This window comes from Bradyrhizobium sp. CCBAU 11357 (assembly GCF_028128865.1).
In the GTDB taxonomy this organism is placed as follows: domain Bacteria; phylum Pseudomonadota; class Alphaproteobacteria; order Rhizobiales; family Xanthobacteraceae; genus Bradyrhizobium.
In genome coordinates, this window is sequence record NZ_LBJW01000112.1 from 227,653 (window position 1) to 414,674 (window position 187,022).

The window sequence follows — 187,022 nt, forward strand, 5'->3', positions numbered from 1 at the left end:
CTATTACAAAAACCCCGAGGCCACGGCGGAGGCCTCCGCGCATGGCTGGCACCACACCGGCGACATCGGCTACATCGACGACGATGGCTACCTCTATATCGTCGATCGCGCCAAGGACATGATCATCACCGGCGGGTTCAACGTCTACTCGATCGAGGTCGAGAACGCGCTGCGGGCGCACGAGGCAGTCCAGGATTGCGCCGTGATTGGCCTTCCGGACGAGAAATGGGGTGAGCGGATCGTCGCCGTGGTGCAGCCCCGTGCCGGCCAGAGCGTCGATGCGACGGCGCTGGCGGCCTTCGTCAAGCAGCGGATCGGCAGCGTCAAGACACCGAAGCAGATCGAAGTCTGGCACGATCTGCCGCGCTCCAAGGTCGGCAAGGTGCTGAAGCCGGATATCCGAGCGCGGCTGGCAGGTCGCTCAGGCGGCTAGAGCGTGATGAATTGAGGCTTGATCGCGCAACGACGAAGGTGCGCTCCCTCTCCCGCTTGCGGGAGAGGGTTGGGGAGAGGGTGCTTCCGCAATGGGACAATCCCCAAGAGGAGAAAGCCCTCACCCGCGCCTACCGCGCGACCTCTACCGCATCCGCCTTCGCCAAGGCTTCGGCGGACAAGAGCGGGAGAGGTGAACGAGCCGCGGCAATCGATTCGACCTAAAGCCATTCCGCTTTAGTCCGAGAGCCGCTCCAGCACGTCGCGCACCAGCCCTTGCAGAAGATCGAGCTTGTAGGCCGTCATCGGCAATGGTTTGGCACCCGAGCTCGCCGCTTTCGCCGCTTCTGCGATCGATGCCGCATTGGCAGTCTTGCCACTGAGCTGGACTTCCACCGCGGTGAGGCGAAGCGGCACGGGCGCGACGCCGCCGGCAGCGAGACGCACGAGCTGGAACTTGCCGCCGGAGATCACGACGCGGGCGCAGAGCTCCACCAGCGGCCATTCCGCATAGGTCCGGCTGATCGCGCGCTTGTAGGAAGCGCGCTCGCCCTCGAGCGGAGCAGGAAGCGCAATGCTCTTGATCATCTCGCCTGCTGCGAGTGTATGATCGGCGTGCGAGACCGAGCCGTCGCCGAGCAGGCCGGCAATCGTCAATCCGCTGCGCCGGTCCGTGGTGATGGTCGCATCATAGGCGAGCAGAGCCGCCGCCATGGTCGAGGGATGCGGCGCGACGCAGTCGCCGAGGTCGAAGGCAACGCCATAGAGATGATTGCCGGACCGGGCAGGGCAGGTGCTGCCGCCTTTCTTCAGGCAATCGATGTCGGCCCGGCGGAAATACCAGCAGCGCGAACGCTGCGCGAGATTGCCGCCGAGCGTTGCAACCTGGCGCACCTGTGGCGTGGCGAGCCCATGCGCGCTCGCCGCAAGTCCGGGATAGGCAGCGGCGATGCGCGCGTCGATCGCGATCGTGGCGATGGTGGTCAGCGCGCCGATCCGGGCTGCTCCGTCGGCGTCCCAGGTGATCGTCTTGTCGCCGCTGGCCGAGATATCGATCAGCGTTCCCTGCGACACGCCGCTGCGACGGCGTTCGCTGAAGTCGGTGCCTCCGGCGCGGAATTCAGGCGTGGGCGTGGCAGTGGGCTTGGCGGTCATGACAGCGACACTCATGCTGCATCCCTCCCTTTCAGCGCGGCCACCAGACGATCGGGCCGGAACGGAATTTCGGTCAGCCTCACGCCGATCGCATCGCGGATGGCGTTGGCGATCGCGGGCGAGGTCGGCACGGTGGCGACTTCGCCGATGCCGACGCTGCCGCCCGGCACATGCTCGAAACCGGCCTCGTCGAAATGCACGTCCAGTTTCGGCATGTCGGCAATCCCCGGAATGCGGTAATCCTCCATGCTGCCGCTCAGGATGTGGCCGCTCGAAGGATCGGTCTCCCGCGACTCATAGAGGGCGTAGCCGATGCCCTGGATCACCGCGCCTGCGGCCTGGCTTCGCGCCAGCGTCGGCGCGGCGAGCTTGCCGATCGAAAGGCCCGTATAGGCGTTGAGCACGCGCACATGGCCGAGCCAGGTATCGACCTCGACTTCCATCACCTGCACCGAGCTCGGCACGCCGGCGCCGACCACCATGTGGTTCATCAGACGCAGCACCCAACCGAACACCCGGCCCATGATGCCCGCCTCGTGCAGCGCGGGCCTGACGCCGGGCGGCGGCTTGCCGTCCTCCTGGCGTCTCGCCGACACGGCGATATCAGGGGAAGCCGCGATCATATCGCGCCACGGCGCGTTCGAGCCCGGAGCAGGTGTGCGAGACGCGGTGCGCTTGATTTCCGCTTTCAGCTTGTCGATGGCGAGCAAGGTCGGCGGCACCACCGAGGCGGTGACGCGGCTGCCGCCGGAGCCAGGTCCGGGCGGCAGGTTGGAGCGGCCGATGCGAACGTCCACATCCTGCGGCTCGAGATCGAACGCCTTCGCGACGGTGTTCGCGATCACGCTGCGCGTTCCCGTGCCGATATCCTGTACCGCGCAGCTTGCGACGATGCGGCCGCCCTTGATCGCGAGTTCGACCGAGGAGCCGGTCTGCCAGAGATAGAGCCAGTAGCCGGTGGCGACGCCGACGCCGCGCCGGTAGCGGCCGGTTTGCGAGGCGGCCGGCTTGCGGTTCTTCCAGACGTCGAGGCCGGCAGCCCAGTCGTACAATCGCTGGCGGTTGGGATCGGGGTCCCAGAGCTTGCGCAGCTGAATCGGATCGATCTTCATGCGCAGCGCCGCCTCGTCGACCGCCTGTTCCAGCGCGAACGACATCGGCGGACCGCCGGGGCCGCGGAACGGCGCGCCGGGCGGCAAATTGCTGAGCACGTCGAAGTCGACGAGCTCCTTTGCTTCGGCCGGATAGATCAGCCGCGCCAGGCCCGCGATCAGCGAGTTCACGGCGGCGCCGGTATCGGCATGGGCTGTGAGCGACAGCGCCTTGAGGCGGCCTTCCGCCGAAGGCAGCAAGGACAGCTTCAGCTCGGCGGCCGGACGATAGCCGGCGACGGAAAGCTCCTCTTCACGATCGAAGGCGACACGCACCGGCGCCTTCGCGGCGCGCGCAAGCTCGATCGCGGCGATGGTCTCCAGCCCGACGCTGCCCTTGGAGCCGAACCCACCGCCGACATGATCGGCGATCACACGCAGCTTGTCGTGCGGAAGGCCATAACGCTTGGCGATCTTCTCCATGCTCTCGTGAATGGCCTGGGTCGAGATGTGCACGGTGAGCTGATCGCCATCGAACCTGGCCACGGCGGCATGTGGTTCGAGGCTTGCGTGCTGTTGCGTCGAGACGCGAAAGGTCTCCTCGACCAGCAGCGGATTGCGTTGCTGCCGCGCCTCGTCGAGCCAGCTCTTGGCCTGCTTGGCTTTTTGCGAGAACGGCGCCGAAGGCCCGCGCACATTGCCCTTCCACGACACCGGAGCGCCGCCGGCGCCCTCGGACACGTTGCCGGCACGCTTGCGGTCCTTCTTTTCGAACACGACCGGCGCATCGTCGCGTCGCGCTGCATCGAGCCCGATCACCGCGGGCAAAGGCTCGGGCTTGAAGCTGATCGCGGCAATTGCCTTCAGTGCGGTGCGGCGGTCCCTGGCCGCGACGGCTGCAATCGGCGCGCCGACGAAACGAACCATGTTGTCGTCCTCGAGCAGCGGAACGACCGCGGCAACACCGGCGATGGCGCGCGCCGGCGCCAGATCAAGCCCGGTGATCCTCGCATGTGCGACGTGCGCGCGCAGGATGACGCCTTCGAGCTGGCCGTCATGGTGGATGTCGACAGTGTAGCGGGCCAGTCCCGTCACCTTGTCGCGGGCTTCCAGCCGCGGCGCGATGGGATCGTTGCCGTCGAAGCGGCCCGAGCATGCTTCGGCGAGGGCGCGATAGATGCCTTCATAGGCGCCGCAGCGGCAGAGATGTCCTGAGAGCGCGGCGGCGATCTCCTCGCGCGAGGGTGTCGCCGCGCCCTTGGTCGCGCGCCAGCTGTCATGGAAGGCGGTGGCTTCGACGACAAAGCCGGGCGTGCAGAAGCCGCATTGCAGGGCGTCGTGCGCCATGAACGCCTTCTGCACCGGATGCAATCCGGCTGCTCCGACGCCCTCGATGGTCGTCAGCGATTTGCCGGCAGCCGCCTGCGCCGGCAGCAGGCAGCTCACGACCGGCGTGCCGTCGAGCAGCACGGTGCAGGCGCCGCAGACGCCGGAGCCGCAGACGAGTTTGGTGCCGGTGAGGCCGCCATCGCGGATCACGTCGATCAAGAGCGCATCCGGATCGTCCGGCAGCACCAGAGGCCGTCCATTGATGGTCGTGGTGGTCATTTTCGAACTCCCGTTTTGCGGTGGGACTTCTTTGCGGACGGCGCCATCGCGCCGGCGATCAGCATGCGCAGCATGGTCTCGAGCTGTTTCAGGAACGCGTCGACCGGCTGCATGGAGGGGAAAGCGGATTTGGTGCCGTGGATCGCCATCTCGACGCAGCGCGCGAGCTCGCGCACGCTGACGCCGCTTTCGAGGTTAAGCTTTCGCTTGCGGCACACCCGCGCGATCGTGGTTGCGATCTCGTCGGCGAAGCGGTCGGAATAGCTTTGGTAGAGGTCGCGCGCCTGCGCGAGGTGCTCGGAAAACAGCTCCTCGGTATGCGGCGAGTCCTTGAGCGAAGCGAGCAGCGACTGCAATCGCGCACCGATCTCGGCGACCAGGATGTCGGCAAGCTCGAGGCCCGCCTCTTCCGCCGCCTTCGCTGCCGCGATTTCGGCAGCGAGCCCCTGCTCGTAGATCCGCTCGAGCACGGCGCGAAACAGCGCCTCCTTGGAGGCGAAGTGATGATAGAGCGCCTGCCGCGTCAGTCCGGCTTCCTCAGCCGCCTGCTCGATCGAGGAGCGGCGGAAGCCGTGGCGCCGGAACACGCGCAAGGCGGCGTCGAGGATCCGGTCCTGGGGAGGGGCCTTGGCCTGCATTTTGTCAGATTTGACAAACATGCAGGAACTGTCAAATCACGGGTTGATGAGTTTCTCGTGCGCGCAAGAGTCCAGGGACGCCCCGCACCCAGGGCTATCGCAATTGAGGGTTTTTCCCTGCGGCCATCCTTCGAGACGCCCGCCTGAGGCGGGCTCCTCAGGATGAGGGCGGGGTGCGCGGCAGCAGTTTCAACGGGCACTGACGCTGATGAGCCTCATCCTGAGGAGGCGTGTCAGCGCCGTCTCGAAGGACGAGGCGTGCGCGCAGACCGCCGCCACAAGTCATATGCGATAGCCAGTGCCCCCACCCGGGCAGGGACATCACGTCTCAAATGAAAACGGGCACGCCTTCTTGCGAAGGCATGCCCGTTTGAAATCCTATTCGTGCGACGCGCGTGCTTTAGTGCACGCTCACCGCTTGCAGCTCGTTGCTCCAGGCGTTGGCGACCGCGGCTTCGCGGCTGTCGGTCAGCATGATCGGCGTGCCGTCGGCGGCATGGAGGGCGAACAGCTTGAGGCCAGGCGCGATCTTGGGCGCCTCGGGGAACAGGTCCGGCACGTCCTCGGAACGGATCTGCTTCACATAGGCGATATGGCCTTCGCCCAGGGTTGCCAGCGTCTCCGGAGAGACGTTCTTGGCTTCGTATTCGAACGCAACGTGACCTTCACTCATGGTCTCGACTCCTCTGGAACACTAAGCGGTCGAGTCCGCTACTCGTTCCATTATTCGTGCTCATTGATAGCGATTGTCTTAACGATCCGCTCCGGTTCAGGCCGGGCCAGATCGATCGACAACAGCCCGTTCTTCAGATCCGCACCCAGCACCAGCATCCCCTCCGCCAGCACGAAGGTGCGCTGGAAGTGGCGCGCGGCGATGCCGCGATGGATGTATTGCCGGGTCTTGTCGTCCTGCTGCCGCCCGCGGATCACGAGCTGGTTTTCCTCAATGGTTACATCGAGTTGGTCGCGTGTAAATCCGGCGACCGCCAGCGTGATGCGCAAACGCTCGGGCTGGCCGTCCGTGCGGTCGCACCTCTCGATATTGTAGGGAGGATAACCGTCGGCGCCTTTGACGACCCGATCGAGCACGCGCTCGATCTCGTCGAAGCCCAGCAGGAAGGGACTGGAGAGCGTTGGAACACGAGACATAGTTTACAAAGCCCTCTCGAAGCGACTTTGGTGCATCAGGGCCCGATCAAGGCGCCCCTTGGTCAGCAATATGGGCATATCCGCTTGTGGGTTCAAGGACGTAGCGGAGGGCTGTGGATGGCCACTTCTGCCGCCCACCTGCTCTGCCATCGCACAAAATGCTTACAATTCGTCATCGCCCCGTGAAGCGAAGACAGGCGAATCTCCGGGACGATTTATCCCAATGAAAACAGACCTCCTTCTACGGTGCATGGGGTTGTTTTCGCGCTTTTTTTATAGAGCAGGCGCCGGAACCCGTCAGGCCTCGATCCGCTTCCGCCCGTCGCCGTTGAACAGGTGCAGCTTTTGGCGCACCGCCGCGACCCGGATCTTCTGGCCGATGGCGGGGGCCTCGGTTCCGGGAATGCGGACGATGACCTCGCCGGGCGGCAGCTCGCCGGGCGTGGCGGCGACGCGCTGGTCCTCCTGCTCGCGGGAGCCGTAGACGAAGGTTTCGGCGCCGACGCGCTCGATCGCCTCCACGGTGAGCGGCAAGGCGACGCCGCCGGCCGGCGTCTCGTCGGTAATGACGAAGTCCTCCGGGCGGATGCCCAGGATGCCGGCATCGGCAGCAGTGCTGCCGGCGAGCTGCGACCGGATCTCCTCGGGCCGCGTCGACATCAGGTTCATCGGCGGCGCGCCGATGAAGGAGGCGACGAAGGTCGTCGCCGGCTTCTCGTAGATCGCCAGCGGATTGCCGACCTGCTCGACCTGGCCGCCGTTCATCACGACGAGGATGTCGGCGAGCGTCATCGCCTCGAGCTGGTCATGGGTGACGTAGATCGACGTCGTGTTGAGGCGGCGCTGCAATTTGCGGATCTCGACGCGCATCGCGATGCGCAGTTTTGCGTCGAGGTTGGAGAGCGGCTCGTCGAACAAAAACACCTTCGGCTGGCGCACGATGGCGCGGCCCATGGCGACGCGCTGGCGCTGGCCGCCGGAGAGCTGGCGCGGCTTGCGCTCCAGCATGGCGGAGAGCTCGAGCACGCGCGCGGCTTCCTCGACGCGGGTCTTGATCTCGGCCTCGGCCATGCCGCGGTTGCGCAGGCCATAGGCCATGTTGTTGTAGACGCTCATATGCGGATAGAGCGCATAGTTCTGGAACACCATCGCGATGTCGCGGTCGGCGGGTTCGATCTGGTTGACGATGCGGCCGCCGATGTCGATCTCGCCGCCGGTGACCGTCTCCAGCCCCGCGACCATGCGCAGCAGCGTGGACTTGCCGCAGCCGCTTGGTCCGACCAGCACGCAGAATTGGCCGTCGCCGACATCGACGTCGACGCCCTTGATGGCCTCGAAGCCGCCGGGATAGGTCTTGCGGACGCTGCGCAGGGTGACGTTGGCCATAAGTCTCTACTTCTCCGTCTCGACCAGGCCGCGCACGAACAATTTCTGCATGGCGACGACGACGAACACCGGCGGCAGCATGGCCAGCACGGCGGTTGCCATCACGATCGGCCATTCGGTCAGCGCGTCGGTGGTGGTGATCATCTTGCGGATGCCGATCTGGATGGTCTGCATGTCGTCGCGCGTGGTGATCAAGAGCGGCCAGAGATATTGATTCCAGCCGAGGATGAACAGGATCACGAACAGCGCCGCCATGTTGGTGCGCGACAGCGGCAAGAGCGTATCCCAGAAGAAGCGGAAGGGGCCGGCGCCGTCGATGCGCGAGGCTTCCAACAGCTCGTCCGGCACGGTCATGAAGAACTGGCGGAACAGCAGCGTCGCGGTGGCCGATGCGATCAGCGGCAGCGACAGGCCGGCATAGCTGTCGAGCATGTGCAGGTCGGCGACGATCTTGTAGGTCGGATAGATGCGGACCTCGACCGGCAGCATCAACGTGATGAAGATGAGCCAGAAGATCGGCATCCGGAACGGGAAGCGGAAGTACACGATCGCATAGGCCGAGATGATCGAGATCGCGATCTTGCCGACCGCGATCAAGAGCGCCATCACCAGCGAGTTCAGCATCATGTTGCCGACCGGCTCGCGCGTCGAGCCGCTCGTGCCGACGAAGATGGTCTTGTAGTAGGTCTCGAAGAAATGACCGCCGGGCAGCAGCGACATCTGCCCGTTGGCGATCACCGCGTTGTCCTGGGTCGACGCCATGAAGGCGAGATAGACCGGGAAGGCGACGATCGCGATCCCGATCCAGAGGATGATATGGGCAATGTAGCGCCGGAAGCCTTCTTCCTCGACCATCAGTAGGTCACCTTGCGTTCGACGAAGCGGAACTGGATGCCCGTCAGCACGATCACCATGATCATCAGGATCACGGATTGCGCCGCGGAGCTGCCGAGGTTTCCGCCGAGCAGGCCGTCGGTATAGACCTTGTAGACCAGCGTCTCCGTCGACTTGCCCGGACCGCCGCGCGTCATGGTGTCGATGATGCCGAACGTGTCGAAGAAGGCGTAGACGATGTTGACGACCAGGAGGAAGAAGATGGTCGGTGACAGCAGCGGGAAGGTCACGGTCCAGAACCGGCGCATCGGGCGCGCGCCGTCGATCGCGGCGGCCTCGAGCACGCTTCTAGGGATGCTCTGCAGGCCGGCGAGGAAGAACAGGAAGTTGTAGGAGATCTGCTTCCAGGCGGCGGCTAGGATGATCAGCGATGCGGCCTGGTCGCCGTCGAGCAGCGGATTCCAGTCGATGCCCAGCGTCCGCAGGTACCGCGAGAGCACGCCGAGCGAGGGATGCAGCATGAAGATCCAGAGCACGCCGACGACGGGCGGCGCCACCGCATAGGGCCAGATCAGCAGCGTGCGGTAGAGCATCACACCGCGCAGCGGCTTGTCCGCCATCACGGCGAGCAGCAGCGCGAACGACAGCGACGACACCGCGATCGCGAACGAGAAGAAGAAGGTGCGCAGGATCGCCTCGAAATAGGCGCGCTCCCTGAACAGCTCGAGATAATTGTCGAACCAGACGAAGCTGGTCGACAGGCCGAAGGCGTCCTGGAGCAGGAAGGACTGGATCACAGCCTGCAAGGCCGGCCAGTAGAAGAAAATCAGGACGATCGCGAGCTGCGGCGCAACCAGCGCATAGGGCAACAGCTTCGACTGGAAAATGGCTTGCTTTTGCATGATGCCCCAGAGAAGCGGCAGGCCGGTGACGGCCTGCCGCTGGTCGCCTTACTTCACGGCGGTCTTTTCGAACTGGCGCAGCATGGTGTTGCCGCGCTCGACGGCGGCGTCCAGCGCCTGCTTGGCGGTCTTCTTCCCCGCCAGCGCCTGCTCGATCTCCTCCGCCCAGACGTCACGGAGCTGCACCATGTTGCCGAGGCGCAGGCCGCGCGAATTCTCGGTCGGCTCCTTGTTGGTCAGCTCGAGCAGCGGCGTCTCGAGATAGGGCTGGTCCTTGTAGAAGCCCTCGGCCTTGGCCTTCTCATAGGCCGCCTTGGTGATCGGCAGATAGCCGGAGGCCTTGTGGATGTAGACCTGGCGATCGGTGTCCGAGAGGAAGGTCAGGAACTTCGCGACGCCCTTGTAGTCGTCCGCCGGCTTGCCGCCCATCACCCAGAGCGAGGCGCCGCCGATGATCGAGTTCTGCGGCGCGCCCTTGGCGTCCGGATAATAGGGCATCGGCACCGCGGTGAAGGCGAACTTGGCCTGCGCCTTGACGTTGCCGAAGAACGCCGACGAGGTCAGGTAGAGCGGGCATTCGCCCGACGTGAAGCGGCCTTCGCCGGTATTGGTGCGACCAGCATAGTCGTAGGTCTTGTCCTTCTGAAGCTCGACCAGGTTCTCGAGATGCTTGACCTGGAGCGGCCCGTTGAAGGAGAGCACGGTGTCGAAGCCGTCGAGGCCGTTGGCCTTGGTCGACAGCGGCACGTTGTGCCAGGCGGACAGCTGCTCGAGATTGACCCAGGTGACCCAGGAGTTGGAGAAGCCGCAGGTGGCATGGCCGGCCGCCTTCAGCTTCTTGGCGGCGTCGAACACGTCAGGCCAGGTCTTCGGGATCTCGACATTGGCCTTCTTCAGCTCGTCGAGGTTGACCCACATCACGGTCGAAGACGAGTTGAAGGGGAAGGACAGCATCTCGCCCTTCGAGGTCGAGTAGTAGCCGGTGATCGCGGGCAGATAGGCCTTCGGATCGAACTTCTCGCCGGTCTCGGCCATCAGCTTGTAGACCGGCTTCACGGCGCCGGTCGCGGCCATCATGGTGGCGGTGCCGACCTCGAACACCTGCATGATGTGCGGCGCGTTGCCGGCGCGGAACGCGGCGATGCCGGCGTTCATCGTATCGGCGTAGTTGCCCTTGTAGGTCGGGATCACCTTGTAGTCGCTCTGCGTGGCGTTGAAGTCGTTGGCGAGCTTGACGATGACGTCGTTGTTGGCGCCGGTCATCGCGTGCCACCACTGGATTTCGGTCACGGCAAGTGCCGGCGAGGCGCCGAGACCAACCGTGAGCGCGACAGCCGCAGCCGCGCCAAAATGTCGAAGAGCCATCAAGAAAACCTCCCTTGCCCGTCACTAAGAAGCGCTTGCGCTAGCAGCGCCATATGACGTTCACATGACTGTGTAAGCGGGAGAAACGAAAGCAGCAAGCGCCGCCAAATGGGAAGTCGTCAAATAGGCGAACACGGAGCGGTCAGCCAACGCCATTCGCGCTGCACATGCGTGCGCGCGCCGCAGTGCGGCATTGGATGATGTGAAGAGGTGAGGCCCCTAGCGTTTCCGCTCGGGACCGCAGACCGTGCCTTTTTCGACCATCGCGTCGATCTCGGCCTTGGAGTAGCCGAACTCGCCCAGCACCTCGGCCGCGTGCTGGCTGAATTTCGGCGGCACGCGGCGCAGGCTGGGCTTGCTGCGGTCGAGCCGGATCGGCGAGGCGACGCCCTTGTACCAGTCCTTCTCGATGATATCGCCACGCGCGATCGTGTGCGGGTTGGTCAGCGCCTGGTCGATCTTCTGCACGGGGCCAGCGGGCAAGCCGGCCGCGAGCAGGCGATTACACAGCGGCTCGGCCTCGTGCTGGCTGAACACGGCGGCCAGCTCGGCGCGCAGCGCCTCGCGATTGGCGATGCGGTCCTTGTTGCGGGCAAAGCGCGGATCAGTGCCGAGCTCGGGCTTGCCGATCTCCTTGGCGAGCTTGCGGAAGGTGCCGTCATTGCCGACGCCGATGAAGATGTTGTCGGTCTTGGTCGGGAAGATCGCGTAAGGCACGAGGTTCGGATGCTCGTTGCCGGTGAGGCTCGGCGGCTTGCCATGCATGAAATAATTCGCGGTGTGCGGATGCATGATGGCAAGGCCGGTCTCGTACAACGTGGTCTCCAGGAACTGGCCCTTGCCCGAACGTTGCCGCTCCGACAGCGCCATCAGGATGCCGATCGCCGCATAAAGTCCGGTGGTGATGTCGACCAGCGGCACGCCGATCCGCATCGGCCCGCTCTCGGGCGAGCCGGTCGCCGCGATCATGCCGGTCATGGCCTGGATGATGGCGTCATAGCCTGGGTTGCCGCCGCGCGGGCCGTCAGCGCCGAAGCCGCAGATCCGGCAATGCACGAGGCGCGGAAGTTTCTTGCCGAGGACGTCGTTGCCGATGCCCCATTTCTCCAGCGTGCCCGGCTTGAAATTCTCGATCAGGACGTCGGCCGTTTCCAGCATCTTCAGCAGCACGACACGCCCGCCTTCGGAGGCGAGGTCGAGGCCGATCGAGCGCTTGTTGCGGTTGATGCCGACGAAATAGGCCGCATCCTCCTCGTGGAACGGAGGGCCCCATTCGCGCACCTCGTCGCCCGCGGGCGGCTCGACCTTGATCACGTCGGCGCCGTGGTCGGCGAGGATCTGGGTGCAGTAGGGACCGCCGAGCACACGCGTGAGATCGATGACGCGCAGTCCGCTCATGGCACCCGTTGCGGCTACAGAACTCATGCCTTCGCTTCTCCTGTGTCGACGTTCGAGCACAGGACTAGCGAGGTTTGTTTGCGCCAGCAATGGGCCCTCGCGTAGGGCCGCATGCGTGGCCGCCAGCCATGCCGCGGCGTGGCAAATTCGGTCGGAAGCGGCCGGCCCGAGGGGGATCCCGGGCCAGCCAATCCAAGCTGCCGATCAGACGACCGTCAGGCGAACGTCGACATTGCCGCGCGTGGCATTGGAGTACGGGCACACCTGGTGGGCCTTGGCGACCAGCGCCTCGGCCTCCGCGCGGGCAAGGCCCGGCAGCGAGACGGCAAGATCGATGTCGAGGCCGAAGCCGCCTTCCGAGCGCGGGCCGATGCCGACGGTCGAGGTGACGGAGGCGTCGCCCGGAACCTTCGGGCCGCCCTGCGAAGCCACGAACTTCATCGCGCCGATGAAGCAGGCGGCATAGCCGGCCGCGAACAGCTGCTCGGGATTGTTGCCGGCGCCGCCGCCGCCGCCGAGCTCCTTCGGCGTGGTGAGCTTGACGTCGAGCGCGCCGTCGAGGGTCGCAGCATGGCCGTCGCGGCCGCCGGTGGCCTTGGCGCTGGTCTTGTAGAGGACGTTCACGGACATTTTCGTCTCCTCGGGTCTTTCCAGGTTGGGGTGCCAGCTTTATCGCAGGCAATTAGATTGCGCGCAATCTAAATCTGCGTGTCTCACATTTAATTGTTCGCAATTGAATGTGCCGCCGGCCGGGCCCAGAATGGGAGAAACGCACGAGATTCGTCATGGCCCGGAAATCAACGGCGGTCGACCCGCTTCGCCTCGACAACCAGATCTGCTTTGCGGTCTATTCCGCCACGCACGCCTTCAACCGCGTCTACAAGCCGCTGCTCGATCGGCTCGGCCTGACCTATCCGCAATATCTGGTCATGCTGGTGCTGTGGGAGCGCGACGACGTGCCGGTCAAGGACATCGGCGACAAGCTGTTCCTGGATTCGGGCACGTTGACGCCGCTGCTCAAGCGGCTCGAGGCCGCCCATCTCGTCAAGCGCACCCGTTCGCGCGAGGACGAGCGCCAGGTCCTGATCGCCCTGACGGCGCAGGGCCATGCGTTGAAAGAGAAGGCCCGCAGCGTGCCGCAATCGATCCTGGCGGCGTCGGACTGCTCGGTGTCGAAACTTGTCGCGATGAAGGACGAGATCGTCGCGCTGAGGGACCGGCTGAATGCGGTGATTGGGGAGTAGGGGTAAGAGCCGCTTTTTGGCGAAGGCGCGACCGCACGCTGACTTCAAGTACTTCTCGAATGCGACGGCCTGCTTCTCGTTGCTGAATGCGACGTAAGTCTTGAGACGCCAAGGCCCGTATTTCGAGATGTGGGGCACCTCGCCAGCATTGTGCTTTGCCAGTCTGGTTCGCAGGTCGTCGGTGATCCCGACATAAAAGTGAAAGGGAATCGAGTCTCTCAAGAATGTAGACGTATTTCACGGCACACTCCCCAGTCGTCGAGGGGGAGCTTACACCCGCCTTCTATCTGATGGAGCCCGGCTTCGCCCTTCGGGCTACGCCGCGGCAGCCTTCGCTCACTTCGCTACGATGGAGCGGGGCTGGCTTGCCGAGCCGTAGCTCGCGAAGCGAGCGAAGGCTGGTGGAGCCAGGCGGGATCGAACCGCCGACCTCTTGCATGCCATGCAAGCGCTCTCCCAGCTGAGCTATGGCCCCTTAACCTCAGACGGGGTGAACCTGGTCGATCACCCCGGACCGGCGAGCCCTTCCGACTCGCGCGGTGCACCCTTTTTCACAGATCAGGGCTGATCTCAAGTCTCTTCATCACCTCCGACATCACCAATGATGTCGGTCACGTCCTCATCGCCCTCTTCCTCGTCGGCAATGAAGGTCGAATCGTCGTCATCATCGTCGTCGAGGGTCTCGTCGACCTCGATATCGTCTTCCGATTCGGGCACGACGGCCTTGACCTTGCCGGTGTTCTCCTCGGCATCGGCCTCCTCGAGCGAGACCAATTCCTCGGCCTCTGCCGGCTCCGGCGCGTTGTCCTGTGCCATGTTGCGGGCCTCGGCCCCACGGGGCGCGCGCGCAGGAGCGACCGGGGCGATCGGCACCACTTCGCCGGTATAGGGCGAGATCACCGGATTCTTGTTGAGGTCATAGAACTTCTTGCCCGTGGTCGGGCAAATACGTTTGGTTCCGAGTTCGGACTTGGCCACGGCAGGAATCCTGGGAATGTCTGAAAAGCGGTGCTTCACTTGGCTAGTTGGCGGCCCGCTGTCAATAGCGCATTACGGGAGAACGACATGCCCGTGACGGGGCGTGGACCATGTGATACCTGCGCGCCAGCCCATCGGGCCTATTCAAGGACACAATCTTGACTCATTCCGACCAACCGAGGCCGCTCCAGTCTCGCGCCAGCGGTCCCCTGACCGGGAAAGTACGGGTGCCCGGCGACAAGTCGATCTCCCACCGCGCCCTGATCCTGGGCGCGCTCGCGGTCGGCGCGACCAGGATTTCAGGCCTGCTCGAGGGCGAGGACGTCCTCAACACCGCCAAATCGATGCAGGCGCTGGGTGCCAGGGTCGAGCGCACCGGCGATTTCGCCTGGAGGGTCAACGGCGTCGGGGTCGGAGGTTTCGCCCAGCCCAAGGCGCCGCTGGATTTCGGCAATTCCGGCACCGGCTGCCGGCTGGTCATGGGCGCCGTCGCCGGCTGCCCGATTTCGGCGGTGTTCGACGGCGATGCCTCGCTGCGCAGCCGTCCCATGCGCCGGATCCTCGATCCATTGGAAAAGATGGGTGCCAAGGTCACCGCGGGCAGCGAGGGCGGGCGCCTGCCGCTGACCCTCCAGGGCGCGCGCGATCCGCTGCCGATCACCTACAAGACCCCGGTCGCCTCGGCCCAGATCAAATCGGCCGTGCTGCTGGCGGGCCTGGCTGCACCCGGCACCACCACGGTGATCGAGGCCGAGGCCAGCCGCGACCACACCGAGCTGATGCTGAGGCATTTCGGTGCCGACATCACCTCGGTCCGGGAAGGCCAGCACGGCCGCCGCATCACGCTGGTCGGCCAGCCCGAGTTGCACGGCGCCAATGTCGTGGTGCCCGCGGATCCCTCGTCGGCCGCCTTCCCGATCGTCGCGGCGCTGATCGTCGAGGGCTCAGATGTCGTGCTGTCCGATGTCATGACCAATCCGCTGCGCACCGGCCTGTTCACCACGCTGCGCGAAATGGGCGCTTCCATCGAGGAGAGCGAAGTGCGGGGCGATGCCGGCGAGCCGATGGCGCAATTGCGCGTGCGCGCCTCGAAACTGCGCGGCGTCGAGGTGCCGCCGGAGCGCGCGCCGTCGATGATCGACGAATATCTGGTGCTGGCGGTGGCGGCGTCGTTCGCCGAAGGCACCACGATCATGCGCGGCCTGCAGGAGCTGCGCGTCAAGGAATCCGATCGCCTGGAGGCGACCGCCGCCATGCTCCGCGTCAACGGTGTCAAGGTCGAGGTCTCCGGCGACGATCTGATCGTCGAGGGCCGCGGCCACGTCCCGGGCGGCGGCACCGTCGCCACCCACATGGACCATCGCATCGCGATGTCCGCGCTGGTGATGGGCTGCGCCTCCGATCAGCCCGTGACCGTCGACGACACCGCCTTCATCGCCACCAGCTTTCCGGATTTCATTCCGATGATGCGTTCGTTAGGGGCCGAGTTCTCATGATCATCGCCATCGACGGGCCCGCGGCCTCGGGCAAGGGGACGCTCGGCAAGCGTCTCGCCCACCATTACGGCTATCGTCATCTCGATACCGGCGTGATCTATCGTGCGGTGGCCTATGCCCTGATGCAGTCAGGGCACGATCTCAACGACGAGGCGGCTGCGGTGCAGGCCGCATTGGAGCTCGATCCCGAAAAGTTCGGCAATCCTGCGCTGAAGACCCAGAAGGCCGGCGAGGGCGCCTCGATCGTCTCGGCAATCCCTCGGGTTCGCGAGGTTCTGGTCAATTTCCAGCGTCAATTCGCCGCCGATCCGCCGGGCGCCGTGCTCGATGGCCGCGATATTGGAACCGTGATCTGCCCCCATGCCGACGTGAAGATCTTCGTCGTCGCCGACCCCAAGGTCCGCGCCCGCCGCCGCACCATGGAGGCCAGGGCGCGGGGCGAGGATGCGGACGAGGCGGCCGTGCTCGCCGACATCCTCCAGCGCGACGAACGCGACAAGAACCGGCCGATTGCGCCTTTAAAACCGGCCCCGGATGCTTACTTGCTAGATAACTCCCAACTGGATATAGAAGGCGGCGTCCGGGCCGCCATCGACATTATCGAGGCTGTCCGAGCGGGCCGGTCGCGGGGTTAAGCCGCCGCCGTCATTGGAGGAAGTGCCCGCTCCCGCTCTTTGAGGTCGATACGCTTCGTCCCGGTTTCGGGACCGGCGCGATCCAGGTTCCGGACAAAGCTTTCAACGTATCGAACGCGCGGGCCTCAGCCGGCCCGCTTCCGCTGTTCTGGTCATCAGGCCGGGGCAACGAGCGGTCGCTCGAAGGTCTTGCGGACCTTCCGACACTGCGCGCGCGATGCGCCCATGAACCCAACGGCCGGCAAGACATCCGCAACTGGAGAACAAATGGCTTCGACTTCTGCTGATACCTATAGCCCGTCGCGCGACGATTTCGCCGCGATGCTCGACGAGTCCTTCGCAGGCGGCAACCTGCAGGAAAGCTCCGTCGTCAAGGGCAAGGTGGTTGCAATTGAAAAGGACATGGCCGTCATCGACGTCGGCCTGAAGACCGAGGGCCGCGTTGCGCTGCGCGAATTTTCCGGCCCCGGCCGTGACAGCGACCTCAAGGTCGGCGACGAGGTGGAAGTGTTCCTCGATCGCATCGAGAACGCCCTCGGCGAAGCCGTGCTGTCGCGCGACAAGGCGCGCCGCGAAGAGAGCTGGGGCAAGCTGGAGAAGGCGTTCCAGAACAACGAGAAGGTCAACGGCGTCATCTTCAACCAGGTCAAGGGCGGCTTCACCGTCGACCTCGACGGTGCCGTGGCCTTCCTGCCGCGCTCGCAGGTCGACATCCGTCCGATCCGCGACGTTGCGCCGCTGATGAACAACTCGCAGCCGTTCCAGATCCTCAAGATGGACCGACGCCGCGGCAACATCGTGGTGTCCCGCCGCACGGTGCTGGAAGAGACCCGCGCCGAGCAGCGCCAGGAGCTGGTGCAGAACCTCGAAGAGGGTCAGGTCATCGACGGCGTGGTCAAGAACATCACCGACTACGGTGCGTTCGTCGACCTCGGCGGCATTGACGGCCTCCTGCACGTCACCGACATCGCGTGGCGCCGCGTCAACCATCCGACCGAGGTGCTCTCGATCGGCCAGACCGTGAAGGTCAAGATCATCAAGATCAACCACGAGACGCACCGCATCTCGCTGGGCATGAAGCAGCTGCTGGATGATCCGTGGCAGGGCATCGAAGCCAAGTACCCGCTGGGTGCCCGCTTCACCGGCCGCGTCACCAACATCACCGATTACGGTGCGTTCGTCGAGCTCGAGCCGGGCATCGAAGGCCTGATCCACGTCTCCGAGATGTCGTGGACCAAGAAGAACATGCACCCCGGCAAGATCGTGTCGACCTCGCAGGAAGTCGACGTGCAGGTGCTGGAAGTCGATTCCGTCAAGCGCCGCATCTCGCTCGGCCTCAAGCAGACCATGCGCAACCCCTGGGAGGTCTTCGTCGAGAAGCACCCGACCGGTTCGGTGGTCGAGGGCGAGGTCAAGAACAAGACCGAGTTCGGTCTGTTCCTGGGTCTCGAGGGCGACGTCGACGGCATGGTCCACCTCTCCGATCTCGACTGGAAGCTTCCGGGCGAGCAGGTGATCGACAACTACAAGAAGGGCGACATGGTGAAGGCCGTGGTGCTCGATGTGGACGTCGAGAAGGAGCGCATCTCGCTCGGCATCAAGCAGCTCGAAGGCGACCCCTTCGCCGAGCCGGGCGATGTCAAGAAGGGCGCGGTCGTGACCTGCGAAGTGCTCGAAGTGAAGGAGAGCGGTATCGAGGTGAAGATCGCCGGTACCGACTTCACCACCTTCATCAAGCGCTCCGAGCTCGCCCGTGACCGCAACGACCAGCGCGCCGAACGCTTCGCCGTCGGTGAGAAGGTCGATGCCCGCGTGATCCAGTTCGACAAGAAGGCCCGCAAGGTCCAGGTGTCGATCAAGGCGCTCGAAGTCGCCGAAGAAAAGGAAGCCATCGCGCAGTACGGCTCCTCGGATTCGGGTGCGACGCTCGGCGACATCCTCGGCACCGCGCTCAAGAACCGCGACAGCAAGTAAGCGAAACGTCCGTTTTGCTGCATCAAGGCCCCGGCGCGAGCCGGGGCTTTTTTGTTGTGGCATACTCGACTGTCGTCCCGGGGCGCGCGAAGCGTCCCCGCCTTCGCGGGGACGACACCGGATGTGTGGCGGCCTCCTACCGGCCAGGCCTTGTTTTCTTCAAATTGCGCCGCAATTGATGTATCCAGATAAGCCGATGGTCACGCCGTGACGGCACAACGCGCCTGATCTTTCATTTGGAGATATTCCGATGTCGCTCGATTCGGACATCATCGTCGATCGCCGCAGGATTCGCCGCAAGCTGACGTTCTGGCGCGTCATCGCGGCGCTGATCGCGATCGCGGCGATTGCAAGCTTCGCGCTGATCGCGACACCCGGTGCACGCGGCACCTTCGCATCCGCCGGCTCGATCGCACGCGTCCATATCGAGGGATTGATCCGCAGCGATTCCGATCGCACGCAGGCGCTGGAGCGGCTCGAGAACTCGCAGGCCGCCGCCGTCATCGTTCACATCAACTCGCCGGGCGGCACCACGGCCGGCTCCGAGCAGCTCTATGACTCGCTCGTCCGTCTCAAGGCGAAAAAGCCGCTGGTCGTGGTGGTGGAGGGCCTGGCTGCCTCCGGAGGCTACATCACGGCGATTGCAAGCGACCACATCGTCGCTCAACAGAGCTCGCTGGTCGGGTCGATCGGCGTGCTGTTCCAGTACCCCAACGTCACCGAGCTCCTGAAGACCATCGGCGTCAAGGTCGAGGAGGTGAAGTCCTCGCCGCTGAAGGCCGCGCCCAACGGTTTTGAGCCGACCAGTCCCGAGGCGCGCGCCGCGCTCGATGCGCTGGTGAAGGATTCCTATGCCTGGTTCAAGGGAATGGTGAAGGACCGGCGTGGCATGGATGACACGCAGCTCGAAAAAGTTGCCGACGGCCGCGTCTTCACCGGGCGCCAAGCGATCGATCTCAAGCTGATCGACCAGATCGGCGACGAGAAGACGGCCGTGACCTGGCTGGTCGAGCAGAAGGGCGTCAAGAAGGGGCTTCCCGTGCGCGATTACAAGCTCCAGCCGCGCTTCGGCGACCTGCCGTTCCTGAAGACCGCGGCCGCATTGACGCTGGAAGCGCTCGGTTTGGGCTCGATCGCGCACCAGATCGGGCAAACCGGCGTCGCACAGGCGGTGGATCGGCTCGGAATGGATGGAATGCTGGCCTTGTGGCAGCCGGCTGCGTCCAACTGACCGTCGGCAGGCGAGTTCCAGAGCTTTTTCCCGTCTGACGCGTGCCGGCGCAGCCTGCTTTTTCGGCATTTGTCACGTATTTTCACGACGCCCAACCTTGATTTAGCGTCTTGACAGATCACGGTATTTTCACGGAAATGGTCATCCGCATGCTTCCGGGTCCTATCTCTCGATGATCAAATCCGAACTTGTTCAGCGTATCGCCGAGCACAACCCGCATCTGTACCAGCGGGATGTCGAGAACATTGTGAATGCGATTCTCGAAGAGATCGTAGCGGCGCTTGCACGCGGTGATCGCGTCGAGCTGCGCGGCTTCGGTGCCTTCTCGGTCAAGCATCGCCCTGCGCGCGCAGGGCGCAATCCACGCACCGGCGCCCATGTGCCCGTCGATCAGAAGAGCGTTCCGTTCTTCAAGACCGGCAAGGAAATGCGCGAGCGGCTGAACCGCGACCATCCGGATCCCGGCGGCGCAGACTGAAGCGCGATGTGAGCGCGCTTGAGGGTTTTTCGCGGTCGCACAGGATGCGGCCGCAAGCTTGATTCAAGGCGAGCGAAGCGAGATGCGAAAGTTCCTGACCGCGCTGATCGTGATTCCGCTGGGCCTGATCCTGGTGGCGTTCGCCGTCGCCAACCGGCATTTCGTCACCGTCTCCTTCGACCCCTTCATTTCCGACGATCCGTCGCTGTCGATCACCCTGCCGCTGTTCCTGCTGCTGATCCTGGCGGCGGCCCTGGGCGTCGTCGCGGGCGGCTCCGCCGTCTGGTTCGGCCAGCGGCGCTGGCGGCGCGCGGCGCGCCGGAATGATGCGGAGGCCCGGATTGCCAGGGCCGAACTGGCCGATCTGCGGGCCCAGGGGACCGCGGCGAAGCCGGCGTCCCAGCGCCTTCCCGTTCCCTCCGGGATGGGCCTGTACGGGCCCGTCGGGCGAGACAAGCAGCGCGCGACGTTGTAGAAGCGGCCCCGACCGAAAAGCCCCGTTTTCCGGCCGCGGACCCCGCGGCCTTCACCTGCTTTGAGACCATGTCCCTGCTCGTCAAGATCTGCGGCCTGTCCACGCCCGAGACGCTCGAAACGGCGCTCGGCGCCGGCGCCGACATGGTCGGGTTCGTGTTCTTCCCGCCGTCGCCGCGGCACCTGTCCCTGGAGCTCGGCCGCGATCTCGGCCGTCAGGTGCAGCGGCGTGCGCTCAAGGTGGCGCTCACGGTCGATGCCGATGACGCAACGCTCGACAACATCATGGATGCGCTGTCGCCGGACATTTTCCAGCTTCACGGCAAGGAGAGCGTCGCGCGGCTGCGCGACATCAAGCACCGCTTCGGCCGCCCGGTCATGAAGGCGGTGCCGGTCGCGACCTCAGCCGATCTCGCGGTCCTGCCCGGTTACGCCGCCATCGCCGATCGCATCCTGTTCGACGCGCGCGCGCCGAAGGATGCGACGCGGCCCGGCGGTCTCGGGGAACCCTTCGACTGGCACCTGCTCGAAAATCTCGATCTGAAACTGCCCTACATGGTCTCGGGCGGGCTGCACGCCGACAATCTCACTGAGGCCCTTCGCGTCACCCGCGCCGGCGGCGTCGACGTGTCCTCCGGTGTCGAGAGCGCCCCCGGCGTGAAAGACCCGGAGATGATCAAGGCCTTCATCCGCGCCGCGCGCGCAAGCAAAGATGCAAGTCAAGAGTTGAGCGTCCGATGAACATCGCCAAGCCAAACTCCTACCGCAGCGGCCCGGACGAGCGCGGCCATTTCGGCATTTTCGGCGGACGCTTCGTCGCCGAAACGCTGATGCCGCTGATCCTCGATCTGGAGAAGGCCTACACCGCGGCCAAGGCCGATCCGGCGTTTCAGGCCGAGATGAACGGCTATCTCAAGAACTATGTCGGCCGGCCCTCGCCGCTCTATTTCGCCGAGCGCCTCACCTCACATCTCGGCGGCGCCAAGATCTACCTCAAGCGTGAAGAGCTCAACCACACCGGCTCGCACAAGGTGAACAACGTGCTCGGCCAGATCATGCTGGCACGACGCATGGGCAAGAAGCGCATCATCGCCGAGACCGGCGCGGGCCAGCACGGCGTCGCCACCGCGACGCTGTGCGCGCGCTTCGGCCTCGAATGCGTGGTCTATATGGGCGCCGTCGACGTCGAGCGGCAGCAGCCCAACGTCATCCGCATGGAGATGCTGGGCGCGAAGGTGATGCCGGTGCAGTCGGGCACGCGCACGCTCAAGGACGCCATGAACGAGGCGCTGCGCGACTGGGTCACCAACGTGCACAACACGTTCTATTGCATCGGCACGGTGGCGGGCCCGCATCCCTATCCGACGCTCGTGCGCGATTTCCAGTCGGTCATCGGCGACGAGACCAAGGCGCAGATGCAGGAGATCGAGGGGCGCCTGCCGGATTCGCTGGTCGCCTGCATCGGCGGCGGCTCCAACGCGATGGGCCTGTTCCATCCGTTCCTCGACGATCCCACGGTCGAAATCTTCGGCGTCGAAGCTGCCGGCCATGGCCTCACCCAGCTGCATGCCGCCTCGATCGCGGGCGGCCGTCCCGGAGTTCTCCACGGCAACCGCACCTATCTCTTGATGGACGCCGACGGCCAGATCCAGGACGCGCATTCGATCTCGGCCGGCCTCGATTATCCCGGCATCGGTCCCGAGCATTCCTGGCTGCACGAGGTCGGCCGCGTGAATTATCTCTCCGCAACCGACGACGAGGCGCTCGCCGCGTTCCAGCTGCTGTCCAAGCTCGAAGGCATCATCCCCGCACTCGAGCCCGCGCATGCCATTGCCAAGGTGATGGAGCTCGCGCCGAAGCGGCCCAGGGATCACCTGATGGTCGTCAATCTCTCCGGCCGCGGCGACAAGGACGTCCCGCAGGTCGGCGACATCCTGAGGGGCAAGAGCAAGTGAGGAGTGTGTCGCACTCTCTTCACCTCTCCCCGTCGGGGAGAGGTCGGCTGCGAAGCAGCCGGGTGAGGGGCCTCTCCGCTTACTCGAACCTCAGTGAGGTCTCGATAAGCTCCAGGACGCCCTCGAGATTCTCGTACACATCGGTGTTCGAAACGCGCAAGACCAGGAAACCACAGGATTCGAGCACCTTGGTCCTGGCTTCGTCACGTTCGATCTGGGACGTGCTGGAATGCGTGACGCCGTCAACTTCAATGATGAGCTTACCGTCCAGCGTCACGAAATCGACCACAAACCGGTCGATCGGGTGCTGGCGGCGGAACTTCCAGCGGGCGAGCTGCCGGTTGCGCAGCGCCTGCCAAAGCTTTGCTTCCGCGCTCGTCTGTGACTCGCGGAGCCGTCGCGCTCTCGACTTGAATCGCTCCATCCCCCTCACCCGGCTGCTTCGCAGCCGACCTCTCCCCGGTGGGGAGAGGTATAGCACAGCGGCCGCCGCACTATGACCACGCGTATCGACACCCGTTTCGCCGATCTGAAAAGCCAAGGCCGCGCGGCCTTTGTCACCTATGTGATGGCCGGCGATCCCGACCCCGCGACCTCGCTCGAGATCGTCAAGGCGCTGCCGAAGTCCGGCGCCGACGTCATCGAACTCGGCATTCCCTTCACCGATCCGATGGCGGATGGTCCCTCGATCCAGGCTGCAGGCCTGCGTGCGCTCAAGGTCGGCATGACCTTGAAGAAGACGCTGGAGCTGGTGCGCGACTTCCGCAAGGACGACAATGTCACGCCGCTGGTGCTGATGGGCTATTACAATCCGATCTACATCTACGGCGTCGACAAGTTTCTGGCCGATGCCAAGACGGCCGGCGTCGACGGCCTGATCATCGTCGATCTGCCGCCGGAGGAAGACGACGAGCTCTGCATTCCCGCGCTGAAGGCGGGGCTGAACTTCATTCGCCTGGCGACCCCGACCACCGACGACAAGCGCCTGCCCGCGGTGCTCGCGAACACATCAGGCTTTGTCTATTACGTCTCGATCGCCGGCATCACCGGTGCAGCGGCGGCGGACGCCAATGCGGTCGGCGAAGCTGTCGCGCGCATCAAGCGGCATACCAGGCTGCCGATCTGCGTCGGTTTCGGCATCCGCACGCCGGAGGCAGCGCGCGCCATTGCCGAGAAGGCGGATGGTTCGGTGGTCGGCACCGCGCTGGTCGATGCGCTCAAGAACAGCCTCGATGCCGACGGGCGGGCGACCGCCAAAACCGTTAACGCCGTCGCCGAACTGACGGCCGCCCTGGCCCAGGGCGTCAAGGGCGCACAGCAGGCGGCGGAATAGGCCATAATTCCGCTGCCCAAGCGGGCGACACGGCGGCTTGCCGGGCAGATGCCCGGCCGCCATATATCCTTCAGGCGATTCCCAGCGGGATCGCACATCGGAGCAAACCATGAACTGGCTTACCAATGTGGTCCGGCCGAAGATCCGCAACATGCTGCGGCGGGAGACGCCGGAGAACCTGTGGATCAAGTGCCCGGATTCCGGACAGCTCGTGTTCTACAAGGACGTCGAGGCCAACCAGTTCGTCATCCCCGGTTCGAACTACCACATGCGCATGGGCGCGGTGGCGCGTCTCAAGTCGATCTTCGACAACGAGACCTGGTTCGACGTCGCGCTGCCCGAGGTCACGCCTGACCCGCTCAAGTTCCGCGACGAGAAGAAATATGTCGACCGCATCAAGGATGCGCGGGCGCGGACCAATCTGAATGACGCGGTCAAGGTCGGCTATGGCAAGCTCGAAGGCGCCGCCGTCGTCGTAGCCGTGCAGGATTTCGACTTCATGGGCGGCTCGCTCGGCATGGCCGCGGGCGAAGCCATCGTGCGCGGGATGGAGCTCGCGGTCGAGAAGAGGTCGCCGTTCATCGTGTTCGCGGCGAGCGGCGGCGCGCGCATGCAGGAAGGCATCTTGTCCTTGATGCAGATGCCGCGCACCACCGTTGCGGTGCAGATGCTGCGCGAGGCAAAGCTGCCCTACATCGTCGTGCTGACCAATCCCACCACCGGCGGGGTCACCGCGTCCTATGCGATGCTCGGCGACGTGCAGATCGCCGAGCCCGGCGCGCTGATCGGTTTTGCCGGCGCGCGCGTGATCGAACAAACCATCCGCGAGAAGCTGCCTGAAGGTTTCCAGCGCGCCGAGTACCTCAAGGAGCACGGCATGGTCGACATGGTCGTGCATCGCCACGAGCTGCGCCCGACCCTGGCACGGCTCTGCCGTCTCTTGACCAAGGCGCCGGCGCAGGAAGGGGCATCGAAGTCCGTGCAGCCGGTCGCAAGCCCGGCGCAGATCGTATCCGCCGCCGAGACGGCGCCGGCTGCGCCGCACGCGTGAACGCCTCCCCCGACCGTGCCAAGACACCGCTCGACGAGGTGATCGGGCGGCTGTCGGCCCTGCATCAGAAGCGCATCGATCTCGGGCTGGAGCGGATGCACCGCCTGCTCGAGCGGCTCGGCCACCCCGAACGCAAGCTGCCGCCGGTGATCCACATCGCCGGCACCAACGGCAAGGGCTCGACGCTCGCCTATCTGCGCGCGACGCTGGAAGCTTCAGGCCTGCGCGTCCACGCCTACACCTCGCCTTATCTCGTCCGCATCAACGAATGCTTCCGGCTTGGCCGCGTCGGCGGCGGTGTGCTCGTCGGCGACAACGAGCTGCGGGCCGCGCTGGAAGAGGTCGAGCGCGTCAATGCCGGTGAGGCCGCGACTTTGTTCGAGCTGAAGACCGCCGCCGCTTTCCTGCTGTTCGCGCAGAATCCGGCCGACATCGTGCTGCTCGAAGTCGGCCTCGGCGGCCGGCTCGATTCGACCAACGTGGTCGATCAGCCTGCGGCCTGCGTGATCACGCCTGTCAGTATGGATCACATGGATTTCCTCGGCGATACGCTGGCATCGATTGCCGGCGAGAAGGCCGCGATCATCAAGCGCGGCGTGCCCGTAATTTGCGCCGAGCAGATGCCGGAGGCGATGGCCGTGATCGAAGCGCAGGCGAGGCGCATGCGTGCGCCGCTGTTCGCCGCAGGCGAGAGCTGGCACGTCAATGTCGAGCGCGGACGCCTGGTCTATTCCGACGACCGCGGCTTGATGGATCTGCCGGCGCCGCGTCTGTTCGGCCGCCACCAATTCGCCAATGCCGGGCTCGCGATCGCGACGCTGCGCGCGCTGCCGACCATCAAGGTCAACCACGCCGCGTTCGAGACCGGCATCCTCAGTGCCGAATGGCCGGCGCGGATGCAGCGCCTCGCCTCGGGCGAGTTGCTGTCCTGGGGTCCGCAGGGCTCGGAGATCTGGCTCGATGGCGGCCACAATGCCGAGGGCGGCCGTGTTGCGGCGGCCGCGGTCGGCGATCTCGAGGAGCGGGTGTCGCGGCCGCTGGTGATTATCGCCGGCATGATGGCCAACAAGGACGCGCAGGGCTTCCTCGCCAATTTCGCCGGCCTCACCCGCCACATCATCGCAGTGCCGATTCCCGACACCGAGAACGCGATGCCGGTCGACCGTCTCGCCGATGCCGCGCGCAGCCTCGGCATGCGCGTCGAGCCTGCACCCGGCGTCGAAGCCGCCCTGCGCGCGCTGGCGCAGCTCGCCTACGAGCTGCCGCCGCGCATCCTGATCACCGGCTCGCTGTATCTCGCCGGCCACGTGCTGGCGATCAACGGCACGCCGCCTGCATGAATTCTCGTGTCCCGGACGCGCGAAGCGCGAGCCGGGACCCGGAATGCTGCATGGGCCCCGGCTCTGCAGCGCACCACTTCGTGCTGCGCTGCGTCCGGGGCACGCGAGGAGGGATAACAACAATGCGCTTTGCCGCGATTGCCGACGTCCACGGAAATTATCTCGCGCTGGAGGCTGTCCTCGCCGACATCCGTGCGCTCGGCATTGCCGACATCGTCAATCTCGGCGACATGCTGAGTGGCCCGCTCGATGCGCGCCGCACCATCGAGATCCTGATGCCGCTCGATGCAATGCACGTCCTCGGCAATCACGATCGTTACTTGCTCGACCGTCCGCCGGAGAAGATGGGTTCGTGGGATCGCCCCGCTTACGAACAGCTCGACACCGCCCACCTCGACTGGCTGCGCGCGCAGCCGATGACGCGGGTCTTCCGCGAGCAGGTTTTCCTTTGCCATGCGACGCCCGGCAGCGATGAGGTGTACTGGCTCGACACCGTCCATCCCGACGGCGCGGTGGCGCTGTCGCCGCTCGATCGGATCGAGCAGCTTGCGCAGGGCGTCACGCAATCGCTGATCCTGTGCGCCCACACCCATCTCGCCCGCGCGGTGCGCCTGCGCGATGGCCGGTTGATCGTCAATCCCGGCAGTGTCGGCAGCCCCGGCTATCGCGACAAGCATCCGGTCCCGCATGTCGTCGAAGCCGGCACGCCGCACGCGCGCTATGCGATCCTCGAACGCGTCGATGCTGCCTGGCAGGTGACGTTCCGGCACGTCGCCTACGATCACGAGGCCATGGCCGCACTTGCGCAGCGCAACGGTCAGCCGGAGTTGGCGAACGCGCTGGCGACGGGGTGGATCAAGTAGAACCTCTCGTGTCCCGGACGCGGTGCAGCGCGAAGCGCTGCTCCGCAGAGCCGGGCCCAGAATGCCGCAACATGGGCCCCGGCTCTGCAGCGCTTCGCGCTGCGTCCGGGGCACGAGACCGCGTCACTTCAACAGCTTCATCGGATCGGCCGCCTTCTGCTTCAGCTGCTCGAAGGTGCATTGCCGCGGCGCCTTGTCGGGACGCCAGCGCAGGATCGAGGTGCCGTGGCGGAAGCGTTCGCCGCTGAAATGGTCGTAGCAGACCTCGATCACCAGCTTAGGCTTGAGCGGACACCACTTTGCGGAACGCTCGGTCGACCAGCGGCTCGGCCCGCCCGGCGCGTTGCCGGTGAAGCCGGGCTCGCCGATCAGTGCTTCGAGCCGGTCGGTCAGAGCCGGCTTCGCCTGCGCCTTGATTGCCGAGGAGAAGCCGACATGGTGCAGCAGGCCGTCATCGTCGTAGAGCCCGAGCAACAGCGAGCCGACGACGTTCCGGCCGGCGATCTTGTTGGTGGCATAGCGGAAGCCGCCGACCACGCAATCGGCGCTGCGAAATTTCTTGATCTTCTGCATGCCGTCGCGATTTCCGCCCTGGTAGGGCAGGTCGATCCGCTTGGCAATGACGCCATCCGAGCCGCCGCCGGATTGCGCCAGCCATTTCTTGGCCGTCGCGTAGCTTGTCGTGAACGGCGAGAGGCGGAAGAGACTACTTTTGAGATTGGCTTTCGCGAAGGCTTCCAGCGCCGGCCGGCGCTCGCCCAGCGTCTTCTCAGCCAGGCCCTTCTGTCCAGATGTCGCGAGCAGATCGAAGATGAGGTAGAGCGCCGGTGTCTCCTGCGAGAGCTTCTTCACGCGGCTCGCCGCCGGATGAATGCGTTGCAGCAGCGCGTCGAAGGAAAAGCTCTTGCCGTGCGGCACCACGAGCTCGCCGTCGAGCGTGAAGCGGTCGGCCTTCAGCTCCAAGGCCGCGGTGACGACTTCCGGGAAATAGCGCGCGAGGTCCTCGCCGGATTTGGAGCGCAGATCGACGTTGCTGCCGTTGCGCGACAGCAGGCAGCGAAAGCCGTCCCATTTCGGCTCGTACTGCCACTCCTTGCCGCGCGGGATCGCGTCGACCGAACGCGCCTCCATCGCCACGAGAGACGTGGGCTTGCGGTCGCGCTTACGGGGAGGAGCAGGCAAGGGCGGGACTCGTCATACGCTGAACACGTCCCATCAACGCAAAACGGCCGGCTTTCGCCGGCCGTTGTCGAAAATATTCTTGCGCCAAAAATCTCGCGCAAGCTGGATCAGACCGCGGAGGTGATCCACTGCTGCAGCTTCGCCTTGGGCGCTGCGCCGACCTGGCGCGAGGCCATCTCGCCGCCCTTGAAGATCATGAGAGTCGGGATCGACATCACGCCGTACTTGGACGCGGTCTTCGGGCTCTCATCGACGTTGAGCTTCACGATCTTGACCTTGTCGCCCATCGCGCCGGCGATCTCGTCGAGCGCGGGTGCGATCATGCGGCAGGGGCCGCACCATTCGGCCCAGAAATCGACGACCACGGGGCCGTTCGCCTTGAGCACTTCGGCTTCGAAATCGGCGTCGGAAACCTTGCTAACGGCCATTGGGAGTACCTCACTCGGTTGAAAGCGAATCGGCGCGACCTGGAATCGCGCCCGGGATCATGCGGTCAACCTATGAACGGCCCCTTGCCGGGTCAAGGACGCTCACACCGAGATGAAGGGATGCCAGCGCCGCGTCCAGCGCGGGGGCCGAAATCTCCATATATTCAAGGGCCTCGGTCCAGAGCAGGACGGCCCTGACGGGCTTTTGGGGATAAAGCCGCGACAGCACCGCCCGGTACAGCGCAAGCTGGCGGACATAGGCGGCCGGTGCCTCGGCCGCGCTCTTGGGCGGGCTCTGGTTGGTCTTGAAGTCGACGATCAGGACCTCCTCGGGGCGCACGACCAGCCGGTCGATCTGCCCCGACACCAGGGCCGGGGTGCGGCCCGGCCGTTCCAGCCGGCCGGCGATCGCGACCTCCGCCCGGCTGCCGGCGGCAAAGACGGGCGCAAAACGCGGGTCCGTGATCAAGGCGAGCACCTTGTCGGCCAGTGCGATGCGGTCGGGCTCCGCCCAGTCCGAGGCGTTGCGCGCCATAAAGGCGAGCGCGGCCTGGCGCCGGCGCTCGCTGGCGATCTCGGGCAGCGATTGCAGCAAACGGTGCACCAGCGTGCCGCGTTGCAGCGCCAGCGCGCGCGACTGCACCGATTCGCCCGGTCGGACGCTGCGTCCCTCCTCGGCAGACTGGCCCGAGGGGCGCACGGAATCCTCGTCGATGGTCTCGCGCGGCGCCGGTGTCCGCAGCCAGTCCGGTAGCGCGATGGTCTGGTGCACCGAGGTCGCCGGCGCGCCCAACGCCGCGACATCCTCCGGGCGTGCGAACCGGGTCACCTTGCCGAGCGGCGTCTCGATCACCTGCTTGTCGAGGCCTGAGCCGGCGAGCCCGGTGTCGACGAGGTCGTACCAGCTCAGCTTGCGCACCGTCTTCATGTTGCCGGGCATGCAGCCGCCGACGATCAGCCGGTCGGCCGCGCGCGTCATCGCGACATAGAGCAGCCGGCGATATTCGTCCTCGGTCTCCTCCAGCATCGCCTTGCGCGCCTCGGCGACGGGTTTGGGATCATCAGCCTTGCGGCCGGCCCAGACCACGACTTCGCCGCCATTGCCGCGCGGCACGTGGATCAGCCGCAGCCGCTGCGAGTCCGCGGGCGAGGACGTGGTGTCGACCATGAACACGACCGAGGCCTCCAGGCCCTTGGCGCCGTGCACGGTCATCACCCGCACCTCGTCGCGCGAGATCTCCATGTCGCGCTTCACCTCGGTGTCGGCCGAGCGTAGCCAGGCCATGAAGCCCTGCAGCGAGGCCGGCGCCTTGCGCTCGTAGTTCAGCGCCAGCTCCAAAAATTCGTCGAGCGCGTCGTTGGCCTCGTGGCCGAGCCGGCGCAGGATGCGTGCACGTCCGCCATCGCCGCCCAGCAGCCAGGCGTAGAACGCGAACGGCGTTTCCTCGCGCGCGCGGATCTCGCAGGCTTCCAGGCGTCGCAACGCCGCGGCGAATTTTTCGCTTGTGCCTGCATGGTCGCCGAGCGCGCGGCGCAGCGATCCCTTGCGGTCATGGGCAAGCGTGAACAAATCGTCGTCATCGAGCCCGAACAGCGGGCTCTTCAGCGCCACTGCGAGCGCGAGATCGTCCTGCGGCAGCAGCAGCGCGTCGGCGAGGTTCATCAAATCGATGATGGGGATGTGCTCGGTCAGCTTGAGCCGGTCGGCGCCGGCGACCGGAATGCCGGCGTGCTTCAGCGCCTGGATCACGGCGTCGAAGGCGTTGCCGCGCCGGCGCACCAGGATCAGCATGTCGCCGTAGCGCAAGGGACGACGCTCGCCCTCGTGCCCTGTCAGCGTGCCGCTTTCGACCAGCCGCTTGATCTCGGCCTGGATGCGTCGGGAAAGCTTGACCTCGGGGCTGGTGACGGCAACGCCGTCGAACGGCGCACGCCAGCCCTCGATCTCCTGCCGATCGTCGGCCTCCGCGAGATCCCACAGCTCGACGACGCTCGGACTCGCATCGCTGAGCGAATTGTGCAGAGGGTGGCCGATGTCGATCGAATGGATGCTCTTGTAGATCGCGGGATCGCGGAAGACGTGGTCGACCGAGTTAAGAATCGTGGCACCCGAACGGAACGAATAGGTGAAGGCGACCGGGTCGAATTTCAACCCGGCGGCCCTGAACCTGCGGTCTAGCTCTCGTTTGCGCCTGTCGAACTCGTGCGGATCAGCGCCCTGGAACGAGAAGATCGATTGCTTCTCGTCTCCGACCGCAAACACTGTTCGGCTCAGGCCCTCGCGCGCGCCTTCGCCGGCGGTGAACTCGGAGATGATGTGCGCGATGATGTCCCATTGCCGCGGACTGGTATCCTGCGCCTCGTCGATCAGCACATGATCGACGCCGCGGTCGAGCTTGTAATGCACCCAGCCCGAGGCGATGCGGTCCAGCATCGCCAGCGTCTTGTCGATGAGGTCGTCATAGTCGAGCAGGCCACGCTCCTGCTTCTCGCGCCGGTAATTCGCGGCAGCCGCGGTCGCGATATGCAGCAAGGCCGCGGTGCGGTCACGAACCGTCACGGCGCGGCGCTTCTCGATCAGCCCTGCAAGGCGCTGCGCCTCGGCTTCGAACAGGCGGGCCACGGACGGATTGTGATCGCAGAACTTCTTGGTCAGCACCGCCTTGCGCGGCAGCTTGTCGTCGGTGAGGAACACGGACAGATAGGCATCGACTTGGTCGCTGCCGGAAAACACCTTTGCCGCGCGCAGCCGCCCCGCCTGGTCATTGTCCGATTTGCTGCCGTCCTCCAGCGCGAAGGCGATGTCGTCCCAGCGCGCGCGCGGCAGGAACGGGCCATCGAGAATCTCGGTCTCGACGGCCTCGATGCGGTCCGCAACGTCGACGCCCAGCACTGAAGCCATCTGAGCGGCAGCGGCTTCCGCGTTGCCGGCCTCGTCGGTCCAGGCCATGAAATGATCGCGGCTGAGGCAGGCCTCGCGCACGACCTCCTTGAAGGTGACATCGGCGGCGCTCGCCATCGCCGTCAGCAGCGCGCGGCCGGTGACGCTCTCCGGGTCGCGCGCGGCTTCCAGCAGCACCTTCAGATTGGCGCGCTCCATCATGTCGGTCTGGTCACGCTCGTCGATCACGGCAAAGCGCGCGGGAACGTTGGCCTCGAACGGAAATTGCTGGAGCAGGCGCGTGCACAGCGCATGGATCGTCTGCACCTTCAGCCCCCCCGGCGTCTCCAGCGCGCAGGCGAACAGTTTTCTCGCGTCGCGGCGCAGTTTTGCGCCGGGATGCGGGATGCCGACCGCGCGGATCGCCGCGTCGAGCGCATCATCGTCCAGCGTCACCCAATGCCCGAGCGTGGTGAACACGCGCTCCGCCATGTTGGCGGCGGCGGCCTTGGTGAAGGTGATGCAGAGGATTTTTTCCGGCGGCACGCCGGACAGCAAGAGACGGATCACGCGCTGCACCAGCACATGGGTCTTGCCCGAGCCGGCATTGGCCGAGACGAAGGCCGATGCGGTCGGATCGGAGGCGCGCGCCTGCCGCGCGCGCACCTCGTCAGGGATGGGACGCTGCGCCTTCACCATTCCTCGATCCCCAATCCGCCCGCCGCGGACCATTCCTTGATCCGGGCAAGGTCGTCATAGGTGCCGTAGCGGTTCGCCCACATCGGCAGGTTCAGCGATGTATAGGCCTGGTTCTCGTCCTCGAAGGCACGGATCAGTGCCTCCAGCTTGGCGCGCGCTTCTGCGGCCGCGGTGTCCGGCGGCTGCGGCTCGTCGCCCGGCTTGAACTTGAGCTCGAGGATGCGCTCCTCGCCCGGCGGGTTGTTGCCGCTGAGACGGACATAGACGAGCTGGCTCACGGAGGCGCCGGCGTCGATATCGGGGAAGCCGCCCTCGCGCAGGATCGCAGCTTCCAGCGTCAGCTGCGGCGACAGGCCCATGCGGACCTGCTTGCCGGTCGGCGGCTGGCCGGTCTTGTAGTCGAGGATGGCATAGAAGCCGCCCTGGCGGCGCTCGATGCGGTCGGCGCGGGCGGAGAGGCGGAAGCTGCGCTTGTTATCGAGCATGATCGAGATCTCACCACGGGTCTCCGCGACGATCGCCTCGATCGCATCGCGCCGCGCCGCCTCCCATTCGCCGAACCAGCGCGCGATGCGCTGGAAGCGCGGCCACCACAGCGCCCGCGCCTCGGGCCGCTCCATCAGTGGTGCAAAGTGCTTCTCGCCGATCGCGCGCAGCACCCGCGCGGGATCGTCCGGCAGACGCGTCGCATAGCTTTCCGTGAATTCGCCGATGGCATCGTGAATGGCCGAACCGCGATCGGCGGCCGAGAGCGGCATGTCGACGGGGTCGAGCGCATCGAGCCGCAAGATACGTTTGGCGTAGATTGTGTAGGGGTCGCGCAGCCAGTCTTCGATCTCGGTGACGGACATCTTGAGCGGCCGCGTCGCGCGCGGCGGCCGGGGCTCCGGCTGCTTGATCGGTTTGACCTCCTCGGGCTGGTCGAGCGCCGCAGCGAACTGCACGTATGTCTCACCGGCGCGGACAGCCGCCTTCCAGAGCTCGTCGCCGGCCACCGCCTCCAGCCGATGCAGGAAGCGCGAGGCCACCGACGGCGCGCCGCCAGCCTTGGCGGAGCGGGTGAGGATCACCTCGTCGCCGCCGAGCAGTTGCGCGAAGTCGTGCGCGGAGAGGCCGATGCGGCGCTCCGGCAGGTCGAGCCCGAGCTCATGTCGCATCGGCCGGCTGAGCCAGGGATCGATGCGCGGTGCCGGCGGCCAGATACCTTCGATCAGGCCGCCGATGATGATGCGGTCGGCCTGCATCAGGCGCGATTCCAGCGGGCCGTAGATCTGCAAGCGCGCGCCCGGCCTGTCCCGCCGCCGCACCGCGCGATCGCCGAACGCGGTCTGGAAGACGTCCGCGTAGTCCGCTAGCTGCACCAGCAATCCGCTGGTCGTGCCTCCGCGCAGCAGGTCGTCGAACGCGCCGGCGAGCGCAAGTCCATCGCGATCTTCGAAGGCGAGCGGGATGCCGTGCTCGTCGCGCGACAGCTCGATCATGATCTCGCGATGCCGATGCGCGAGCTCGGCGAAATCATAGGGCTTCGCGGGCGGCAGGCTCTCGATCGGCGCCAATGCCTTCTGCAGGGCATCGACCAGAGCTTGGATGCGGTCGAGATCCTCGGCCTTGAGACGCGCCCGCGGCTCGGCGCGATGCAGCGCGGAGACCTCGCTGCGCCACAGCTTTGCCAGCTCCTCGCGGAAGCGGTTGAATTCGCGCAGGAGGCCCGCGGTGCCTGCCGGCGGCCGCGTGCCGCGCAGCATCGCAAGCTCCAGGCTCTCGATGGCCATCTTCCACGCGCCCGGCGCGCGGCCGAGCCGGCACAGCGGATGCTTCAGCATCGCCAGCAAAGTCGGGGGCTCGAGACCCTTGGTCGCCGCCTCTGCCGCGAGGCGCGCAAATGTGCCGGCGGAGGTTTCCATCAAGACGTCGCCGCCGGAATCGTCGAAGGCGAGATCCCATCGGGTCAGCGCCGCCATCACCCGCCGCGCCAGCGCGCGGTCGGGCGTCACCAGCGCCGCGGATTTGTCGAGATGGCGCGCCTCGCGCATCGCGATGGCGATGGCGAGCGCTTCCATCTCGGGATTGGGCGCTTCGACCACCGCGAGGTTCTGCATGCCGCCCGCGATCTTCGCGGCGACATCAGGCTGCTTCAGCCGGTCGTGCCAGACCTCGGTCTTGGCGGACGGCCGCATCGATTCCGACGCGAGCAGGTCGCGGGCCCCCTCCGCCGGCGGCTGCAAGATCTCGACATCGCTACGCTTGATGCCGAAGCGATCCAGCAGCGCATGCATGGCATATTGCGGATGGTTCGAGGCCGGATGCTCCGCGAACTTGCCGAGCGCATCGCGCACGCCGCCGATGCTGCGCCAGGCGTCGTCGTCGAGATCGGTGTCGAGGCCCGGCAGCACCACGGCGCCATGCGGCAGCAATGCGACCGCATGGAGAAATTTTGCGGTGGCGGGCATCGAACCGGTCGAGCCCGCCGCGACCACGGGTCCATTTGGATGCGCGGTCAAGCGCCTCGCTTCCGCCGCGATCAGAAGATCGCGCCGCGCGGCCGGCTCGATCCGGTTGATCTCCGCGAGATGATTGGGCCAGGCGATGCGCGCGATGCGCAGGAATTCGAGCGAGTGCTGCCAATAGCGGTCCAGGTTGTCAGGCACCAGCCCGTCGAGCGCGCTCCAGTCGACGCCGCGCGTCACCATGTCGTCGATCAGGCGCGTGAGATCGGAAGCCAGCGCCAGCGTCGAGGCGGGGCCGCCGACCACCAGCGGCGCCAGCACCGGGCCCTTGGCCCAGGCGGCGACGAGCTGTGCCAGCGTCAGCCGCCGTTCGAGCTCGCTCAGGCGCGGCGGAATGTCGAGCGGCGCGGTCCCGGAAAACTGTTCGCTCTCGCCCGCGAAAGCGAGCTCGTCCTCGTCGATGTCGCCGAGCGCGACGATGCGCGGCAGCACCACGGCATCCGCCTTCATCTCGTCGAGGAAGATCTCGCGGACGACGCGCATGGCGCGCCGCGTCGGCAGATACAGCGTGGCGTCCGCCAGCCGCGCCGGTTCCTTGCGCGCCTCGAACCCCGCGACCAGCCGGCCGTCAAGCAGGGCCGCGACGACCGTGCGCAGGAACGGAACTGAGATGGGAACGCTGAAGACGCGCATGGGCCGCCTGATTCGAAGGATCAGGCAATATAGGGAGATGAGCTCGAATGGTCATGGGTGCGGGCGAGTAGTCCCCGCTGTTCGTGCGACGAGCACAGGTCTCGTAGGGTGGGCAAAGCGAAGCGTGCCCACGCATTTTTTGCGGTCGACAGAGATGGTGGGCACGGCGCAAGTGCGCCTTTGCCCACCCTACGGCTCTGCGGAGCGGCACTTCGTGCCGCACCGCGTCCGCGACATGAGGCGGCCCTACGCCACGCTCTCCAAAAACGCCTCTTCCGCGGCGTGCACGGCATCGGGCGTGCCGACATGCATCCAGACGCCGTCGAGGCGCAGGCCGAACAGCCGTTCCTGCTCGTTGGCGCGATCGAACATTTTCGTCAGCGAGAATTCGCCCTTGGGCGCATCGGCAAAGATCGCCGGCGACATGATTGCGGCGCCGGCATAGACGAACGGAACGACCTCCTTCTCCTTGCGCTTGCGCAAGGCACCGTCCGGCAGCATGCCGTAATCGCCGCGGCCGCCATAGCCGATGCTGGTCGCGGTCGGCGCCATCAGGAGCAGGATGTCCATGCGATCAGGATCGAAGTTTTCGGCGAGCCGCGTCAGGTTCGAGCGCACGCCGTCGATCCACAGCGTGTCGGAATTGACATGGAAGAACGGCGCATCGCCGAGCAGCGGCAGCGCCTTGACGACGCCGCCGCCGGTGCCGAGCACCTGGTCGCGTTCGTCCGAGATAGTGACATGCGGAAGCTGACGCGATGCGACGTGGTCGATGATCTGGTCCGGCAGGTAATGCACGTTGACCACCGCCTCGGTCACACCGGCCTGGCCGAGCTTGTCGAGCACGTGGTCGAGCAGGGGCTGGCCCGCGACCGGCACCATCGGCTTCGGCATCTTGTCCGTCAGGGGGCGCATGCGCAGGCCAAACCCTGCGGCGAGCACCATGGCTTTGGTCGGTTTGACGGACATCCTTCGCTTTCTCAGACCTTTCGCGTTCGCAGCAATCCTAACACGAGGCTCGATCTGCCGCACCGCATCTCGACCGCCTTAACCACCCGCCGTGACGGTTGTACGACGGGTGTTGCCGTCACGCCCCAACGGCTGTGGAACGCACCTTTTTCTTCTTGTCGCCCACTTTCAGGAAATTGACGCCGATCTGGTCGCCATTGACCCAGGCCAGTTCGCAACGCCGGTAGGCGAGCCCCGTGGACGACAGCAGGAGAAAGAATTCCTTCAAATGCAGGCCTTCGACCGAGCCGTCGATGGTCAGCTTGGCGCCGGTCTCGGAGACGTCCTCCATGGTGCAGTCGCGCCGCCAGGTGCCGTCAATTCCCATCATCTGGGCCGAAAACCCGCGCTCGAAAATAACCCGGCTATTTCCGCGCTGATCCGCTTTCGCTGCCATCTGCCCCGCTCCAGCCCCGTAATTTCCGGCTGCCTCGGCGCCAGAATAGCGACATCTTGGCTAACGGCCGGTAAATCGGTCCTGAATCAGCCTGGCGGCGGCACGTTGGCGAGATACCAGTCGCGCAGCTGGGCGAGCGCCGGATGGGCCAGCGAACGCTGGAGATAGGTCCAGATCCGCGGCTGGTGACGCAGATAATGCGGCTTGCCGTCGCGGCGGTTGAGCCGGGCGAAGGTGCCGAGCAGGCGCGTGTTCCGCTGCGCCGACATGATCGCGTAGAGCTCGGCGAAGCCGGCGGCTTCGAAGCTCGAATCTTGCGCCCGCCGCGCCTTGATGTAGCGCGACAGCAGCGTCAGCTCTATGGTCTCGGGCACGTCGATGCGGGCGTCCTGGAGCAGCGACACCACGTCGTAGGATTGCGGCCCCAGCACGGTGTCCTGGAAATCGATCACGCCGACGCGTTCGATGCCGCTGCGCTCGCCGAGCCAGATCAGATTGGGCGAGTGATAGTCGCGGATGATCCACGTCTTCGGCGCCGCCAACGGCCCCTTCAGCAATCCGCGCCACATCGCAAAAAATTCCGCGCGCGTCGCCTCGCTCAGCCGCGCGTTGCGATCAGGCAGATACCATTCCGGCATCAGCCCGATCTCGGTCAGCAGCGCCTCGACGTCGAAGACGGGGATCGCGTAGGTCTGCCCGTCCAGCGGCAGCGTGTCCGGCAGCGCCTTGCCGTGCAGCATCGCCAGCACGTCGGTCGCCGCTTCGTAGCGCTCGAGAATCGGTCGCGGCGGATCGCCCTCGATCACGCCCTCGCTGCCGAAATCCTCGGTGATCAGGAAGCCATGGTCGAGATCGGAATGGTGGATGGCCGGCGCCGAGATTCCCTGCGCGCGCAGACCTTCATCGATGGCGACGAAAGGTTTTACGTTCTCGGCCAGATGCACCGCGGCGCTGTAGGATTTTCCGTCGTAGAGCGCGGCCCCATCGGGCCGCTGCGGAAAGTTCATGAGGATGACGATTTCCTCATCGCGCACGAGCCGCGCATAGGAGCGTGTCGAGGCGTCGCCGGCCATCCGCTTGCGCGTCGCATCGATGTAACCGGACGCGTCGAGGAATTCGCGCAGCGCCTTCAGCCGCGCGACTTGCGCGGCGCCCTTGCCATGGCCGGTGATGTCGGCGGCACGTGCGTTCGCGCCCAGCGCCGGCCGGTGCGTCAGCGCGATGTCGATGCGGTCCTCGGGCATCGCCGAAGGGGCGCGCTCGGGCCATTCGATCAGCACCAGCGTGGCATCGGGCAGCGGCGACAGCCCGATCTCCTCGAGCTCGCTCTCGTCCTCGACCCGGTAGAGATCGGCATGCAGCACCGGGAAGGGCGGCAGCTCGTAGCCCTGCACCAGCGTGAAGGTCGGGCTCGGCACTTCCAGCGCGTCATCGCCGGCGAGATAGCGGATCAGGCTGCGCGCCGCCGCGGTCTTGCCGGCGCCGAGATCGCCGGTGAGGGTGATGACGTCACCGGGACCGACCAGCAGCGCGAGGTCGGCCATCAATTGCGCCGTGGCCGTCTCGTTGTGGAGCGCGACGGCGAATGTGGTTGTTTCCGTCATTCGGCGGCGTCGCGGTGCGCCGCCTGGTCGGTCGGGAAATCGCAGATCACGACCGTGCCCCGGCCGACGATCGAATCCACCCGCACCTTGCCGCCATGCAGCTCGACGAAGGAGCGCACCAGCGACAGGCCGAGCCCGGCGCCGCGATGACGCGAGCCCTGCGAGCGGCTTTCGAACCAGTTGAACACCTTGTCCTTCATGTCGGCAGGTATTCCAGGGCCCGAATCTGTCACGGTGAAGACCACGCTGCGTTCGGTGCGCCGCGCGCTGATGCCGACGGTGGAATCCTGTGGAGAAAACCCGACGGCGTTGGCGAGGAGGTTATAGAGCACCTGCACCACGCGCTTCTCGTCGCCGACGAAGCTGCCGACGTCGGGCGCGATCTCGACCTTGAGGCGGATGCGGTCGGTGGCGAGCCGGTCCTGGATGCCCTCGGCGGCAAGCTCGATGGCCTTGCTGACGTCGACCTGCCCGAGTTCCAGCTTCATCGCGCCGGCGTCGATGGTGGCGAGATCCAGGATGTTGTTGGTGAGCGCGAGCAGCGCGTTGGTCGATTTGGTGACGTAGTCGAGATATTCGGCCTGCTTCGGCGTCAGCGGTCCGGTCGAGGGATCGCTGAGGAAATGCGCGAAGCCGATGATGGTGGTGAGCGGCGAGCGCAGCTCGTAGGAGACGTGGTGGACGAAATCCACCTTCATCTGGTCGGCCGCCTCCAGCGCCTCGTTGCGCTCGCGCAGCGCGCGCTCGACATTCTCGGTATCGGTGATGTCCTGGAACGTCAGCATGGTGGCGCCGTCGGGCAGCGGCCGGATCATGCCGTCGAGCACGCTGCCGTCCTTGCGTTCCAGCTTGAGCGGCACGTCCGCGCGGTTCTCGATCGAGGTGATGGCCTCGCGGATCTGGCGCCAGACTTGCGGATCGTCGAACAGCTGATGGCACCAGCCTTCCACGGTCTGGATATGCGGCTCGTCGCGCATGGCATCGCTCGAGAGCTTCCACATCCGCACGAAGGCCGGATTGAACAGCTGCGCCTTGCCGTTGCTGCCGAACACCGCGACGCCTTCGGCGAGGCTGTCCAACGTCTCGCGCTGGACGCGGATCAGGCCGTCGAAGCGGCGGGCGAGGTCGAGGCTCTCGGTGACGTCGTCGAACAGATAGGTCACACCGCCCTCGGGGTTCGGCGTGGTGACGACCGAGAGCGCGCGGCCGTCGGGCAGGAACCAGGTGTCCTTGGCCGTCTCGACCGCGCGATAGGCCTCGTGCAGCTTGGCTTTCCAGGCGCGGAAATCCGGCTGCTCCGGCAGCTTGCGCGCGGCGCGGAGCTGGTCGAGCACGCTGGAATCGTCCGGATGGGCGTCGAGGAAGTTGCGATCGAGATCCCACAGCCGGCGATAGGAATCGTTGTAGAAGGCGAGGCGCCGCTGGCCGTCGAACACGGCAACGCCGGAGGAGAGCTGGTCGAGCGTGCGGCGATGCGCCTCCGCCATGCGCACCAGCGCCGAGCTCAGCGCATCCGCCTCGCTGGCATCGATGGCGACGCCGACGCTGCCGCTGCCGACATTGACGGCGCGCACGTCGTAGATGCGCCGTTCGCCGCCGACCACGATCGGCAGCCGCGAGGTGAAATTGGCGGCGTCCTTCAGCCCCCGCTCCATCGCGGTGCGGTCTGCGCTGTCGAGCAGCTCGAGCTTGCGCTCCTGGGCATCGATGGCGCTGGTCGCCTCGGTGGCCCGCACATAGGCCGGGTTGGCATAGGTCAGGGCGCCGTTCTCCCCCTTTGCCCAGATCGGCCACGGTGCGGCCGCGGCAAAGCCGCGAAGCATCTCGGTCTCGTCGGAGAGTGCCTTGTAGCGCAGATGGGTCTCGGCGAGATCGCGGCGCAGTCCGGACAGCTCGCGAATGCGCACGATGGCCTGGCCGCCGATGGCGCGCCCGATCGCTTCCAGCATATGGCCTTGCGCGGTGGTCAGCGTCAGCTGGAACCCGTCGCCGCGCTCGCGCAGCGCATCGACCGCATGGTCCATCTGCAGCGCCGGTTCCGGCGGCAGCCAGGTTCCGAACGCCAGCACGCGCTGCGGCGAGGAATCGCGCGGCAGCACCAACGCGATGTCGCCGGAAATCTGCGCGCGGTTGTCGCCGGCCGGCCACGAGATCAGGATCTGCGGCTCGGCGAACAGCAGCGCGCCGAAACGGTCGGCCTGGAGCTGAAGTTCCCCGATCCGGGCGCGCAGCCGCGCCTCGTTCGTCGCCGTGCGCACCCGCGTGCGCATCAACAGGATCGCGGCCACCACCGAGAAGCCGAGCAGGGCCAGCGCGGTGGCGAGCACCGCGAGTTCCTGCCGGTTCAAATCCATCACGAGGGAAAGGGTGTCGATGAGGTCGGCGGCCTCGGCCGGCGCAGCCGGCAGCAGCGCTGCGAGAGCACCTCCCACCAAGCCGTTGCGCGCCAGCGATGTGCACGACAGCAGCGTCCGACGCATCGACACGATCACGCCTGACATAGTTGCCCCAAGACCGCACGAATTGACGCGCGGCGACCCCCGTCGCGCGCGAATCAAAAGACAATACCCTCACCGCGACTCCGCCGGTAAGAGTCCAGATCGTGAACGCAAAGGCGGGTCCCAAAAAAGTGCCCCGCGCGTTGTTCCGGCTCACGTGATTCTGCGGATGATTCGGCTGGGATTGCCGTGCGTTAGCGTGTCATGCGGATTGCCTGCCACGATGGCGGTGCGCTCCCTCCCCCGCTTGCGGGGGAGGGCTGGTGAGAGGGTGTCTCCGCAACGGGACATCCCCAAGAGGATAGAGCCCTCACCCGCCGCGCTCTGCGAGCGCGACGGCCTCTCCCGCAAGCGGGAGAGGCAAGAAAGTTAGCGCCCGGTCGAGCCGAAGCCGCCGGCGCCGCGATCGGTCGCGGACAAGGTGGCGACGGGAACCAGCGTGGCCTGCAGCACCGGCGCGATCACCATCTGGGCGATGCGCTCGCCGCGCTTGATGACGAAGGGCGTGGTGCCGTGATTGATCAGGATCACCTTGATCTCGCCGCGGTAGTCCGCATCGATCGTGCCCGGCGAATTCAGCACGGTGACGCCGTGCTTGGCCGCAAGCCCCGAACGCGGCCGCACCTGTGCCTCGTGCCCGGGCGGCAAGGCGATGGCGAGGCCGGTCGGCACCAGCGCGTATTGGCCTGGTGCGAGCGTCATGGGCTCGTTGTCCGGCACCGCGGCCATCAGATCGAGGCCGGCGGCCTCGCTGGTCTGATAGACCGGCAGCGGCAGCCCTTCAGCGTGGGCGAGGCGTTGCAGCTCGACGGCAACCTTCGTGCTCAAGATGCGGTCTCCAGGGATTTGCCGGTCACGCTTTTCGCGATCTGCGCGACCAGTTCGATGGCGACCTGTTCCTTGGTCATCGCCGGCCAGGAATCAACTGCAATCTCGCCGTCCTGCGCAGCGTTCTTGCGGCTGAGCAGGTGGACCGTGTTGCGGTCGCCGCCCATCACCCCGGTGGCGGGCGAGACGTCGTTGGCGACGATCCAGTCGCAGCCCTTGCGCGCGAATTTTGCTTTGGCGTTGTCGATGAGGTGCTCGGTCTCGGCGGCAAAGCCGATCACGAGTCTTGGGCGCTTGTCGGTGAGCTTGGAGATCGTGGCGAGGATGTCGGGGTTCTCGACGAGCTGAAGCGGCGGCATGCCGGATGCGGTCTTCTTCAGCTTCTGCTCGCCCTCATTGGCGACGCGCCAGTCGGCGACTGCGGCGGCGAAGATCGCGACGTCGGTGGGAAGCGCGGCCTCGACCTGCTCCAGCATCTGCCGCGCCGATTCGACGTGCTTCACCGTCACGCCCGGGGGATCGTCGAGGTCGACCGGACCGCTCACCAGAATAACCTCGGCGCCCGCGGCCTGCGCGGCGGCGGCAATGGCAAAGCCCTGCTTGCCGGAGGAGCGGTTGGCGATGTAGCGCACCGGGTCGATCGCCTCGTGGGTGGGACCTGCGGTGATCAGCACGCGCTTGCCGGCGAGCGGCTTCGGCATCGGCGGCCGCAGCAGCCGTTCGGCGGCATTGGCGATCTCGATGGCTTCCGACATGCGGCCCGTTCCGGCTTCGCCGGCTTCGGCCATCTCGCCCGCGTTCGGGCCGATCAGCACCACGCCGTCGCGCTGGAGCTGGGCGACGTTGCGGCGCGTCGCCGCGTTGCTCCACATCAGCGGATTCATCGCCGGCGCCAGCAGCACCTTGCGGTTGGTCGCAAGCAGGATGGCGCTGGCGAGATCGTCGGCATGACCGTTCGCCATCTTCGCCAGCAGGTCGGCGGTGGCCGGCGCCACCACGATCAGGTCGCAATCGCGCGCAAGGCGTATATGGCCGGCGTCGAACTCGCTCTGCGGGTCGAACAAATCCGTGTAGACGCGCTCATGCGAGAGTGCGCTCGCGGCCAGCGGCGTCACGAATTGCTGGGCAGCCTTGGTCAGCACGCAGCGCACCTCGATGCGGCGCTCCTTCAGCCTTCGGATCAGGTCGAGCGATTTGTAGGCCGCGATCCCGCCGCCGATGATCAGGGTGACGCTGGCCTCGGGCAGGGCGCCGGTGCGCTGAGGCGTCGGGGCGGCAGACGCGGCTGGCGGCACCGCAAACGGCGTCAGCGGCTCCTCGCGGCCCTCGATCAGCTCCCGCAGGATGACCCGGACCTCCTCCTCGACCGACCTGTGGTTCCTGGCCGAGCGCAGCCGCAGATAAGTTTTGACGGCGTCGTCGAGCTTGCGGATGGTCAGGCTTGCCATGACGCCCTCCGGCACGGAATGATAGCGATGCTATCACCTGCGTGATTGCAGTGCAATCATAGATTCCGGACGGCGATCAGAATCCCGATGAAGGTCGCGGCGATGATCCAGAGTGCCACGGTGCGCCAGCGGTTCTTGCGGCCCTCGCTGCGTCCCATGGCCGCGATACTCTCGGGCGACAGCCTGATGCCCTCCCGCGTCATGGTCTCGAGCTGCTCGAGAACCTTCACCGACCGCTCGGCAATCTCCGGCATGCGCATCAAGACGCGCGCGATGTCGCCGGTCCCGGCAAGTGCGCCCTGCACCCGGCCGATCGGCCCGAGATTGCGCTCGATCCATTCGCGCACCACGGGGTCGGCAACCCTCCAGATGTCGAGCTTGGGATCGAAGCCGCGCGCCACGCCCTCGACCACCACCATGGTCTTCTGCAGCAGGATCAGCTCGGGCCGCGTCGTCATGTCGAACAGGCCGGTGACCTCGAGCAGCAGCGTGAGCAACCGCGCCATCGAGATCTCCTCGGCGGTGCGATTGTGGATCGGCTCGCCGATGGCGCGGATGGCTTGCGCAAAATTCTCGACCGAATGGTGCGCGGGCACATAGCCGGCCTCGAAATGCACCTCGGCGACGCGGCGATAATCGCGGGTGATGAAGCCGAGCAGGATCTCGGCGAGGAAGCGCCGCTCCTTCATGCCGAGCCGGCCCATGATGCCGAAATCGACCGCGACGAGGCGGCCGGCCTCATCCAGGAACAGATTGCCGGGATGCATGTCGGCGTGGAAGAAGCCGTCGCGCAGCGCGTGGCGCAGGAAGCTCTGGATCACCTTGCGGCCGAGATCGGGCAGATCGACCTGCGCCTCCGCGAGGCGCTTGTGATCGTTCAGCGCGATGCCGTCGATCCACTCCATCGTCAGCACGTTATGCGTGGTGCGGTCCCAGTCGACGGCGGGCACGCGGAAATCGGGATCATCGCGCGTGTTCTCCGCCATCTCCGACAGCGCGGCAGCCTCTAACCGCAGGTCCATCTCTATCGCGACCGAGCGCGACATGGTGTTGATGACCTCGATCAGGCGCAGGCGCCGCGCCTCGGCCGAATAGGCCTCGGCCTTGTGCGCGACGAAGAAGAAATCCGAGAGATCGCGGCGGAAGCGGGCGGCGACGTTGGGCCTCAGCACCTTGATCGCGACGGGTCTGCGGATGCCGTCGCGCAACACCTCGCCGCGATGCACCTGCGCGATCGAGGCCGCCGCGACCGGCGGGCCGAAGCTCACGAAGACGTCCGTCAGCGGCCGCTCCAGCGAGATCGCGATCGTGGCCTTGGCCTCCTCCTGCGGAAACGGCGGCAAGCGGTCCTGCAGGCTTTCGAGATCGCGCGCCATGATGACGCCGACCACGTCGGGACGCGTGGCCAGGAATTGGCCGAGCTTGAGATAGGCCGGGCCCATCCGCGTCAGCGCGCGCGAGATCCGCGGACCGTGCTTGGCGCCGCGGCGCTCAATGAGGCGCGCCAGCTTCAGCGCGAGCTGTCCCGGCGGCGGCACCAGGCTCGGATCGACCGCGCCGAACACGCCTTCGCGCGCAAACACGAGCGCGGCGCGGATCAGGCGCGCAATGTGGGTGACGGCAGAGATCACAAACGCCAGCCCGAATGCAGTGCGACGATGCCGCCGGAGAGCGTCTGCCAGCTGACGCGGGCAAAGCCGGCCTCGCGGATCATGTCGGCGAAGGCGGCGGGCTTTGGAAACTTGCGGATGGACTCGACGAGATATTGATACGATTCGGCGTCGCCCGTGACCATGCGCCCGAGCGGCGGGATCACCTTGAACGAGAACAGATCATAGAGCTTGTCCAGCCCCGGCATCTCGACGGTGGAGAATTCCAGGCACAGAAAGCGGCTGCCGGGCCTCAGCACGCGATAGGCCTCGCGCAGCGCAAGATCGATCCGCGGCACGTTGCGAATGCCGAAAGCGATCGTATAGGCGTCGAAGCTGCGATCGGCAAAGCCGAGCGATTCGGCATTGCCTTCGACGAAATCGACCTGGGTGTCGAGATGGCGCTTGGCGGCGCGCTCCCGCCCCACAGCCAGCATGTCCGAATTGATGTCGCACACCGTGGCGTGGAAGCCGGGGCCGGCTGCCTTGGCGGCACGGAACGAGATGTCGCCGGTGCCGCCGGCGACGTCGAGCAGCGCGAACGGCCGGTCGCCCCTGGGCGGATCCAGCGCGGTGATCATGATGTCCTTCCAGACCCGGTGCAGGCCACCGGACATCAGGTCGTTCATCAAGTCATAGCGCGACGCCACGCTGTGAAACACATCGTTCACCAGCGTCTGCTTGTCCCCGAGGGGAACGTCCCTGAAGCCAAAATGCGTGGTTTCGCCCGGCCGATCCATTACTCTACTCCACTCGGCGGACCATAGCCTGCCCGCCGCAATGGCGCTATCACACCGCCCTCATAAGGTGAATGCCTGACCATGCCTGAATTGCCCGAAGTCGAGACCGTCCGCCGCGGCCTTCAGCCCGTGATGGAGGGTGCGAAAATCCTCGATGCGGAGGCCCGCCGGCCGGATTTGCGCTTTCCGTTCCAGCCCGATTTCGTGGCCCGGCTCAAGGGGCAGGTCGTCACGGGGCTTGGGCGCCGTGCAAAATATCTCATGGCCGATCTCGCCTCCGGCGACGTGCTCTTGATGCATCTGGGCATGTCGGGCTCGTTTCGGGTCATCAAGCCGGACGACGAGGCTCAGCCTGGCGAGTTTCACCATCCAAAGGCCAAGGACTCCGCGCACGACCACGTGCTGTTTCGGATGTCCTCGGGCGCCGACATCGTCTTCAACGATCCGCGCCGCTTCGGTTACATGAAAGTGATTGCGCGCAACGCGCTCGAAGACGAACCGCTGCTGCGCGGCCTCGGCCCCGAGCCGCTCGGCAACGAATTCGACGCGCCGATGCTGGCGCGCTCCTGCCAAGGCAAGACCACCAGCCTGAAGGCCGCGCTGCTCGACCAGCGCGTGGTGGCCGGGCTCGGCAACATCTATGTCTGCGAGGCGCTGCATCGCTCGCATCTGTCGCCGCGGCGCATTGCTGCGACGCTATCGACGAAGAAGGGCGAGCCGACCGATCATGCGAAGCGTTTGGTCGGCGCGATCCACACCGTGCTGAACGATGCCATCAAGGCCGGCGGCTCCAGCCTGCGCGATCACCGCCAGACCACGGGTGAGCTCGGCTATTTCCAGCACTCGTTCAAGGTCTATGACCGCGAAGGCCAGAAATGCACGACGCCGCGCTGCGGCGGCACGATCAAGCGGTTCGTGCAGAACGGCCGCTCGACCTTCTGGTGCCCGAAATGTCAGAAGTGACGTAGCGCCGTAGCTGGAAGGCGATGAGCTTCTGCACGACGACGGTCCCACCACTCGTCATTGCGAGGAGCCCTTGCGACGAAGCAATCCAGAATCCCTCTGCGGCGGCAGCCTGGATTGCTTCGCTACGCTCGCAATGACGGGAAGATGGGGCCCTCACTACAACGCGCGAGGCGAAGCAATCCGGCCGGGCTGGTGGCCGGACTGCTTCGTCGCTCGGGCTCTTTCAGCGGATGGCGAAGAGCTCGACTGTCGCGAGCGATTGCCCCGCTCAGGACGCCAGTGTCGTGGTCTCGTCCGCCGCAAGCGCGCTGGCGCCGTGCAGCATGCCGTGGGCAGCCGAGATGACCTGGTGGATCAGGACATCGGTGGTGGCTTCGAGCTCGAGCCGGGTCTCGATCCAGCGCCAGAGGCCGCGGATCTCGTCCGCCGATTTGCCGTTCGGCGCGAATTCGCTCACGGTAAGGCCGCTGGCGAGGGCGTCCTGGTGATCGTTGCGCATCGCGATCAGCGGACGCGCGAGCACCTCGGCAAGATCGAGCGCGGCTTCCTCGGCGAGCGCGCCCGCGGCGTTGTCGATGCGCTGCCCGCGGATCGGCGTCTGGTTCAGCACGAAGCTGTAGGGCCGCTTCCAGGCGCGGGCGACGCTGAGCGTGGAGACGGTCGCCTCGATGTCGGCGACGCTGGGACGGGCCGGGATCAGGCAGAGGTCGGAATGGCGGATCGCGGCGGTGGTGGCGGCGGAAAGGCCGGCCGCGGTGTCGACGATCGCGAGCTGGAGGCCGCTATCGGCCAGCATCTTCAGGCGCGGCGCGATATCGGCTGCGTGATAGATCGGCTCGACGACGAGATCGTCGGTAGAGCGGCGGCGCTGCCAGTTGGAGAGGGTGCCCTGTGGGTCGGTCTCGATCAGGCGGACGGTGAAGCCGGCCTGCTTGGCGGCCAGCGCGAGGCCGATGGCGAGCGTGCTCTTGCCGCTGCCGCCCTTTTGGGTGGCCAGTACGATCGTATGCATTGAAGATCAATCCTTTGGAGTGCTGGGTCAGGGATACGCCACGCGAACGTGCATCGCTTCTGGATGCTGAGCGCTTCTCGCTCAGGACGTGCCGGCCCGATCCAAAGGGGATCGCGGAGGTCCGAATCAACGGTAACGATGATGGCGGAATCGCGAATTCCAGCGAATCCGTACCACTACCGGCTCCGTAGTCGTACGTATGCGCAGGGGCAACCGTGCCCCGGACAAAGCGCAGCGCGAAAGCGATGCGCTGCAGAGCCGGGGCCCAGAGGGTAACAAGCGCGACTGTTGCTGATATGGGTCCCGGCTCAGCGGAGCGGCATTGCATGCCGCACCGCGTCCGGGACACGGGAGAGTAGTGCGCTCGCGCGGCCTATTTCCGCACGCAGATGACGCGCACGACGGAGGCCTTGGCGTCCATCGACGCGCCATTCGCCGCGACCCCGTTCGCCTTCAGGAATCCCCGCACCGCCTCTGCCGAGACCATCAAAGCCTGTGACGCCGGTACCGATGTCGCAGGCCCTGCGACCATGGCCGGCTTCAGCAGCGCGATGCCGGCGAACCTGCCGTCGGCGTCGACGGCCGGGCTGCCGGAGAAGCCGACCGCCGGCGGCGGCGAGAGCGCGGAATTGCTGCCCGTCACCGGCGCCAGCGCGGCCTTGAGGCTCGACACGCCGGCCGCGCCGCCCTGGCTTTGCGGATCGGCGATGCCGACGACATCGACATTGGTCTTCACGGCCGCGCCGGCGAGGCTGAGCGGCTTCAGGCCGCGCGCGCCGTAGATGTGCAGCAGCGCCAGATCATGCTCCTTGTCCTCGGCGAGACGGTCGGCGCTGCCATGGCCCGCGATCGTGATCGCAAGGCAGCCGTCGGTGACGAGGCGGTCGGTGACAATCGCGCCGTCCTCGCTGACGACGATGCCGGTGCCGTATTCGACGGTCTTGCGCGGCGGCGGCCCGGCCAGCGGTCCCGACGGAAACGCGTTGAACGCGCTCGACATCGCGATCACGACCGGCTCGACGGTATTCTCGGTCGCCTGGTCGTAGAGGATCGTCATGGTGCGGACCTCGTCGCCCTTGAAGGTGCCGCGGACGTAGAATTTCTTCAGGCCCTGCAAGCCTGACAGCACGAAGAAGTCGGGCTTCACCACGGTGTAATCGACCTTGCGCCCGGACGGCTCCTTTTCGAGCTCGGCGAGCTTTGCCGAGGTCGGGTTCGCCTCCTTGCGGCGGCTGAGAACCACCTGCACCGTCCCTGTCGGCGAGGTCCATTTCGAGCCGTTGGCGTCGCTTGCCTGCTGCGGCACCAGCTTGCCGGGAATGCCGAGCCGGGCGCCGCTGGTCGGCTCCGTCACGATCTTCCAGCCGACGCTCTCCTGCTTCTTTCGCGCCGTCTCGGCGAGCGCGGCGCGCTCCTGCGGATTGAGCACGCCGGTCGGCTTGCCGCCCTTGGCCTTCTGGTATTCCTTGATGGCATTGACCATGCGCTCGCTGACGTCGCCGGTGATGGCGCCGTTATACTGGCCGACCCAGGCGAGGTCGGACTGCAGCGCAAGCCGCTCCGCCTTTGCCATGGCATCGGCGGTCGCCGACGGCGTCTGCATTGCGGGAGGCTGGATCGGGACGGTCTGGACCGTTTTCGGCTTGGTGCCGGCGACTTGCGACGTGGTCATCTGGGCATGCGCGCCCGTGGCGGCTGCAAACACCAAGGTTGCCGCAAGCATCGATCTCATGACAAATCCAGCCAGCCCATTGAACGTCAAGACATTGAAAAGCATGCCATTGAAGCACATCTCGTTGGTCGCGAACAACGTAGCGGTGGTTCAGGCCCAAGGTCGAGCCGTGTACACAGGTCCTCATCCTGAGGAGCGGCCTCAAGGCCGCGTCTCGAAGGATGGCCACAGGCGAGATCGGGGCCTTCATGGTTCGAGACGCGCGTTCCGCGCTCCTCACCATGAGGATCGAAAGCGAGCGCTTGGTAGGAGAGGCGTACGACGATGCTGAGCCCGGACGAACTCGAACGCTATGCCCGCCACATCGTGTTGCGCGACGTCGGCGGTCCCGGCCAGGCCGCGCTGAAGCGGGCCTCGGTGCTGGTGATCGGCGCCGGCGGGCTCGGCGCGCCCGCCTTGATGTATCTGGCCGCCGCCGGCGTCGGCACGCTCGGCGTTGTCGACGACGACGTGGTGTCGCTGTCCAACCTGCAGCGCCAGGTGATCCACACGACGCCCGACATCGGCCGGCACAAGGTCGAGAGCGCGGCCGAGCGGATCGCGGCGCTCAATCCGCACGTCCGCTTCGTCGGTCATGCCACCTGGCTCAACGCCGACAATGCGCTCGGCCTGATCGGCGATTACGACCTCGTGCTCGACGGCTCCGACAATTTCTCGACGCGTTATCTCGCTTCCGACGCCTGCTTCTTCGCCAAGCGGCCGCTGATCACCGCGGCGCTCGGCACCTTCGACGGCTCGCTCACCACCATCCGCGCGCACGAGACCAACGAGCAGGGCGAGTTCAACCCGACCTATCGCTGTCTGTTTCCCGAAGCGCCGCCGCCCGGTACCGTGCCGGCTTGTGCGGAAGCCGGGGTCATGGGCGCATTGGCGGGCGTGCTCGGCTCGATGATGGCGCTGGAGGCGATCCGCGAGATCGTCGGCTTCGGCGATGGCCTCGTCGGGCGCCTGCTGATGATCGATGCGCGCGCCATGCGCTTCGAGACGCTGCGCTATGGGCGCGATCCGGCCAATCCGCTCAACGGCGATGGGCCTGTGTTCGAGGATTTGAGCGTCCATCGCGCGTAGGCGCAGGGCACGAAATAGCCACTTGCAAGCATCTCTCTTCGTGATTGAATTCGCCTCGCCGCAAGGCGAATGGAAATTTCAGATTGGAGATTGCTATGAAGTACATCTCGAGCTGGAAATTGCCGCCGAATTTGATCGACTCCGCAATCGAGAAGTTTCTGAAGACAGGGGGAGCGCCACCGGAAGGCGTGAAGATGCTCGGCCGCTGGCACGGAATGAACGGGACGGGCTTTGCGATTTCGGAGAGCAACGACCCGAAGGCCATGTATCAGTGGTATGCCCAATGGGCCAACGTGATGGAGATCACGGTTACGCCATGCGTTGAAGACGCCGAAGCCGGCCCGATCCTCGCCGCCTTGGCGAAGCAGTGACTGGCTCGGAGCGGCCGTCGTACGCTGCGGCCGCTCCGCTCAAATCTGTGAGACAAATCTGCGAGCCTTAGGCGAGCAGCGCCTCAGAGCATGCTCGGCAGCACGCGGTCCGGCGGCTTGTGGGCGTCGAGGAAGGTGCGGATGTTGATGATCACCTTCTCGCCCATCTCGACGCGGCCTTCGATCGTGGCCGAGCCCATATGCGGCAGCAGCGTCACCTTGCCGGCCTTGGCGAGCCGCACCAGCTTCGGGTTGACCGCGGGCTCGTGCTCGTAGACGTCGAGGCCGGCGCCGCCGATCTCGCCGCCTTCGATCAGCTTGATCAGCGTGTCCTCGTCGGTGACCTCGCCGCGCGCAGTGTTGACGATATAGGCGTCCTTGCGGATCAGCTTCAGCCGCCGCGCCGAGAGCAGATGATAGGTCGCCGGCGTGTGCGGACAATTCACCGAGATGATGTCCATCCGCGCCAGCATCTGGTCGAGGCTTTCCCAATACGTCGCGCCAAGCTCCTCGGCGATCACGGGGGCGACGGGACGGCGGTTGTGGTAGTGGATCTGCAGGCCGAAGGCGCGGGCGCGGCGCGCCACGGCCTGGCCGATGCGGCCCATGCCGATGATGCCGAGGCGTTTGCCCCCGATGCGGTGGCCGAGCATCCAGGTCGGCGACCAGCCGGCCCAGGGCTTGCCGTCGGTCAGGATCGAGGCGCCTTCGATCATCCGCCGCGGCACCGCCAGGATCAGCGCCATGGTCATGTCGGCGGTGTCTTCGGTCAGGACCTTCGGCGTGTTGGTGACGGTGATGCCGCGGGCATGGGCGGCTGTGACGTCGATATTGTCGACGCCGTTGCCGAAATTGGCGATCAGGCGGAGCTTGCAGTCGGGCTGATTCACGACCTCGGCGCTGATGTGGTCGGTCACGGTCGGAACCAGCACGTCGGCGGTGCGGGCGGCTTCCGCGATCTGCTCGGGCGACATCGGCGTGTCGTCGAGATTGATCCGCGCGTCGAACAGCTCGCGCATCCGCGTCTCGATCGAATCCGGCAGCTTGCGCGTCACCACGACGAGGGGCTTTTTCTTCACCGACATGTCCTGCTCTCATGAGACATCGCAGGCCGCCTCTGTCGCCAAAGGCCGGTCGTTGAGGCCTCATTAACCCGGTTGTTCGACACTGCCCTTGCCGTGTCCGTCCCCGGCGTTTCCTCCAAGCTCACCCGACATTTCCGGCCGGAAAATCGGGGCCAATTGGTTGCTCAAGTGCCCGTTCTCTCTAGCAGAAGGCCGGGCCAAGACAAGAACCACGGCTTAGGGCTTGGAACCCGCGTGGGGCGGGGACAAGGGGCAGGCGCGGCAGGGTTTTTGGAATTTGGGGTGAGGGCCCGGTCTGCCGGGTCTTCGAAGGAGACGGGTTGATGGCGTTGGGGCGTTTTTGTGCGGTGATGGCGCTCGTTTGCACCTGGTTGAGCGCCTCGGTCGGCCCCTCGCATGCGGCGAAGGACAACACCCCGCAGACCGCCAGCGGCTTGCCGGTGCCGCGCTATGTCAGCCTCAAATCGGATCACGTGAACGTCCGCGCCGGCCCGACCAAGGACAACGACGTCGCCTGGGTCTACACCCGCGCCGGCCTGCCGGTCGAAATTACCGCCGAGTTCGAGAACTGGCGCCGGGTGCGCGATTCCGAAGGCGCCGAGGGCTGGGTCTATCACTCGCTGCTGTCGGGCCGCCGCACCGCGGTCGTCACCATGAAGCACAAGGACGATCTCGCCCCGATCTATGACCGGCCCGATCCCGACAGCGCGGTTGCGGCCAAGCTGCAGGCCGGCGTCGTCACCCAGGTCAAGAAATGCGCCGCAGGCTGGTGCCGCGTCATCGGCAATGGCTTCGACGGCTGGATCCAGCAGGAGCGCCTCTGGGGCGTCTATTCGGACGAGCAGGTGAATTGACCCGAAGGGTCATCCCGGGGCGATGCGCAGCATCGAACCCGGGATCTCGAGATTCCGGGTCTGGTCCTTCGGACCATCCCGGAATGACGGTGTAAATAGCAATGGCCAGGACAAGCCCGGCCACAACGACGAATTCAGCAGTCCTAGATCGATCTCAGCGCTTCTTGCGCAGGCGCACGACCATGTCGATGCGGGAGATCTCGTAGCCCTCGGGCACCTCTGGCATCTTGGACAGCGCCAGATGCGGATCCTCGATGTCGACCAACTCGTGGCTGTTCTCGAGATAATAGTGGTGGTGAGTGGTGACGTTGGTGTCGAAATAGGTCTTGGTGCCGTCGACGCTGACCTGGCGGAGCAGGCCGGCATCGGTGAGCTGGTTCAGCGTGTTGTAGACGGTTGCCAGCGACACCGGGACCTTGGCGAGCGTCGCTTCCTCGTACAGCATTTCAGCCGTGAGGTGGCGTGCGCCCTTGCCGAACAGGAGCCAGCCCAGCGCCATGCGCTGGCGCGTCGGCCGCAACCCCGCGGACTGCAGCATTTCGTTGACGTCGTGCCAGGGACAGCCGGTCAGGGCCGGCTGGCGGCCGGACAGGAGGGCCGCGGCATGGTCGTCGTCGTGTGGGGACGCGGTATTCTCGTTCATTTCCAAGATTTCGGGCACGCGTGAACAATATCTCTCTGTAATATAAGAACAGAAAGATGCAGATGCAAGTTTCTCGCAACTAGAGCTGTTCTAATCAGGCTTGGAACCGCCTGGGGATCGCGTCATTTTACCTTCATGGATGCGCTTTGCTACCCGAAATGGCCTGTGTTAGAGAGCGCGCGGTTCCGCTTAGCCGATTTTGGCGCAGCCGGGCATGGAGGCCGGTCGGCAGTCCATCCGAAGCTTGCGCAGGTCGCGGCCGGCGGCAGCAATTGGCGGTGCTCTCCGATCGAGACGGGGCCCATTTTCGCCAAGATACGCCGCTCAATCGGGATTTGAACAGAGGCTCGTGAATGCTGAACAGGCGCAACGGTTACGACTACGAAGATCTGCTGGCCTGTGCCCGCGGCGAGATGTTCGGCCCAGGCAATGCCCAGCTGCCGCTGCCGCCGATGCTGATGTTCGACCGCATCACTGACATCAACGACAATGGCGGTGAGTTCGGCAGAGGTCTGGTCCGCGCCGAGCTCGACGTGAAGTCCGACCTCTGGTTCTTCGGTTGCCACTTCAAGAACGATCCCGTCATGCCCGGCTGCCTCGGCCTCGATGCGCTGTGGCAGATGGTCGGCTTTTACCTCGGCTGGAGCGGGGGCGAAGGCCGCGGCCGGGCCCTTGGCCTGAGCGAGCTCAAGTTCAGCGGTCAGGTGCTGCCGGAAGCGCGCAAGGTTGTGTACAACGTCGATATCAAGCGCGTGATGCGTTCGAAGCTCGTGCTCGGCATCGCCGACGGGTGGCTTTCGGTCGATGACCAGATTATCTATCGCGCCAAGGATCTGAAGGTCGGCCTGTTCAAGCAGGGCACGAGCCTGGGCTGAGCGCATCACCACGAAGACAACGATTGAGGCGAGGCTGTCATGAGGCGGGTTGTGGTCACCGGGATGGGCATCGTCTCGTCGATCGGAAACAACACCCAGGAAGTGCTTGCGAGCCTTCACGAGGCGAAGTCGGGCATTTCGCGGGCTGAGAAATATGCCGAGCTCGGCTTCCGTTCGCAGGTGCAAGGCGAGCCGACGCTCGATCCTTCGACGGTGGTCGACCGCCGCGCGATGCGCTTCCTCGGCCAGGGCGCGGCGTGGAATCACATCGCGATGGAGCAGGCGATCCAGGATTCCGGCCTGTCGCCCGACGAAGTCTCCAACATCCGTACCGGCATCATCATGGGCTCCGGCGGCCCCTCGGCGCGCACCATCGTCGAAGCCGCCGACATCACCCGCTCCAAGGGCCCGAAGCGCGTCGGCCCGTTTGCGGTGCCGAAGGCGATGTCCTCCACGGCGTCAGCGACGCTCGCGACCTGGTTCAAGATCAAGGGCGTGAACTATTCGATCTCCTCGGCCTGCGCGACCTCGAACCATTGCGTCGGCAATGCCTATGAGACCATCCAGATCGGCAAGCAGGACGTCATCTTCGCCGGCGGCTGCGAGGAGCTGGACTGGTCGCTGTCGGTGCTGTTCGACGCCATGGGCGCGATGTCCTCGAAGTACAACGACACGCCGGCCACGGCCTCGCGTCCCTACGATCTCAATCGCGACGGCTTCGTCATCGCCGGCGGCGCCGGCGTCTTGGTGCTGGAAGAGCTCGAGCATGCCAAGGCGCGCGGCGCGCGCATCTATGGCGAGGTCGTCGGCTATGGCGCGACCTCGGACGGCCACGACATGGTGGCGCCGTCGGGCGAAGGCGCCGAGCGCTGCATGCGCATGGCGATGTCGACGGTGAAGACCAAGGTCGACTACATCAACCCGCACGCGACCTCGACGCCGGCCGGCGACCCCCCGGAGATCGAGGCGATCCGAAGAGTGTTCGGTGTCGGCGAGAAGTGCCCGCCGATCTCCGCGACCAAGGCCCTGACCGGCCACTCGCTCGGCGCCACCGGCGTGCAGGAAGCGATCTATTCGCTGCTGATGATGAACAACGGCTTCATCTGCGAGAGCGCGCACATCGAGGAGCTCGACCCCGTGTTCGCCGACATGCCGATCGTGCGCAAGCGCATCGACAACGCCAGGATCGGCACCGTGCTGTCGAACTCGTTCGGCTTCGGCGGCACCAACGCCACGCTGGTGTTCAGCCGGCTGGATGCGTGATCTCTGACTTTGTCATGCCCCGCGAAGGCGGGGCATCCAGTACGCCGCGGCTTCTCTATTTATCACGACGGTCTCTGGAATACTTGATCGCCCGCCCCAGTGCGCAGCGCGCACAAGGCGGGCGATGACGTCGAAAATAGGAGCGATGGCGGCAATGGAAGGTTTGATGAAAGGCAAGCGCGGTCTGATCATGGGCATCGCCAATGATCATTCCATCGCCTGGGGCATGGCGAGGACGCTGCATGCCCATGGCGCCGAGCTTGCCTTCACCTTCCAGGGCGAAGCGCTCGGCAAGCGCGTCAAGCCGCTGGCGGAGCAGCTCGGCGTCGATCTGGTGCTGCCTTGCGACGTCGAGGACATCGCCAGCGTCGATGCCACCTTCGCTGTGCTCCGCGAAAAGTGGGGCAAGCTCGACTTCGTCATCCACGCCATCGGCTTTGCCGACAAGAACGAGCTCAAGGGCCGCTACGCCGACACCAGCCGCGAGAACTTTTCGCGCACCATGGTGATCTCCTGCTTCTCGTTCACGGAGGTCGCAAAGCGCGCCGCCGAGCTGATGACGGAAGGCGGCAGCATGATCACGCTGACCTTCGGCGCCTCGGAGCGCGCGATGCCGAACTACAACGTCATGGGCGTCGCCAAGGCGGCGCTGGAAGCCTCCGTGCGCTATCTCGCCGCCGATTTCGGACCGCGCGGCATCCGGGTCAATGCGATCTCCGCCGGCCCCATCCGCACCCTCGCCGGCTCGGGCATCGGCGAGGCGCGGGCGATGTTCGGCTTCATGCAGAAGCACGCGCCGCTCCGCCGCGGCGTCACGCTCGACGAGCTCGGTGGCTCGGCGCTGTATCTGTTGTCCGATCTCTCCGGCGGCGTGACCGGCGAGATCCACTATGTGGATTCCGGCTACAACGTCATCCTGATGCCGCGGCCAGATGATTTGAAGGCGGAATAGGCGACCCTGCCGTAGGGTGGGCAAAGGAGCGCAAGCGACGTGCCCACGATCTCCCAGCGATCGCCATAGATAGAGGACGTGGGCACGCTTCGCTTTGCCCACCCTACGAGAGCCTGCTTATCCCGCCGCGATCGTCTCCGCGCGCTGGAACGCCGGCCGCGCCGTGCAGCGCGCGAGATAAGCGTCGAAGGCCGGGCGCGACGGCACCATCTTGAACCGGCGTACCGCGAAATTCAGGCCCGAGCCGATCACGACGTCGGCGGCGGAAAATTCCTCGCCGAGAATCCATGGCCCCTTGGCGAGCGCGGCGTCCAGCACGTCGAACACCTGCGTGGCGCTGCCCCAGGCCGCGGTCGAGGTCGGGATCTCGATCTTGGTGAAGATCTGGATGATGGCGGGCTCGATGCAGCCCGGCGAGAAGAACAGCCATTGCAGATAGCGCGCGCGGCGCGGGTCGGTCACAGCAGGCGCAAGCTTGGTCTCGGGATAGCGGTCGGCGATATAGGCGCAGATCGCCGCGGCTTCGGCGAGCGCGGCATCGCCGTCGGTCAGCGCCGGCACCTTGCCCATCGGATTGATCTTCAAATAGTCCGGCGCCTTCTGCGCGCCGGTCGTGATGTCGGTCAGCACGCGCTCATAGGGCAGGCCGCTCTCTTCCATCAGCCAGAGCGCCGTGAACGAGCGCGAGCGGGGCGACCAGTAGAGCTTGATCATGGCGCGGACCTCATTGCTGGAGCAGTCCTGGTAATGTCCGGTCGAGGCTTGTCGTCAATAAGGCACGGACACCGTCCCGCAGCTTTGCGTTGGCGGCCACGTCGGCGGGAGCCGATGGAAAGGCCGCCTCGTCCATCTCCCTGTTGGGACCACTGATCGGGTTGATCCCGATCAGGCGGGACATCATCGGCTCGTCATCAAGGCTTGCGGGGCCCTTTTTGATGGCCTCGAATGACTGCCCGTCGTACACGGTGATATAGGTCAACGCGTACAGGAACGTGCGACGCTTGATCGGGTTGCCCCATTTGACGATGCCAAAGCCTTCGACGGACTGGTTGGTATTGCTGAAGCGGTTCTGGTATCGCTCGACCAGGACATAGCGTTGGCACTTGGTGGTGGCAGCGCTCTGCTGCACGAACTCCTGTCGTTCCGGGTTCCGACGCAGCATCGGCGATCCCGACTCCACGGCATGCGCAAAAGCAGCGGGCGAATACGCAATTCGCCTGACCGACTTTCCGGCTGCGGCGGCACGAAGCCGCGACAGGATGAGATCGTCCAGCCCCCAGCTGTCGACCGGCACGGGTGTGTACTCGTTGCCGAACATGGTGAAGCCGACCTGCTGAACGCCGAAACGATTGGCCGCCGCGGCCAGGAGACCGATCTCGCATGGGCCAGCGTCTGCAGCGCCCGCCTGCTTGGGATTCGGTGTGCCTTTCGGAGTTGCGCCCTTGGCTGGGCGCGTCGCTGGCGCAGCCGATGGCGGTGCAGGCTGCGCCGCGGCGACACTGACGAGGCCAAACAGGGAGAGCGCGGTCAACCAGATGCGAAACATGGAATCGGCGAGCGAGGATCACGGCTTGGAGATGTCCGATCAGGACTTGAGATAAGTCTTAGAGCGAGCCGATGACAGCCGCAAGGTGAGGGTCTCGGCGCGCTACGCGTCGATGGTCCTTCGCTTCCACCGGTAATACTTCATCATGAACCCGTTCGACGGCTCGACCTCTTCCTTCTCGAACACAAAACCTTCGCGCTCGTACCAGCGCCAGGCCTTTTCGTTCTCGCGCACACAGCGCAGATGCATCTCGTCGGGCATTTGCGTGCGCGCGAAGGCGAGCAATTGCCGGCCGAGCGATTGGCCTTGATAGGCCGGCGCGACGAACAGCATGTCGAGATAGAGCTTTGGCAGATGCAGCGCCAGCATCGCAGCGATCGTGCCACGGTCATCGGCGACGAACAGGCTCCAGCCGTTTTCCAGCTCGCGCCTGATGCGCGCACGCAAATTGGCCAGCAGGAAGTCGCTGGCTTCGGCGAGCCCGGTCGAGACCCAGCTCTCCATCCAGACACGCCCGATCTCGTCGTACTCGTCCGGGTGGGCGGGGCGGATGATCGGATGCGACATCCGCCGGTCAAGCCTTCTGGCTGCGCAGGGATTGCCGCGCGCGCACCTTGCCGGCCGACAGGCACACCACCTCGGAAATCTGCAGCAGCTGCCGCGCCAGCGGGCTGGTCTTGCGCCAGACCATGCCGATGGTGCGCGACGGCTCGGGGTCGCGGAAGCGCGCCAGCGAGACCGAGGCGGAGCGCGTCTCCACCGGCACCGCCATTTCCGGGATCAGGGTGACGCCGATGCCGGCGCTGACCATCTGCACCAGTGTCGACAGCGAGTTCGCATCCAGCATCTCGCGCGGCGGCGCCGATTGCATGTTGCAGAACGACAGCGCCTGGTCGCGAAAGCAGTGCCCCTCTTCGAGCAGCAGAAGCCGCATCTCGCGCATCATCTCGCGCGACGGCACCGGTGTGCCTTCATCGGCGCCCGGGCGCACCAGCAAAAATTTCTCCTCGAACAGCGCGACCTCGGTGAGCGAGGGCTCCGACACCGGCAGCGCCACGATGGCGGTGTCGAGCCGGCCCTCCACCAGTTCCTGGATCAGCCGCGGCGTCATGGTCTCGCGCACGCGGATGTCGAGCTCCGGATGCATGCGCGTGAGATTCTTGGTGATCTTGGGCAGCAGGTAGGGCGCGATGGTCGGGATCATGCCGATGCGCAGGCGGCCGGCGAAGCGGTCCTGCGAAGCGCGCGCAAAATCGCCGAGCTCGTCGACCGAGCGCAGGATGTCGCGGACCCGTTGCGCCAGCTCCTCGCCGAACCGGGTCAGCGCGACCTGTCGCGCGCTGCGCTCCAGCAGCAGGCCGCCCAGCGCCTCCTCCAGCTCCTTGATCTGCATCGACAAGGCCGGCTGCGAGATCGAGCAGGACTCGGCCGCGCGGCCGAAATGGCCGTGACGGGCCAGCGCATCGAAATACCGGAGCTGGCGTAGCGTCAGATTGATCATCAGAAAATCCTATCGCAGCGATCACTAAAGTCAACTTCCCCTGATAGGACGCGGCGCTTAGAGTGGTTCTACCTGGTTCAAGGGCGCGAGTTCGACGCCGCCAGAGGAGGTATTCATGGACGACACTTCGAAGTGCCCGTTTTCGGGCGGAAAACCCACGCGCGTGAACCGCGACTGGTGGCCGACGCAGCTCAACATCGAGGTGCTGCACAAGAATTCCGATCTGTCCGATCCGATGGGCAAGGAATTCGACTACGCCAAGGAGTTCAAGTCACTCGACCTGAACGCGGTCATCAAGGACCTCACGGCCCTGATGACGGATTCGCAGGAATGGTGGCCCGCCGACTTCGGCCACTATGGCGGCCTGATGATCCGCATGGCTTGGCACAGCGCGGGCACCTACCGCATCACTGACGGCCGCGGCGGCGCCGGCGCCGGTCAGCAGCGTTTCGCCCCGCTCAACAGCTGGCCCGACAACGCCAACCTCGACAAGGCCCGCCGTCTGCTGTGGCCGATCAAGCAGAAATACGGCCGCAAGATTTCCTGGGCCGATCTGATGGTGCTCGCCGGCAACGTCGCGCTGGAATCGATGGGCTTCAAGACCTTCGGTTTTGCGGGCGGCCGTGCCGACGTCTGGGAGCCGGAAGAGCTCTATTGGGGCCCGGAAGGCACCTGGCTCGGCGATGAGCGCTACAGCGGCGAACGCCAGCTCGCCGAGCCGCTCGGCGCCGTGCAGATGGGCCTCATCTACGTCAATCCGGAAGGCCCGAACGGCAAGCCGGACCCGGTCGCCGCGGCCAAGGACATCCGCGAGACCTTCTTCCGCATGGCGATGAACGACGAGGAGACCGTCGCGCTGATCGCCGGCGGCCACACCTTCGGCAAGACCCATGGTGCGGGCGATCCGTCGCTGGTCGGCCCGGAGCCGGAAGCCGGCGCGCTGGAAGATCAGGGCCTCGGCTGGAAGAGCAAGCACGCATCGGGCCTGGCCGGTGATTCCATCACCAGCGGTCTCGAGGTGACCTGGACGACGACGCCGACGAAGTGGAGCAACAACTTCTTCGAGAACCTGTTCAAGTACGAATGGGAGCTGACGAAGAGCCCGGGCGGTGCGAACCAGTGGACGGCCAAGGGTGCCGACGCGATCATTCCTGACGCCTTCGACAAGTCGAAGAAGCATCGCCCGACGATGCTGACGACGGACCTCTCGCTACGCTTCGATCCCGCTTACGAGAAGATCTCGCGGCGCTTCCTGGAGCACCCGGATCAGTTCGCGGACGCCTTCGCCCGCGCCTGGTTCAAGCTCACCCACCGCGACATGGGTCCGATCCAGCGCTATCTCGGCCCGCTGGTGCCGAAGGAGACTCTGATCTGGCAGGATCCGATTCCGGCCGCGAATCACGAGGTGGTCGGCGAGCCGGACATCGCTTCGCTGAAGAGCAAGATCCTGGCTTCGGGTCTGTCAGTCTCCGAGCTGGTCTCGACCGCCTGGGCGTCGGCCTCGACGTTCCGCGGCTCGGACAAGCGCGGTGGCGCCAACGGCGCACGCATCCGCCTTGCTCCGCAGAAGGACTGGGAGGTGAACGACCCGGCCCAGCTCGCCAAGGTGCTCGGCAAGCTCGAAGCGATCCAGAAGGACTTCAACGCGTCGCCAGGCGCGAAGAAGGTCTCGCTGGCGGATCTCATCGTGCTCGGCGGCACCGCCGCGGTCGAGAAGGCCGCCAAGGATGCCGGCGTCGACGTCAAGGTCGGCTTCACACCGGGCCGCATGGATGCCTCGCAGGAGCAGACGGACGCGGCCTCCTTCGCGCCGCTGGAGCCGCGGGCCGATGGTTTCCGCAATTACACCGGCAAGCGGCATCAGTTCATGCAGCAGGAGGAAGCTCTGGTCGATCGCGCGCAGCTCTTGAGGCTCACCGGCCCCGAGATGACGGTGCTGGTCGGCGGCCTGCGTGTGCTCGGCGCCAACGCGAACGGTTCGAAGCACGGCGTGTTCACCACCAAGGTGGGAACGCTGAGCAACGACTTCTTCGTCAACCTGCTCGACATGAGCGCGCAGTGGACGCCCGCTGCCGACGGCACCTACGAGGCACGCGACCGCAAGACCAATGCGGTGAAGTGGACCGGCACCCGCGCCGATCTCATCTTCGGCGCACACTCGCAGCTCCGCGCCTTCGCCGAGGTCTATGCGACCTCGGACGCCAAGGAGAAGTTCGTCAAGGACTTCGCCAAGGCCTGGACCAAGGTGATGAACCTCGACCGCTTCGATATCGCGGCGTGAGTGTGACACCTCTCCCATAGGGAGAGGTCGGCGCGCAGCGCCGGGTGAGGGGTTCTACTCTCTCGTGGGACCAAAGCCCCTCACCCGATTTGCTTCGCAAATCGACCTCTCCCCGCTGGGGAGAGGTGAAGAGCAGCGCGCTGACGGATCGAGACCACCAACAAAAAGGGCGGCCTTTCGGCCGCCCTTCGTTTTTTGCTTTGTTGCGAGACTTACTCGCCGGCCGCTTCGCGCGGGGCCTTCTCGCCCTCGCCGCCCTTGTCCTTGCCCTCGAGGTCCTCGCCGGTGGTCTGGTCGACCACCTTCATCGACAGGCGGGTCTTGCCGCGATCGTCGAAGCCGAGCAGCTTGACCTTGACCTTGTCGCCTTCCTTGACGACGTCGGAGGTCTTCTGCACGCGGCTCGCCGCGAGCTGGCTGATGTGGACGAGGCCGTCCTTGGAGCCGAAGAAGTTCACGAAGGCGCCGAACTCCATCACCTTGACGACGGTGCCGTCGTAGATCTGGCCGACTTCCGGATCGGACGCGATCGACTTGATCCACTTGATCGCGGCCTTCATCGCCTCGCCGTCAGAGGAGGCGACCTTCACGGTGCCGTCGTCCTCGATGTTGACCTTGGCGCCGGTCTTCTCGACGATCTCGCGGATCACCTTGCCGCCGGTGCCGATCACTTCGCGGATCTTGTCGGTGGCGATCTTGAAGGTCTCGATGCGCGGCGCGTATTCGCCGAGCTCGGCGCGGGCCGCGGTGAGGGCCTTGGCCATCTCGCCGAGGATATGGATGCGGCCGTCCTTGGCCTGAGCCAGCGCCACCTTCATGATCTCTTCGGTGATGCCCTCGATCTTGATGTCCATCTGGAGCGAGGTGATGCCCGCTTCCGTGCCGGCGACCTTGAAGTCCATGTCGCCGAGATGGTCCTCGTCGCCGAGGATGTCCGAGAGGACCGCGAAGCGCTTGTCTTCGAGGATCAGGCCCATCGCGATGCCCGCGGTCGGCCGCTTCAGCGGCACGCCCGCGTCCATCAGCGCCAGCGAGGCGCCGCAGACCGAAGCCATCGAGGACGAGCCGTTGGACTCGGTGATCTCCGACACCACGCGCGTGGTGTAGGGGAATTCATGATGCGGCGGCAGCACCGGACGAATCGCGCGCCAGGCCAGCTTGCCGTGGCCGATCTCGCGGCGCTTGGTGCCGCCGAGGCGGCCGGTCTCGCCGACCGAATAGGGCGGGAAGTTGTAGTGCAGCAGGAACGTTTCCTTGTACGTTCCCGACAGCGCGTCGATGTACTGCTCGTCCTCACCGGTGCCGAGCGTGGTCACGACCATCGCCTGGGTCTCGCCGCGGGTGAAAAGCGCCGAGCCGTGGGCGCGGGGCAGCACGCCGACTTCGGCGACGATGTTGCGGACGGTCTTGCTGTCACGGCCGTCGATGCGCTTGCCGGTGTCGAGGATGTTCCAGCGAACGATCTTGGCTTCCAGCTCCTTGAACACGCCGGCGACGCGAAGCTTGTCGTATTGCGGCTCCTGCCCTTCGGGGAAGTAATGAGCCATCACCTTTTCCTTGACCTTGCCGACCGCGGCGTAGCGATCCTGCTTGACCGGAATGGCGTAGGCGGCGCGCAGCTCCTGCTCGACCAGGCCGAGCATTTCCTTCTCGAGCGCCGAATTGTCGATCGCGGTGACTTCGCGCGGCTCCTTGGCAGCCTTCTCGGCGAGCTCGATGATCGCGTTGATGACCGGCTGGAAGTGGCGGTGACCGAACATCACCGCGCCGAGCATGATGTCTTCGTTCAGTTCCTTGGCTTCCGATTCCACCATCAGCACGGCGTCGGCAGTGCCGGCGACGACGAGGTCGAGCTGGGTGTCGACCATCTCGTCGAGCGTCGGGTTGAGAATGAACTCGTCATTGGCGAAGCCGACGCGCGCGGCGCCGATCGGGCCCTTGAACGGCGCGCCCGACAGGGTCAGCGCAGCCGACGCGGCCACCAGCGCGACGATGTCAGGGTCGTTCTCCATATCGTGCGACAGCACGGTGACGATCACCTGGGTCTCGTTGCGCCAGCCGTCGACGAACAGCGGGCGGATCGGACGGTCGATCAGGCGGGAGACCAGCGTCTCCTTCTCGGTCGGACGACCCTCACGCTTGAAATAGCCGCCGGGAATGCGGCCCGCCGCGTAGGCCTTTTCCTGGTAATCGACGGTCAGCGGCAGGAAGTCGACGCCTTCGCGCGGCGCCTTCGCCGCGACGACGGTGGCGAGCACCACGGTCTCGCCATAGGTGGCGACGACGGCGCCGTCGGCCTGGCGGGCGATCTTGCCGGTTTCGAGCTTGAGTGGGCGTCCGCCCCAGTCGATCTCGACTGAATGCTTATTGAACATAGAGGTCTTCTTTCATGGGTTCTCGAAAGAAGGGACGGCTCTCGAAAAACAAAAACCATGCGCAAGATTGCGGGACGCTGATCGGAGCGGATGATCAGCGTCCTGCGATCCTGCCATGGTTTTTGGATGTCGGATGGCGTCCATCCTTTCGGGTCATACGGGCGCCTTGCCCGTTGTGCCCAGCCGCCGGATTGCTGCTGGACTGTCAGTCGGCACGAATGCGAACACCGAAACGCGGTCCTCGCTCTTCATGCCCGGATGCTCGCCCTCAACGGCTTGCATCCGATGTGCGCGCAACCTCGATCAAAAAGCTTGAAATAAGCGCTTTCGTTCGAAACCACGTGCGAAAACGCGCGCCGGTGGCGCGCGCAGGAACTCTTAACGACGAATATTGTGCTTCTCGAGCAGCGCCTTGTAGCGTGCCTCGTCCTTCTTCTTGAGATAGTCGAGGAGCGAGCGGCGGGTCGAGACCAGCTTCAAGAGGCCGCGACGCGAATGGTTGTCCTTCACGTGCGTCTTGAAATGGTTGGTGAGGTTGTTGATGCGTTCCGACAGGATCGCGACCTGAACCTCGGGCGAGCCGGTGTCGCCGGCCTTGGTGGCATTCGTCTTGATGACTTCCGCTTTGCGTTCTGCGGCAATCGACATCGTCAATTTCTCTCGTTGCGACCGGGGCTGGCAGTCAGGCCGGTCAGGTTGAACACACGCTTGGGGATGATTTCGCCATTGCCAACTTCGGCAAGCGCCAAAAGACGGCCTGCCACCGTGACATAGACTGTGCCGCTACAAGTGGGCGCATCCCGTCCGCGCAACAAAACGGCCTGGCCCCGATGGAGCCTTGCCGCATCAGCCCGAGTGACGGCCAGTGCCGGGATGTCGTCCAGCGCGGTCTCAACGGGCAAAAGCGCGTCGGCGAGGCTGCCCTCGCCGGACGCGGCTCTATCGCACAAAGCCTCCAACTGATCCAGCGGAATCATGTCGTTTTCGCCAAATGGGCCGACCAGGGTCCGCCGGAGCGCGCAGATATGGCCGTAAGTGCCGAGAATCCGGCCCATATCGCGGGCCAGCGCCCGCACATAGGTGCCCTTGCCGCATTCGGCCTCGAACACGGCCCGGTCGCTATCTGGTTGATCCACAAGGGTTAAATGGTGAATCTCGACCGGGCGGGGGGCCAGCTCCACGACCTCGCCGTCGCGGGCGAGGTCATAGGCGCGCTCGCCCTGGACCTTGATCGCCGAATAGCGCGGCGGGACCTGCTCGATCACCCCGGTGAAGCGGGGCAGCAGGGCGAGGATGGCCTCCCGGCTCGGGCGCTGGTCCGAGGTCGCGGTCACCCGCCCCTCGATGTCGTCGGTGTCGCGTTCCTCGCCCCAGCAGACCGTGAAGCGGTAACGCTTGCGGCCGTCCATCACGAAGGGGACGGTCTTGGTGGCCTCACCGAGCGCGATCGGCAGCCCGCCGGAGGCGAGCGGATCGAGTGTGCCGGCGTGTCCGGCGCGCTTGGCGTTGAACAGCCGCTTGAGCACGGCGACCGCCTGGGTCGAGGTCATGCCGATCGGCTTGTCGAGCACAACCCAGCCATGGACGTCGCGGCGGTCGCGGCGGACCTGGTTGCCCTTTTGCTGCCTGGCGCGCGGATCGTTGTTGACGCGGCGCGGCTCCTGATGCGGCTGAGAATTCTCCGCGAAATTGTTGTTCTGCACGTCGCGCTGATCGGTGTCGTTGCCGCCGATCGTGCCGTGAGCGGGGTCCATGGTCATTGCTCTTCTTCCCGATCCGAATCCGGATCCTGTTCCAAATCCTTCTGCACCGCAGGCGTTCGCAAAAGCTTCTCGATCCGTTCCGCTTCGTCGAATCGTTCATCGACGCGGAAGCGAATGTCAGGTGCAAATTTCAGGTTAACGCGCCGCGCGACCTCGCCGCGCAGGAACTTCTTGTTGCGTTCGAGCGCAGCGATCACGATCTCGGTGTCGCGGCCACCGAGCGGCATCACATAGACGGTCGCGAGCTTCAGGTCGGGCGACATCCGTACCTCCGGCACGGTGATGATGTGACCTTCGAGGTCGGCATCATGCACATTGCCTTGCGCCAGAATATCGGCCATCGCGTGGCGAACCTGCTCGCCGACGCGCAGTTGACGCTGCGAGCCGCCGGGCGCGGAACTCTTCTTCTGATGATGCCGTGGCATTTTTTCGAAAATCACCTCGTCATGCCCGCATCCGCGACACGGGCATTGTCATTTGTCCTGTTGAAACGAAGAGGGGTGGATGGCCGGAAAAATCCGGCCATCGCACTCCTGCAATCTCAGTTCAAAAAGATCCGAACGCTTCGGTAAGATTTGGACTTACAGGGAGCGCTGGATCGTCTCCACGCGATAACACTCGATCACGTCACCGGCACGCATGTCGTGGTAGTTCTCGAAGGCCATGCCGCATTCCTGGCCGGACTGGACTTCCTTCACTTCGTCCTTGAAGCGCTTCAGCGTCGACAGCTTGCCTTCGTGCACGACGACGTTGTCGCGGATCAGGCGCACATTGGCGCCGCGCTCCACGGTGCCGTCGGTGACGCGGCAGCCGGCGACCTTGCCGACCTTGGAGATATTGAAGATCTCCAGGATCTCGGCATTGCCCAGCATGGTTTCGCGCAAGGTCGGCGCGAGCAGGCCGCTCATCGCCTTCTTCACGTCGTCCACGAGGTCGTAGATGATGTTGTAGTAGCGGATCTCGATGCCGTTGCGCTTGGCGGCCGCAGCGGCCTCCTTGTTGGCACGAACCGAGAAGCCGATGATCGCGGCGTTGAAGCCTTCGGCCAGGGTCACGTCGGATTCCGAGATGCCGCCGACGCCGGCATGCAGGATGCGGGCGGCGACCTCGTCGGTGCCGAGCTTCTCCAGCGAGCCAAGGATGGCTTCCAGCGAGCCTTGCACGTCGGCCTTGACGATCAGCGGGAATTCCTTGCGGCCCGCCGTCTTCAATTGCGACATCATCTGCTCGAGCGAGCCGCGCATGCCGGAAATCGAGGCTGCCGCGTTCTCGCGCTTCTGGTGCGCGCGGTAGCTGGTGACCTGGCGGGCGCGGGCTTCGTTCTCGACCACTGCGAGACGATCGCCGGCCTCGGGCGGGCCGTTGAAGCCGAGCACCTCGACCGGCACCGAGGGGCCGGCCTCCTGCACGGTCTCGCCCTGATCGGAGATCAGCGCGCGGACGCGGCCCATTTCGGCGCCGGCGACGATGATGTCGCCGACACGGAGCGTGCCGCGCTGGACCAGCACGGTGGCGACCGGACCGCGACCGCGATCGAGCTTGGCCTCGATCACCGTGCCTTCGGCGGGACGCTCCGAATTGGTCTTCAGGTCGAGGATTTCGGCCTGCAGCGCGATCATCTCGAGCAGCTTGTCGAGATTGGTCTTGTTCTTGGCGGACACCTCGACGTCGACGACTTCGCCGCCGAAGGATTCCACCTGCACCTCGTGCTGGAGCAGCTCGGTGCGCACGCGCTCGGGCTTGGCATCGGGCTTGTCGATCTTGTTGATGGCAACGATGATCGGCACGCCTGCCGCCTTGGCGTGATTGATGGCTTCGACCGTCTGCGGCATCACGCCGTCATCGGCCGCGACCACCAGCACGACGATGTCGGTGACCTTGGCGCCGCGGGCGCGCATCGCGGTGAACGCTGCGTGGCCGGGCGTGTCGATGAAGGTGATCTTCTTGCCGGTTTCAGGCGATGTCACCTGATAGGCGCCGATGTGCTGGGTGATGCCGCCGGCTTCGCCGGAGACCACGTTGGCGTGACGGAGCGCGTCGAGCAGCGAAGTCTTGCCGTGGTCGACGTGACCCATGACGGTCACCACGGGCGAACGGGTCTCGGTGTCGGTCGAATCGTCGGTAGCGTCGAACAGACCTTCTTCAACGTCGGACGCAGCAACACGCTTGACGGTGTGGCCGAGCTCTTCGGCAATGAGCTGCGCGGTGTCGGCGTCGATCACGTCGGTGATCTTGTGCATCGCGCCCTGCTTCATCAGCATGCGGATGACGTCGACCGCGCGCTCGGCCATGCGGTTGGCGAGTTCCTGGATGGTGATCGCTTCCGGAATGACCACCTCGCGGATGAGCTTTTCCTTGGGCTCATTCGAGGCGTGGCCCTTCAGGCGCTGGGTGCGGCGGCGGAACGAGGCGATCGAGCGCTCGCGCACTTCGTCGGCATTGAGCGCGGTGACGACGGTCAGGCGCCCGCGCTCCTTCTGCGGGCCGGGCTTGTGGGTGGGCTTGGGGGCTACCACGGGACGCGCGGCGCCGCCGGGGCCGCGGCGGATCTGGCGCGGTGCCTCGTCATCGTCAGCCTCGGCCGCAACGGCGGGGCCGCGGCCAGCCGGTCCACCCGGACGCTGCGCGGTCGTCGTTGCGGGACGCGCCGTCGTGGTTCCCGGACGCGCTGTGGTGGTGGTTCCAGGCCGGGACGCAGGCGCACCGGGGCGCGGAGCGCCGGCGGCCGGTGTTGCGGTCGCGGGGCGCGCGGCGGATGGTTGCTCACCCTCGCCGAAACGCTTCTTGGCCTCGGTCTCAGCCTTGCGCTTGGCTTCGTCCTCGTGACGGTGGCGCTCTTCCTCGGCCTTGCGGCGGGATTCGGCGGCTTCGCGCTCGGCGCGCTCGGCGGCCTCACGGGCGGAGCGGCGTTGGGCCTCTTCCTCGGCCTGGCGGCGTTCCTCGACTTCGCGCAGCTTGGCATCGGCCAGCGCGCTGGCACGGGCCGAACGCTCGTCCTCGGTGAGGGTGCGCAGCACCACGCCGGAACCGGCGTTGCGCGGCGGGGCAGACGGGGCCGGGCGCGGCGGCGCGGCGGGTGCGGCCGGCGCGGGCTTTGCCGTCACCTCAGGCGCGTGCGGCTCGGGTCCGTCGCCAATGCGGCGCTTGCCGCGCTTCTCGACCACGACCTGCTTGCTGCGGCCATGGCTGAAGCTCTGGCGCACGGTGCCCGTTTCGACGCGCGGCTTGAGCGATAGCGTCTTGCTCGGAACGCTCAGCTTCTTGTCGCCAGGGGTCTTGGTATCAACCATTCAGCAGTCCTAATCCTGATTTATCAGTGTTGTGCGTTGCCGCACCATCCAATTGGGTCGTCGTTGTCTCTCAGAAATCCTGGCCGGGTTTTTCGGCAGTCTTGTCGTCGTCCGCCATCCGGTATCGGACCAGGATCTGGCTACGTGACAGGAATGACTTGCTCGCCGGGCCCGCGAGCAGGGCAGCATGTATCACATTTGACCGGGTCAGTGCCAAATCCAATTCTAACGATTTCAGAGCGGTAACGACGGGAATCTGCGCCTTAGCACCGCGATTCCCGGCATTCTGGCGCGCCAGCATGTCCAATTTGCGGATTCCGTCCGCGGCCCCGTCGCTGGCATGGATCAGGACCTCGACCGTCCCTTCCCGAAGGGCGCTCTCGACCTTGCCGAAACCGGCCACGACCTGGCCCGCCTTGGCGGCGATCCCAAGGGCCTCGGTCACGCTCCGAACCAGGAGCGCCTCGATATCGATGGGAAGCGTCTGAGGGATGCGCAGCTCGCGCTTGAAGGCTTTGCTGAATTGGTGACGCCGCACCGCTTCCGCAACCGTCTTGCGTGAGGCGGTGAGCCACATCCCGCGTCCGGGCAGCTTGCGCTTGAGATCGGGAACTATTTGTCCGTCAGGCGATGCGACGAAGCGGATCAGCTCGTCGATCGGCCGGACCTCGCGGCTGACCGCGCACATGCGCATGGTCGCGGACCTTTCGGTCCGCGGGCCATGGTCAAGTTCGAGGTCGGAATCTGCAAGCATCCGGGCGACATTCTCCTTTGCCCTTAAGCCGGCTGATCTTCGGTCGCCTCGGCCTCCTCGGCAGGCTTGGCGAGATCGGCCTCGGTGATCCAGCCGGCCTTGACGCGGGCCTGCATGATCATCGCTTCGGCGTCGTCACGGGAGATGTCGATGCCGTCGAGCGCACCGGCGTGCTTGGTCGGCTCGCTGCCTTCCTTGCGCTCGGTCCATCCGACCAGATCGTCGGTGGCGCAGCCGGCGAGGTCCTCGACGCTCTTGATGTCGTTCTCGCCGAACTTCACCAGCATCTTCGAGGTGACGCCGGGCACGTCCTTGAGCGCGTCCTCGACGCCAAGCTCCTTGCGCCTCGCCTCGAGCTCGGCTTCCTGCTGCTCCAGATATTCGCGGGCGCGGTTCTGCAGCTCCTGCGCGGTCTCCTCGTCGAAGCCCTCGATGCCGGCGAGCTCCTTGACGTCCACCATCGCGAGCTCCTCGACCGAGGTGAAGCCTTCGGACGCCAGGAGCTGGCCGACCACCTCGTCGACGTTGAGCGATTCCATGAAGACGCGCGTGGAGTTCTCGAAGTCGGCCTGGCGGCGCTCCGATTCCTCCTGCTCGGTCAGGATGTCGATGTCCCAGCCGGTGAGCTGCGAAGCCAGGCGCACGTTCTGGCCGCGGCGGCCGATCGCCAGCGAGAGCTGGTTGTTGGTGTCGGGCACCACGACCTCGATGCGCTCGCGGTCCTCGTCGATGACGACCTTGGAGACTTCCGCCGGCGCCAGCGCGTTGACCACGAAGGTCGCGATGTCGGGCGACCAGGGAATGATGTCGATCTTCTCGCCCTGCAATTCGTTCACCACGGCCTGCACGCGCGAACCGCGCATGCCGACGCAGGCGCCGACCGGATCGACCGAGGAATCGCGGGAAATCACGCCGATTTTCGCGCGCGAGCCGGGATCGCGGGCCACCGCCTTGATCTCGACGATGCCGTCATAGATCTCCGGCACTTCCTGCGCGAACAGCTTTGCCATGAACTGCGGATGGGTGCGGGAGAGGAAGATCTGCGGGCCTCTCGTTTCGCGGCGGACGTCGAAGATATAGGCGCGGACACGGTCGCCGTTGCGGAAGACTTCGCGCGGCAGCATCTCGTCGCGGCGGATGATGGCTTCACCGCGGCCGAGATCGACGATCACGCTGCCATATTCGACGCGCTTGACGACGCCGTTGACGATGTCGCCGATACGGTCCTTGAATTCCTGGTACTGCCGGTCGCGCTCGGCCTCGCGCACCTTCTGCACGATCACCTGCTTGGCCGATTGCGCGGCGATGCGGCCATATTCCAGCGGCGGCAGGGTGTCGGCGATGGTGTCGCCTACTTGCGCGCCCGGATTGGCGCGCTGCGCGTCCACCAGCGAGATCTGGTTGGAGTGATTCTCGACCTTGTCGACCACCAGCATGTGGCGCGACAGCCGCAGCTCGCCCTTCTTCGGGTCGATCTCGGCGTGAACGTCAGTCTCGCTGCCGTAACGGGCGCGCGCCGCCTTGGCGATGGCGTCCTCCATCGCCGCGATGACGATGCCGCGGTCGATCGACTTTTCGCGTGCGACGGCGTCCGCGATCTGAAGCAATTCGAGTCGGTTGGCGCTGACTGCCATGGCTAGTCTCCTTGGTCAGGCTCGGTCTCGCCGCGCCGCGCGCGTTCGGCGGCAAGGCGATGTTTCTTCGTGTTGGTCGGGGCCGGCTTCTTCTTCGGCTTGGTGTTCTTGGTGGTCTTCTCGCTGATCTTGGCGTGCGGCGCCTGCGGCGGCTCGAGACCGAGATTGCGCCGCATCTCGCGCGCCTCGGCCTTGCCGCGGCGCATGGATTCGGCGATCAGCTCGTCGGTCAGCACCAGCCGCGCATCGCCGATATCCTCCATGGTCAGGAGAACGTCGGCATCGTCGCCAGCCTTGGCATCGTCGCGATGCAGATGCACGCGGTCGCCCTCGACCGCGCCGAGCGTGCCGCGGAAACGCTTCCGCCCGTCATGGGCGACCGCCATCTCGATCTTCACCAGATGCCCGGAATAGCGCTCGAAATCGGAGCGGCGCACCAGCGGACGGTCGATCCCCGGCGAGGAGATCTCCAGCCGATAGGCGCGGTCGATGGGATCGGCGACGTCGAGCACGGGCGACAGGGCCCGCGAGATCGCCTCGCAATCCTCAATCTGCATCGAGCCGTCGGGCCGCTCGGCCATGATCTGCACGGTGCAGCCGGCTTCCCCGGAAATGCGGATCCGGACCAGGCGGTAGCCCATGCCCTGGAGCACGGGACCAGCGACCGCGGACACCCGTGCCGCGACGCCGGGCTCGACCACGAGCCGCGGCTCGGCCAGCAATTCAGCATCCGTGGAACCAGGGTTCGGTTCGGTCATGTCCAGGGTCAGGGCGCTCGATGGTTAAGGCTTGGTTACGATCTCAAAGCCCGCTTCGGAACTTTCCCGACAACGCGTCGGGCGCATCTCCCGCCGAGCCGCGTTCAGGTAATAAAAAAGAGCGGGTCCTTTCGGGCCCACTCTCACTACGCGGATCGTATGAGAAGATGAATTGGCGCTGATATAGCGCTTTCCCACCCCCCGGACAAGGCCCCATTGCAGCGGGAACGGGGCCTTTTTGCGCCCGTCTGCGGGCCCTGCGCAACGCTTCCTTCATCAAGCAGGCCTAGATTTCCCGATTGTGGGGCGGCTTGAACCAAGGGCGCACCCGCGGCGTGCCCCGTTCGAGTTGCGTTTTCATGACCGTTGCCACGTCGCTCATTCCTGGACTGGACGATATCGTCAAGCGCGGCGATCCGCGCCGCCGCGGCGAGATCGCGCGTGCCATCTCTCAATTGTTCTTCCGGGACGCGGACAAGCTCCGCCCCGAGCTGATCGATCTCTTCGACAATCTCCTGATCGATCTCGTCCCGCATGCCGAGCTCGCCTCCCGCGCTGATCTGGCCGAGCGCTTCTCGCGCCTGAACAACGCGCCGCCGCACCTCGTCAATCAGCTCGCGCGTGAGAACGAGATCATGGTGGCCGGCCCCGTGCTGCGTCGCTCGCCCGTGCTCGACGAGGCGGCGCTGGTCGAGATCGCGCGCTTGAAGGGCCAGGGTCATCTGCTGGCGATGACGGAGCGTCCCGCTTTGTCTCCGGCCGTCACCGACGTGCTGGTCGAGCGCGGCGATCGCGACGTGGTGCGGCGTGCCGCCGCCAATGCCGGTGCGGTGTTCTCGCCAGGCAGCTATTCCGAGATGATCAAGCGCGCGGCGCAGGACGGCGTGCTGACGCTCAAGATCGGTCAGCGCAACGATCTTTCCGGCGAGAATCTGAAGCTGCTGCTGGACGGGACGCTCGACGTCATTCGCCGCCGCCTCTCCACCGTGGTCAATCCCGCGCGCCAGGTCGAGATCAAGCGCGCGATGGCCGCGATCGAGGAGGCCGCGCTGCCGCCGGGCCCGCGCCGCGATTTCTCCGCGGCACAACGCACCGTGCTGACCTTGAATCGCGAGGGCCATCTCGGCGAGAGCGCGCTGCTCGGTTTCGCCAAGGCGCACAAATACGAGGAATCGGTCGCCGCGCTGTCGGCGATGTCGGGCGTTCGCCTCCAGGTCCTCGACCGCCTGATCGCGGGCGACCGCTACGATCCGCTGCTGATCCTGGGCCGCGTGCTGAACCTCGGCTGGCCCACGGTGCGCGCGCTCATCCTGCTCTGGTACGGCTCGAACCGCACGCCGGCCGATGCCGACATCGAGACCGCGCGCGTGAACTTCACGCGCCTGATGCCGACGACCGCCGAGCGCGTCGTGAATTTCTGGCGCAACCGGCAGACGATTTAGCTCCGCGCTTCGTCATTGCGAGCGCAGCGAAGCAATCCAGAAATCTCTCCGAGCAGGCACTCTGGATTGCTTCGTCGCTTCGCGCCTCGCAATGACGGCTAATCGACCCGCCGAAACCGCAGATAAGCCGCCTTGCGCCCTTCGCGCGCGGCCTTTCGGCCGTAGCGCGTCATGGTGTAGCCCGGCCATGGCTGCCGGAAATCGTCGGCGCGTTCGGCGAGCCAGATGAAGTCGGGCGAACGCGCAAGATGCGACAGCGTCCAGGCGCAGTAATCGTCGATGTCGCAGACGAAACGGAATTCACCATTCGGCTTGAGCACGCGCGCCATTGCCGCGATGGTGCGGTCCTGGACGAAGCGCCGCTTCCAGTGTCGCCGCTTCGGCCAGGGATCGGGATGGATCAGGTCGATCCGCGACAGCGACTCCCGGGGCAGCCAGGCGAGCAGCTCGGCGGCATCGCCCGCGAACAGGCGGATATTGCCGATGTTGGCCGCCTCGATCTGCGCGAGGATCTTGGCCATGCCGTTGACATAGGGCTCGCAGCCGATGAAGCCGGTGGCGGGAAAGTTTTGCGCCTCGGCCGCGAGATGCTCGCCGCCGCCGAAGCCGATCTCGAGCCTGATGTCGTCGGCTGCGGGATCGAAGATTCCGCGGGCGTCCGCCGGCGCCTCACTCTCGATATCGAGGGCAAGATGCGGCAGCAGCTGCTCGATCAACCCGGCCTGGTGTTGCCTGAGCTTGTGGCCCTTGCGGCGCCCGAAGAAGGCGCGCTCGCTGTCCTCGCGATCGGGGCTTGACTTGCGCTCGCTCATCGCAGCGTCTGATACAGGCGATGGAGCAGCCGCGCGCGCGGTGCCAGCGAGGAGACATAGAGCTGCTCGTAATGGGTGTGTGCGCCCTTGCCGTCGACGCCGAGCCCGTCGAGCGTCGCGGTGTGCGGGGCGGTGAAATTGCCGTCCGAGCCGCCGCCGGTATGGGTGTCGATCAGCTCGAAGCCGATCTCGCCGGCGAGCGTCTTGGCATGCTCGTACAGCGAGGCGCCTGCATTGCTCTTCTCGTAAGGCGGCCGGTTGAGCTCGCCGGTGACCGTGACGGTGACGCCGTCGGTCTTCGATCTCAGCCCGAGGATCTTGCCGACGAACTCGTCTGCGTCCTTGAGACTCACCACGCGCAGATCGACTTCCGCATAGGCCTCCTCGGGCGTGACGTTGGGACGCGTGCCGCCGCGCACCACACCGACATTGACGGTGACGCCGCGCGCCAGATCGTTCATCCCTTCCAGCGTCAGGATGACGTTGCCGAGCTCGCGGACGGCGCTGCGGCCGTCTTCGGGTCGCGAGCCGGCATGCGCGGGCACGCCCTTGATGAAAACCCGGAAGCGACCGACGCCCTTGCGTCCGGTGACGATCTTGCCGCCGTCGCGCGCCGGCTCGGTCACCAGCACATATTTGGCCTTGCGCCCTTCCTTTTCGATCAGCGCGCGCGACGTCGGGCTGCCGATCTCCTCATCGGAGGTGAACAGATGCGTGATGCCGAGCGGCGAGCGATCGCCCGTCGCGCAAAGCGCGCGGAAGGCGTGATGGGCGATGTAGGCGCCGCCCTTCATGTCGTAGATGCCCGGGCCGAACGCGACGTCGCCTTCGACCTTGAACGGCAGGCGCTCGATGAAGCCCATGGGATGGACGGTATCGAGGTGGCTCAGCACCAGGATGCCCGGCTGCTCCTGCCCCCAATTCGTGCGCGCCACGAGATGATCGCCGCAGCCGTCCGTGCCGGCGATGCGCTCGAGCGTGACGGGCAGGTCGCGGTACTGCTCCGCGACCACGGAGACCAGCTTGTTGACCTGTTCAGGTGCTTCCGTCGGCGTCTCGATCTCCACCCAGCGGCGGATGCCATCGAGAATAGTTTGTGAATCGAACCAATTGGAGTCGGTCATGGACGCATCTGTGCCTTTGAATCGCATCATCGCAGCGGACGCGCATCAAAGCGCGGTCGTAAATGACGACATAGGCCAGATTTGATGCAGTCTCAAATCGCCGTGGAGATGGCGATTCAGCGCTTGTCGGGGCCTTCGCGGGCCGCGATCTGCTCGACCAGATCGACGATCGAGCGGCGCATCTTCGAATCCGTGATTCGCGTGAACGCCTTGGTCAAGGCGAGCCCTTCGGAAGTGGCGAGAAAGTCCGAGACGTAAGAGGGCGAGGCGCCTTCGCTGAAGCCATCCGGACCCGGCACGCCGCTCGGGCCGCCCTCGAACAGGAAGGACACCGGCACCTGCAGAATCTCGGCGATCTGCTGGATACGGCTTGCGCCGACCCGGTTGGTGCCCTTCTCGTATTTCTGGATCTGCTGGAAAGTCAGGCCCAAAGCTTCACCGAGCTTTTCCTGGCTCATGCCCAACATGATGCGGCGCATGCGCACGCGACTGCCGACATATTTGTCAACAGGGTTGGGCGCTTTCGACATTTCCTCAGCCCTCCAAACATCACCTTCGGCGCAATGATCAAGCATGCCTCGGATGCAACATCGCCAATATCAAACCCTGTTATTGGGAAACATTGCGGAGAAATTTAGCAACGCACCACTGTCTTTTGCAGCCGATGCAGAATGGGGAGCCCGCGTGCAGTCTGTCAACCGTGGGACTACGGTTGTCAAAGGATTCCGGCCGCAGCGGCGGCGGCGCGATCAGGGCTGGCGTTTGCCTATTCGTCGGCGGACCGCCATCAGCACGGCCACCGCGACGAGCATCGCTGCGGGCACATCACCCACCCGTGCATAAACGGTCGGTGGGATCGCGGCCGGCAGATTTGCATCCAAGATGCCTTCGATGCCGAGACCGAGGCTCGCCACCGTGCGGCCGACCGGATCGATTACTGCGGAGATGCCGGTATTGGCCGAGCGGACCAGCGGCAATCCGAGCTCGATCGCGCGCATCCGCGACTGCTCCAGGTGCTGGTAGGGACCGGTCGAGATGCCGAACCAGCCGTCATTGGTGAGGTTCACGATCCAGCCCGGACGTTCGTTGCGTGCGGCCACTTCGTCGGGAAAGATCGCCTCGTAGCAGATCAGCGGCAGCGCCGGCGGCGCGCCGGCAACGGGGAGCGCATGCCGCACGGTCCCTGGAATGAAGCCGCCGCGCACACGCGTCAGTTGCTCGAAACCGAGCTTCTCCATCAACGACTGGTAGGGAAGAAATTCTCCGAACGGGACCAGGTGCAGCTTGTCGTACACGGCGAGCACGCTGCCGTCGTGATCGATCACATAGATCGAGTTGTAGGCACGCGTGATCGGCGTGCCCCGCGGCAGGTCAGGCGCTCGGACCGATCCCGTGATCAGCACCGTGCCCTTCGGCAAGAGATCGGCGATTTGCGCCATCGCGTCGGCTTCGCGGGTCAGGAAGAACGGAAAGGCGGATTCCGGCCAGATCAGGATGGTGGCATCGCGCACGCCGGTCGATTGCGGCCCGGAGGCGCGGTCCGACAGCGCGAGGTACTTCTTCATCACCTCCGGCTTGGCGGCGTAGTTGAATTTCGCGTCCTGCTGCAGGTTGGGCTGCATCAGCCGCAGCTTGGCGCCCGACACCATCGTGGTCGGATGCAGCGACAGGCGGATCGCCCCGAAGATGCTCATGGCAAGCAGGAGCGCGAGGCCCGCGGCCGGCACCCGCCATTGCAGGCGCCGATCGGGCGTGCGGTCGATCAGCGTCGCCGGGCTCGCGAAGATCGCGACCGTCAGGAACGTCATGCCCCACAGGCCGATCAGCGAGGCCGTCTGCGCCAGCGGCAATGGCTCGGACAGCGCATAGCCGAACGCGTTCCAGGGAAAGCCGGTCAGCGCATGCCCGCGCAGCCATTCGCTGATGGTGAGGCTCGCTGCGAGCGCCAGCACGCGCGTGGCGTTCTTGCTCCAGAGCAGCCGCGCCAGCGCGAAGCCGATCGCCGTGAAGATCGCAAGATAGGCCGGCAGGCCCAGCACCGCGAACGGCGTCAGCCAGGCGAATATGTCGGCGTCGACGAAGAAGGCATAGCCGATCCAGTAGAGGCCGGGCACGAAATAGCCGAGCCCGAACCAGTAGCCGGTCAAGGCCGCCGCGGGCACGCCGCCGTAGCGGCCGGCCCCGGCGCCGTCGATCAGCCAGACCAGCACCGGGAAGGTGACGAACAGCACCGGAAAGAGGTTGAACGGCGCCAGCGCCAGCACCGACAGCGCGCCGGCCGCCATGGCGACGATGGCGCGCTGCCATCCCCAGGTGAGGATGATGGCCAGCGCAATTTGCCGAAGGCGCTGCGATGGGCTCACTGCGGGCCGGCCCCGTCGCTCGGCGGCGGCGTGGGCGTGTCGCTGGCCGGGGCTTGTCCGCTCTCCGGCGTGGCTTCACGGCGCCGGCTCTCGCGCTGGGTGCGGGGCGCCGGGCGCTCCTTCCGCGTCGCGATGCGCAGCCGCTTGACGCGGCGCGGATCGGCATCGAGCACCTCGACCTCGTAATTGCCGGGGCCCGAGATCACCTCGCCGCGCACCGGCAGGCGCCCGACGAAGCTGACGAGATAGCCGCCCAGCGTCTCCACCTCCTCGCCGGCCTCGCCGGTGACGAAATCCTCGCCAATCACCGAGCGGACGTCGTCGAGGCTGGCGCGGGCGTCGGCGATGAAGGCGTTGTCGGGCAGGCGCACGATCGAGGGCGGCTCGTCGCTGTCGTGCTCGTCGTCGATCTCGCCGACGATCTGCTCGACGATGTCCTCGATCGAGACCAGCCCGTCGCTGCCGCCATATTCGTCGACCACCAGCGCCAGATGGATGCGCGAGGCCTGCATCTGCGCGAGCAGGTCGATCGCCCGCATCGACGGCGGCACGTAGAGCAGCTTGCGAATGATGTGCGCCTCGTGAAGCGGCAGCGCGAGATCGACCGCGCGCAAATCGAGCCCGGCCGGCAGCGGCTTCTTGCGCTTGGTCTTGGTGGCTTCCGACACGCGGGCGCGCGCGGTCATGAAAGCGAGCAGGTCGCGGATGTGGACGATGCCGACGGGATCGTCGAGCGTCTCGTTGAAGACCACGAGGCGCGAATGGCCGGCGCTCTCGAAGCGGTCCATCAATTCGCCGAGCGGGATGTCGCGCTTCACCGCGACGATGTCGGCGCGATGCACCATGACGTCGGCGATGCGGCGCTCGTGCAGGCCGAGGATGTTGCGCAGCATGGTGCGCTCGACCGCGGAGAAGCCGGTGTCGTCGGGCGTCGAGGCGTCGAGCACGACCTGGAGGTCGTCGCGCACCGACCCCGCCTTCCAGCCGAACAGCGTGCGGATGGCGCGCAGCAGCCAGCTGTCGGCGGTCGGGCGCAGCACCTCGCCCGGCGTCACCACGGCCGGCAGATTGGCCGTGGTGCGGGGATTGTCGTGGGTAGGCTCGGAATCCGGCATCTCAGTGCGTCCCCGGGCGGTCGGCATAGGGATCGGGGATGCCGAGATGAGCGAGGATCTCCGTTTCGAGCGCTTCCATCTCCTCGGCGTCGCTCTCGTTCTCGTGGTCGTAGCCGATCAGGTGCAGGAAGCCGTGCACGGCGAGGTGGCTCAAATGATGGTCGAACGGCTTGTGTTCCTCGTCGGCCTCGCGCCGCATGGTCTCGTAGGCGATCGCGATGTCGCCGAGCATGCGCGGCGCATCGCCCGGCTTCCACGCGCCCTCCGGCTGCAGCGCGGGAAACGATAGCACGTTGGTCGGCTTGTCGATGCCGCGCCAGTTGCTGTTGAGCGTGCGGATGCCGGCATCATCGGTCAGCATCACGGCCACTTCCGCGTCGGCAACGTCCTCGTCGACGCTCTCGGCGGCAGCCGCCACCGCGCGCTGGATCACGGCTTCGGAATCGGGCTCGCGCTGCCAGCAATCGGCGACGACGAGCACCTCGGTCATGGGAAGGTTGGAATGGGACATTGTGTTGTCTCGGACGAAAGGCGCCGAGCTCGCGCCCTCTTGGGTCCGGTGTTGCCTCGTCAGGACTGACCGGTGGCCGGCCGCTGCGGCGGCCCTTCGTAAGCGGCGACGATCCGCGCCACCAGCTCGTGGCGGATCACGTCCTCGGCCTTGAAATGAACCTGGGCGATACCCTCGACGCCGCTCAAGAGGCGGGTCGCCTCGGCCAGGCCCGAGGTCTGGCCGTTCGGCAGGTCGATCTGCGAGGGATCGCCGGTCACGATCATGCGGCTGTTCTCGCCCAAACGCGTCAGGAACATCTTCATCTGCATCGACGTGGTGTTCTGGGCCTCGTCCAGGATGATGGCGGCGTTGGTCAGCGTGCGGCCGCGCATGAAGGCGAGCGGCGCGATCTCGATCTCGCCGGTCTGCAGCGCGCGCTCGACGATCCGCGCATCCATGAGATCATAGAGCGCATCGTAGATCGGGCGCAGATACGGATCGACCTTCTCGCGGAGATCGCCGGGCAAGAAGCCGAGCCGCTCGCCGGCTTCCACCGCCGGACGCGACAGGATGATCTTGTCGACCTCCTTGCGCTCGAACAGCTGCGCGGCGTGCGCGACGGCGAGCCAGGTCTTGCCGGTGCCGGCGGGGCCGATGCCGAACACCAGCTCGTGGCGCTTCAGCGCGCGGATGTAGGAGTCCTGCGCGGCGGTACGCGCACGCACCGGGCGCTTGCGTAAGTTGATGCTGTCGAAGGTGGACTTGGCTGACTTGGCGTCGAACTCGAACAGCGAGCCCTGCGCGATCACGGCGCGGATCGCGCCTTCGACCTCGCCCTGGTCGAGATCCTGTCCCTTCACGGCCTGCGCGTAGAGCATCTCCAGCACCCGGCGCGCGGCGTCGCAGCCGTCGCGGGTGCCGCCGATGGTGATGTGGTTGCCCTTGGAATCGACCACCACGCCGAGCCGCCGCTCGATCTGCGCGAGGTGCTGGCCGTAGGGGCCGACCAGCGCGGAAGCGGCGCGGTTGTCGTCGAAGTCGATGACGACCTGGGTCTCGGGCGGAACTTGCATGTCGCGGTCAAATTTGCGGCTGGGAGCGAACGAAGACGAATCCGATGCGCTTTTGGGCAAGGGTTCAGGCTCCACTGGCTTGCGATAAAGCGGGCTCGCGCGCCTTGCGCGGCGTCACGAGCTCGCCGAGAAAACTGTAGCGCTCGAGGCTGTCGATTCTGACCGGCAGGATCTGTCCGATGATGTCGGGCGGGGCCATCACATGGGCGGGCTGGAGGTAGGCGGTGCGGCCCACGATCTGGCCCTGCTTGCGCGCCGGACGCTCGAACAGCACGTCGACCGTTGAGCCAATCGCGGCCTTGTTGAAGGCCGATTGCTGGCTGTCGATCAGTTCCTGGAGCCGCTCCAATCGCTGGTCCATCTCGGCGGGGGACACCGTCTCCTGCATGTCCGCGGCCGGCGTTCCCGGCCGGGCGGAGTATTTGAACGAATAGGCCGCAGCGTAACCGATTTGCGTGACAAGCGCGAGGGTGGCGAGAAAATCTTGCTCGCTCTCCCCGGGGAAGCCGACGATGAAATCCGATGAAAAAGCAATGTCTTGGCGTGCGTGCCGGAAACGGTCGATGACCCGCCGGTAATCATCGGCGGTATGTTTGCGGTTCATGGCCGCCAAAATGCGGTCCGAGCCCGACTGCACCGGCAGGTGCACGAACGGCATCAGGGCACCGAGATCGCGATGGGCTGCGATCAGGCTGTCGTCGACGTCGCGGGGATGGCTGGTCGAATAGCGCAGCCGCGCGATGCCGGGAATCGCCGCCAGATGTTCGAGCAGCCGGCCGAGCGGCCAGGTTTTTCCGTCCGGCCCTTCGCCATGATAGGCGTTGACGTTCTGCCCGATCAGCGTGAGCTCGCGCACGCCGTTGTCGGCGAGCCGCTTCACGTCGTCGACGATCTTAGCCACGGGCCGGGAGACTTCGGCGCCGCGCGTATAGGGCACGACGCAAAAGGTGCAGAACTTGTCGCAACCTTCCTGCACCGTGGCGAAGGCGGAAATGCCGCGCGCGCGGATCGCGTCCGGCTTCGGCTGGGCCAGGAAGCCGAACTTGTCGGCGGCCGGAAACTCGGTCTCGATCGCGCGGCCTTCGCCCTCGGCGCGCTTCAACAGCTCCGGCAGATGATGATAGCTCTGCGGGCCTACCACGACGTCGACGACAGGCGCGCGGCGCACGATCTCCTCGCCCTCGGCCTGCGCCACGCAGCCTGCAACCGCGATTTTCATCGCGCGGCCCGCTCGCGCGGCCTCGTCCTTGGCCACGCGCAGGCGGCCGAGCTCGGAATAGACCTTCTCCGAGGCCTTCTCGCGGATATGGCAGGTGTTGAGGATGACGAGGTCGGCATCCTCCGCGCTCGCCGTCTCCACGAATCCTTCCGGGGCCAGCGTGTCCACCATGCGCTGGGCATCGTAGACGTTCATCTGGCAGCCATATGATTTGATGTGCAGCTTGCGCGGCGGCGTCATGGAACCCGAAATGGAGGTGGAGGACGGCCCTCAGATATAGGCTGGAGGGCCGAAAATCCAGCGAATGCGGCCATTTCCGGCCGTCATTCCGGGGGGCGCACCAGCGCGAACCCGGAATCCAGAGGTTTTGGCGCGAGATTCCGGGTTCACGCGGGTCGCGCGTGCCCCGGAATGACGGTCCGGCGCAACAATCAACCCGCCAGAGCGTCTGCCTCGACCCGCCGAACCAGGTCCGGCAACTGATGCATGTCGGCAAAAGTTAAGTCGGCGCCGGCTTGACGCAGCGTCTCGGCATGGCCGCCCCCACAATGGCTGCCCCCGTAAAAGCCGAACACTTTCATACCGGCCGCCCGCGCGCCGGCGATGCCGGCCAGGCTGTCCTCGATCACGACGCAGCGCTCGGGCGGGACGCCCATTTGGCTCGCCGCGAACAGGAACAGGTCAGGTGCTGGCTTGCCGTTCTTGACCTGCGAGGCCGAGAAGATATTTGGCGCGAGACGCTCATAAAGCCCCGTGCTTCCGAGACTCACCTGCATGCGCGGATGCGAGCCGCTGGAGGCGACGCAGACGCGCTGGCTGACGACATCCAGCACATCATGGATGCCGCGGATCGCTTCCAGGTCGGCTTCGAACGAACGAAAAAGCTCGTCCTGGAGATCACCGTGATAAGCCTCGGGCAGCTTGCGGCCGAGCTCGGTTTCGATCTCGAGATTGGCCTGTTTGGTCGAGCGGCCAAGGAAGCGCGCGAACACCTGCTCCGACGTGATCGGATAGCCGTGCCGGGTCAGCACGTCAGCATGCGCACGACAGGAGATCACCTCGCTGTCCACGAGCACGCCGTCGCAATCGAAGATAATGAGATCGATGGGCATTCAGTGTGCAGCTCGGTTTTGGCACCGTGGTTCAGAGCGGGCGGTGCCACCTCTCCCCAACGGGGAGAGGTGAAGGGACGCCGGTGCGTGGAATTTGCAAAGCAATCAAGACGTCGGCTTGTCGTCATCGAGCGGGACGCAATAGAGCTCGAGCCGGTGGTCGACCAGACGATAGCCGAGCTTGCGGGCGATCTCAGCCTGGAGCTTCTCGATCTCTTCGGAGGTGAACTCGATCACCTTGCCGTCGCGCAGATTGATGAGGTGGTCGTGGTGGCTGTCGCGCATCTGCTCGTAGCGCGCGCGGCCTTCGCGGAAATCGTGGCGCTCGATGATGCCGGCGTCCTCGAACAGTTTCACGGTGCGGTAGACCGTCGAGATCGAGATCTTGTCGTCGACCGCAACGCAGCGCCGGTACAGTTCCTCGACGTCGGGATGATCGATCGCTTCGGCCAGCACGCGGGCGATGACGCGGCGCTGCTCGGTCATGCGCATGCCCGTGGCGGCGCAGCGCGCTTCGATATCGGACGCCTTGGATGCAGGAGAATGTTTCAGTGTGGTCATAGCGTTGTCTGCCTGGCGGGCGCTTTCTGCCACCGATGTTACGCCAAGTCGCGTCGCATCAGAAGGGCGTTCAATTGTTCCCCGTTGGGCTGCTTATAGTAGCGATCGCGGCGCCCGACCACCACGAATCCAGCTCGATCGTAAAGCCGCCGCGCCGGCTGGTTATTTTCCTCCACTTCCAGAAATATCGTGCGCACGCCGCGCCCGGCGAGGTGGCCGAGATGGGTCATCAGCAGCGTACGGGAGAGGCCGCGGCCGCGATAAGCCCCGTCCACCGCAACCGAGAGAATTTCCGCTTCGTCCGCCCCGATCCGCGACACCGCAAAGCCGACCGTCTTGCGGCCGAGACGCAAGCGATGCACCAGCGTGTTGCGCTCGCTCATCATGCTCTCGAACTCGCCTTCGCCCCAGCCATGCGCGAAGGCGGCGCCGTGCAGCTGCGCGAGCCGCGCGGCATCGCGCATGGTCGCGGGCTCGACGGCGGCCGTGCCGCCGCGCCACCACTCCGACAGCCATCCCATCATGAGGTCGCGGCTTGTGCTGCGCGCGGCGTCTGTGCCGCCGGCTTAGCGTCGGGCGCTTTCAGATAGAACGGCCGCGCCGGATTGGTGTCGGGATTGGCCGCCGCGCCGAGCCAGGCGATCCAGCTGATGTCGGGCGCGGGCTGCGCGTCGACCGCAACGGGTTGCGGTCCATCCTTCGGCCAACGATCGGCGAGGATATTGGCGGCATTGCCGACCAGATGCGGCGCGCCGAATTGCGAGGCCGCGATCGCTGCGTCGATCGCGGCGACACAGGGGCGCACCAGCTGGCTGCCGTCGCCGGCGACGATCTGGAAATAGACGTGATCGTGCCGCGCATCGATCGCGGAGATCACCGGTGCCGTTCCGCTCTGGCCGACGACACCAGCGGCATAGGCCGACAGCGTCGTCAGCCCGACCGCCGGCCGTTTCGCCGCCAGCGCAAGGCCCCGCGCCGCCGAGATGCCGACGCGCAGGCCGGTGAAGCTGCCGGGCCCGACGGTGACGGCGATGCGGTCGAGCGAGGTGAAGGCGAGGCTGGCCCTCTGCATCACGCGCGCGATCATCGGCATCAGCGCCTCGGCATGGCCACGCTTCATGAGCTGCGATTCCCGGGCGAGCAGCTCGCCGGCGTCGGTATCGAGAACGGCGGCCGCGCAGGCTTCGAGCGCAGTATCGATGGCAAGGATCAGCATGAAACAGCAAACGGCGAGTGGCGAATGGAGAGCACTCTAGCGAACCAGGCGCCTGTCCGCCATTCATCACGCACGATTTGCAGGCCCCCGATATGCGCTATTTCGCAAGGAGGGCAAGCGCGCGCCTTACGGCCAAGCCGCTCTGCCCACCGGCGAGCGGGCTATGCCGCGCGCGCGTTCTTGAATTCCTTGGCCGCCTTGTCCAGCACGAACAGCGATCCCTCCGCCACGCCGAAATAGGCGCCGTGGGTCTGCATCTGGCCGCTCTCCACGGCCTTGCGCACGAACGGGAAGGTCATCAGGTTTTCCAGGCTGCGGAACACGGCGGCCTTCTCGATGCGCTCGACGAATTGCGCCATGGTCTCGTGCTCGCGCTGCTCGACCACCTCGCCCGGCTTGATGAACATCTGCATCCATTTGCCGATGAAGTCGCCGGGCGTCAGCGGCTCGATCTTGTCGACGAAGGCGCGGATGCCGCCGCATTGCGCGTGGCCGAGCACCACGATGTGCTTCACTTTCAGCACCGTCACCGCAAACTCCAGCGCTGCCGAGACGCCGTGCGCGCTTTCGTCGGGCTGATAAGTCGGCACCAGATTGGCGATGTTGCGGACGACGAAGAGCTCGCCCGGCCCCGCGTCGAAGATCACTTCGGGGGAGACCCGGGAGTCGCAGCAGCCGATCACCATGGTCTCAGGCGACTGCCCTTTGACCGAGAGTTCGCGGTAGCGGTTCTGCTCGGTCGGCAGCCGCTGGGTGGCGAAGGCCTTGTAGCCTTCCAGCAATTGCTTCGGGAATGTCGTCATGGCCCATGCCTAATCACATACCGTTGGGGCCGACAAGCCTTTCGAATGGGCAGGCCAAGTGCTATCGGCTGGGGACGGACGACAGACCAGGAAGGAACGCCAGCATGACCCGCCCGCGCCGCAGCCATCTGTTCATGCCCGGCTCCAACCCGCGTGCGCTGGAAAAGGCGCGCAATCTCCCCGCCGACGGCCTGATCCTCGACCTCGAGGATTCCGTCGCCCCAGAGGCCAAGGCGGCGGCGCGCGACGGCATTGCGGCGGCGATCGCCGCCAAGGGCTTTGCCAGGCGCGAGATCCTGATCCGGACCAACGGCCTCGACTCGTCCTGGTGGGCAGATGACGTCGCCATGGCCGCCAAGGCTTCGCCGGACGGCATCCTGGTTCCAAAAGTCTCGAGTGTCGAAGATCTCGACGTGATCGGCCGCAAGCTGGCCGAGCTCGGCGCCGCGCCGACCGTGAAGGTCTGGGCCATGATCGAGACTGCGCGCGCCGTGCTGCATGCCGAGGAACTGGCCGCCGCCGGCCGCGATCCATCGAGCCGCCTCTCGGGCTTCGTGTTCGGCCCGAATGACATCTCGCGCGAGACGCGGATCAGGATGCTGCCGGGCCGCGCCGCGATGATCCCGATGATCACCCATTGCATCCTGGCGACGCGCGCCCACGGCCTCGAGATCCTCGACGGCCCCTACAGCGACATCGCCAATTCCGACGGCTTCGCCACCGAATGCGCGCAAGGCCGCGACCTCGGCTTCGACGGCAAGACCCTGATCCACCCCTCCCAGATCGACGCCTGCAACGCGATCTTCACCCCGCCGGAGGAGGAAGTCGCCCGCGCGCGAAAAATCATCGCGGCGTTCGAACTGCCGGAGAACGCCTCGCGCGGCGCGATCCGTCTCGACGGCGCGATGGTGGAGCGCCTGCACGCCGACATGGCCCGGCGCACGATCGCGATTGCGGACGCGATCGCGGCGATGGCGAAGGGCTGAGGCGCGAGATCCACTTTTCCGCGCGCCAAGCAGGTTTCGCTCTCTATCGTCCCGCCCGTGAAACGGCTTTGAATTCACCGCCTGCTCCGTGGGAGGCGGCGATGGCGCTTTGCCGGAAAGGCGTATCGGCAGGCTGCGGCGCCGCCAATTCCTGGCAATACATCCGATCGATGGTGCGCTGCATGAGCGCATAGCAATCGCATGCGACCCTCTCGAGCCGCGCCCGATGGATTTCGACAAACCCGCGCCGGTCGGACGGGATGGCGCCGGCCTCGCGTAGCTTGCTCATCGTCAAAGTCACCGTCGTCCGCCGTACCCCAACCAGTTGCGCCAGCGCCTCCTGCGTCACCGGAAGCAGGTCCTCGGGAACGCGGTCGTGAAGCTGCAGGAGCCACCGCGCCATGCGGCCATCCACCCGATGCAGTGCGTTGCAAGCGGCGACGTGCTGGAGCTGCAATAACACGGCGCGGGCGTGGACCTGCACGACATGCCTGATCGCTGCGCTTTGCACATGGGCAGCGCGAAATTTGGCGGCGGAAATCACCGATGCAGTGCCGGCTGTGCGGGCAATCGCGGTCACGGATGAAGGCGACGGGCCGAGCACGGAGAACGAGGCCAAAGCGCCTTCCCGTCCCATCAAGGTGGTCGCGACCGTTTGCCCGTCCGGCATGTCGAGCATGAAGGCGATCGCGCCGCTATGGGGAAAATAGACCGGGTCGAGCTCGTCGCCCGATCGCACCAGGACGGCATCGGGTTCGAACGAGACCTTCTGGAAGTGGGGCGTCAGCAAAGCGAGATCCGCCGGCGGCAGCGCCGCCAATAGCCGATTCCCGATGCCCTTGCGGTGGGCAGTCACGGTGTCCTCTGTTGAACGAGCACCCAACGAACGACGGGAATCATCTGTTTCATTCGCCATGATTATCCGAAATGCGAATTGCGGAACGGTATCGATCCAAACAGAGCTAATAGTCGAGATCAAGCACGGATAATTGCGGTGAGCTTTCCCGCATCCTCGCCGCGCAAACAGTCATACTATTTACGCCCGTTGCCACCCGGCGATGCGCACGAGGTGAAAGCTCTGCTGTACGCTGCCATCAGCGGTCCGGCAGATGGTCGGGTCTTTCTCGGTGACGATAGCGGTGGCAAGATCGCGGATGCGATCGCGTGATGCGGAAGGGCTGAGGGCTCGCGCACTCCATCGCCTCGCGACGAAGTGCGCAAGTGCCGCTCGCTCAGATCGTCTGTCCGCCGGACACCTCGATCCGCTGTGCCGTGACCCAGCGGTTCTCCGGACCGAGCAGGCGCGCGACCATCGGCCCGACGTCGTCGGGCAGGCCGACGCGGCCGAGCGCCGTCATCTGCGCAAACTGCTTGTTCAAATCCGGCATGTCCCGAACGGCGCCGCCGAGGAAGTCGGTCTCGATTGCGCCCGGCGCAACGACGTTGGCGGTGATGCCGCGCTCGCCGAATTCTCTTGCCATGTAGACGGTCAGAACCTCGATGGCGCCCTTGGCGGCGGCATAGGCCGAGAAGCCGGGGAAAGAAACGCGCGTCAGCCCGCTCGAGAAGTTGATGATCCGGCCATTGTCGCCAAGCAGCGGCAGCAAGGCCTGCGTCAGAAAGAACGGCCCTTTGACATGGGTGTCGAAGAGCGCGTCGAACTGCTGCTCCGTCGTCTCGGCCATGGCGGCCATTTCGCCTTGGCCGGCATTGTTGACGAGATGATCGAACCTCTCGGTGTGCCAGTGCTCCGCCAGTGCCGACCCGACTTTTGCAGCGAACGCCGGAAAGGTCGATACGGAGGTGACGTCGAGCTGGAGCGCGACCGCTTTTCGGCCGAGCGCCTCGATCTCGGTGACGACTTCGCGGGCGGCGGCGGCACCGCTGCGATAGGTCACGATGACGTCGCCGCCGTGACGCGCGATGGCAATTGCGGTATTGCGGCCAAGGCCCCGGCTGGCGCCGGTGACGAGAGAAATGGTGGGCATTGCAGGTTCCTCGTGGAGTTTCGGTGGGGCCCTTCTGCCTGTGATCGAGCGTCGGATGTTGCCGGATCCTCTGATCGTCTTGCCCAACCCTCCGGAATGCGCTCGGCGGCAGACTTGCCTGGAACTCCCGGCTTCTTGCCTGATCGCCCGCTGGCAATTGCCCGCGTGCCTGGCTCGGCTTAGATTGGGCCCGTGACCGAAACGCTGCTCCAGATCGCCAGCCGCTACGCCGCAGCTCGCGCCGACGACAAAGGCCTTGCGTCCACGCCTTTCGCCGGCATCTCGATCATTCGTGAGACCGCGCCGAGCGCGCTCCAATTTGCGATCTCCAAGCCTCTGGTCGCCTTGGTGCTGCAAGGCGCCAAGCGTGTTGCGGTCGGCGCCACGTCCTTCGACCTGGGTGCGGGCGATTCACTGGTGATCGCGAGCGACGTGCCGACGGTCAGCCAGATTACGTACGCCACAGTCGCGGTGCCCTATTTGTCGCTCGTCGTCGAGCTCGATCCCATTGTCATTGAGGGGCTGGTCGTCGAGATGGGAGCGGCGCCTTATGTCCCGTCGCAGCCGCTGCGGGTCGAGCCGACGGAGCGGGACGTGAGCGACGCGGCGCTGCGGCTGTTGCGCCTGATCGATCGGCCCGCGTCCGCCTCAATCCTCCAGAGCCAAGTGCTGCGGGAGCTGCATTATTGGCTGTTGGCCGGTCGGCACGGTGGCGCCATCAGGGCGCTCGGTATTGCCGACAGCCATGCGCAGCGGATCGGCCGTGCGGTTGCGATCATCCGCGCCGACTATGCCAAGCCTTTGCGTGTCGACCGGCTCGCCAAGGCCGCGGGGATGAGCCAGTCGGCATTTCACCTGCACTTTCGCAGCGTCACGTCGCTGACCCCGCTTCAATTTCAGAAGCAGCTTCGTCTGATCGAGGCGCGCCGCACCATGCTGGCCGATGGCGCAAGCATCGCGACTGCCTCGCATCGGGTCGGCTACGAAAGCGTCACGCAGTTCACGCGGGAATATTGCCGATTGTTCGGCATGCCGCCCGGGCGTGACATGCGCGAGGCGAAGCGGCGCATCGAATCGGCGGCTTGAAGAGTTCTCAAATGGCGACAATCGACAGGATCTACATCCTCGACGGAGGCATTGCGGAGGTCGAAGACGGTTCGATCTATTCTCCTGGCATCAATGTCGGCATTCCCATGACGTTGAGCTGCAATGCCTATCTCATCCGTCATCGCGGCGAGTGGCTGATCTGGGATACGGGCATTGAGGATGAGCTGGCGAAGCATCCGGAAGGGCGCATCATCGCGCATGGCATACGCGGCATCGTGCGTCGTCCGATCGCGGACCAATTGGATGAAATCGGTGTGCGGCCCCGCGATATCCGCACGATCCTCCTTTCCCACGCGCATTTCGATCATATCGGGAATGTCGACCTGTTCGAAAATGCAAGATGGATCGCTCAGCGGGCCGAATTCGAGGCCATGTTCGGGCCTGAGCCTGACGAATTCGGCTACTCGCTTCAGCACTACAGGATGTTGAAGGAGCGGCCTTACGAGATCGTCGATGGTGATCACGACATATTCGGCGACGGCGCGGTGCGCATGATCTTCACGCCCGGCCATACGCTTGGGCATTGCTCGCTGATGGTGAAGCTGCCGCGGCGCGGCGCCGTGCTGCTGAGCGGCGACGTCGCGCATAACCGAGAGAACCTCCGGCGCATGCGTGTACCGTCGTTCAATGCCGACCCGCAGGCGACGGTTGCGTCGATGACCAAGGTGGTCGAGCTGCTACGCGTCGAGAACGCCGAAATCTGGATCAATCACGATACGGCGCAAAGCCAAGGGATGGCTTACGCGCCGAAGTGGATCGAGTAGCGCAATGCCTCACCGCGGCGCGTGTTCGGCGCGCTCGAGCGTCTCCAGCGTCGAGGCGTTGGCGCAATAGCCGTGGTAATTCTCCGCGGCGGTGCCGTCGGCGAGATCGCGGTCGCACTGTCCCTTTTGATTGCAGAGCGAGCAGACCCGTTCGAGGTCGCGGAGCAGCAGCGGCTGCGCGCGGCCGAGCGCCTCAGTGCTGATGCCGAGCTGCTCGAGCATCTTCGGCAATTCGTCGGCGGCGTGGCGGCCGTGACGGACCAGCTCCTCCAGATCGTCGGGCGCGATCCTGAGATCATTGGCGATCCGGTCGAAATCGGCGCGGTCGAGCTGCCGCATCTCGTTGATCTCGCGGCGGTGCTTCAGCCAGTTCGCGAAGGACTCGATGAGATCCTGGACGATGGGATAGGGCCTGGTTGCGGTGCTCATGGCAAGCTCCATTCGGACGAGCGGAATTGGAGCGAGATAAGCACAATGATGCAGAAGCGCGTTGCGCTGGATCAAACGGGGAAGAGCGGGGTTGCCAACCTCTCCCGCTTGCGGGAGAGGTCGCGCCGAAGGCGCGGGTGAGGGCTCTTTCCTCTTGGGGATTGTCCCTTTGCGGAAACACCCTCTCCCCAACCCTCTCCCGCAAGCGGGAGAGGGGGCGCACTTCCTCCGTAGCAACTACCTAAACCGCTCCGCCGCCCACGCATACAGGCTGCCGGGAATCGGCTTCTCGCCGCCGCGGCCCTTCGGTGAGATGTGCAGGCCGATGATGCTGGCGTCGGTGACGAGGCCGAGATAGCTCGAGGGATCGAAGAACAGTTTCGGCTCGGCATGCACGGCGTAGAACGACTGCTTCGGCAATGCGTTCTGCAATTCCCCGGTAAGCCGCGCCAGCGCTGTGAGTGCCGCGGGCCCGTAGATCGCGACGCGAATATCCGAGAGGCGGTTCGAGCCGCCGCGCAGGCGGCGCATCATGAAGGTGATGCGATGGCGCAGCGACAGCCAGTTCGGCGTCAGCTCCTCCTGCTCCATCAGCTCCTCGAACGCCGCGACGATGCCGTGCGCGGGCGGCAGGTAGAGCACGGAATTGCCGAGCTGGCGCGGCCGCTCCCAGGCGAAGTAGGGCTTTGCCGGATCGATCTCGACCGGCTTCAGGAGCAGCACGTCGGCGTCGAGCCAGAGGCCGAAGCCCTTCGCCATCAGCTTCATGCGGAAGAAGTCGCTGAACTGCAAAATGGTCCAGTCGCGCCAGCTGCCGTCCGGCTGCGGCGGGCGCAAGCGTTCGGAGAACGCGTGCGGCAGGATCGCGTCGGCCTCGGCATTCGCAACGCCGGCGGGGAGGCCGGGAATGGGATCGAAGCTGTAGACCGTGACCTTGTGCCCGGCAGCCAGCTGCGAGCGCAGACAGGTCTGGCGTAGCGCATCCATCGGGCCGTGCCAGAAGGTGACGATCTCGGGCAGCATGGGCAAATCTATACGGGACAATCCGGGCAAACAAAAAGCCCCGGCGCAGACAGCACCGGGGCTCGAACCATAGTCTACGATCAGGCCCAGGCGCGTTCGCGCTTGAGCTTGTCCTCATAGGAATCGATCGAAGCCTTCTTCTCCATGGTGAGGCCGATGTCGTCGAGGCCGTTGATCAGGCAGTGCTTGCGGAACGGATCGATCTCGAACTTGACCTTGCCGCCGTCGGGGCCGCGGATCTCCTGGTTCGGCAGGTCGATCGTCAGCGTCGCATTGGCGCCGCGCTCGGCGTCGTCGAACAGCTTGTCGAGATCTTCCTGCGAGACGCGGATCGGCAGAATGCCGTTCTTGAAGCAATTGTTGTAGAAGATGTCGCCGAACGAGGTCGAGATCACGCAGCGGATGCCGAAGTCGAGCAGCGCCCAGGGCGCATGCTCGCGGCTCGAGCCGCAGCCGAAATTGTCGCCGGCGACCAGCACCTTCGCATTGCGATAGGCGGGCTGGTTGAGCACGAAGTCCGGGTTCTCGCTGCCGTCGTCCTTGTAGCGCTGCTCGGAGAAGAGCCCCTTGCCAAGGCCGGTGCGCTTGATGGTCTTGAGGTACTGCTTCGGAATGATCATGTCGGTGTCGACATTGATGATCTTCAGCGGCGCCGCGACGCCTTCCAGCGTGGTGAACTTGTCCATTGTTGCGCTTTCCCGCACGTGGTTCAGGGAACCGGCTATTTATCGCGATCGGACCGGGAATCCTAGGCCGAAATCGGCAGGGCTCGTCTGCCTTAGGGGTTTGAGGCTCAATGGTGCGGCATCGGGACTTTACCTCTCCCGCAAGCGCGAGAGGGAGCGCACTTCGCGCGTGGCGGCGCCATTCACTCCGCCTTGGCCTCAATCGCGGCCATATCGTCGTCCGACAGACCAAAATGGTGGCCGATCTCGTGGATCAGGACGTGGCGGACGATGTGGCCGAGGCTTTCGTCGTGCTCGGCCCAATAGTCCAGGATCGGGCGGCGGTAGAGCCAGACCATGTTGGGCAGCCGCGCCACGTCGCCAAAGCTCTGCTGGGGCAGGCCGACGCCCTGGAACAGGCCGAGCAGGTCGAACTCGCTCTCGCATTCCATCTCGTCCAGGACCTCCTCGGTCGGGAAGTCGTCGACGCGGACGATCACGCCCTCGCAGAGCTTGCGAAAGTCCGCCGGCAGGCGCTCGAACACGTCGTGAGTCATCGCTTCCATCTCGGCGAGCGAAGGCGCTTTCAATTCCGTCCACATGTGCCCCTCATACCGCGGGTTCCGTGGCGATGCATCTGGCTTTATAAGCGGCGAGGTTGACGGGCGCCGCCAAAACGGGGAGCGTGGGGCGGTCAATGGGGCGTTTCAGGTGGGCGGAAAAATGCGAGCGAAAACAGCGCTGACTCTACTGTGCATGGGGTTGTTTTCGCAGTTTTGCGTCGGTGCCGAGGCGCAGACAGCCAGCTCCGGACTCCGGATGGCCCAATTGGTCTCACCGGACGATGTCCCCCCGCCGCGCAAGCGGCCTCCGGCGCGCCTGCGCGTCACGCCCTATTACAGCCCGGATGGCGTCTATCCCCGCTACAATCCCGGCCCCGACGCGGTCCGCGTCTGCAACGCCACCTATGTGCAGGAGTACCGGCCGAGCGGCACGGTGATCGTGCCGCGCGTGAGCTGCTACTGGCGCCGGGGCTGACCGTCGATGCCCGCGCCAGCGAGCTTCGCGGCGGCCTCGTGAGGGCCATGATGGCGAGATGGATCGCATTAGCAATTGCCGCCGCGCTTGCCGCCGGACTGCCTCGCGCGTCCGCCGCGCCGAGGGCGACGATCCCGGAGGCGTCGGCAGGGATCGCGGTTTTCGATGTGCGACGACACGCGCGGACATATGACATGGCGCGGCCTGCCGTACGCCGCGATCCGCGCTACTACGCGCGCCCTGTCTACTATCGTCCCTATCCCTACGGCGTGCCGGCGCCGTTCGTCTTCAGCTACGGGCCGTTCTGGTAAGGCGCCGCCTTGGACCGCTGGCTTTGTGATCGCGCGAGGCACGGCGTCGCATCGCGGCGCCGCGTGTCGTTCATTCATGGCGCGTTCACATCGCTGTCCGCAATTTAATCCCTGGAGCGACTGCAATTGAACAGCAATGGCGCGCCGAGACGTCGCAGCTCTGCCGTCCGGGTTCAGGGAGGATTTCATGCTGAGGATATTGGGTCGTCGGGCCAGCCCGATGCGCCTGCTTGGGCTTGCGGCCGCCGCGACGCTGATGCTGTCGGCCGGCAGCGCGCGTCGCGCTGAAGCGCTCACCTTGATCAATCCGGCGACCTCGCCGGTGACGAAGGCAGCAACCGACGATCTCGTCACGCAGGTTCGCCATGGCGGGCACGGCGGACATGGTGGCGGCGGGCATTTTCACGGTGGAGGCTTTCGCGGTGGCGTCGGACATATCGGCGGCTTCCGCGGCGGTGGCTTTCATGGCGGCGGCTTCCGCGCCGCGCCGGCCTTTCACCACAGCCATGTCGGCGGCTATCGCTATGGCGGCTTTCGCTACGGCGGATATGGCGGCTATCACCGGCACTGGGGCCATCATCGCCCCCATTACGGCTATCGTCACTTCCACCGGCGCCACTATTACGGCGGCTACTATCCCTACTATCACTATCCGCGCCGCTGCCGGATCATCTGGACCTATTACGGCCCGCGCCGCGTCTGTCGCTGGCCCCGCTGGCACTACCCGTACCGGTACTATTGGTGATGTGAGCTAGGAGCCGTCATTCCGGGATGGCGCGTAGCGCCAGACCCGGAATCTCGAGATTCCGGGTTCGATGCTTCGCATCGCCCCGGAATGACGTGACTAGTTCAAAGCCAGTCCTTCAGCTTCCACGACGAAGCCTTCCACCGCATCAGCGTCTCGACCTTCCACTGCCGAAACATCGCCGGCGCCAGCGGCTGAGCTTGGAGGTCTCCTCGACCTCCGGCTTGGCGACGATGCGCAATGGCGCCGCGCGCCGGCGGTGCTGGCGCGTCGCTTCGCTGATGAGATCGACATATTCCGGCTTGTTGGCCATGACGTGTCCTCGCGAAACCGTCGCGAGGACACTGTCGGCGCCGCCGATTAACGACGCTTTGCCGCGATCGCTACAATTGCAGGAAGTAGCTTAGCGCCAGTCCCTGACGTCGACGAAGTGACCTGCGATCGCCGCCGCGGCCGCCATCGCCGGCGACACCAGATGGGTGCGGCCCTTGAAACCCTGGCGGCCCTCGAAATTGCGGTTCGAGGTCGAGGCGCAGCGCTCTTCCGGCTTCAGCTTGTCCGGGTTCATGGCAAGGCACATCGAGCAGCCCGGCTCGCGCCATTCGAAGCCGGCCTTGATGAAGATCTTGTCGAGGCCCTCGGCCTCGGCCTGCTCCTTAACGATGCCGGAGCCCGGCACGACCATGGCGTTGACGCTGGCGGAAACCTGCTTGCCTTCCGCGATCTTGGCGGCGGCGCGCAGGTCCTCGATGCGGCCGTTGGTGCAGGAGCCGATGAAGACGCGGTCGAGCTTGATGTCGGTGATCTTGGTCCCCGCGGTCAGGCCCATATATTTCAGCGCGCGATGCTTGGAGATGCGCTTGGCCTCGTCCGCGATCTTGTCGGGGTCGGGCACGATGCCGGTGACCGAGATCACGTCCTCAGGGCTCGTGCCCCAGGTCACGATCGGAGGCAGCTTTGCAGCATCGAGGCGCAGCTCGTGGTCGAAATGCGCGCCGTCGTCGGAGCGCAACTTCTCCCAATAGCGCATCGCCGCGTCCCAGTCCGCGCCCTTCGGCGCCTTGGCGCGGCCGCGCAGGAAGTCGAACGCCTTCTGGTCGGGCGCAACCAGGCCGGCGCGCGCGCCGCCTTCGATCGACATGTTGCAGACCGTCATGCGGCCTTCCATCGAGAGCGCGCGGATCGCCTCGCCGGCATATTCCAGCACGTAGCCGGTGCCGCCGGCGGTGCCGATCTCGCCGATGATGGCCAGGATGATGTCCTTGCCCGTTACGCCCTCCGGCAATTTGCCGTCGACGGTGACGCGCATGTTCTTCGCCTTCTTCTGGATCAGCGTCTGCGTCGCCAGCACGTGCTCGACCTCGCTGGTGCCGATGCCGTGGGCGAGCGCGCCGAACGCGCCATGCGTCGAGGTGTGGCTGTCACCGCAGACGATGGTGGTGCCGGGCAGCGTAAAACCCTGCTCGGGGCCGATGACGTGGACGATGCCCTGGCGCTTGTCGAACTCGTTGTAATATTCGATGCCGAACTCCTTGGCGTTCTCGGCCAGCGCCTTGATCTGCTCGATGCTTTCAGGATCGGGATTCGGCTTGGTGCGGTCGGTGGTCGGCACGTTGTGATCGACGACGGCGAGCGTCTTCTCGGGCGCATGGACCTTGCGCCCCGTGGCGCGCAGGCCTTCGAACGCCTGCGGCGAGGTCACCTCATGCACCAGATGGCGGTCGATGTAGAGCAGGCAGGTGCCGTCCTCGGCTTCGTGCACCAGATGGTCGTTCCAGATTTTGTCGTACAGGGTGGTCGGCTTGGACATGAGCTCGAGCTCCGAAGAATGTGTGTCAGCGATGAGCGCGGCAGGCCGCGCGGGCAACAAAATCGTCAGCGCAGCCTTCAGGCTGCGCGGCTAAGCTCTGACGTTGCCGAGGTCGCGAAGCGTCCGAAGAACCGGCCAGGCAGCCGCGAGCGATCGTCGATGACGATGCGCTGGATGGGGGCGAAGCTGGTCGGATCTGGAAACATTCTAGAAGCTATATAGCACGCAGCGATAAAAGCGCGAGAGTTTCAGCTCGTCATTGCGAGCGCAGCGAAGCAATCCAGAAATGCATCCGCGGACACAGTCTGGATTGCTTCGTCGCAAGGGCTCCTCGCAATGACAGCGTGGGCCAAACAAAAAAGCGCGGAGCCGAGCCCCGCGCTTTCGAAAGACTTGCCTGGTGGCGAAACTTACTCGCCGACAGCAGCAGCGCGGTCCTGCTTCTCGACGATGCGGGCCGACTTGCCGCGAAGGTTGCGGAGGTAATAGAGCTTGGCGCGACGCACCTTGCCGCGGCGCACCACCTTGATCGAGTCGATCATCGGGGAGAGCAGCGGGAACACGCGCTCGACGCCCTCGCCATAGGAGATCTTGCGCACGGTGAAGCTCTCGTTGAGGCCACCGCCGGAACGGCCGATGCAGACGCCCTCATAGGCCTGCACGCGGGTGCGGTCGCCTTCGACCACCTTCACGTTGACGATCACGGTGTCGCCGGGGGCGAATTCCGGGATGTCCTTGCCGGCGGACAGCTTGTCGAATTGCTCCTGCTCGAGCTGCTTGATCAGGTTCATGGGTAAATCTCCATCGGCGCGCCCAGCCTTTAAGAAACGGGGGCTGCGTGAAATTCGTCTATCCAGCCATTGCGGATGTGGCCGCTCCTATAAGGCAAGCCGGACCGTTTGTCACCCGTCTGTCTTGTTTTTTGGCGTTTTTTGGCCGCTCGCCCGATTCGCGGCCTTTTCCCACAAATCCGGGCGCCGGGCGGCTGTCAGGGCCTCGGATTCGGCCCGCCGCCACGCCGCCACCTTGGCGTGGTCGCCGGAGGTGAGGATGGCAGGGATCGGAACCCCCTCGAACAGCTGCGGGCGGGTGTATTGGGGGTACTCCAGCAGGCCGTCCGAAAAGCTTTCCTCGGTTCCCGAGGCTTCCTTGCCCATCACCCCCGGCAGCAGCCGGACGCAGGCGTCGATCAGGGCCATGGCTGCGATTTCGCCCCCGGACAGCACGTAATCGCCGATCGAGACCTCCTCCAGTCCCCGTCCGTCGATCACCCGCTGGTCCACCCCCTCGAACCGCCCGCAGACGATCAGGGGGCCGGGGCCCCGGGCGAGCTCGGTGACGCGGGCCTGCGTCAATGGCCGACCGCGGGGGCTCATCAGCAGGCGCGGCCGCGCTTTTGACGGGTCTTGCCCGATCTCGGCGGCATCGATGGCAGCCGCCAGAACATCCGCCCGCAGCACCATGCCCGGGCCGCCGCCGGCAGGGGTATCGTCGACGCTGCGGTGGCGGTCGGTCGCGGAGGCCCGGATGTCCCGCGCCTCGATCTGCCAGAGCCCGGACGCGAGCGCCCGGCCTGCGAGGCTCACGCCGAGCGGCCCCGGAAACATCTCCGGAAACAGCGTCAGCACCGTCGCGCGCCAGGGTGAGGGAGTCGTCATGGCCGCTGGTTAGGGCATTGCGGCCGGCAGGTCGAGGCCCTCGCGGGCGTGATTGCCTAGCTCTTGCGGCCGTACTCGACGACTTCGAGAACGTTATTGATCCGCAGATGGCCGTTCTCCCGTAATACAAAGGTTTTCTTCACCCAATGGTCGATGGCCGGGGCGTACCAGGTCACGGTCGTGATGTCCTGCTTGCGGCTCCGGTCGTTGGTCGAGCGTCTCGAGAGGGTCGTTTCGATCCTGTACGTCTCGAACGTGCCGGCGCGGGTGGTGATGGCCTCCTGGCCGACGACCTTCGAGCGGCCCGAGCGTTTCCAGATGAAGCCCTTGCTGTTGTTGACGTCGTCGGCGGAGATATTCCAGCTATCGCCGGTCTTCAGCGGCGAATGAATGCCGGAGCCATCGCCCGGCTGATACTTCCACTCGCCGTTGTCTTTCAGATTCCACGATCGGTCGTAGACGCTCAGGATGTCGGTATCCCTGCCTTTGATGGTGGTGCGGACGCTGATCTCGCTCGGCGAGACCTCGGTGACCATGTGCGTGCGGATCGAGCTGATTTTGCCGCCGATTTCGTCCCGCACCTCGTAGGTCCAGAAATCGCCTTGCAGCGGCTGCTCCATGGCGATGACCGGCTTTGTATCGGCAGGCGGGGGCGATGGTGTATCGTTTGCCGCCCATGCGGAGGCGGCGCCGACAAGCAGGCAAGCGATCATCGTGGCCGCGTAACGAGACATCAGCGTTTTCCCCCAGGGAGTTTCGGCCATTCACGGCGTCTTCGCGTCGGATGTTAGCGGCGACCGTATTCGACCATTTCGAGCGCGCCCCGCTCGCGAACCCTGCCATACGACCTGCTGACATACGTGCGCTTCACCCAATGATTGATCTCGGGCACGTACCAGACCTGCTGCTCAAACTGGGATTTCTTGGTGGGATCGTTGGTGTTTCGCATCTCGATCGACGTCTCGATCTTGTAGGCCTCGAAAGTGCCTGCGCGGGTGGTGATGCTCTCCTTGGCCGTGACCTTAGAGGTGCCCGTGCGCTTCAGGCTGACACCGGCCGTGCTGTTGGAGCCATTGGACTTGAACGACCAGGACTTGCCGACCGCGAGCGGCATGCGGACACCTGAACCATCGTTTGGCGTGAAGCGCCAGGCGCCATTGTTGATGATGTCCCACGACCGGTCGTAGGTCTGGTAGCCGAAACCGGGCTTGCCGAGGGTCTCGAACCGGATGCTGATCTCGGTGGCCGATACGTCGGTGATGGTGTGCGTCACGGTTGACTTGAGGTCGCCCGTGATCTCGTCGCGCATCTCGTAGGTCCAGTGGTCGCCGACGTGCGGCTCTTCCATGGCTTCGACGGATGGGGCCTCGGCTGCAGGCGGAGGGCTGGGCGGCGTCTGTGCGTGGAGGACGCTTATGGACACGAGCAGGCCGATCGTTGCCAGAGCACAGCAGCGCAGCATGAAATCTCCGGATGTCAAGGAATCGACGGGAGGGGAGGGTGCAACCCAAGCGTGAACCAGCCGGATCCCGAACGCAAGCCCCTTGTCGGAAATTGTTGGCGAGCCGTTACTGCTCCGTCATGACGACGAAGTGTCGTCCTCGTGCCGGTCGCCCTCAATCTCCTGCGGCTGCGCGATCACGACGCGGCCGCCTTTGAGGTCGACCTCCGGCACCACCGCGTTGGAGAACGGCAGCAGCATGGTCGGGCCCTTGAGCGGCGCGATCTCGATGATGTCGCCGGCGCCGAAATTGTGGATCGCGAGCACGCGGCCGAGCGCGTCGCCATCAATGGTGACGGCGGCGAGCCCAATCAGATCGGTGTGGTAATATTCGTCCTCGTCCGTCGCGGGCAGTTTGTCGCGCGCGACATAGAGCTCGATGCCGTTGAGGCGCTCGGCCTCATCGCGGGTCGCGACACCCTTGAATGTCGCGACCAGATGATCCCTGGCCTCGCGCACCTGCGCGATTTCGAACTGGCGCCTGCCGTCCTTGGTCGACAGCGGGCCGTAGCGGCGAACGGCGAAGGGATCCTCGGTGAAGGTCCACAGCTTGACCGCACCGCGCACACCATGCGCGGCGCCGATCCGCGCGACGCAGACCAGCGCCGACATGATCCAGCCTTACGCCTTGGCGGCGGCTTCGGCCTGCGCCTTGCGCTCCTTGCGCGGCACGGCCTTCTGCGGGTTGTTGCGCGCTTCGCGCTTCGCAACGCCGGCGGCATCGAGGAAACGCGCGACGCGATCGGACGGCTGCGCGCCCTTGGCGAGCCAGGCCTTCACCTTGTCCATGTCGAGCTTGAGGCGGGTCTCGTTGTCCTTCGGCAGCAGCGGATTGAAATAGCCGAGACGCTCGATGAAGCGGCCATCGCGGGGAAAACGCGAATCGGCGACGACGACGTGATAGACGGGACGCTTCTTGGTGCCTGCACGGGCGAGGCGGATAACGACGGACATTCAGTTCTCCTTCAAAGTACGTTTTGTTCGGTTGATTGGTATTCCGCGTCACGCGAGATGCTGATCATCCCGTGCGACGAATTCCTCATTTCTTCTTGCCGGGGAAACCGCCGAGGCCCGGCAGCGTCGGCTTGCCGCTCAACCCGGTCAGACCAGGAAGGTTCGGCAGGCCCTGGCGAAGCCCGGCCGGCAGATCCTTCGGCAGATTCGGCAGGCCTTGTCCGCCGCCCGCGCCTTGCATCTTCTCCTGCAACGCCTTCATCTCTTCGGGCGAGGGCATCTTCATGCCGCCGCCGAAGCCCATGGCCTGCGCGATGCCGGCGAGCGGGCCGCGCTTGCCCGAACCCATGGCCTTCATCATATCGGCCATGTTCCGGTGCATCTTCAGCAGCTTGTTGACGTGTTCGACGCTCTGGCCGCTGCCGGCCGCGATGCGCTTCTTGCGGCTGGCTTTCAGAAGGTCCGGATGACGGCGTTCATCGCGCGTCATGGAATCGATGATCGCGACCTGGCGCTTCAGAATCTTGTCGTCGATGCCGGCCGCCGCGATCTGGTTCTTCATCTTGGAGATGCCGGGCATCATGCCCATCAGTCCGCTGATGCCGCCCATATTGGCCATCTGCAGCAGCTGCTCGCGCATGTCGTTGAGGTCGAACTGGCCCTTGCGCATGCGCTCCGCAGTGCGCGCGGCCTTCTCGGCGTCGATATTGGCGGCGGCGCGCTCGACCAGCGAGACCACGTCGCCCATGCCGAGGATGCGGCCGGCGATACGGTCGGGGTGGAAATCTTCCAGCGCGTCGGTCTTTTCACCGGTGCCGATCAGCTTGATCGGCTTGCCGGTGACCGCGCGCATCGACAGCGCGGCGCCGCCGCGGCCGTCGCCGTCAACGCGTGTGAGCACGATGCCGGTGAGACCGACGCGCTGATCGAACGAGCGCGCCAGATTCACCGCGTCCTGACCGGTGAGACTGTCGGCAACCAGCAGCACTTCATGCGGATTGGCCGCGGCTTTGATCGCAGCGGCTTCCGCCATCATCTCTTCGTCGAGCGTGGTGCGGCCGGCGGTGTCGAGCAGCACGATGTCGTAGCCGCCGAGCTTGCCGGCTTCCAGCGCGCGTTTTGCAATTTGCGGCGGCTGCTGGCCGGCCACGATCGGCAGCGTCGGAATGTCGAGGTCGCGGCCGAGCACGGCCAGCTGCTCCATCGCCGCCGGACGGTAGACGTCGAGCGAGGCCATCAGCACCTTGCGCTTGTCGCGCTGGACCAGGCGGCGGGCGAGCTTTGCGGTGGTGGTGGTCTTACCGGAGCCTTGCAGGCCGACCATCATGATCGGCACCGGCGGCACGGAATTGACGTCGATGGTCTGGCCTTCGCTGCCGAGCGTGTTGACCAGCTCGTCATGGACGATCTTGACCACCATCTGGCCGGGGGTGACCGACTTGACGACGGTGGCGCCGATCGCCTGCTCGCGCACGCGCTCGGTGAAGCTGCGCACCACTTCGAGCGCGACGTCGGCCTCCAGCAGCGCGCGGCGCACCTCGCGCATCGCGGCGTCGACGTCCTTTTCGGTCAGCGCACCGCGCCCCGTCAGACGATCGAGAATGCCACCAAGCCGTTCCGACAGATTGTCGAACAATGCCGTTGTCCTTTGTCCTGCTAGCGCAGGGTTGCCGCGTTCACGCTGTCATGCCCCGGCTTGACCAGGGCATCTAGTACGCTGCGGCACCTCGGTTCCAGCCGAGCCGCCTCGGAGTACTGGATCGCCCGATCAAGTCGGGCGATGACCACCTCCTTGGGTCAGCGATCTTCCAAACACCTTTGCGCCCGAGGGCGCACAGCGCTGTCGGGCGTTGACCTCCGGTCCTAAGGCCGGTCGGCGGGTCGAAAAGAAAGCCTTTCCGAGAAAGTGGCGGGGTTAAACGCCGCTCCCGCTCAAAAGTCAAGGAAAGTTAGGGTGCCGGCTCGCCCTTGGTAAGGCAAGGTTTTGAAAACGTGATCATTTTGTCGCGGGTTCCTTTTCCGCCAGCCCCGCCCATATAGGCGGTGATGTCTTACCCTTCCGACCATCCCTAGAAGCCCGCCGTGCCGATCACCCGCCGCCGCCTTTTCGGATTGCTTGCCGGAGCCGGCGCGCTGGTCGGCGTCCCCTCGCTCTGGATGTCCCGCATGAAAACCTATGACGGTCCCGCCTCCGACCATTTCGACGGCCTGACCTTCTTCGATCCGGACGGGTCGCCGCCGAAATCGCTGCGCGAGGTGCTGCGTTGGCAGTTCAGCGGCAAGCGGCGGCGCGCGACCTGGCCGGATTGGGCGCCCAGCCCACATGCCGACACCCCGCCGGCGCGTGTCGATGGCGACAAGGTGCGGCTTTCCTTCGTCGGCCACGCCAGCTGGCTGATCCAGGCCGGCGGTCTCAACATCCTGGTCGATCCGGTCTGGTCAATGCGCGTCTCGCCCGTCGCCTGGGCCGGGCCGAAGCGGCACAACGACCCAGGCATCGCCTTCGAGAAGCTGCCAAAGATCGACGTCGTGCTGGTCTCGCACGGCCACTACGACCATCTCGACATCGCGACGCTGTCGCGGCTCACCAAGAATTTCGCCCCGCGCATCGTCACCCCGCTCGGCAACGACGTCACGATGCGCAGCACCGATCCCACCATCAAGGCGGAAGCGTTCGACTGGCACGACCGCGTCGAGCTCGGCGAAGGCGTCGCGGTGCATCTGGTGCCGACCCGGCACTGGACCGCGCGCGGCCTGTTCGACCGCAACAAGGCGCTGTGGGCGAGCTTTGTCCTGGAGACGCCGGCCGGGAAGATCTACGTGGTTTGCGATTCCGGTTACGGCGATGGCCGCCATTTCCGCCGCGTCGCCGAGAAGCACGGCAAGCTGCGCCTGGCGATCCTCCCGATCGGCGCCTACGAGCCGCGCTGGTTCATGCGCGATCAGCACATGAACCCGGAAGATGCCGTGAAGGCGCTGGCCGATTGCGGCGCCGAGCAAGCGCTCGGGCATCACCACGGCACGTTCCAGCTGACCGACGAAGCAATCGACGCGCCGGCGAAAGCGCTGGTGGACGCGCTCGATGCCGCGAAGATTCCGCAGGAGAAGTTCGTGGCAATGATGCCGGGGCAGGTGGTGGAGATTTAGGTCGTGTATCCACAAACCCGGCGGCGTGATGCGACGAAAGCAATCTCCGCTTTGCTCCCATGGCGACAGGTTTGTGCGGCTCTGCGCCGTTGAACCAGAAGGCCCATGACGCAACAAAACACCATGGATTTCTTTCGGTCGGAAGACCTTGATTGATCAATGGATGGAGCCGGCCTGTGGGATTTTTGCTGAGAATTGTGCTTGCAACCGCTCTCGTGAGCCTTGCTCCAGCCGCCGCCCAGGCGAAGAACGCCGTTGCTTCTCCTGCCTTGCAGAAGGAATTCGATGGCTTCATCGAGAAGTTTCGCGCGGCGCTGAAGGCAAACGATCCCGCCGCCGTCGCCGCTATGACACGATTGCCGTTCATGAACGACAACGCAATTCGCGACGCCGCGCAATTTGGCGCCAAGACCTATCGGACCTCGTTCACGGCGAAAAATCGCGCGTGTATCCAGCGCGGCAAGGCCGTCTACGATCGCGATGACTATAAGAACGACAGTTACTTCGTCTTCTGCGGCGAGCTCATCTTCGTCTTTACCAAGACGCCGGCGGGGTTCCTTTTTACTGATATCAGCGTGAATGATTGACCAGGTGTTGCGCCGACGTGCCTCTTACGAAAGAGGCTACTGCCCCTGCTTGATCGCCCAGCTCACATTCACCGTCACCGACAGCGTCTCCTCGCCGGGCGCGACTGCGGCCGGCGCCGCCATCGGAGCTGTCGCCATGCGGCCCTTGAACAGCGGCACGGGCGCGCCGCCTTCGGTGACGCTGAGCGGCGCGCCAAGCGTCACGCCGGTGGTCTTGGCGTAGATCTCCGCCTTGCGGCGCGCATCCGCCACCGCCTGCTCGCGCGCGTCGTCGAGCAGTTTTGACGCCTGCGTCACCTCGAACGAGATATTGCCGATGTCGTTGGCGCCGGCGCTGACCAGCGTGTCGATGATGCCGGCGACCTTGGTCACGTCGCGGATCTTCACGGTGACGCGGTTGCTCGCGCGGAAGCCGACCACGGGCGATGCGCCGGTGGATTTGTTCTGGCCGTATTGCGGCTGCAGCGACAGCCGCGAGGTCTGGTAATCCTTCTCGGCGATGCCTGCGCTCTTCAGCGCCAGCAGCACCTTGCCCATCGCCGCGTTGTTGGCATCGGAGGCTTCCTTCGCCGTCTTGGCGTCGCTGGCGACACCGGCATCGATCTGCGCGAGATCGGGCGCCGCGGACACCGAGGCTTCGCCGCTCACCGAGATCGCGGAGGGAAAATCGTCGGCGTGCGCCGGCATGGCCAGCAGCGAGGTGGCAAGGACGGCGGCGAGCAGGGCAGGCTTTTTCATCAGTCTCACTTCAGTGGCACGAAAACGTTGATCACGAGCTTGTCCTCAGCGGTCTTCAGGGGATCGGTGAGGTACTCCTCGATGAAGGTGTCCTTGGCTTCCAGCCTCTTGTCGTCGAGGTGGTTGGTGATCGCCTCATAGGTGTTGTCCATGTTGTCGTAGGAGCCGCGATGGACGAATTTCAGCGCCTTGCCTTCAGGCGATTTGCCGACGCTCATGTCCTTGGGCAGGCTCTTCGGGTCCTGCTCGACCGGGATCTCGGCGAGGAAGGTGAAGCCGGTGTCGTCGGTCGAGGTGTAGACGATCATCGAATTGCCTGACGGCTTGATGCCCTGCTTGTCCAGCAGCGTGTTCAGCGCCTTGAAGGCATCGATCAGCGTGTCGAAGGCCGAGTCCCAATTGGCGGTGCCCTTGACCATCACGACCTTCTTGGACTCGAGCGTGGTCTCGAGGCCAAAGGGATCGGCGGTCTGAACCGGGGCGGGCGTGGCGGCGGCCGCCGGGGGCGGGCTGGGCGAGGCGCTGGCGGCGGGTGCTGGCGATGCTGCAGGAGCGGGTGAGGCGCTCGCCGCAGGCGAGGGTGTCGCCGCGGGGGCGGGCGAGGCACTTGCAGCCGGAGCGGGCGAAGCCGACGGGGCCGGCGAGGGACTTGCCGATGCGGCCGGTGCGGGGCTCGGCGTCTGCGCCAGAGCGCCGGACAGCCCAAGCGACAAGGCCGCAGCCGGGATCAGCGCGGCCAAAGCGAGGCGACGGAAACTGGTCATTCTGTTCTCCCCAAGGCCCCCGCTTCGTCGGGGCCTGAATTCATCAAGGCCTTACCCACCAAGGCCTTAACCCGGCCGCGCGTCCCGGTTCGCGCGAACCGCGCCGTTCTAACACGCGAGCGCCGAATTCGTCCCATGACAGATGCGTCATGGCTCATGTCCCGACCCGGGTGGCAAATTACTGGCCAAGCGGCCAAGGATCGCCATATAAGGCAGGCGAAATTCGGGAATTTTCATGAGCGCGCTGGCCAACCACGTATTTGCCAAGATGAACGGCATCGGCAACGAGATCGTCGTTGTCGACTTGCGCGATTCGGCGGCCAAGATCACCCCGGACGAGGCCCGCGCGGTGGCGTCCGCGAACGGCGGCGTGGCCTACGACCAGCTCATGGTGCTGCACAAGCCCCGGCTCGACGGCACCGAGGCCTTCATCAGCATTTACAATAATGACGGCTCGGAGGCCGGCGCCTGCGGCAACGGCATGCGCTGCGTCGTGCGCCGCATCTTCGAGCAAACCGGGCAGACCACCGCGACCTTCGAGACCGCCGCCGGCCTGCTCAATGCCTGGCAGGGGCCGGCGCCCGATCTCTACACTGTGGACATGGGCGCGCCAAAATTCGGCTGGCAGGACATTCCGCTGGCGGAAGAGTTTCGCGACACCCGTTACATCGAATTGCAGATCGGGCCGATCGACAATCCGATCCTGCATTCGCCCTCGGCGGTGAGCATGGGCAATCCGCACGCCGTGTTCTGGGTCGAGGACGTCAACGCCTACGATCTCGGCCGCTTCGGTCCGCTCCTGGAAAACCATCCGATCTTCCCCGAGCGCGCCAACATCACGCTCGCCCATATCGTCGATCGCGAGCACATCACGATCCGCACCTGGGAGCGCGGCGCCGGCCTGACCAAGGCGTGCGGGTCGGCGGCCTGCGCCACGGCGGTCGCCGCCGCGCGGCTGAAGCGTGCCGAGCGCAAGGTCGAGATCACTTTGCCCGGCGGCAAGCTCGGCATCGAATGGCGCGAGCGCGACGATCACGTGCTGATGACGGGCACCGCGACCTTCGAATATGAGGGCACCTTCGATCCGGCGCTGTTCGCGCCGGTCGCCTGATGGCCGTCGACATTGTCACCTTCGGCTGCCGCCTCAATGCCTTCGAGGCCGAGGTGATTCGCGGCAAAGCGGAAGCCGCAGGGCTTTCCGACACGATCGTCATCAACAGCTGCGCCGTCACCAACGAGGCGGTGGCGCAGGCACGCCAGTCGATCCGCAAGTTGAAGCGCGAGCGCCCCGAGGCGCGCATCGTCGTCACCGGCTGCGCGGCGCAGACGCAAGCTGCGATGTTCGCCGACATGGCCGAGGTCGATCGTGTCGTCGGCAATGACGACAAGATGCGCAGCGAGGCGTGGCGGAAGGCACGCGATGCGTTCGATCTCGGCGCCGGCGAGAAGATCGCCGTCAGCGACATCATGGCCGTCAAGGAAATGGCGCCGCATCTCCTCGACGGCTATGCGAACGGCCTGCCGCGCGTGTTCGTGCAGGTGCAGAACGGCTGCGACCATCGCTGCACCTTCTGCATCATCCCGTTCGGGCGCGGCAATTCGCGCTCGGTGCCGATGGGCGCGGTGGTCGATCAGGTGCGGACCCTGGCCGAGCGCGGCCATGCCGAGATCGTACTCACCGGCGTCGATCTCACCAGCTACGGCACCGACCTGCCCGGTGCGCCGAAGCTCGGCATGTTGACCAAGCAGATCCTGCGCCATGTGCCCGAGCTGAAGCGCCTGCGCATCTCCTCGATCGATTCGATCGAGGCGGATGACGACCTGCTCGATGCCATCGCCGAGGATGCGCGGCTGATGCCGCATCTGCATCTGTCGCTGCAGTCAGGCGACGACATGATCCTGAAGCGCATGAAGCGGCGGCATTCGCGGAATGACGCCATCGCGTTCTGCGAGCAGGTGCGCCGCCTGCGCACCGATGTCCTCTTCGGCGCCGACATCATCGCGGGCTTCCCGACCGAGACCGAGGACATGTTCTCGCGCTCGCTCGACCTCGTCGAAGAATGCGGCCTGACCTTCCTGCACGTCTTCCCCTATTCCCCGCGGCCCGGCACGCCGGCCGCACGGATGCCGCAGGTGGCGGGGCCTGAGATCAAGGCACGCGCGAAGCGGTTGCGTGCGGCGGGGGAGGCGACACTGCGACAACGGCTGCAAGCCGAGATCGGCGCAACGCGCGAGGTGCTGATCGAGAGCGCGGAGCAGGGCCGCACGGAGCATTATCTGCCGGTGGCGATTGCGGGCGAGCAGGTTGGGAGCATCGTGCGGCTGAAGATTGCCGGCAGTGACGGCGAGCGGCTCACCACGTAGTTGGTGTCGTCGCCCGGCTCGACCGGGCGACCCAGTACGCCGCGGCTTCTCGGTTCAATCTCCGCCGTCTCTGGAATACTGGATTGCCCGCTTTCGCGGGCAATGACAGAGCAATGTGTGATGAGTAGCAAGCGCCCTAAAGCGCCCTTACCTGCCAGAACCGCAGCGTCCGCTTGGCATTCTCCGCCGTCATTCTCGCGTAGTGTCCCTGCGCCCTGGCGATGTCCGCCGGCTTCATCGCGCCTGTCGCGAAACGGCATTCGAGCACGGCCATGGTCGTTTCCCAGCTGAGCTGCGCGGCCTTGCACGGCACCAGCAGGCCGTCCTCGCGGAGACTCTGCATCAGCGGACGAATTACCTCGACGGTCGACCCCGACAACGCCGCCAGCGCCGCCACCGTCTCCTCATAGCGCCGCTGTTTGGCGAATCCGAACAATGTCGCCTCGTTGAGCTGGCCGGTGGCCTTGAGATACCCGATCGCGCGCCTGGCACCCTCGAAATCGCGGACACCCGACATCTCGCGCTCGACGCCGACGGTGACGGCGGCGATCGCGCTCTGGATCTCCTCGAACAGATGCGGCGGAGCGCGCGACAGCAGGCGGGTGCGCACGGCGTCCGTCGCCGAGCGCAGCAATTGGCGGCGCAGCTCCGACGGCAGATCGACGCGGATGCCGACGCCGACCGCGAGTTCCGGATCGCTTTCGGCCTGGCCGACGATGATGGCAAACCCTTTTCCGGAGACGCGCGCGCCGGGATTGGCGGCGAGCCGCCGGCTGACGCTGGGATAGCGGCGCGCCAGCAGCGCGTCGGTGACGATCTCCTTCAGCCACCAGCGCCCGGCGACCGCGAGCAGATGCGGCTCGCCCTTGCTCGATGCGATCTTCACCAGCTCGCCGTCGTCGAGCCGCGCGGATTCCTGCAGCACGGGGCCGGCGATGCGGATCTCGTCATTGTTGGCGAGGCGGCGGATCACCGACGGCGGCGCCTGCGCGATCGGCGCCAGCTGCGCGCTGATCTCGGCCAGCGCGACGCGCGCGGCCACGTCGGCGATGGCGCGCAGCTCGATGGTGCCGATCAGGCGCTCGAGCACGTCGTCGAACAGCGCGATCTGCTCGTCGTCGAAATTGCCGGCGGAGGAGAGGAACAGCTCGGTGACGCGGCGGGCCGTCGCCAGGCCCTTTTCCGGCGAGCCGATCCGAAGTGCGGATTCGATCTCGTCGATGATCGATAGCCCGGCCTTGGTCATATCACGCGGCTCGTCCTGAGCGGTTACGGAAGCTTTTTCTAAGCAACCGTTATCATTAGAGGTGAGCCCTGAACGTTTCGTAAACCATGGCGCGGTAGCCGGGCACGGCTCCGCTCCTCATCCTGAGGAGCCCGCAAAGCGGGCGTCTCGAAGGGTGGCCGCGGGCGAGATGCGGGCCTTTCATGGTTCGAGACGGCGCTAGCGCGCCTCCTCACCATGAGGGTCGACACCTATTCCCCATTCCACCCGCAGGCCCGGAGCTTCTCATGCATGTGCGGCGGGGCGGGCGCCACAACGCGGATCGGCTCCTTGTTCCGGGAGATCGGCACCACGATCTCGCGCGAATGCAGGTGCAGGCGCGGCTCGCCGAACCGCGGGCCATTGCCGTAAATATTGTCGCCGAAGATCGGCCATCCGGTCGCCGACGAATGCACGCGCAATTGATGGGTGCGGCCGGTGACGGGTTCCATGGCAAGCCAGGCGAAACCGTCGCCCCGGCCCAACACCTTCCAGTTGGTGATGGCCTTCTGGCCTTCGGGATCCGGCTTCTGCCACCAGCCGCGTTCGGCATTGAGCCGGCCGAGCGGCATGTCGATGACGCCCTCATCTTCGGCAGGGCCGCCTTCTACCACGGTCCAGTAGGTCTTGCCGATCTTGCCGTGCTTGAACAAAAGGCCCAGCGATGCCGTCGCCTTGCGGTGGCGGCCGAGCACGAGGCAGCCCGAGGTGTCCTTGTCCAGCCGGTGGGCCAGCACCGGCGGCCGCGGCAGGCCGAAACGCAGCGCGTCGAAGGAATCCTCCAGATTGGGGCCACCCTTTGGGCCGCGATGCACCGGCAGGCCGGCCGGCTTGTCGATGACCAGCATCAGCCCGTCGCGATGGAGCACGCGGCCTAAGATCTCATCGGCGGTCAATTGGGGAACATCGAGCAATTGCAGGACTTTCGGTCAAGGCTTTCGTTTACGGGCCGGAACGGCTAACACGCCACCATGAACGATACCACGTCAGATCCCCCCAAGCTGAGCTGGTGGCGCCGCCTGTCCAACGGGCTGAAGCGCACCTCGTCCTCGCTCGGGACCGCGGTCGCCGACCTCGTCACCAAGCGCAAGCTCGACCGCGCCATGCTCGACGACATCGAGGACGTGCTGCTGCGCGCCGACCTCGGCACCTCCGTCGCGGTGCGCATTGCCGATGCCGTCGGCGCGGGACGTTACGACAAGGCGATCTCGGCGGACGAGGTCAAGGACGTTGTCGCGACCGAGGTCGAGAAGGTGCTGTCGCCCGTGGCAAAACCGCTCGTGATCGACACGGCAAAAAAGCCGTTCGTCATCCTCGTGGTCGGCGTCAACGGCTCCGGCAAGACCACGACCATCGGAAAGCTGTCGCAGAAATTCGCCTCCGAAGGCCGCAAGGTGATGCTGGCGGCCGGCGATACGTTTCGCGCCGCGGCCATCGAGCAGCTCAAGGTCTGGGGCGAGCGGACCAAGACGCCGGTCATCGCGGGCGCGCAGGGCTCGGATTCGGCGAGCCTTGCCTTCAACGCGCTCACCGCGGCGAAGGAGCAGGGCATCGACGTGCTGCTGATTGACACCGCCGGCCGTCTGCAGAACAAGGCCGAGCTGATGAACGAGCTCGAGAAGGTCGTGCGCGTGATCCGCAAGGTGGATGACACTGCGCCGCATGCCGTGCTGCTGGTGCTGGATGCGACCGTCGGCCAGAATGCGCTGTCGCAGGTCGAGGCCTTCCATCGCACCGCCGGGGTCACCGGCCTCGTGATGACCAAGCTCGACGGCACCGCGCGCGGCGGCATCCTGGTGGCGCTCGCCGAGAAATTCAAGCTGCCGGTGCACTTCATCGGCGTCGGCGAAGGCGTCGACGATCTCGCGCCCTTCACCGCGCGCGACTTCGCCCGCGCCATCGCCGGAATCGAGTCATAGGTTTCTCGTCATGCCCCGCGCAGGCGGGGCATTCAGTACGCCGCAGCTTCTCGGTTCAAGCCGAGCTGCCTCTGGAATACTGGATCCCCCGCCCCAGTGCGCAACTGCGCACAAGGCGGGGGATGACAGCAACAAAGGTCAGGTAATGGACAAGACCCAGCCGCATCCGCTGTTCAAGCTCGCGACCGAGCTCGGTCCGCTGCTCGTATTCTTTTTCGTCAACGCGAAGTTCAATCTGTTCGCCGCGACCGGCGCCTTCATGGTCGCCATCGTGGCGGCGATGGCCGCCTCCTACATGGTGACGCGCCACATCCCGATCATGGCGATCGTCACGGGCGTGATCGTGCTGGTGTTCGGCACGCTGACGCTGGTGCTGCACGACGAGACCTTCATCAAGGTCAAGCCGACCATCATCTACGGCCTGTTCGCCGCGATCCTCGGCGGCGGCCTGTTGTTCGGCCGCTCCTTCATTGCCGTGATGTTCGATCAGGTGTTCAACCTGACACCGCAGGGCTGGCGCATCCTCACCTTGCGCTGGGCGCTGTTCTTCGCCGGCATGGCGGTGCTGAACGAGATCGTCTGGCGCACCCAGAGCACGGATTTCTGGGTGAACTTCAAGGTGTTCGGCGTCACCCCGATCACGATGATCTTCGCCATCGCCCAGATGCCGCTGACCAAGCGCTATCACCTCGCGCCGGTCTCGCTGGAGAGAAGCGAGGCCGAGGCGGGGGATGTGAGCAAGGGGTGACGGTCTCTCCGCTCGTCATTGCGAGCGAAGCGAAGCAATCCAGAATGCCTCTGCGGAAGGACTCTGGATTGCTTCGTCGCACCAGCGCAAAATTGCTTCGCAATTTTGTCGCGGGCTCCTCGCAATGACGGTCTTGGCTAAGACCCCGCCTTCAGCGCCTTCTCCATCTGCGGCATCAACACCGTCCGCAGATTGTCCGGCGTGATCGGCCCGACCAGCTTGTAGACGATGGTGCCCTCGCGCCCGACGACGAAGGTCTCCGGCACGCCGTAGACGCCCCATTCGATCGAGGCGCGGCCGTTGGCGTCCACGCCGACATGGCCGAACGGGTTGCCGTAGCGGCCGAGGAAGCGCCGCGCGTTGTCGGCGGCGTCTTTGTAGTTGATGCCGACGAGCTGGAAGCGCTTGTCCTTGGCGAGCTCGGTCAGCAGCGGCGCTTCGTCGTGGCATGGCACGCACCAGGACGCCCAGACATTGACGAGGCTGACCTTGCCCTTGAAGGCGGCGGGATCGAGCCCCGGCACCTGCGTGCCGTTGTCCTGCAACCCCTCGATCGGCGGCAGCACGGTCTGCGGTGCGGGCCGGCCGATCAGCGCGGAGGGAATCCGCGAGGGATCGCCGCTGCCGAGCCGGAACCAGAACAAAAGCGCAAGGCCGACGAAGACGATCAGCGGCAGCACCACCAGGAAGGTGCGGCGCTGCGGCGGAGCGGGGGCAGGTTGATCGCTCATCGCGGCTCCGTCGCGCTGCGGCCCGACCGACGGGTGATGCCGCGCTGCTCCAGCTCGCGCAGGCGCTGCGTCTGGCTGCGATAATCGAGCATGACCCAGCCGATCAGGATCATGACCACGAGGGCGGCAGCGGCATAAGACGTCACGATGAAGGAGGCGTAGGGACCGAGCGACATCGTCATGCAGCCCCAGCTTCTTTTGAGGCGTTGTCGTCACGCGAGCCGGCGGCCACCTCGCTCGAAAACGCGATGCGACTGGCCTGCATCATCTGCAGCGAGCGGACACGGCGGCGCAAAATCTCGTTGCGCATTGCGGCCAGGTGCAGCGTGACGAACAGCAGCGTGAAGGCGATCGCCATCACCAGCAGCGGAATCAGGAACGATTTGTCGAGCGCCGAGCCGCCCATGCGCATCACCGAGGCGGGCTGGTGCAGCGTGTTCCACCAATCGACCGAGAACTTGATGATCGGCAGGTTGATCGCGCCGACCAGCGTCAGCACCGCGGCGGCGCGCGCCGCGCGCGAGGGATCGTCGACCGCGCGCCACAGCGCCATCAGGCCGAGATACATCAGGAACAGGATCAGCACCGAGGTCAGCCGCGCGTCCCATTCCCAATAGGTGCCCCACATCGGCCGGCCCCACAGCGAGCCCGTGAGCAGCGCGAGGAAGGTGAAGGCGGCGCCGATCGGAGCTGCGGCCTTGGCGGCGACGTCGGCGAGCGGATGCCGCCACACCAGCGTGCCCAATGATGCGATGCTCATCACGCCCCATACGAACATCGACAGCCAGGCATTGGGCACGTGGATGAACATGATCTTCACGGTCGCGCCCTGCTGATAGTCGTCCGGCGCGAGCGCAGCTTGATAGAGACCGATCGTGAGCAGGATGATTGTCGCGGCCGCCAGCCACGGCAACACCCGCGCTGTCAGCGCGAGGAACCGCGTGGGGTTGGCGAGGTCGATCAGCGTCATGGTATCGTGATAATCACCGGGGGCCGCTCAGGCAATCAGCACGAAAGTCCGTGGCGAAAGTTGATCGGGGTCAAGGTCGGCCGAGTCCATCTCAATCGAGACCATGGCGCAGGCTCGCCGCCGCCGCGAACGGGCCGATCACGAGACTGACCAGCGACAGCGCGCACAGGATCGAGAACGGCGCGCCGAAGGTCATGGGACCGACGATCACCGCCTGCGAGGCCGCAACGCCGAAAATCAGCACGGGAATCGACAGCGGCAGCACCAGGACGGCCATCAACAGCCCGCCGCGATGCAGCGTCACCGCGAGCGCTGCGCCGATCATGCCGGTGAAGGTCAGGGCCGGGGTGCCCGCCAGCAGCGTCAGCGCCACCGCCGCCGTGGCGACCATGTCGAGGTTGAGCAACAGGCCGAGCACGGGGGTTGCGACAATCAGCGGCAGGCCGGCGGCGAGCCAATGCGCCAGCGCCTTGGCGGCGCAGGCGAGTTCCAGCGGCGTCCGGCTCATCGTGATCAGGTCGAGCGAGCCGTCCTCATGGTCGGCCATGAACAGCCGGTCCAGGGTCAGCAGGCTGGCCAGCAGCGCGCCGAGCCAGAGAATCGCAGGTCCCAGCCGCGACAGCAGCGCCAGATCCGGCCCGACCGCGAACGGCATCAGCACCACCACGGTCAGGAAGAACAAGACGCCAATCAAGGCCCCGCCGCCGACGCGGAGCGCAATCCGGATGTCCCGGCGGATGAGGGCGGCGAGGGCGCTCATGGGGGGCTCCCCTCGTGCCTCAAAGGTGGTGCGCGCCCTCCCCCGCTTGCGGGGGAGGGCTGGGGAGAGGGTGTCTCGACAACGAAGATTCCCCCGGTAACGAAGGCTCCCCCAGACGAGAGAGCCCTCACCCGGCGCCATAGCCGATGCAAAGCATCGGCGTTTTCAAGGGACGGCGGCCAAGGGCCGCCTATGCTGACCTCTCCCGCAAGCGGGAGAGGCAAGAGAGCCCGCGGCGACGGCTGCGTCCACGCTGAGAGCACGGTGCCCAGCCGCTCGGAAAGCTGAGGGTACCTCGGAATCATGCCGTCCCCCCGATCCGCAGCTCTCGCGATTCGACCCCGAGCGGGGCATGCGTCGCCGCGACGATCATGCCGCCGCCAGCCAGGTGCTCCCGCATCAATCCGGAAAACATGTCCTGACCGGCCACATCCAGCGCGTTGGTCGGCTCGTCCAGGAGCCAGACCGGGCGGCGGACGGTCAGCAGCCGGGCCAGCGAGAGCCGGCGGCGCTGTCCCGCGGACAGGAATCCGGCGGGCAAATGGGTGGCGTGGTCGAGCCCGACCTTGGCGAGGCTGTCAGCCGCATCGAAACGCTCTCCTCCAAGAAAATCGGCCCAAAACGTCAGGTTTTCGGCAACGCTCAGCGCCGGCTTCAGGGCATCGCGATGGCCGAGATAGTGGCACTGCTCCGCCAGGGTCAGCTCGCCATCGCCCCCGTCCAGCGCGATCGTCCCGCCGGCGGGAACGAGCAGGCCCGCGATCAGCCGCAGCAGCGAGGTCTTGCCCGATCCATTGCGGCCGACGACCGCGACGGCCTCGCCCGAGACGGCCGCGAAATCGAGCCCGGCGAACACCTCGCGTCCGCCCCGCACGCATCTCAGCCCGTGACCGGACAGCCGCATGTCGCCCTGGTTCGATCCGCTCACAGCCAGGCCTCAGGAAATCTTGGGGTAGCGCATGGGAATTTTTGGCTCGCGGATTGCTGCAGCACGATAGTGGCTGTGGCGGCGCGGTTAGAAAGCTTCTATAAGCCCGGAACTACTTGATGCAGCAACTCAACCTGCCCCTGCAAGCGGCCCAGCCTGATACGCTGACGGTGTTAAAATACCCTGCCGGGTATAACTAACAATTGGGATCTCCTACATGACCTCGCTCGACAGCTTCAAATGCAAAAAGACCCTCAAGGTCGGCGCCAAGACCTATGTCTATTACAGCCTGCCTACCGCCGAGAAGAATGGTCTGAAGGGAATTTCCAAACTTCCCTATTCGATGAAGGTCCTGCTCGAGAATTTGCTGCGCAACGAGGACGGCCGCTCGGTCAAGAAGGAAGACATCGTCGCGGTGTCGAAATGGCTGCGCAAGAAGTCGCTGGAGCATGAGATCGCCTTCCGCCCGGCGCGCGTCTTGATGCAGGACTTCACCGGCGTGCCCGCGGTGGTCGACCTCGCCGCGATGCGCAACGCGATGCAGAAGCTCGGCGGCGATGCCGAGAAGATCAATCCGCTGGTGCCGGTCGATCTCGTCATCGACCACTCCGTGATCGTGAACTTCTTCGGCGACAACAAGGCCTTCGGCAAGAACGTCACCGAGGAATACAAGCAGAACCAGGAGCGCTACGAGTTCCTGAAGTGGGGCCAGAAGGCGTTCTCGAACTTCTCCGTCGTGCCGCCCGGCACCGGCATCTGCCACCAGGTCAACCTCGAATATCTGGCCCAGACGGTCTGGACCAAGAAGGAGAAGATGACCGTCGGCAAGAAGACCGGCACCTTCGAGGTCGCCTATCCCGACTCGCTGGTCGGCACGGATTCGCACACCACCATGGTCAACGGTCTTGCCGTGCTCGGCTGGGGCGTCGGCGGCATCGAGGCGGAAGCCTGCATGCTCGGCCAGCCGCTGTCGATGCTGCTCCCCAATGTCGTCGGCTTCAAGCTGAAGGGCGCGCTGAAGGAAGGCGTCACCGCGACCGACCTCGTGCTGACCGTGACGCAGATGCTGCGCAAGCTCGGCGTCGTCGGCAAGTTCGTCGAGTTCTTCGGCCCCGGTCTCGACCATCTCTCGGTCGCCGACAAAGCGACGATCGCCAACATGGCGCCCGAATACGGCGCGACCTGCGGCTTCTTCCCGGTCGATGCTGCCGCGCTCGATTACCTCAAGACCTCCGGCCGTGCCTCGGCCCGCGTTGCGCTGGTCCAGGCCTATGCCAAGGCGCAGGGCCTGTTCCGCACCGCCAAGTCGCCCGACCCCGTGTTCACGGAGACGCTGACCCTGGACCTCGGCGACGTCGTGCCGTCGATGGCCGGTCCGAAGCGTCCCGAAGGCCGCATCGCGCTGCCCACCGTCGCGGACGGCTTCTCGCTCGCGCTCGCCAGCGAGTACAAGAAGGCCGAGGAGCCGGCCAAGCGCTTCCCGGTCGAAGGCAAGAACTTCGATATCGGCCATGGCGACGTCGTGATCGCCGCGATCACCTCCTGCACCAACACGTCGAACCCGAGCGTCCTCATCGGCGCCGGCCTGCTCGCGCGCAATGCGGCCGCGAAGGGCCTCAAGGCCAAGCCGTGGGTGAAGACCTCGCTCGCCCCGGGCAGCCAGGTCGTCGCGGAATATCTCGCCAATTCCGGTCTGCAGCCCGATCTCGACAAGGTCGGCTTCAATCTGGTCGGCTTCGGCTGCACCACTTGCATCGGCAATTCCGGTCCGCTGCCCGAGGAGATCTCGAAGTCGATCAACGACAACGGCGTCGTCGCGGCCGCCGTGCTCTCCGGCAATCGCAACTTCGAAGGCCGCGTCTCGCCGGACGTGCAGGCGAACTACCTGGCCTCGCCGCCGCTGGTGGTCGCCTATGCGCTCGCCGGCAGCGTCACCAAGAATCTCGCCACCGAGCCGCTCGGCGAGGGCAAGGACGGCAAGCCGGTCTACCTGAAGGATATCTGGCCGACGACCAAGGAGATCAACGCCTTCATGAAGAAGTTCGTGACCGCGTCGATCTTCAAGAAGAAGTACGCCGACGTGTTCAAGGGCGACACCAACTGGCGCAAGATCAAGACGGTCGAGAGCGAGACCTATCGCTGGAACATGTCGTCGACCTATGTGCAGAACCCGCCTTACTTCGATGGCATGAAGAAGGAGCCGGAGCCGGTCACCGACATCGTCGAGGCGCGTATCCTCGCCATGTTCGGCGACAAGATCACCACCGACCACATCTCGCCGGCCGGCTCGATCAAGCTCACCTCGCCCGCCGGCAAATATCTCAGCGAGCACCAGGTGCGTCCGGCCGACTTCAATCAGTACGGCACGCGCCGCGGCAACCATGAAGTGATGATGCGCGGCACCTTCGCCAACATCCGCATCAAGAACTTCATGTTGAAGGGCGCGGATGGAAACATCCCCGAGGGCGGCCTGACGAAGCACTGGCCCGACGGCGAGCAGATGTCGATCTACGACGCCGCGATGAAGTACCAGGAAGAGAAGGTGCCGCTGGTGGTGTTCGCCGGCGCCGAATACGGCAACGGCTCCTCGCGCGACTGGGCCGCCAAGGGCACGCGCCTGCTCGGCGTGCGCGCCGTGATCTGCCAGAGCTTCGAGCGCATCCACCGCTCCAACCTGGTCGGCATGGGCGTGCTGCCGTTGACCTTCGAGGAAGGCACCTCCTGGCAGTCGCTGGGCCTCAAGGGCGACGAGAAGGTCACGCTGCGCGGCCTCGTCGGCGACCTCAAGCCGCGCCAGAAGCTGACCGCGGAGATCGTCTCCGGCGACGGTTCGCTGCAGCGCGTTTCGCTGCTCTGCCGCATCGATACGCTGGACGAGCTCGACTACTACCGCAACGGCGGCATCCTGCACTACGTGCTGCGCAAACTCGCGGCGTAAGCGCGGATTTGTGAACGATGGCTCACTGCGAAGTGAGTAGAAGCCTTAACGAAGGCGGCCTATCAAAGGCCGCCTTCGCGCGTTTGCGGTACGCTTCAGATGGGCCCGCCCGGCGGAAAATCTCCCCTTGGACGTGACCCGGATGGATGAATGTACCGCGCCCCGTAAGACTACGGTGACCATCCGGCGATAAGATTTCCCCCTGAGAGCAACGGTGTGCGGCGTTCGACATGACGACAATGACGGCTTCCCATCTGATTCCACGTTGGTCCGGTGCCCTCTGGTCGGGAGCTCTCGGCATATGTGCGATCATCGCCGTCATTCGTCCTGCCGAGGCTGAGCCCCGCGCCGTCGTCGAATTGTTCACCTCGCAGGGCTGCTCCTCCTGCCCGCCCGCCGACCAGATCATCGGCGATCTCTCCAAGGATCCCTCGGTCATCGCGCTGAGCATGCCGATCGACTATTGGGACTATCTCGGCTGGAAGGACACGCTGGCGGATTCGCGCTTCTCTGCACGGCAGCGTGCCTATTCGCGCATGCGCGGCGACCGCGAGGTCTACACGCCGCAGGTCGTGGTCAACGGCTCCACGCATGTCATCGGCAGCGATCGCGCCGGCATCGAGAACGCGATCGGCAAGACCGACAAGGGCAACGGCGTGATGAGCGTGCCGGTGACGATGTCGCTCTCGGGCAAGCAGATCAACGTGTCGGTGGCCGCGAGCAAGGAGCCCACGGTCTCGCACGGCGAAGTCTGGATCTGCTCGATCGCCAAGTCGGTGCCGATCGCGATCACCCGCGGCGAGAATCGCGGACAGCAGGTCACCTATCACAACGTGGTGCGCAACCTGCTCAAGGTCGGCGACTGGACCGGCCGTCCGGAGAGCTGGACGGTGCCGATCGAAAATCTCACACGCGACGGCGTCGACGGCGCGGTGGTCTACGTCCAGGACGGCAGCCGCGAGCGACCGGGCCCGATGTTGGGTGCGGCGTATACGTCGCTGCATTGAAGCAAGCAGAACGTCTCAGCAATTGATGCTCGCCATTCCGGCGCGCGCGAAGCGCGAGCTATGCTGCGCAATTGCGCACCTGAGAATCCGTCGATCCATTGTGCAAGCTGAGCAATGGATTCCGGGTTCGCGCCAAGAGGCGCGCCCCGGAATGACAGTGGCCGGAAACATCCCGACACAAACAAAAAAGGACCAACTTGCGTTGGCCCTCCTTGTCGTGCGTACAGACCCGATCCTGTTCGACCCCGGGGGGCTGGGGGCTGAGGAATCCGGAACCGAAAGGACCGGGTCAACGCACACCAGTCTTTTCGCAATGCAGGGCGGCGGGCGGTTGGCGGAAAAGCGGCGATACTATGATTCCTGCTAACGATCCCGTGACGGTTTGCCGCGACGGAGTTCCACCCTTGCGTGTGCCCAGAGGCACGGTCGATTCGACCGGTTGAGCCCCTTGCGGCGCGGAACGGTTGGCGCAATCATGCAAGTGTCATGAACCCGGTTCCGGGGACGGTCTTCGCGGACGCGGGTCATAGCCGTGCGATGAGGAGGCGCTTCCCATGAGTCTGACGTCGGAGGATGCCGAGCCGAGCGAGCAGCGCGCGGCGGCGCGTCCCGCCGCGGCGCATGCGCCGCCGAACCGGGTGACCTTCAACCGGCTCGAGCTGCACCGGATTCTCAATCTCTACGGTCGCATGGTCGCCGACGGCGAGTGGCGCGACTATGCCATCGACTTCCTGAAGGACCGCGCCGTGTTCTCGGTCTATCGCCGCGCCTCGGAAGTGCCGATCTACCGCATCGAGAAGGACCCGCGCCTCGCGCGCAAGCAGGGCATGTACAGCGTGATCTCGGCGACCGGCCTGATCCTGCGCCGCGGCCACGAGCTCGAGCGCGTGCTGCTGGTGATCGATCGCAAGCTGGCGGTGGTGTAGCGGCGCGAACGGTGCCGTAGGGTGGGCAAAGGCGCACCGCGCCGTGCCCACGTCCTATCTCAATCGCCCGAACGGTGGGCACGCTTGCGCTTTGCCCACCCTACGAAACCGAGCTTACTTCCCCGGCACCGTGCGCGCGCCCTCGCCGAGGTCGCGCTGCATCATCACCGTGTCCAGCCAGCGGCCGAATTTCAGCCCGACGCTGGGATGCGTGCCGATCATCTTGAAGCCGCACCTTGTGTGCACGCCGATCGATCCGGCATTGGCGGAATCGCCGATCACCGCGATCATCTGGCGGAAGCCGCGCGTCTCGCATTCGGCGATCAGCCGTTCCAGCAACAGCGAGCCGACGCCGCGGCGGTGGAAGGAGGGATCCAGATAGATCGAGTTCTCCACCGTGAAGCGGTAGGCCGGCCGCGGCCGGTAGGCGCCGGCATAGGCATAGCCGGCCACGCGCCCGTCCAGCATGGCGACGAAATAGGGATAGCCGCCGTCGATCAGCGCGCGATAGCGGCGCGTCATCTCCGTAAGGTCGGGCGGCTCCAGCTCGAACGTCGCCGTGCCCTCGCGGACGGCCTGCTGGTAGATGGCGGTGATGGCGGGAAGGTCGGCCTCGGTGGTGGGCCTGATATCGGGTGCGGACATGGCGGGAAGATTAGAGTCTTCCCGCGGCGGCCGGAAGGGGTTCCGCCGCCTCCACCCCCGTCATTGCGAGCGCTGCGAAGCAATCCAGAAATGCATCCGCGGAGGGACTCTGGATTGCTTCGTCGCAAGGGCTCCTCGCAATGACAGGGAGAAGCCACGGCCCAAAAACAAAAACCCCGGCCTCTCGGCCGGGGTTCGTGTCGTTCGCTCGGTCCTGTCGCCTACTCGCGCTGGCCGAGTAGCTGCAGCAGCAGCGTGAACAGGTTGATGAAGTTCAGGTACAGCGACAGTGCGCCGGTGATGGCCGCACGCTCTGCGATGTCACCGCCGGCCGAGGCATAGCCGTAGATGTAGTCGTTCTTCAGCCGCTGGGTGTCCCACGCGGTGAGGCCCGAGAACACCAGCACGCCGACCACCGAGACGATGAACTGCAGCATCGAGCTGGCCAGGAACAGGTTCACCAGGCTGGCGATGATGATGCCGATCAGGCCCATGAACAGGAACGAGCCCATCCCGGTCAGGTCACGCTTGGTGGTGTAGCCGTAGAGGCTCAGCGCACCGAAGGTGGCCGCGGTGATGAAGAACACCCGCACGATCGAGGTGTGGGTGAACACCAGGAAGATCGACGACAGCGAGATGCCCATCAGCGCCGAGAACACCCAGAACAGGATCTGGGCGGTCGAGGGGGCCAGACGGTTGATGCCCGCCGAGATCACGAACACCATCGCGAGCGGCGCGAGCATGAACAGCCACTTCAGGGGGCTGACGAACATTGCGTAGCCGAACGGCGTCAGGAACAGCTTGCCGACGCGGACGGCGTCCGCCGTCGGGACGTCGGTCACGGCGGCCATGTAGACGCCGAGCGCGGCAAGGCCGGTGATGGCCAGGCCAATGCTCATGTAGTTGTAGATGCGCAGCATATAGGCGCGCAGGCCGGCATCGACCGTCGCGGCGTCGACACGCCCGGCGGCCCTGCCGAAAGGAGAAGCGTAGTTACGGTCTAGGTCCGACATGGTCGAATTCCCGTTGGTTGGTCCGGTCCGGCATGAGGGTCGCCATGCCGCCGGTTCGTCAAATTCTATCTCGGAGACCGCTGCCAGCCGACTAAATTTTGGCTCACAATCGGGGCCCCGAACCCATTCGATATGTGGGAAACTAACACATTCGCTGCAACCTTCCACGCGCGGCCGAATGTCGCCCTTGGCGGCAATCCTGACGTGGAGCTGACGAGCAGCGTGGTGAATCGCGGAAACCGGGCGATTCCGGCTCGATCCGCCGCTTCAATTTGTCACAAATTTCGCAACACCGTCGCGGGCTTTTTGTTCAATGCCAGCAGCGTGCCGGCAAGCCCGAGCCCGACGGTGACGACCAGCGCGGCCGCGACCACGCCGGCGGCGCTGCCGGCCTGCCAGACGAAGCTCAGCGTCATCAGCCGCGTGACGATCATCCACGCGGCGATGCTGCCAGCGATCACCCCGAATACCGCGGTGGCAAGGCCGATCAGGAGGTATTCGAGGGCATAGGCGCCGAGCAGCCGCAGCCGCGTCGCGCCCAGGGTCTTCAGGATCACCGCATCATAGACCCGGTGGCGGTGGCCGGCGGCGAGCGCCCCGCCCAGCACCAGGATCGCCGAGATCAGGGTCACGGCGCTGGCGCCGCGGATCGCCAGTGCCAAATTGGTCACGACCGAGCCGACCGTCTGCATCACCTCGCGCACGCGCACGCTCGTCACCATCGGATAGGCGTCGGCGACCTCCTTGATGATCATGCCGTCGCCCGCCGCATTTCCGCCCGCTTCCGTCAGCGTCGCGATGTGGGTGTGCGGCGCGCCCTTGAAGGCGTTGGGCGAGAACACCAGGACGAAATTGATGCCGAGCCCCTGCCAGTCGATCGTGCGCAAATTGCTGATCTTCGCCGGGATGTCGCGGCCGAGCACGTTGACCACCACCTCGTCGCCGAGCTTGAGACCGAGCCCGTCGGCGATCTTCTTCTCCATCGAGACCAGCGGCGGGCCGGAATAATCGGCGCGCCACCACTCGCCCTCGACCACCTTGGAGCCCTTGGGCAGCTCGGCGGTGTAGGTCAGCCCGCGGTCGCTCTGCAGCACCCATTCGGAATCGGTGGTGGGCTTGAGCTCCTCGGCGCGCACTCCACGCGCGGCGACGATGCGCCCGCGCAGCATCGGCACGTCCTCGATTCTGGCGCCGGGGGCGATCCGGTGCAGATAGGCGTCGAACTGCTCGGCCTGCGCGCTCGGAATGTCGATGAAGAAGAACGACGGTGCCTGGTCGGGGAGCGCGGCCAGGAACTGCCGGCGCAGATTGCCGTCGATCTGGGTGATGGTGACGAGCACGGCGAGCCCGAGTCCCAGCGACAGCACGACCGAGGGCGTCAGCGCGCCCGGCCGGTGGATGTTGGCGATCGCAAGCCGCAGCATCGGCAGCCGCGTCCGCGGCAGCCGTCGTGCGATCGCCATCAGCAGGGCGGCGATGCCGCGCAGCAACGCGAACACGACGACGGAGGAGGCCACGAACACCGCGGCGATGCGCTTATCGAACGACAGGCCGATCACCACCGCGACGAGGAGTGCGATCACGACCCCCATGAACACGAGGTAGCCCGCACGCGGCCGGTGCCATTCGGAGCTGATGGTGTCGCGGAACAGCGCGGCCACCGGCACGTCGTGCACGCGCCCGAGCGGCCACAGGCCGAAGGCAAGCGCGGTGAGGAGGCCGTAGACGAAGGACAGCGCGAGCTCGTCGGCATGCACGGCCGGCACCACCGGCAGCGGCAGCAGCTTGCCGAACAGGCCAACGATGGCAAAGGGCATCGCGGCGCCGAGCGCAAGGCCGATCACGGATCCGATCGCCGCCAGCAGGAGCACTTGCGCCAAATAGATGCCGAACACGTCCCGGCCGGTGGCGCCGACGGCCTTGAAGGCGGCGATCACCTCGAGCTTGCGGTCGATGTGGCTCTTGACGGCATTGGCGACCCCGACGCCGCCGACCAGCAGCGCGGCGAGGCCGACCAGGGTCAGGAACTGCGTGAAGCGGCTGATATTGCGTTCGAGCTGCGGCGAGGCATTGGACCGGCTGCGGATCTCCCAGCCCGCTTGCGGCGCGGCGCTGCGCGCATCCGCGATGAAGGCTTCGGTGGCGCGCTCGTTGTTCGCAGCCTCTGGCAGCTTGACCCGGTAGACCCAGCGCACCAGGCTGCCGGGCTGGATCAGGCCGGTGGCGCGAAGGCCCGCTTCGCTGATCAAAAAGCGCGGCCCGAAGCCGATGCCGCCCGCGAGCTTGTCGGGCTCGGCCTCGACCGTCGAGCGGATCTGGAAGGTCGCCGCGCCGATGGTAACGCGGTCGCCGGTCTTGAGAGAAAGCCGCGCCAGCAGCGTCGGATCGGCGGCGGCGCCGAACGCGCCGTCGCGCTCGGCGAGCAGATCGGCCATCGGCAGGGGCGGCGCCAGCGTCAGCTGCCCCAGCATCGGATAGGCGCTATCGACCGCCTTCATCTCCACCAGCGCCAGCTTGCCGTCAGCCGAACGCGCCATGCCGCGCAAGGTCGCAGCGGTCGACAGCGTGCCGCGCGAGCGCAGGAACGCGACCTCCTCGGGCTTGGCCTCGCGCTGGAACAGGACGAAGGAGACGTCGCCGCCGAGCAGCGTGCGGCCCTCGCGCGCGAGACCATCGCTCAGGCTGGCGGAGACCGAGCCGACGCCGGCGATCGCCATCACGCCGAGCGCGATGCAGGCGATGAAGACGTAGAAGCCGCGCAGGCCACCGCGCAATTCGCGCAAGGCGTAGCGCAGCGACAGCGCGACGGCGTTCGGCTTCGCGAACGGTTCGGCCACGGCGCTCATGCCGGCGCAGACTGCGTGTCGATGCGGCCCGAGCGCAGGCGGATGACGCGGTCGCAGCGTTGTGCGAGCGAGGAATCGTGCGTCACCAGCACCAAGGTCATGCCGCGCTCGGCATGCTTGGTGAACAGCAGATCGACGATCTGCTTTCCGGTCGCTTCGTCGAGATTGCCGGTCGGCTCGTCCGCGACGAGGATCGCGGGATCGGGTGCGAGCGCGCGGGCGAGCGCGACGCGCTGCTGCTCGCCGCCGGAGAGCTGCGTCGGATAATGATGCAGGCGGTCGCCGAGCCCGACCGATTGCAGCTCCTCTGCCGCACGCTTGGCGGCATCGGGATTGCCGGCGAGCTCGAGCGGCACCGCGACGTTCTCCAGCGCGGTCATGGTCGGGATCAGGTGGAAGGACTGGAAGACGATGCCGACCTGGCGGCCGCGGAAGCGCGCCAGCGCGTCCTCGTCGAGGGCATTGAAAGGCGTGCCATTCACCACCACCTCTCCGCTATCAGGACGCTCCAGCCCCGCCATCACCATCAGCAGCGTGGATTTGCCCGAGCCTGACGGGCCGATCAGGCCGATCGTCTCGCCCGAGGCGACGCGCAGGCTGATATCCTTGAGGATGTGAACGCGTGCCGCGCCCGCGCCCAATGACAGATTGACGTTGGAGATGGCGATGGTGTCCGCGGTGGCGGCGAGCGAAGAGGGGTCGATGCGAGTGTCCATGGTCCGGTCATATGGCAACTCCGCACGCGGGGTCGAGAGGCGTTACGGATTGTTCATGCACATAGCCGTGTTGATGCTCGCCTTGATGACGATGGCGAACCCGGCTTGGGCGGGCGCGACCAAACCGGTCAAGCTTGTCGTCCTCGGCGATTCCCTGAGCGCCGGCTTCGGCCTTCCGGCCCAGGAGGCGTTCCCCCAAAAGCTTCAAAAAGCCTTACAAGCCAAAGGCATAGAGGTCGACATGACCAATGCCGGGGTGTCCGGCGACACCACCTCGGGCGGCCGCGACCGGCTCGACTGGTCGGTGCCCGATGGAACTGACGGCGTCATCGTCGAGCTCGGCGCCAATGACGCGCTGCGCGGCATCGATCCCGACGTGGCGCGCGCGGCGCTGACCGACATCGTCCAGCGGCTCAAGGCGCGAAAGATTCCAGTCATGCTCTGCGGCATGCTGGCGCCGCCGAATTACGGCGCCGAATACGCCGCGCGCTTCAATTCGATTTATCCGGATCTGGCGAAGACATTCGACGTGCCGCTCTATCCGTTCTTCCTCGAGGGCGTCGCGGCCGACGCCAAGCTCAACCAGGCCGACGGCATTCATCCGACCGCCGAAGGCGTCGACATCATCGTCGGCAGGATCATGCCCACGGTGGAGGCATTCATTGGCACGATCGCTGAGCAACGGCGTTGAAAACCAGGCAACGCTAACCCTAATTCCCGGGGTTTTACCGGGGTGAGCTGCGGCATGCTTCGCAGAGTCACACAACTGCGATAGGAATCAGGGTACCGGTGATTCGTCGCCGGCTCTAATTTGGATATGGTTCTCGCGCTTCGAGGACTGTACCCAAGCATCGGGAGTGCGAAACGATGCCGCGTTTGTTCACGGGTCTGGAAATTCCGGCCGAGATCGGCCAGTCGCTTTCCAACTTGAGGGGCGGCCTCCCCGGCGCCCGCTGGATCGATCCCGAAAATTATCACGTCACCCTGCGCTTCATCGGCGACATCGACGGCGTTTCCGCCAACGAGATCGCCTCGATGCTGTTTCGCGTCGACCGCAAGCCGTTCGAGGTGAAGGTGCAGGGCCTCACCAGCTTCGGCGGCCGCAAGCCGCGCGCAGTGGTCGCCACCATCGCGCCGAGCAAGCCGCTGATGGAATTGCAGGCCGAGCTCGAGCGCATGATGCAGCGCATCGGCCTCGACCCCGAGGGACGCAAGTTCATCCCGCACGTCACGCTCGCGCGGCTGCACGACGCCTCCGACCGCGACGTCGCCGACTATCTCTCGATCCGCGGCTACTTCCCGAGCAAGGCGTTCACGGCGGAGCGCTTCGTGCTGTTCTCCTCGCGCGCATCGACGGGCGGTGGCCCGTATGTGGTCGAGGACGCCTACGAACTGTGTGAGTAGCTCCGCTCTCGTACCCCGGCCGCAGAGCCGGGGCCTAGTGCTCGGCGATGAACGTAAATTTGGTGATGAACGAGACAGTGGGTCCCGGCTCTGCGCAGCAGCGTTGCACGCTGCAGCGCGTCCGGGACACGAAACCGCATAGCTCTGACCTCATTTCACGGCTTGCAATTTCCGCCGGTCTCTGGCCGTAAAGGGCCATGCTCTCCACCCAAAATCCCTCATTCCGCGAGGCCTACCAGGCCGAGATCGCGTCCGGCGCGATCGAGCCCGATGCCGCGCAGGCCGAGGTCGCCGAGGCCTATGCGGCGCTGGACCTGCGGCTTTCGACCTACAAGCCCGCCCGCAAGCAAGGCCTGCTCAGCCGCCTGTTCAGCTCTGGTGACAAGGATGAGGCGCCGCGCGGGCTCTACATCCATGGCGAGGTCGGCCGCGGCAAGACCATGCTGATGGACCTGTTCTTCCAGCACTCATCGGTCGAGCACAAGCGCCGCGCGCATTTCCACGAGTTCATGGCGGACGTGCACGAGCGCATCTACGACTACCGCCAGAGCATCGCGCGCGGCGAGATCGCCGATGGCGACGTGATCGCGTTGACCGCCAATGCGATCTTCGAGGAGAGCTGGCTGCTCTGCTTCGACGAATTCCACGTCACCGACATCGCGGACGCGATGATCCTCGGCCGCCTGTTCGCGAAACTGTTCGAGCTCGGCACAGTCGTGGTCGCGACCTCCAACGTCGCGCCCGACGATCTCTACAAGGGTGGCCTCAACCGCTCGCTGTTCCTGCCCTTCATCAAGCAGATCACCGACCACATGGACGTCGCGCGGCTCGATGCGCGCACCGACTTCCGGCTCGAAAAACTTCAGGGCGTGCGGATGTGGCTGACGCCGGCCGACGGCGATGCCGACGCCGCGCTCGACCGCGCCTGGGTGAAGATGACCGGCAATGCCAAATGCAAGCCGCGCGACATTTCGATCAAGGGGCGCATCCTGCACGTGCCGTGCTCGGCCCATGGCGTGGCGCGCTTTGCCTTCGCCGATCTCTGCGAGCAGCCGCTCGGCGCATCCGACTACCTCAGGCTGGCGCACGACTATCACACCATCCTGGTCGACCATATTCCAGTGATGGACTCCTCCCAGCGCAACGCCGCCAAGCGCTTCATCACGCTGATCGATACGCTCTATGACAACGCCGTGAAGCTGATGGCCTCGGCCGACGCCAACCCGATCTCGCTTTACCTCGCTACCGAGGGTGTTGAGGCCATGGAGTTCAAGCGGACCGCCTCGCGCCTGATCGAAATGAGCTCGGAATCCTATCTGGCGCTGCCTCACGGCCGCAAGGATTCCACCGCCAGCGGCTCGACCAAGGGCCTGGTGGAGACTTAAGTCCTATCCCCGCCGTCATTCCGGGGCGCGCGGAGCGCGAGCCCGGAATCCATTTCTCAGCGCGCTCCGCCGCCCGATGGATTCCGGGCTCGCGACTTTCGTCGCGCCCCGGAATGACAGGGCTGCGTGCCTGAGACCGCGCCAAGCCCGACAATTGGGCATTGGGCGACTTGAACGGGGGAGGCGAAAGGGATAACCACCCGTCTCAGTTTTCCCCTCCTTACGTGTCTAAAGGACAGGTTCACATGGCGCGCGACAAGATTGCTTTGATTGGCTCCGGTCAGATCGGCGGAACGCTGGCTCACCTCATCGGCCTGAAAGAACTGGGCGACGTCGTGATGTTCGACATCGCCGAAGGCGTGCCGCAGGGCAAGGCGCTCGACATCGCGCAGTCCTCGCCGGTCGACGGCTTCGACGCCCACTACACCGGCGCCAATTCCTACGAGGCGCTCGACAACGCCAAGGTCTGCATCGTCACCGCCGGCGTGCCGCGCAAGCCCGGCATGAGCCGCGACGACCTCCTCTCCATCAACCTCAAGGTCATGGAGCAGGTCGGCGCCGGCATCAAGAAGTACGCCCCCGATGCCTTCGTCATCTGCATCACCAACCCGCTCGACGCCATGGTCTGGGCGCTGCAGAAGGCTTCCGGCCTGCCGCACAAGAAGGTCGTCGGCATGGCCGGCGTGCTGGATTCGGCGCGCTTCCGCTACTTCCTCGCCGACGAGTTCAACGTCTCCGTTGAAGACGTCACCGCTTTCGTGCTCGGCGGCCACGGCGACACCATGGTGCCGCTGGTGAAGTACTCCACCGTCGCGGGCATCCCGCTGCCCGACCTCGTCAAGATGGGCTGGACCTCGCAGGCGCGCCTCGACGAGATCGTCGACCGCACCCGCAACGGCGGCGCCGAGATCGTCAATTTGCTGAAGACCGGCTCGGCCTTCTACGCGCCGGCGGCCTCCGCGATCGCGATGGCCGAGAGCTATCTGAAGGACAAGAAGCGCGTGCTGCCCTGCGCCGCCTATCTCAACGGCGAGTACAGCGTGAAGGACATGTATGTCGGCGTGCCCGTCGTGATCGGCTCCAAGGGCGTCGAGCGCGTGGTCGAGATCGAGCTCGCCGGCAAGGACCGCGAGGCTTTCGACAAGTCGGTCGGCGCCGTGCAGGGCCTGGTCGATGCCTGCAAGAAGATCGCACCCGATCTTCTCGGCCGCTAAGGCGCAAACGACACCCCGCCGAAGATCGAAACCGGTCTTCGGCGGTTTCACTTCCGGGACCCACTGCCGGGGCGGGTTCCCTAGTCCAGAGATCTCGAAGTCAAAGAATCCGGGTTGCAGTTCCTGTGGTATATGGTATGCCAGCCACAAGACTGAGGTGGGCCCATGAGGTCACCGCCCGCGGGTTCAGGGAGCGACCAAATGAATATCCATGAATATCAGGCCAAAGCGCTGCTGGGTGAGTTCGGCGTGCCGATCTCCAAGGGCGTCCCGGTCCTTAAAGCGAGCGACGCCGACGCTGCGGCCAAGGCGCTGCCCGGCCCGGTCTGGGTGGTGAAGAGCCAGATCCATGCCGGCGGCCGCGGCAAGGGCAAGTTCAAGGAGGCCTCGGCCGGCGACAAGGGCGGCGTCCGCATCGCCAAGTCGGCCGCTGAAGTCTCCGAGTTCGCCAAGCAGATGCTGGGCGCAACGCTGGTGACCGTGCAGACCGGCCCCGCCGGCAAGCAGGTCAACCGCCTCTACATCGAGGACGGCTCGGACATCGACAAGGAGTTCTACCTCTCGATCCTGGTCGACCGCGAGACCTCGCGCGTCTCCTTCGTCGTCTCGACCGAAGGCGGCGTCAACATCGAGGACGTCGCGCACAATAGCCCTGAGAAGATCGTCACCTTCTCGGTCGACCCCGCCACCGGCATCATGGGTCACCACGGCCGCACGGTCGCCAAGGCGCTGAAGCTCTCCGGCGATCTCGCCAAGCAGGCCGAGAAGCTCACCGCGCAGCTCTACGCCGCCTTCGTCGCCAAGGACATGTCGATGCTGGAGATCAACCCGCTGGTCGTGACCAAGCAGGGCCAGCTCCGCGTGCTCGACGCCAAGGTGTCGTTCGACGACAACGCGCTGTTCCGTCACCCCGAGGTGCTCGCGCTGCGCGACGAGACCGAGGAAGACGCCAAGGAAATCGAAGCGTCCAAGTACGACCTCAACTACGTCACGCTCGACGGCAACATCGGCTGCATGGTCAACGGCGCGGGCCTTGCCATGGCGACGATGGACATCATCAAGCTCTACGGCATGGCGCCGGCGAACTTCCTCGACGTCGGCGGCAGCGCCAGCAAGGAGAAGGTCGCGGCCGCCTTCAAGATCATCACCGCCGATCCCAACGTGAAGGGCATCCTGGTCAACATCTTCGGCGGCATCATGAAGTGCGACGTGATCGCCGAGGGCGTCACCGCTGCGGTTCGTGAAGTCGGCCTCAGCGTGCCGCTGGTGGTCCGCCTCGAAGGCACCAATGTCGAGCTCGGCAAGAAGATCATCCGTGAATCCGGACTGAACGTGGTGCCCGCCGACAATCTCGACGACGCCGCGCAGAAGATCGTGAAGGCCGTCAAGGGAGGCTAACGCCATGGCCCAGGACCATCTCGCCGCATCATCTCCGCTCCCCGAGCATGCGCGCCTCGCCGCGTTCGCCGGCGAATGGGATGGTGAGGAGGTGGTCTTCCCGTCGCGCTGGACGGCGGGCGGGCCGGCTACCTCGCACGTCGTCGCGCGCATGGACCTGAATGGATTTTATCTGATCCAGGACGCGGTGCAGATGCGCGACGGCAAGCAGGTCTTCGCCACCCACGGCATCTTCACCTTCGACCGCGACGACCGGACCTACAAATTGTTCTGGTACGACTCGCTCGGCTACACGCCGCCTTCGCCCGCCTCAGGCGGGTGGGTCGGCCAGACCCTGACGCTGGTGCGCGGCTCGCTCCGCGGCAATGCGCGCCACGTCTACGAGATCATCAACGAGGATTCCTACTCGTTGAAGATCCAGTTCTCGCCGGACGCGGAAGGCTGGGCCGACGTCCTCACCGGCGTCTACCGCCGCATCCACTGACCCTCTCACTCTGTTAGTTTCGCGAAAGCAGACCTCATGTCCATCCTGATCGACAAGAACACCAAGGTCATCTGCCAGGGCTTCACCGGCAAGAACGGCACGTTCCATTCCGAGGCCGCGATCGCCTACGGCACCAAGATGGTCGGCGGCACCTCGCCGGGCAAAGGCGGCGCGACGCATCTTGGCCTGCCGGTGTTCGACACCGTGCGCGAGGCGCGTGAGAAGACCGGCGCCGATGCATCGGTGATCTACGTGCCGCCGCCGGGCGCGGCGGACGCGATCTGCGAAGCGATCGACGCCGAGGTCCCGCTGATCGTCTGCATCACCGAGGGCATTCCGGTCGTGGACATGGTGCGCGTCAAGCGCTCGCTGCTCGGCTCCAAGTCGCGCCTGATCGGGCCGAACTGCCCGGGGGTCATGACCGCCGGCGAGTGCAAGATCGGCATCATGCCCGCGAACATCTTCAAGACCGGCTCGGTCGGCATCGTCTCCCGCTCGGGCACGCTGACCTATGAAGCCGTGTTCCAGACCTCCCAGGAAGGTCTCGGCCAGACCACCGCGGTCGGCATCGGCGGCGACCCGGTCAAGGGCACCGAATTCATCGACGTCCTGGAGATGCTGCTCGCCGACCCCAAGACTGAATCGATCATCATGATCGGCGAGATCGGCGGTTCCGCCGAGGAGGACGCCGCCCAGTTCCTCAAGGATGAGGCCAAGCGCGGCCGCAAGAAGCCGATGGTCGGCTTCATCGCCGGTGTCACCGCCCCTCCCGGCCGCCGCATGGGTCATGCCGGCGCCATCATCTCGGGCGGCAAGGGCGATGCCGGTTCCAAGACTGAGGCGATGAAATCCGCAGGGATTACAGTGTCTCCGTCCCCCGCCCGCCTTGGCCATACGCTTGCCGAAAAGTTGAAAGGCTAATTCACTTCTTCGTGCTTTTCCGGGCGAAGTTTCGCAGCAAATAGGGTAAAGGGTGCCTGTCGCGTCGAGCCCTGTCGGGGAGCTCGGCGCCAGCGCCGTTTGTTATGCGCGAACCGAAATCGCCAGGAACTCAAGTATGTCTCGCCAGGACGCGAACGCAGCCTTTGCCCTGTCATCCTTTTTGCAGGGCACCAACGCCACCTACATCGACGAAATCTACGCCCGCTACCAGAAGGACCCGTCCTCGGTCGACGCCGAGTGGCAGGAGTTCTTCAAGAGCCTGAACGACGCGCCCGCTGACATCAGCAAGAACGCGGAAGGCCCGTCCTGGGAGCGCGACAACTGGCCGCTGACTCCGAAGGATGACCTGACCTCCGCCCTCGACGGCAACTGGGCCGAAGTCGAGAAGGCGGTCGGTACCAAGATCGCCGCCAAGGCGCAGACCAGGGGCGCCGACATCTCCTCCGCCGACGTGCTTCAGGCCACGCGCGACTCCGTCCGCGCCCTGATGCTGATCCGCTCCTACCGCATGCGCGGCCACTTCCACGCCAAGCTCGATCCGCTCGGCATCGAAGCCCAGCGCAACCGCGAAGAGCTCGATCCGCGCACCTACGGCTTCACCGAGGCCGATTTCGACCGCAAGATCTTCCTCGATCACGTGCTCGGTCTCGAATACGGCACGTTGCGCGAGATCACCGCGATCTGCGAGCGCACCTACTGCCAAACGCTCGGCGTCGAGTTCATGCATATAAGCAACGCCGCGCAGAAGGCCTGGATCCAGGAGCGCATCGAGGGACCCGACAAGGAGATCTCGTTCACGCGCGAAGGCCGCAGGGCCATCCTGCAGAAGCTGATCGAAGCCGAAGGCTTCGAAAAGTTCTGCGATACCAAGTTCACCGGCACCAAGCGCTTCGGCCTCGACGGCGGCGAGGCCCTGATCCCCGCGCTCGAGCAGATCATCAAGCGCGGCGGCAATCTCGGCGTGAAGGAAATCGTGCTCGGCATGCCGCATCGCGGCCGCCTCAACGTGCTGACGCAGGTGTTGGGCAAGGCCCATCGCGCACTGTTCCACGAGTTCAAGGGCGGCTCGGCCAATCCCGACGCGGTCGAAGGCTCGGGCGACGTCAAGTACCACCTCGGCGCCTCCTCGGACCGCGAGTTCGACGGCAACCGCATCCATCTGTCGCTGACCGCCAACCCCTCGCATCTCGAGATCGTCGATCCCGTGGTGCTCGGCAAGGTCCGCGCCAAGCAGGACCAGCACGGTGATCCCCCGGACATGCGCATCTCCGTGATGCCGCTTCTGATGCACGGCGACGCAGCGTTCGCCGGCCAGGGCGTGGTCGCGGAGTGCTTCGGCCTGTCCGACCTGAAGGGCTATCGCACCGGCGGCTCCGTGCACTTCATCGTCAACAACCAGATCGGCTTCACCACCTATCCGCGCTACTCGCGCTCCTCGCCCTATCCGTCGGATGTGGCGAAGATGATCGACGCGCCGATCTTCCACGTGAACGGCGACGATCCGGAAGCCGTCGTGTTCGCGGCCAAGGTCGCGACCGAATTCCGGCAGAAGTTCCACAAGCCCGTCGTCATCGACATGTGGTGCTACCGCCGCTACGGCCACAATGAGGGCGATGAGCCGGCCTTCACCCAGCCGGTGATGTACAAGCGGATCGCGGCCCATCCCTCGACGCTCACGCTCTACTCCAAGCGCCTGATCGCAGAAGGCGTCGTCACCGAGGGCGAGGTCGACAAGCTGAAGGCGGACTGGCGCGTCCGGCTCGACGCCGAGTTCGAGGCCGGCACCTCCTACAAGCCGAACAAGGCCGACTGGCTCGACGGCAAGTGGTCCGGCTTCAAGATCGCCGACCAGGAAGAGGATGCGCGGCGCGGCGTCACCGGCGTCGACATCGCCACGCTGAAGGATATCGGCCGCAAGATCACCAAGGTCCCGGACGGCTTCCGCGTTCACCGCACCATCCAGCGTTTCCTCGACAACCGCTCGAAGGCCATCGACACCGGCGTCGGCATCGACTGGGCGACCGGCGAGGCGCTGGCGTTCTGCTCGCTGCTCAACGAGAACCATCACGTCCGCCTGTCCGGACAGGATTCGGAGCGCGGCACCTTCTCGCAGCGCCACTCGGTCCTGATCGACCAGGAAGACGAAAGCCGCTACACGCCGTTCAACCATCTCGGTCACGAGCAGGGCCATTACGAGGTCATCAATTCGCTGCTGTCGGAAGAAGCCGTGCTCGGCTTCGAATACGGCTATTCGCTCGCCGAGCCGAACACGCTGACGCTGTGGGAAGCCCAGTTCGGCGACTTCGCCAACGGCGCGCAGGTCGTGTTCGACCAGTTCATCTCCTCGGGCGAGCGCAAATGGCTGCGCATGTCCGGCCTCGTCTGCCTCTTGCCGCACGGCTATGAGGGCCAGGGTCCGGAGCACTCCTCGGCGCGCCTCGAGCGGTACTTGCAGATGTGCGCGGAAGACAACATGCAGGTGGTCTACCCGACCACGCCGGCGAACTACTTCCACGCGCTGCGCCGGCAGCTGCATCGCGAGATCCGCAAGCCGCTGATCATGATGACGCCGAAGTCGCTGCTGCGTCACAAGCGGGCGGTGTCGCGTCTCGAAGAGCTGGCGAAGGGCACGACCTTCCACCGCATCCTCTATGATGACGCCCAGATGCTGCCGAACGAGGCGATCAAGCTCGTGCCCGACGAGAAGATCCGCCGCATCGTGCTGTGCTCCGGCAAGGTCTATTACGACCTCTACGAGGAGCGCGAGAAGCGCGGCATCGACGACATCTACCTGATGCGCGTCGAGCAGCTCTATCCGGTGCCGCTGAAGGCGCTGGTGGCCGAGCTGTCGCGCTTCAAGAAGGCCGAGATGGTGTGGTGCCAGGAAGAGCCCCGCAACATGGGTGCCTGGCACTTCATCGAGCCCTATCTGGAATGGGTGCTGAACCAGGTGAACGGCGTGAGCCGGCGTCCGCGCTATGTCGGCCGCGCCGCTTCCGCCGCGACCGCCACGGGTCTGATGTCCAAGCATCAGGCTCAGCTGAAGGCGTTCCTGGACGAAGCACTGAGCTGAGAAGGTTTTTAGGACTAGGTCATGCCCCGCCTAGTGCGCAATCGCGCACGGGGGCGGGGCATCCAGTATTCCGCGGCTTTCGTTTTGATCACGAAGGTCACGGCGTACTGGATTGCCCGCCTTCGCGGGCAATGACGTATGAAATTCATGACCGCTACCGGCGATCCCTTAAGGAAGAGACCATGACTGAAATTCGTGTGCCGACGCTCGGCGAATCCGTCACCGAGGCCACCATCGGCCGCTGGTTCAAGAAGGCCGGCGACCCCGTCGCCGTCGACGAGCCCTTGGTGGAGCTCGAGACCGACAAGGTCACCATCGAAGTCCCCGCGCCCTCCGCCGGCACGCTGAGCGAGATCATCGCTGCCGATGGTGCGACCGTTGCCGTGGGCGCGCTGCTCGGTCAGATCACCGACGGTGCCGGCGCTGCCAAGCCCGCCGCTGCTCCCGCCAAGGCGGCTGCTCCTGCTGCTGCCGCTTCTGCTCCCGCGCCGGCGCCCGCTACCGCGAAGGCACCGCCGGCCGACGCGCCGCTCGCTCCGTCCGTGCGCAAGCTCTCGGCCGAGACCGGCATCGACGCCTCGACCGTTCCCGGCTCCGGCAAGGACGGCCGCGTCACCAAGGGCGACATGCTCGCCGCGATCGAGCGTGCCGCCTCGGCGCCGACCCCGGTCAACCAGCCCGCCGCTGCCGTGCAGGTCCGCGCGCCCTCGCCGGCCGATGACGCCGCCCGCGAAGAGCGCGTCAAGATGACCCGGCTGCGCCAGACCATCGCGCGCCGTCTCAAGGACGTGCAGAACACCGCGGCCATGCTCACGACCTTCAACGAGGTCGACATGACCAACGTCATGGCGCTGCGTGCGCACTACAAGGACGCGTTCGAGAAGAAGCATGGCGCCAAGCTCGGCTTCATGGGCTTCTTCACCAAGGCCGTCGTGCAGGCGCTGAAGGACATCCCGGCCGTCAACGCCGAGATCGACGGCAGCGACCTGATCTACAAGAACTACTATCACATCGGCGTGGCCGTCGGCACCGACAAGGGCCTGGTCGTGCCAGTGGTGCGCGACTGCGACCACAAGTCGATCTCCGACATCGAGAAGAGCATCGCCGATTTCGGCCGCCGCGCCCGTGACGGCCAGCTTAAGATCGACGAGATGCAGGGCGGCACCTTCACCATCACCAACGGCGGCATCTACGGCTCGCTGATGTCGACCCCGATCCTGAACGCGCCGCAGTCGGGCATTTTGGGCATGCACAAGATCCAGGAACGGCCGATGGTCGTCGGCGGCAAGATCGAGGTGCGCCCGATGATGTATCTGGCGCTGTCCTACGATCACCGCGTGATCGACGGCAAGGAAGCCGTCACCTTCCTGGTTCGCGTCAAGGAGAGCCTGGAAGATCCGGCGCGCCTGGTGCTCGATCTCTGATCGCTGATGCGTTGCGAGCGCCGTCGCGACTGATGCGAGGGCGCGTGTCGAACCATGGAGGCGCGCGTGACGGATAAAGTCGTTGTCATCACCGGCGGCAGCCGCGGCATCGGGCGGGCGACCGCGATCGCGGCGGCCGCGCGCGGCTTCCGCATTGTGGTCGGCTATGCCAGCAACAAGAATGCCGCCGACGAGGTCGTCGCGCAGATCGCGGCCAGCAATGGCAAGGCCATCGCTGTGAAGTGCGATGTCGCCGAGGAAAGCGACATCCTCAATTTGTTCAAGGAGGCCGACAAGTTCGGCACCCTCGGCGCTCTCGTCAACAATGGCGGCATCGTCGGCAAGAGCGGCGTGCGCGTCGACGAGATGTCGGCCGAGCGCATCCAGCGCGTCATGGCGGTCAACGTCACCGGCTCCATTCTCTGCGCGCGCGAGGCGGTGAAGCGGATGTCGACCAAGCACGGCGGCAAGGGCGGCGTCATCGTCAACCTGTCCTCGGTCGCGGCCCGTCTCGGCGCACCCAACACCTATGTCGACTACGCCGCGTCCAAGGGCGCGGTCGATTCCTTCACCGTCGGCCTCGGCTATGAGGTCGCGAACGAAGGCATTCGCGTCGCCGCGATCCGTCCCGGCCTGATCGACACCGAGATCCACGCTGCCGGCGGCGAGCCCGACCGCGCCCATCGTCTGGCGCATCTGGTGCCGATGAAGCGCGTCGGCACCGCCGATGAAATCGCCAATGCCATCGTCTGGCTGATCTCGGACGAGGCCTCCTACGTCACCTCAGCCATTCTCGATGTGTCTGGCGGACGCTGAGGCGCCACGCTGACACATCCTCGCCACGCCTAACCTTACGGGACTTTCTCTCATGGCTACCTACGATCTCGTCGTCATCGGCACCGGACCGGGCGGTTATGTCTGCGCGGTACGCGCGGCCCAGCTCGGCATGAAAGTCGCCGTGGTCGAAAAGAACGCAACCCTCGGCGGCACCTGCCTCAATGTCGGCTGCATGCCGTCGAAGGCGCTGCTGCACGCCTCCGAGATGTTCGAGGAAGCCGGCCATTCCTTCGCCAAGATGGGCGTGAGCGTTTCCGCGCCGAAGCTCGATCTGCCCGCGATGATGAACTTCAAGCAGCAGGGCATCGACGGCAACGTCAAGGGCGTCGAGTTCCTGATGAAGAAGAACAAGATCGACGTGCTCAAGGGCACCGGCAAGATCCTGGGCACCGGCAAGGTCGAGGTCTCCGCCGACGGCAAGTCGCAGGTGGTCGAGACCAAGAACATCGTGATCGCCACCGGCTCCGACATCGCGCGCCTCAAGGGCATCGAGATCGACGAGAAGCGCATCGTGTCCTCGACCGGCGCGCTGTCGCTGGAGAAGGTGCCAGGCCGATTGCTGGTCATTGGCGCCGGCGTGATCGGACTCGAACTCGGCTCCGTGTGGCGCCGGCTCGGATCCGAAGTCATGGTGGTCGAATTCCTCGACCGCATCCTGCCCGGCATGGACGGCGAGATCGCCAAGCAATTCCAGCGCATCCTTGAAAAGCAGGGATTTGCATTCAAGCTGGGCTCGAAGGTGACCGGCGTCGAGGTGAACAGCAAGGCATTGCTCGCGAAAATCGAGCCGGCTTCCGGCGGTGCCGCCGAGACCATCGAAGCCGACGTCGTGCTGGTCTGCATCGGCCGCGTGCCCTACGCCGACGGGCTCGGCCTCAAGGAAGCCGGCGTCGCGCTGGACGCGCGCGGCCGGGTGCAGATCGACCCGCATTTCGCCACCAGCCTGAAGGGCGTCTATGCCATCGGCGACGTCGTCGCGGGCCCCATGCTCGCGCACAAGGCGGAGGATGAAGGCGTCGCGGTCGCCGAGATCATCGCCGGCCAGGCCGGCCACGTGAATTACGACGTGATCCCGGGCGTCGTGTATACCACGCCGGAAGTGTCCTCCGTCGGCAAGACCGAGGAGGAACTGAAGCAGGCGGGCGTGGCTTATACGGTCGGGAAGTTTCCGTTCACCGCCAACGGCCGCTCCAAGGTCAACCAGACCACCGACGGCTTTGTGAAGATTCTCGCAGATGCGAAGACCGATCGCGTGCTCGGCGTGCACATTATCGGCCGCGAAGCCGGCGAAATGATCCATGAAGCGTGTGTTCTCATGGAATTTGGCGGCAGTGCGGAAGATCTCGCGCGCACCTGCCATGCCCATCCGACCCGCTCGGAGGCCGTCAAGGAAGCCGCGCTTGCGGTCGGCAAGCGCGCCATCCATATGTAGCGAAGCGCCCAGCGCCAAATCGGGCGGGAAACACATGCTGCGCCGCCTTCTTCAACCGGTCTGGGTCCTGCTTGCGATCGTCTTCCTGATCGAGGCCTGGCTGTGGGACCATCTCGAGCCGATCGTCGCCAAGGTCGTCGCGGCCGTCCCGCTTGCGCGCTTCAAGCAATGGCTGACGGAGCGCGTCGATGCGCTGTCGCCGGCCATGACGCTGATCGTGTTCGCGGTCCCCATCATCCCGCTGTTTCCGCTCAAGCTGGTCGGCCTGTGGCTGCTCGCGCATGAATACTGGACCAGCGCCGTCTTCACGATCGTGTTCGCGAAGCTCATCGGCGTCGGCGTTACCGCCTTCGTGTTCGACGTCACGCGCGCCAAGCTTCTGGAGATGCGCTGGTTCGAGCGGATCTACGGGCTGGTGCTAAAGATCCGCGCCAAGGCCGCCGCGCTGGTCGACCCGATCAAGCGCCGCATCCGCGAATTGATCGCCGGCGACGGCGAGGGCTGGTCGTCCCGCACGTTGCGTATGATCCAGCGTTTCAGGAAGAGCGTGCACCAGGCGCGGTAGCTGCACGCCGCTTGTTCGATATTGTCCCCACATATTCGGTCATTGACCGCGAAGGCGGGCAATCCAGTATTCCAGAGACGTCAATGATTGAACCGAGAAGCCGCGGCGTACTGGATGCCCCGCCTTCGCGGGGCATGACACTTGTCGGTGCGGCTACAATTGCTGCCTCAACACCTCAATGCAAATGCAGCAGATGCGGCCACCACAGGCCGAGTGCGGTCATGATCAGGCCGGCGATCGTCAGCACGCCGCCGACATAGGCGAGCGCGAACATGCCGGTGATGATGGTGGCCGAGGCCAGCACGATGCCGATCTGGAAGGCGGCCGAGGCCAGCTCGAAATGGTGGTATTTCGCGGTCGCCTCGTCGCGGTCGTGCTCGGCGTGCTTGGCCTTCTCCGCAAGCTGCTCGGTGCCTTCACCGGTCTCGGGCTCGGAGCGGTAGCGCTGCGCGGTCTTGGTCCAATCCTCGATCTGCTTCTGCACGGCGGGCTTCTGCGCCTCGTCCGCGGCGGCCAGCGTCAGCTTGCCCTGCTCGGCGGCGGTCACCACCACGGTGCGGCGGATGCTCTTGGCCTGGAAGAACGCCCAGAGATTGGCGGCCTCGACGTTCTTGCTGATCGATTCGGTCTGGGCCCCCTTGCCGAGCGTCTCCGAGATCGCAAGGAAAAGCGCCAGCACGGCGATCAGAAGGGCGATCTTCTTGTTCGAGCCGGACGCGTGTTCGGCGTGCTCGGCATGTTCCATGCTTTCATGTGCGCTCATGATTCCCCTCTTGGTCGGTTCCGCAACGATTGACCGAACCGCGCGGCCTGCGCAAGAGGCCTGACTGCTGTGACAGCTTCATGTCAGATTTCAGCGGCACTTCAGCGCCGCGGATGCGCGCTCGCATACACTTCGAGCAGCCGCTCGGAATCGATGCCGGTATAGACCTGTGTGGTTGAGAGCGAGGAATGGCCGAGCAATTCCTGGATGGCGCGCAAGTCCCCGCCGCGCGAGAGCAGATGCGTCGCGAAGGAATGGCGGAGCGCGTGCGGCGTGGCGCTGTCGGGCAGCCCAAGCGCACCGCGCAGCCGCTCCATCGCGAGCTGGATGATGCGCGGGCTCAAGGGACCGCCGCGTGCGCCGACGAAGATCGGCCCTTCCGCCGGCAGCGGATAGGGGCACATCGAAACGTATTCCTGCACCAGCTCCAGCACGTTCTGCAGCACCGGCACCATGCGGGTCTTGTTGCCCTTGCCGGTGACGATCAGCACGTCGCCTTCGCCGGGACGCGGCACCTCACGGCGCTTCAGGGAGAGCGCTTCGGAGATGCGCAGCCCCGATCCGTAGAGCAGGGCCATCACCGCGGCATCGCGCGCCAGAATCCAGGTCTCGCGTTCCTCGCCGGCGCGCTCGTCGGCATCGGCGAGACGTTTGGCCGATGCCATCGGCAGCGGCTTCGGCAGGCTCTTTGCGACCTTGGGCGCGCGGATCGCCGACAACGCGCCGACCTTGCCTTTGCCCTCGCGCTCCAAGAAACGTCCGAACGAACGCAGGCCCGCCAGCGCACGCATCAGGCTGCGGCCGGCAATGTCGTCGGCCCGGCGCATCGCCATGAAGGCGCGCACATCGGTCGCCTCCAGCGCCGCGAAGCGCTCGAGCGTGACGCGCTCGCCCCAATGATTGCTGAGGAAATCCAGGCACTGCCGCAAGTCGCGGCCATAGGCCTCCAGCGTCTTCGGCGACAGCCGCCGCTCGGCGCCGAGATGCGCCAGCCAGCGCGCCATCTCCTGCGCGATCGAGGGATCGGCGCTGGCGAGCTCGATGTGTGGGGCGGCCGCTTTGCTCATGCACTCTGGACGTGGTGATTCCGCACAGTATATCGCATCACACCAGTTTACTGTTCGCTAAGGCCGCCGCGCGGCGCTAGCCTGAAGGCCTCAAGGTTCCGATTCTCAGCTCATGGACCAATCGCCGCGCAACAACACCGCCCCCGCCACCCGCATGGTCGACGTGCTGGTGCCGGTCGCGCTCGACCAGACCTATTCCTACAAGGTGCCGCGCGGCATGGAGCTGAAGGCGGGCGATCTCCTCAGCGTGCCGCTCGGTCCGCGCGAGGTGCTGGCCGTGGTCTGGGGCGAGAACGCCAATCCCGATCCGCGCCTGCACAACCGCCTCAAGGAGGTCAGCGAGAAGCTCGACATTCCGCCGCTCAAGCCGGAGCTGCGCTCGGTGGTGGACTGGGTCGCCAATTACACGCTGAGCCCGCGCGGCATGGTGCTGCGCATGTGCCTGCGCATGGGCGACAATCTCGGCCCGGAGCGGGTGCGCGCCGGCGTGCGCCTGACCGGCGATCCTCCGAAGCGTCTGACGCCGGCGCGGGCGCGCGTGATAGCGGTGCTGTCGGACCGGCTGCTGCACGGCAAGTCCGAGGCGGCCAGGGAGGCCGGCGTCTCCGCGGGCGTGATCGACGGCCTCGTCGATGAAGGCACGCTCACGGTGGAGCCGATGCCGCCGCCGCCTCCACCGCCGGCGCCCGATCCGGAATTCGGCCGGCCGGATTTTTCGCCGCTGCAGCGTGTCGGCGTGGATGCGATGCGCGCGCTCGCGGCCAACGGCACCTTCCATGTCGCTCTGCTCGATGGCGTCACCGGCTCGGGCAAGACCGAGGTCTATTTCGAGGCCGTCGCCGAGGTGATCCGCCGCGGCAAGCAGGCGCTGATCCTGATGCCGGAGATCGCGCTCACCGGCCAGTTCCTCGACCGTTTCGCGCAGCGTTTTGGCGTGCGGCCGATCGAATGGCATTCGGAGCTGACGCCGCGCACCCGCGCGCGCAATTGGGCTGCGATCTCCGAAGGTTCGGCGCCGGTCGTGGTCGGCGCGCGCTCGGCGCTGTTTCTCCCTTACGCCAATCTCGGCCTCATCGTCGTCGATGAGGAGCACGACCAGGCCTACAAGCAGGACGACGGCGTGCATTACCACGCCCGCGACATGGCGGTGGTGCGCGGGCATATCGCAAAAATCCCGGTCGTGCTGGCCTCCGCGACGCCGTCGGTGGAGTCCGAGGTCAACGCGCGCAAGAACCGCTATCAGCGCATCGCGCTGCCCTCGCGCTTCGGCGGCCAGCACATGCCGCATATCGAGGCCATCGACCTGCGCCGCGAGCCGCCCGCGCGCGGTCGCTTCATCTCGCCGCGGCTTGCCGGCGAGATCAGGACCGCGATCGAGCGGCGCGAGCAGGCGCTGCTCTTCCTCAATCGCCGCGGCTATGCGCCGCTGACCTTGTGCCGTGCCTGCGGCCATCGCTTCGCCTGCACCATCTGCGATGCCTGGCTGGTCGATCACCGCTTTCGCCAGCGCCTGGTCTGCCACCATTGCGGCTTCTCGATGCCGCGCCCGCATATCTGCCCGCACTGCTCGGCCGAGGAATCGCTGGTTGCGGTCGGCCCCGGGGTCGAGCGCCTGCAGGAGGAGGCGGCCGCGCTGTTCCCGGACGCGCGCACCATGGTGCTGTCGAGCGATCTCATCACCTCGATCGAGACGATGCGCAGCGAGCTGAATGAGATTGCCGAAGGCCGCGTCGACATCATCATCGGCACGCAGCTCGTGGCGAAAGGCCACAACTTCCCGCGGCTCAATCTGGTCGGCGTGGTCGATGCCGATCTTGGCCTCTCCAACGGCGATCCGCGCGCGGCGGAGCGGACCTGGCAATTGCTCAACCAGGTGATCGGCCGCGCCGGCCGCGAGCAGGGCCGCGGCGTCGGTTATCTGCAGACCCACCAGCCCGATCATCCAGTGATGCGGGCCTTGATCGCCTGCGACCGCGAGGCCTTCTACGACAGCGAGATCGAGCTGCGCGAGAAGACGCTGTATCCGCCGTTCGGCCGGCTCGCCAGCCTGATCATCTCCGCCGGCGACCGCCCGGCCGCTGAAGGCTTTGGCCGCAAGCTCGTCGCGCTCGCGCCGCGCGACGAGCGCGTCGTCGTGCTCGGCCCCGCCGAAGCGCCGCTCGCCGTCATCAAGGGCCGCTACCGCTTCCGCATCCTGGTGAAATCGGCGCGCGGTTTCGACCTGTCGGACTATTTGCGCAACTGGCTCGCGGTCTGCCCAAAGCCGACAGGCAATCTGAAGCTGGAAGTGGACGTCGATCCGCAGAGCTTTTTGTAGTGGCTGCCCGACTCTCCCTCGTCATTGCGAGGAGCCCTTGCGACGAAGCAATCCAGAGTCTTTCCGCGGAAAGATTCTGGATTGCTTCGCTGCGCTCGCAATGACGACAGCAAACAAAAAAGCCCGCGGTCCCCCAAGACCGCGGGCTTGTTTCTCGTGCGCAGAAAACTGATGAAAACTGCGCGTTCGCTCGGGCGCTCGTCGCGTTTAGGAGACGACTTCCGCGGTGACGCGGCCGACGCCGGCACCGGTGAGGCCGATGGCGCGGGCTGCACCCGTGGAGAGGTCGAGGACACGGCCGCGAATGAACGGGCCGCGGTCGTTGATGGTGACGATCACGCTCTGGCCGCGGTGGGTGACGCGCAGCTTGGTGCCGAACGGCAGCGAACGGTGCGCTGCGGTCATGGCGTTCTGGTTGAAGCGCTGGCCCGAGGCGGTCCGGCTGCCGGATTCGTTGCCGTAATAGGAGGCCACTCCGGAGAAGCTGTGGCCCGTGCCGGAGGTCGGCGTCATCGACGCATTGGCATTGCGCCAATCGGAGGTCGCATTGGCTTCGGTCTGGGCGTGGTGGCGGTGGTGATGCCGGTGATGCCGGGATTTGGCGGAAGCTTCGGTGGCAGTTCCACCGACGATCAGAGTTGCGGCGACGAAAGCAATCGCCGTACGCGGCCGGGTCACAAAGCCCAGCGTCTTCAAAGACAGCATTTAATGGTCCCTAAGCTAGTATTGCCACATTTGTGGCAAGTGGAGCCCCCATCAGTTTGTGAGCGGGTTGGCGTTTCGATTCCTAATGAGGCGTGAATTGGGCAGTAAATCCGGTATGTGTCGTCATGAAATATCTTGTTACCGCCGCACGATATTCGGCCGATGTTCCGTAATCTTCGGCTTTAACGATTTATTAACCTCCAGATTACTCACGAATACTGTAAAGCGAAGTCATCGCCGCCAGCGTTTAGAATTCAATAAGTATTCGGCGCGTGGAACTCGCTGGGGCGGATTCACGCCTCAGCGATCCGTGTTCATGGCGGCTATGCGCTAGGGGCAGGAACCAATGGAGGCTCGGCGGCAGGGCCGGCGCCAATTTCCGTGAGCTGGGAGGCCGCCGCCTCGGCCGCCCCTCGGCGCGCGATGTGTGTCGCGCGGCTGCGACGAACTGGCGACAGAACCTCATGCCTTTAATTTGGCGTCATGTTGCACCTGCGCGCCTGCTATGTTAGCAAAGCCGCGATTTTAACGAGCCCGGCACCTCCCGTGCTGGTCGAAAATCGAAGTCCCGCTTGAATTCCAAGGGCTTGGATCGCTAGGCGCCGCTTCGTGGCGACGGTTTTTCCCTTGCGAGTTTGACAGCAAAAAGAGCGCGTCTGTGGCTGCAGAAGATACGTCCGTTTCCGGTGTGTCCGGCCGTTATGCAACGGCCTTGTTTGAACTGGCCCGCGACCAGAATTTGGTCGACGCGGTCAAAGCCGATCTCGACAAATTCGAGGCCCTGCTGAGCGAGAGCGCCGATCTGAAGCGCCTCGTCCGTAGCCCGGTGTTCGCGGCCGACGCCCAGTCCAGAGCCCTCTCGGCCGTGCTGGACAAGGCGGGCATCGCCGGCATCGCCGCCAACTTCCTGAAAGTGCTGACGGCCAACCGCCGCCTGTTCGCGGTGGCCGACGTCATCCGCGCCTACCGCGCGCTCGTCGCCAAGTTCAAGGGCGAGACGACGGCCGACGTCACCGTGGCGGAAGCGCTCTCGGACAAGAATCTCGATGCCCTCAAGGTCGCCCTGAAATCGGTGACCGGCAAGGATGTCGCGCTGAACGTGAAGATTGATCCCTCGATCATCGGTGGCCTCGTCGTCAAGCTGGGCAGCCGCATGGTCGATGGCTCGCTTCGCACCAAACTCAATTCGATCAAGCACGCGATGAAAGAGGCAGGCTGATGGACATCCGCGCCGCGGAAATTTCCGCGATCCTCAAGGACCAGATCAAGAATTTCGGCCAGGAAGCTGAAGTCTCCGAAGTCGGACAGGTGCTGTCCGTCGGCGACGGTATCGCCCGCGTCTACGGTCTGGACAACGTCCAGGCCGGTGAAATGGTCGAGTTCGAGAACGGCACCCGCGGCATGGCGCTGAACCTCGAGACCGACAACGTCGGTGTCGTTATTTTCGGTGCCGACCGCGAGATCAAGGAAGGCCAGACCGTCAAGCGCACCCGCGCCATCGTGGACGCGCCGGTCGGCAAGGGTCTGCTCGGCCGCGTCGTCGACGCGCTCGGCAATCCGATCGACGGCAAGGGCCCGATCCAGGCCGACAAGCGCATGCGCGTCGACGTCAAGGCGCCCGGCATCATTCCGCGCAAGTCGGTGAACGAGCCGATGGCGACCGGCCTCAAGGCGATCGACGCCCTGATCCCGATCGGCCGCGGCCAGCGCGAGCTGATCATCGGCGACCGCCAGACCGGCAAGACCGCGATCGCGCTCGACACCATCCTGAACCAGAAGCCGCTCAACGCGCAGCCGGACGAGAACATCAAGCTGTACTGCGTCTACGTCGCGGTCGGCCAGAAGCGTTCGACCGTCGCGCAGTTCGTGAAGGTGCTGGAAGAGCAGGGCGCGCTCGAATATTCGATCGTCGTCGCCGCCACCGCCTCCGATCCGGCGCCGATGCAGTACATCGCGCCGTTCACCGGCTGCACCATGGGCGAGTACTTCCGCGACAACGGCATGCACGCGGTCATCATCTATGACGACCTGTCCAAGCAGGCCGTCGCCTACCGCCAGATGTCGCTGCTGCTGCGCCGCCCGCCGGGCCGCGAAGCCTATCCGGGCGACGTGTTCTATCTGCACTCCCGCCTGCTCGAGCGTGCGGCGAAGCTGAACAAGGACCAGGGCTCGGGCTCGCTGACGGCGCTGCCGGTCATCGAAACCCAGGCCAACGACGTGTCGGCCTACATCCCGACCAACGTCATCTCGATCACCGACGGCCAGATCTTCCTGGAAACCGACCTGTTCTTCCAGGGCATCCGTCCTGCCGTGAACGTCGGTCTGTCGGTGTCGCGCGTGGGTTCGTCGGCGCAGACCAAGGCCACCAAGAAGGTCGCCGGCAAGATCAAGGGTGAGCTCGCGCAGTACCGCGAAATGGCGGCGTTCGCGCAGTTCGGCTCCGACCTCGACGCTTCGACCCAGCGCCTGCTCAACCGCGGTTCGCGCCTCACCGAGCTGTTGAAGCAGCCGCAGTTCTCGCCGCTGAAGATGGAAGAGCAGGTCTGCGTGATCTGGGCCGGCACCAACGGCTATCTCGATCCGCTCCCGCTCAACAAGGTGCGCGCGTTCGAGGACGGCCTGCTCTCGCTGCTGCGCGGCAAGCACGCCGACATCCTCAACTCGATCCGCGACAGCCGCGACCTCTCCGACGACACCGCCGGCAAGCTGAAGTCGGTGGTCGAAGGCTTTGCGAAGAGCTTCGCTTAAGAGTGCCGTCATGGCCGGGCTGAAGCGCGAAGCGCGTCTTCGCAACTGAAGCTCCGGCCATCCACGTCTATTGACGTGAGAGGTGGCACGTGGATGCCCGGGACAAGCCCGGGCATGACGACTGGGATAGGCTAGCGGCTTGATCGTTAGGATCGAACCGCCGGGGTGAACGAAGAATGGCGTCACTTAAAGACATGCGCGTCCGCATCGCCTCCACCAAGGCGACGCAAAAGATCACCAAGGCCATGCAGATGGTCGCGGCCTCCAAGCTGCGCCGCGCGCAGACCGCGGCGGAAGCCGCGCGTCCCTATGCCGAAAAGATGAGCGCGGTGATCTCCAACATCGCCAGCGCCGCGGCGGGCTCGCCCGGCGCGCCGGCGCTGCTGGCCGGCACCGGCCGCGATCAGGTTCACCTGCTGCTGGTCTGCACCGGCGAGCGCGGCCTGTCCGGCGCCTTCAACTCCTCGATCGTGCGCCTGGCCCGCGAGCGCGCCCTGGCGCTGATCGCGCAGGGCAAGGAAGTGAAGTTCTTCTGCGTCGGCCGCAAGGGCTACGAGCAGCTCCGCCGCCTGTTCGACAAGCAGATCGTCGAGCACATGGACCTGCGCAGCGTCCGCCAGCTCGGCTTCGTCAATGCCGAGGACATCGCCAAGAAGGTGCTGGCCCGTTTCGACGCCGGCGAGTTTGACGTCTGCACGCTGTTCTACTCGCAGTTCAAGTCGGTGATCGCACAGGTCCCGACTGCCCAGCAGATCATCCCGCTGGTCGTCGAGGAAGGCGGTGCGAACGCCAGCGCGACCTCCTACGAATATGAGCCGGAGGAGGACGAGATCCTCACGCGCCTGTTGCCGCGCAATCTCGCGGTGCAGATCTTCCGCGCCCTGCTCGAGAACAACGCTTCGTTCTACGGCGCGCAGATGTCGGCGATGGACAACGCCACCCGCAACGCCGGCGAAATGATCCGCAAGCAGACGCTGGTCTACAACCGCACGCGTCAGGCTCAGATCACCAAGGAACTCATCGAAATCATCTCCGGCGCAGAAGCAGTCTGACCGGACACGAAATTCGGATCGAAGGAGACAGTAAATGGCTACAGCAGCCACACAGATCGGTCGCGTTACCCAGGTCATGGGCGCCGTCGTCGACGTGCAGTTCGAAGGCCACCTGCCGGCCATTCTCAACTCGCTGGAGACCAAGAACGGCAACAACCGCCTGGTGCTGGAAGTCGCGCAGCATCTCGGCGAGTCGACCGTCCGCACCATCGCGATGGACGCCACCGAAGGTCTGGTGCGCGGCCAGGAAGTGACCGACACCGGTCAGCCGATCTCGGTTCCCGTGGGTGACGGTACGCTCGGCCGCATCATGAACGTCATCGGCGAGCCGATCGACGAGGCCGGCCCGATCAAGTCGGAAGGCATCCGCGCCATCCACCAGGAAGCGCCGACCTATACCGACCAGTCGACCGAAGCCGAAATTCTCGTCACCGGCATCAAGGTCGTCGATCTGCTCGCTCCGTATGCGAAGGGCGGCAAGATCGGCCTGTTCGGCGGCGCCGGCGTCGGCAAGACCGTGCTGATTCAGGAGCTGATCAACAACGTCGCGAAGGCGCACGGCGGTTACTCCGTGTTCGCCGGCGTCGGCGAGCGTACCCGCGAGGGCAACGACCTCTATCACGAGTTCATCGAGTCCAAGGTCAACGCCGATCCGCACAATCCGGATCCGAGTGTGAAGTCGAAGTGCGCTCTGGTGTTCGGTCAGATGAACGAGCCGCCGGGCGCTCGCGCCCGCGTCGGCCTGACCGGCCTGACTGTCGCCGAGCACTTCCGCGACCAGGGCCAGGACGTGCTGTTCTTCGTCGACAACATCTTCCGCTTCACGCAAGCGGGTTCGGAAGTGTCGGCGCTGCTCGGCCGTATTCCTTCGGCGGTGGGTTATCAGCCGACGCTCGCGACCGATATGGGCGCGCTGCAGGAGCGCATCACCACCACGCAGAAGGGTTCGATCACCTCGGTGCAGGCCATCTACGTGCCGGCCGACGACTTGACCGACCCGGCGCCCGCGACCTCATTCGCGCACTTGGACGCCACCACGGTGCTGTCGCGCGCGATCTCGGAAAAGGGCATCTATCCGGCGGTGGACCCGCTCGACTCGACCTCGCGAATGCTCTCCCCGCTCGTCGTCGGCGAGGAGCACTACGCCGTCGCCCGTCAGGTCCAGCAGGTGCTGCAGCGCTACAAGTCGCTCCAGGACATCATCGCCATTCTCGGCATGGACGAGCTTTCGGAAGAGGACAAGCTGACGGTGGCCCGCGCCCGCAAGATCGAGCGCTTCCTGTCGCAGCCGTTCCACGTCGCCGAAATCTTCACGGGCTCGCCGGGCAAGTTCGTCGACCTCGCCGACACCATCAAGGGCTTCAAGGGCCTGGTGGACGGTAAGTACGACCACCTGCCGGAAGCCGCCTTCTACATGGTCGGCACCATCGAAGAGGCGGTCGAGAAGGGCAAGAAGCTGGCGGCGGAAGCCGCCTAAGGCGCGAATGGCGAATGGGGAGTAGCGAATAGAAGCTGCTCCCGACCGCCACTCGCTATCGCCACTCGCTACTCGCAGGTTTCTCATGGCCACCTTCCATTTCGATCTCGTCTCTCCGGAAAAGCTCGCCTTCTCGGGCGAGGTCGACCAGGTCGACATTCCCGGCGTCGAGGGTGACTTCGGCGTGCTGGCGGGGCATGCGCCGGTCGTGGCTGCGATCCGGCCCGGCATTCTCACCATCACCACCGGCGGCAGGCACGAGAAGGTCATCGTGCTCGGCGGCCTCGCCGAAATCTCCGAAAAGGGCCTGACCGTGCTCGCCGACGTCGCGACCTCGCTGGACGAGCTGGACCGCGCCCAGTTCGCCGAAACGATCGCGGAGATGGAAGAGAACCTGAAGGAGCACGAGGGCTCCGAGCTCGATCAGGCCATCGAGCGGCTCGACCACTTCAAGAGCATCCAGCACCAGCTCAACTCCACGGCTATGCACTAAGCCCCGGGGCATCGCTCCGGGGCTCGGATAAGGTATTCCCGCAAAGGAATCCTGAACAGGTTCAGCGCTCGCCACGACCGTGGCGGGCGCTGAAACTTTGTTGCACCGCGCCGGAGATGGCGGCATTCTGCGCCCCGCGGATTTGTTCCGGGGGCCGGTGGCAGATGAAACGCAAGATCGCAGCGATTTTCGCAGCCGATATTGCCGGGTATTCGAGGCTGGTCGCGGAAGACGAAGAGGAGACGCTGCGGCGTCTCGCCTCCTATCGCGATGTCGTCGACGATTTCATCGCCAAGGCCGGGGGGCGCATCTTCAACACGGCGGGTGATGCCGTGCTCGCGGAATTTCCGAGCGCGGTGGATGCGGTGCGCTGCGCGATCGACATCCAGGAAAGCTTGCGAACCCGCAACATGGCCTATCCGCCGAGCCGGCAGATGTCGTTCCGCATCGGCATCACCATCGGCGACGTCGTCGAACGCGACGGCGATCTGTTGGGCGACGGCGTCAACATCGCCGCGCGCCTGGAGGGCCTCGCCGAGGTCGGCGGCATCTGCGTCTCCCGCGCGGTGCATGAGCAGGTCGCCAACAAGCTGTCGGTGCAGTTCGCCGATATCGGCGCGCAGGAGGTCAAGAACATCCCGACACCGGTGCACGCCTATCTGGTGGCGATGCGGCGCGAGGACGGCAGCTATGCCAAGCCGCAGCTGAAGACGGCGGCTTCCAAGGTGGCCGCGGCACCGGTGTGGATGTGGCCGCTGGTGGTCGCCGTCGTCTCGATCGTCGCCATCGTCGTCACCGGCTTTCTCTACAACACCAAGCTCAAGCAGACCGCGAGTGCCGCGGCGCCGCCCGCGTCGACACCGAGCGCAACGCCGAGCTTAGTGCCGAGTGCAATGCCAAGCGCGACTCCGACCGCGGCTGCTGCAGCACCGAGCCCGATGCCGACACAGATGGCCAAGGCGCCGATGGCGCCGTCAAGTGCCAGCGCCGCGATGGCGCCGATGCCTGCGCCCTCACCATCGGCATCGCCGATGTCAGGCAAGCTCTCCGCCGACAGCGTGCCCTTCATCCACGAGCGCGTGCGCAGCTTCCTCGCTGGCGATTATGCGAGCTCCGGCGATTACAAGGCCTTCGCGCTCAATGTCGGCGGCTTCACCGGCTCAGCGCTGAACCAGGCAAGCGAGGAAGCCGCGCGCAATATGGCGCTCGAGCAGTGCCAGAAGCGCGCCGACGCCGCGCAATCGCCGCGGCGCTGCGAGCTCTATGCGGTCGGCGACACCGTCGTGTACACGCACGGCAAGCCGCCGATGCCGCCGCCGCCCTATGTCAGGCATGATGCGATGATCGAGCGGCCGTTCGCCTCGAAGGATTTTCCGATCGTGCGCGAGCCGCAAAAGGTCCGGCTCGAGAACATCTTCGTGCCGGCGGCGAAATCGCGCTCGGTGGCACTCAGCCCGGGCGGGCAATATTTCATGGTGCTGGGCGCATCATCCGCCGACGACGCGGCGAAGCGCTCGCTGGAATCGTGCGGCGCAATCGCCGGCGTGCCCTGCATGGTCGTTGCGATCGACGACAATTTCGTCGTGCCGATCCCGACGCTGTTCAGGATCACCGGCTTCTTCAACGCCGCCTCCAATTCCTCGATCGTGGCCGAAGCGCGCGGCGAGGTCGTCCGCAAGCTCGGTGACGCCACGGGCTGGAACGCCGTCGCCGTCGGCACGTCCGGCCGCGCCGGCCTCGGCCTCAAAGCCGCCGACGAGCAGACCGCCGTCAATTCCGCGCTCGCCGACTGCGCCAAGCGCGACAGCGACTGCCACGTCATCGCCATCGGCCCATTCATGGTCGGCCCGATCAATTAGCGATGATGTCCGATCGGTGCGCTGGCAGAGGTGCCCCTTTACGCGTCCACGCCGGCAAAATAACCTAACGATTTCAACCCCAGCTCTACTGTGCATGGGGTTGTTTTCGAAAGTTCAGCTCGCGAGGTGCGCAAACTCTCGCGCCACCGCGCGGTAGACCTCGCGGCGGAACGGCACCACGAGGTCGGCGACACGGTCGAGGCGCTCCCAGCGCCAGGCGTCGAACTCAGCGGGCTGGCCGTTGCGCGGCGTCAGAGGATCGATCTCGTCGTCGTGGCCGGTGAAGCGCAGCGCGAACCATTTCTGGCGCTGGCCGCGAAACTTTGCGAGGCGATGCGTCTGAGGTCCGTCGTAAGGCGGGAATTCATAGGTGAACCAGTCAGTCTCGCCGAGATAGTCGGCGCTGACGACGTTGGTCTCCTCCCAGAGCTCGCGCAGCGCCGCGTCGCGCAGGTTCTCGCCCTCGTCGACACCGCCCTGCGGCATCTGCCAGTCGAGCCCCGGCAGGATGATCTCGGGCCCGTCGCCCTCGAAGCGATGGCCGATCAGCACATGGCCGTCAGCGTTGAACAGGGCGATGCCGACATTGGGGCGATAGGGTTTTTGATTCGTCACTTGCAAATATCTCTCGTCGTCATTCCGGGGCGATGCGTAGCATCGAACCCGGAATCTCGAGGTCCCGGGTTCGATGCTGCGCATCGCCCCGGGACGACCATAAGGATCACCCCTCCGCCAGCGCGGAAAATTCCTGCACCACGCGCTCGTAGACCGGGCGCTTGAACGGAATGATCAGCTCAGGGAGATTCTTCATCGACTCCCAGCGCCAGCTCACGAATTCGGCCTTGTGGCCGCCGCCGCCGGGATTCGCGACGTTGATCTCGCTGTCCTTGCCGGTGAAGCGCACCGCGTACCATTTCTGGCGCTGGCCGCGGTAGCGGCCCTTCCAGGCGCGCCCCGCGACCGTGCGCGGGATGTCGTAAGTGAGCCAGTCCGGGACCTCGCCGAGCCGCTCGACCGAGCGCACGCTGGTCTCCTCGTAGAGCTCGCGCTTGGCCGCTTCCCAGGTGTCCTCGCCGGGATCGACCCCGCCCTGCGGCATCTGCCAGACATGGGTATCGTCGACATGCTCGATACCGCCGGCGCGGCGGCCGATGAACACCAGTCCCTTTGGATTGATCAGCATCACACCGACACAGGTCCGGTAGGGCAGATCCTCGTAACGCGCCATTCCGCCAGACCTCTTGTCTGCTTTTTTGGAAGGCATGCCGGCCCCGCGAGACCCGTGCCGAACCAATTCGTTGATTTAGCTGGATTTTGATTTCAGCATCGCGGTTGTCAATGGCACCAAAAGGATACCTCGCTCGCCCAAGGTCTTGGTCCAGGCGCTGATGCGCTCGATCGAGACGGGCAGGGCGGAGGCCGTGCCGACGGCGATGCCGCGCTCGCGCGCCGTCGATTCCAGCTTGTTGAGGGCGCGGTCGATCTCGGTCGCCGTCGGCACCGCATCGATGGCGATATCGCCCTTGCCGAACGGCACGGCCTGGTTGGCCGTCGCCTGGGGCGCGATGCTGCGGGGCGAGGAGCCGTCGTCGAAGAAGCCGAGGCCGCGCTTGGCCGCCTCGCGGATGATCGGCTGCATCGCCGGCTCCGTCGCGATGAAGCGGGCGCCCATGAAATTGGTGAGGCCGGCATAGCCCTGCATCCGGCTGAGGTGCCAGTACAGGCGGTCCATGTTCTGGTCGGGGCTGAGCGAGGTCAGCAGCGTCTGCGGCCCCGGATCGTTGTCGGGGAAGTCGTAGGGCTCCATCGGGATCTGGAGAAAGATCTCGTGGCGCTGCGCCCGCGCCCGCTCGGCGAGCTTGCCGGGATCGGATCCGTAGGGCGTGAAGGCCAGCGTTACCGCCGGCGGCAGCTTCATGATGGCATCGGTGGTTTTTGCGGCGCCGACGCCGAGGCCGCCGATCACGATCGCGACCACAGGCATCTTGGCAGCCTTGGCACGGTCGGCATCGGCCGCATAGACGGTGAACGGCCTCAGCCCGTCGGCCACCACCGGGATCATGCCGTAGCGTGATTTCTCCAGCAGCTTCGGATTGATCCCGGCCATGACGGGCGGCGGGCCGGATGCGGCCTCGCCCTTGTCGGCAGCATCGCCTGCGCCGATCACCACGTCGTGGCGGGCGCCGGTGGAGCCGTCGATCATGGTGATGGTCTTCTGCTCGCCGGGCGCGGCCTGCTTCGGCGCTTCCTTGGTCTCGTGCTTGGCGTCCGGCTTGCTTTCTGCGCCGTGGCCGGACGCGGCCGGCTTCTCGTCCGTGGCACCGGGAGCGCGGATCGCGAGCCTGGCCATCGGCTCGCCGCCGAGCGGATCCTTGTTGAAGATGGCGAAGCCGGCAAAGGTAATCAGGAACAGGCCGAGCAGGACGGCCAGCAGCTGCAGGGCGGTGAACGGCAGCCGCAGCCGGCGTTTCCGGCGCGGCTTGTCCTGTCCGAGCGGGGCGCTCAGATCGTCGGCCGTCTCAGTCATGCGCGATCCCGAATCACTCGTGCCGACGATACCACGCCGCGGTCAAGCGGCGGCAGGCCGGGAGAGGCCGGGGACCACGGGAGTTCCAAGCAAAAAGGGCGGCTTCAGGAAGCCGCCCTTTCGTGGGATCGCGCGTGACGCCGACTTAGTTCGCCGCTTTCGGCTTGTCGGTCGTGGCCTTGTTGTCGTTGCCCGGGGTCGGCGCGGCCGAGGCGCTGTTCTTGATGCCGTGGAGCAGGTCGCCGGCGAGCTTGAGCGCCTTGTCGTCCTTGGCGTCCGGCGGGACATAGGACTGCGAGCCGGTCTTCTCGTCGCCGTCGTTCTTCAGGTGGCCGCGCAGCGAAGCCTCGCCCTTGGTGTCGGTGCGCGACTTCAGCTCGTCAGGCACGTCCTGCAGCACTTCGATGTCGGGCACGATGCCCTTGGCCTGGATCGACTTGCCCGACGGCGTGTAATAGCGCGCCGTGGTCAGCCGCAGCGCGCCGTTGCCCGAGCCGAGCGGAATGATGGTCTGCACCGAGCCCTTGCCGAACGAGCGCGTACCGACGATCGTCGCGCGCTTGTGGTCCTGCAGCGCGCCGGCGACGATTTCCGACGCCGAGGCCGAGCCGCCGTTGACCAGCACGATGACAGGCTTGCCCTTGGTCAGGTCGCCCGCATGCGCGGTGCGGCGCTGGGTCTCCTCGGCATTGCGGCCGCGGGTCGAGACGATCTCGCCCTTCTCGAGGAAGGAGTCCGAGACGGTGACCGCTTCCTCGAGCAGGCCGCCCGGATTGTTGCGGAGGTCGATGATGAAGCCCTTGAGCTTGTCGCCGCCGATCTGGTTCGTGAGGTTACCGACCTCGCGCTTCAGGCCTTCGGTGGTCTGCTCGTTGAAGGTGGTGATGCGGATATAGCCGATGTCATCCTGCTCGACGCGCGCGCGCACCGAGCGGACGCGGATGTTGTCGCGCACCAACGTCACGTCGAGCGGATTGTCCTGGCCCTTGCGGATGATCTTGAGCTTGATCTTGGTGTTGACGGGGCCGCGCATCTTCTCGACCGCCTGGTTCAGGGTCAGGCCCTGCACCGCCTCGTCGTCGAGATTGGTGATGATGTCGTTCGCCATGATGCCGGCGCGCGAGGCGGGCGTGTCGTCGATCGGCGAGACCACCTTGATCAGGCCGTCTTCCATCGTGACCTCGATGCCGAGGCCGCCGAACTCGCCGCGGGTCTGCACCTGCATGTCGCGGAAGCTCTTGGCGTCCATGTAGCTCGAATGCGGATCGAGGCCGGTGAGCATGCCGCTGATGGCGGATTCGATCAGCTTGGTGTCATCGGGCTTCTCGACATAGTCGGAGCGCACGCGCTCGAAGACGTCGCCGAACAGGTTGAGCTGGCGATAGGTGTCCGCGGTGGCGGCTCGCGCGCTGGAGCCCATGAACACCGCGCGCGGCTGGGTCACGAACAGCGTCAGCGCCGCACCGGTGGCGGCGCTGAGGAGGATTACTGAAGTCTTGCGCATCATCCGCGAACCTTCTCGCCTTCATTTGCGGCCCACCATGGGCCTGGATCGATTGGAGTGCCGTCTTTACGGAACTCGACATACAGCACAGGTTGACTCGCGTTCGTGGCGAGAATGGAGGCGACCTGAGAGGTCGACCCCATGGTCGCGACCGGCTCCCCCGTAAGCACAAACTGCCCGATGTTGACCGAAATGCGCTCCATCCCGGCGATCAGGACATGATACCCGCCCCCGGCATTGAGGATCAAGAGTTGTCCGTAGCTGCGAAATGGGCCGGCATACACAACCCAGCCATCACACGGCGTCGTGACCTGGGCGCCGGGCTTGGTCGCCAGCGAAATGCCCTTTTGGACGCCGCCGACCCCGTCGGAACCGCCAAAATCCCTGATCTTGTTACCGTTAACCGGAAACGGCAGGAGACCCTTGGCCGAGGCGAAGGCGATCGCCGGGGTGGTGCGGGACTTGTCCTTGAACGCGCCCGGGCCCTGTTTGGCGCTGGCGGCCGCGTTTGCCGCCGCCAGTTTGGCCTCCTTGGCCTCGGCCTGCCTTGCGGCCTCGGCGGCCTTTTCGGCTGCCTTGGCGGCGCTTTGCAGGTCCTGCTCCATCTTGGCGATCAGCCCCTGGAGATCGCCGACCTGCTTTGACAGCGCGATCGCGCGCGCGCCCTCGGCGTCGAGGTCTTTTTCGCGTGCGGATTGCTGGCGCTGCCGTTCCTCGATCAGGGCGGTGAGCCGGGTCTGGTCGCTCCTGACCTTGTCACGGTCGGAGGCGAGCTGATCGCGCTCGGTGGCGATGGTCCTGCGTAAGGCCACAAGCTCGCCGAGCTCGCCCGCGATTCTTTCGGCGCGGCCGCGCAATTCCGGCACGACGGCACCGAGCAGCATCGCGGTGCGTAGCGATTGTAGCGCATCTTCGGGCCGCACCAGCAGCGCCGGCGGCGTGCGGCGGCCGGCGCGCTGCAAGGCCGCCAGCACCTCGACGATGTCGGCGCGGCGCGAATCCAGCGAAGCGCGCATCTGTTGCTCGCGGCCGTTGAGCGCGCGCAGCCGCGCTTCGGCCTCGTCGATCTTGGTCTCGACAGTGCGGACATTGGCGGCGGTTTCGATCAGCTGCTGATTGAGCTGGGTGCGGTCCTGGCCGAGCGCGGTGATCTCGGCTTTCAGCTTGGCCTGCGCTTCCTCCGCGCTCTTCTGCCTCACGCGCGCAGCTTCGAGCTCCTGCTCGCGCTGCTTGATGGCGTCGGGCGAGACGGCCGCGGTCTGGGGCGCCGGCGTTGCCGTCTGGGCTTGCGCGAGGCTTGTGCCTGCGAGGTTTGCGCCTGCGAGGCTTGCAATCAGCAGGTTGAGGACAGGCGCTCGCATCGCTTTACGCAAAGGTGCTCGTTGTGGCGCGCATCACGCGCGGTGATAGGGGTGGCCGGCCAGGATGGTGGCAGCCCGATACAGCTGTTCCAGAAGCATGACGCGGACCATTTGGTGCGGCCAGGTCGCAGAGCCGAACGCGATCGCGAGCTTGGCCTTACGGCGCAATTCGGGCGAAAGTCCGTCCGCCCCTCCGATCACGAAGATAGTATGTCCGGCGCCTTCGTCGCGCCAGCGCGCCAGATGCCGTGCGAATACGGTGGAGTCGAGATTCTGGCCGCGCTCGTCCAGCGCCACCAGGATCGCCTTCTCAGGAATATGCGCCGAGATCGCCGCGGCCTCTTCGGTCATCCGCGTCGTGGCGTCGCGCGCGCGGCTTTCGGTAACTTCATAGACACTGATCCCGCGGAATCCGAGCTTGCCGCCGGCGTCGCAGAACCGCTCGAAATAGCGGTCGGCAAGCTCCCGTTCGGGGCCCTGCTTCAGCCGGCCCACCGCAATGACAGCAACACGCATGATTTCAGTGCCGCGTTGACAAGACCGCGCGCAACAAGCGCGCGCACGACGCTAGCATGCGCGTCAGCCGATTCGAAATCGGCAGTGAGCCTAGATCGCCTTCGCCGCCCCTGGGCCCTGCGTGTACAACCGCTCGAGGTTGTAGAACTCGCGGACCTCGGGTCTGAACACGTGCACGATCACGTCGCCGGAATCGATCAGCACCCAGTCGCAGTTGGGCAAGCCCTCGACATGGATGTTCTTGATGCCGTTTTCCTTGAGGCTCTTGGTGACGTTTTCCGCGATCGCGCCGACGTGCCGGTTCACCCGGCCGGTGGTGACGATCATGTAGTCGGAGTACGCCGATTTGCCGCGAAGGTCGATTGTGACCGTCTCTTCCGCCTTCATGTCCTCGAGGCGGGAGAGGATCAGGCTCAGCGTCTTGTCGGCGTCGGGTTGCGCCTTCAAGGCCGCAGCTTTGGTCGATGTTTTACGCGTAGGCTTGGCAACCTTGGGTAAAACAGGCTTGGACAATACAGATGCGGTCAGGGACCATTCCTTTCACTGTATCGCGAACGCCGAATCCGGCGCCCACCGGTTACACTACATCATGTGGGGTTAAGGGTTTCAATATGCCAGAGAGCCCGTAGTCCACACCATGTCCGTACACTTCGTCTCACTTCGTACCTTTCCAGCTCCCGTCCGGGTTCCGTAGGCCGGTCGAGGACAGGTTCAGCTTCAATCCGGTCAGGAACACCCAGGCCGGTGCCGGCCGATCTGCAAGCAGGGTCGCCTTTTTTTCGGGCAGACGGTAGCGCGATAACGCCTGGGCTGCGGGCGAGCCGAGCGCGCGAAAACTCTGCGGCGGGCGATCGATCACCGCCATCGGCACCTGGGCGGCGATGCGCCGCCAGTCCTGCCAACGATGGAATTGAGCAAGATTGTCGGCGCCCATGATCCAGACAAAGCGCAAGCCAGGGAAGCGGCGGCGCAAGGTGTTGATCGTGTCGATAGTATAGCGGGTACGAATGACGGATTCGAGACAGCTCACCTCGATGCGCGGATCGTCGGCGACGTCGCGCGCGGCCTGCATGCGCTCACCGAGCTCGTGCAGCGTGCCGTTCTCCTTGAGCGGATTGCCTGGCGTGACCAGCCACCAGACGCGATCAAGCTGCAATCGCTTCAGTGCGAACTGGCTGATGGCGCGATGCGCCTGATGCGGCGGGTTGAACGAGCCGCCGAGCAGGCCGATGCGCATGCCCGGCGTCGAGGGCGGGACCGCTTGCGCCACGAAGCGCGGCACGACGAGATTGTTGCTCAATGCCCGCGCCCCGCGACGTCTACGGCCGAGTCTGCCCGGTGCCGCGGACGCGATATTTGAAGCTCGTCAATTGCTCGGCGCCGACCGGGCCGCGCGCGTGGAAGCGGCCGGTGGCGATCCCGATCTCGGCGCCGAAACCGAACTCGCCGCCATCGGCAAACTGCGTCGAGGCGTTGTGCAGCACGATCGCGGAATCGACCTCGCTGAGGAATTTCTGCGCCGCGGCCTCATCCGCGCTCACGATGGCATCGGTGTGATGCGAGCCGTGGTCCTGGATGTGCGCGATCGCGCCGTCGACGCCGTCCACCACCTTCGCCGCGATGATCGCGTCGAGATATTCGGTGTCCCAATCCTCGTCGCTCGCCGGCTTGACGCGCGCATCGGTCTTCTGCACGGCGTCGTCGCCGCGCACCTCGCAGCCGGCATCGAGCAGCATCTCGACCAGCGGCTTCAGGTTCGCAGCAGCCGCAGCGCGGTCGACCAGCAGCGTCTCGGCTGCGCCGCAGACGCCGGTGCGTCGCATCTTGGCATTGAGCACGATCGACTTCGCCATGGCGAGGTCGGCGCTGGCATCGACATAGACGTGGTTGACGCCTTCGAGATGCGCGAAGACGGGCACGCGCGCTTCCTGCTCGACGCGCGCGACCAGGCTCTTGCCGCCGCGCGGCACGATCACGTCGAGGGCGCCGTTCAAGCCGGACAGCATCATGCCGACCGCCGCGCGGTCGCGCGTCGGCACCAGCGTGATCGCTGCTTCCGGCAAGCCGGCTTCGCGCAGGCCCTGCACCAGGCTTTCATGGATCGCGCGGCACGAGCGGAAACTGTCCGAGCCGCCGCGCAGGATCACGGCATTGCCGGACTTCAGACACAGCACGCCGGCGTCGGCCGCAACGTTCGGCCGGCTCTCGAAGATCACGCCGACGACGCCCAGCGGCACGCGCACGCGCTCGATGGTCATGCCGTTCGGCCGCTGCCAGCTCTCGATGACGACCCCGATCGGATCGGCAATGCCGCGCACGATGCCGATGCCTTCGGCCATGCCCTCGATGCGCGCCGGCGTCAGCGTCAGGCGGTCGATGAAGGAGGAGGTGGCATTGCCGGAGGCGCGGGCCTCCGCAACGTCCTCGGCATTGGCGGCGAGAATCGCGGCCGCGTTGGCGCGGATCGCCCGCTCCATGGCCTCCAGCGCCCGGTTCTTCTGCTCCGGCGGCGCCAGCGCCAGCACGCGCGCGGCCGCGCGGGCACGGTTTCCGAGCTCGGACATCAGCGCCTGAAGATCGGCATTGCCGTCAACAGCTTTGAGGGGGGCGGCCATGGGAGTTCAACCTTCTGCTAAGGCGGTGTCCTAGCACGGAAATCCCGCTTTTGCGAAGGGCGGGGAGGGTATGGCAGGGCCCCGGTTCGCGCCGCCGGGTCGGCCAATGGCCTGGTCATGCCTAAGGTCGGACAGATCCTTGCGGGGCACCCGAATATCAATAAATATCATTATCTGATAACGGAGCGATCCCATGGCGAGCAGCTACAGCATTGGCAAGCACTTCGAGGACCTGATCGACAACCTCGTCGAAAGCGGGCGCTATGCCACCGCGAGCGAGGTGATGCGCGAAGGCCTTCGCCTCATCGAGGAGCGCGAGGAGCGGCGCAAGGTTAAGCTGGAGGCGCTGCGGGAGGAAATCCAGAAGGGCTTTGACAGCGGGCCGATGGAGGAGGTCGATGTCCAGGAATGGATGAACGACATCAAGGCGCGGGGACGGCAACGTTTGGCCGCGCGCAAACGTGGCAAATAGATTTCGCAAGGCCCCGCAAGCAGACCTCGATCTCGATTCGATCTGGGACTTCATTGCTTCAAACAGTGCCCGGGCCGCCGACAAGCAGATCGCGCGCATCGGCGAGATATTCGAAATGCTCCTGGAGAATCCGCTCGCGGGGCGGGAACGCCGGGAGTTGAAGGCTGGCCTGCGCAGCTTCCCGGTCGGCAATTACGTGATCTTCTATATTCCGTTACCGGACGGCGTCGAGATTATCCGCGTCATGCACGGCCGGCAGGATATCAACTCTGACGACATGCAATAGTCGAGAGCCGGCTACCCGCCCACCACCAGATCATCCCGGTGGATCATCTCGGCGCGGCCGCTGATGCCGAGGATGGTCATTACGTCAGGGGAGGAGCGGCCCTTGATCCGCTCGGCATCGTCGGCGTCGTAGGCGATCAGGCCGCGGCCGACCTCGCTGCCGTCGGGGCCGCGCACGATCACGGCATCGCCGCGGGCGAACTGGCCCTCGACCTTGATCACGCCGGCCGGCAGCAGGCTGGCGCCGGCACGTAGCGCCGTCACCGCGCCGGTGTCGATGGTCAGCGTGCCTTTCGGCTCCAGCGTGCCCGCGATCCAGCGTTTTCGCGAGGTGATGGGATTGGCCGGCGTCAGGAACCAGGTGCAGCGGCCGCCATCGGCGATCGCCTGCAAGGGGTGCTCGATCTTGCCGGAGGCGATCAGCATGTGGGTGCCGCCGGTCGTCGCGATCTTGGCGGCCTCGACCTTGGTGCGCATGCCGCCGCGCGACAGCTCGGACTCGGCATCGCCCGCCACCGCCTCGATCTCCGAGGAGATGCTGTCGACGACCGGAATGAGCTTTGCGTTCGGGTTGTTTTTCGGCGGGGCGTCGTAGAGCCCGTCGATGTCGGACAGCAGCACCAGCAGGTCGGCGCTGGCCATGGTGGCGACGCGCGCGGCGAGGCGGTCATTGTCGCCGTAGCGGATCTCGGTGGTCGCGACCGTGTCGTTCTCGTTGATCACGGGGATGGCGCGCCACTCCAGCAGCTTGCCGATGGTGGAGCGCGCATTGAGATAGCGGCGGCGCTCCTCGGTGTCCTGAAGCGTCACCAGGATCTGGCCGGCGTCGATGCCGTGCGCCCCGAGCACTTCCGACCAGATCCGCGCCAGCGCGATCTGGCCGACGGCAGCGGCGGCCTGGCTCTCTTCCAGCTTCAGCGGGCCGCGCGGCAATTTGAGCCGGCTGCGGCCCAGCGCGATCGAGCCGGAGGACACGACGAGGACGTCGCGTCCTTCCTTGTGCAGCTTGGCCATGTCGTCGGCGAGCGCGGCGAGCCAGGACGCCCGCACCTCGCCCTTGTCGGAATCGACCAGCAGCGCGGAGCCGACCTTGACGACGATGCGGCGGAATTGACTGAGTTCGGGGCTGGCCATGTGGGTAACGTGACGGCGCTGGATGCGAATTGCTCGGGAAACGGCGGAGCGACAGGCGGCGCCGATGAGCCCTGCTTTTGCAGCAGGATGGTGACCGACGCAAGGCAGCCGGCATGGTAAACGGCGCATGTCGGCCTTGTGCCAGGCCTCCGCCTGGCTCTAACTGCGCTCAACGATAATGGGGCCCGGGAGAGGAAACGAATGGATCGCCGTACATTCATGGCCGGATGTATCGGGCTGCCGCTGTTGGCGCAGGCAAGCGGGTCTAAAGCGCAGGCCGGGCTCACGAAAATCATCTTCCCGTTCGCGGCGGGAGCCGGCGGCGACACGCTGTGCCGGCTGATCGCGCAGGAGATGGCGCCGGTGCTGCAACGGACCGTCGTGGTCGAGAATCGCACCGGTGGCGACGGCCTGATCGGCATCAAGGCGGTGAAGGGTGCGAGCCCCGACGGCAGCATGGTGCTGGTGACGACCGGGCCGACCATGTACCTGCTGCCGATGGTGGAGACGACGCCGAGCTTCGACACCGCGAAGGATTTCGTGCCGGTCTCGCTGCTGGCGCGCTTCGAATTTGCGCTGGTGGTCAACCCGGCGGTCGACGCCTCCGATTTCAAGAGCTTCGTGACGTGGCTCAAGGCGCATCCCGACAAGACCTCGTTCGGCGTGCCGAGCAACGGCACGATCCCGCATTTCATGGGCTCCAAGCTCGAGAAGGACCTCGGCATTCCCCTGACCCGCGTGCCCTATCGCGGCAGCGCGCCCATCCTCAACGATCTCGTCGGCGGCCACATCTCGTTCGGCATCACCACGCTCGCTGACGCGCTGCCGCAGCACCGCGCCAAGGGCGTGAAGATCATCGCGGTCGCGAGCGCGGTACGTTCACCGTTCGCGCCTGACGTGCCGACGCTGAAGGAGAGTGGCATCGATCTCGTTGCGGATGCCTGGTACGGCATGTGGCTTCCCGCCGGCAGCCCGCCGGAATTTGCGAGCAAGCTCGGCGCGGCCGCGAGCGCGGCGCTTGCCAAGCCCGAGGTGAAGGAGAAACTGACGGCGATCGGCTTGATACCGGTCGGCAGCGATGCGGACGGGCTATCCAAGGAGCTCGCCGCGAACACCGCGCTGTGGCAGCCGATCGTCAAGGCGACGGGATACAAGATCGAGAATTGACTCTCTCCTCCGTCATTGCGAGGAGCCCTTGCGACGAAGCAATCCAGACTGTCTCCGCGGAAAGATTCTGGATTGCTTCGCTGCGCTCGCAATGACGGCGTGGATGGATATTCGATTGTATCGACGATGCAGTCGCGGAGAGCTGCTCACATCTTCGCGCGCTGGGCGATGCCGTCCTTGATCGCCGTGAGTTCGGCTTCATCCCAGATTCCGATCAAAACGCCGTTCTTCACCTGCAGCTGATTGTCCGCATAGGCGGCGATCTTCTCGCGCGGCGTGGTGATGTGATCGTTCGGATGCAGCGCCCAGTCGAACAGCTCGGCCTGCAGCCGCGCGATGATGCCGGCGCAATCAGGGTCGTCGCCGCGATCGACGTACTCGTCCGGATCGGTTTCGAGATCGTACAGCATCGGGCGGAAGCCGGAGGCGTGGATGTATTTCCAGCGGCCGTCGAACACCATGAACAGGCGGCAGCGTTCGATCGGCTGGTTCAGCTTCAGCCGCACGTCCTGCATGGAATAGTCGTATTCGGAGAATGCCACCTTGCGCCAATCCGGTGGCGTGGGCCCGCGCAGCAGCGGCAGCAGCGAACGTCCTTCGAGGATGTGGCCCGGCACCTTGCCGCCGAAATAATCGACGAAGGTCGGCGCGAGATCGATTCCCTCGACCAGCGCATCGCTGCTTGTGCCGCGCGTGGCGTCGGCTTCCTGCGAGGGATCGATGATGATCAGCGGGATCTTTGCCGACTGCTCGTGGAACAGGTCCTTCTCGCCCATCCAGTGATCGCCGAGATAGTCGCCGTGATCGGAGGTGAACACGATCATCGTGGTGTCCAACAGGCCGCGCTCACCCAGGAATTTCATCATCACGCCCATCTGGTCGTCGATCTGGGTGATCAGGCCCATATAGGCCGGGATCACCTTCTCGCGGGCCTCGTCACGCGCCATGTTGCGGGAGTAGCGCATGTCCATGTAGGCGCCGAACACCGGGTGCGGATTCTGTCGCTCGCGCTCCGAGCGGATCACCGGGATCATGTCATCGGTCGAATACATGCTGGCATAGGGCTCGGGCGCGATATAGGGCCAGTGCGGCTTGATGTAGGAGAGATGCAAACACCAGGGACGGCCGTCGGTCTCGGCCTCGCTGATGAAGTCCATCGCGCGCCGCGTCATGTAGGGCGTCTCGGAATGCTCGTCCGGCACGCGCGCGGCCTTGTCGGCGTGCACCAGCAGCCAGCCGTTCTGCAAGCTGCCATCCTCGGCAGCGCCGGAATTGGCCCAGTGCTCCCAGGGATTGCTGGCTTCAAAGCCGTGCTTTCGCAGATATTCGTCGTATTTCGGCCGCGGCCGTCCGGTCGGATGCAGCCCATCGTCGCGCTCGTACGGCTCAAAGCCGCATTCGGCGACGTGCACGCCGATCATCGATTCCGGCGGAATGCCGAGCGCCTTCATGCCTTCGATGTCCGGCGCCATGTGGGTCTTGCCGACCAGCACGTTGCGTACGCCGATTTTCTTGAGGTGATCACCGAGCGTGGGCTCGCCGACCCGCAGCGGCCAGCCGTTCCAGTGCGAGCCGTGCGAGCGCATGTAGCGCCCGGTGTAGAACGACATCCGCGACGGGCCGCAGATCGGCGATTGCACATAGGCCTTGGTGAACAGCACGCCGCGCCTGGCCATGGCGTCGATGTTGGGTGTCTTCAGCCTGGGATGGCCGGTGCAGCCGAGATAATCGTAGCGAAGCTGGTCGCACATGATCCAGAGAACGTTCTTTGCGCGCGCCATGCGTCTCGCTCCAACACTTCGTTTGCTCGATATTGCGCTATCGATGGCGCGAAGAAAACCTCTCCCGAAGGGAGAGGTCCGCGCGTAGCGCCGAGTCAGGGGTTACGGTGGCTCGTGGGACCTGATCCCCTCACCCGATTTGCTGCGCAAATCGACCTCTCCCTGCGGGAGAGGTGTCGAGAGAGCGGTGCTTGGCTCAAGCCGACCACGGCTCCGCTTCGGCCGCGCTCTTCGCCTTGGCGGAGACCGGGCTCTCGCCGATCACATCGGCCAGCGCGCGCAACGCTTCCGTGACGCCCTGGCCGGTGACGCCTGAAATCAGCAGCGGCGTCTTTTTCGCGGCGCGCTTCAGGCGGTCCTTCTGCTTCTTGAGCTCGTCCGGCTCGACCGCGTCGATCTTGTTCAGCGCGACGATCTCGATCTTGTCGGTGAGCTGGCCGCCATAGGCGTCGAGCTCCTTGCGCACGGTCTTGTACGCCTTCCCGGCATGCTCGCTTGTCGCGTCGATCAGATGCAGCAGCACGCGGCAGCGCTCGACATGGCCGAGGAAACGATCGCCGAGGCCGGTGCCTTCATGTGCGCCTTCGATCAGGCCGGGAATGTCGGCGAGCACGAACTCGCGTCCGTCGGCGTTCACGACGCCGAGCTGCGGATGCAGCGTGGTGAAGGGGTAGTCGGCGATCTTCGGCCGCGCCGCGCTGACCTTGGACAGGAAGGTCGATTTGCCGGCATTGGGCATGCCGACCAGGCCGGCATCGGCAATGAGCTTCAGCCGCAGCCAGATCCAGCGCTCCTCGCCGGGCTGGCCGGGATTGGCGTTGCGCGGCGCGCGGTTGGTCGACGACTTGAAATGCGCATTGCCGAAGCCGCCATTGCCGCCCTCGGCCAGCACGAATTTCTCGCCGACCTTGGTGAAATCGTGGATCAGCGTCTCGCGGTCCTCGTCGAAGATCTGCGTGCCCACGGGAACCTTCAGCACGATGTTCTTGCCGTTGGCGCCATGGCGGTCCGAACCCATGCCGTTCTCGCCCTTCTGGGCCTTGAAATGCTGCTGGTAGCGGTAGTCGATCAGCGTGTTGAGGCCGTCTGCGACCTCGATGATGACATTGCCGCCGCGGCCGCCATTGCCGCCGGAGGGACCGCCGAATTCGATGAACTTCTCGCGGCGGAACGCCACGCAGCCGTTCCCGCCGTCACCGGAGCGGATATAGACCTTTGCTTCGTCGAGGAATTTCATGAGGCATAGGTAGGCTAGCCGGCCCCGTGCGGCAACCTGAATTGGCCCGTGAAACGGCCGAATTTTAAGCGATTTCCGTCCTTCCTTAACCGGCCGGCCGCCGCCGGATCAGGAATTTCTGCATGCCCTCCAGCACCAGCTCCTTGCGCTGGTTGAACACGGTGCTGCGCAGCACCACCGTGCCGGTGGTACGTCCCGGCACCAGCTCGCTGACCTCGAGCGCCGGATAGAGGGTGTCGTCGGCGAACACGGGTTTCAGAAAGCGGCTCGATTGCTCGAGGAAGCCGACCAGCGCTTCCTCGACCAGGAACGGAAACAGGCCGGCGCCCGGCGCGGTGTGGATCAGGGTCTGGAAGCCGTGGGCGAGCAGATGCGGCATGCCGCGGGCGCGGCAATATTCGACGTCATAGTGCACGGGATGAGTGTCGCCGCTCGCGGTCTGGAATGCGGCGAACACAGCCGAGGTCTGGGTGCGGCTCGGCAGCACGAAGCGTTCGCCGACGACGAAATCCTCAAACCAGCGTTGCGTCGGGATCATGCGATGCCGGGCCGGATCGAAATCGGTCATGGCTTGGCTCTCTTCTTGGCTCTCAAGTCGATGTGGCCCGTATCGCTACCGCGATGCGAAGAGTGCGACAATCCGTTCAATTCGGCGGTAGCGGGCTTGTCCCGGCGGCTCACGTCATTAAAACGACCGCAAGCGACTCCGGTCGCCATGATTCCGCGCTCTCTCCGCTCGTCATTGCGAGCGAAGCGAAGCAATCCAGTCTGTCTCCGCGGACGCAGACTGGATTGCTTCGTCGCAAGAGCTCCTCGCAATGACGCCTCCCACGAACGACCGCAATGCCCCTCTTCAAGAATCTCTCTGCCTATGACGATCGCTCCGCGCGCCTGGCCGGCATCGGGCTCATGGTGCTGTCGATCTTCATGTTCTCGTTCGGCGATGCCATGGGCAAGTTCCTGGTGGGGACCTATTCGGTGGGGCAGCTCTTGTTCCTGCGCGCCTGCGCCGCGCTGCTGCTGCTGTCGCCCCTGATCTGGAAGCAGCGCGACCTGTTCCTGCACCTGGAGCGGCCGGGCCTGCAGCTGGTTCGCGTCGTGCTGTCGACGCTGGAGGTCGCGGCCTTCTTTCTCGCAACCGTCTATCTGCCGCTCGCCGACGTCATCACCTATTATCTCGCAGGCCCGATCTTCGTCACCGCGATGTCGGCGATCTTTCTGGGCGAGAAGGTCGGCTGGCGGCGCTGGACCGCGATCCTGATCGGCTTTTGCGGCGTCTTGATCGCGCTGCGGCCGTCGGCGCAGACGGTCAGCCTGCCGGCGCTGATCGCGCTCGGCGGCAGCCTCTCCTTTGCAACCCTGATGCTGATCACGCGCAGCCTGCGCAAGACGCCCGACATCGTGATGGCGTCCTCGCAATTCATCGGCACGTTTTCGCTGGGGGCGGTGCTGTCGGCGTTCCACTGGGTGCCGCCGACGCCTGGCAGCCTCGTGATCTTCGCGCTCGCCGGATGCGTTTCGGTGACCGCGCTGTTCTGCGTCAACCGCTCGCTCAAGCTGGCGCCGGCCAGCGTCGTGGTGCCCTATCAATATTCGATGATCGTCTGGGCCGTGATCTTCGGCTTCGTCGTGTTCGGCGACGTCCCGTCGATCGCAACACTCGTCGGCGCCGCCATCATCATCGGCGCCGGGTTCTATATCTACTTGCGCGAGCGGGATTTGGGACGTCCCGGCGACGAAGTGAATCCGCCGGCGTAGCCACATGCACGCTGTCGTCCCGGGGCGCGCGCAGCGCGAGCCCGGGACCCATACCCCCAGGGAGACGTTGGACGACGACCCGGAGTGGGCACTATTCCCCACACTCCGCTCCGGGACTATGGATCCCGGGCTCGCGGCTTCGCCGCGCCCCGGGATGACAGTTGTGAATGCAGCCGCGCCTCCGCCTACCGCACCCGTCTTGCACTGCTCCAGCTCTTCAGCGAGGCCCACACGCCGCGCGAGAGGCGGAAGCAGTCGACGGGCGTCGAGGAGCCCAGCGCCAGGAAGCGGTGCAGCTGCACGCCGCTCCATTGGAAGCCGCACTTCTCCAGCACCTTGCGCGAGGCCGGATTGGTGACGCGCGCGCCGGCATGGAGATGCTCGTCCTCGAACTCCTCGAAGAAGAAGTCGATCGCGCCGCGCGCGGCCTCGGTGGCAAAGCCCTGGCCCCAATGCTCGACGCCGAGCCAGTAGCCGAGCTCGGCATTGCCGGGCCTGGAGCAATCGATGCCGACCAGGCCGACCGGCCCGCTGTCGTGCTCGATCAGGAACACGGTCTCAGCTCCGAGCTCGGCGGTGGCGCGGATGAAGTCGGCGGCGTCGTCCTGCGAATAGGGATGCGGCAGGCGGCGGGTGTTCTCGGCGACACGGCGGTCGTTGGCGAGCCGGGCGATGGTCCTGACGTCGGCCAAGGTCGGCCGCCGCAAGGTCAGCCGCTCGGTGGCGACGACGCTGGGTCTCGCCTCAGCCAAGGTCACGCCTAGAAAATCCTGCAACATGTCCGGCTCCGTGAAAGTCACTAATTCAAAGTGAGCAAAGAACTAAGTGAGCAACGAAAAGGGGAGGCCGGTTTCCCGCCTCCCCTTGGAGCCTTCGATCTGTTGGGATCTTGAAGGACTCCGCCGGTTCAGTCGGGACCGGCGGACTCCGTTTTTGTCCACCGTCTATTCAGCAGCCTCGGCAATCGGAAGCACCGATACGAAGGTGCGGCCGCCTGCTTTGGCCTGGAACGCAACGCGGCCCTCGATCTTGGCGAACAGAGTATGATCCGTGCCCATGCCGACATTGAGGCCGGGATGCCAGGTTGTGCCGCGTTGACGCGCAATGATGTTGCCGGGCGTGACGATCTCGCCGCCGAACGCCTTGATACCGAGGCGCTTGCCCTTGGAATCGCGACCGTTGCGCGATGAACCGCCTGCTTTTTTGTGAGCCATGGCTCGTCTCCGAAATCCTGCGTAGTTCTAGGTCAATTCCTTGACGGAATCATTTCAAAATGTCTCACGCTTCAATTCGTGAATTGGCGTGATCGATTTCCGTTACTCGGCGGCTTCCGCTGCCGGCGCCGCCTTCTCCTTCTTCGGACGCGGGCCCTTGGTGGGCTTGGCGCCGTCGGTCAGGATCTCGCTGATGCGCAGCACGGTGATCTCGTCGCGGTAGCCGCGCTTGCGGCGCGAATTCTTGCGGCGGCGCTTCTTGAAGGCGATGACCTTGGGGCCGCGCTTGTGGTCGAGCACCTCGACCGCGACGGACGCGCCTGCCACCGTCGGAACGCCCAGCACCGGCGTGTCGCCGCCGACCACCAGAACTTCATTCAACTGCACGATCGAGCCGACTTCGCCTTCGATCTTGCCTACTTCGAGAACATCATCCGGCACGACGCGGTATTGCTTGCCGCCGGTTTTGATGACTGCGAACATCGTTCTTTCTCCGTGTTCAATCCCGGCCTCGGGACGATGACCGTCCGGGTCGGCTTTTTGTCAGTCGCTATGGGTTTATCTGCGTTTTGCGCGGGTGGGAGTTATCCCTTTGAAAGCCCACGCAAAAACAAGCGGCGCGAGAAACGCCCCGCGCCGGCTGCGGGACTTATAGCCGCCATCCGCCCAGAGTCAAGGAAAACTGGGCGAAAACGGTACGGATTTGAAGGATTTGGCGAGATTCCAGCGCGTGGGCTGAATCTGCCGCCGGCGTGCAACCAACGGGTTCCCTCCCCGTTGTGTCCTCGCAAATCGGACACGCGGGCAAGGGCTTATCATGGCGACGGACGAACTGGTCAAGAAAACGGGCATCGCCCAGCACGGGGCGAGCCGCCTGCCGTCGGTCGATGTCGACAGCTTCAACATCGAGATCAAGGACGAGGACGGGTTTCTCGGCGACCGCGCCAGCAAGGGCGCCTTTCGCGAGATCCTCGAAGAATGGCGCAAGCCCTTGCGCAAGAGCGGCGAGGATCCGTTCGGCGACGAGCCGTCCGACAAGATCAGCAAGAAGGTCCTGGATGCGGTTCTGGTCGGCGACGATACCGAGGCGACCGCCGTCGTGCACAGCGCGATCGAGGACTTTGCCCAGGAGCTCGCTTACGTCACGCGGCGCTTCCTCAAGACCAAGGCCTGGGCCAAGACCGAATGCATCGTGGTCGGGGGCGGCTTTCGCGCCTCTAGGCTCGGCGAGATCGCCATTGCCCGGGCCGAGATCATCCTGAAATCGGAGGGCTTCAAGGTCGATCTGGTGCCGATCCGCTTCGACCCCGACGATGCCGGCCTGATCGGAGCGCTGCATCTCGCGCCGTCCTGGATCTTCGAGGCCTATGACAGCATCCTCGCCGTCGACATCGGCGGCACCAATATCCGCTGCGGCATCGTCGAGACCCGTTGGAAGAAAGCGCCCGACCTGTCCAAGGCGATCGTCTTCAAGTCCGACCTGTGGCGCCATGCCGACGACGAGCCGAGCCGCGAAGCCGCGGTGAAGCGGCTGGTCAAGATGCTGCAAGGCCTTGTCGAGGACGCCGCGGCCGAAGGCTTCAAGCTCGCACCCTTCATCGGCATCGCCTGTCCCGGCGTGATCAATGCGGACGGCTCGATCGAGAAGGGCGCGCAGAACCTGCCCGGCAATTGGGAAAGCAGCAAGTTCAACCTGCCGGCGAGCCTGGTCGAGGCGATCCCCAGCATCGGCGGACACGACACCGCGGTGCTGATGCACAATGACGGCGTGGTTCAGGGCCTGTCGGAAGTGCCGTTCATGCAGCACGTCCAGCGCTGGGGCGTGCTCACCATCGGCACCGGCCTCGGCAATGCGCGCTTCACCAATCGCCGCAAGGAAAGCAACGGCAAGGACAAGGACTCCGCCGAGAACGGCAAGAAAAAGGACAAGGACGGCAAGAAGGGCGACTGAGCGGCCAGGGTCGATCGGCCACGCGCCGCTGCCCACCTCTCCCGAAGGGAGAGGTGGAATGGCATCGAGAGATGCCATTCGGGTGAGGGGTTTCGGTCTCGATCATGCTGACCGCATGTCCGCCCCCGGCCTTACCGCGCCCGGGTAACCTTGACTGGTTAGGTTAAGGGACGGATTGCGTTGCGGGAAACCTGCCGCCCGCTAGGGTCTGGCCGTCGCTTCCACTCGGCCGGCGAAGCCGCCCTTCACGGCCAGTATTTCAAGTAGCGGCACGGGACCGCCAGTGTTTACCGCGTCTGGCGGTCCCACCCCATTTTTACCGAACATACTTTGAATCCCAACTGCCCGCCCCGATAACGGTGCGCTCCCTCCCCCGCTCGCGGGGGAGGGTTGGGGAGAGGGTGCCTCCGCATTGGGGCTGTCGCGATTCAGAGTGTCCCGCGCGGCGAGAGCCCGCCGCCTCAACCCCACCCCACCCGCTGAAAGAACGCCGCGATCTCGCTAGCCGCGCGATCCGGATCTTCCCGATGCGGGAAGTGGCCGACGCCGGGAAACATCTTCAGATCAAGATCGCTGAAGGTCTCGCCGAGCCGATCCGTCCACGCATACGGAAACAGCGGATCGTGCTCGGCCCAGCGCACGCAGGTCGGCACCGCGATCGGCGGCAGTTTTGGTGCTTCGCCCTTCATCATCGCGACCCGCCCTTCATGCGAGGCGCGGTAATGCGCAAAACCGCCGGCGAGGTTGCCGTCCTTCAGGAAATTGTCGGTGAAGGCCTCCAGCACCTCGTCGAAGGCGCCTTTCCGGTGCGCCCAGCCCTTGAGGAAATGGCCGATATAGAGCCGGCAGCTCTCCCGGCTCACCCCAATGAGCTGTGGCGCCATCTCCATCTGGTGAAAGGACTGGTACCAGATCTGGTTGAGCCGATCAGGCGCGGCCATCCGCGGCCCGATGCCGGGATAGACGAAATCGAACAGGAACAGCCCGGCGAATCGCGCCGGCGCCAGCCGGGCCAGCGGCTGCATCACCGCGCCGCCGACATCGTGGCCGACCACGCCGAATCGGTCGAATCGGAGCGCGTCCATCAGCGCCAGCATGTCGGCGGCATGGCCGTCCGGCCCGTAAGGCCCATCCGGCTTGTCGCTGTCGCCGAAGCCGCGCAGATCGGGCGCAAGAAGCGTGAACCGGTCCGAAAGCTGCGATATCACCGGCTCCCAGGTCAGCCAGAATTCCGGCCAGCCATGCAGCAAAAGCAGCGGTTTGCCTTTTCCGGCGCGGACCACGTGGAAATCGGCGCCGTTGGCCTTGATGGTCAGGTGCTCCATGGCGGTTCCTTTTCGCGCTGAGGAGGCCAAGCGGGACGACAAGGGCTGAAACAGGCAGCGGATTTTCCCGTTTCGCGCCTTGTCTGGCCCGCCAACCTCGCTTATGAACGCCCCCAACCACAGGGGCCCTGCCTCTATATGGCGCCTTCAGGAGAGGTGGCAGAGTGGTTGAATGCACCGCACTCGAAATGCGGCATAGGTGCAAGCCTATCGGGGGTTCGAATCCCTCCCTCTCCGCCACTGTCATTGAAGAATCTGATGAATTCTCTGCGCCTCGGCTAGACTCCCGGATCGGCAAGGCCACGCGAACATCTTTTCATGCACGTTAGTTCCTGCCTCTGCGCTCTCTATGAGAAGTCAGAAGCACTGAGTGCTCGAAAGGACCCGCCTTCGCAACAGCAGCTTCCAGCAACGTCAAACGACTACCGCTAATTCACAAAAACAATTCACAGGCCATCGCAATCATCATCGAAGAATTTGCGAAATACACTTTGCGTGTATAGCCGCAAATCACTTAGGGTGATTTCAGTAGGACTGAATGTCCTCAAAAACCAAAGGCCGCCCGGGTTGGAAACCGGACGGCCCGAGGCTCCAAACCGGTTTTGGAAGCCGGCTGGAAGTCAGAATTGCGGGCCGATTTGCTTCTCAGGGCCGAATCGGTCCCGCGCACTGACGTGTTTCATTTGAAGTGAGTCCTCCGCTCGACGCAAGCAGCGGCTGAGTCTTTCCCGAGAAAAAAGCCAGGGCCTTAGAGGCTGTTGAGTCGGCTTAGCTGGTGCCGCCCGTAGAAACCCGGAATGCACGACCTTGGGGACGCGATACCACCTCTGAGCCTACTTCTCTCTTCGATGCAGAACTGGACGGTGCAACGATCCGTTGCATACACTGTCGTCATTTCAAAAGATGCATTCGTAAGGGGAGGTATTTCATTGGCTGCTGAAGACGCGCTCAATTCCCTCGGAGTTCAAAACCTGGTCAAGCTTGTGGACGAGTCCATTCGGGCAAGCCGCGAGGGCGTGAAGCATTTTGTTGAGCCTACGCCTGGTGTACTCGCGAAAGCGAAAAGCAAGCGTCTTTGGAAGACGCGGATCAGGCAAATCGAGCCTCCTACAAAAGATCGCTGCTGATCTAACCGTTGACCGCACGCCAATTGCGTTCGTCGATCTGGAGACGTTCAAGCAGCACAGTTACCCCGATGTACTGCTGAGCGTGTTGATTAAGAGCTTCGTCGAGGTAAAGCGATGGCTCGATACGGCCGCCACCAATCCTGCGAATAAAACTAGCTTCTGGGAAAAGCTTTTCGGGACTGCGCCGACCAAGCCGGGTTTCAATCGGGCCGCTACCAAGGCGCTTTCAGACGACTTCGGTAAAATGATCGGAGAGCTAAACGCGTTTCTGTTGAGTGCCGACGAGTCCAAGATCAAAGAAAGCGCGAAAGACGAGAGCGGCACGGAGACCAAAGCCGCTCTATCTGCAAAGCTGCCCAACAGCGGCATAGGCGGGGACCTGTCTACGAGCACGTCCGGTAAATCAAGCAACGAGACGCAAAACGAGTACACCAATAAGAAAATCGAAGCGCTTCACCGAAACATCATGCGCTATCAAGACCTGTTTGGCCGTTTGTCACAGCTAGCGGGGGGGCCGACCTTTCTTCTATTGGATGATCTTTACCACTTACGGCTGAATGATCAGGCGAACGTCGTGGACTATTTTCACCGGATCGCTAAAGGATCAAACCTGTGGCTTAAAGTGGGGACCATTAGGCATAGGTCCAGATGGTATGTGCTCGGCCACCCTCCAGTAGGAATGAAGCTGGGAGATGATGCTGACGAAATCGATCTTGACGTGACGTTGGAGAAGTATGACGTCACCAAGGCTTTTCTTATGAAGCTGTTGGGTCAATTCGCTTCCGAAGCGTCTATCGCCCTGCAATCGATCCTAGCCGAAGGCGCCAGAGATCGTCTTGTTCTGGCCAGCGGAGGTGTCGCGCGCGATTTCCTGACAATATTCAATCGATCGATTCAAGTCGCGCGTGAACGGATCATCTCGGGAAAGCTTGCACGTGGCAGCAAGGTAGGAAGCGAGGACGTAAATGTTGCCGCTGGGCAACAAGGAGTTTTCAAGGAGGAGGAGTTCAATCGGGACACCGGCACAACGGAAGATCGCGATCGCCTCATGTCCAACTTTCAAGGAATCTTGGACTTCTGCATATTCAAGACCAAAGCAAACTGCTTCCTTGTTGAAAAGGATATGACGTCACAGTTTGTCGAGACCGTAAACGAGTTGGTTGATCTCAAGTTTCTGCACCGAGCGCGCTTCAGGGTAACAGTCCGGGATAGAACCGGGCGCCTCTATGATGCATACATGCTGGATCTAAGTCAGTACACCGGAGAGCGAGCCCGAAAGGACTTCGAACTTGTGAAGTTCTGGGGGCCCGGTTCGGACGATGCATTGCGGAAGGCCAGCTTGATCTATCTTGAACGGTAATGGCGCACTTCTTCTTAGCTTTACGGCCTCAGTTGCGAGCACGGGAGCGGGATGGAATTTCGAGACGCTATGCGCGAGCCTCCGCTGTAGGAGCTTCGCCGCTTTGTAGTCGGGATGCGAGGTGCCGGACTCAAGTACGGGTTCCGGATCGTCAATGTGCGACGGCAGTGAGCCACGGCTTGGGCACCAAACGGATTCATCACCCCCAATCCCGCAACATCCCGATCATTCCCCGTCACCACGGTCAGATCGTGCCTCAGCGCCGCCGCCGCGAGCAGGCCGTCGATTACAGGGACGGACGTGATGGCGCTGATGCAGCCCCATTGATCTGATACGGCGCTGCCGCCCTCCCGCAGCCCTTGTCAACACGCGAATTCATCACGATGATCGCCGCGTCGTAGCATCGCTCGCGAGGCCTACATGCGAAAATGCGAAGTTGCCGTGCTGGGTCTGGGGCTCATGGGCGGAGCAGCGCTGGGCGCATTGCTGGATGCCGGCGTCGATGCGCTCGGCTTCGACCCTGTCGCAGCAGGTTCGGATCGAGGCTCGTCGCATGGTTCATGTCGCATTTTCCGTCGCTTCAATTTCGAAAACCCCAACTACACCAGCCTGAGCGACGAGGCTCATGCCGGCTGGATTCGGCTGCAGGACGAAAGCGGTCAAACGGTTCTGACGGAAACCCCTGTTCTGGAGGCCGGCCGCCCCGGCTCCGCCATGGTGGCGTCCTCGCGCGCGGCCGCGATCGCGAAAGGGCGCCCGGATCCGATGTTGACGGCGGCTCAAGCGAACAAGGAATTTCCGGCCTTCAGCCTGCCCGGTGACTGGGACGTCGTCGTCCAGGACGGTGGCGCAATCCTGCACACCGAGGTCGTCATGACACTGATGCGCGCACGCGCTCGCGACCGCGTGATTCCGGAACGCGCGAGCTTCACGCCGCACCACGACGGCGTGTCGATCCGCACGGCCACGCAAGAGTTCTTCGCCGAGCGCGCTATCCTGGCGCTTGGCCCGTGGCTCGGTCGCGCACTCCCGCGACTTGGCGCGCTGCTCAACGTGACCCGACAGGCGGTCGGCTGGTTCGCGCCTGCTAGCCCCGACAGCGTGGCGCTCGGTCGTTTCCCGATCTTCATTCTGGACCGAGGTCCTGATGACATGGTCTACGGCTTTCCGGACTTCGAACAGCGCGGCGTCAAGGCGGCGCCTCACAACCACGGGCCCGTGGTCGGCCCCGACGATTGGGGTCCGCACGCCACCGATGCCGAACTCCGCCCCATCGGCGAAGCGCTGGCCGCGCTCGTCCCGGGCGCGGCCGGGCCCATCATCGATCGCGACGTCTGCCTCTACACCAACACCGCGCCCGCCGACATCAGGCTAGACGCGGGCGAGGAATTCATCATCGATCGCTGGCCGGAGTCCCGCCTGATCGTCTGCTCCGCGTGTTCAGGCCATGGTGCGAAGTTCGCGCCCGCCATCGGGCAAAGGCTTGCTCGCCTTGCCACCGATCCGTCCTACCAGGCAGAACCCTTCTTTCAGCTGTCCCGCTATTCTCAATTCGCCTGAGCGGATGCTGGATGTTGCGGTGACAGTGCACAAGACGCGCACCGTCCGGCGGCTGACGCCTTTAAGAGACCCGAGCGAAAGCCCTGCCTGTCCGACCTCCTGCGACTATGCCACTATGCTCCTGTTTTGCCCGACGAAGCAAATGACGGGAGATTCCTCGGCTTTTTGGCTCCCGAAACCCTGCCCGGCCCGCACCTGATCCAGCCCTCCGCGTAACCCATTGATCTTGCAACCCCCGTCTACTGTGCATGGGGTTGTTTTCGCACTTTTGTTGTTCCATGGCAGACCGCGAAGCGTTCATCCGTCACGGCACCAGATCAGAGCGCCGCGCGGCGGTTTGCGTGAGGACAACCCGCTTGTTCTACTTCCTGCCGGATTGAGGCTTTTCGATCCCGGGTAATCGCGCGATCTGCTCGGCAAGGAAATCGACCAAGAGGCGCACGCGCGCAATGCCGGACCGCTCCGGCACGATCAGCATGTTCAGCGGAACGGGCGGCGGCGAATAGTCCGGAAGCACGCGTTCGAGGCTGCCGTCCGCGAGCAGGTCGCTGACCAGCCAAAGATGCGCCGGGGCAATGCCGCGGCCGGCTGCGAGCGCCTCACGCGCGGCCAGCCCGTGATCCAGGCGCAGCCGCCCGCTGAAGGGTATCGCATGGCGGCCACCGCGGCGGCCCTGCAGCACGAGGACATCGCTGCCGGCGATGTTGGACATCCGAACGCCCTCGTGCTTGGCGAGGTCTTGCGGACGCGCGGGCCGGCCACGCGCGGCAAGATAGCCGGGTGCGGCCACAAGCAGCCGCCGCGACTGGCCAAGCGACTTCAGCTTCATCGAGCTCTCGGCGAGCGGCCCCAAACGGAGTGCGACATCGACGCCCTCCCTGACGAGGTCGATCCGCTCGTCCGTCAGGCTGAGGTCGACCGACACGTCCGGATAAGTGTCCTGAAAGGTGAAGATGAAGCGGCTGACGTGGAGCACCCCGAACGCGGCGGTGCAGGAGACCCGGACAGTTCCGGCCGGCGCGCCGCGCGTCGAGCGCGCCTCGTCGCCGGCCTGCTCGACGAGACGCAGGATATGCACGCAGTCGGCGTGGTAATTGCGGCCCTCCGCCGTCATGGTGACCCTGCGCGTGGTCCTGGTGAGCAGCGGCACGCCGACCGCCTGCTCCAGCTCCCGAATGTGCCGCGTCACCGTGGATTGGCCGACCCCGAGCTCGCGCGCGACCGCGGACAGGCTTCCGCGCTCGGCGACGCGCACGAAGCTGCGCATGCGCTCGAGCGTAACCTCCGACCTATCCATTTTCCGGCACAATCTTATCCATTGGCCGCTTCTACCGGATCGCGATCCTCCGCGCTATCTGCCGATCGCAAATCATCAATCCAATGGTGCTGAACATGAAAGTGTTGATCGTCTATGCTCATCCTGAAGCGCGCTCGCTGAACGGCTCGCTCCGGGATATCGCCATCCGAGAGCTCGAGGCGCAGGGACACGAGGTGCGGGTCTCCGACCTCTATGCCGAGGGCTGGAAGTCCGAGGTCGATCGCGGCGACTTCCCGTCGCTGCCGATCGATGCGCGTCTTGGGGTCGCCGCGGCATCCAAGCAGGCGTTCGAGGCGGGCACGCTGACCGCCGACGTCAAGGGCGAGATCGACAAGCTGCTGTGGGCCGATGTTCTGATCCTGCAATTTCCGCTGTGGTGGTTCAGCATGCCTGCGATCCTCAAGGGCTGGGTCGACCGCGTGTTCGCCTACGGCTTCGCCTATGGCGTCGGCGAGCACAGCGACAAGCGCTGGGGCGACCGTTACGGCGAGGGGACCTTGGTGGGCAAGCGCGCGATGCTGATCGTGACCGCCGGCGGCTGGCAGGACCATTATTCCGCCCGCGGCATCAATGGGCCGATCGACGACCTGCTGTTTCCGATCAATCACGGCATTCTCTATTATCCCGGCTATGACGTCCTGCCGCCGTTCGTGGCCTATCAGGTCGACAAGCTCGATGAAGCCGCTTTCGGCGCGACGGCCGAACGCCTGCGCGAGAGGATGCGAACGCTCGCGACGACCATGCCGATTCCCTATCGGCGCCAGAATGGCGGCGATTACGTCATCCCAAGCATGCAGCTCCGCGCCGGGCTCGAGTCGCCCGGAGCGCGCGGCTTCGCGCTCCACGTCGACCAGCCTGACGAAGGCGGCGCGGCGGACAAGCCTGGCGTGATTCGATCGACGACAAATCTCCGCGCCGCAACCGCGTAGTTGCGAGACGGCTCGCGTCGCGCTCTCGAGGCTGGGAGCGCGACGCGCTCATCCCATCACGGTTCGCGTCAGCGCGCTCCGTGCAAACTTCTTCAGCGGCATCGGCTTGCCGAACAGAAAGCCCTGCACGAGGTCGAAGCCGAGCTCGTTCGCGGCGACGAGATCGGCGCGGCTTTCGACCCCTTGCGCCACCGCGCGCGCGCCAAAGCCCTGCGCCAGCTCGACGATGTGACGGCACACCGTGCGCTTCAGCCGGTCGCCGCCGCTGCCGGTGACGAATTGCCGATCGGCCTTCAGCTTGACGAAGGGAATCTTGTCCAGGTCCATCAGCGAGGGCCAGTTGGCGCCGAGATTGTCGATCGACAGGCCGATATTGTGCAGGCCGACCTCGCGCGCGACCTCGCCCAGGAGATCGAGCTCGCGGATCGCCTCCTCGCTGTCGATCTCGACCGTCAGTCCGCCGAAGGCCGGGTGCGTCGGCACGCGGCGGCAGAGATCGCGCACCGCCTGCGGCTCCCTGAGATAGGAGGCGGGAAGATTGATCGACAGGTCGACCGGACTTTGTTGCTCCAAAAGATAGTGCCAGTCCTGCATGGCGCGATCGATCACGAACTCCGACAGCGCGCGAAAATGCGGATCGTGCGGCTCCGGGATGAAATAGGCCGGCGGCACCACGCCCCAGGTCGGATGCCGCATCCGCACCAAGGCCTCGGCGCCGTTGCGCACCAGCGTGCGCGCGTCGATCTTGGGCTGGTACCAGAGCTCGAGCCAGCCGGCATGCAAGGCCTCGCCGACATGCACGGCCGGGCTCGGTGCCGGCTCCTCCGGCAGCAGCATGGCAACGCGCTCGCGCAGCGTCTCCGCGGCAAAGGGCGTCGTCAGCGGCGGCAGCATCGCAAGGCCGTATTCCTCACCGACCTGCCGCACGGCTTTGACGATGATCGAATCGCGGGCGCCGACGGCGAGAACCTTGCCGGCAAACGCCTCGCGCACCAGGATTTCGAGGAATCGTCCCGGCTCGATGCCGTCGGCGGCGACGCCGAGCAGGATCAGGTCGGGCAGTTCGCTGGCGAGCACGGTCTTGAGCTCGTCGGCGCTGGCGCATTCGCAGGTGACGAAGCCGAGATCTTCGAGGATCTCGCTGAGAAAGGCGCGCAGGTGACGCTTGCTGTCGGCCACGCAGGCGCGCGGCGTCACCTTTCGTCGTCCGAAGGTCACAGGCCTTCGTCCGACGAGCTCAGTCATCCCATCGTTCATTGCAACACCACTCCCGTTCCGTGACGGTTTCATAACCGCGGAGCGTGGGTTCAAATAAGGAGAGCTTCACATCGTTCTTGAATTATCTGAGTAACGTTAAGCCCTGCAATTCGAGCTAATTTGTCGACAGAATCTTCAAAAAGAATTCGCATACCCGGGCACCACAGGCGCAGCGCCGGTTGTTGCAGGTGAAATGCCTCCGCGCGTGCTTGGCGCGCGACTTGCCGCTCGACGGCGTCGAAGGATGCACGCGCGCGGTTGCTCCGAGGCGGCGATGAAGCCGGCGCAGCGTTAATCGGCGGCGACTTTCAGCTCGCGCCTTCCCGCGATGCGCGCGTCGCGGCCTTCCGCGCGTGACGATTCTGCGACAACGGGTCCGGGCTAGCGGCCAAGAATGTGAAGTACATCACACGCGCGTTGCTGCACTCGCGCTAAAGGTCCCCCGAGCCGGTGGAGGGCTGTCGAGGACTACAGCTATGTCGATGCGGCGAATGATGTATTGGTGGTTCAGGTTCGTGCTGTCAGGGCGATTCATGGATCGCTTCCTGTGTCTGCCGCGTTAGCCGCGCGGCGCACTGTGGCTTTTCGCGGCCAAATCCGATCTAGGTCTGCCCGATCAATTTGCGGAACGCCGCCGCGCCGTCCTGCATCGCGTCGCGTCCCTTCCAGGCCAGATAGCTCAGCTTGCCGCCGATCGTGTCGTGGCTGCGCAGCCGCCGCGAGCCGAGAATGTGGCCGACATTGGAGGGGAAGCGGCTCACCTCGGCGGAGACCAGCGCCGCGATCGCGTCCATCAATTGCTGCAGGCGGACGCCCCATTCGCAATGCTCGATGCCGTCGATACGAACCTTGAGCGCATATTCGGTGTCATAGATTTCAGCGAGCAGGTCGCGGGCGATCAGCACCCGGTTGTGCCGGAGTGCGACACGAAGCGCGAGGCGCTTGTCGTCGAGCCGGTCGAGGACCATGGGCACGACACAGGCATAGGGTGTGGCGGCGACGTCTGCGGCGGCCTTGCTCGCAGCGGCCCTGGTGGCAAGCCGCACCAATTGCCATGAGGTCTTCAGGCGTCGCGCCACCAGCGCCAGCGCGAAGGGCAGCGCCTGGGGATGGGCCTTCTTGAAGGCGTCGAGCTGCGCGGTAATCTGGGCGACCTGGCCGTCGTCGAACTTCCCGATCTTCTCGGGCAGCTTCGCGTTGAATTTCGGTAGCGCATCGCCGGCGCGCAACACATGCAGCATCTTCAAGACGTCGTCGAAAGCGGTGCGCGAGGCCGTATATTGCCCGAGCTTGGCGCGCGCAGATTCGGCGCTCTCGGGCGAGGTGAGGGTGCTCTCGAGGACCTTGACGACCTTGGTCTGGAAGGTCGAGGCGATCTTCTGCACTTCCTTCGGGTTGTTGGCGGCGACCTGGTCGCCGATCGCCTTGATGTAGTCGCGCGCCATGGTCGGCAGCAGGTCGCGGCAGATCCACTCCCAGATCGGGGTGAGGGTGTTGCGCGAGATCCGCCCCATGTTGGCATGCTCGGGCGCGCCGTCGATCAGCAGCAGCTCCAGCGGTGCGAAGAAATAGCGCGACGGGCTGGTGGCGCGCGCCTGGGTCGATCCGTCCTTGCGGAATTCGGCGCGCAAGCGGGCCTGGATGTCGGCCGAACCGGGCATGTCGATGCCGCACAGCTCGAGCCGCTCGAGCTCGCTGAGCAGACAGCTGCGCGACAGCGGCGTCAGCCTCTGCAGAAATTCCGACAGCCGATCGATCTCGTCCATGGCACGCAATCTTTCGCAGCGTGGCCCGCGGGCTTGCGGGCCCAATGCGTGGAGGCATTTGCGCGCTCTCAACCTCCCTAGAGAAGCAAGTCGCCGTTAATTAATCCGTAAAATCCGGGGGGCGGATGTCGGAGCAAGGCGGCCGCACGAGGAGCTTTTCCTCGTCCGAGACCAGGATCTGGGCAGAAAACTCAACCGCTACATAGTCGCGTGCGACGTCGCGCAAGCACAAATTGTGCCGAAGCCGTCATTTTAGCGTAAAAGGGCCTAAATCACCGTAGTCTTACGGAGCAGAAAGTTAATCACAGACCCGCCCCGGTTCCGGTAAACGAGTGACATGGGGTCACAGAATGATACGGCCACCGATTCGCGGCCGTCGGAATGGCACGAAAGCGCTGCTTCAGCTGAAGAGCCCGATTTCGTCCGTCTGAGCGCCGTTCGTGCGCGGGCGGCCGACGAAATGGCGGCTGCGATCGCTCGCGAGCTCAACGGCCCCCTGACCGCGCTGCTGCTCTACATGGGCGAGATCAAGCATCACAGCGATCAGCTCGTCCCCGCCATGGGCGATCGCGCCTATCTGCAGCGGGTGGTGGAGAACGCGCTGGCACAGACCGAGCGCGTTTGCGGCCTGGTCAAGCAGCTCGCCGGCGCTCACAAGGGCGGCTTGTCGGCCCCGTCCAGCACCGAGGAGGCAGAATCGAGGGCCGCCCGCGTGCTGCAGCCGCCGCGCGCACCGAGCGCCGATCTGCTCGGCCCGTCCGGCCAGAAGCGGCTGACCAAGCGCGAGCGCGAGGTGCTGAGGCTGATCAGCGAAGGCTACTCGAACAAGCAGGGCGCGCTGCGCATGCAGATCAGTCCGCGCACCTTCGAGAGTCATCGCGCCGAGGCGATGCGCAAGCTCGGTGCGCGCAACACCGCGGACCTCGTCCGTGCGGCGCTCTTGCATGCGATCGACTGAGCAGGGCTGGTTGCGCCGCCCTCGGGCGGCGCGGACGAGATGCCGAAATCCATCTCGAGAGTTTGGAAATCCGTAGCGCTCAGAAATAGTCTTCGGCGAACGGACGTGCGCGCGAGGCGGGACGCAGCGGCTTGATCTCTTCCTTCGGCGCGCTCGGAATGATCGTGATGGTCCAGCGGGGAGGCATGCTCGATTCCTGCTCCAGCACCGAGCGCACGAAACCGGTCACGGTCGACTCGCCGGCCCTCACCGTCGCCATCCGGCCGTTGAACTGTGCGATGCGGAAGCGACGGACCTCCTTCTGGTCTGCGGTCTCGTAGGTGAACATGGAAAACCCTCCTGGTTTTCCGGGACTATCGCCAGCTATGATTAGCCATCTGTGAAAATCGCAAACCGTAGAAGTACGGCGGGAATACACGTGCGGGTAGTTCGGAGGGTTTTCAACCGAACTAACGTGACGAGGGCGAACCTAGCCTTGCGGCTCCTGCGCGTGCGCGGCGGCGTAGGCGGCATCCATCAGGTCCAGGAGCGCGTGGAATTCGGCCTCGCCGAGGCTCTCCGCGGTTTTCTCCAACCGCAGTGCCAGCGCTGCGAGTCTGAGATAGCCGAACGTTCCGGCCGCGCTCTTCAACGAATGCGCTTCGCGCGCGATCTTCGCGTGATGCTGCGCAGGCGAGAGCGTGCGGAACAATTGCAGGCGTGCGCAGGTCTCGCTCCAGAACACGTCGCGCACTTCGCCGGCACCGGCCTCGCCGATCTCGCGCACCAGGATCTCGTACGCACCCGGCTCCCGCGCGGGTTCGGCATCGAGTGCCTTCGCAAGCGCGACGGTGACGTCAAACATGGCCTTGCCTGCCTTGATCCCGGTTCGTTGTCGCGCGGCACGTCGCCGTGCGAGGCATGTCGCGTGTCTACGGCATTCGAATTTCAGTTCCGGTAGCAGGATGGCCGGTGTTTGCCGGCCGGAATTAGCCCGCGGTTTACCAAGCGCGCGCGGCGTTCAGGGCGGGCCGAGCAGCCGGTCGTACTGGCCCTTCACGGCGGCGTAGCATTCGCACGCCGTCTGGCGCAGCCCGTCGAGGTTGGTGATCTGGATGTGTCCGCGGCTGTAGTGGATGAAATTGGCCTGCTGCAGGGAGTTGGCGACCAGCGACACGCTGTTGCGCCGGGCCCCGATCATCTGGGCCATGGTCTCCTGGGTCAGCAGCAGACGCGACTCGCCCGACAGATCATGAGTGTGCAGCAGGCAGCGCGACAGCCGCGACTCCACCGGATGGGCGGCGTTGCAGCCCGCGGTCTGCTGCACCTGGGCGTAGACCGCCAGCCCGTGGCGCGAGAGCTGTGCGCGCAGGGTGCTGCTCTGGTCGGCGGCCATGCGCAGGCGGTCCAGATCCACCACCGAGGCGACGCCGGGCACCAGCACGATGGCGGTGTTCAACGCACACGCATCGCCCACGATGGCGAGCGTCCCGAGCAGGCTGTCGCGGCCGATCATGGCGACTTGCACATGCTCGCCCTTGGCCAGTTCCACGACCAGCGAGATGACGCCGCGGTGAGGAAAATAGGCGCGCCTGAGCGTCTCGCCGGTCTCGACCAGCACCGCCTCGTGGGGCAGATCCGCCGTTCGCAGGTGCGGGCGGATCAATTCATAATCGTCCGCCGACAATGCGGACAGGAAACCGTTGGATGGACGCATCATCGTTTCCAAGGCTGCCTCCCCGTTCCCATGCGCCTTCGAATTCGCAGCGCGCGGATGACGTCGTGTGCGGGTAAGTTCCATCATCTTCGCGCCGGGATATATTGGCAATTGAGACAAGTTGTCCGGCCCTGGCGATGTGTCGACGCTGCGTGCACGTCGGCATAGTGGGCGCGCATCGTGCTCCCGTCTTGCCACCAAGGCCTGGGAACAGCACAACCGCGTCCATCGGCGAGATGCGGTCGGCAAGTGCCGCACCGGTCCCCACGACGCCGTCGCGGCCCAGCATCGCAATTTCGATCGTCTGTCCTTCGGACAGGCTCACCCTGACCGAACAGGATCCACCATGCGGGAAGTAGACGTGTCTCGACGCAATGCCGACCTCGCCCACGACAGATTCACTGACCATTTCGACCGTCGCGAGATACGGACGCAGCAAATCGAAATCTGCCGCGTCGAGCAGTTGCAGCAGTTCATCGGGCGGGGGCCCGCTCACGGTCATGCAGGTCAATCCGGCGGGCTCGATGGAAGGTGGGCGGGCGGCTTTCGTCACTCAAGTGCACGGCGCGCAAATACTAATCTGAAGGTTGTGGTGACGTCCATATACCCGTTAGAGGCAGACAGGCTGTCTCATTTGCGGCGGAATTAAGAAGCGCACACTGATTCGCTGGCGAGGCGGCCGTCCTGCAACGCGTACGCGGGAATTAGCGGCAAGGGGGCCTCAGGAGCTGGAAGGCACTGCATCCGCGCTGGCCATCGCGCCGGTGCGCGTCGCCTTGTCCGCTTCCGCAAACGACGTTCGTTCCATCCCTCATCGAAACCAAAGGAGAAAGGCGTGCCCCACGGTTCAATCGTTGAATCGCCGAAACGGGAAGCTCAATTGGGGCGAGACGATCTGCGCCAATTCTCGTCGTCGACGATGACCCGATGGTGTGCATGGCCATCGAGGTCTACCTCCAGCGCAACAATTTTCGGGTGACGATCGCCGAGGGCGGTGAAGCCGGACTGCGCGTCCTCGAGGACAAGCAATTCGATCTGATGATCATCGACATCTTCATGCCGCACATGCGCGGGTTCGAATCGATCCGGATTTTCCACGAGCAGGCGCCGGTGATTCCGCTGATTGCGATGTCCGGCTACGCTTTCGCAAATCTGAACTCGCCCGCGCCCGACTTCCTGCGGATGGCGCTGGAGCTCGGCGCCGCGCGTTGTCTGCGCAAGCCGTTCACGCCGCACGCGCTGCTCGCCGCCATCAACGATTGCCTGGCAGAGCATCGCCCCCGCTCCGACATTGCCACGGCCGTGCAGCTCGGTTAGCGCCGCACGAGCCGCTTCGGCCGCAGGGTAACCCTTCGTTTACCTCAAGCGTGGATCGCGCAAATCGCGGCAGCGCCCAAGAAACGTTCAAGAGCGCGCGCGGCGAGAGCGCCGCCGGTTGCGGGCGGCCCGCGCCAACCGCCTGCGGGCCGGCCCTATTGTTCTTTGCGAGCAGGACTTTCCCACGCGCCTCGTCGCGCAATTATCGGCTCGTTTACCGCGCGGCTCCCGCCGTTGCGGCGCGGAGGCGGTTTTGTCGAAAAGCGCTGCAGCATGCGGCAGAACCGCAAACTTCTCTTCAATATCCGTAGTAGCACGGAGGATGAAATTAACGGGACTGTGAAAGGGGATGTCTAACGATCCAGGATAGGGGCTTCCGTCCGTGCCGAGGGTGGCTCGGACGTCGCGTTTGCGGCCCAGGTCAGTAAGGCGTAGCTCATGGATGATCTGTTGCGGGAGTTTCTGACGGAGACCAGCGAGAGCCTGGACACCGTGGACAATCAGCTGGTGAAGTTCGAGCAGGAGCCGAACAACGCCAAGATCCTGGATAACATCTTCCGCCTGGTCCACACCATCAAGGGCACCTGCGGCTTTCTCGGCCTGCCGCGGCTGGAAGCGCTGGCACATGCCGGCGAGACCCTGATGGGCAAATTCCGTGACGGCATGCCTGTCACCGCCGAGGCGGTGACG

At 65.2% G+C, this 187,022-nt stretch carries 176 protein-coding genes, 2 tRNA genes and 2 pseudogenes (1 of these 180 running past the window's edge); 69 read left to right on the top strand and 111 right to left on the bottom strand.

What is annotated here, in order from left to right; all coding sequences use genetic code 11:
• Positions 1-433 carry the 3' portion of an AMP-binding protein gene (locus tag XI05_RS35040; RefSeq protein WP_271510367.1) on the top strand. The gene continues 1,106 nt to the left of window position 1, outside the view, so only the last 433 of its 1,539 coding nucleotides appear in the window; its start codon lies off the left edge, out of view; its stop codon occupies positions 431-433.
• Between the two features lie 236 nt (positions 434-669).
• On the opposite strand, the gene XI05_RS35045 is transcribed toward XI05_RS35040, so the two are convergent.
• The 11 genes from XI05_RS35045 to XI05_RS35095 all read right to left on the bottom strand — a co-directional run bounded on the left by XI05_RS35045 (position 670) and on the right by XI05_RS35095 (position 12,588).
• The gene (locus XI05_RS35045) at positions 670-1,602 is read right to left on the bottom strand and encodes an FAD binding domain-containing protein (protein WP_271510368.1); all 933 of its coding nucleotides are present in this window, start codon (positions 1,600-1,602) and stop codon (positions 670-672) included.
• Positions 1,599-4,286, bottom strand: a complete 2,688-nt coding sequence (locus XI05_RS35050) for a molybdopterin-dependent oxidoreductase (protein WP_271510369.1) — start codon at positions 4,284-4,286, stop codon at positions 1,599-1,601. Before XI05_RS35050 ends, XI05_RS35045 begins: the two co-directional genes overlap by 4 nt.
• On the bottom strand, positions 4,283-4,945 hold the full coding sequence (locus XI05_RS35055; RefSeq protein WP_271510370.1) for a TetR/AcrR family transcriptional regulator: 663 nt from the start codon (positions 4,943-4,945) through the stop codon (positions 4,283-4,285). Before XI05_RS35055 ends, XI05_RS35050 begins: the two co-directional genes overlap by 4 nt.
• 379 nt (positions 4,946-5,324) lie before the next feature.
• Positions 5,325-5,597 (bottom strand): DUF1150 family protein, encoded by a 273-nt coding sequence (locus tag XI05_RS35060; RefSeq protein ID WP_018645064.1) that lies wholly within the window; start codon positions 5,595-5,597, stop codon positions 5,325-5,327.
• Positions 5,598-5,647: 50 nt separating this feature from the next.
• The gene (locus XI05_RS35065; protein WP_024338612.1) at positions 5,648-6,073 is read right to left on the bottom strand and encodes an Hsp20 family protein; all 426 of its coding nucleotides are present in this window, start codon (positions 6,071-6,073) and stop codon (positions 5,648-5,650) included.
• Positions 6,074-6,370: 297 nt separating this feature from the next.
• Positions 6,371-7,459 carry a sn-glycerol-3-phosphate import ATP-binding protein UgpC gene (locus tag XI05_RS35070; RefSeq protein WP_271510371.1) on the bottom strand — a complete coding sequence of 363 codons (1,089 nt, stop codon included), beginning with the start codon at positions 7,457-7,459 and terminating at the stop codon, positions 6,371-6,373.
• A gap of 6 nt (positions 7,460-7,465) precedes the next feature.
• Entirely contained in the window at positions 7,466-8,314 is an 849-nt protein-coding gene (ugpE, locus tag XI05_RS35075; protein WP_271510372.1) for a sn-glycerol-3-phosphate ABC transporter permease UgpE, read from the bottom strand.
• Complete coding sequence (ugpA, locus tag XI05_RS35080; protein WP_271510373.1) at positions 8,314-9,195, bottom strand: sn-glycerol-3-phosphate ABC transporter permease UgpA; 882 nt, start codon at positions 9,193-9,195, stop codon at positions 8,314-8,316. The genes ugpE and ugpA overlap by 1 nt, the downstream gene beginning before the upstream one ends.
• Before the next feature lie 48 nt (positions 9,196-9,243).
• Positions 9,244-10,560, bottom strand: a complete 1,317-nt coding sequence (gene ugpB / locus XI05_RS35085) for a sn-glycerol-3-phosphate ABC transporter substrate-binding protein UgpB (protein WP_172788608.1) — start codon at positions 10,558-10,560, stop codon at positions 9,244-9,246.
• A gap of 219 nt (positions 10,561-10,779) precedes the next feature.
• Positions 10,780-11,985 (bottom strand): CaiB/BaiF CoA transferase family protein, encoded by a 1,206-nt coding sequence (locus XI05_RS35090; protein WP_271510374.1) that lies wholly within the window; start codon positions 11,983-11,985, stop codon positions 10,780-10,782.
• A gap of 177 nt (positions 11,986-12,162) precedes the next feature.
• Positions 12,163-12,588 (bottom strand): organic hydroperoxide resistance protein, encoded by a 426-nt coding sequence (locus tag XI05_RS35095; RefSeq protein WP_271510375.1) that lies wholly within the window; start codon positions 12,586-12,588, stop codon positions 12,163-12,165.
• 155 nt (positions 12,589-12,743) lie between these two features.
• Here XI05_RS35095 and XI05_RS35100 point away from each other — a divergent pair, with 155 nt between their 5' ends.
• The gene (locus XI05_RS35100; RefSeq protein WP_271510376.1) at positions 12,744-13,202 is read left to right on the top strand and encodes a MarR family winged helix-turn-helix transcriptional regulator; all 459 of its coding nucleotides are present in this window, start codon (positions 12,744-12,746) and stop codon (positions 13,200-13,202) included.
• A gap of 6 nt (positions 13,203-13,208) precedes the next feature.
• Here the strand turns inward: XI05_RS35100 and XI05_RS35105 are convergent.
• The 3 genes and pseudogenes from XI05_RS35105 to XI05_RS35115 form a co-directional block, all read right to left on the bottom strand.
• A pseudogene (locus XI05_RS35105) lies at positions 13,209-13,443 on the bottom strand (GIY-YIG nuclease family protein); the annotation flags it as partial.
• 158 nt (positions 13,444-13,601) lie between these two features.
• Positions 13,602-13,677, bottom strand: a tRNA-Ala gene (locus XI05_RS35110).
• A 95-nt stretch (positions 13,678-13,772) separates the two neighbouring features.
• The gene (locus tag XI05_RS35115) at positions 13,773-14,180 is read right to left on the bottom strand and encodes a TIGR02300 family protein (RefSeq protein ID WP_172788606.1); all 408 of its coding nucleotides are present in this window, start codon (positions 14,178-14,180) and stop codon (positions 13,773-13,775) included.
• A gap of 158 nt (positions 14,181-14,338) precedes the next feature.
• Between XI05_RS35115 and aroA the strand changes: the two genes are divergently transcribed.
• The 8 genes from aroA to trpB all read left to right on the top strand — a co-directional run bounded on the left by aroA (position 14,339) and on the right by trpB (position 22,423).
• The gene (aroA, locus tag XI05_RS35120) at positions 14,339-15,676 is read left to right on the top strand and encodes a 3-phosphoshikimate 1-carboxyvinyltransferase (RefSeq protein ID WP_271510377.1); all 1,338 of its coding nucleotides are present in this window, start codon (positions 14,339-14,341) and stop codon (positions 15,674-15,676) included.
• Positions 15,673-16,311: a (d)CMP kinase gene (cmk, locus tag XI05_RS35125; protein ID WP_172788604.1), complete on the top strand. Its 639-nt coding sequence runs from the start codon at positions 15,673-15,675 to the stop codon at positions 16,309-16,311. The genes aroA and cmk overlap by 4 nt, the downstream gene beginning before the upstream one ends.
• Before the next feature lie 267 nt (positions 16,312-16,578).
• Positions 16,579-18,285 (top strand): 30S ribosomal protein S1, encoded by a 1,707-nt coding sequence (gene rpsA, locus XI05_RS35130; protein ID WP_172788603.1) that lies wholly within the window; start codon positions 16,579-16,581, stop codon positions 18,283-18,285.
• Positions 18,286-18,535: 250 nt separating this feature from the next.
• Entirely contained in the window at positions 18,536-19,516 is a 981-nt protein-coding gene (sppA, locus tag XI05_RS35135) for a signal peptide peptidase SppA (protein ID WP_271510378.1), read from the top strand.
• Positions 19,517-19,688: 172 nt separating this feature from the next.
• Positions 19,689-19,994, top strand: coding sequence for an integration host factor subunit beta (locus tag XI05_RS35140; RefSeq protein WP_124162406.1), 306 nt, complete (start codon positions 19,689-19,691; stop codon positions 19,992-19,994).
• 82 nt (positions 19,995-20,076) lie between these two features.
• Positions 20,077-20,469: a lipopolysaccharide assembly protein LapA domain-containing protein gene (locus XI05_RS35145; RefSeq protein WP_271510379.1), complete on the top strand. Its 393-nt coding sequence runs from the start codon at positions 20,077-20,079 to the stop codon at positions 20,467-20,469.
• A gap of 68 nt (positions 20,470-20,537) precedes the next feature.
• Entirely contained in the window at positions 20,538-21,209 is a 672-nt protein-coding gene (locus XI05_RS35150; RefSeq protein WP_271510380.1) for a phosphoribosylanthranilate isomerase, read from the top strand.
• Positions 21,206-22,423: a tryptophan synthase subunit beta gene (trpB, locus tag XI05_RS35155; RefSeq protein WP_271510381.1), complete on the top strand. Its 1,218-nt coding sequence runs from the start codon at positions 21,206-21,208 to the stop codon at positions 22,421-22,423. The genes XI05_RS35150 and trpB overlap by 4 nt, the downstream gene beginning before the upstream one ends.
• A gap of 79 nt (positions 22,424-22,502) precedes the next feature.
• Here the strand turns inward: trpB and XI05_RS35160 are convergent, their stop codons facing one another.
• On the bottom strand, positions 22,503-22,847 hold the full coding sequence (locus tag XI05_RS35160) for an endonuclease domain-containing protein (protein ID WP_271510382.1): 345 nt from the start codon (positions 22,845-22,847) through the stop codon (positions 22,503-22,505).
• Positions 22,848-22,919: 72 nt separating this feature from the next.
• Between XI05_RS35160 and trpA the strand changes: the two genes are divergently transcribed.
• From trpA to XI05_RS35180, 4 genes are all read left to right on the top strand, one after another.
• Positions 22,920-23,756, top strand: coding sequence for a tryptophan synthase subunit alpha (gene trpA / locus XI05_RS35165; RefSeq protein ID WP_271510383.1), 837 nt, complete (start codon positions 22,920-22,922; stop codon positions 23,754-23,756).
• Positions 23,757-23,865: 109 nt separating this feature from the next.
• On the top strand, positions 23,866-24,807 hold the full coding sequence (gene accD, locus XI05_RS35170; RefSeq protein ID WP_172788597.1) for an acetyl-CoA carboxylase, carboxyltransferase subunit beta: 942 nt from the start codon (positions 23,866-23,868) through the stop codon (positions 24,805-24,807).
• Positions 24,804-26,147, top strand: a complete 1,344-nt coding sequence (locus XI05_RS35175) for a bifunctional folylpolyglutamate synthase/dihydrofolate synthase (RefSeq protein ID WP_271510384.1) — start codon at positions 24,804-24,806, stop codon at positions 26,145-26,147. Before accD ends, XI05_RS35175 begins: the two co-directional genes overlap by 4 nt.
• 122 nt (positions 26,148-26,269) lie before the next feature.
• Positions 26,270-27,010, top strand: coding sequence for a metallophosphoesterase family protein (locus tag XI05_RS35180; RefSeq protein ID WP_271510385.1), 741 nt, complete (start codon positions 26,270-26,272; stop codon positions 27,008-27,010).
• A gap of 123 nt (positions 27,011-27,133) precedes the next feature.
• On the opposite strand, the gene XI05_RS35185 is transcribed toward XI05_RS35180, so the two are convergent.
• From XI05_RS35185 to ubiE, 12 genes are all read right to left on the bottom strand, one after another.
• Complete coding sequence (locus XI05_RS35185) at positions 27,134-28,141, bottom strand: ATP-dependent DNA ligase (RefSeq protein WP_271510557.1); 1,008 nt, start codon at positions 28,139-28,141, stop codon at positions 27,134-27,136.
• Between the two features lie 158 nt (positions 28,142-28,299).
• A complete protein-coding gene (gene trxA, locus XI05_RS35190) occupies positions 28,300-28,620 on the bottom strand; it encodes a thioredoxin (RefSeq protein ID WP_008540017.1) in 321 nt (106 codons plus the stop codon).
• A 70-nt stretch (positions 28,621-28,690) separates the two neighbouring features.
• The gene (gene addA / locus XI05_RS35195; protein ID WP_271510386.1) at positions 28,691-32,200 is read right to left on the bottom strand and encodes a double-strand break repair helicase AddA; all 3,510 of its coding nucleotides are present in this window, start codon (positions 32,198-32,200) and stop codon (positions 28,691-28,693) included.
• A complete protein-coding gene (addB, locus tag XI05_RS35200; RefSeq protein ID WP_271510387.1) occupies positions 32,194-35,340 on the bottom strand; it encodes a double-strand break repair protein AddB in 3,147 nt (1,048 codons plus the stop codon). Before addB ends, addA begins: the two co-directional genes overlap by 7 nt.
• A gap of 246 nt (positions 35,341-35,586) precedes the next feature.
• Positions 35,587-36,309 carry a nucleotidyltransferase family protein gene (locus XI05_RS35205; protein ID WP_271510388.1) on the bottom strand — a complete coding sequence of 241 codons (723 nt, stop codon included), beginning with the start codon at positions 36,307-36,309 and terminating at the stop codon, positions 35,587-35,589.
• Positions 36,310-36,427: 118 nt separating this feature from the next.
• Positions 36,428-36,745 (bottom strand): PilZ domain-containing protein, encoded by a 318-nt coding sequence (locus XI05_RS35210; RefSeq protein WP_036009083.1) that lies wholly within the window; start codon positions 36,743-36,745, stop codon positions 36,428-36,430.
• Between the two features lie 86 nt (positions 36,746-36,831).
• A complete protein-coding gene (tsaE, locus tag XI05_RS35215) occupies positions 36,832-38,349 on the bottom strand; it encodes a tRNA (adenosine(37)-N6)-threonylcarbamoyltransferase complex ATPase subunit type 1 TsaE (RefSeq protein ID WP_271510389.1) in 1,518 nt (505 codons plus the stop codon).
• Positions 38,346-40,850 carry a sensor histidine kinase gene (locus tag XI05_RS35220; RefSeq protein WP_271510390.1) on the bottom strand — a complete coding sequence of 835 codons (2,505 nt, stop codon included), beginning with the start codon at positions 40,848-40,850 and terminating at the stop codon, positions 38,346-38,348. Before XI05_RS35220 ends, tsaE begins: the two co-directional genes overlap by 4 nt.
• Positions 40,851-41,216: 366 nt before the next feature.
• Positions 41,217-41,675 carry a dUTP diphosphatase gene (dut, locus tag XI05_RS35225; protein WP_271510391.1) on the bottom strand — a complete coding sequence of 153 codons (459 nt, stop codon included), beginning with the start codon at positions 41,673-41,675 and terminating at the stop codon, positions 41,217-41,219.
• Positions 41,672-43,123, bottom strand: coding sequence for a bifunctional phosphopantothenoylcysteine decarboxylase/phosphopantothenate--cysteine ligase CoaBC (gene coaBC / locus XI05_RS35230; protein ID WP_271510392.1), 1,452 nt, complete (start codon positions 43,121-43,123; stop codon positions 41,672-41,674). The genes dut and coaBC overlap by 4 nt, the downstream gene beginning before the upstream one ends.
• A 56-nt stretch (positions 43,124-43,179) precedes the next feature.
• Positions 43,180-44,754, bottom strand: a complete 1,575-nt coding sequence (ubiB, locus tag XI05_RS35235; RefSeq protein ID WP_271510393.1) for a 2-polyprenylphenol 6-hydroxylase — start codon at positions 44,752-44,754, stop codon at positions 43,180-43,182.
• Positions 44,751-45,512 carry a bifunctional demethylmenaquinone methyltransferase/2-methoxy-6-polyprenyl-1,4-benzoquinol methylase UbiE gene (ubiE, locus tag XI05_RS35240; RefSeq protein ID WP_271510394.1) on the bottom strand — a complete coding sequence of 254 codons (762 nt, stop codon included), beginning with the start codon at positions 45,510-45,512 and terminating at the stop codon, positions 44,751-44,753. The genes ubiB and ubiE overlap by 4 nt, the downstream gene beginning before the upstream one ends.
• Positions 45,513-45,593: 81 nt before the next feature.
• On the opposite strand from ubiE, the gene mutM reads away from it, so the two are divergent.
• Positions 45,594-46,475 (top strand): bifunctional DNA-formamidopyrimidine glycosylase/DNA-(apurinic or apyrimidinic site) lyase, encoded by an 882-nt coding sequence (gene mutM / locus XI05_RS35245; RefSeq protein ID WP_271510395.1) that lies wholly within the window; start codon positions 45,594-45,596, stop codon positions 46,473-46,475.
• A 271-nt stretch (positions 46,476-46,746) separates the two neighbouring features.
• On the opposite strand, the gene XI05_RS35250 is transcribed toward mutM, so the two are convergent.
• Both XI05_RS35250 and XI05_RS35255 read right to left on the bottom strand, forming a co-directional pair.
• The gene (locus XI05_RS35250) at positions 46,747-47,490 is read right to left on the bottom strand and encodes a ParA family protein (RefSeq protein ID WP_271510396.1); all 744 of its coding nucleotides are present in this window, start codon (positions 47,488-47,490) and stop codon (positions 46,747-46,749) included.
• 373 nt (positions 47,491-47,863) lie between these two features.
• Positions 47,864-49,222: a serine protease gene (locus XI05_RS35255; protein ID WP_271510397.1), complete on the bottom strand. Its 1,359-nt coding sequence runs from the start codon at positions 49,220-49,222 to the stop codon at positions 47,864-47,866.
• A gap of 264 nt (positions 49,223-49,486) precedes the next feature.
• Here XI05_RS35255 and XI05_RS35260 point away from each other — a divergent pair, with 264 nt between their 5' ends.
• Together XI05_RS35260 and XI05_RS35265 are read left to right on the top strand one after the other, a co-directional pair.
• Complete coding sequence (locus tag XI05_RS35260) at positions 49,487-50,290, top strand: HesA/MoeB/ThiF family protein (protein ID WP_271510398.1); 804 nt, start codon at positions 49,487-49,489, stop codon at positions 50,288-50,290.
• 95 nt (positions 50,291-50,385) lie between these two features.
• Positions 50,386-50,661 carry a DUF3303 domain-containing protein gene (locus XI05_RS35265; RefSeq protein ID WP_027572360.1) on the top strand — a complete coding sequence of 92 codons (276 nt, stop codon included), beginning with the start codon at positions 50,386-50,388 and terminating at the stop codon, positions 50,659-50,661.
• A gap of 83 nt (positions 50,662-50,744) precedes the next feature.
• Here XI05_RS35265 and XI05_RS35270 read toward each other — a convergent pair whose 3' ends face one another.
• Positions 50,745-51,746 (bottom strand): 2-hydroxyacid dehydrogenase, encoded by a 1,002-nt coding sequence (locus XI05_RS35270; protein ID WP_172788582.1) that lies wholly within the window; start codon positions 51,744-51,746, stop codon positions 50,745-50,747.
• A gap of 323 nt (positions 51,747-52,069) precedes the next feature.
• On the opposite strand from XI05_RS35270, the gene XI05_RS35275 reads away from it, so the two are divergent.
• Positions 52,070-52,600, top strand: coding sequence for an SH3 domain-containing protein (locus XI05_RS35275; protein ID WP_172788581.1), 531 nt, complete (start codon positions 52,070-52,072; stop codon positions 52,598-52,600).
• 154 nt (positions 52,601-52,754) lie between these two features.
• On the opposite strand, the gene irrA is transcribed toward XI05_RS35275, so the two are convergent.
• Complete coding sequence (gene irrA / locus XI05_RS35280) at positions 52,755-53,243, bottom strand: iron response transcriptional regulator IrrA (protein WP_271510399.1); 489 nt, start codon at positions 53,241-53,243, stop codon at positions 52,755-52,757.
• Positions 53,244-53,596: 353 nt separating this feature from the next.
• Here irrA and fabA point away from each other — a divergent pair, with 353 nt between their 5' ends.
• The 3 genes from fabA (at position 53,597) to fabI (ending at position 56,333) form a co-directional block, all read left to right on the top strand.
• A complete protein-coding gene (gene fabA, locus XI05_RS35285; RefSeq protein ID WP_271510400.1) occupies positions 53,597-54,118 on the top strand; it encodes a bifunctional 3-hydroxydecanoyl-ACP dehydratase/trans-2-decenoyl-ACP isomerase in 522 nt (173 codons plus the stop codon).
• A 39-nt stretch (positions 54,119-54,157) separates the two neighbouring features.
• On the top strand, positions 54,158-55,381 hold the full coding sequence (gene fabB, locus XI05_RS35290) for a beta-ketoacyl-ACP synthase I (protein ID WP_271510401.1): 1,224 nt from the start codon (positions 54,158-54,160) through the stop codon (positions 55,379-55,381).
• A 154-nt stretch (positions 55,382-55,535) separates the two neighbouring features.
• Positions 55,536-56,333 (top strand): enoyl-ACP reductase FabI, encoded by a 798-nt coding sequence (fabI, locus tag XI05_RS35295; protein ID WP_271510402.1) that lies wholly within the window; start codon positions 55,536-55,538, stop codon positions 56,331-56,333.
• A gap of 117 nt (positions 56,334-56,450) precedes the next feature.
• Here fabI and XI05_RS35300 read toward each other — a convergent pair whose 3' ends face one another.
• The 4 genes from XI05_RS35300 to XI05_RS35315 all read right to left on the bottom strand — a co-directional run bounded on the left by XI05_RS35300 (position 56,451) and on the right by XI05_RS35315 (position 59,380).
• Positions 56,451-57,047 carry a glutathione S-transferase family protein gene (locus XI05_RS35300; RefSeq protein ID WP_271510403.1) on the bottom strand — a complete coding sequence of 199 codons (597 nt, stop codon included), beginning with the start codon at positions 57,045-57,047 and terminating at the stop codon, positions 56,451-56,453.
• Positions 57,048-57,057: 10 nt separating this feature from the next.
• A complete protein-coding gene (locus tag XI05_RS35305; protein WP_271510404.1) occupies positions 57,058-57,879 on the bottom strand; it encodes a hypothetical protein in 822 nt (273 codons plus the stop codon).
• A gap of 102 nt (positions 57,880-57,981) precedes the next feature.
• Positions 57,982-58,446 (bottom strand): GNAT family N-acetyltransferase, encoded by a 465-nt coding sequence (locus XI05_RS35310; RefSeq protein ID WP_271510405.1) that lies wholly within the window; start codon positions 58,444-58,446, stop codon positions 57,982-57,984.
• Positions 58,447-58,453: 7 nt separating this feature from the next.
• Positions 58,454-59,380, bottom strand: a complete 927-nt coding sequence (locus XI05_RS35315) for a hydrogen peroxide-inducible genes activator (protein ID WP_172788574.1) — start codon at positions 59,378-59,380, stop codon at positions 58,454-58,456.
• A 115-nt stretch (positions 59,381-59,495) separates the two neighbouring features.
• Here XI05_RS35315 and katG point away from each other — a divergent pair, with 115 nt between their 5' ends.
• Positions 59,496-61,661: a catalase/peroxidase HPI gene (katG, locus tag XI05_RS35320; protein ID WP_271510406.1), complete on the top strand. Its 2,166-nt coding sequence runs from the start codon at positions 59,496-59,498 to the stop codon at positions 61,659-61,661.
• Positions 61,662-61,873: 212 nt separating this feature from the next.
• Here the strand turns inward: katG and pnp are convergent, their stop codons facing one another.
• From pnp to rimP, 8 genes are all read right to left on the bottom strand, one after another.
• Positions 61,874-64,036 (bottom strand): polyribonucleotide nucleotidyltransferase, encoded by a 2,163-nt coding sequence (pnp, locus tag XI05_RS35325; RefSeq protein ID WP_271510407.1) that lies wholly within the window; start codon positions 64,034-64,036, stop codon positions 61,874-61,876.
• Positions 64,037-64,414: 378 nt separating this feature from the next.
• Complete coding sequence (gene rpsO, locus XI05_RS35330) at positions 64,415-64,684, bottom strand: 30S ribosomal protein S15 (RefSeq protein ID WP_008540131.1); 270 nt, start codon at positions 64,682-64,684, stop codon at positions 64,415-64,417.
• A gap of 2 nt (positions 64,685-64,686) precedes the next feature.
• Positions 64,687-65,796: a tRNA pseudouridine(55) synthase TruB gene (gene truB / locus XI05_RS35335; protein ID WP_271510408.1), complete on the bottom strand. Its 1,110-nt coding sequence runs from the start codon at positions 65,794-65,796 to the stop codon at positions 64,687-64,689.
• The gene (gene rbfA / locus XI05_RS35340) at positions 65,793-66,224 is read right to left on the bottom strand and encodes a 30S ribosome-binding factor RbfA (RefSeq protein WP_271510559.1); all 432 of its coding nucleotides are present in this window, start codon (positions 66,222-66,224) and stop codon (positions 65,793-65,795) included. The genes truB and rbfA overlap by 4 nt, the downstream gene beginning before the upstream one ends.
• 156 nt (positions 66,225-66,380) lie before the next feature.
• Entirely contained in the window at positions 66,381-69,089 is a 2,709-nt protein-coding gene (gene infB, locus XI05_RS35345; RefSeq protein WP_271510409.1) for a translation initiation factor IF-2, read from the bottom strand.
• 70 nt (positions 69,090-69,159) lie between these two features.
• Positions 69,160-69,843, bottom strand: a complete 684-nt coding sequence (locus XI05_RS35350) for an RNA-binding protein (protein WP_271510410.1) — start codon at positions 69,841-69,843, stop codon at positions 69,160-69,162.
• Between the two features lie 23 nt (positions 69,844-69,866).
• Positions 69,867-71,477: a transcription termination factor NusA gene (nusA, locus tag XI05_RS35355; RefSeq protein ID WP_197949020.1), complete on the bottom strand. Its 1,611-nt coding sequence runs from the start codon at positions 71,475-71,477 to the stop codon at positions 69,867-69,869.
• Between the two features lie 2 nt (positions 71,478-71,479).
• Positions 71,480-72,235 (bottom strand): ribosome maturation factor RimP, encoded by a 756-nt coding sequence (gene rimP / locus XI05_RS35360; protein ID WP_271510411.1) that lies wholly within the window; start codon positions 72,233-72,235, stop codon positions 71,480-71,482.
• A 359-nt stretch (positions 72,236-72,594) separates the two neighbouring features.
• On the opposite strand from rimP, the gene XI05_RS35365 reads away from it, so the two are divergent.
• The gene (locus XI05_RS35365; RefSeq protein ID WP_271510412.1) at positions 72,595-73,677 is read left to right on the top strand and encodes a DUF2336 domain-containing protein; all 1,083 of its coding nucleotides are present in this window, start codon (positions 72,595-72,597) and stop codon (positions 73,675-73,677) included.
• A gap of 98 nt (positions 73,678-73,775) precedes the next feature.
• On the opposite strand, the gene trmB is transcribed toward XI05_RS35365, so the two are convergent.
• From trmB to XI05_RS35430, 13 genes are all read right to left on the bottom strand, one after another.
• Complete coding sequence (trmB, locus tag XI05_RS35370) at positions 73,776-74,489, bottom strand: tRNA (guanosine(46)-N7)-methyltransferase TrmB (RefSeq protein WP_271510413.1); 714 nt, start codon at positions 74,487-74,489, stop codon at positions 73,776-73,778.
• Positions 74,486-75,643 (bottom strand): M20 family metallopeptidase, encoded by a 1,158-nt coding sequence (locus XI05_RS35375; RefSeq protein WP_271510414.1) that lies wholly within the window; start codon positions 75,641-75,643, stop codon positions 74,486-74,488. The genes trmB and XI05_RS35375 overlap by 4 nt, the downstream gene beginning before the upstream one ends.
• Before the next feature lie 86 nt (positions 75,644-75,729).
• Positions 75,730-76,143, bottom strand: coding sequence for a helix-turn-helix domain-containing protein (locus tag XI05_RS35380; protein WP_018319423.1), 414 nt, complete (start codon positions 76,141-76,143; stop codon positions 75,730-75,732).
• 219 nt (positions 76,144-76,362) lie between these two features.
• Positions 76,363-77,976 carry an apolipoprotein N-acyltransferase gene (lnt, locus tag XI05_RS35385; protein WP_271510415.1) on the bottom strand — a complete coding sequence of 538 codons (1,614 nt, stop codon included), beginning with the start codon at positions 77,974-77,976 and terminating at the stop codon, positions 76,363-76,365.
• Positions 77,973-79,091 carry a hemolysin family protein gene (locus XI05_RS35390; RefSeq protein ID WP_271510416.1) on the bottom strand — a complete coding sequence of 373 codons (1,119 nt, stop codon included), beginning with the start codon at positions 79,089-79,091 and terminating at the stop codon, positions 77,973-77,975. Before XI05_RS35390 ends, lnt begins: the two co-directional genes overlap by 4 nt.
• 1 nt (position 79,092) lies before the next feature.
• Entirely contained in the window at positions 79,093-79,602 is a 510-nt protein-coding gene (ybeY, locus tag XI05_RS35395) for an rRNA maturation RNase YbeY (protein ID WP_172789365.1), read from the bottom strand.
• A gap of 59 nt (positions 79,603-79,661) precedes the next feature.
• A complete protein-coding gene (locus tag XI05_RS35400; RefSeq protein WP_025032898.1) occupies positions 79,662-80,657 on the bottom strand; it encodes a PhoH family protein in 996 nt (331 codons plus the stop codon).
• A gap of 64 nt (positions 80,658-80,721) precedes the next feature.
• On the bottom strand, positions 80,722-82,116 hold the full coding sequence (gene miaB, locus XI05_RS35405) for a tRNA (N6-isopentenyl adenosine(37)-C2)-methylthiotransferase MiaB (protein WP_271510417.1): 1,395 nt from the start codon (positions 82,114-82,116) through the stop codon (positions 80,722-80,724).
• A gap of 191 nt (positions 82,117-82,307) precedes the next feature.
• Entirely contained in the window at positions 82,308-82,988 is a 681-nt protein-coding gene (locus tag XI05_RS35410; RefSeq protein WP_172789390.1) for an HAD family hydrolase, read from the bottom strand.
• Between the two features lie 105 nt (positions 82,989-83,093).
• On the bottom strand, positions 83,094-83,549 hold the full coding sequence (locus XI05_RS35415; protein ID WP_172789368.1) for a Fur family transcriptional regulator: 456 nt from the start codon (positions 83,547-83,549) through the stop codon (positions 83,094-83,096).
• Between the two features lie 38 nt (positions 83,550-83,587).
• Entirely contained in the window at positions 83,588-84,073 is a 486-nt protein-coding gene (gene rimI / locus XI05_RS35420; protein ID WP_172789369.1) for a ribosomal protein S18-alanine N-acetyltransferase, read from the bottom strand.
• On the bottom strand, positions 84,070-84,765 hold the full coding sequence (gene tsaB / locus XI05_RS35425; RefSeq protein ID WP_271510418.1) for a tRNA (adenosine(37)-N6)-threonylcarbamoyltransferase complex dimerization subunit type 1 TsaB: 696 nt from the start codon (positions 84,763-84,765) through the stop codon (positions 84,070-84,072). The genes rimI and tsaB overlap by 4 nt, the downstream gene beginning before the upstream one ends.
• A gap of 161 nt (positions 84,766-84,926) precedes the next feature.
• Positions 84,927-85,568: a carbonic anhydrase gene (locus tag XI05_RS35430; protein WP_271510419.1), complete on the bottom strand. Its 642-nt coding sequence runs from the start codon at positions 85,566-85,568 to the stop codon at positions 84,927-84,929.
• 104 nt (positions 85,569-85,672) lie between these two features.
• On the opposite strand from XI05_RS35430, the gene XI05_RS35435 reads away from it, so the two are divergent.
• Entirely contained in the window at positions 85,673-86,554 is an 882-nt protein-coding gene (locus XI05_RS35435) for an HpcH/HpaI aldolase/citrate lyase family protein (protein WP_271510420.1), read from the top strand.
• 43 nt (positions 86,555-86,597) lie between these two features.
• Here XI05_RS35435 and XI05_RS35440 read toward each other — a convergent pair whose 3' ends face one another.
• On the bottom strand, positions 86,598-87,470 hold the full coding sequence (locus XI05_RS35440; RefSeq protein WP_271510421.1) for a Crp/Fnr family transcriptional regulator: 873 nt from the start codon (positions 87,468-87,470) through the stop codon (positions 86,598-86,600).
• 78 nt (positions 87,471-87,548) lie between these two features.
• Between XI05_RS35440 and XI05_RS35445 the strand changes: the two genes are divergently transcribed.
• Entirely contained in the window at positions 87,549-87,722 is a 174-nt protein-coding gene (locus XI05_RS35445; protein WP_271510422.1) for a hypothetical protein, read from the top strand.
• Positions 87,723-87,786: 64 nt separating this feature from the next.
• On the opposite strand, the gene XI05_RS35450 is transcribed toward XI05_RS35445, so the two are convergent.
• Complete coding sequence (locus tag XI05_RS35450; RefSeq protein WP_271510423.1) at positions 87,787-88,542, bottom strand: SDR family NAD(P)-dependent oxidoreductase; 756 nt, start codon at positions 88,540-88,542, stop codon at positions 87,787-87,789.
• Between the two features lie 192 nt (positions 88,543-88,734).
• Here XI05_RS35450 and XI05_RS35455 point away from each other — a divergent pair, with 192 nt between their 5' ends.
• A complete protein-coding gene (locus tag XI05_RS35455) occupies positions 88,735-89,628 on the top strand; it encodes an AraC family transcriptional regulator (RefSeq protein ID WP_271510424.1) in 894 nt (297 codons plus the stop codon).
• 11 nt (positions 89,629-89,639) lie between these two features.
• Complete coding sequence (locus tag XI05_RS35460) at positions 89,640-90,413, top strand: N-acyl homoserine lactonase family protein (RefSeq protein WP_271510425.1); 774 nt, start codon at positions 89,640-89,642, stop codon at positions 90,411-90,413.
• A 9-nt stretch (positions 90,414-90,422) separates the two neighbouring features.
• Here XI05_RS35460 and XI05_RS35465 read toward each other — a convergent pair whose 3' ends face one another.
• The 4 genes from XI05_RS35465 to XI05_RS35480 all read right to left on the bottom strand — a co-directional run bounded on the left by XI05_RS35465 (position 90,423) and on the right by XI05_RS35480 (position 93,132).
• The gene (locus XI05_RS35465) at positions 90,423-90,842 is read right to left on the bottom strand and encodes a DUF6455 family protein (RefSeq protein WP_271510426.1); all 420 of its coding nucleotides are present in this window, start codon (positions 90,840-90,842) and stop codon (positions 90,423-90,425) included.
• A 237-nt stretch (positions 90,843-91,079) separates the two neighbouring features.
• Entirely contained in the window at positions 91,080-91,865 is a 786-nt protein-coding gene (locus XI05_RS35470) for a hypothetical protein (RefSeq protein WP_271510427.1), read from the bottom strand.
• 80 nt (positions 91,866-91,945) lie between these two features.
• On the bottom strand, positions 91,946-92,551 hold the full coding sequence (gene leuD, locus XI05_RS35475) for a 3-isopropylmalate dehydratase small subunit (protein ID WP_027573022.1): 606 nt from the start codon (positions 92,549-92,551) through the stop codon (positions 91,946-91,948).
• Between the two features lie 182 nt (positions 92,552-92,733).
• On the bottom strand, positions 92,734-93,132 hold the full coding sequence (locus tag XI05_RS35480) for a metallopeptidase family protein (RefSeq protein WP_271510428.1): 399 nt from the start codon (positions 93,130-93,132) through the stop codon (positions 92,734-92,736).
• 154 nt (positions 93,133-93,286) lie between these two features.
• On the opposite strand from XI05_RS35480, the gene XI05_RS35485 reads away from it, so the two are divergent.
• Together XI05_RS35485 and XI05_RS35495 are read left to right on the top strand one after the other, a co-directional pair.
• The gene (locus XI05_RS35485) at positions 93,287-93,568 is read left to right on the top strand and encodes a hypothetical protein (protein ID WP_172789380.1); all 282 of its coding nucleotides are present in this window, start codon (positions 93,287-93,289) and stop codon (positions 93,566-93,568) included.
• A gap of 498 nt (positions 93,569-94,066) precedes the next feature.
• The gene (locus XI05_RS35495; RefSeq protein ID WP_271510429.1) at positions 94,067-94,624 is read left to right on the top strand and encodes a hypothetical protein; all 558 of its coding nucleotides are present in this window, start codon (positions 94,067-94,069) and stop codon (positions 94,622-94,624) included.
• A 104-nt stretch (positions 94,625-94,728) separates the two neighbouring features.
• On the opposite strand, the pseudogene XI05_RS35500 reads toward XI05_RS35495, so the two are convergent.
• From XI05_RS35500 to ffh, 9 genes and pseudogenes are all read right to left on the bottom strand, one after another.
• Positions 94,729-94,937: pseudogene (locus XI05_RS35500) on the bottom strand (hypothetical protein).
• 90 nt (positions 94,938-95,027) lie between these two features.
• Positions 95,028-96,434 carry a 3-isopropylmalate dehydratase large subunit gene (gene leuC, locus XI05_RS35505; protein ID WP_271510430.1) on the bottom strand — a complete coding sequence of 469 codons (1,407 nt, stop codon included), beginning with the start codon at positions 96,432-96,434 and terminating at the stop codon, positions 95,028-95,030.
• Positions 96,435-96,844: 410 nt separating this feature from the next.
• Complete coding sequence (gene rplS, locus XI05_RS35510) at positions 96,845-97,225, bottom strand: 50S ribosomal protein L19 (RefSeq protein ID WP_036008895.1); 381 nt, start codon at positions 97,223-97,225, stop codon at positions 96,845-96,847.
• A gap of 111 nt (positions 97,226-97,336) precedes the next feature.
• Positions 97,337-98,092 (bottom strand): tRNA (guanosine(37)-N1)-methyltransferase TrmD, encoded by a 756-nt coding sequence (gene trmD, locus XI05_RS35515; protein WP_271510431.1) that lies wholly within the window; start codon positions 98,090-98,092, stop codon positions 97,337-97,339.
• A gap of 56 nt (positions 98,093-98,148) precedes the next feature.
• Positions 98,149-98,856 (bottom strand): hypothetical protein, encoded by a 708-nt coding sequence (locus XI05_RS35520; RefSeq protein WP_271510432.1) that lies wholly within the window; start codon positions 98,854-98,856, stop codon positions 98,149-98,151.
• A gap of 23 nt (positions 98,857-98,879) precedes the next feature.
• Positions 98,880-99,440: a TapB family protein gene (locus tag XI05_RS35525; protein WP_271510433.1), complete on the bottom strand. Its 561-nt coding sequence runs from the start codon at positions 99,438-99,440 to the stop codon at positions 98,880-98,882.
• Positions 99,441-99,671: 231 nt separating this feature from the next.
• Positions 99,672-100,208 (bottom strand): ribosome maturation factor RimM, encoded by a 537-nt coding sequence (gene rimM / locus XI05_RS35530; protein ID WP_271510561.1) that lies wholly within the window; start codon positions 100,206-100,208, stop codon positions 99,672-99,674.
• A 6-nt stretch (positions 100,209-100,214) separates the two neighbouring features.
• The gene (gene rpsP / locus XI05_RS35535; RefSeq protein WP_172789386.1) at positions 100,215-100,547 is read right to left on the bottom strand and encodes a 30S ribosomal protein S16; all 333 of its coding nucleotides are present in this window, start codon (positions 100,545-100,547) and stop codon (positions 100,215-100,217) included.
• Positions 100,548-100,632: 85 nt separating this feature from the next.
• Positions 100,633-102,183 (bottom strand): signal recognition particle protein, encoded by a 1,551-nt coding sequence (gene ffh / locus XI05_RS35540; protein WP_271510434.1) that lies wholly within the window; start codon positions 102,181-102,183, stop codon positions 100,633-100,635.
• Positions 102,184-102,629: 446 nt separating this feature from the next.
• Here ffh and XI05_RS35545 point away from each other — a divergent pair, with 446 nt between their 5' ends.
• Complete coding sequence (locus XI05_RS35545; protein ID WP_271510435.1) at positions 102,630-103,694, top strand: MBL fold metallo-hydrolase; 1,065 nt, start codon at positions 102,630-102,632, stop codon at positions 103,692-103,694.
• Positions 103,695-103,870: 176 nt separating this feature from the next.
• Positions 103,871-104,281, top strand: a complete 411-nt coding sequence (locus XI05_RS35550) for a hypothetical protein (protein WP_271510436.1) — start codon at positions 103,871-103,873, stop codon at positions 104,279-104,281.
• A 36-nt stretch (positions 104,282-104,317) separates the two neighbouring features.
• Here XI05_RS35550 and XI05_RS35555 read toward each other — a convergent pair whose 3' ends face one another.
• Both XI05_RS35555 and XI05_RS35560 read right to left on the bottom strand, forming a co-directional pair.
• The gene (locus XI05_RS35555; protein WP_271510437.1) at positions 104,318-105,019 is read right to left on the bottom strand and encodes an SIMPL domain-containing protein; all 702 of its coding nucleotides are present in this window, start codon (positions 105,017-105,019) and stop codon (positions 104,318-104,320) included.
• A 5-nt stretch (positions 105,020-105,024) separates the two neighbouring features.
• Positions 105,025-105,783 carry a GyrI-like domain-containing protein gene (locus tag XI05_RS35560; RefSeq protein WP_271510438.1) on the bottom strand — a complete coding sequence of 253 codons (759 nt, stop codon included), beginning with the start codon at positions 105,781-105,783 and terminating at the stop codon, positions 105,025-105,027.
• Positions 105,784-106,018: 235 nt separating this feature from the next.
• Here XI05_RS35560 and dapF point away from each other — a divergent pair, with 235 nt between their 5' ends.
• Together dapF and mtaB are read left to right on the top strand one after the other, a co-directional pair.
• Complete coding sequence (dapF, locus tag XI05_RS35565) at positions 106,019-106,894, top strand: diaminopimelate epimerase (RefSeq protein ID WP_271510439.1); 876 nt, start codon at positions 106,019-106,021, stop codon at positions 106,892-106,894.
• Positions 106,894-108,147, top strand: a complete 1,254-nt coding sequence (gene mtaB, locus XI05_RS35570; protein ID WP_271510440.1) for a tRNA (N(6)-L-threonylcarbamoyladenosine(37)-C(2))-methylthiotransferase MtaB — start codon at positions 106,894-106,896, stop codon at positions 108,145-108,147. Before dapF ends, mtaB begins: the two co-directional genes overlap by 1 nt.
• 136 nt (positions 108,148-108,283) lie before the next feature.
• On the opposite strand, the gene XI05_RS35575 is transcribed toward mtaB, so the two are convergent.
• Together XI05_RS35575 and XI05_RS35580 are read right to left on the bottom strand one after the other, a co-directional pair.
• Positions 108,284-109,393: a DUF2336 domain-containing protein gene (locus XI05_RS35575; RefSeq protein ID WP_271510441.1), complete on the bottom strand. Its 1,110-nt coding sequence runs from the start codon at positions 109,391-109,393 to the stop codon at positions 108,284-108,286.
• 230 nt (positions 109,394-109,623) lie between these two features.
• Positions 109,624-110,325 (bottom strand): RluA family pseudouridine synthase, encoded by a 702-nt coding sequence (locus XI05_RS35580; RefSeq protein WP_271510442.1) that lies wholly within the window; start codon positions 110,323-110,325, stop codon positions 109,624-109,626.
• Positions 110,326-110,382: 57 nt separating this feature from the next.
• Between XI05_RS35580 and ftsY the strand changes: the two genes are divergently transcribed.
• Together ftsY and XI05_RS35590 are read left to right on the top strand one after the other, a co-directional pair.
• Complete coding sequence (ftsY, locus tag XI05_RS35585) at positions 110,383-111,330, top strand: signal recognition particle-docking protein FtsY (protein ID WP_271510443.1); 948 nt, start codon at positions 110,383-110,385, stop codon at positions 111,328-111,330.
• Between the two features lie 145 nt (positions 111,331-111,475).
• Complete coding sequence (locus XI05_RS35590; protein WP_172789710.1) at positions 111,476-112,078, top strand: septation protein A; 603 nt, start codon at positions 111,476-111,478, stop codon at positions 112,076-112,078.
• A gap of 137 nt (positions 112,079-112,215) precedes the next feature.
• On the opposite strand, the gene XI05_RS35595 is transcribed toward XI05_RS35590, so the two are convergent.
• The 5 genes from XI05_RS35595 to ccmA form a co-directional block, all read right to left on the bottom strand.
• A complete protein-coding gene (locus XI05_RS35595) occupies positions 112,216-112,809 on the bottom strand; it encodes a DsbE family thiol:disulfide interchange protein (RefSeq protein ID WP_271510444.1) in 594 nt (197 codons plus the stop codon).
• A complete protein-coding gene (gene ccmD / locus XI05_RS35600; protein WP_271510445.1) occupies positions 112,806-112,991 on the bottom strand; it encodes a heme exporter protein CcmD in 186 nt (61 codons plus the stop codon). The genes XI05_RS35595 and ccmD overlap by 4 nt, the downstream gene beginning before the upstream one ends.
• On the bottom strand, positions 112,988-113,779 hold the full coding sequence (locus XI05_RS35605; RefSeq protein WP_271510446.1) for a heme ABC transporter permease: 792 nt from the start codon (positions 113,777-113,779) through the stop codon (positions 112,988-112,990). Before XI05_RS35605 ends, ccmD begins: the two co-directional genes overlap by 4 nt.
• Before the next feature lie 91 nt (positions 113,780-113,870).
• A complete protein-coding gene (ccmB, locus tag XI05_RS35610; RefSeq protein ID WP_271510447.1) occupies positions 113,871-114,539 on the bottom strand; it encodes a heme exporter protein CcmB in 669 nt (222 codons plus the stop codon).
• Positions 114,540-114,840: 301 nt separating this feature from the next.
• Positions 114,841-115,443, bottom strand: a complete 603-nt coding sequence (gene ccmA / locus XI05_RS35615; protein ID WP_271510563.1) for a heme ABC exporter ATP-binding protein CcmA — start codon at positions 115,441-115,443, stop codon at positions 114,841-114,843.
• Between the two features lie 241 nt (positions 115,444-115,684).
• Between ccmA and acnA the strand changes: the two genes are divergently transcribed.
• The 3 genes from acnA to XI05_RS35630 all read left to right on the top strand — a co-directional run bounded on the left by acnA (position 115,685) and on the right by XI05_RS35630 (position 120,338).
• Positions 115,685-118,405 carry an aconitate hydratase AcnA gene (gene acnA / locus XI05_RS35620; protein WP_271510449.1) on the top strand — a complete coding sequence of 907 codons (2,721 nt, stop codon included), beginning with the start codon at positions 115,685-115,687 and terminating at the stop codon, positions 118,403-118,405.
• A gap of 230 nt (positions 118,406-118,635) precedes the next feature.
• Positions 118,636-119,412, top strand: coding sequence for a DUF1223 domain-containing protein (locus tag XI05_RS35625; protein ID WP_271510451.1), 777 nt, complete (start codon positions 118,636-118,638; stop codon positions 119,410-119,412).
• Between the two features lie 554 nt (positions 119,413-119,966).
• Positions 119,967-120,338 (top strand): DUF2794 domain-containing protein, encoded by a 372-nt coding sequence (locus XI05_RS35630; RefSeq protein WP_172788847.1) that lies wholly within the window; start codon positions 119,967-119,969, stop codon positions 120,336-120,338.
• 114 nt (positions 120,339-120,452) lie between these two features.
• Here XI05_RS35630 and XI05_RS35635 read toward each other — a convergent pair whose 3' ends face one another.
• The 4 genes from XI05_RS35635 to XI05_RS35650 form a co-directional block, all read right to left on the bottom strand.
• The gene (locus XI05_RS35635) at positions 120,453-120,983 is read right to left on the bottom strand and encodes a GNAT family N-acetyltransferase (protein WP_271510454.1); all 531 of its coding nucleotides are present in this window, start codon (positions 120,981-120,983) and stop codon (positions 120,453-120,455) included.
• Between the two features lie 221 nt (positions 120,984-121,204).
• On the bottom strand, positions 121,205-121,996 hold the full coding sequence (locus tag XI05_RS35640) for a Bax inhibitor-1/YccA family protein (RefSeq protein WP_172788845.1): 792 nt from the start codon (positions 121,994-121,996) through the stop codon (positions 121,205-121,207).
• 275 nt (positions 121,997-122,271) lie between these two features.
• Positions 122,272-124,842: an ABC transporter permease gene (locus XI05_RS35645; RefSeq protein WP_271510456.1), complete on the bottom strand. Its 2,571-nt coding sequence runs from the start codon at positions 124,840-124,842 to the stop codon at positions 122,272-122,274.
• The gene (locus XI05_RS35650; RefSeq protein WP_271510459.1) at positions 124,839-125,558 is read right to left on the bottom strand and encodes an ABC transporter ATP-binding protein; all 720 of its coding nucleotides are present in this window, start codon (positions 125,556-125,558) and stop codon (positions 124,839-124,841) included. Before XI05_RS35650 ends, XI05_RS35645 begins: the two co-directional genes overlap by 4 nt.
• 55 nt (positions 125,559-125,613) lie before the next feature.
• Here XI05_RS35650 and XI05_RS35655 point away from each other — a divergent pair, with 55 nt between their 5' ends.
• From XI05_RS35655 to XI05_RS35710, 12 genes are all read left to right on the top strand, one after another.
• Positions 125,614-126,249 carry an arylesterase gene (locus XI05_RS35655; RefSeq protein ID WP_271510565.1) on the top strand — a complete coding sequence of 212 codons (636 nt, stop codon included), beginning with the start codon at positions 125,614-125,616 and terminating at the stop codon, positions 126,247-126,249.
• 176 nt (positions 126,250-126,425) lie between these two features.
• Positions 126,426-126,962 (top strand): RNA 2',3'-cyclic phosphodiesterase, encoded by a 537-nt coding sequence (gene thpR / locus XI05_RS35660; RefSeq protein ID WP_271510461.1) that lies wholly within the window; start codon positions 126,426-126,428, stop codon positions 126,960-126,962.
• A gap of 197 nt (positions 126,963-127,159) precedes the next feature.
• Positions 127,160-128,347 (top strand): cell division protein ZapE, encoded by a 1,188-nt coding sequence (gene zapE / locus XI05_RS35665; protein ID WP_271510463.1) that lies wholly within the window; start codon positions 127,160-127,162, stop codon positions 128,345-128,347.
• A 245-nt stretch (positions 128,348-128,592) separates the two neighbouring features.
• Positions 128,593-129,561: a malate dehydrogenase gene (mdh, locus tag XI05_RS35670; RefSeq protein ID WP_027572983.1), complete on the top strand. Its 969-nt coding sequence runs from the start codon at positions 128,593-128,595 to the stop codon at positions 129,559-129,561.
• A gap of 201 nt (positions 129,562-129,762) precedes the next feature.
• Positions 129,763-130,959: an ADP-forming succinate--CoA ligase subunit beta gene (gene sucC / locus XI05_RS35675; RefSeq protein WP_271510465.1), complete on the top strand. Its 1,197-nt coding sequence runs from the start codon at positions 129,763-129,765 to the stop codon at positions 130,957-130,959.
• 4 nt (positions 130,960-130,963) lie between these two features.
• Complete coding sequence (locus tag XI05_RS35680; RefSeq protein ID WP_271510467.1) at positions 130,964-131,443, top strand: DUF1579 family protein; 480 nt, start codon at positions 130,964-130,966, stop codon at positions 131,441-131,443.
• A gap of 36 nt (positions 131,444-131,479) precedes the next feature.
• Positions 131,480-132,364 carry a succinate--CoA ligase subunit alpha gene (gene sucD / locus XI05_RS35685; protein ID WP_271510470.1) on the top strand — a complete coding sequence of 295 codons (885 nt, stop codon included), beginning with the start codon at positions 131,480-131,482 and terminating at the stop codon, positions 132,362-132,364.
• Between the two features lie 136 nt (positions 132,365-132,500).
• Positions 132,501-135,458 carry a 2-oxoglutarate dehydrogenase E1 component gene (locus tag XI05_RS35690; RefSeq protein ID WP_271510472.1) on the top strand — a complete coding sequence of 986 codons (2,958 nt, stop codon included), beginning with the start codon at positions 132,501-132,503 and terminating at the stop codon, positions 135,456-135,458.
• A 182-nt stretch (positions 135,459-135,640) separates the two neighbouring features.
• A complete protein-coding gene (gene odhB / locus XI05_RS35695) occupies positions 135,641-136,882 on the top strand; it encodes a 2-oxoglutarate dehydrogenase complex dihydrolipoyllysine-residue succinyltransferase (protein ID WP_271510474.1) in 1,242 nt (413 codons plus the stop codon).
• A 54-nt stretch (positions 136,883-136,936) separates the two neighbouring features.
• Positions 136,937-137,698: an SDR family oxidoreductase gene (locus XI05_RS35700; protein ID WP_271510477.1), complete on the top strand. Its 762-nt coding sequence runs from the start codon at positions 136,937-136,939 to the stop codon at positions 137,696-137,698.
• Positions 137,699-137,750: 52 nt separating this feature from the next.
• Positions 137,751-139,151, top strand: a complete 1,401-nt coding sequence (gene lpdA / locus XI05_RS35705; protein ID WP_271510478.1) for a dihydrolipoyl dehydrogenase — start codon at positions 137,751-137,753, stop codon at positions 139,149-139,151.
• A 34-nt stretch (positions 139,152-139,185) separates the two neighbouring features.
• Positions 139,186-139,716 (top strand): hypothetical protein, encoded by a 531-nt coding sequence (locus XI05_RS35710; RefSeq protein WP_271510480.1) that lies wholly within the window; start codon positions 139,186-139,188, stop codon positions 139,714-139,716.
• A gap of 175 nt (positions 139,717-139,891) precedes the next feature.
• On the opposite strand, the gene XI05_RS35715 is transcribed toward XI05_RS35710, so the two are convergent.
• Together XI05_RS35715 and XI05_RS35720 are read right to left on the bottom strand one after the other, a co-directional pair.
• On the bottom strand, positions 139,892-140,479 hold the full coding sequence (locus tag XI05_RS35715) for a DUF4337 domain-containing protein (protein WP_172788832.1): 588 nt from the start codon (positions 140,477-140,479) through the stop codon (positions 139,892-139,894).
• Between the two features lie 101 nt (positions 140,480-140,580).
• Positions 140,581-141,546 (bottom strand): tyrosine recombinase XerC, encoded by a 966-nt coding sequence (locus XI05_RS35720; RefSeq protein WP_271510482.1) that lies wholly within the window; start codon positions 141,544-141,546, stop codon positions 140,581-140,583.
• A gap of 112 nt (positions 141,547-141,658) precedes the next feature.
• Between XI05_RS35720 and XI05_RS35725 the strand changes: the two genes are divergently transcribed.
• Positions 141,659-143,863, top strand: coding sequence for a primosomal protein N' (locus XI05_RS35725; RefSeq protein WP_271510484.1), 2,205 nt, complete (start codon positions 141,659-141,661; stop codon positions 143,861-143,863).
• 207 nt (positions 143,864-144,070) lie between these two features.
• Here XI05_RS35725 and XI05_RS35730 read toward each other — a convergent pair whose 3' ends face one another.
• On the bottom strand, positions 144,071-144,568 hold the full coding sequence (locus tag XI05_RS35730) for a septal ring lytic transglycosylase RlpA family protein (protein ID WP_172788828.1): 498 nt from the start codon (positions 144,566-144,568) through the stop codon (positions 144,071-144,073).
• 658 nt (positions 144,569-145,226) lie between these two features.
• On the opposite strand from XI05_RS35730, the gene XI05_RS35735 reads away from it, so the two are divergent.
• The 6 genes from XI05_RS35735 (at position 145,227) to XI05_RS35760 (ending at position 152,197) form a co-directional block, all read left to right on the top strand.
• Positions 145,227-145,787 (top strand): F0F1 ATP synthase subunit delta, encoded by a 561-nt coding sequence (locus tag XI05_RS35735; RefSeq protein ID WP_271510486.1) that lies wholly within the window; start codon positions 145,227-145,229, stop codon positions 145,785-145,787.
• A complete protein-coding gene (gene atpA / locus XI05_RS35740; RefSeq protein ID WP_172788826.1) occupies positions 145,787-147,316 on the top strand; it encodes a F0F1 ATP synthase subunit alpha in 1,530 nt (509 codons plus the stop codon). Before XI05_RS35735 ends, atpA begins: the two co-directional genes overlap by 1 nt.
• 176 nt (positions 147,317-147,492) lie before the next feature.
• Positions 147,493-148,368, top strand: a complete 876-nt coding sequence (locus tag XI05_RS35745; RefSeq protein WP_271510488.1) for a F0F1 ATP synthase subunit gamma — start codon at positions 147,493-147,495, stop codon at positions 148,366-148,368.
• A gap of 34 nt (positions 148,369-148,402) precedes the next feature.
• Positions 148,403-149,845 carry a F0F1 ATP synthase subunit beta gene (gene atpD / locus XI05_RS35750; protein WP_172788824.1) on the top strand — a complete coding sequence of 481 codons (1,443 nt, stop codon included), beginning with the start codon at positions 148,403-148,405 and terminating at the stop codon, positions 149,843-149,845.
• 85 nt (positions 149,846-149,930) lie between these two features.
• Positions 149,931-150,338 (top strand): F0F1 ATP synthase subunit epsilon, encoded by a 408-nt coding sequence (locus XI05_RS35755; protein WP_271510489.1) that lies wholly within the window; start codon positions 149,931-149,933, stop codon positions 150,336-150,338.
• A 164-nt stretch (positions 150,339-150,502) separates the two neighbouring features.
• Positions 150,503-152,197: an adenylate/guanylate cyclase domain-containing protein gene (locus XI05_RS35760; protein WP_271510491.1), complete on the top strand. Its 1,695-nt coding sequence runs from the start codon at positions 150,503-150,505 to the stop codon at positions 152,195-152,197.
• A gap of 114 nt (positions 152,198-152,311) precedes the next feature.
• Here XI05_RS35760 and XI05_RS35765 read toward each other — a convergent pair whose 3' ends face one another.
• From XI05_RS35765 to XI05_RS35805, 9 genes are all read right to left on the bottom strand, one after another.
• A complete protein-coding gene (locus XI05_RS35765; protein ID WP_271510492.1) occupies positions 152,312-152,812 on the bottom strand; it encodes an RNA pyrophosphohydrolase in 501 nt (166 codons plus the stop codon).
• Between the two features lie 106 nt (positions 152,813-152,918).
• Positions 152,919-153,425 (bottom strand): RNA pyrophosphohydrolase, encoded by a 507-nt coding sequence (locus tag XI05_RS35770; protein ID WP_172788820.1) that lies wholly within the window; start codon positions 153,423-153,425, stop codon positions 152,919-152,921.
• 75 nt (positions 153,426-153,500) lie between these two features.
• On the bottom strand, positions 153,501-154,724 hold the full coding sequence (locus XI05_RS35775; RefSeq protein WP_271510493.1) for a divergent polysaccharide deacetylase family protein: 1,224 nt from the start codon (positions 154,722-154,724) through the stop codon (positions 153,501-153,503).
• Positions 154,725-154,869: 145 nt separating this feature from the next.
• Positions 154,870-156,231, bottom strand: coding sequence for a S41 family peptidase (locus XI05_RS35780; protein WP_172788818.1), 1,362 nt, complete (start codon positions 156,229-156,231; stop codon positions 154,870-154,872).
• Positions 156,228-157,589 (bottom strand): murein hydrolase activator EnvC family protein, encoded by a 1,362-nt coding sequence (locus tag XI05_RS35785; protein ID WP_271510495.1) that lies wholly within the window; start codon positions 157,587-157,589, stop codon positions 156,228-156,230. Before XI05_RS35785 ends, XI05_RS35780 begins: the two co-directional genes overlap by 4 nt.
• A 33-nt stretch (positions 157,590-157,622) precedes the next feature.
• Positions 157,623-158,105 carry a 23S rRNA (pseudouridine(1915)-N(3))-methyltransferase RlmH gene (gene rlmH, locus XI05_RS35790; RefSeq protein WP_271510497.1) on the bottom strand — a complete coding sequence of 161 codons (483 nt, stop codon included), beginning with the start codon at positions 158,103-158,105 and terminating at the stop codon, positions 157,623-157,625.
• Positions 158,106-158,195: 90 nt separating this feature from the next.
• A complete protein-coding gene (gene rsfS, locus XI05_RS35795; RefSeq protein WP_024338888.1) occupies positions 158,196-158,552 on the bottom strand; it encodes a ribosome silencing factor in 357 nt (118 codons plus the stop codon).
• 208 nt (positions 158,553-158,760) lie between these two features.
• The gene (locus tag XI05_RS35800) at positions 158,761-159,405 is read right to left on the bottom strand and encodes a nicotinate-nucleotide adenylyltransferase (RefSeq protein WP_271510499.1); all 645 of its coding nucleotides are present in this window, start codon (positions 159,403-159,405) and stop codon (positions 158,761-158,763) included.
• Positions 159,406-159,424: 19 nt separating this feature from the next.
• Positions 159,425-160,720: a glutamate-5-semialdehyde dehydrogenase gene (locus tag XI05_RS35805; protein WP_271510501.1), complete on the bottom strand. Its 1,296-nt coding sequence runs from the start codon at positions 160,718-160,720 to the stop codon at positions 159,425-159,427.
• A 193-nt stretch (positions 160,721-160,913) separates the two neighbouring features.
• Between XI05_RS35805 and XI05_RS35810 the strand changes: the two genes are divergently transcribed.
• Both XI05_RS35810 and XI05_RS35815 read left to right on the top strand, forming a co-directional pair.
• A complete protein-coding gene (locus tag XI05_RS35810; RefSeq protein ID WP_271510503.1) occupies positions 160,914-161,192 on the top strand; it encodes a type II toxin-antitoxin system ParD family antitoxin in 279 nt (92 codons plus the stop codon).
• Positions 161,182-161,478 carry a type II toxin-antitoxin system RelE/ParE family toxin gene (locus tag XI05_RS35815; RefSeq protein WP_271510505.1) on the top strand — a complete coding sequence of 99 codons (297 nt, stop codon included), beginning with the start codon at positions 161,182-161,184 and terminating at the stop codon, positions 161,476-161,478. The genes XI05_RS35810 and XI05_RS35815 overlap by 11 nt, the downstream gene beginning before the upstream one ends.
• An 11-nt stretch (positions 161,479-161,489) precedes the next feature.
• Here XI05_RS35815 and proB read toward each other — a convergent pair whose 3' ends face one another.
• Positions 161,490-162,611, bottom strand: coding sequence for a glutamate 5-kinase (gene proB / locus XI05_RS35820; RefSeq protein ID WP_271510507.1), 1,122 nt, complete (start codon positions 162,609-162,611; stop codon positions 161,490-161,492).
• A gap of 201 nt (positions 162,612-162,812) precedes the next feature.
• Here proB and XI05_RS35825 point away from each other — a divergent pair, with 201 nt between their 5' ends.
• Positions 162,813-163,778 (top strand): Bug family tripartite tricarboxylate transporter substrate binding protein, encoded by a 966-nt coding sequence (locus XI05_RS35825; RefSeq protein WP_271510509.1) that lies wholly within the window; start codon positions 162,813-162,815, stop codon positions 163,776-163,778.
• Positions 163,779-163,924: 146 nt separating this feature from the next.
• On the opposite strand, the gene XI05_RS35830 is transcribed toward XI05_RS35825, so the two are convergent.
• From XI05_RS35830 to XI05_RS35840, 3 genes are all read right to left on the bottom strand, one after another.
• Positions 163,925-165,559 carry an alkaline phosphatase family protein gene (locus XI05_RS35830; RefSeq protein ID WP_271510510.1) on the bottom strand — a complete coding sequence of 545 codons (1,635 nt, stop codon included), beginning with the start codon at positions 165,557-165,559 and terminating at the stop codon, positions 163,925-163,927.
• Positions 165,560-165,755: 196 nt separating this feature from the next.
• Positions 165,756-166,796 carry a GTPase ObgE gene (gene obgE, locus XI05_RS35835; protein WP_271510513.1) on the bottom strand — a complete coding sequence of 347 codons (1,041 nt, stop codon included), beginning with the start codon at positions 166,794-166,796 and terminating at the stop codon, positions 165,756-165,758.
• An 85-nt stretch (positions 166,797-166,881) separates the two neighbouring features.
• The gene (locus XI05_RS35840) at positions 166,882-167,364 is read right to left on the bottom strand and encodes a MaoC family dehydratase (RefSeq protein ID WP_271510515.1); all 483 of its coding nucleotides are present in this window, start codon (positions 167,362-167,364) and stop codon (positions 166,882-166,884) included.
• 275 nt (positions 167,365-167,639) lie between these two features.
• Here XI05_RS35840 and XI05_RS35845 point away from each other — a divergent pair, with 275 nt between their 5' ends.
• Positions 167,640-168,554 (top strand): DMT family transporter, encoded by a 915-nt coding sequence (locus tag XI05_RS35845; RefSeq protein WP_212257643.1) that lies wholly within the window; start codon positions 167,640-167,642, stop codon positions 168,552-168,554.
• Positions 168,555-168,739: 185 nt separating this feature from the next.
• Here the strand turns inward: XI05_RS35845 and XI05_RS35850 are convergent, their stop codons facing one another.
• From XI05_RS35850 to rplU, 3 genes are all read right to left on the bottom strand, one after another.
• Positions 168,740-169,333 (bottom strand): GNAT family N-acetyltransferase, encoded by a 594-nt coding sequence (locus tag XI05_RS35850; protein ID WP_271510516.1) that lies wholly within the window; start codon positions 169,331-169,333, stop codon positions 168,740-168,742.
• A gap of 165 nt (positions 169,334-169,498) precedes the next feature.
• A complete protein-coding gene (gene rpmA, locus XI05_RS35855) occupies positions 169,499-169,768 on the bottom strand; it encodes a 50S ribosomal protein L27 (protein ID WP_197962363.1) in 270 nt (89 codons plus the stop codon).
• 102 nt (positions 169,769-169,870) lie between these two features.
• Complete coding sequence (gene rplU / locus XI05_RS35860; protein ID WP_025032811.1) at positions 169,871-170,251, bottom strand: 50S ribosomal protein L21; 381 nt, start codon at positions 170,249-170,251, stop codon at positions 169,871-169,873.
• Between the two features lie 334 nt (positions 170,252-170,585).
• Here rplU and XI05_RS35865 point away from each other — a divergent pair, with 334 nt between their 5' ends.
• Positions 170,586-171,719, top strand: a complete 1,134-nt coding sequence (locus XI05_RS35865) for an ROK family protein (protein WP_271510519.1) — start codon at positions 170,586-170,588, stop codon at positions 171,717-171,719.
• A gap of 461 nt (positions 171,720-172,180) precedes the next feature.
• Here the strand turns inward: XI05_RS35865 and XI05_RS35870 are convergent, their stop codons facing one another.
• Entirely contained in the window at positions 172,181-173,044 is an 864-nt protein-coding gene (locus tag XI05_RS35870; RefSeq protein WP_271510521.1) for an alpha/beta fold hydrolase, read from the bottom strand.
• 150 nt (positions 173,045-173,194) lie between these two features.
• Here XI05_RS35870 and XI05_RS35875 point away from each other — a divergent pair.
• The 3 genes from XI05_RS35875 (at position 173,195) to XI05_RS35885 (ending at position 177,091) form a co-directional block, all read left to right on the top strand.
• Positions 173,195-173,284: transfer RNA gene (locus XI05_RS35875), tRNA-Ser, on the top strand.
• A 789-nt stretch (positions 173,285-174,073) separates the two neighbouring features.
• Positions 174,074-175,531, top strand: coding sequence for a hypothetical protein (locus XI05_RS35880; protein WP_271510523.1), 1,458 nt, complete (start codon positions 174,074-174,076; stop codon positions 175,529-175,531).
• A gap of 420 nt (positions 175,532-175,951) precedes the next feature.
• Positions 175,952-177,091, top strand: a complete 1,140-nt coding sequence (locus XI05_RS35885) for an FAD-dependent oxidoreductase (RefSeq protein WP_271510525.1) — start codon at positions 175,952-175,954, stop codon at positions 177,089-177,091.
• Between the two features lie 361 nt (positions 177,092-177,452).
• Here the strand turns inward: XI05_RS35885 and XI05_RS35890 are convergent, their stop codons facing one another.
• The gene (locus tag XI05_RS35890) at positions 177,453-178,388 is read right to left on the bottom strand and encodes a LysR family transcriptional regulator (RefSeq protein ID WP_271510527.1); all 936 of its coding nucleotides are present in this window, start codon (positions 178,386-178,388) and stop codon (positions 177,453-177,455) included.
• 95 nt (positions 178,389-178,483) lie between these two features.
• Between XI05_RS35890 and XI05_RS35895 the strand changes: the two genes are divergently transcribed.
• The gene (locus tag XI05_RS35895) at positions 178,484-179,338 is read left to right on the top strand and encodes an NAD(P)H-dependent oxidoreductase (RefSeq protein WP_271510529.1); all 855 of its coding nucleotides are present in this window, start codon (positions 178,484-178,486) and stop codon (positions 179,336-179,338) included.
• A gap of 48 nt (positions 179,339-179,386) precedes the next feature.
• Here the strand turns inward: XI05_RS35895 and XI05_RS35900 are convergent, their stop codons facing one another.
• Both XI05_RS35900 and XI05_RS35905 read right to left on the bottom strand, forming a co-directional pair.
• Complete coding sequence (locus tag XI05_RS35900; RefSeq protein ID WP_271510531.1) at positions 179,387-180,595, bottom strand: EAL domain-containing response regulator; 1,209 nt, start codon at positions 180,593-180,595, stop codon at positions 179,387-179,389.
• Between the two features lie 602 nt (positions 180,596-181,197).
• The gene (locus XI05_RS35905; RefSeq protein ID WP_271510533.1) at positions 181,198-182,361 is read right to left on the bottom strand and encodes a hypothetical protein; all 1,164 of its coding nucleotides are present in this window, start codon (positions 182,359-182,361) and stop codon (positions 181,198-181,200) included.
• Positions 182,362-182,698: 337 nt separating this feature from the next.
• Between XI05_RS35905 and XI05_RS35910 the strand changes: the two genes are divergently transcribed.
• Entirely contained in the window at positions 182,699-183,319 is a 621-nt protein-coding gene (locus XI05_RS35910; protein ID WP_271510535.1) for a LuxR family transcriptional regulator, read from the top strand.
• A gap of 79 nt (positions 183,320-183,398) precedes the next feature.
• Here the strand turns inward: XI05_RS35910 and XI05_RS35915 are convergent, their stop codons facing one another.
• The 4 genes from XI05_RS35915 to XI05_RS35930 form a co-directional block, all read right to left on the bottom strand.
• Positions 183,399-183,647 carry a hypothetical protein gene (locus XI05_RS35915; protein WP_271510537.1) on the bottom strand — a complete coding sequence of 83 codons (249 nt, stop codon included), beginning with the start codon at positions 183,645-183,647 and terminating at the stop codon, positions 183,399-183,401.
• A 141-nt stretch (positions 183,648-183,788) separates the two neighbouring features.
• A complete protein-coding gene (locus XI05_RS35920) occupies positions 183,789-184,163 on the bottom strand; it encodes an Hpt domain-containing protein (protein ID WP_271510539.1) in 375 nt (124 codons plus the stop codon).
• Between the two features lie 156 nt (positions 184,164-184,319).
• Positions 184,320-185,018, bottom strand: a complete 699-nt coding sequence (locus XI05_RS35925) for a Crp/Fnr family transcriptional regulator (protein WP_271510569.1) — start codon at positions 185,016-185,018, stop codon at positions 184,320-184,322.
• Positions 184,966-185,568 carry a hypothetical protein gene (locus XI05_RS35930; RefSeq protein WP_271510541.1) on the bottom strand — a complete coding sequence of 201 codons (603 nt, stop codon included), beginning with the start codon at positions 185,566-185,568 and terminating at the stop codon, positions 184,966-184,968. The genes XI05_RS35925 and XI05_RS35930 overlap by 53 nt, the downstream gene beginning before the upstream one ends.
• 383 nt (positions 185,569-185,951) lie before the next feature.
• Between XI05_RS35930 and XI05_RS35935 the strand changes: the two genes are divergently transcribed.
• Positions 185,952-186,332 (top strand): response regulator, encoded by a 381-nt coding sequence (locus XI05_RS35935; RefSeq protein ID WP_271510543.1) that lies wholly within the window; start codon positions 185,952-185,954, stop codon positions 186,330-186,332.
• A 438-nt stretch (positions 186,333-186,770) separates the two neighbouring features.
• The coding region (locus XI05_RS35940) for an Hpt domain-containing protein (protein WP_271510545.1) at positions 186,771-187,022 on the top strand (252 nt) is incomplete at its 3' end.

Coding starts and splice junctions, on each gene's coding strand:
- XI05_RS35045 (WP_271510368.1), bottom strand. CDS start 1,602: ATGAGTGTCGCTGTCATGACCGCCAAGCCCACTGCCACGCCCACGCCT.
- XI05_RS35050 (WP_271510369.1), bottom strand. CDS start 4,286: ATGACCACCACGACCATCAATGGACGGCCTCTGGTGCTGCCGGACGAT.
- XI05_RS35055 (WP_271510370.1), bottom strand. CDS start 4,945: ATGTTTGTCAAATCTGACAAAATGCAGGCCAAGGCCCCTCCCCAGGAC.
- XI05_RS35060 (WP_018645064.1), bottom strand. CDS start 5,597: ATGAGTGAAGGTCACGTTGCGTTCGAATACGAAGCCAAGAACGTCTCT.
- XI05_RS35065 (WP_024338612.1), bottom strand. CDS start 6,073: ATGTCTCGTGTTCCAACGCTCTCCAGTCCCTTCCTGCTGGGCTTCGAC.
- XI05_RS35070 (WP_271510371.1), bottom strand. CDS start 7,459: ATGGCCAACGTCACCCTGCGCAGCGTCCGCAAGACCTATCCCGGCGGC.
- ugpE (WP_271510372.1), bottom strand. CDS start 8,314: ATGGTCGAGGAAGAAGGCTTCCGGCGCTACATTGCCCATATCATCCTC.
- ugpA (WP_271510373.1), bottom strand. CDS start 9,195: ATGCAAAAGCAAGCCATTTTCCAGTCGAAGCTGTTGCCCTATGCGCTG.
- ugpB (WP_172788608.1), bottom strand. CDS start 10,560: ATGGCTCTTCGACATTTTGGCGCGGCTGCGGCTGTCGCGCTCACGGTT.
- XI05_RS35090 (WP_271510374.1), bottom strand. CDS start 11,985: ATGAGTTCTGTAGCCGCAACGGGTGCCATGAGCGGACTGCGCGTCATC.
- XI05_RS35095 (WP_271510375.1), bottom strand. CDS start 12,588: ATGTCCGTGAACGTCCTCTACAAGACCAGCGCCAAGGCCACCGGCGGC.
- XI05_RS35100 (WP_271510376.1), top strand. CDS start 12,744: ATGGCCCGGAAATCAACGGCGGTCGACCCGCTTCGCCTCGACAACCAG.
- cmk (WP_172788604.1), top strand. CDS start 15,673: ATGATCATCGCCATCGACGGGCCCGCGGCCTCGGGCAAGGGGACGCTC.
- rpsA (WP_172788603.1), top strand. CDS start 16,579: ATGGCTTCGACTTCTGCTGATACCTATAGCCCGTCGCGCGACGATTTC.
- sppA (WP_271510378.1), top strand. CDS start 18,536: ATGTCGCTCGATTCGGACATCATCGTCGATCGCCGCAGGATTCGCCGC.
- XI05_RS35140 (WP_124162406.1), top strand. CDS start 19,689: ATGATCAAATCCGAACTTGTTCAGCGTATCGCCGAGCACAACCCGCAT.
- XI05_RS35145 (WP_271510379.1), top strand. CDS start 20,077: ATGCGAAAGTTCCTGACCGCGCTGATCGTGATTCCGCTGGGCCTGATC.
- XI05_RS35150 (WP_271510380.1), top strand. CDS start 20,538: ATGTCCCTGCTCGTCAAGATCTGCGGCCTGTCCACGCCCGAGACGCTC.
- trpB (WP_271510381.1), top strand. CDS start 21,206: ATGAACATCGCCAAGCCAAACTCCTACCGCAGCGGCCCGGACGAGCGC.
- XI05_RS35160 (WP_271510382.1), bottom strand. CDS start 22,847: ATGGAGCGATTCAAGTCGAGAGCGCGACGGCTCCGCGAGTCACAGACG.
- trpA (WP_271510383.1), top strand. CDS start 22,920: ATGACCACGCGTATCGACACCCGTTTCGCCGATCTGAAAAGCCAAGGC.
- accD (WP_172788597.1), top strand. CDS start 23,866: ATGAACTGGCTTACCAATGTGGTCCGGCCGAAGATCCGCAACATGCTG.
- XI05_RS35180 (WP_271510385.1), top strand. CDS start 26,270: ATGCGCTTTGCCGCGATTGCCGACGTCCACGGAAATTATCTCGCGCTG.
- XI05_RS35185 (WP_271510557.1), bottom strand. CDS start 28,141: ATGGAGGCGCGTTCGGTCGACGCGATCCCGCGCGGCAAGGAGTGGCAG.
- trxA (WP_008540017.1), bottom strand. CDS start 28,620: ATGGCCGTTAGCAAGGTTTCCGACGCCGATTTCGAAGCCGAAGTGCTC.
- addA (WP_271510386.1), bottom strand. CDS start 32,200: ATGGTGAAGGCGCAGCGTCCCATCCCTGACGAGGTGCGCGCGCGGCAG.
- addB (WP_271510387.1), bottom strand. CDS start 35,340: ATGCGCGTCTTCAGCGTTCCCATCTCAGTTCCGTTCCTGCGCACGGTC.
- XI05_RS35205 (WP_271510388.1), bottom strand. CDS start 36,309: ATGTCCGTCAAACCGACCAAAGCCATGGTGCTCGCCGCAGGGTTTGGC.
- XI05_RS35210 (WP_036009083.1), bottom strand. CDS start 36,745: ATGGCAGCGAAAGCGGATCAGCGCGGAAATAGCCGGGTTATTTTCGAG.
- tsaE (WP_271510389.1), bottom strand. CDS start 38,349: ATGACGGAAACAACCACATTCGCCGTCGCGCTCCACAACGAGACGGCC.
- XI05_RS35220 (WP_271510390.1), bottom strand. CDS start 40,850: ATGTCAGGCGTGATCGTGTCGATGCGTCGGACGCTGCTGTCGTGCACA.
- coaBC (WP_271510392.1), bottom strand. CDS start 43,123: ATGGCAAGCCTGACCATCCGCAAGCTCGACGACGCCGTCAAAACTTAT.
- ubiE (WP_271510394.1), bottom strand. CDS start 45,512: ATGGATCGGCCGGGCGAAACCACGCATTTTGGCTTCAGGGACGTTCCC.
- mutM (WP_271510395.1), top strand. CDS start 45,594: ATGCCTGAATTGCCCGAAGTCGAGACCGTCCGCCGCGGCCTTCAGCCC.
- XI05_RS35250 (WP_271510396.1), bottom strand. CDS start 47,490: ATGCATACGATCGTACTGGCCACCCAAAAGGGCGGCAGCGGCAAGAGC.
- XI05_RS35255 (WP_271510397.1), bottom strand. CDS start 49,222: ATGAGATCGATGCTTGCGGCAACCTTGGTGTTTGCAGCCGCCACGGGC.
- XI05_RS35260 (WP_271510398.1), top strand. CDS start 49,487: ATGCTGAGCCCGGACGAACTCGAACGCTATGCCCGCCACATCGTGTTG.
- XI05_RS35265 (WP_027572360.1), top strand. CDS start 50,386: ATGAAGTACATCTCGAGCTGGAAATTGCCGCCGAATTTGATCGACTCC.
- XI05_RS35270 (WP_172788582.1), bottom strand. CDS start 51,746: ATGTCGGTGAAGAAAAAGCCCCTCGTCGTGGTGACGCGCAAGCTGCCG.
- XI05_RS35275 (WP_172788581.1), top strand. CDS start 52,070: ATGGCGTTGGGGCGTTTTTGTGCGGTGATGGCGCTCGTTTGCACCTGG.
- irrA (WP_271510399.1), bottom strand. CDS start 53,243: ATGAACGAGAATACCGCGTCCCCACACGACGACGACCATGCCGCGGCC.
- fabA (WP_271510400.1), top strand. CDS start 53,597: ATGCTGAACAGGCGCAACGGTTACGACTACGAAGATCTGCTGGCCTGT.
- fabB (WP_271510401.1), top strand. CDS start 54,158: ATGAGGCGGGTTGTGGTCACCGGGATGGGCATCGTCTCGTCGATCGGA.
- fabI (WP_271510402.1), top strand. CDS start 55,536: ATGGAAGGTTTGATGAAAGGCAAGCGCGGTCTGATCATGGGCATCGCC.
- XI05_RS35300 (WP_271510403.1), bottom strand. CDS start 57,047: ATGATCAAGCTCTACTGGTCGCCCCGCTCGCGCTCGTTCACGGCGCTC.
- XI05_RS35305 (WP_271510404.1), bottom strand. CDS start 57,879: ATGTTTCGCATCTGGTTGACCGCGCTCTCCCTGTTTGGCCTCGTCAGT.
- XI05_RS35310 (WP_271510405.1), bottom strand. CDS start 58,446: ATGTCGCATCCGATCATCCGCCCCGCCCACCCGGACGAGTACGACGAG.
- XI05_RS35315 (WP_172788574.1), bottom strand. CDS start 59,380: ATGATCAATCTGACGCTACGCCAGCTCCGGTATTTCGATGCGCTGGCC.
- katG (WP_271510406.1), top strand. CDS start 59,496: ATGGACGACACTTCGAAGTGCCCGTTTTCGGGCGGAAAACCCACGCGC.
- pnp (WP_271510407.1), bottom strand. CDS start 64,036: ATGTTCAATAAGCATTCAGTCGAGATCGACTGGGGCGGACGCCCACTC.
- rpsO (WP_008540131.1), bottom strand. CDS start 64,684: ATGTCGATTGCCGCAGAACGCAAAGCGGAAGTCATCAAGACGAATGCC.
- truB (WP_271510408.1), bottom strand. CDS start 65,796: ATGACCATGGACCCCGCTCACGGCACGATCGGCGGCAACGACACCGAT.
- rbfA (WP_271510559.1), bottom strand. CDS start 66,224: ATGCCACGGCATCATCAGAAGAAGAGTTCCGCGCCCGGCGGCTCGCAG.
- infB (WP_271510409.1), bottom strand. CDS start 69,089: ATGGTTGATACCAAGACCCCTGGCGACAAGAAGCTGAGCGTTCCGAGC.
- XI05_RS35350 (WP_271510410.1), bottom strand. CDS start 69,843: ATGCTTGCAGATTCCGACCTCGAACTTGACCATGGCCCGCGGACCGAA.
- nusA (WP_197949020.1), bottom strand. CDS start 71,477: ATGGCAGTCAGCGCCAACCGACTCGAATTGCTTCAGATCGCGGACGCC.
- rimP (WP_271510411.1), bottom strand. CDS start 72,235: ATGACCGAACCGAACCCTGGTTCCACGGATGCTGAATTGCTGGCCGAG.
- XI05_RS35365 (WP_271510412.1), top strand. CDS start 72,595: ATGACCGTTGCCACGTCGCTCATTCCTGGACTGGACGATATCGTCAAG.
- trmB (WP_271510413.1), bottom strand. CDS start 74,489: ATGAGCGAGCGCAAGTCAAGCCCCGATCGCGAGGACAGCGAGCGCGCC.
- XI05_RS35375 (WP_271510414.1), bottom strand. CDS start 75,643: ATGATGCGATTCAAAGGCACAGATGCGTCCATGACCGACTCCAATTGG.
- XI05_RS35380 (WP_018319423.1), bottom strand. CDS start 76,143: ATGTCGAAAGCGCCCAACCCTGTTGACAAATATGTCGGCAGTCGCGTG.
- XI05_RS35390 (WP_271510416.1), bottom strand. CDS start 79,091: ATGCCGGATTCCGAGCCTACCCACGACAATCCCCGCACCACGGCCAAT.
- ybeY (WP_172789365.1), bottom strand. CDS start 79,602: ATGTCCCATTCCAACCTTCCCATGACCGAGGTGCTCGTCGTCGCCGAT.
- XI05_RS35400 (WP_025032898.1), bottom strand. CDS start 80,657: ATGCAAGTTCCGCCCGAGACCCAGGTCGTCATCGACTTCGACGACAAC.
- miaB (WP_271510417.1), bottom strand. CDS start 82,116: ATGACGCCGCCGCGCAAGCTGCACATCAAATCATATGGCTGCCAGATG.
- XI05_RS35410 (WP_172789390.1), bottom strand. CDS start 82,988: ATGCCCATCGATCTCATTATCTTCGATTGCGACGGCGTGCTCGTGGAC.
- XI05_RS35415 (WP_172789368.1), bottom strand. CDS start 83,549: ATGACCACACTGAAACATTCTCCTGCATCCAAGGCGTCCGATATCGAA.
- rimI (WP_172789369.1), bottom strand. CDS start 84,073: ATGATGGGATGGCTGTCGGAGTGGTGGCGCGGCGGCACGGCCGCCGTC.
- tsaB (WP_271510418.1), bottom strand. CDS start 84,765: ATGCTGATCCTTGCCATCGATACTGCGCTCGAAGCCTGCGCGGCCGCC.
- XI05_RS35430 (WP_271510419.1), bottom strand. CDS start 85,568: ATGACGACATTCCCGAAGCAATTGCTGGAAGGCTACAAGGCCTTCGCC.
- XI05_RS35435 (WP_271510420.1), top strand. CDS start 85,673: ATGACCCGCCCGCGCCGCAGCCATCTGTTCATGCCCGGCTCCAACCCG.
- XI05_RS35440 (WP_271510421.1), bottom strand. CDS start 87,470: ATGGCGAATGAAACAGATGATTCCCGTCGTTCGTTGGGTGCTCGTTCA.
- XI05_RS35450 (WP_271510423.1), bottom strand. CDS start 88,542: ATGCCCACCATTTCTCTCGTCACCGGCGCCAGCCGGGGCCTTGGCCGC.
- XI05_RS35460 (WP_271510425.1), top strand. CDS start 89,640: ATGGCGACAATCGACAGGATCTACATCCTCGACGGAGGCATTGCGGAG.
- XI05_RS35465 (WP_271510426.1), bottom strand. CDS start 90,842: ATGAGCACCGCAACCAGGCCCTATCCCATCGTCCAGGATCTCATCGAG.
- XI05_RS35470 (WP_271510427.1), bottom strand. CDS start 91,865: ATGCTGCCCGAGATCGTCACCTTCTGGCACGGCCCGATGGATGCGCTA.
- leuD (WP_027573022.1), bottom strand. CDS start 92,551: ATGGACAAGTTCACCACGCTGGAAGGCGTCGCGGCGCCGCTGAAGATC.
- XI05_RS35480 (WP_271510428.1), bottom strand. CDS start 93,132: ATGTGGACGGAATTGAAAGCGCCTTCGCTCGCCGAGATGGAAGCGATG.
- XI05_RS35485 (WP_172789380.1), top strand. CDS start 93,287: ATGGGGTTGTTTTCGCAGTTTTGCGTCGGTGCCGAGGCGCAGACAGCC.
- XI05_RS35495 (WP_271510429.1), top strand. CDS start 94,067: ATGCTGAGGATATTGGGTCGTCGGGCCAGCCCGATGCGCCTGCTTGGG.
- leuC (WP_271510430.1), bottom strand. CDS start 96,434: ATGTCCAAGCCGACCACCCTGTACGACAAAATCTGGAACGACCATCTG.
- rplS (WP_036008895.1), bottom strand. CDS start 97,225: ATGAACCTGATCAAGCAGCTCGAGCAGGAGCAATTCGACAAGCTGTCC.
- trmD (WP_271510431.1), bottom strand. CDS start 98,092: ATGACGACTCCCTCACCCTGGCGCGCGACGGTGCTGACGCTGTTTCCG.
- XI05_RS35520 (WP_271510432.1), bottom strand. CDS start 98,856: ATGGCCGAAACTCCCTGGGGGAAAACGCTGATGTCTCGTTACGCGGCC.
- XI05_RS35525 (WP_271510433.1), bottom strand. CDS start 99,440: ATGGAAGAGCCGCACGTCGGCGACCACTGGACCTACGAGATGCGCGAC.
- rpsP (WP_172789386.1), bottom strand. CDS start 100,547: ATGTCCGTCGTTATCCGCCTCGCCCGTGCAGGCACCAAGAAGCGTCCC.
- XI05_RS35555 (WP_271510437.1), bottom strand. CDS start 105,019: ATGAAAAAGCCTGCCCTGCTCGCCGCCGTCCTTGCCACCTCGCTGCTG.
- XI05_RS35560 (WP_271510438.1), bottom strand. CDS start 105,783: ATGACCAGTTTCCGTCGCCTCGCTTTGGCCGCGCTGATCCCGGCTGCG.
- dapF (WP_271510439.1), top strand. CDS start 106,019: ATGAGCGCGCTGGCCAACCACGTATTTGCCAAGATGAACGGCATCGGC.
- mtaB (WP_271510440.1), top strand. CDS start 106,894: ATGGCCGTCGACATTGTCACCTTCGGCTGCCGCCTCAATGCCTTCGAG.
- XI05_RS35575 (WP_271510441.1), bottom strand. CDS start 109,393: ATGACCAAGGCCGGGCTATCGATCATCGACGAGATCGAATCCGCACTT.
- ftsY (WP_271510443.1), top strand. CDS start 110,383: ATGAACGATACCACGTCAGATCCCCCCAAGCTGAGCTGGTGGCGCCGC.
- XI05_RS35590 (WP_172789710.1), top strand. CDS start 111,476: ATGGACAAGACCCAGCCGCATCCGCTGTTCAAGCTCGCGACCGAGCTC.
- XI05_RS35595 (WP_271510444.1), bottom strand. CDS start 112,809: ATGAGCGATCAACCTGCCCCCGCTCCGCCGCAGCGCCGCACCTTCCTG.
- ccmD (WP_271510445.1), bottom strand. CDS start 112,991: ATGACGATGTCGCTCGGTCCCTACGCCTCCTTCATCGTGACGTCTTAT.
- XI05_RS35605 (WP_271510446.1), bottom strand. CDS start 113,779: ATGACGCTGATCGACCTCGCCAACCCCACGCGGTTCCTCGCGCTGACA.
- ccmB (WP_271510447.1), bottom strand. CDS start 114,539: ATGAGCGCCCTCGCCGCCCTCATCCGCCGGGACATCCGGATTGCGCTC.
- ccmA (WP_271510563.1), bottom strand. CDS start 115,443: ATGCGGCTGTCCGGTCACGGGCTGAGATGCGTGCGGGGCGGACGCGAG.
- acnA (WP_271510449.1), top strand. CDS start 115,685: ATGACCTCGCTCGACAGCTTCAAATGCAAAAAGACCCTCAAGGTCGGC.
- XI05_RS35625 (WP_271510451.1), top strand. CDS start 118,636: ATGACGACAATGACGGCTTCCCATCTGATTCCACGTTGGTCCGGTGCC.
- XI05_RS35630 (WP_172788847.1), top strand. CDS start 119,967: ATGAGTCTGACGTCGGAGGATGCCGAGCCGAGCGAGCAGCGCGCGGCG.
- XI05_RS35635 (WP_271510454.1), bottom strand. CDS start 120,983: ATGTCCGCACCCGATATCAGGCCCACCACCGAGGCCGACCTTCCCGCC.
- XI05_RS35640 (WP_172788845.1), bottom strand. CDS start 121,996: ATGTCGGACCTAGACCGTAACTACGCTTCTCCTTTCGGCAGGGCCGCC.
- XI05_RS35645 (WP_271510456.1), bottom strand. CDS start 124,842: ATGAGCGCCGTGGCCGAACCGTTCGCGAAGCCGAACGCCGTCGCGCTG.
- XI05_RS35650 (WP_271510459.1), bottom strand. CDS start 125,558: ATGGACACTCGCATCGACCCCTCTTCGCTCGCCGCCACCGCGGACACC.
- XI05_RS35655 (WP_271510565.1), top strand. CDS start 125,614: ATGCACATAGCCGTGTTGATGCTCGCCTTGATGACGATGGCGAACCCG.
- thpR (WP_271510461.1), top strand. CDS start 126,426: ATGCCGCGTTTGTTCACGGGTCTGGAAATTCCGGCCGAGATCGGCCAG.
- zapE (WP_271510463.1), top strand. CDS start 127,160: ATGCTCTCCACCCAAAATCCCTCATTCCGCGAGGCCTACCAGGCCGAG.
- mdh (WP_027572983.1), top strand. CDS start 128,593: ATGGCGCGCGACAAGATTGCTTTGATTGGCTCCGGTCAGATCGGCGGA.
- sucC (WP_271510465.1), top strand. CDS start 129,763: ATGAATATCCATGAATATCAGGCCAAAGCGCTGCTGGGTGAGTTCGGC.
- XI05_RS35680 (WP_271510467.1), top strand. CDS start 130,964: ATGGCCCAGGACCATCTCGCCGCATCATCTCCGCTCCCCGAGCATGCG.
- sucD (WP_271510470.1), top strand. CDS start 131,480: ATGTCCATCCTGATCGACAAGAACACCAAGGTCATCTGCCAGGGCTTC.
- XI05_RS35690 (WP_271510472.1), top strand. CDS start 132,501: ATGTCTCGCCAGGACGCGAACGCAGCCTTTGCCCTGTCATCCTTTTTG.
- odhB (WP_271510474.1), top strand. CDS start 135,641: ATGACTGAAATTCGTGTGCCGACGCTCGGCGAATCCGTCACCGAGGCC.
- XI05_RS35700 (WP_271510477.1), top strand. CDS start 136,937: ATGGAGGCGCGCGTGACGGATAAAGTCGTTGTCATCACCGGCGGCAGC.
- lpdA (WP_271510478.1), top strand. CDS start 137,751: ATGGCTACCTACGATCTCGTCGTCATCGGCACCGGACCGGGCGGTTAT.
- XI05_RS35710 (WP_271510480.1), top strand. CDS start 139,186: ATGCTGCGCCGCCTTCTTCAACCGGTCTGGGTCCTGCTTGCGATCGTC.
- XI05_RS35715 (WP_172788832.1), bottom strand. CDS start 140,479: ATGAGCGCACATGAAAGCATGGAACATGCCGAGCACGCCGAACACGCG.
- XI05_RS35720 (WP_271510482.1), bottom strand. CDS start 141,546: ATGAGCAAAGCGGCCGCCCCACACATCGAGCTCGCCAGCGCCGATCCC.
- XI05_RS35725 (WP_271510484.1), top strand. CDS start 141,659: ATGGACCAATCGCCGCGCAACAACACCGCCCCCGCCACCCGCATGGTC.
- XI05_RS35730 (WP_172788828.1), bottom strand. CDS start 144,568: ATGCTGTCTTTGAAGACGCTGGGCTTTGTGACCCGGCCGCGTACGGCG.
- atpA (WP_172788826.1), top strand. CDS start 145,787: ATGGACATCCGCGCCGCGGAAATTTCCGCGATCCTCAAGGACCAGATC.
- XI05_RS35745 (WP_271510488.1), top strand. CDS start 147,493: ATGGCGTCACTTAAAGACATGCGCGTCCGCATCGCCTCCACCAAGGCG.
- atpD (WP_172788824.1), top strand. CDS start 148,403: ATGGCTACAGCAGCCACACAGATCGGTCGCGTTACCCAGGTCATGGGC.
- XI05_RS35755 (WP_271510489.1), top strand. CDS start 149,931: ATGGCCACCTTCCATTTCGATCTCGTCTCTCCGGAAAAGCTCGCCTTC.
- XI05_RS35760 (WP_271510491.1), top strand. CDS start 150,503: ATGAAACGCAAGATCGCAGCGATTTTCGCAGCCGATATTGCCGGGTAT.
- XI05_RS35770 (WP_172788820.1), bottom strand. CDS start 153,425: ATGGCGCGTTACGAGGATCTGCCCTACCGGACCTGTGTCGGTGTGATG.
- XI05_RS35775 (WP_271510493.1), bottom strand. CDS start 154,724: ATGACTGAGACGGCCGACGATCTGAGCGCCCCGCTCGGACAGGACAAG.
- XI05_RS35780 (WP_172788818.1), bottom strand. CDS start 156,231: ATGATGCGCAAGACTTCAGTAATCCTCCTCAGCGCCGCCACCGGTGCG.
- XI05_RS35785 (WP_271510495.1), bottom strand. CDS start 157,589: ATGCGAGCGCCTGTCCTCAACCTGCTGATTGCAAGCCTCGCAGGCGCA.
- rlmH (WP_271510497.1), bottom strand. CDS start 158,105: ATGCGTGTTGCTGTCATTGCGGTGGGCCGGCTGAAGCAGGGCCCCGAA.
- XI05_RS35805 (WP_271510501.1), bottom strand. CDS start 160,720: ATGGCCGCCCCCCTCAAAGCTGTTGACGGCAATGCCGATCTTCAGGCG.
- XI05_RS35810 (WP_271510503.1), top strand. CDS start 160,914: ATGGCGAGCAGCTACAGCATTGGCAAGCACTTCGAGGACCTGATCGAC.
- proB (WP_271510507.1), bottom strand. CDS start 162,611: ATGGCCAGCCCCGAACTCAGTCAATTCCGCCGCATCGTCGTCAAGGTC.
- XI05_RS35825 (WP_271510509.1), top strand. CDS start 162,813: ATGGATCGCCGTACATTCATGGCCGGATGTATCGGGCTGCCGCTGTTG.
- XI05_RS35830 (WP_271510510.1), bottom strand. CDS start 165,559: ATGGCGCGCGCAAAGAACGTTCTCTGGATCATGTGCGACCAGCTTCGC.
- obgE (WP_271510513.1), bottom strand. CDS start 166,796: ATGAAATTCCTCGACGAAGCAAAGGTCTATATCCGCTCCGGTGACGGC.
- XI05_RS35840 (WP_271510515.1), bottom strand. CDS start 167,364: ATGACCGATTTCGATCCGGCCCGGCATCGCATGATCCCGACGCAACGC.
- XI05_RS35845 (WP_212257643.1), top strand. CDS start 167,640: ATGCCCCTCTTCAAGAATCTCTCTGCCTATGACGATCGCTCCGCGCGC.
- XI05_RS35850 (WP_271510516.1), bottom strand. CDS start 169,333: ATGTTGCAGGATTTTCTAGGCGTGACCTTGGCTGAGGCGAGACCCAGC.
- rpmA (WP_197962363.1), bottom strand. CDS start 169,768: ATGGCTCACAAAAAAGCAGGCGGTTCATCGCGCAACGGTCGCGATTCC.
- rplU (WP_025032811.1), bottom strand. CDS start 170,251: ATGTTCGCAGTCATCAAAACCGGCGGCAAGCAATACCGCGTCGTGCCG.
- XI05_RS35865 (WP_271510519.1), top strand. CDS start 170,586: ATGGCGACGGACGAACTGGTCAAGAAAACGGGCATCGCCCAGCACGGG.
- XI05_RS35870 (WP_271510521.1), bottom strand. CDS start 173,044: ATGGAGCACCTGACCATCAAGGCCAACGGCGCCGATTTCCACGTGGTC.
- XI05_RS35885 (WP_271510525.1), top strand. CDS start 175,952: ATGCGAAAATGCGAAGTTGCCGTGCTGGGTCTGGGGCTCATGGGCGGA.
- XI05_RS35890 (WP_271510527.1), bottom strand. CDS start 178,388: ATGGATAGGTCGGAGGTTACGCTCGAGCGCATGCGCAGCTTCGTGCGC.
- XI05_RS35895 (WP_271510529.1), top strand. CDS start 178,484: ATGAAAGTGTTGATCGTCTATGCTCATCCTGAAGCGCGCTCGCTGAAC.
- XI05_RS35900 (WP_271510531.1), bottom strand. CDS start 180,595: ATGAACGATGGGATGACTGAGCTCGTCGGACGAAGGCCTGTGACCTTC.
- XI05_RS35905 (WP_271510533.1), bottom strand. CDS start 182,361: ATGGACGAGATCGATCGGCTGTCGGAATTTCTGCAGAGGCTGACGCCG.
- XI05_RS35910 (WP_271510535.1), top strand. CDS start 182,699: ATGGGGTCACAGAATGATACGGCCACCGATTCGCGGCCGTCGGAATGG.
- XI05_RS35915 (WP_271510537.1), bottom strand. CDS start 183,647: ATGTTCACCTACGAGACCGCAGACCAGAAGGAGGTCCGTCGCTTCCGC.
- XI05_RS35920 (WP_271510539.1), bottom strand. CDS start 184,163: ATGTTTGACGTCACCGTCGCGCTTGCGAAGGCACTCGATGCCGAACCC.
- XI05_RS35925 (WP_271510569.1), bottom strand. CDS start 185,018: ATGATGCGTCCATCCAACGGTTTCCTGTCCGCATTGTCGGCGGACGAT.
- XI05_RS35935 (WP_271510543.1), top strand. CDS start 185,952: ATGGCCATCGAGGTCTACCTCCAGCGCAACAATTTTCGGGTGACGATC.